This window comes from Actinorectispora metalli (genome assembly GCF_056323685.1).
Window position 1 is genome coordinate 1315361 of record NZ_JBREYE010000001.1, and the last position, 226912, is coordinate 1542272.

General features: G+C 69.1%; 207 protein-coding genes, 3 tRNA genes, 1 pseudogene and 1 riboswitch (1 of these 212 only partly in view). Of the genes and pseudogenes, 76 read left to right on the top strand and 135 right to left on the bottom strand.

Annotated features, from left to right (window positions below):
• On the bottom strand, positions 1–539 hold the 5' portion of the coding sequence (locus ACU6XJ_RS05985; RefSeq protein ID WP_476307456.1) for a glycosyltransferase. Its footprint begins 355 nt before the window's first position; the window shows 539 of its 894 coding nt (coding positions 1–539); the start codon lies at positions 537–539; its stop codon lies beyond the left edge, outside the window.
• A 155-nt stretch (positions 540–694) separates the two neighbouring features.
• Between ACU6XJ_RS05985 and ACU6XJ_RS05990 the strand changes: the two genes are divergently transcribed.
• From ACU6XJ_RS05990 to ACU6XJ_RS06020, 7 genes are all read left to right on the top strand, one after another.
• The gene (locus ACU6XJ_RS05990; RefSeq protein ID WP_476307459.1) at positions 695–1717 is read left to right on the top strand and encodes a Gfo/Idh/MocA family protein; all 1023 of its coding nucleotides are present in this window, start codon (positions 695–697) and stop codon (positions 1715–1717) included.
• Positions 1717–2679, top strand: coding sequence for an SDR family NAD(P)-dependent oxidoreductase (locus ACU6XJ_RS05995; RefSeq protein ID WP_476307461.1), 963 nt, complete (start codon positions 1717–1719; stop codon positions 2677–2679). Before ACU6XJ_RS05990 ends, ACU6XJ_RS05995 begins: the two co-directional genes overlap by 1 nt.
• Entirely contained in the window at positions 2661–3800 is a 1140-nt protein-coding gene (locus ACU6XJ_RS06000; RefSeq protein WP_476307463.1) for a DegT/DnrJ/EryC1/StrS family aminotransferase, read from the top strand. The genes ACU6XJ_RS05995 and ACU6XJ_RS06000 overlap by 19 nt, the downstream gene beginning before the upstream one ends.
• On the top strand, positions 3797–4480 hold the full coding sequence (locus tag ACU6XJ_RS06005) for an acetyltransferase (RefSeq protein WP_476307465.1): 684 nt from the start codon (positions 3797–3799) through the stop codon (positions 4478–4480). Before ACU6XJ_RS06000 ends, ACU6XJ_RS06005 begins: the two co-directional genes overlap by 4 nt.
• Before the next feature lies 1 nt (position 4481).
• Positions 4482–5597 (top strand): DegT/DnrJ/EryC1/StrS family aminotransferase, encoded by a 1116-nt coding sequence (locus ACU6XJ_RS06010; RefSeq protein WP_476307468.1) that lies wholly within the window; start codon positions 4482–4484, stop codon positions 5595–5597.
• Positions 5594–6163, top strand: coding sequence for an acyltransferase (locus ACU6XJ_RS06015; RefSeq protein WP_476307470.1), 570 nt, complete (start codon positions 5594–5596; stop codon positions 6161–6163). Before ACU6XJ_RS06010 ends, ACU6XJ_RS06015 begins: the two co-directional genes overlap by 4 nt.
• 550 nt (positions 6164–6713) lie before the next feature.
• The gene (locus ACU6XJ_RS06020) at positions 6714–7391 is read left to right on the top strand and encodes a S1 family peptidase (protein ID WP_476307472.1); all 678 of its coding nucleotides are present in this window, start codon (positions 6714–6716) and stop codon (positions 7389–7391) included.
• Between the two features lie 76 nt (positions 7392–7467).
• Here the strand turns inward: ACU6XJ_RS06020 and ACU6XJ_RS06025 are convergent, their stop codons facing one another.
• From ACU6XJ_RS06025 to ACU6XJ_RS06035, 3 genes are all read right to left on the bottom strand, one after another.
• Positions 7468–8244, bottom strand: a complete 777-nt coding sequence (locus ACU6XJ_RS06025) for an XRE family transcriptional regulator (protein WP_476307474.1) — start codon at positions 8242–8244, stop codon at positions 7468–7470.
• Between the two features lie 533 nt (positions 8245–8777).
• Positions 8778–8854, bottom strand: a tRNA-Met gene (locus ACU6XJ_RS06030).
• Between the two features lie 128 nt (positions 8855–8982).
• On the bottom strand, positions 8983–11919 hold the full coding sequence (locus tag ACU6XJ_RS06035) for a UPF0182 family protein (RefSeq protein ID WP_476307476.1): 2937 nt from the start codon (positions 11917–11919) through the stop codon (positions 8983–8985).
• 160 nt (positions 11920–12079) lie between these two features.
• Here ACU6XJ_RS06035 and ACU6XJ_RS06040 point away from each other — a divergent pair, with 160 nt between their 5' ends.
• Positions 12080–12619, top strand: coding sequence for a PPA1309 family protein (locus ACU6XJ_RS06040; protein ID WP_476307477.1), 540 nt, complete (start codon positions 12080–12082; stop codon positions 12617–12619).
• A gap of 58 nt (positions 12620–12677) precedes the next feature.
• Here the strand turns inward: ACU6XJ_RS06040 and ACU6XJ_RS06045 are convergent, their stop codons facing one another.
• The gene (locus ACU6XJ_RS06045) at positions 12678–13697 is read right to left on the bottom strand and encodes a YlbL family protein (RefSeq protein ID WP_476307479.1); all 1020 of its coding nucleotides are present in this window, start codon (positions 13695–13697) and stop codon (positions 12678–12680) included.
• A 60-nt stretch (positions 13698–13757) separates the two neighbouring features.
• Between ACU6XJ_RS06045 and ACU6XJ_RS06050 the strand changes: the two genes are divergently transcribed.
• Positions 13758–15098 (top strand): zinc-dependent metalloprotease, encoded by a 1341-nt coding sequence (locus ACU6XJ_RS06050; protein ID WP_476307481.1) that lies wholly within the window; start codon positions 13758–13760, stop codon positions 15096–15098.
• A gap of 71 nt (positions 15099–15169) precedes the next feature.
• Here the strand turns inward: ACU6XJ_RS06050 and ACU6XJ_RS06055 are convergent, their stop codons facing one another.
• Positions 15170–15691 carry a M48 metallopeptidase family protein gene (locus ACU6XJ_RS06055; RefSeq protein ID WP_476307483.1) on the bottom strand — a complete coding sequence of 174 codons (522 nt, stop codon included), beginning with the start codon at positions 15689–15691 and terminating at the stop codon, positions 15170–15172.
• Positions 15692–16025: 334 nt separating this feature from the next.
• Between ACU6XJ_RS06055 and ACU6XJ_RS06060 the strand changes: the two genes are divergently transcribed.
• The 3 genes from ACU6XJ_RS06060 to ACU6XJ_RS06070 all read left to right on the top strand — a co-directional run bounded on the left by ACU6XJ_RS06060 (position 16026) and on the right by ACU6XJ_RS06070 (position 18787).
• Positions 16026–16187 (top strand): DUF5679 domain-containing protein, encoded by a 162-nt coding sequence (locus ACU6XJ_RS06060; protein ID WP_476307485.1) that lies wholly within the window; start codon positions 16026–16028, stop codon positions 16185–16187.
• A 112-nt stretch (positions 16188–16299) separates the two neighbouring features.
• Positions 16300–17409, top strand: a complete 1110-nt coding sequence (locus ACU6XJ_RS06065; protein WP_476307487.1) for a TOMM precursor leader peptide-binding protein — start codon at positions 16300–16302, stop codon at positions 17407–17409.
• A 67-nt stretch (positions 17410–17476) separates the two neighbouring features.
• On the top strand, positions 17477–18787 hold the full coding sequence (locus tag ACU6XJ_RS06070) for an ABC1 kinase family protein (protein ID WP_476307488.1): 1311 nt from the start codon (positions 17477–17479) through the stop codon (positions 18785–18787).
• Positions 18788–20133: 1346 nt separating this feature from the next.
• Here the strand turns inward: ACU6XJ_RS06070 and ACU6XJ_RS06075 are convergent.
• From ACU6XJ_RS06075 to ACU6XJ_RS06090, 4 genes are all read right to left on the bottom strand, one after another.
• Positions 20134–20310, bottom strand: a complete 177-nt coding sequence (locus ACU6XJ_RS06075) for a zinc ribbon domain-containing protein (RefSeq protein WP_476307490.1) — start codon at positions 20308–20310, stop codon at positions 20134–20136.
• Positions 20311–20660: 350 nt separating this feature from the next.
• Entirely contained in the window at positions 20661–20894 is a 234-nt protein-coding gene (locus ACU6XJ_RS06080; protein ID WP_476307491.1) for a hypothetical protein, read from the bottom strand.
• The gene (locus ACU6XJ_RS06085; RefSeq protein WP_476307493.1) at positions 20891–21286 is read right to left on the bottom strand and encodes a WhiB family transcriptional regulator; all 396 of its coding nucleotides are present in this window, start codon (positions 21284–21286) and stop codon (positions 20891–20893) included. The genes ACU6XJ_RS06080 and ACU6XJ_RS06085 overlap by 4 nt, the downstream gene beginning before the upstream one ends.
• A gap of 681 nt (positions 21287–21967) precedes the next feature.
• Positions 21968–24040 (bottom strand): ATP-dependent DNA helicase UvrD2, encoded by a 2073-nt coding sequence (locus ACU6XJ_RS06090; protein ID WP_476307496.1) that lies wholly within the window; start codon positions 24038–24040, stop codon positions 21968–21970.
• A 317-nt stretch (positions 24041–24357) separates the two neighbouring features.
• On the opposite strand from ACU6XJ_RS06090, the gene ACU6XJ_RS06095 reads away from it, so the two are divergent.
• On the top strand, positions 24358–25155 hold the full coding sequence (locus ACU6XJ_RS06095) for an ABC transporter substrate-binding protein (RefSeq protein WP_476307499.1): 798 nt from the start codon (positions 24358–24360) through the stop codon (positions 25153–25155).
• On the opposite strand, the gene nudC is transcribed toward ACU6XJ_RS06095, so the two are convergent.
• The 5 genes from nudC to ACU6XJ_RS06120 form a co-directional block, all read right to left on the bottom strand.
• Positions 25156–26103, bottom strand: a complete 948-nt coding sequence (nudC, locus tag ACU6XJ_RS06100) for an NAD(+) diphosphatase (protein WP_476307502.1) — start codon at positions 26101–26103, stop codon at positions 25156–25158.
• Positions 26100–27473 carry a M16 family metallopeptidase gene (locus ACU6XJ_RS06105; RefSeq protein ID WP_476307504.1) on the bottom strand — a complete coding sequence of 458 codons (1374 nt, stop codon included), beginning with the start codon at positions 27471–27473 and terminating at the stop codon, positions 26100–26102. The genes nudC and ACU6XJ_RS06105 overlap by 4 nt, the downstream gene beginning before the upstream one ends.
• Complete coding sequence (locus ACU6XJ_RS06110) at positions 27470–28756, bottom strand: M16 family metallopeptidase (RefSeq protein ID WP_476307506.1); 1287 nt, start codon at positions 28754–28756, stop codon at positions 27470–27472. Before ACU6XJ_RS06110 ends, ACU6XJ_RS06105 begins: the two co-directional genes overlap by 4 nt.
• Before the next feature lie 111 nt (positions 28757–28867).
• Entirely contained in the window at positions 28868–30544 is a 1677-nt protein-coding gene (locus ACU6XJ_RS06115; protein ID WP_476307508.1) for a DUF2207 domain-containing protein, read from the bottom strand.
• Between the two features lie 57 nt (positions 30545–30601).
• Positions 30602–30808: a hypothetical protein gene (locus ACU6XJ_RS06120; RefSeq protein WP_476307511.1), complete on the bottom strand. Its 207-nt coding sequence runs from the start codon at positions 30806–30808 to the stop codon at positions 30602–30604.
• 65 nt (positions 30809–30873) lie between these two features.
• Here ACU6XJ_RS06120 and ACU6XJ_RS06125 point away from each other — a divergent pair, with 65 nt between their 5' ends.
• Positions 30874–31932 (top strand): neutral zinc metallopeptidase, encoded by a 1059-nt coding sequence (locus ACU6XJ_RS06125; protein ID WP_476307513.1) that lies wholly within the window; start codon positions 30874–30876, stop codon positions 31930–31932.
• Here ACU6XJ_RS06125 and ACU6XJ_RS06130 read toward each other — a convergent pair.
• Complete coding sequence (locus ACU6XJ_RS06130) at positions 31929–32360, bottom strand: hypothetical protein (RefSeq protein WP_476307515.1); 432 nt, start codon at positions 32358–32360, stop codon at positions 31929–31931. The genes ACU6XJ_RS06125 and ACU6XJ_RS06130 overlap by 4 nt on opposite strands.
• Positions 32361–32413: 53 nt before the next feature.
• Positions 32414–33061: a hypothetical protein gene (locus ACU6XJ_RS06135; RefSeq protein WP_476307516.1), complete on the bottom strand. Its 648-nt coding sequence runs from the start codon at positions 33059–33061 to the stop codon at positions 32414–32416.
• Positions 33062–33180: 119 nt separating this feature from the next.
• On the opposite strand from ACU6XJ_RS06135, the gene ACU6XJ_RS06140 reads away from it, so the two are divergent.
• Positions 33181–33855, top strand: coding sequence for a response regulator transcription factor (locus ACU6XJ_RS06140; RefSeq protein ID WP_476307517.1), 675 nt, complete (start codon positions 33181–33183; stop codon positions 33853–33855).
• Entirely contained in the window at positions 33852–35156 is a 1305-nt protein-coding gene (locus tag ACU6XJ_RS06145; RefSeq protein WP_476307519.1) for a HAMP domain-containing sensor histidine kinase, read from the top strand. Before ACU6XJ_RS06140 ends, ACU6XJ_RS06145 begins: the two co-directional genes overlap by 4 nt.
• Before the next feature lie 25 nt (positions 35157–35181).
• On the opposite strand, the gene ACU6XJ_RS06150 is transcribed toward ACU6XJ_RS06145, so the two are convergent.
• Entirely contained in the window at positions 35182–36186 is a 1005-nt protein-coding gene (locus tag ACU6XJ_RS06150; protein ID WP_476313814.1) for a potassium channel family protein, read from the bottom strand.
• 144 nt (positions 36187–36330) lie between these two features.
• On the opposite strand from ACU6XJ_RS06150, the gene ACU6XJ_RS06155 reads away from it, so the two are divergent.
• A complete protein-coding gene (locus ACU6XJ_RS06155; RefSeq protein ID WP_476307522.1) occupies positions 36331–36714 on the top strand; it encodes a DoxX family protein in 384 nt (127 codons plus the stop codon).
• A 163-nt stretch (positions 36715–36877) separates the two neighbouring features.
• The gene (locus ACU6XJ_RS06160; protein WP_476307523.1) at positions 36878–37327 is read left to right on the top strand and encodes a hypothetical protein; all 450 of its coding nucleotides are present in this window, start codon (positions 36878–36880) and stop codon (positions 37325–37327) included.
• Here the strand turns inward: ACU6XJ_RS06160 and ACU6XJ_RS06165 are convergent.
• The 4 genes from ACU6XJ_RS06165 to ACU6XJ_RS06180 form a co-directional block, all read right to left on the bottom strand.
• Entirely contained in the window at positions 37324–37806 is a 483-nt protein-coding gene (locus tag ACU6XJ_RS06165; RefSeq protein ID WP_476307524.1) for a hypothetical protein, read from the bottom strand. The two genes, ACU6XJ_RS06160 and ACU6XJ_RS06165, sit on opposite strands and share 4 nt — an antisense overlap.
• A 138-nt stretch (positions 37807–37944) precedes the next feature.
• Entirely contained in the window at positions 37945–41253 is a 3309-nt protein-coding gene (locus ACU6XJ_RS06170) for an ATP-dependent helicase (protein ID WP_476307526.1), read from the bottom strand.
• A 161-nt stretch (positions 41254–41414) separates the two neighbouring features.
• The gene (locus ACU6XJ_RS06175; protein ID WP_476307528.1) at positions 41415–41849 is read right to left on the bottom strand and encodes a hypothetical protein; all 435 of its coding nucleotides are present in this window, start codon (positions 41847–41849) and stop codon (positions 41415–41417) included.
• A 278-nt stretch (positions 41850–42127) separates the two neighbouring features.
• Complete coding sequence (locus ACU6XJ_RS06180; RefSeq protein WP_476307530.1) at positions 42128–45352, bottom strand: ATP-dependent helicase; 3225 nt, start codon at positions 45350–45352, stop codon at positions 42128–42130.
• 125 nt (positions 45353–45477) lie between these two features.
• Here ACU6XJ_RS06180 and ACU6XJ_RS06185 point away from each other — a divergent pair, with 125 nt between their 5' ends.
• Positions 45478–46440 carry a chitinase gene (locus ACU6XJ_RS06185; protein WP_476307532.1) on the top strand — a complete coding sequence of 321 codons (963 nt, stop codon included), beginning with the start codon at positions 45478–45480 and terminating at the stop codon, positions 46438–46440.
• A gap of 78 nt (positions 46441–46518) precedes the next feature.
• Here ACU6XJ_RS06185 and ACU6XJ_RS06190 read toward each other — a convergent pair whose 3' ends face one another.
• Both ACU6XJ_RS06190 and ACU6XJ_RS06195 read right to left on the bottom strand, forming a co-directional pair.
• Positions 46519–47154, bottom strand: coding sequence for a hypothetical protein (locus ACU6XJ_RS06190; RefSeq protein WP_476307534.1), 636 nt, complete (start codon positions 47152–47154; stop codon positions 46519–46521).
• A 192-nt stretch (positions 47155–47346) separates the two neighbouring features.
• On the bottom strand, positions 47347–48408 hold the full coding sequence (locus ACU6XJ_RS06195) for a glycoside hydrolase family 18 protein (RefSeq protein WP_476307537.1): 1062 nt from the start codon (positions 48406–48408) through the stop codon (positions 47347–47349).
• Positions 48409–48497: 89 nt separating this feature from the next.
• Between ACU6XJ_RS06195 and ACU6XJ_RS06200 the strand changes: the two genes are divergently transcribed.
• Positions 48498–48785 carry an MGMT family protein gene (locus ACU6XJ_RS06200; RefSeq protein WP_476307538.1) on the top strand — a complete coding sequence of 96 codons (288 nt, stop codon included), beginning with the start codon at positions 48498–48500 and terminating at the stop codon, positions 48783–48785.
• Between the two features lie 65 nt (positions 48786–48850).
• Entirely contained in the window at positions 48851–49573 is a 723-nt protein-coding gene (locus ACU6XJ_RS06205) for a Clp protease N-terminal domain-containing protein (RefSeq protein ID WP_476307539.1), read from the top strand.
• Here ACU6XJ_RS06205 and ACU6XJ_RS06210 read toward each other — a convergent pair whose 3' ends face one another.
• From ACU6XJ_RS06210 to ACU6XJ_RS06260, 11 genes are all read right to left on the bottom strand, one after another.
• Complete coding sequence (locus ACU6XJ_RS06210) at positions 49574–50260, bottom strand: sirohydrochlorin chelatase (protein ID WP_476307541.1); 687 nt, start codon at positions 50258–50260, stop codon at positions 49574–49576.
• Positions 50257–51354 (bottom strand): uroporphyrinogen-III synthase, encoded by a 1098-nt coding sequence (locus tag ACU6XJ_RS06215; protein ID WP_476313815.1) that lies wholly within the window; start codon positions 51352–51354, stop codon positions 50257–50259. Before ACU6XJ_RS06215 ends, ACU6XJ_RS06210 begins: the two co-directional genes overlap by 4 nt.
• Positions 51355–51431: 77 nt before the next feature.
• Positions 51432–51776, bottom strand: coding sequence for a nitrite reductase small subunit NirD (nirD, locus tag ACU6XJ_RS06220; protein ID WP_476307543.1), 345 nt, complete (start codon positions 51774–51776; stop codon positions 51432–51434).
• Positions 51777–51784: 8 nt separating this feature from the next.
• Entirely contained in the window at positions 51785–54298 is a 2514-nt protein-coding gene (nirB, locus tag ACU6XJ_RS06225) for a nitrite reductase large subunit NirB (protein WP_476307544.1), read from the bottom strand.
• Between the two features lie 196 nt (positions 54299–54494).
• Positions 54495–55895, bottom strand: coding sequence for an MFS transporter (locus ACU6XJ_RS06230; RefSeq protein ID WP_476307546.1), 1401 nt, complete (start codon positions 55893–55895; stop codon positions 54495–54497).
• A 212-nt stretch (positions 55896–56107) separates the two neighbouring features.
• Complete coding sequence (locus tag ACU6XJ_RS06235; protein WP_476307548.1) at positions 56108–57571, bottom strand: FAD-dependent oxidoreductase; 1464 nt, start codon at positions 57569–57571, stop codon at positions 56108–56110.
• Entirely contained in the window at positions 57568–59712 is a 2145-nt protein-coding gene (locus ACU6XJ_RS06240; protein WP_476307550.1) for a molybdopterin oxidoreductase family protein, read from the bottom strand. The genes ACU6XJ_RS06235 and ACU6XJ_RS06240 overlap by 4 nt, the downstream gene beginning before the upstream one ends.
• A gap of 205 nt (positions 59713–59917) precedes the next feature.
• Positions 59918–60706 (bottom strand): TIGR02569 family protein, encoded by a 789-nt coding sequence (locus ACU6XJ_RS06245; protein ID WP_476307552.1) that lies wholly within the window; start codon positions 60704–60706, stop codon positions 59918–59920.
• Between the two features lie 145 nt (positions 60707–60851).
• Complete coding sequence (gene moeZ / locus ACU6XJ_RS06250) at positions 60852–62027, bottom strand: adenylyltransferase/sulfurtransferase MoeZ (RefSeq protein WP_476313816.1); 1176 nt, start codon at positions 62025–62027, stop codon at positions 60852–60854.
• A 545-nt stretch (positions 62028–62572) separates the two neighbouring features.
• Positions 62573–63532 (bottom strand): DUF3152 domain-containing protein, encoded by a 960-nt coding sequence (locus ACU6XJ_RS06255; RefSeq protein ID WP_476307555.1) that lies wholly within the window; start codon positions 63530–63532, stop codon positions 62573–62575.
• A 192-nt stretch (positions 63533–63724) separates the two neighbouring features.
• Entirely contained in the window at positions 63725–64666 is a 942-nt protein-coding gene (locus ACU6XJ_RS06260) for an alpha/beta fold hydrolase (protein WP_476307556.1), read from the bottom strand.
• Positions 64667–64928: 262 nt separating this feature from the next.
• Here ACU6XJ_RS06260 and ACU6XJ_RS06265 point away from each other — a divergent pair, with 262 nt between their 5' ends.
• On the top strand, positions 64929–65561 hold the full coding sequence (locus ACU6XJ_RS06265) for a TetR/AcrR family transcriptional regulator (protein ID WP_476307558.1): 633 nt from the start codon (positions 64929–64931) through the stop codon (positions 65559–65561).
• Between the two features lie 48 nt (positions 65562–65609).
• Here ACU6XJ_RS06265 and ACU6XJ_RS06270 read toward each other — a convergent pair whose 3' ends face one another.
• From ACU6XJ_RS06270 to ACU6XJ_RS06280, 3 genes are all read right to left on the bottom strand, one after another.
• A complete protein-coding gene (locus ACU6XJ_RS06270) occupies positions 65610–67130 on the bottom strand; it encodes a M14 family zinc carboxypeptidase (protein WP_476307561.1) in 1521 nt (506 codons plus the stop codon).
• A 420-nt stretch (positions 67131–67550) separates the two neighbouring features.
• Positions 67551–68507: an alpha/beta fold hydrolase gene (locus tag ACU6XJ_RS06275; protein ID WP_476307563.1), complete on the bottom strand. Its 957-nt coding sequence runs from the start codon at positions 68505–68507 to the stop codon at positions 67551–67553.
• Positions 68504–69403, bottom strand: coding sequence for an AurF N-oxygenase family protein (locus tag ACU6XJ_RS06280; RefSeq protein WP_476307564.1), 900 nt, complete (start codon positions 69401–69403; stop codon positions 68504–68506). The genes ACU6XJ_RS06275 and ACU6XJ_RS06280 overlap by 4 nt, the downstream gene beginning before the upstream one ends.
• A gap of 66 nt (positions 69404–69469) precedes the next feature.
• Here ACU6XJ_RS06280 and ACU6XJ_RS06285 point away from each other — a divergent pair, with 66 nt between their 5' ends.
• Together ACU6XJ_RS06285 and ACU6XJ_RS06290 are read left to right on the top strand one after the other, a co-directional pair.
• The gene (locus ACU6XJ_RS06285) at positions 69470–70213 is read left to right on the top strand and encodes a TetR/AcrR family transcriptional regulator (RefSeq protein WP_476307566.1); all 744 of its coding nucleotides are present in this window, start codon (positions 69470–69472) and stop codon (positions 70211–70213) included.
• Positions 70214–70230: 17 nt separating this feature from the next.
• Positions 70231–70566, top strand: a complete 336-nt coding sequence (locus tag ACU6XJ_RS06290; RefSeq protein ID WP_476307568.1) for a DUF4873 domain-containing protein — start codon at positions 70231–70233, stop codon at positions 70564–70566.
• A gap of 70 nt (positions 70567–70636) precedes the next feature.
• Here ACU6XJ_RS06290 and ACU6XJ_RS06295 read toward each other — a convergent pair whose 3' ends face one another.
• Together ACU6XJ_RS06295 and ACU6XJ_RS06300 are read right to left on the bottom strand one after the other, a co-directional pair.
• Positions 70637–70864, bottom strand: coding sequence for a DUF3107 domain-containing protein (locus tag ACU6XJ_RS06295; RefSeq protein ID WP_476307570.1), 228 nt, complete (start codon positions 70862–70864; stop codon positions 70637–70639).
• 203 nt (positions 70865–71067) lie between these two features.
• The gene (locus ACU6XJ_RS06300; protein WP_476307571.1) at positions 71068–71718 is read right to left on the bottom strand and encodes a ferritin-like fold-containing protein; all 651 of its coding nucleotides are present in this window, start codon (positions 71716–71718) and stop codon (positions 71068–71070) included.
• A 311-nt stretch (positions 71719–72029) separates the two neighbouring features.
• Between ACU6XJ_RS06300 and ACU6XJ_RS06305 the strand changes: the two genes are divergently transcribed.
• Genes ACU6XJ_RS06305 through ACU6XJ_RS06315 form a run of 3 tightly spaced genes read left to right on the top strand, consistent with a single transcriptional unit; the run spans position 72030 to position 75878 of the window.
• On the top strand, positions 72030–73727 hold the full coding sequence (locus ACU6XJ_RS06305; protein ID WP_476307573.1) for a DEAD/DEAH box helicase: 1698 nt from the start codon (positions 72030–72032) through the stop codon (positions 73725–73727).
• Between the two features lie 38 nt (positions 73728–73765).
• Positions 73766–74965: an Rv3212 family protein gene (locus tag ACU6XJ_RS06310; protein WP_476307575.1), complete on the top strand. Its 1200-nt coding sequence runs from the start codon at positions 73766–73768 to the stop codon at positions 74963–74965.
• 37 nt (positions 74966–75002) lie between these two features.
• Entirely contained in the window at positions 75003–75878 is an 876-nt protein-coding gene (locus ACU6XJ_RS06315) for an alpha/beta fold hydrolase (RefSeq protein WP_476307577.1), read from the top strand.
• A 4-nt stretch (positions 75879–75882) separates the two neighbouring features.
• Here the strand turns inward: ACU6XJ_RS06315 and ACU6XJ_RS06320 are convergent, their stop codons facing one another.
• The 7 genes from ACU6XJ_RS06320 to ACU6XJ_RS06350 form a co-directional block, all read right to left on the bottom strand.
• The gene (locus tag ACU6XJ_RS06320; RefSeq protein WP_476307579.1) at positions 75883–76251 is read right to left on the bottom strand and encodes a hypothetical protein; all 369 of its coding nucleotides are present in this window, start codon (positions 76249–76251) and stop codon (positions 75883–75885) included.
• Positions 76251–77084 (bottom strand): RecB family exonuclease, encoded by an 834-nt coding sequence (locus tag ACU6XJ_RS06325; RefSeq protein ID WP_476307581.1) that lies wholly within the window; start codon positions 77082–77084, stop codon positions 76251–76253. The genes ACU6XJ_RS06320 and ACU6XJ_RS06325 overlap by 1 nt, the downstream gene beginning before the upstream one ends.
• A gap of 56 nt (positions 77085–77140) precedes the next feature.
• Entirely contained in the window at positions 77141–77956 is an 816-nt protein-coding gene (locus ACU6XJ_RS06330) for a CPBP family intramembrane glutamic endopeptidase (RefSeq protein ID WP_476307583.1), read from the bottom strand.
• Between the two features lie 37 nt (positions 77957–77993).
• A complete protein-coding gene (locus ACU6XJ_RS06335) occupies positions 77994–78608 on the bottom strand; it encodes a MarC family protein (RefSeq protein ID WP_476307585.1) in 615 nt (204 codons plus the stop codon).
• Positions 78609–78673: 65 nt separating this feature from the next.
• Positions 78674–79528, bottom strand: a complete 855-nt coding sequence (locus ACU6XJ_RS06340; RefSeq protein WP_476307587.1) for a PHP domain-containing protein — start codon at positions 79526–79528, stop codon at positions 78674–78676.
• 51 nt (positions 79529–79579) lie between these two features.
• Positions 79580–80143: a PH domain-containing protein gene (locus ACU6XJ_RS06345; RefSeq protein WP_476307589.1), complete on the bottom strand. Its 564-nt coding sequence runs from the start codon at positions 80141–80143 to the stop codon at positions 79580–79582.
• Between the two features lie 20 nt (positions 80144–80163).
• Complete coding sequence (locus ACU6XJ_RS06350; RefSeq protein ID WP_476307591.1) at positions 80164–80325, bottom strand: hypothetical protein; 162 nt, start codon at positions 80323–80325, stop codon at positions 80164–80166.
• A 151-nt stretch (positions 80326–80476) separates the two neighbouring features.
• On the opposite strand from ACU6XJ_RS06350, the gene ACU6XJ_RS06355 reads away from it, so the two are divergent.
• Positions 80477–80902, top strand: coding sequence for an NUDIX hydrolase (locus ACU6XJ_RS06355; protein WP_476307592.1), 426 nt, complete (start codon positions 80477–80479; stop codon positions 80900–80902).
• 111 nt (positions 80903–81013) lie between these two features.
• Here ACU6XJ_RS06355 and ACU6XJ_RS06360 read toward each other — a convergent pair whose 3' ends face one another.
• On the bottom strand, positions 81014–81517 hold the full coding sequence (locus ACU6XJ_RS06360) for a MaoC family dehydratase (protein WP_476307594.1): 504 nt from the start codon (positions 81515–81517) through the stop codon (positions 81014–81016).
• A 354-nt stretch (positions 81518–81871) separates the two neighbouring features.
• Here ACU6XJ_RS06360 and corA point away from each other — a divergent pair, with 354 nt between their 5' ends.
• Positions 81872–82894 (top strand): magnesium/cobalt transporter CorA, encoded by a 1023-nt coding sequence (gene corA, locus ACU6XJ_RS06365; RefSeq protein ID WP_476307597.1) that lies wholly within the window; start codon positions 81872–81874, stop codon positions 82892–82894.
• 173 nt (positions 82895–83067) lie between these two features.
• The gene (locus ACU6XJ_RS06370; RefSeq protein WP_476307599.1) at positions 83068–83475 is read left to right on the top strand and encodes a hypothetical protein; all 408 of its coding nucleotides are present in this window, start codon (positions 83068–83070) and stop codon (positions 83473–83475) included.
• On the opposite strand, the gene ACU6XJ_RS06375 is transcribed toward ACU6XJ_RS06370, so the two are convergent.
• Entirely contained in the window at positions 83453–84931 is a 1479-nt protein-coding gene (locus ACU6XJ_RS06375) for an MFS transporter (protein WP_476307600.1), read from the bottom strand. The two genes, ACU6XJ_RS06370 and ACU6XJ_RS06375, sit on opposite strands and share 23 nt — an antisense overlap.
• Positions 84932–85365: 434 nt before the next feature.
• Positions 85366–86442 carry a DUF2332 domain-containing protein gene (locus ACU6XJ_RS06380; protein ID WP_476307602.1) on the bottom strand — a complete coding sequence of 359 codons (1077 nt, stop codon included), beginning with the start codon at positions 86440–86442 and terminating at the stop codon, positions 85366–85368.
• Between the two features lie 129 nt (positions 86443–86571).
• Between ACU6XJ_RS06380 and ACU6XJ_RS06385 the strand changes: the two genes are divergently transcribed.
• A complete protein-coding gene (locus ACU6XJ_RS06385; protein ID WP_476307603.1) occupies positions 86572–87417 on the top strand; it encodes a chromosome partitioning protein ParB in 846 nt (281 codons plus the stop codon).
• Between the two features lie 238 nt (positions 87418–87655).
• Positions 87656–88765, top strand: coding sequence for an MFS transporter (locus ACU6XJ_RS06390; RefSeq protein ID WP_476313818.1), 1110 nt, complete (start codon positions 87656–87658; stop codon positions 88763–88765).
• Here the strand turns inward: ACU6XJ_RS06390 and ACU6XJ_RS06395 are convergent, their stop codons facing one another.
• The 9 genes from ACU6XJ_RS06395 to ACU6XJ_RS06435 all read right to left on the bottom strand — a co-directional run bounded on the left by ACU6XJ_RS06395 (position 88766) and on the right by ACU6XJ_RS06435 (position 97774).
• A complete protein-coding gene (locus ACU6XJ_RS06395) occupies positions 88766–89764 on the bottom strand; it encodes a hypothetical protein (RefSeq protein ID WP_476307605.1) in 999 nt (332 codons plus the stop codon).
• A gap of 27 nt (positions 89765–89791) precedes the next feature.
• Positions 89792–90382, bottom strand: a complete 591-nt coding sequence (locus ACU6XJ_RS06400; protein ID WP_476307607.1) for a hypothetical protein — start codon at positions 90380–90382, stop codon at positions 89792–89794.
• A 4-nt stretch (positions 90383–90386) separates the two neighbouring features.
• A complete protein-coding gene (locus ACU6XJ_RS06405; RefSeq protein ID WP_476313819.1) occupies positions 90387–91454 on the bottom strand; it encodes an L-histidine N(alpha)-methyltransferase in 1068 nt (355 codons plus the stop codon).
• 171 nt (positions 91455–91625) lie between these two features.
• Positions 91626–92807: an ABC transporter ATP-binding protein gene (locus ACU6XJ_RS06410; protein WP_476307609.1), complete on the bottom strand. Its 1182-nt coding sequence runs from the start codon at positions 92805–92807 to the stop codon at positions 91626–91628.
• Entirely contained in the window at positions 92807–93652 is an 846-nt protein-coding gene (locus ACU6XJ_RS06415; protein ID WP_476307611.1) for a carbohydrate ABC transporter permease, read from the bottom strand. The genes ACU6XJ_RS06410 and ACU6XJ_RS06415 overlap by 1 nt, the downstream gene beginning before the upstream one ends.
• Positions 93652–94587, bottom strand: a complete 936-nt coding sequence (locus ACU6XJ_RS06420; RefSeq protein ID WP_476307612.1) for a carbohydrate ABC transporter permease — start codon at positions 94585–94587, stop codon at positions 93652–93654. The genes ACU6XJ_RS06415 and ACU6XJ_RS06420 overlap by 1 nt, the downstream gene beginning before the upstream one ends.
• Complete coding sequence (locus ACU6XJ_RS06425) at positions 94584–95834, bottom strand: ABC transporter substrate-binding protein (RefSeq protein ID WP_476307614.1); 1251 nt, start codon at positions 95832–95834, stop codon at positions 94584–94586. Before ACU6XJ_RS06425 ends, ACU6XJ_RS06420 begins: the two co-directional genes overlap by 4 nt.
• A gap of 133 nt (positions 95835–95967) precedes the next feature.
• The gene (locus tag ACU6XJ_RS06430) at positions 95968–96498 is read right to left on the bottom strand and encodes a YflT domain-containing protein (RefSeq protein WP_476307616.1); all 531 of its coding nucleotides are present in this window, start codon (positions 96496–96498) and stop codon (positions 95968–95970) included.
• 82 nt (positions 96499–96580) lie between these two features.
• A complete protein-coding gene (locus tag ACU6XJ_RS06435; protein ID WP_476307618.1) occupies positions 96581–97774 on the bottom strand; it encodes an acyl-CoA dehydrogenase family protein in 1194 nt (397 codons plus the stop codon).
• Between the two features lie 189 nt (positions 97775–97963).
• On the opposite strand from ACU6XJ_RS06435, the gene ACU6XJ_RS06440 reads away from it, so the two are divergent.
• Positions 97964–98392, top strand: a complete 429-nt coding sequence (locus ACU6XJ_RS06440; protein WP_476307619.1) for a DUF4190 domain-containing protein — start codon at positions 97964–97966, stop codon at positions 98390–98392.
• Here the strand turns inward: ACU6XJ_RS06440 and ACU6XJ_RS06445 are convergent.
• The 5 genes from ACU6XJ_RS06445 to ACU6XJ_RS06465 all read right to left on the bottom strand — a co-directional run bounded on the left by ACU6XJ_RS06445 (position 98389) and on the right by ACU6XJ_RS06465 (position 106487).
• Positions 98389–101793, bottom strand: coding sequence for a patatin-like protein (locus tag ACU6XJ_RS06445; RefSeq protein WP_476307621.1), 3405 nt, complete (start codon positions 101791–101793; stop codon positions 98389–98391). The two genes, ACU6XJ_RS06440 and ACU6XJ_RS06445, sit on opposite strands and share 4 nt — an antisense overlap.
• 93 nt (positions 101794–101886) lie before the next feature.
• Complete coding sequence (locus ACU6XJ_RS06450; protein WP_476313821.1) at positions 101887–102750, bottom strand: HpcH/HpaI aldolase/citrate lyase family protein; 864 nt, start codon at positions 102748–102750, stop codon at positions 101887–101889.
• A gap of 8 nt (positions 102751–102758) precedes the next feature.
• The gene (locus ACU6XJ_RS06455; RefSeq protein WP_476307623.1) at positions 102759–103817 is read right to left on the bottom strand and encodes an HpcH/HpaI aldolase/citrate lyase family protein; all 1059 of its coding nucleotides are present in this window, start codon (positions 103815–103817) and stop codon (positions 102759–102761) included.
• A gap of 107 nt (positions 103818–103924) precedes the next feature.
• Positions 103925–105457: a penicillin-binding transpeptidase domain-containing protein gene (locus ACU6XJ_RS06460; RefSeq protein WP_476307625.1), complete on the bottom strand. Its 1533-nt coding sequence runs from the start codon at positions 105455–105457 to the stop codon at positions 103925–103927.
• 163 nt (positions 105458–105620) lie between these two features.
• A complete protein-coding gene (locus ACU6XJ_RS06465; RefSeq protein WP_476307627.1) occupies positions 105621–106487 on the bottom strand; it encodes a PhzF family phenazine biosynthesis protein in 867 nt (288 codons plus the stop codon).
• A 23-nt stretch (positions 106488–106510) separates the two neighbouring features.
• Here ACU6XJ_RS06465 and ACU6XJ_RS06470 point away from each other — a divergent pair, with 23 nt between their 5' ends.
• Positions 106511–107779, top strand: coding sequence for a magnesium transporter MgtE N-terminal domain-containing protein (locus tag ACU6XJ_RS06470; RefSeq protein ID WP_476307628.1), 1269 nt, complete (start codon positions 106511–106513; stop codon positions 107777–107779).
• Complete coding sequence (locus tag ACU6XJ_RS06475) at positions 107772–108296, top strand: DUF1003 domain-containing protein (RefSeq protein WP_476307629.1); 525 nt, start codon at positions 107772–107774, stop codon at positions 108294–108296. The genes ACU6XJ_RS06470 and ACU6XJ_RS06475 overlap by 8 nt, the downstream gene beginning before the upstream one ends.
• A gap of 85 nt (positions 108297–108381) precedes the next feature.
• On the opposite strand, the gene ACU6XJ_RS06480 is transcribed toward ACU6XJ_RS06475, so the two are convergent.
• Complete coding sequence (locus ACU6XJ_RS06480; protein ID WP_476307631.1) at positions 108382–108870, bottom strand: MarR family winged helix-turn-helix transcriptional regulator; 489 nt, start codon at positions 108868–108870, stop codon at positions 108382–108384.
• A gap of 100 nt (positions 108871–108970) precedes the next feature.
• Here ACU6XJ_RS06480 and ACU6XJ_RS06485 point away from each other — a divergent pair, with 100 nt between their 5' ends.
• Entirely contained in the window at positions 108971–110125 is a 1155-nt protein-coding gene (locus ACU6XJ_RS06485) for an Mrp/NBP35 family ATP-binding protein (protein WP_476307632.1), read from the top strand.
• 4 nt (positions 110126–110129) lie between these two features.
• Here the strand turns inward: ACU6XJ_RS06485 and tatB are convergent, their stop codons facing one another.
• From tatB to sigE, 4 genes are all read right to left on the bottom strand, one after another.
• Positions 110130–110492, bottom strand: coding sequence for a Sec-independent protein translocase protein TatB (gene tatB, locus ACU6XJ_RS06490; protein WP_476307634.1), 363 nt, complete (start codon positions 110490–110492; stop codon positions 110130–110132).
• Between the two features lie 88 nt (positions 110493–110580).
• Positions 110581–112119: a S1C family serine protease gene (locus tag ACU6XJ_RS06495; protein WP_476307636.1), complete on the bottom strand. Its 1539-nt coding sequence runs from the start codon at positions 112117–112119 to the stop codon at positions 110581–110583.
• A 49-nt stretch (positions 112120–112168) separates the two neighbouring features.
• Positions 112169–112861, bottom strand: a complete 693-nt coding sequence (locus ACU6XJ_RS06500; RefSeq protein WP_476307637.1) for a zf-HC2 domain-containing protein — start codon at positions 112859–112861, stop codon at positions 112169–112171.
• Positions 112858–113439, bottom strand: coding sequence for an RNA polymerase sigma factor SigE (gene sigE, locus ACU6XJ_RS06505; protein ID WP_476313823.1), 582 nt, complete (start codon positions 113437–113439; stop codon positions 112858–112860). Before sigE ends, ACU6XJ_RS06500 begins: the two co-directional genes overlap by 4 nt.
• Positions 113440–113774: 335 nt before the next feature.
• Between sigE and ACU6XJ_RS06510 the strand changes: the two genes are divergently transcribed.
• Positions 113775–114410, top strand: coding sequence for an O-methyltransferase (locus tag ACU6XJ_RS06510; protein WP_476313825.1), 636 nt, complete (start codon positions 113775–113777; stop codon positions 114408–114410).
• On the opposite strand, the gene glgC is transcribed toward ACU6XJ_RS06510, so the two are convergent.
• On the bottom strand, positions 114407–115624 hold the full coding sequence (glgC, locus tag ACU6XJ_RS06515; RefSeq protein WP_476307639.1) for a glucose-1-phosphate adenylyltransferase: 1218 nt from the start codon (positions 115622–115624) through the stop codon (positions 114407–114409). The genes ACU6XJ_RS06510 and glgC overlap by 4 nt on opposite strands.
• 138 nt (positions 115625–115762) lie before the next feature.
• On the opposite strand from glgC, the gene glgA reads away from it, so the two are divergent.
• Positions 115763–116920, top strand: coding sequence for a glycogen synthase (glgA, locus tag ACU6XJ_RS06520; protein ID WP_476307640.1), 1158 nt, complete (start codon positions 115763–115765; stop codon positions 116918–116920).
• 7 nt (positions 116921–116927) lie between these two features.
• Here glgA and ACU6XJ_RS06525 read toward each other — a convergent pair.
• A pseudogene (locus ACU6XJ_RS06525) lies at positions 116928–118037 on the bottom strand (MFS transporter); the annotation flags it as partial.
• Positions 118038–118101: 64 nt separating this feature from the next.
• Here ACU6XJ_RS06525 and ACU6XJ_RS06530 point away from each other — a divergent pair.
• The gene (locus ACU6XJ_RS06530; protein ID WP_476307642.1) at positions 118102–119031 is read left to right on the top strand and encodes a LysR family transcriptional regulator; all 930 of its coding nucleotides are present in this window, start codon (positions 118102–118104) and stop codon (positions 119029–119031) included.
• 1 nt (position 119032) lies between these two features.
• Here ACU6XJ_RS06530 and ACU6XJ_RS06535 read toward each other — a convergent pair whose 3' ends face one another.
• Both ACU6XJ_RS06535 and ACU6XJ_RS06540 read right to left on the bottom strand, forming a co-directional pair.
• Positions 119033–120484 (bottom strand): leucyl aminopeptidase, encoded by a 1452-nt coding sequence (locus ACU6XJ_RS06535; RefSeq protein ID WP_476307644.1) that lies wholly within the window; start codon positions 120482–120484, stop codon positions 119033–119035.
• A 157-nt stretch (positions 120485–120641) separates the two neighbouring features.
• Positions 120642–120809 (bottom strand): DUF3117 domain-containing protein, encoded by a 168-nt coding sequence (locus tag ACU6XJ_RS06540; RefSeq protein WP_476307646.1) that lies wholly within the window; start codon positions 120807–120809, stop codon positions 120642–120644.
• A 252-nt stretch (positions 120810–121061) separates the two neighbouring features.
• Between ACU6XJ_RS06540 and ACU6XJ_RS06545 the strand changes: the two genes are divergently transcribed.
• Together ACU6XJ_RS06545 and ACU6XJ_RS06550 are read left to right on the top strand one after the other, a co-directional pair.
• The gene (locus tag ACU6XJ_RS06545; protein WP_476307647.1) at positions 121062–121853 is read left to right on the top strand and encodes a PaaX family transcriptional regulator; all 792 of its coding nucleotides are present in this window, start codon (positions 121062–121064) and stop codon (positions 121851–121853) included.
• 27 nt (positions 121854–121880) lie between these two features.
• Positions 121881–122666 carry an enoyl-CoA hydratase/isomerase family protein gene (locus ACU6XJ_RS06550; protein WP_476307649.1) on the top strand — a complete coding sequence of 262 codons (786 nt, stop codon included), beginning with the start codon at positions 121881–121883 and terminating at the stop codon, positions 122664–122666.
• Here ACU6XJ_RS06550 and ACU6XJ_RS06555 read toward each other — a convergent pair.
• From ACU6XJ_RS06555 to ACU6XJ_RS06605, 11 genes are all read right to left on the bottom strand, one after another.
• Entirely contained in the window at positions 122663–124288 is a 1626-nt protein-coding gene (locus ACU6XJ_RS06555; protein WP_476307651.1) for an alkaline phosphatase D family protein, read from the bottom strand. The genes ACU6XJ_RS06550 and ACU6XJ_RS06555 overlap by 4 nt on opposite strands.
• A 27-nt stretch (positions 124289–124315) precedes the next feature.
• Positions 124316–124894: a DNA-3-methyladenine glycosylase I gene (locus ACU6XJ_RS06560; RefSeq protein WP_476307653.1), complete on the bottom strand. Its 579-nt coding sequence runs from the start codon at positions 124892–124894 to the stop codon at positions 124316–124318.
• Positions 124891–125343: an SRPBCC family protein gene (locus tag ACU6XJ_RS06565; protein WP_476307655.1), complete on the bottom strand. Its 453-nt coding sequence runs from the start codon at positions 125341–125343 to the stop codon at positions 124891–124893. The genes ACU6XJ_RS06560 and ACU6XJ_RS06565 overlap by 4 nt, the downstream gene beginning before the upstream one ends.
• Positions 125340–125726, bottom strand: a complete 387-nt coding sequence (locus tag ACU6XJ_RS06570) for a DivIVA domain-containing protein (protein ID WP_476307656.1) — start codon at positions 125724–125726, stop codon at positions 125340–125342. Before ACU6XJ_RS06570 ends, ACU6XJ_RS06565 begins: the two co-directional genes overlap by 4 nt.
• Positions 125723–126127, bottom strand: a complete 405-nt coding sequence (locus ACU6XJ_RS06575; RefSeq protein WP_476307658.1) for a PadR family transcriptional regulator — start codon at positions 126125–126127, stop codon at positions 125723–125725. Before ACU6XJ_RS06575 ends, ACU6XJ_RS06570 begins: the two co-directional genes overlap by 4 nt.
• Positions 126128–126398: 271 nt before the next feature.
• Positions 126399–127358 (bottom strand): glucosyl-3-phosphoglycerate synthase, encoded by a 960-nt coding sequence (locus ACU6XJ_RS06580; protein ID WP_476307660.1) that lies wholly within the window; start codon positions 127356–127358, stop codon positions 126399–126401.
• A gap of 23 nt (positions 127359–127381) precedes the next feature.
• The gene (locus ACU6XJ_RS06585; RefSeq protein WP_476307662.1) at positions 127382–127678 is read right to left on the bottom strand and encodes a DUF3040 domain-containing protein; all 297 of its coding nucleotides are present in this window, start codon (positions 127676–127678) and stop codon (positions 127382–127384) included.
• Between the two features lie 113 nt (positions 127679–127791).
• Positions 127792–128496 (bottom strand): TIGR02391 family protein, encoded by a 705-nt coding sequence (locus ACU6XJ_RS06590; RefSeq protein ID WP_476307664.1) that lies wholly within the window; start codon positions 128494–128496, stop codon positions 127792–127794.
• Positions 128497–128747: 251 nt separating this feature from the next.
• Positions 128748–130745, bottom strand: coding sequence for a S8 family serine peptidase (locus tag ACU6XJ_RS06595; protein WP_476307665.1), 1998 nt, complete (start codon positions 130743–130745; stop codon positions 128748–128750).
• Between the two features lie 215 nt (positions 130746–130960).
• On the bottom strand, positions 130961–131722 hold the full coding sequence (locus ACU6XJ_RS06600) for an LOG family protein (protein ID WP_476307666.1): 762 nt from the start codon (positions 131720–131722) through the stop codon (positions 130961–130963).
• A gap of 14 nt (positions 131723–131736) precedes the next feature.
• A complete protein-coding gene (locus ACU6XJ_RS06605; protein WP_476307668.1) occupies positions 131737–132501 on the bottom strand; it encodes an alpha/beta hydrolase in 765 nt (254 codons plus the stop codon).
• A gap of 432 nt (positions 132502–132933) precedes the next feature.
• Here ACU6XJ_RS06605 and sfnG point away from each other — a divergent pair, with 432 nt between their 5' ends.
• The 5 genes from sfnG to ACU6XJ_RS06630 all read left to right on the top strand — a co-directional run bounded on the left by sfnG (position 132934) and on the right by ACU6XJ_RS06630 (position 137315).
• A complete protein-coding gene (sfnG, locus tag ACU6XJ_RS06610) occupies positions 132934–134049 on the top strand; it encodes a dimethylsulfone monooxygenase SfnG (RefSeq protein WP_476307669.1) in 1116 nt (371 codons plus the stop codon).
• Complete coding sequence (locus ACU6XJ_RS06615; RefSeq protein ID WP_476307670.1) at positions 134046–135215, top strand: SfnB family sulfur acquisition oxidoreductase; 1170 nt, start codon at positions 134046–134048, stop codon at positions 135213–135215. Before sfnG ends, ACU6XJ_RS06615 begins: the two co-directional genes overlap by 4 nt.
• Positions 135216–135235: 20 nt before the next feature.
• Positions 135236–135784 (top strand): NADPH-dependent FMN reductase, encoded by a 549-nt coding sequence (gene ssuE / locus ACU6XJ_RS06620; protein WP_476307671.1) that lies wholly within the window; start codon positions 135236–135238, stop codon positions 135782–135784.
• A gap of 129 nt (positions 135785–135913) precedes the next feature.
• The gene (locus ACU6XJ_RS06625; RefSeq protein WP_476307673.1) at positions 135914–136477 is read left to right on the top strand and encodes a papain-like cysteine protease family protein; all 564 of its coding nucleotides are present in this window, start codon (positions 135914–135916) and stop codon (positions 136475–136477) included.
• Positions 136478–136484: 7 nt separating this feature from the next.
• Positions 136485–137315: a hypothetical protein gene (locus ACU6XJ_RS06630; RefSeq protein WP_476307675.1), complete on the top strand. Its 831-nt coding sequence runs from the start codon at positions 136485–136487 to the stop codon at positions 137313–137315.
• Between the two features lie 82 nt (positions 137316–137397).
• On the opposite strand, the gene dapE is transcribed toward ACU6XJ_RS06630, so the two are convergent.
• The gene (gene dapE / locus ACU6XJ_RS06635) at positions 137398–138459 is read right to left on the bottom strand and encodes a succinyl-diaminopimelate desuccinylase (RefSeq protein WP_476307676.1); all 1062 of its coding nucleotides are present in this window, start codon (positions 138457–138459) and stop codon (positions 137398–137400) included.
• 36 nt (positions 138460–138495) lie between these two features.
• Here dapE and dapD point away from each other — a divergent pair, with 36 nt between their 5' ends.
• On the top strand, positions 138496–139485 hold the full coding sequence (dapD, locus tag ACU6XJ_RS06640) for a 2,3,4,5-tetrahydropyridine-2,6-dicarboxylate N-succinyltransferase (RefSeq protein ID WP_476307679.1): 990 nt from the start codon (positions 138496–138498) through the stop codon (positions 139483–139485).
• 41 nt (positions 139486–139526) lie between these two features.
• Here the strand turns inward: dapD and ACU6XJ_RS06645 are convergent, their stop codons facing one another.
• The 11 genes from ACU6XJ_RS06645 to eno form a co-directional block, all read right to left on the bottom strand.
• Entirely contained in the window at positions 139527–140612 is a 1086-nt protein-coding gene (locus ACU6XJ_RS06645; RefSeq protein WP_476307682.1) for an ABC transporter ATP-binding protein, read from the bottom strand.
• Positions 140605–141621: an ABC transporter ATP-binding protein gene (locus tag ACU6XJ_RS06650; protein WP_476307684.1), complete on the bottom strand. Its 1017-nt coding sequence runs from the start codon at positions 141619–141621 to the stop codon at positions 140605–140607. The genes ACU6XJ_RS06645 and ACU6XJ_RS06650 overlap by 8 nt, the downstream gene beginning before the upstream one ends.
• Before the next feature lie 10 nt (positions 141622–141631).
• A complete protein-coding gene (locus ACU6XJ_RS06655; RefSeq protein ID WP_476307685.1) occupies positions 141632–142576 on the bottom strand; it encodes an ABC transporter permease in 945 nt (314 codons plus the stop codon).
• Positions 142569–143495, bottom strand: coding sequence for an ABC transporter permease (locus ACU6XJ_RS06660; RefSeq protein ID WP_476307687.1), 927 nt, complete (start codon positions 143493–143495; stop codon positions 142569–142571). The genes ACU6XJ_RS06655 and ACU6XJ_RS06660 overlap by 8 nt, the downstream gene beginning before the upstream one ends.
• A 104-nt stretch (positions 143496–143599) precedes the next feature.
• The gene (locus tag ACU6XJ_RS06665; protein WP_476307688.1) at positions 143600–145234 is read right to left on the bottom strand and encodes a peptide ABC transporter substrate-binding protein; all 1635 of its coding nucleotides are present in this window, start codon (positions 145232–145234) and stop codon (positions 143600–143602) included.
• Positions 145235–145458: 224 nt separating this feature from the next.
• Positions 145459–146415 carry a Ppx/GppA phosphatase family protein gene (locus ACU6XJ_RS06670; protein WP_476307690.1) on the bottom strand — a complete coding sequence of 319 codons (957 nt, stop codon included), beginning with the start codon at positions 146413–146415 and terminating at the stop codon, positions 145459–145461.
• A gap of 54 nt (positions 146416–146469) precedes the next feature.
• Positions 146470–147615: a lytic transglycosylase domain-containing protein gene (locus ACU6XJ_RS06675; RefSeq protein ID WP_476307691.1), complete on the bottom strand. Its 1146-nt coding sequence runs from the start codon at positions 147613–147615 to the stop codon at positions 146470–146472.
• 265 nt (positions 147616–147880) lie between these two features.
• On the bottom strand, positions 147881–148300 hold the full coding sequence (locus ACU6XJ_RS06680) for a Uma2 family endonuclease (RefSeq protein WP_476307693.1): 420 nt from the start codon (positions 148298–148300) through the stop codon (positions 147881–147883).
• A 228-nt stretch (positions 148301–148528) separates the two neighbouring features.
• Positions 148529–149011, bottom strand: coding sequence for a DUF501 domain-containing protein (locus ACU6XJ_RS06685; protein WP_476313827.1), 483 nt, complete (start codon positions 149009–149011; stop codon positions 148529–148531).
• A 26-nt stretch (positions 149012–149037) separates the two neighbouring features.
• Positions 149038–149610 (bottom strand): FtsB family cell division protein, encoded by a 573-nt coding sequence (locus ACU6XJ_RS06690; protein ID WP_476307694.1) that lies wholly within the window; start codon positions 149608–149610, stop codon positions 149038–149040.
• 20 nt (positions 149611–149630) lie between these two features.
• Entirely contained in the window at positions 149631–150917 is a 1287-nt protein-coding gene (gene eno, locus ACU6XJ_RS06695; protein WP_476307697.1) for a phosphopyruvate hydratase, read from the bottom strand.
• A gap of 199 nt (positions 150918–151116) precedes the next feature.
• Between eno and ACU6XJ_RS06700 the strand changes: the two genes are divergently transcribed.
• Positions 151117–151500, top strand: coding sequence for a tetratricopeptide repeat protein (locus ACU6XJ_RS06700; protein WP_476307699.1), 384 nt, complete (start codon positions 151117–151119; stop codon positions 151498–151500).
• Positions 151501–152386: 886 nt separating this feature from the next.
• On the opposite strand, the gene ACU6XJ_RS06705 is transcribed toward ACU6XJ_RS06700, so the two are convergent.
• From ACU6XJ_RS06705 to ACU6XJ_RS06715, 3 genes are all read right to left on the bottom strand, one after another.
• Positions 152387–153967 carry an HNH endonuclease gene (locus ACU6XJ_RS06705; protein WP_476307702.1) on the bottom strand — a complete coding sequence of 527 codons (1581 nt, stop codon included), beginning with the start codon at positions 153965–153967 and terminating at the stop codon, positions 152387–152389.
• 418 nt (positions 153968–154385) lie between these two features.
• A complete protein-coding gene (locus ACU6XJ_RS06710; RefSeq protein ID WP_476307704.1) occupies positions 154386–155222 on the bottom strand; it encodes a lytic murein transglycosylase in 837 nt (278 codons plus the stop codon).
• 81 nt (positions 155223–155303) lie between these two features.
• Positions 155304–156080, bottom strand: a complete 777-nt coding sequence (locus tag ACU6XJ_RS06715; RefSeq protein WP_476307708.1) for a lytic murein transglycosylase — start codon at positions 156078–156080, stop codon at positions 155304–155306.
• A 454-nt stretch (positions 156081–156534) separates the two neighbouring features.
• On the opposite strand from ACU6XJ_RS06715, the gene ACU6XJ_RS06720 reads away from it, so the two are divergent.
• Positions 156535–156891 (top strand): hypothetical protein, encoded by a 357-nt coding sequence (locus ACU6XJ_RS06720; RefSeq protein ID WP_476307710.1) that lies wholly within the window; start codon positions 156535–156537, stop codon positions 156889–156891.
• Between the two features lies 1 nt (position 156892).
• Here the strand turns inward: ACU6XJ_RS06720 and ACU6XJ_RS06725 are convergent, their stop codons facing one another.
• Entirely contained in the window at positions 156893–157855 is a 963-nt protein-coding gene (locus tag ACU6XJ_RS06725; RefSeq protein ID WP_476307712.1) for a nucleoside triphosphate pyrophosphohydrolase, read from the bottom strand.
• A 4-nt stretch (positions 157856–157859) separates the two neighbouring features.
• Positions 157860–158819 carry a SurA N-terminal domain-containing protein gene (locus ACU6XJ_RS06730; RefSeq protein WP_476307715.1) on the bottom strand — a complete coding sequence of 320 codons (960 nt, stop codon included), beginning with the start codon at positions 158817–158819 and terminating at the stop codon, positions 157860–157862.
• A gap of 232 nt (positions 158820–159051) precedes the next feature.
• On the opposite strand from ACU6XJ_RS06730, the gene ACU6XJ_RS06735 reads away from it, so the two are divergent.
• Entirely contained in the window at positions 159052–160059 is a 1008-nt protein-coding gene (locus tag ACU6XJ_RS06735; RefSeq protein WP_476307717.1) for a hypothetical protein, read from the top strand.
• An 11-nt stretch (positions 160060–160070) separates the two neighbouring features.
• Here the strand turns inward: ACU6XJ_RS06735 and mfd are convergent, their stop codons facing one another.
• A complete protein-coding gene (gene mfd, locus ACU6XJ_RS06740) occupies positions 160071–163685 on the bottom strand; it encodes a transcription-repair coupling factor (protein WP_476307720.1) in 3615 nt (1204 codons plus the stop codon).
• A gap of 156 nt (positions 163686–163841) precedes the next feature.
• On the opposite strand from mfd, the gene ACU6XJ_RS06745 reads away from it, so the two are divergent.
• Together ACU6XJ_RS06745 and ACU6XJ_RS06750 are read left to right on the top strand one after the other, a co-directional pair.
• Positions 163842–164315, top strand: a complete 474-nt coding sequence (locus tag ACU6XJ_RS06745; RefSeq protein WP_476307722.1) for a hypothetical protein — start codon at positions 163842–163844, stop codon at positions 164313–164315.
• A gap of 66 nt (positions 164316–164381) precedes the next feature.
• Positions 164382–165338, top strand: a complete 957-nt coding sequence (locus ACU6XJ_RS06750) for a hypothetical protein (protein ID WP_476307724.1) — start codon at positions 164382–164384, stop codon at positions 165336–165338.
• A 1-nt stretch (position 165339) separates the two neighbouring features.
• Here the strand turns inward: ACU6XJ_RS06750 and ACU6XJ_RS06755 are convergent, their stop codons facing one another.
• Positions 165340–166836, bottom strand: a complete 1497-nt coding sequence (locus ACU6XJ_RS06755; protein WP_476307727.1) for a PstS family phosphate ABC transporter substrate-binding protein — start codon at positions 166834–166836, stop codon at positions 165340–165342.
• Between the two features lie 143 nt (positions 166837–166979).
• On the opposite strand from ACU6XJ_RS06755, the gene ACU6XJ_RS06760 reads away from it, so the two are divergent.
• The gene (locus tag ACU6XJ_RS06760) at positions 166980–168149 is read left to right on the top strand and encodes a PQQ-dependent sugar dehydrogenase (protein ID WP_476307728.1); all 1170 of its coding nucleotides are present in this window, start codon (positions 166980–166982) and stop codon (positions 168147–168149) included.
• A gap of 5 nt (positions 168150–168154) precedes the next feature.
• Here the strand turns inward: ACU6XJ_RS06760 and ACU6XJ_RS06765 are convergent, their stop codons facing one another.
• The 4 genes from ACU6XJ_RS06765 to ACU6XJ_RS06780 are packed head-to-tail and all read right to left on the bottom strand — an operon-like array spanning position 168155 to position 172092.
• Positions 168155–168754: a GTP-binding protein gene (locus ACU6XJ_RS06765; RefSeq protein ID WP_476307731.1), complete on the bottom strand. Its 600-nt coding sequence runs from the start codon at positions 168752–168754 to the stop codon at positions 168155–168157.
• Entirely contained in the window at positions 168732–169163 is a 432-nt protein-coding gene (locus ACU6XJ_RS06770; protein ID WP_476307732.1) for a DUF742 domain-containing protein, read from the bottom strand. The genes ACU6XJ_RS06765 and ACU6XJ_RS06770 overlap by 23 nt, the downstream gene beginning before the upstream one ends.
• Entirely contained in the window at positions 169160–169585 is a 426-nt protein-coding gene (locus ACU6XJ_RS06775; protein WP_476307733.1) for a roadblock/LC7 domain-containing protein, read from the bottom strand. The genes ACU6XJ_RS06770 and ACU6XJ_RS06775 overlap by 4 nt, the downstream gene beginning before the upstream one ends.
• The gene (locus ACU6XJ_RS06780; RefSeq protein ID WP_476307736.1) at positions 169582–172092 is read right to left on the bottom strand and encodes a sensor histidine kinase; all 2511 of its coding nucleotides are present in this window, start codon (positions 172090–172092) and stop codon (positions 169582–169584) included. Before ACU6XJ_RS06780 ends, ACU6XJ_RS06775 begins: the two co-directional genes overlap by 4 nt.
• Before the next feature lie 382 nt (positions 172093–172474).
• Here ACU6XJ_RS06780 and ACU6XJ_RS06785 point away from each other — a divergent pair, with 382 nt between their 5' ends.
• The gene (locus tag ACU6XJ_RS06785) at positions 172475–173860 is read left to right on the top strand and encodes a NarK family nitrate/nitrite MFS transporter (protein WP_476307738.1); all 1386 of its coding nucleotides are present in this window, start codon (positions 172475–172477) and stop codon (positions 173858–173860) included.
• A gap of 57 nt (positions 173861–173917) precedes the next feature.
• Here ACU6XJ_RS06785 and ACU6XJ_RS06790 read toward each other — a convergent pair whose 3' ends face one another.
• From ACU6XJ_RS06790 to ACU6XJ_RS06805, 4 genes are all read right to left on the bottom strand, one after another.
• Positions 173918–175642, bottom strand: a complete 1725-nt coding sequence (locus tag ACU6XJ_RS06790; protein WP_476307741.1) for an alpha/beta fold hydrolase — start codon at positions 175640–175642, stop codon at positions 173918–173920.
• A gap of 93 nt (positions 175643–175735) precedes the next feature.
• Positions 175736–177355, bottom strand: coding sequence for an alpha/beta hydrolase (locus ACU6XJ_RS06795; protein WP_476307744.1), 1620 nt, complete (start codon positions 177353–177355; stop codon positions 175736–175738).
• Positions 177356–177468: 113 nt separating this feature from the next.
• On the bottom strand, positions 177469–178086 hold the full coding sequence (locus ACU6XJ_RS06800) for a TetR family transcriptional regulator (protein WP_476313829.1): 618 nt from the start codon (positions 178084–178086) through the stop codon (positions 177469–177471).
• A gap of 121 nt (positions 178087–178207) precedes the next feature.
• Entirely contained in the window at positions 178208–179170 is a 963-nt protein-coding gene (locus ACU6XJ_RS06805) for an acyl-CoA desaturase (protein WP_476307746.1), read from the bottom strand.
• A 407-nt stretch (positions 179171–179577) separates the two neighbouring features.
• Here ACU6XJ_RS06805 and ACU6XJ_RS06810 point away from each other — a divergent pair.
• The 4 genes from ACU6XJ_RS06810 (at position 179578) to ACU6XJ_RS06825 (ending at position 184098) form a co-directional block, all read left to right on the top strand.
• Positions 179578–179649 (top strand) — tRNA-Gln (locus ACU6XJ_RS06810).
• Between the two features lie 161 nt (positions 179650–179810).
• The gene (locus ACU6XJ_RS06815) at positions 179811–181538 is read left to right on the top strand and encodes a GGDEF domain-containing protein (RefSeq protein ID WP_476307748.1); all 1728 of its coding nucleotides are present in this window, start codon (positions 179811–179813) and stop codon (positions 181536–181538) included.
• Positions 181539–181651: 113 nt separating this feature from the next.
• Entirely contained in the window at positions 181652–183118 is a 1467-nt protein-coding gene (glmU, locus tag ACU6XJ_RS06820; protein WP_476307750.1) for a bifunctional UDP-N-acetylglucosamine diphosphorylase/glucosamine-1-phosphate N-acetyltransferase GlmU, read from the top strand.
• A 5-nt stretch (positions 183119–183123) separates the two neighbouring features.
• Positions 183124–184098: a ribose-phosphate diphosphokinase gene (locus ACU6XJ_RS06825; protein WP_476307752.1), complete on the top strand. Its 975-nt coding sequence runs from the start codon at positions 183124–183126 to the stop codon at positions 184096–184098.
• Positions 184099–184175: 77 nt separating this feature from the next.
• Here the strand turns inward: ACU6XJ_RS06825 and ACU6XJ_RS06830 are convergent, their stop codons facing one another.
• Complete coding sequence (locus ACU6XJ_RS06830) at positions 184176–184466, bottom strand: hypothetical protein (protein ID WP_476307754.1); 291 nt, start codon at positions 184464–184466, stop codon at positions 184176–184178.
• A 120-nt stretch (positions 184467–184586) separates the two neighbouring features.
• Between ACU6XJ_RS06830 and ACU6XJ_RS06835 the strand changes: the two genes are divergently transcribed.
• A complete protein-coding gene (locus ACU6XJ_RS06835; protein ID WP_476307756.1) occupies positions 184587–185447 on the top strand; it encodes a helix-turn-helix domain-containing protein in 861 nt (286 codons plus the stop codon).
• A gap of 207 nt (positions 185448–185654) precedes the next feature.
• Here the strand turns inward: ACU6XJ_RS06835 and ACU6XJ_RS06840 are convergent, their stop codons facing one another.
• Complete coding sequence (locus ACU6XJ_RS06840) at positions 185655–187073, bottom strand: trypsin-like serine protease (RefSeq protein WP_476307757.1); 1419 nt, start codon at positions 187071–187073, stop codon at positions 185655–185657.
• 4 nt (positions 187074–187077) lie between these two features.
• The gene (locus tag ACU6XJ_RS06845) at positions 187078–187572 is read right to left on the bottom strand and encodes a hypothetical protein (protein WP_476307759.1); all 495 of its coding nucleotides are present in this window, start codon (positions 187570–187572) and stop codon (positions 187078–187080) included.
• Positions 187573–187906: 334 nt separating this feature from the next.
• Between ACU6XJ_RS06845 and ACU6XJ_RS06850 the strand changes: the two genes are divergently transcribed.
• Positions 187907–191824: a polymorphic toxin-type HINT domain-containing protein gene (locus ACU6XJ_RS06850; protein ID WP_476307761.1), complete on the top strand. Its 3918-nt coding sequence runs from the start codon at positions 187907–187909 to the stop codon at positions 191822–191824.
• An 11-nt stretch (positions 191825–191835) separates the two neighbouring features.
• The gene (locus ACU6XJ_RS06855) at positions 191836–192600 is read left to right on the top strand and encodes a barstar family protein (RefSeq protein WP_476307762.1); all 765 of its coding nucleotides are present in this window, start codon (positions 191836–191838) and stop codon (positions 192598–192600) included.
• Here ACU6XJ_RS06855 and ACU6XJ_RS06860 read toward each other — a convergent pair.
• Positions 192597–193856, bottom strand: a complete 1260-nt coding sequence (locus ACU6XJ_RS06860) for an Nramp family divalent metal transporter (protein ID WP_476307764.1) — start codon at positions 193854–193856, stop codon at positions 192597–192599. The two genes, ACU6XJ_RS06855 and ACU6XJ_RS06860, sit on opposite strands and share 4 nt — an antisense overlap.
• Before the next feature lie 283 nt (positions 193857–194139).
• Between ACU6XJ_RS06860 and ACU6XJ_RS06865 the strand changes: the two genes are divergently transcribed.
• Both ACU6XJ_RS06865 and pth read left to right on the top strand, forming a co-directional pair.
• A complete protein-coding gene (locus tag ACU6XJ_RS06865) occupies positions 194140–194775 on the top strand; it encodes a 50S ribosomal protein L25/general stress protein Ctc (protein ID WP_476307766.1) in 636 nt (211 codons plus the stop codon).
• Positions 194776–194861: 86 nt separating this feature from the next.
• A complete protein-coding gene (gene pth / locus ACU6XJ_RS06870) occupies positions 194862–195437 on the top strand; it encodes an aminoacyl-tRNA hydrolase (RefSeq protein ID WP_476307769.1) in 576 nt (191 codons plus the stop codon).
• Positions 195438–195713: 276 nt separating this feature from the next.
• Here the strand turns inward: pth and ACU6XJ_RS06875 are convergent, their stop codons facing one another.
• Together ACU6XJ_RS06875 and ACU6XJ_RS06880 are read right to left on the bottom strand one after the other, a co-directional pair.
• A complete protein-coding gene (locus tag ACU6XJ_RS06875) occupies positions 195714–197372 on the bottom strand; it encodes a fatty acyl-AMP ligase (RefSeq protein ID WP_476307772.1) in 1659 nt (552 codons plus the stop codon).
• Positions 197373–197472: 100 nt separating this feature from the next.
• Entirely contained in the window at positions 197473–199236 is a 1764-nt protein-coding gene (locus ACU6XJ_RS06880) for an ABC-F family ATP-binding cassette domain-containing protein (protein WP_476307774.1), read from the bottom strand.
• 192 nt (positions 199237–199428) lie between these two features.
• Between ACU6XJ_RS06880 and ACU6XJ_RS06885 the strand changes: the two genes are divergently transcribed.
• Entirely contained in the window at positions 199429–199992 is a 564-nt protein-coding gene (locus tag ACU6XJ_RS06885; protein WP_476307775.1) for a Uma2 family endonuclease, read from the top strand.
• Here ACU6XJ_RS06885 and ACU6XJ_RS06890 read toward each other — a convergent pair.
• From ACU6XJ_RS06890 to ACU6XJ_RS06910, 5 genes are all read right to left on the bottom strand, one after another.
• Positions 199989–200954, bottom strand: a complete 966-nt coding sequence (locus tag ACU6XJ_RS06890) for a 4-(cytidine 5'-diphospho)-2-C-methyl-D-erythritol kinase (RefSeq protein WP_476307777.1) — start codon at positions 200952–200954, stop codon at positions 199989–199991. The two genes, ACU6XJ_RS06885 and ACU6XJ_RS06890, sit on opposite strands and share 4 nt — an antisense overlap.
• A gap of 66 nt (positions 200955–201020) precedes the next feature.
• Positions 201021–201818: a MetQ/NlpA family ABC transporter substrate-binding protein gene (locus ACU6XJ_RS06895; protein WP_476307779.1), complete on the bottom strand. Its 798-nt coding sequence runs from the start codon at positions 201816–201818 to the stop codon at positions 201021–201023.
• A 20-nt stretch (positions 201819–201838) separates the two neighbouring features.
• A complete protein-coding gene (locus ACU6XJ_RS06900; RefSeq protein WP_476307782.1) occupies positions 201839–202510 on the bottom strand; it encodes a methionine ABC transporter permease in 672 nt (223 codons plus the stop codon).
• Between the two features lie 130 nt (positions 202511–202640).
• Positions 202641–203639, bottom strand: a complete 999-nt coding sequence (locus ACU6XJ_RS06905; RefSeq protein WP_476307784.1) for a methionine ABC transporter ATP-binding protein — start codon at positions 203637–203639, stop codon at positions 202641–202643.
• Positions 203640–203790: 151 nt separating this feature from the next.
• Positions 203791–203878, bottom strand: a riboswitch (SAM riboswitch).
• A gap of 91 nt (positions 203879–203969) precedes the next feature.
• A complete protein-coding gene (locus tag ACU6XJ_RS06910; protein ID WP_476307787.1) occupies positions 203970–204944 on the bottom strand; it encodes a helix-turn-helix transcriptional regulator in 975 nt (324 codons plus the stop codon).
• A 61-nt stretch (positions 204945–205005) separates the two neighbouring features.
• Here ACU6XJ_RS06910 and ACU6XJ_RS06915 point away from each other — a divergent pair, with 61 nt between their 5' ends.
• On the top strand, positions 205006–205401 hold the full coding sequence (locus tag ACU6XJ_RS06915) for a DUF3224 domain-containing protein (protein ID WP_476307789.1): 396 nt from the start codon (positions 205006–205008) through the stop codon (positions 205399–205401).
• A 2-nt stretch (positions 205402–205403) separates the two neighbouring features.
• Positions 205404–206474, top strand: a complete 1071-nt coding sequence (locus ACU6XJ_RS06920; RefSeq protein WP_476307791.1) for a DNA glycosylase AlkZ-like family protein — start codon at positions 205404–205406, stop codon at positions 206472–206474.
• 299 nt (positions 206475–206773) lie between these two features.
• On the opposite strand, the gene rsmA is transcribed toward ACU6XJ_RS06920, so the two are convergent.
• The 4 genes from rsmA to metG form a co-directional block, all read right to left on the bottom strand.
• Positions 206774–207658 carry a 16S rRNA (adenine(1518)-N(6)/adenine(1519)-N(6))-dimethyltransferase RsmA gene (rsmA, locus tag ACU6XJ_RS06925; RefSeq protein ID WP_476307793.1) on the bottom strand — a complete coding sequence of 295 codons (885 nt, stop codon included), beginning with the start codon at positions 207656–207658 and terminating at the stop codon, positions 206774–206776.
• A 7-nt stretch (positions 207659–207665) separates the two neighbouring features.
• Entirely contained in the window at positions 207666–208685 is a 1020-nt protein-coding gene (locus ACU6XJ_RS06930) for a ubiquitin-like domain-containing protein (protein ID WP_476307795.1), read from the bottom strand.
• Between the two features lie 371 nt (positions 208686–209056).
• Positions 209057–209893 (bottom strand): TatD family hydrolase, encoded by an 837-nt coding sequence (locus ACU6XJ_RS06935; protein WP_476307797.1) that lies wholly within the window; start codon positions 209891–209893, stop codon positions 209057–209059.
• Positions 209890–211683 carry a methionine--tRNA ligase gene (gene metG, locus ACU6XJ_RS06940; protein ID WP_476307799.1) on the bottom strand — a complete coding sequence of 598 codons (1794 nt, stop codon included), beginning with the start codon at positions 211681–211683 and terminating at the stop codon, positions 209890–209892. The genes ACU6XJ_RS06935 and metG overlap by 4 nt, the downstream gene beginning before the upstream one ends.
• 51 nt (positions 211684–211734) lie before the next feature.
• On the opposite strand from metG, the gene ACU6XJ_RS06945 reads away from it, so the two are divergent.
• The 3 genes from ACU6XJ_RS06945 to ACU6XJ_RS06955 are packed head-to-tail and all read left to right on the top strand — an operon-like array spanning position 211735 to position 214127.
• Positions 211735–212304, top strand: a complete 570-nt coding sequence (locus ACU6XJ_RS06945; protein ID WP_476307801.1) for a PadR family transcriptional regulator — start codon at positions 211735–211737, stop codon at positions 212302–212304.
• A 51-nt stretch (positions 212305–212355) separates the two neighbouring features.
• Positions 212356–213366: an ATP-binding cassette domain-containing protein gene (locus ACU6XJ_RS06950; protein ID WP_476307803.1), complete on the top strand. Its 1011-nt coding sequence runs from the start codon at positions 212356–212358 to the stop codon at positions 213364–213366.
• A gap of 5 nt (positions 213367–213371) precedes the next feature.
• Positions 213372–214127 carry an ABC transporter permease gene (locus ACU6XJ_RS06955; protein WP_476313831.1) on the top strand — a complete coding sequence of 252 codons (756 nt, stop codon included), beginning with the start codon at positions 213372–213374 and terminating at the stop codon, positions 214125–214127.
• A 55-nt stretch (positions 214128–214182) separates the two neighbouring features.
• On the opposite strand, the gene ACU6XJ_RS06960 is transcribed toward ACU6XJ_RS06955, so the two are convergent.
• Complete coding sequence (locus ACU6XJ_RS06960; protein ID WP_476307805.1) at positions 214183–214575, bottom strand: hypothetical protein; 393 nt, start codon at positions 214573–214575, stop codon at positions 214183–214185.
• A gap of 216 nt (positions 214576–214791) precedes the next feature.
• Here ACU6XJ_RS06960 and ACU6XJ_RS06965 point away from each other — a divergent pair, with 216 nt between their 5' ends.
• Positions 214792–216108 (top strand): aminodeoxychorismate synthase component I, encoded by a 1317-nt coding sequence (locus tag ACU6XJ_RS06965; protein ID WP_476307807.1) that lies wholly within the window; start codon positions 214792–214794, stop codon positions 216106–216108.
• A 90-nt stretch (positions 216109–216198) separates the two neighbouring features.
• On the opposite strand, the gene rsmI is transcribed toward ACU6XJ_RS06965, so the two are convergent.
• Positions 216199–217050, bottom strand: a complete 852-nt coding sequence (rsmI, locus tag ACU6XJ_RS06970) for a 16S rRNA (cytidine(1402)-2'-O)-methyltransferase (RefSeq protein WP_476307808.1) — start codon at positions 217048–217050, stop codon at positions 216199–216201.
• A 153-nt stretch (positions 217051–217203) separates the two neighbouring features.
• Here rsmI and ACU6XJ_RS06975 point away from each other — a divergent pair, with 153 nt between their 5' ends.
• Positions 217204–218664, top strand: a complete 1461-nt coding sequence (locus ACU6XJ_RS06975; RefSeq protein ID WP_476313833.1) for a dolichyl-phosphate-mannose--protein mannosyltransferase — start codon at positions 217204–217206, stop codon at positions 218662–218664.
• A complete protein-coding gene (locus tag ACU6XJ_RS06980; protein ID WP_476307810.1) occupies positions 218628–219566 on the top strand; it encodes an RluA family pseudouridine synthase in 939 nt (312 codons plus the stop codon). Before ACU6XJ_RS06975 ends, ACU6XJ_RS06980 begins: the two co-directional genes overlap by 37 nt.
• A gap of 10 nt (positions 219567–219576) precedes the next feature.
• On the opposite strand, the gene ACU6XJ_RS06985 is transcribed toward ACU6XJ_RS06980, so the two are convergent.
• The 6 genes from ACU6XJ_RS06985 to ACU6XJ_RS07010 form a co-directional block, all read right to left on the bottom strand.
• Entirely contained in the window at positions 219577–220050 is a 474-nt protein-coding gene (locus ACU6XJ_RS06985; protein ID WP_476307812.1) for a hypothetical protein, read from the bottom strand.
• A 297-nt stretch (positions 220051–220347) separates the two neighbouring features.
• A tRNA-Ala gene (locus ACU6XJ_RS06990) sits at positions 220348–220420 on the bottom strand.
• A gap of 64 nt (positions 220421–220484) precedes the next feature.
• Positions 220485–221240 carry a divisome protein SepX/GlpR gene (gene sepX / locus ACU6XJ_RS06995; protein ID WP_476307814.1) on the bottom strand — a complete coding sequence of 252 codons (756 nt, stop codon included), beginning with the start codon at positions 221238–221240 and terminating at the stop codon, positions 220485–220487.
• 129 nt (positions 221241–221369) lie between these two features.
• Positions 221370–222032: a GNAT family N-acetyltransferase gene (locus ACU6XJ_RS07000; protein WP_476307817.1), complete on the bottom strand. Its 663-nt coding sequence runs from the start codon at positions 222030–222032 to the stop codon at positions 221370–221372.
• A gap of 34 nt (positions 222033–222066) precedes the next feature.
• Positions 222067–223290: a molybdotransferase-like divisome protein Glp gene (gene glp / locus ACU6XJ_RS07005; protein ID WP_476307819.1), complete on the bottom strand. Its 1224-nt coding sequence runs from the start codon at positions 223288–223290 to the stop codon at positions 222067–222069.
• Between the two features lie 67 nt (positions 223291–223357).
• The gene (locus tag ACU6XJ_RS07010; RefSeq protein ID WP_476307821.1) at positions 223358–224248 is read right to left on the bottom strand and encodes a UTP--glucose-1-phosphate uridylyltransferase; all 891 of its coding nucleotides are present in this window, start codon (positions 224246–224248) and stop codon (positions 223358–223360) included.
• 36 nt (positions 224249–224284) lie between these two features.
• Here ACU6XJ_RS07010 and ACU6XJ_RS07015 point away from each other — a divergent pair, with 36 nt between their 5' ends.
• The 4 genes from ACU6XJ_RS07015 to mscL all read left to right on the top strand — a co-directional run bounded on the left by ACU6XJ_RS07015 (position 224285) and on the right by mscL (position 226564).
• Complete coding sequence (locus tag ACU6XJ_RS07015; protein ID WP_476307823.1) at positions 224285–224881, top strand: 5-formyltetrahydrofolate cyclo-ligase; 597 nt, start codon at positions 224285–224287, stop codon at positions 224879–224881.
• Between the two features lie 117 nt (positions 224882–224998).
• On the top strand, positions 224999–225331 hold the full coding sequence (locus ACU6XJ_RS07020; protein WP_476307825.1) for an FmdB family zinc ribbon protein: 333 nt from the start codon (positions 224999–225001) through the stop codon (positions 225329–225331).
• 106 nt (positions 225332–225437) lie between these two features.
• Positions 225438–226130, top strand: coding sequence for an SAF domain-containing protein (locus tag ACU6XJ_RS07025; protein ID WP_476307828.1), 693 nt, complete (start codon positions 225438–225440; stop codon positions 226128–226130).
• A gap of 50 nt (positions 226131–226180) precedes the next feature.
• Entirely contained in the window at positions 226181–226564 is a 384-nt protein-coding gene (gene mscL, locus ACU6XJ_RS07030) for a large conductance mechanosensitive channel protein MscL (RefSeq protein WP_476307831.1), read from the top strand.
• 70 nt (positions 226565–226634) lie between these two features.
• Here the strand turns inward: mscL and ACU6XJ_RS07035 are convergent, their stop codons facing one another.
• Positions 226635–226838, bottom strand: coding sequence for a hypothetical protein (locus tag ACU6XJ_RS07035; RefSeq protein ID WP_476307834.1), 204 nt, complete (start codon positions 226836–226838; stop codon positions 226635–226637).
• Between the last annotated feature and the right edge of the window lie 74 nt (positions 226839–226912).

The window sequence follows — 226912 nt, forward strand, 5'->3', positions numbered from 1 at the left end:
AACGACCGGGGCACGACCTCCGTCTTGAACGCCATGGCGGGCACGTACAGCCAGTTGCCCTTCATCAGGCTGCTCAGCGCGGTCGGGCCGTCCACCTCGGGCTGCTGCCACACCGAGCGCCGGGCCAGGCGCTTGACCTTGTCGGCGAGGCTGTCCGTGGGATTCCCGTCGCCGTCGACCACGATGACCCCGGGGTGGACCATGATCGCCTGGGGGTGGCGCTTGAAGGCCTCGGTGACGACCTCCACGTAGTTGGGCTCGACCGCGTCGTCGGCGCCCAGGACGACCAGGTAGTCCAGCTTGCCCAGGCGCATGCACTTGCAGACGTTGCCGGTGGCGCCGAGGTTCTGCTCGTTGCGCTGGTAGTCGATGCGGTCATCGCCCAATTCGCGGATGTAGTCCTCGGCTGCGGTGCCCGGGTACTGGTCGTCGACGATGGTCAGCCGCCACTCGTCCCTCGTCTGCTTGCGCACGCTGTCGATCAACTCGAACAGGTAGCGGGGGTCGAGGTAATAGGGGACGACGAAATGAACGCTCATGACCGCCTCGTGACCGGTGCGGGGACGGGGGGAAGGGTAGTACAGCCATCGCGTCTGCAATGCTGTGGGCGACCTGCGGCTGCCACCTGCGCGGGAAGGCCTGATCAGGCCGGGGCGGCCCCGGGAGACAGACGGATCTCTGGGAGAGGATGTCAATGGTTGGGGTAGCCGTCATCGGTGCGGGTTACTGGGGACCGAATCTGGTGCGCAATGTCCAGGCGACTCCGCAACTGCGGCTGACCTCGCTGTGCGACCTCGACGTCGCGAAGGCCGAGAAGGTGCTCGGCGGCTACAGCACCGTCCGCGCCACCGGCTCGCTGGATGAGGTGCTCGCCGACCCCGAGGTCGAGGCGGTGGCCATCGCCACCCCCGCCGCCACCCACCTCAAGGTCGCGCTCGCCGCGCTCGAAGCCGGCAAGCACGTGCTGGTCGAGAAGCCGCTGGCCTCCTCCTACGAGGACGGCCTCACCCTGGTCAGGGCCGCCGACGAGCGCGGCCTGACGCTGATGCTGGACCACACCTTCTGCTACACGCCGGTCGTGCAGCGGCTGCGTCAGATGGTCCGCGGCGGCGAACTCGGCGACATCCAGTACTTCGACTCGGTCCGCATCAACCTGGGCCTGGTCCAGCCCGACATCGACGTGCTGTGGGACCTCGCCCCGCACGACCTGTCGATCATCGACTCGATCCTGCCCGACGACGTGCACGCCGTCGAGGTGGCCGCGCACGGCTCCGACCCGGCGAACCTGGGCCGCGCCTGCGTCGCCTACCTCACCGTCAAACTCTCCAACGGCGCCATCGCGCACGCGCACGTCAACTGGCTGTCGCCGACCAAGATCCGCACCACCATCATCGGCGGCTCGCAGCGCACCGCGGTGTGGAACGACCTTGACCCGACGCAGAAGCTGGCCGTCTACGACCGCGGGGTCGACTGGCCGGACAGCACCGAGGACCGACGCGTCTCCTACCGCATCGGCGACATGGTCGCCCCCGCCCTGCCCGGCGGCGAGGCGCTGCGCGCGGTGATGGCCGAGTTCGCGGCCTCCATTATCGAGAAGCGGGCCCCGCTCACCGACGGCCGCGCGGGCCTGCGGGTGCTCGGCCAGCTGGAAGCCGCCTCGGCCAGCCTGGCCGCGGGCGGCACGTTCGTGCCCGTGAAGTACGAGGGGATTGCCTGATGGAGCTCAACGACCGGCGGATCGTGGTCACCGGCGGAGCCGGAACCATCGGATCGCACGTTGTCGACCAGCTGTTGGAGGCGGGCGCACGCCAGGTCGTCGTGGTCGACGACCTCAGCCGCGGCAGGCTGGCGAACCTGAGCGGGGCGCTGGAGACAGCGCCCGACCGCGTGGAGATCGTGGAAGGCGACATCCGCGATGTCGCGTTGATGCACAAGGTCAGCGAGGGCACCGATGTGGTGTTCCACCTGGCCGCGCTGCGCATCACCCGCTGCGCCGCCGAGCCGCGCGTCGCGCTGGAGGTGCTGGTCGACGGCACCTTCAACGTCATCGAGGCCGCGGTGGAAAAGGGCGTCGGCAAGATGGTGCTGTCCTCATCGGCGTCGGTGTACGGCCTCGCGGAGGAGTTCCCCACCACCGAGCGCCAGCACCCGTATAACAACGACACGTTCTACGGTGCGGCGAAGGCCTTCAACGAGGGCATGCTGCGCAGCTTCAAGGCCATGCACGACCTGGACTACGTCGCGCTGCGCTACTTCAACGTCTACGGCCCCCGGATGGACGCGCACGGCAAGTACACCGAGGTGCTCATCCGCTGGATGGAGCGCATCGCCGACGGCCAGTCCCCGCTGATCCTCGGCGACGGGCAGCAAACCATGGACTTCGTGCACGTGGTGGACATCGCCCGCGCCAACATCCTGGCGGCGCAGGCCGATGTCACCGACACCGTCTACAACATCGCCTCCGGCACCGAGACCTCGCTGCTGGGGCTGGCCGAGGCGCTGCAACGGGTGATGGGCTCCGAGCTTCCGCTGGAGTTCGGGCCGGCCCGCTCGGTGAACAGCGTGACCCGGCGGCTCGCCGACATCAGCGCCGCCAAGCGCGACCTTGGCTGGGAGCCCAAGATCGGCCTCGAAGACGGCCTCGCGGACCTGGTGCAGTGGTGGAGGTCGGTCAAGTGATCCCGGTGATCCGCCCGTTCCTCGGTGAGGAGGAGGCCAACGCCGCGGCCGAGGTCGTGCGGTCCGGCTGGGTCGCGCAGGGCCCGCGCGTCGCCGAGTTCGAGAAGGCCTTCGCCTCCTACGTGGACGCCGGGCACGGTGTGGCCGTGTCCTCCTGCACCACCGCGCTGCACCTGGCGCTGCACCTGCTGGGCGTTCGCCCCGGCGACGAGGTCGTGGTGCCGTCGTTCTCCTTCATCGCCACCGCCAACGCGGTCCGCTACGTCGGCGCCACCCCGGTGTTCGCCGATGTGGACCCGCTGACCGGCAACCTCACCGCGTCCACCGTGGAGCCGGTGCTGTCCACGCGCACCGTCGCGGTGATCGGCGTGCACCAGGGCGGCATGCCCTTCGAGGTGGAGTCGCTGCGCACGCTGTGCACCGCGAAGGGCCTTGCGCTGGTCGAGGACGCCGCCTGTGCGGCGGGCTCCACCTACCGCGGCAAGCCGGTCGGCTCCGGCGCCACGCTGTCGGCCTGGTCGTTCCACCCGCGCAAGCTGCTCACCACCGGCGAGGGCGGCATGCTGACCACCGACGACCCCGACTGGGCTGCCCGGCTGCGTCGGTTGCGCGAACACGGCATGAGCGTGTCCGCCGCCGAGCGGCACGCGGCGGGCAGCGTGAAGCTGGAGTCCTACGACGAGGTCGGCTTCAACTTCCGGATGACCGACCTGCAGGCCGCCATCGGCCTGATCCAGCTTGGCAAGCTGCCCGAGGTGATCACCAAGCGCCGTGAGCTGGCGCAGCGCTACCACAAGCTGCTCGGCGAGATCGAAGGCCTGCGCGCGGTGGCCGATCCGGAGTACGGCACCAGCAACTTCCAGTCGTTCTGGGTGGTGCTGCCCGATGACTTCGGCGGTTCCAATGTGGATGTGCTGAGCGCGCTGTCCGCCAAGGGCGTCTCCGCCCGCCGCGGCATCATGGCCTCCCACCTCGAGCCCGCCTACGCCGATTCGAAGGTGGACCTGCCGGTCACCGAGCACCTGACCAGCCGTTCGCTGATCCTGCCGCTGTTCCACCAGATGACCGAGGTCGAACAGGACACCGTGGTCTCGGCGCTCGGCGAGGTTCTTCAGCGGTGACTGCCCGCCCACTGCTGCTGATCGGCGCGGCCGGACTGGCTCGCGAGGTGCTGGCCGCCGTCCGCGCCGTCAACGCCGTCGAACCGCGGTGGAACGTGCTGGGCTACTGCGACGACAACCCCGCGCGGCATGGTGAGCTCATCGACGGTCTGCCAGTGCTCGGCCCCATCGACGCGGTGGCCGAGCACCCCGAGGCAGCCGTGGTGATCTGCACCGCCAGCACCCGCAACCAGGCCAGCCGCAAGCTCATCAGCGCGCGGTTGGGCCTCCCCGCCGAGCGCTACGCCACGATCGTGCATCCGCAGGCCGGCATCGCCGCGGGTGCCGAACTCGGTGTGGGATCGGTGTTCCTCGCGTTCGTCGCGGTGACCGCACCGCAGCAAGTCGGTGCGCATGTGGTCGTCATGCCGCACACCACGATCACCCACGACGACCGGATCGCCGACTACGTGACCTTCGCCAGCAGGGTGGCCCTGTCCGGCAACGTCACCATCGGCCAGACCGCCTATCTGGGCAGCGGAGCCCTCGTCCGCGAAGGACTGTCCATCGGAGACGGGGCCCTGATCGGCATGGGCTCGGTGGTACTCGACAATGTGCCGCCGTCACAGGTGTGGGTCGGCAACCCCGCCCGCTATCTGCGTTCGCTTGATTTGACCGGTAACACCACTGCGAGGACGTGACATGAGCACCCCTGCCCCCATTCCGCCGGTAGACCTGAAGATCCAGCACGCCGAGATCGCGGCGGAGGTCGCGGAAGGCTGGGAGGCCGTGCTGGCCAAGACGGCCTTCGTCGGCGGCCCCGCCGTCGGCGAGTTCGAGTCCGCCTACGCCGCCTACAGCGGTGTGCAGCACTGCATCGGGGTCGGCAACGGCACCGACGCGTTGGAGTTCGCGCTGCGTGCGGTGGGTGTCGGACCGGGCGACGAGTGCGTGCTGCCCACCAACTCCTTCATCGCCACCGCCGAGGCCGTGGCCCGCGCGGGCGCGACCCCGGTGTTCGTGGACTGCGACCCGGACAGCTTCCTGATCGACCCCAAGGCCGCGCTGGACGCCTTCACCAAGCGCACCAAGGCTGTCCTGCCGGTGCACCTGTATGGCCAGATCGCCCCGGTCGAGGAGCTCAAGGCGACCTGTGACGAGCAGGGCGTGTTCCTGGTCGAGGACGCCGCCCAGTCGCAGGGCGCCCGCCGCAACGGTGCGCTGTCGGGATCGATCGGGCACATCGCGGGCACCAGCTTCTACCCCGGCAAGAACCTCGGCGCCTACGGTGACGCGGGCGCGGTGACCACGAACGACGCCGACCTGGCGGCGCGGGTGCGGCTGCTGGGCGCGCACGGCTCCGCGCAGCGCTACGTGCACAGCGAGCTGGGCTTCAACAGCCGCTTGGACACCCTCCAGGCCGTCGTGCTGTCGGCGAAGCTGCGCCGCCTGAACACCTGGAACGACCAGCGCCGCGCGGCCGCCGCGTACTACGCCGAGCTGCTGTCCACTGTGGACGGCGTGACGCTGCCGGACACGCTGCCCGGCAACGAGCACGTCTGGCACCTCTACGTGATCCGCGTCGCCGACCGCGACCGCGTGGTCGAGCAGATGCGCGCAAACGGCGTCGGCGCGGCCATCCACTACCCCACCCCGATCCACCTCACCGCCCCGTTCGAGCAGTACGCGGGCGGCACGGGCTCGTTCCCCAACGCCGAGCGCGTGCAGGGCGAGATCCTCAGCCTGCCGATGTTCTCCGGCATCACCCGAGAGCAGCAGGAGCGGGTGGTCGAGGTCCTCACCGGGGCGCTGGCATGAGCCCCTTTGTGCACCCCAAGGGGCTGTGCGAGAGCGAGACCGTCGGCGAGGGCACCCGCGTGTGGGCGTTCGCGCACGTGCTGGCGGGTGCCCGCATCGGCCGCGACTGCAACATCGCCGACGGCGCGTTCGTGGAGTCCGACGTGGTGTTGGGCGACAACGTCACGGTCAAGAACAACGTGCTGGTGTACAACGGCGTGACCTGCGAGAACGATGTGTTCCTCGGGCCCAACGTGGTGTTCACCAACGACATGCGGCCGCGGGCGCACCAGAAGCTGGGCGCCGATGCCCTGCTGCCCACCCTGGTACGCGAGGGCGCCACCCTCGGCGCGGGCGTGGTCGTGGTCTGCGGCACCACCATCGGCCGCAACGCCTTCGCGGGCGCGGGCTCCGTGGTCACCCGCGATGTGCCCGCCCACGCCTTCCTGGTGGGCAACCCGGCCGTGCAGAAGGGCTGGGTCTGCCGCTGCGGCACCCGCCTGGACGCCTCCCTCACCTGCCCGGAGGACGGCACCAAACACCGCCTGGTCTCCGAGACCGAAGGCCTGGAGCCGGTAGACGCCTGAGAACACCATCGAGCCCGTTGAGTCCGATGTGGATTCGGCGGGCTCGATCGCGTCCGGGGCACCCGTTCTCGATCGGCTGTCGCTTTCTCTGGTGACCGTCCAAAGCCAAGATCCGACACTGCACATTCCGCTCAATTCACATATGCCAGGCTCGCCTCGAACGCGCCGAGCACGGGATCAACCGTGCAAGTCTGCGGATGCGCCCCAAGGAGGCTGCGGGCGGCCCCGTTTTCACAGTCTTCAGTGAGGGAATGCCTGCTCAATAGCGAAGAAGATCGCGGCCACCCACACCCGCGGTCGAATTTTACTCTTCACAGGTTGACGGGTGAATCCGCAGGTAGAGGCCTTGGCGCTCATGCCTGCACAAAACCCGCCCTTGATACCGCGAACTAGCGCCTCTTACATTTCCAAGGTCGCCGGCGAGCGACAAAAGCGGAGACAGAGGGCGCAACCTGCCGCCAACCTGGCTTCGCGATCCGTTGAACCCGAAACCATTCGGATTCATCTAGTCACCCCTGCATATTTTTGACTACGGAGCGAATTCGAGCGAATGAATAAATTCCTCATCACCCTGTGCAGTGTCATTACGGCCAGTCTGGCGTGTGCGACCGCGGGCTCTGCTGCCGCGACGCCGACCCAGGATGCGTCCTACATCATCGGCGGCGGTTACGCCCAGCAGGGCCCCTGGGCCGTCGCGATCATGGTCAATGGAGCGCAGAACTGCTCCGGCACGATCATCGCCCCCCGATGGGTGCTCACCGCCAAGCACTGCGCCAACGCGGGCAACAAGTTCCTGATCGGCAACATCGACCGCAACGCCGGGCAGTCACGGACCCCGATCCGGTCGATCTCCCACCCCTCCGCCGACATCATGTTGTACGAGCTCAACGCCTCGGTGTCGACCACCTACGCGTCGCTGACCGGCGCAGCGCCCAGCGTCGGCAGCACGGAGCAGGTGTACGGCTACGGGCGCACCGAGTCCACCAAGGACTCCCGCTACCTGAAGGTCGCGAGTATGCGGATCACGGGCGTGAAAAGCACCTTCATCGACGCCACCAAGGGCGATGGCTACACCGGTCCCGGTGACTCCGGCGGCCCGGTCTTCCAGGGGCAGAAGCTCATCGGTGTCCACTCCTACGGCAACCCCTCCGCAGGAACCTCCGGACACGTCAGCGTCTACACCTACCGCCAGTGGATCTTGTCCAACAGCGGGCTCGGGGCCGCCTGACACCCGCGTCGCACGCGTTGCCAACCAGCTGGGCCGCGGGAAGCACTGCTTCCCGCGGCCCATGTGTCGCGTTCGGTCATTCCCATTCCCAGTGCAGTGCGTAGCGCCCGGGGTTGGCGTCGGAGATGGCCAGCCGAGCGCAACCCGCATCGTCCACGCGTAGCTCGCCGCCGCGCACGACGCCCTGTTGGGCGGTGACGCGCCAGGTGCATCGACCCGGGACAGCCCTGGGGTCGAAGCACACCTCGGCGAAGTACTCGCGAACGGGAAACCGCAGTTTGCGCTCCGAGTAGGTCGATCGGGGAAGATCCGAAGGGTAGCGGAATTCGTACTCGATCATGGTCACCTCCCCGCGTTCCAGCTTGTGGTCGAAACCCAAGGAGGAGACGAGGTAACCGGTTTCCGGAATGTACTCGGAAGAGCGGACCGAGCAATGGCTCAAGGGGCGAATCCGCGGGCCGGTGGGATGGGGCCAATCCAGCACGCTGGCCACCGGCAGCCGGGAAAGACCCGACCGCGTGGCCCGAAGGACCAGACGCACCCGCAGGGAACGCTCCTGGCCGTCGGGCCCGAGCCGTATCACGTCATGCTGGCTGAGCCGGACGAGGAACCCATCCTCATCGTCGACCTCTCGCAGCAGCGACCGTACGTGAGGGTCGTGGGGCCACGCCGCCTCGACCGGCAATCGGCGTTGTCCGAGCCTGTTGGGGCCCCGCCGCCGTCGCGGTCCCAGCGCACCCCGCAACGAGCCGTCCGGCAGGCCGAGCACTTCCTCCAACGATGACAACGCGAGCAGCGAACCGTGTCGCTCCGGCCGCCGCTGTCCGGACTGCCACAGGCTCAGCGTAGCCACACTGACAGGATGGCCCTGTTGAACGAGCCGATGCCGAATCCGTTCCAAACTCAAGCCGCTGCGCTGGATCGCGACGCGCAACACGCTCGAAAAAGATCCGCTGGCGAAAGCCCATCCAAATCGCCAATAGCGTGGGACACAGCGCCTCCCTTCCGCGCCGCGGCCGGACAGGGAGTACCGGCTACGACCGAGCTCTCGCGACCGCGATGAGAACATGAGTACACCAGTTCAACGCGCTTTTGTGATATGGACCTCGCCACGGTGAGATGGCCGCACTGACTCCGGCGATGGACCCCGCGGGTCGTGAACCGGGACCGCCTTCCAGGTGACGGCGTCCCGACCCACCGCCTGACCCGAATGTGACGCAGATCAACGTTGCCAGTCAAACCCGGCTGAACGCAGCGACGGTATTCATGGCGACGCGGAGGAGCGGAGCCGAAGAAGGCAGTCCGAGAAACGCCAATTTGCTACACATTCGATTACGGGGCATAGAAAAATCCCCCTCGGAGTGATTCTCCGAGGGGGATTTTCCCTGGTAGCGGGGGTAGGATTCGAACCTACGACCTCTGGGTTATGAGCCCAGCGAGCTACCGAGCTGCTCCACCCCGCGCTGACAAGACATACTTTACGCGGGGGTGAACCGGTAATGCAAATCGGGGTCCCGAAACGCTGTGAACTGCGGAAATGCGAGACCCCGGCCGGAAGTTCCGGCCGGGGTCTTGTCACGCGTGGGCTACCTCAGCCGCCTGTTGTCGGCGGGGCGCTCTTGGACTTGGCCTCCTGGAACCGCTTGGCGGCCTCCGCCATCTCCTTCTGGGCCTGGCCGATCGCCGCCGGGTCGCCGCTGCGGTAGGCCGCCTGGAGGCGGTCGTAGGCGGCGCCGAAGTCATCGATGGCCTTGGACAGCTCCGGGCTCGCGCCGGTGACGGGCGGCGGCGGGTTACCGGTGGTCGGTGGCGGGTTGCCGTTCGTCGGCGGGGGCGGTGTGCCACCGGGGTTCGGGGTCGTCGATGTGTCGCCCGCACCCTCGCCGAACACCTGCTCCAACGCCTCCGCCAGTGTCGGCGCGTAGCCGACCCGCCCGCCGAAGCTCACCAGCACCTTCGCCAGCTGCGGGAAGGACGAGTTCTGGTTGCTGCGCTCGATATAGACCGGCTCCACATACAGCAGCCCACCGCCGATCGGCAGCGTCAGCAGGTTGCCGTAGCGGATGTTGGTCTGCTGCTGCCGCAACAGGTTCAGCTCCGTACTCACCTGCGATGAGGACAGGAACTGGGTCTGCACCTGTTGTGGACCCTTGGTCTGGGTCTCGTTCGGCAACTGGAGCACCGTCAGCTTGCCGTAGTTGGTCGGATCGGAGTTCGCCGTCACATAGGCCGACATGAACTCGCGTTTGAGGAAGACCAGTGCGCTGGTGAGCTGGAAGGTGGTCTGCTTGGTCTCCGGATCGGACGCCAGCACGTAGTACGGCGGCTGCTTCTTGCCGGGCATGTTCTGGCTCGTGGAGCCCTCGATGGTCGGGTCGGTGGGCACGTCCCAGAACGACACCGTCTCGAAGAACGTCGCGGGCTGGCTCACGTGGTACTGGGTGAGCAGGTCCCGCTGCACCTTGAACAGGTCCTCCGGGTACCGGAAGTGCGCCTTCAGCGCATCGCTGACCTCGCTGTTGGGCTTGACCACGCCGGGGAAGACGTTGCGCCAGGCCTTGAGCACCGGGTCGGACTCGTCGACGGCGTACAACGACACCGTGCCGTCGTAGGCGTCAACGGTGGCCTTCACCGAGTTGCGGATGTAGGCGATCTTCTTGTCCGGCTGGCGCGCCACCCCGGGCAGGGTGTCGGCGGTGACATCGCCGAGCACCTTCTGCTGCGCGTACGGGTACTGCTCCAGGGTGGTGTAGCCGTCCACGATCCACTTGATGCGGCCGTCGACGACCGCCGGGTACGGGTCGCCGTCCGCGGTCAGCCAGGGCGCGACATCGGTGACGCGGTTGCGCGGGTCGCGGTTGTAGATGATCTTCGAATTCTCGCCGATCGCGCTGGAGAACATGATGCTGCGCCAGTCGCCCGCCTGGTGGGCGGCGAAGGCCATCCGGTTCCACCACGACCCGATGGGCACACCGCCTGCGCCGTCGTAGGTGAACTGCTGCGTGTCGCTGTCGTACTCGCGCGGCGCCTCGCCGGGGTCGCCGCCGACGATGGCGTAGCTGCTGGCCAGTTCGCCGTAGTAGATCCGCGGCTGGTCGACCGGGATGGCGCCCTTGGTGGACAGGTCGCTCACCGTGAACGCGGGATAGCCGCCCTCACCGCCGGTGTCGCGCAACGCGGAGTTGACGGTGTTCGCGGGCGCTGCCACGAAGCCGTTTCCATGCGTGTACACCAGATGCTGGTTGATCCAGTTCCGCTGGTTCTCCGCCAGCCCGTTGGTGTCCAGCTCACGGGCGGCGACGATGTAGTCCTGCAGCTTGCCGTTGACGTTGTAGCGGTCGATGTCCAGCTTGTCGGGGAAGCCGTAGAAGTTCCGGCGCTGCTGAAGCTGGGTGAAGGTCTGCTCCAGCAGGCTGGGGTCGAGCAGCCGCACGTTGGGGATGGTGCCGATGTCCTTGGCGACCTCCTGCGCGCTGAGCTCGGTCTTGCCCTCGTAGGGCACGAACTTGACCTTCTCCTCGGTCAGCCCGTACGCCTGCCGTGTCGAGTTGATGCTGCGCTGGATGGACATCGCCTCTTTGTCCCGCGCGTTCGGCTTGACCGAGAACTGCTCCAGGACCGCGGGCCACGCCGCGCCGACCAGCAGGCTGGACAGGATCAGCAGCACCGTGGCGATGGCGGGCAGCTGGAGGTTGCGGAGGAACGCGCCCGCGAAGAACGCGACCGCGCAGAACACCGCGATGAACATCAGGATCAGCTTGGCGGGCAACACCGCGTTGAGGTCGGTGTAGGTGGCACCGGTGAACGAGACGCCGCGGGTGGAGTACAGCAGCGCGTACCGGTCGAAGTAGTACGCCACCGCCTTCAACAGCACGAAAACGCCCGCCAGCACGGCAAGCTGAATGCGGGCCGGGGCCGATAGCGTGCCGGAACGCCCGGCGAGCCGGATGCCGCCGAAGATGTAATGGGTGACCAGCGCGCCGAAGAACGCCAACGCCACCGTGACAAAGCCCCAGGACAGCAGCCAGCGGTAGAACGGCAGCTGGAAGGCGTAGTAGCCGATGTCGTTGTTGAACTCCGGATCGGTGGCGCCGAACGGCACGCTGTTGAGGAACAGCTGCACCAGCTGCCAGTCCCCCTGCGCGGACAGGCCCGCGATCAGGCCGACGGCCACCGGCAGTCCGATGGCGACCAGCCGCAGGCGCTGCTGCAGCACGATCCGGTATTTCGCGACCGGATCGTCGGGTCCCGACACGGGAACGAACACCGGGCGGGTGCGGTAGGCCAGCGCGAGGCTGCCCGCGAACAGTCCGCCGACGATGACGCCGAGGGACACGAACAGCACCAACCTGGTCAGCACCAGGGTGCTGAACACGTCGCGGTAGCCGACTTCGCCGTACCACAGCCAGCCGACATAGGTATCGAGCAGTCGTCTGCCCGCGATCAGGCCGATCAGCAGGACCAGGCCTATGACGAGCAGGAACCGGCTTCTCCGGGACAGCTTCGGCAGTCCGACCGAGGGCCGCATGGCCACTGCGCACGCTCCAGGTGTTGATGGCGGTTTGTCCGTCAGCCGGCTACGGTGCCGGCCCGTGAACCACTCCGTATGTCCAACTGTAGAGAGGTGGCCCGCAGTTCCCGGCACTGGTGCATACGGTGTTTCGCACGGGTTCGGCGAGGATGCGACGATGAGTGACGTGCCGACGACTCCGCAGAGCCCGCCCGCCCTGCCCGCCGCTGCCCGTGAGGTCGAGGAATTCGTCTCCTCGGGCGGCTGGGACCAGCCGACGCAGCTGTTCGCGCTGGTGCCCACCGCCGACCTGCTGAGCAGAGAGCCGGACCTCGCGGGACAGCTCGACCCGTCGGCGCCCTACACCCCGGTGGCTCAGGAGGCACTGCCCGATGGCGACCTCGCCGACGCGTTGGCGGGCATCGGCTGGCCGGAGGCCGTGGTGGGTTGCGCGCTGGCGCAGGAAATCGTGGTGCTGCCGCCGGAGGCCGAGCCCGAGGTGAGCGAGCCGGACATGGACCCGGAGATGGCCCGCCGCATCGCCGCCGAGCACCCGGCCCGCCGCGAGGCCCGCGTGGTGGCCGCGGTGCTGCGCGACGGCAGCGGTGCCTGTGTGCTGCGCGTCCGAGGGGACGCCGAGACGCCGGACGAGATCATCGAGCACCCAGAGTTGGCGCCCAACCTCATCGACGCGTTGCGCGCGACCTTCCGGGACTAGCGGTACCGCGCTCCGGCGCGGAGGGCAGCGCGGCGCCGGTGTTACGGCGCGGGAGGCACTAGCAGCTTGGCGCCGCGGTGCCCGCGCGGAGGGCGTCGAGGGCCTTGACGGCCTCGGTGAGCGAGCCGACCTTCACCAACTGGAGGTCCTGGGGCGCACGGGACTTGGCCTCGGCGCAGTTGTCCGCCGGGACCAGGAACACCTTGGCGCCCGCCTCCTTGGCGGCGACCATCTTGAACGGGATGCCGCCGATGGGGCCGACCTCGCCCTCTTCGTTGATCTCGCCGGTGCCCGCGATGAACTGGCTGCCGTTGATCTCCCCCGGCGTCAGCTTGTCCACGATGGCCAGCGCGAAGATCAGCCCGGCTGATGGGCCGCCGGTGTCCGCGAGGCTGATCTTGATGGTGAACGGCACGTCCGGCCGGTCGATCGCGGCGACACCGAGAAAGCCCTGCTGCCGGTCGTCCTTGGCGGCGAGCGTGAAGGTTCCCGTGCGGTCCTCGGCGTTGCGCTTGAAGCGAACGGTGACCTGCTGGTCGGGCTTCGAGTCGCCCAGCGCCGCCCGCACCTCCTCGGCGTTGGTCACCGGCTTGCCCGCGACCTCCACCAACTGGTCGCCCGGCTCCAGTGTGCCGTCCACGGGACTGCCCTTGACGATCTCGCCGACCAGCGCCTTGGTCGGGTAGCCGAGGTAACGCAACGCGGCGACCTCGGCGGTGGTCTTGGAGTCCTTGAACGCCTTGACGTTCTCCTGCTCGACCTGGTCCTCCGACTTGCCGGGCGGGTAGATCTCATCCCGCGGGGCCAGCGCGTACCGGCCGCTGGCCCACAGGCCGAGCGCACCGAAGAGGGTGAGGTGGTCGGTCACCGATACCGTCGTCATGTTCAGGTGACCGGCGGTGGGAAACGTGGTCTGACCCGCGATCTCCACCACCGTCTGCCCCCGCGCGTCGGCGAGGGTGTTGAACGTCGGTCCCGGCCCGAGGGCAACGTAGGGAACGCGGACGAATCCGCCGAGCAACCCGAAGGTGATCACCAGCAGGATGCTCACCAGCAGCGTCCAGGTTCTCCTTGTCACGGTCGCACACAGTACCTACTCACCCGATGCCGATGGTGTAAGCCCGCGTACCGTGGAGACATGACCGATCTGCCATTCGGGTTCAACCTCGGCGACCCAGACGACCCGGACCGCCGGAAGCGGGGCGGCGAGCCGAACAAGCCGGGCGATGAGCTGCCCGGTTTCGGCGGCATGCCCGGAATGGATCTCGGTGCGCTGGGGCAGATGCTCTCCCAGCTCGGTCACGCGCTCAGCCAGGCCCAGACGTCATCCGATCCGGTCAACTACGACCTCGCCAAGCAGCTTGCCGTGCAGCGCGTGAACGCCGCGGGCGGCGGCGGGCGGCCGACCGGCGAGCAGTCCGGCGCGGTCACCGAGGCCGTCCGGCTGGCCGAGGTGTGGCTGGACTCCACCACCACGCTGCCCGCGGGCGCCCGCACCTCGGTCGCCTGGTCGGCGCAGGAGTGGGTGGAGCACACCATCGCCACCTGGCGCAGGCTGTGCGATCCGGTGGCGAAGCAGGTCGCGGGCGCCTGGGTGGAGTCGATGCCCGCCGAGGCCCGCGAGATGGCCGGTCCGCTGCTGTCCATGGTCGGCCAGATGGGCGGGCTGGCCTTCGGCTCCCAGCTCGGCAACGGCCTCGGCCAACTGGCGGGCGAGGTGCTCAGCTCCACCGACGTCGGTCTGCCGCTTGGCCCGGAGGGCGTGGCGGCGCTGCTGCCGGGCAACGTGGAGAAGTTCATGTCGGGCCTGGACCTGCCGCGCGGTGAGGTGATGGTGTTCCTCGCCGCCAGGGAGGCCGCGCACCACCGGTTGTTCGCGCACGTGCCGTGGCTGCGTCAGCGGCTGCTGGCCACCGTGGAGGAGTTCGCGCACGGGATCAAGGTGGACACCACCGCGCTGGAGGACCTGGCGGGCAAGGTCGACCCGGCGAACCCGGCGGCGCTGGAGGACGCTCTGCGGGACGGGCTGCTCGAGCCGCAGACCACCGAGGAGCAGAAGGCCGCGCTCGGCAGGCTGGAGACGCTGTTGGCACTGGTCGAGGGCTGGGTGGACGTCGTGGTCGGCGCCGCCATCGGGGACCGGCTGCCCGGAGCGGACGCGCTGCGCGAGACGCTGCGCCGCCGCCGCGCCACCGGCGGTCCGGCGGAGCAGACCTTCGCCACCCTGGTCGGCTTGGAACTGCGCCCCCGGCGGCTGCGGCGGGCCGCCGCGCTGTGGCAGCAGCTCACCGACAAGCACGGCATCGAGGCCCGCGACTCGGTGTGGGCGCACCCCGACCTGGTGCCCAGCTCGGCGGACCTGGACGACCCGCTGGACTTCCTGGAGAACTTCGGCAAGACCGGCGCCCTCGGCGACGACCCGATGGCGCAACTCGAGCGCGAAGCCAACAAAGACCGCGACAAGCCCGACGAGAGCTGACCGGCCGCACCGCGCCGCCGCTCTGACGCAGGCCCGGCCCGGAAAATCCGTGCGCCGAAGTTCTGCGTGGCTCAGTCCTCGGTGATCGTCTCGCCCATGCCCGCGGAAAGGCCTTCCAGGTAGCCGACGGCGCGTTCGGTGCGCGGGTAGCTCTTCAGCAGCGCCCAGAACGCCTTGCCGTGGCCGGGTACCAGCAGGTGGGCCAACTCGTGCAGCAGCACGTAGTCCAGTACCCACGTCGGCACCTCGCGGAGCCGCTCGCTGATACGGATCGAGCCGTCCATCGGCGTGCAGGATGCCCAGCGGGTGCGCATCGGCGGCACCCAGCGCACGGTCGTCGGCGTCGCCCGGCCGTCGAGGTAACGGCGGGACAGCTGTTCACAGCGGGCCATCAGCGCATCGTCGGAGATGCTCTTGGGCCGTCGGGCCTCGCTGCGCTGCAGCCGCGCCAGCATCTCCGCCACCCAGTGCTGCTCCTCCGCGCGGGTCATCCTGGCCGGGATCATCACGATGATCTCTTCGCCCTTGCGGTACGCGCTGACGGTCCTGGTACGTCGTTTGCTGCGGCGGACCTGCACGCGCGTTTCTGGCACGTCGAAGAGCCTACGAGAAGTCCCGACGCCATGAGCAGCGCCCGTTCAGGCTCATCGAAACGATGCATACCACTACCCAGCGGTTCGCGAACCTAAACCAACGTGTCTACCTCACCCGTAAGCGCCGCCCAATGGGACCGCAAATCTGCATAGGTCCGCGTTTTGGGCACGAAACGTGATCACACATCCAACCGGACACGTGACACCGCGCATGCACGTATCGACATTTACTCCCCTATAGCGTGGCCGCGAGTACCTGCGTCTGAGCGCTACAAGTTGGGCTTCACCTGCGCTTCGGACTGCGGACTACGGGCGAGAGCGAAGGAGAGCGCGCGTGGCAACCAAGACCGAGACTTACAACGGCTATTGCGTGAAGTGCCGTGAGAAGCGGGACTTCCAGGGACAGGTCGAGGAGAAGAACAGCCGCCGGATGGCGAAAGGCAAGTGCCCGACCTGCGGCACCACCATGACCCGAATCCTGGGCAAGGCAAGCTGAGAATTCCGGCTCGACGCCGCCGCGAGGACACCGCTCCTCGCGGCGGCGTCGTGTCAACGGCCTGTGGATAGCCGTTTTGCGACCTGGGGACGAAGGCTGCGAGGCTTGGACGATGGGCAACGGCATGACGGCGCCGGGCGGCGTGCTGATGGCGGCGGAGGACGGGTTACCCGAGCGGCCCAGGGTGCTGCCGGGGCTGGCGATGCTGTGGCGGGCGGAGGACACCGTCCAGCTCGGCATCGACCCGCGGCACGGGGTGGTGCTGTCCGGTCTCGGCGCTGAACTGGCCGGTCTGCTGCGGCAACTGGACGGCCGCTACCGGCTGGGCGAACTGCTCAAGGTCGCCACGGGCGCGGGCATCGAGCGGGCACAGATCATCCAGCTGCTGCGCAATCTCGACGCGGCCAAGGTGCTCGACGACGCCGCGAGCGTTCCGGTGCAGACCCGGCAGGTGGGCAACCACCACCGGCTCAGCGCCGACGTCACGGCCTGGACGCTGCGCAACGGGACGCCGGGCGGCAAGCCGGTCGCCGACCGCGCGGGCGCCATCGTCCTCGTGCACGGCACGGGACGGCTGGCGGCGGCGATGGCGGGACTGCTGGCGACCGCGGGCATCGGGGATGTCCGGGTGGACAGCGCGGGTGACGTGCAGCGCGAGGACCTCGGCACCGGCCTGCTGGAAGCCGATCTCGGGCGGTCCCGCCGGGAAGCGCTGACCGACCTGGTGCGGCGGACGGCGCCCGAATTCGACTCGGCGGTTCCTTCGCGCGGATCACCCGACCTGGCGGTGCTCACCGACTGTGTGGTGCCCGCCCCTTCGGTGGTCGGCGAGCTCGTCCGGCAACGCGTCCCGCACCTCCCGGTCCGGGTGCGGGAGGGCACCGGCATCGTCGGCCCGCTGGTGATACCGGGTCGCACCAGCTGCCTGACCTGCGCCGATCTCCAGCGGACCGACCGCGACCCGAGTTGGCCGACGCTGGCGGCGCAGTTGGCGGGCCGCAGCCAGCCCGCCGATCTGGCGAGCCTGAACGCGACGGCGAGCGTGGGACTGGCGCAGGCACTGCTGGCGCTTGCTCATACCGGGACGAACTCCCCACCGCCGACTTGGAACGCCACACTGGAATTCGACCCCTTCGAGGGTGAACTGCGGCGACGCAGGTGGGAACCGCATCCGCACTGCTCGTGCGGGGCTGCCGCGGGGCAATCGCATGGCCTAGTGTGATTGCAGGACATGGTTCGGATCACCTGTAAAGCCGCGGGTCGATCCCCTCAGTTGGAGGACTCGCCGGGTGACCGACATTCCGCGTCGCAGCGTGCAGCGCACGGCGAAGCTCGCCAGCCTGCCCATCGGCGTGGCGGGCCGAGTCGCCGCGGGCTGGGGCAAGCGCCTGATCGGACACAGCGCGGACGAGATCAACGCGGAATTCTCCGCCAAGACCGCCGAGCAGCTGTTCGCGGTGCTGGGCCAGCTCAAGGGCGGCGCCATGAAGTTCGGCCAGGCCCTGAGCGTGTTCGAAGCCGCGATTCCCGACGAGTTGGCCGCGCCCTACCGCGAGGCGCTGACGAAGCTTCAGTCGGCGGCCCCGCCGCTGCCCGCGCCCACCGTGCACCGGGTGCTGGCCGAGCAGCTGGGCGCGAAGTGGACGCAGCGGTTCACCGAGTTCGATGATGAGCCTGCGGCGGCGGCCAGCATCGGCCAGGTGCATCGGGCGATCTGGCATGACGGCCGCGAGGTCGCGGTCAAGGTGCAGTACCCGGGCGCCGACGAGGCCCTGCTGGCCGATCTGCGCCAGCTTCAGCGCTTCTCCCGGCTGTTCCAGGTGATCGTGCCTGGTGCGGAGATCAAGCCGCTGCTCAACGAGCTGCACGACCGGATGGCCGAGGAACTGGACTACCGCGGCGAGGCGGAGAGCCAGCGCGCGTTCGCCAAGGCCTTCGCCGACGACGAGCAGTTCCGGGTGCCCCGCGTGGTGGCCAGCGCCCCGAAGGTGATGGTGACCGAGTGGGTGCACGGCACTCCGCTGGCCCACATCATCAAGCACGGTGACCAGGCCACCCGCAACCGCGCGGGCCAACTGCTCGCCGAATTCCATTTCTCCGCGCCCGCACGGAGCGGCCTGCTGCATGCCGACCCGCACCCCGGCAATTACATGCTCACCGCCGACAACCGCCTCTGCGTCATCGACTTCGGCGCCGTCGCCCGCCTCCCCGAGGGAATTCCCCGCCCACTCGGCGTGATCACCCGACTGGCAATGGAGCAGCGCCAGGAAGAACTGATGGAACTCCTCCGCGAAGAGGGTTTCATCAATCCCCATATGGAGATCTTCCCCGAAGACGTCATGACCTACCTGGCGCCTTTCACCCAGCCCTTACTCACCGAGAAGTTCCATTTCACCCGCCGCTGGCTGCAAAAGCAGGCCTACCGGGTCGGCGACCTCCGCAGCCCCGACAGCCGCACCGGCCGCTCCCTGAACCTCCCACCGCACTACCTGATGGTCCACCGCGTCACCGCGGGCACCACCGGCATCCTCTGCCAACTGGAAGCCGAAGTAGAAGTCCGCCGAATCGTCGAAAAGTGGCAACCCGGCTTCGCCGACTGACGTTGCGAAGAACGCCACCCTGCGCCATCCACCGCGCCCCGGAGTCACCCATAATCGTGAGCCGACATCAGAATGCGCACCTTGATCCGGCGACATGCCAAATCGACTGCGTGCCCCACATCAGCACTCCACTCTCAGCCGAATCCTCTTGCGGCGGGCACACTTCCATGCGACCGGCAACCTCCGCCGCACCGGCTGCGAAGCTACGCCCTCTGCACCCCACCCGCAGCCCAATCACCCTTTTGGGCGAGTCCGGGTCCATATGATCGGTGGTGCCCGGCCCAACCCGCTGCGAAAGCTACGCCCATCGCACGCTGCCAGTAGCGAATCCCCTTTTCGCGGCTTAGGGTTCATATGTACGATGACATCCGCCCCGATCCCGATTCGGCGCTCAGGCGCAAGCAACCATGGTGTCCCCAATCGTTATCCGACTGCCCAGGAACGTTCCCTCAGTCGCTCCCGAATCGCATCGCGAAGGTGAGCGAACCGCGGATGGGTCGCCGATCAAAACCTCTGCGAATCCGGCGAATTTCTACCAACGCACACACCTCGCGCGTGTCGTCCGAAACTCCTTCACCATCCCAGTCCGCATAGCCCGAATCGCTCGGATCAAATCTCCCTGAGTCGGCATCATGCGCTCCTGGGGGATCATGATGTCGACCCAGGGGCGCATGATGACGTCCTGCGTATTTTCAGCTCCCCCCGAATCAATCCTAGCGTTCGGCGATTGGGAAGCGTCGTTATCGCGGCTTCCAATCCGGGAGCGGCCGTAAGAAGCCGGCGGATTTTGAGCAACAGCGGTTATAGGTCGGACGGCGATTGCGGCCCGACCGGCAGCTATTTCGTACTGCCGCTGGGCAGGGTTTCGAAAGGCCGCTGGGCACGGTTTCGCATGGCCGCTGGGCAGGGTTTCGAAAGGCCGCCGGCAAGGATGTCTTGTGACAGGGAGGTAGGGGTTTCGTATAGCCGACGAGCGGGTTGCGTGGGGCTGCTAGGCGGGGGGTCTTGTGACCGACGGGTAGGGGTTTGTACGACCGACGGGCAGTTGCGTGGGGCCGCTTGGCGGGGGTCCTGTGACCGGCAGGTGGGTTTGTCCCCGACGACGGGATCGCGGGTCGCTCAGAGAGCGGGGTTTGTTCGCTGACAGGTCAGAGCTGACAGTAAAGACTTTGTGGCGGTGGCGGTTACCGCGGATCAGAGACGACCACTACCGACCGCCGGGCTGCCGCCCCGGCAGGGCGATCAGCGGGCGGGTGCCGGCGAGGCTCGGCGCCGGTACGACGACCAGGTATGCATTGCCTGCCGACCGCGCGGCAGTTGGTGGGAGGGCAGTTGCCGGGTTGTGGTTACCAGTACTCGGTCGGGAGTTTGGCTTCGATGTCGCGGGTGTGGGCTCTGGCGCAGGAGGGGCAGAGCCAGACGCGGCGGTCCGCGATGCGCTCGGAGACCCAGGAGAGCGATTCGAGTGGGGAGCTTGCGGATCTTGAGTGGCCGCAGCGGTGGCAGGTTTCGGTGTCGGGCACGTCTTGTGAAGCTACGGCATAGGCGAGTGCCGCCCGCGGAGCAACTCCGCGGGCGGCACCCATTCGGTAGTGGTCGGTTTGTCGGATCGTCGACGGGGTGTGTCGCCGTTCCTCGCGATTTCCTGGCGGCAGGCCAGTGGGCGCGATGTTCGCCGTCACCGCGTGCGGCGGTACCGATTGCTGGTTCGTCGCATCGGGGACGCGCGCTCGGCAACGGACCGATGTGAGGTGGGCTCGGTGACCGGGTCGTCGTACCGGGACACCTGATCTGCAACGGACCGGTGCGTGGTGGGCGTGGTGGTTGGCCGCGCGGGCGGCGGGGACGGGTGTCTCCGCCGGCCGCGCGGGTGTCAGTAGATGTCGGTCAGGGTGCGCAGCTTGCTCTCGACCCTGTCGGCGCGGCCGTCGGCAGTGCCTGCCAGCCAGCGCCAGCGGCGGGCGGAGGCCAGTTGACGGGCCACTCGCCTTTCGGCGGCGCGTCGGTACTCACCGTCCGATCGTCGAGAACGAGCCAGAGCTTCTTGGATGAACATATGTCCGTTCCCCAGGTGCTGGTGGCCGATGAATGTGCGGTCGCCGGTCATGCCGCCGCCTCCTTGGATGCAGCGGCATCAACGGATACCGCGGTAGTGGTGGTCAGGTTTCGGTCCTGCTTGCGGGGACGGCCCCGCGGACGCTTGCGGGCGATCACGGCGCCGCGTTCGAAGATCTCGCCGCCCCAGACGCCCCATGGCTCACGCCGGGCAAGAGCGCCTGCGAGGCATTCGGCCTTCACGGGGCAGCTGTCGCACAGCTGCTTGGCGCGCTCCAACTCGGCGGGAGCGTCGGCGAACCAGAGGTCGGCCTCCCCTGCCCGGCAGGGCAGTTCGAGACCCGCGGCGGGCGCCGCTTCCAGTAGGTCGAGGACCCCCGAGGTGCTTTCCTCGCGAGGAGCAGGCACAGCCGCCTCGCGTATCGGCACACTGCTGGTCAACATCAGGTTCCTTCTTTCTCGGCTGCGATGTTGGCGAAAACGATGATGCGAACGGGTTTTCCCATGGTTTTTTTGATCTTGCGTTGGGTGGATGAGGTGCCTGAACAAACACGAAGGCCGCGGATCCGATCTCGGGTCCGCGGCCTTCGTGAGCCTTTAGTCCTGACTGGGCGTCAGAGACGTCGCTCCAAAGCAACGGATGGTGGAGACGGGAAATCAGTGGTCACGGCGATCGGCAGCACTCGCTGACGTCGGGTCGCGGCAGGCTCATACCCCTGGAGGAGGGCAGACTTCTCCTGCGCATTGCGCCAGCCGCCCTTGGTCGTGGGGCGAGCCATACCGGCGAACACACTGGTTCCGTCAAACATGCAGTCGACCCTGGTCAGGAGGTGGCCAGGGGTGCTCATGATCAGAGTTTTCTTCACTGGTTCCACCACCTTCCGCGAGTCGAGTTGTCCAACCGGAGGACCTTCTCCATCCGGTCCTTGGCAGGCTATTAGACCGCAGCACACCCGCACAACTCATTTATCCGTTTGGGCATAACCGGCCTGCAATACACCTATTAGAGCAGCTCAGGGGCCCCACACGTCGCAGCGAAGCTCCTCCGACATCATGCCAGGGAAGCCACTTCCGGGGGAGGCCCAGACGGGCCAACCGACGCCCAAAGGCGACCGGCTGCCGGTGTCAGGAGCGGTTGATGATGCGGAGGACGTCTCCGCCGAAGGTGGCCAGTTTGTTGGCGCCGATGCCGGGGATCGCGACCAGGGCGGCGTCATCGGCGGGTTGGCGTTCGGCGATGGCGGTCAGGGTGGCGTCGGTGAAGACCACGTACGGGGGCACCTTGAGTTGCTTGGCGCGTTCGCCGCGCCAGGACCTCAGGCGGGCCAGCAGTCCCTCGTCGATATTGGACGGGCAGCCGGTGCAGCGGCCGAGCTTGATGGCCATCGGGCTGATCAGCGCCTGGGCGCAGATGTGGCAGGTGGGGGCGGCGCGGCGGACCGCGGGCTGGAAGCCGGGGGTGCGGGACCTGCCGGGCAGCGCGGCCGGGTGGTTGTCGGGGATCAGGCTGTAGAGGAAGCGGCTGCGGCGGCGGTTGCGGCGGTTGCCCGCGTTCCTGGCCAGTGCCCAGGACAGGTGCAGGTGCTCGCGGGCCCTGGTCACGCCGACGTAGAGCAGCCTGCGCTCCTCCTCGATCGCGGCCTCGTCGCCGTCGGCGTGCTGGATGGGCAGGGTGCCTTCGACCAGACCCACCAAGAACACGGCGTCCCACTCGAGGCCCTTCGCCGCGTGCAGCGAGGCCAGCGTGATGCCCTCCACCGTGGGCGGGTGCTGCGCCTCGGCCCGCAGCTGGAGTTCGGTGCAGAACCTGGCCAGGTCCGCGGTGGGTTCGGCGGCGGCGAACTCCTCGGCCAGTTCGGCGAGTGCGCGCAGTGACTCCCATTTCTCCCGCGCCTGACCGCCCGCGGGGGCGCGGCCGGTCAGGCCGAGGCCGTTCAATACCTGACGCACGATGTCGGGCATTTCCTCGCCCGACGGGGAGTTGGCGGCCTGCCGCAGGGTCACCATGGCCTGGCGGACCTCAGGGCGGTTGAAGAAGCGCTCGCCGCCGCGGACCTGGTACGGGATCTCCAATTCGGTCAGCGCCTGCTCGTAGACCTCGGACTGGGCGTTGACCCGGAACAGCACCGCGATCTCGCTCGCGGTCACGCCAGCGGCCAGCAGCTTCTTGATCTTGGCAGCGACGGCGGCGGCCTCGGCGGGCTCGTCGTCGTATTCGGCGAAGGCCGGTTCCGGGCCCGCGGGGCGCTGGCCGATCAGCCGCAGCCGTGAGCCCGCCGGGCGGCCGCGGGCGGCGTCGATCACCCGGTTGGCCAGGGAGACCACCTGCGGGGTGGAGCGGTAGTCGCGTTCCAGCCGGACCACGGTGACCTCGGGGAACCGGCGGGGGAAGTCCAGCAGCCAGCGCGGGGAGGCACCGGCGAAGGTGTAGATGGTCTGGTTGGCGTCGCCGACCACGGTCAGGTCGTCGCGGTTGCCCAACCACGCGGACAGCACGCGTTGCTGCAGCGGGGTGACGTCCTGGTACTCGTCCACCACGAAGCAGCGGTAGCGGTCCCGGAACTCGGTCGCGACCTCGCCGTGCTCCTCCAGAACCGCGGCGGTGTGCAGCAGCAGGTCGTCGAAGTCGTGCAGGCGCGCGGCGAGCTTCGCCTGCTCGTAGGCGGCATAGACCTTGGCCACCTGTTCGGCGGGGCCCGGGGTCTCGCGGTGCGCCTTGGCCACCGCGGTCGGGTAGTCGTCGGGGGTGACCAGGGAGGCCTTGGCCCACTCGATCTCGGAGGCGAAGTCGCGCAGGGACTCGATCTCGGTCGGCGCGCCCGCGCGGTGCGCGGCCTGCTTGACCAGCCGCAGCTTGCCTTCGACAAGGTGCCAGGGCTCGTCGCCCACCACTCGCGGCCAGAAGTAGCGAAGCTGGCGGAGTGCGGCGGCGTGGAACGTCCTGGCCTGCACGCCTCCGACGCCGAGTTCGCGCAGCCGGGTGCGCATCTCCCCCGCGGCCCGCGCCGTGAACGTGACGGCCAGGACCTGGCCGGGTGCGACGTGGCCGAGGTGCACGAGATAGGCGATGCGGCGAGTGATCGTGCGGGTCTTGCCGGTGCCCGCCCCCGCCAGCACACAGACCGGGCCGCGGGGCGCGAGTACGGCCGCCTGCTGCTCCGGATCGAGCCCGTCCAGCAGTTCCTGTTCCCGCGCCATCGGCCCATCCTCGCACCTGTGTTCGCAGGCGTCGGGCAGGCCCCGCCCGGCGCGTCGCCCTCCCCTGTCCACCGCTGATTTACCGCCTGGCAAAACGCCTGTCATGAATTGTCACTTGTCCGCATGAGAGAAAACCTGCGAGCGATACATCCGGGGCACGGAAATCCGTACCTTATTTGTCACCGGGCGATAATCCGCCATTTGCATTGAAAGTACTGACATTGTGCCTGCGTGTTCGAGCCGGCAGGATGCCGGCAACTTCACGGCGAAGTCCCGTTTTCCGGCCATCCCTGATTCGAGACCAGAGGGCATCACCTGTGTCGAGAAGTTCCCACACCAGGAAAGTCGTCGCCGCACTGTCGGTCACCACCCTGATCGCAGCCTGCGGTTCCACCCCACCGAGCCCGCAGACCCCGCAGGTGCAACTCGTGCACGATGAGCAGCTCACCAGCTGCGTGTTCTACGGCACCGAACCGTTCATGTTCCGCCGCGGCAACGAGGTCGCGGGCTTCAACGCCGATCTGACCAGGCTCATCGCCGTCCAGCTTGGCGTCAAGGAAAAGCTGGTCGAGATGCCGTTCGAGGTGCTCGACTCCGGCGAGGCGCTCAATGCCGAGGTCTGCGACATCGTTTCCGCGCCCTTCACCATCACCGATGTGCGGGAGAAGCTCGTGGACTTCTCCCAGCCCTACCTGCCCGCCAACTTCGGGCTGCTGGTGCGGCGGGATTCGGGTATCACCGGATGGGCCGGACTCAAGGGCCGGACGATCGCGGTCCAGGCCGACACCACGAATGACGACTACGCGGCGCAGCGCGGCACCGGAATTCGCATCCTCCGCTTCGACACCGCGGAAGCCCAGCTAGCGGCGGTGGCGGCGGAGAAGGCGGACGCCGCGATCAGCAACCACGGCGCGCTGAAGGCCTATGCCAACCGGGACGGGCGGCTCGCCGTCGTCGAGGAGATCACCACCGGACAGCATTACGGCATCGCGGTGCGCAAGGGCAATGAGCAGCTGCGGGAACGCATCGACGGACTGCTCGACAAGATCAAGAAGGACGGGACCCTGACCAGGATGCGGGTGAAGTGGTTCGGCGACCAGCCCGATCCAGAATAGCTACTCGTCGACAGCGGCCCAGGAGCGGAGCATGCGGTAGGCGATGGAGACGCCGAACGGCAACACCAGGTCCTCGGCGTCGGCGGGTCTGCCCAGCGCCTCGCGGATCTCGGCCCGCGACACCCAGCGGGCCTGTGCGATCTCGCCCTCCTGGAGCCGCAGCGGCTGGTCGCGGTCGGCTGTCGCGGTGAAGGCGATCATGAGTGAGCGGGGCAGCGGCCACGGCTGGCTGCCCAGGTAACGCAGGTCGCGGACCTGGAGGCCGACCTCCTCGGCGATCTCCCGCATCACGCAGGCCTCCAGCGACTCGCCCGCCTCGACAAAACCGGCCAGCACCGACATCCGGTTCGCAGGCCACTGGGGGCCGCGGGCCAGCAGCACATGGCTGCCGTTGGTGCCGACACCGTCGTGCACCAGGCAGATCACCGCGGGGTCGGTGCGCGGGTACTCCTCGGCGCCGCAACCGGAACAGTGCCGCACCCAGCCCGCCCGCGCGGGGGTGGTGGGCTCGCCGCAGCGGCCGCAGAAGCGGTTCTGGGCATGCCACACCAGCACGCCGACCGAGGCCGTCAACAGACCGGCGTCGGTGTCGTCGAGCAGGGCGCCGCACTCGCGCAGGTTCTGCCACACCGCGTCGGAGGGCACGCTGGCCTTCGCCCCCGACGCGCAGTGCTGCTCGGCACGCAGCGCCCAGTAGGTCTGCCCGTCAAGCTCACCGAGCAGCACCGCCTCCTCCGGCGGCGCCTCGCCGAGTTCGACCCCCTTGCACAGCACCAGCTTCGGCCGGTGGCCGCCGGTGACGCAGGCCTTGCCCTTGGCGTCCACCAGCAGGACACGGGCACAGTTCCAGGAGGCGACCTGACCTTCGCGGTCGTCGCGCAGTGGATCATTCCGGTCCACAGTGGACCGGGAGAGAGCAGGCAGTCCGTCGAGCTCGAAGTGCTTCACGACACCTGGATACCACCGAGTGCGCGCAAAGACGCCGACAATTCGGCCGCGTCGCCCACGATCACTCCCGTGAACGCGGTAGGCGAGTAGAACTCGCGTGCGACGGCCGCGACCTGCTCGACCGTGACGGCCCGCAGCCGCTCCGGGTGCACCCGGAGCCAGTCCGGCGAGATGCCAACGCTGGCCAGCGCGAGCAGTGTGCTGGCCAGGCCCGACTGCGAGGAGGTCGCGGTGACCAGCGAGCCGATCGCGTAGTTGCGGGCCGAGTCCACCTCGGACTCGCTCGGCGGGACGGTGACCAGCCTGCCGAGTTCGTAGCGCATCTCGTGCACGGCGGCGGCGGTGACCGCGCTCGCGGTGTCGGCGTCGATGTTCACCGTGGCGTTGTCCAGGGTGAACTCGAAGCTGGAGTGGGCGCTGTAGGTGTAGCCCTTCTCCTCGCGGATGTTCTCCACCAGCCGGGAGGAGAAGTAGCCGCCGAAGACCATGTTGGCCAGTTGCAGCGCCGGGTAGCGCTCGTCGGTCCTGGGCACCGTCTGCGCCGACAGCCGGATCTGGGACTGCACGGCACCGGGCCGGTTGACCAGCAGCAGGTCCGAGCCGCCCACCGTCGGCAGCGGCGGCAACTCGGCGGCCGTGGAGTCCGAACTCCAGCCGGACAGGCCGCGGGAGATCCGCTCGACCGCGGCGTCCGGGTCGATGTCGCCGACCACGACCAGCAGCGAACCGCGCGGCAGCACGCCGTCGCGGTGCAGCCCGCGGACCTGCTCGGCGGACACCTCCGCCACGTCCGAGGCCTGCGGCACCTCCTTGGTGTACGGGTGGTCGCCGTAGCGGTGCTTCTGCAGCGCCTCGCGGGCGATCACCCTCGGCTGCGAGCGGGCCACGGTGAGCCGCTCGATCAGGCGGTCCCGCTCGCGCTCCACTTCGCCGTCGGGGTAGCTCGCGGCGGTGAGCACATCGGAAACGACGTCGATGAAGGTGTCCAGCCCGCTCGCCAGCGAACTGCCGGAGATCGACAGCCGCTCCGGGTCGACGGAGGCGTCGAGGACCGCACCGGCCTTGGCCAGATCGGTGTCGATCCTGATGCGGTCGCGGTTGGCGGTGCCGCTCAGCAGCGAGCTGACCAGCACCTCCGCCGTCGCGGCGTGCAGCGGGTCGCTGCCTGCGAACGGGATCCGCATGCGCAGTTCCACCATCGGCACCGCGGAGCGCCGGACCGCGATCATGCGCAGGCCGTTGGGCAGCACGGTGTCGACCAGGGAGGGGAAATCCTCCGGCCGCTGGGTGCCCAGCGGCGGCAGCGGACGCGGCCCCTGCGGGGTGCGACCGATCTCCTCGGGGGTGCGGTGGGTGATCACCTGGGTCACTGGGCACCTCCGGCAGGCGTGACGGTCAGGACGGCACGGGAGTCGGGACGCAGCAGCTTGGCCGCGTTCGCGACCTGCTCCCTGCTCACATCGCCGAGCCTGCGCGGCAGTTCGGAGACCAGCTCGGCGCGGCCGTGCAGCAGCTCGAAGGCGCCGAAGGCCAGCGTGCGGGAGGTGATCCGGTCGTGCTCGCGGTACAGCGACGCGGCCGACCGGGCCTCGACCCTGGCCAGTTCGTCAGAGTCGGGGCCGTCGGCGGCGAGGCGCTCCAACTCCTCGTCCAGCGCGTTGATCACGCGGGCCGCCTCCACCTCGGGCGAGTAGATCATCGTGACCGTGAAGGTGTCCGGGTCGCGTGCGTCCAGCGGGGCGCCGAACAGCCCGCAGCCCGCCTGCACATCGGTGACCAGCGCGTCGCGGTGCACCATCCGCTGCTGGAGCCGGGAGGCGTCGCCGTCGGTGAGGATGTCGGCCAGTACCACGTAGGCGAGGTAGGCGTCGAGGTCGACCACCGGGTCGGGCATGCGGTAGCCCAGCGCGAGCGCGGGCAGCGGGGCGTGCGGGTCGGCGTGCTCGCCGCGCAGTTCGCCCGACGGCGGCGGTTCGGCGAAGGAGGGCCGCCGCGGCACCGGGCGGGCGGGCACGTCGCCGAAGTGCTTCGCGATCAGGTCACTGGCGTGCGCGATCTCGAAATCGCCCGCTACGGTGAGCACCGCGTTGGCGGGGGCGTAGTAGGCGTCGAAGAAGGCCGCGCAGTCGTCGGTGGTGGCGGTCTCCAACTCGGTGAAGTCGCCGTAGCCGTTGTGCGCGTTGGGGAACGTGGAGTACAGCACCGGCGGCAGCAGAATCCAGGGGAAGCCGCCGTAGGGCCGGTTCAGCACGTTGAGCCGGATCTCCTCCTTGACCACGTCGACCTGGTTGCGCAGGTTCTCCTCGGTGATCTTGGGGGCGCGCATGCGGTCGGCCTCGAGGAACAACGCGCGTTCCAGCGCCGCCGAGGGCAGCACCTCGTAATAGTCGGTGTAGTCGGGGTGGGTCGAACCGTTGAAAGTGCCGCCGGAGGACTGGACGTGCCGGAAGTGCGCCAGTTTCTCCAAACTCTCGCTGCCCTGGAACATCAGATGCTCGAACAGGTGCGCGAAGCCGGTTCGCCCTTCTGGTTCGGAGCGGAAACCGACGTCGTAATGCACGCTCACGCCCACCACCGGCGAGGAGGTGTCCGGCGCAAGCAGCACACGCAGCCCATTGGGCAATGTGAAGCGGTGCAGCTGTGGTTCGGCCATGGTCGCCAGCCTACGGGTATCGGACGAACCGCCGACCGGTCACCCGGCATATCAAGATCAAGTATCCAGGGCGATCCGCCCAGTCGGGTTCGGCAACCGGTTGCCGGGCGTTCACTTGAGCGCGCGGAGGTGTCCCGCCTGGGCGAGCACGCCGTCGATGGCTCCGACGAAGGATGGGAAACGCGCGGCGAACCGGCCGAGGTCGGTGCTCTCGGCGTCAACCCCGCCGTCCAATCCGGCGTCGCTGTACCAGTACAGGCCGGGCGTGCCGTCGGCCTCCGGGTCGAGCCGGGCATGGGTTCGCAGCCAGTGGTCGGTCTCGCCGAGCACCACCGCGTAGGGCAGCGAGCGGGAGAACACCATTTCGCGGTCGGTCTCCGGAAGCTGCTCGGGGTCGGCGGAGTGCAGGTAGTTGCGCAGTCCGCGCACCTGCTCCAACAGCAGGCTGCCGCGCTGGGTCCTGGCGGGCATCCAGCGCGAGCCGTAGGCCAGCGCGATGCCGCCGATGATCACCGCGGTGCCCAGCAGGGCCAGCGAGCCGAGCAGGGTCAGCAACACCGTGAGCACGACGCCCGCGATGGTCAGGGCGATGCCCAGCCACCACCAGCGGCTGCGCTCGGTGTCGGGTCGGCGGGCGAACCACTCCTTGTGCACGACCTCGGTGTAGAGCGCCTCGCGCACGGCGGTGAGGTCCGGCTTGCGGCCGCGCAGGTCGGACACCAGTACCTCGTCGGTGCCCGTGGGCAGCAGCACGTCGTAGGCGGCGCGCTCATACGGGCGCAGCGAGTCGTCGGGTGCGTTGCGGCGCACGATGCGCCAGTCGGTGACGCCGTCGCCGGGCAGTTCCTCGATCCACAGGTAGTTGCGCACCGCGAGGTCGATCAGGGTGGCGGTCACGTCGACCACGTCCACGTGCTCGTCCACCACGGTGCCGACCTGCCCTGGCAGCAGCCCGTCCGGCGAGGCGAAGCTGACCTTGCCGCCCGGCTCGGTGACCAGCACCTGCATCGGACCGACGTCGGTGGCCAGGGCCTTGGCGTCGCGGCCGCGGGCGTACCAGAGCAGCGCGAGCCCGGCCAGCAGCAGCACCGTGAGGCCGACCAGTCCGGCGCCGCTGACCGCGTTGAGCGCGAAGGCACGGCCCAGGTCGGAGGACTCGGTGAAGCTCGCGTTGGCGGGCACGGTGCCAGCGGGGACGCCGACCGAAAGCTCCACCCGGTCGCCCTCGGCCAGGCCGTCCTGCTCGGCCCTCGGCAGGCCGCCCTCGCCGATCATGGAGGAGTTGCAGCCCGCGTTGGAGCCCTCCGGACCGGCCAGGCAGGTGATCCTGGTGGGCGGCTTGGGGGTCAGGATGCTGACCCTGACCACGTCCAGGCGGGAGTTCCAACCCGCCGCGACGGACCAGCGCACCTCCTGCTCGCCGCCGACGTCGGCGACCGCGCCGCCGACGGTGTAGCGGACGACGGAGGTGCCCGGCCGCAGGGTGATCGTGAGCTCGTCGGCGGTGGCGCGCACCGAACCGGTGCCCTCCACGGTGGCGTCGCCGACCTGGTACGTGCGGTCGTAGTCGCCCGCGGACTGGCGCAGCGGGACCGAACCGGTGACGGTGCGGCCCGCGGGAACCGCGAAGTACTGGGTGACGCTGAGCTTTCCGTCACGCTCCAGCTTGAGCCTGGAGTCCACGGAGAACTGGCCGGGGTCGCCCGGAACGGGTGGTTGAGCGAGCGCCGATGGCGCGAGGACGGACAAGATCAACGCGAAGGCCGCCGCCGCTGTTTTGCTCAACACGGCCCGCACAATAGCGAAGTCTCACTATGCTTCCGCCGATCCGGGGACACACGGGAGTCAGCGCACGCATGCAGCCTTATCCGCCACCGCCACACCATCGGATGCCGCCGCCGTCGGCGCCGCTCCCGCCGCCCGCGGTGGCACCGCGCGGCTACCCGCCCGGTCCTCCCCCGCAAGCTCCGCGACCAGGTTCGCGGCCCGGTCCGCCGCCCGGCAGGGCCGGTGGTCCGCCAGGCCACCATCCGCCGCCGGGTCACCGCCCACCCGGTCACCAGCCGCCGGCGTCCGCCGCGCCACCCCGCTACGGCGCTCCGTGGCAGCAGCGGGCGATGCCGCCGCCGATGCCGGTGATGCCACCGCCGATGGCCGCGCCGCCGTCACCTCGGATGATGCCGCCGTCGTGGGTGCCGCCGCAGTACGGCCCCCCGCCGCGGCGCAAGTCCGTGGCGGGCCCGATCGTGTTGGGACTGCTGGCCTTCCTGGTCATCGGAGGCCTGGGCACCATCGGCGTGATCGGCATGCTCAGCGGCAACAGCCGGCCTTCAGCGGAGGGCTACAACCCCACTCCGACGGTGACCTACCCCAGCTACACCTCGACCACCACCACGTCGACGCCCACCGGCACGACGGCCGGGCAGACACCGACCCGTGAACCGGGCAGACCGTCCCCGGCGCCGGTGCTGCGACTGGCGGACAACCCGCTGCACAACCAGGGTCTCGGCATGACGCAGGTGACCTGCACCCCCAGCCGCTGGGCCAACAGCCCCGAGGCCGCCGAGCAGTTCTTCCGCTCGGCGCTGCCCTGCCTGGACGAGTCCTGGCGTGCCGCGCTGATCGGCGCGAACCTGCCCGCCGACCCGCCGAAGCTGGCGTTCCCCAGCGGCAGCCAGTGGTCCAGTCCCTGTGGCGGCGTGTCCAACGGCGAGGCCGCGGCCTTCTACTGCTCCCGCAACAACACGCTCTACATGCCCTACACCGGCCTCCAGGTGGAGGACTTCGGCGCTCGGCCGGGCGTGTACCTGGCGGTGTACGCCCACGAATACGGCCACCACGTCCAGGAGCTGAGCGGGATCATGGAGGCCTCCTGGAACCTCCAGTACGACCTCGGCCAGGAAAGCCAGCAGGGCCTGGAGGTCTCCCGCAGGCTGGAACTCCAGGCGCAGTGCCTGTCCGGCATGTTCTTCGCCGCCACCACCGGCCGCGGCGGCATCGACCGCAACACCTACAACGAGGCCGCCAACACCCAGCGCCGAGGCGACCACGATCCGAGCCGTCCCCGGGACCACGGCACCGACGCGCACAGCGAGTCCTGGTGGATGCACGGCTACCGCAACAACACCACCGCCGCCTGCAACACCTGGTCGGCCCCCGCCGACGAGGTCTCCTAGTACCCCGCCTTGGGGCGCTTGATGAGGAAAGCGAACACCGCGCCCGCGAGACCCGCCAGCACCAACAGCACGACGGTGAGGCGGCGCTGCACGGTCCAGGTCGTCGTCTTGGGCGGGGTGGCGCCGGGGAGGCGGGCGGTGACCTGGGCCCCGGGGGTGGCCGCGGCGGGGATCTCCACGTCGAGGGTGGTGCCCTCGCGGTGGCCGCAGCCATCGAGTTCGGCCGTGGTCGGCCTGCCGTCCAGTTGGAACTCCACGGTGTCGCGGGCCTGGCCGTCGGCGCAGGCCCGCGAGTCACGAACGGTCGCGGTCACCGTCTTCACCGGGGTCTGAGCGGTCGGTGCGGTGCCCACGGTTCCGGGTGCGAGCAGCCGCACTGATCCTGCCGTGCCGACTCCGAAGAGTCCGACGACGATCAAGATCAGCACCCATCCCACCGGTCTGTGCCGCACCGTCACAGAGCGATGGTGGCAGAACTCACCTACTTGCCGGCACGGGGCAGTACTCGCACCTTCTCTGCACGCAGTGTGCTACCACCGTCGGAGGGGCTTCCGGACACCGCGACGTGGTCGCCCTTGGCCGGTTTGTCCGTCACTCCGCCGAGGTCCACCGTTCTGGTGAGGCCGCCCGCGCCGGTCACCGTGGCGCGGTCGCCGTCCAACGCGGTGATCGTGCCCACAACATGCGCCTTGGGCACCAGCACGGCGAAGGCCTTGCCGTCCCTGACCCGCGCCACCACGCGGTCGTCCTTGGCCAGGTCGTCCAGCGAGTCCTTGCCCGAGCCGCGGACCTTGGTGTCCTTGTCGGTGGCGACCGTGACCTCGCTGCCGCTGTCGGCGGCCACGACCAGCTTGTCCTGCTCGACGCGCAGCACCGTGCCGAACACCGCCTCACCGTCCTTCACCGGCCTGCCGGGACGGTGTCCCCGGCGGGGGTGTTCCGCGGCGACCTCGTCGACCGCGCCGACCGCCTCGTCGCCGAGCAGGCCCTGTTCGGCGACCATCCCGAAACGGTCCGCCGAATCGGCCGATGCCGCGACCCCGCTGCCCGCGACGAGCAGCCCGCCGAGCACCGCGCCCGCGGCGGCGATGCCGACCGCGGCGAGCCTGCGTCGAATCCGTCCGTCCACCTGATGTCCTTTCGTCGCATTCCCTGACGGACTTCACGGTGGCCCGCGAGCCTGACCGCGGGCTGAAGGAAGTGCAGACCTTCAGCGCATCTTCAGGTCGCAGGCACCACAATTGCGCCATGAGCGCGCCTGCCCGAGTGCTGGTCGTCGAGGACGCCAAGGCCATCCGCACCGCTGTGGTCACCGCACTCGGCGAGGCCGGGCACCGGGCCGTCGGCCGCGAGGACGGCAGCACCCTGGAGGCCGATCTCGCGGGTTTCCGGCCGGACCTGGTGCTGCTGGATGTGATGCTGCCCGGCCGGGACGGCTTCGCGTTGCTGGAGGTGATCCGCCGTACCAGCGACGCGGGCGTGTTGATGCTGACCGCCAGGGACGGAGTGCCGGACCGGTTGCGCGGCTTGCGGCACGGCGCCGACGACTACGTGACCAAACCGTTCGTGCTGGCCGAACTGCTGGCCAGGGTCGGCGCGATTCTGCGTCGGCTGGGTCGGGTGCCCGCGACCACGCAGATCGGCGACCTGGTGGTGGACGCCGACAGCGGTGTGGCGCTGCGGGACGGCAGACGGCTGGAGCTGACCGCCACCGAGTTGCGGCTACTCAGCTACCTGGCCGCGCAGCGCGGGCGGGTGGTCGGCAAAACGCAGATCCTGACCGGGGTGTGGGGCTACGGCGACTACGACCCGAACCTGGTGGAGGTCCACGTCAGCGCGCTGCGCCGCAAGCTGGAAGCGCTGGGGCCCCGACTGCTGCACACGGTGCGCGGGCTGGGCTACGTGTTGCGGGACGAGCCGTGACGCGGCTGCGCACAAGATCGCTGCGACTGCGGGTCACCTGGTGGACGCTGGCGATCATGGCGGCGGTGCTGGTGCTGCTGGTGCTCACCGTGGACGCGTTGTTCACCAAACAGAGCACCCGTGACCTGCAACTTCTCGTCCAGCAGCGGATCGTGCTGGCGCGGGAGCTTGCCGCGAACGGCGCCGGGCCGCGCGAATTGGTGCGTCGGGTGGAGCGCGGCGGGGTGTTCGTCCGACTGGAACGACCGGACGGCTCCGTGTTCGGCTCGCTGGAGACCGAGGGGCCGTCGGCGAAAACGGCGACGCTGCCGGACGGGTCCACGCTGACCGTCTCCGGCGACCCCGATGCGCTCGGCGCCACCCAGAAGCTGCTGCGCAGACTGCTGCTGCTGGTCGGGCTGGGCGCGCTGGGCGTGACCGCGCTGATGCTGACCCTGACCGTTCGCCGGGCGCTGCGCCCGCTGGACTCGATGACCGCGCTGGCCAACGCCATCGCGGGCGGGCGGCGCGGCGGCAGGCTCAACCCCGACCGGGCCGACACCGAACTCGGCCGCGCCGCGGCGGCCTTCGACGGGATGCTCAACTCGCTGGAGGGCGCCGAGTGGCGGGCGGTGGATTCCGAGGCCCGCACCCGACGGTTCGTCGCCGACGCCGCCCACGAGCTGCGTACCCCGCTGGCGGGCGTTGCGGCGGCGGTGGAGACCGCGTTGCAGTTGCCCGCCTCGGACCGCGAGGACCTGCTGGTGCTCGCCGTCCAGGAGACCCGGCGCGCGGGCAGACTGGTGGAGGACCTGCTCGCGCTGGCGCGCATCGACGCGGGCCTCGACCTCCAGCCGGAAGACGTGGACCTGCTCGATCTCGCGGTGTCCGAGGCCGAGCGCTCCCGGCTGCTGGCGCCCGAACTGCGCTTCACGGTGGACGGCGCGGAAACCGTGGTCCGCGGCGACCGGCAGCGCTTGGGCCAGGTGCTGGGCAACCTGCTCGACAACGCCCGCCGCCACAGCCCACCCGGCGGCGAGGTCGCGATCTCGGTCGGCGCTTACGCGGGCTGGGCCGACCTGACCGTCACCGACCAGGGGCCTGGCGTGCTTCCGGAGGACCGCGAGCGCATCTTCGACCGCCTGGTGCGCCTCCAAGACGCCCGCGACCGCGACTCCGGCGGAGCGGGCCTCGGCCTGGCCATCGCCCGCGGCATCGCCCACGCACACGGCGGAACCCTCACCTGCGCCGCTGCACCCGCGAACACCGGCGCCCGCTTCGTACTCCGTCTCCCCGGTCTCGGTGTCCAAAGTTCGACTTAGTGCCCTAAGTCCGGGACTGGAGGGGTCATGAGCGCTGAGGTTCGGCGGCGGGGGTGACCTTGCGGATGTAGAGGAGGCGGTCGCCTTCCTCGATGGCGTCGGCCTCGGGGGCGTCCACGCGGTAGAGCTTTCCGTTGCGGACCACGCCGAGGACGATGTCGGAGAGGTGGCGGGGTGAGCCGCCGACCTCGGAGCGCTCGATCTCCCGTTCGGCGATGGCCAGGCCCGACTCCGGGGTGAGCAGGTCCTCCATCATCTCCACGATCGAGGGCTTGGACGTGGCCATACCGAGCAGGCGGCCCGCGGTCTCGCTGGACACGACCACCGAGTTGGCGCCGGACTGGCGCAGCAGGTGCAGGTTCTCCGCCTCGCGGACCGCCGCCACGATCTGGGCGTCGGGGGCAAGCTCGCGGGCGGTCAGGGTGACCAGCACCGCGGTGTCGTCGCGGGCGGGCGCCACCACGATCGAGCGGGCCAGCGGCACCCCCGCAACCCGCAGCACATCCGCCCTGGTGCCGGAGCCGGTCACGGTGACAAGGCCCAGCGAGGACGCCGAGTGCAGCGCGGCCTGGTCGGTGTCGACCACCACGATGTCGCTGGCCTGCACACCCTCCCCCAGCAGCGAACTGACCGCGGACCGGCCTTTGGTGCCGTAGCCGACGACCACCACGTGATTGCGCACTCTCCGCCTCCACCGTTGAATTCGCAGTGCCTGCCGAGAGCGCTCGGTCAGAACCTCAAGCGTCGTGCCGACCAGCACGATCAGAAACAGCACCCGCAGCGGCGTGATCACCAGCACGTTCACCAGCCGGGCGGTCGGCGAAACCGGGGTGATGTCGCCGTAGCCGGTGGTGGATAGCGACACGGTCGAGTAGTAAACGGCGTCCAGCAGGGACAGCCCGTCCTCGTTGACGTCGCGGTAGCCGTCGCGGTCGAGGTAGACGATCAACACCGTCACCACGAGCGCGGTGAACGCGCCGATCACCCGGCGCGCGATGGACTGCACCGGACCGACGCCGATCTCCGGCATTCGAATCACGCCGACCAGCGTGTGGTCCGGCCGGTCGGTCAACCGATCACTCACGGGCGGTGAGACTAGCCGCACAGGCCCGCTGGTGCCGGTGCGGCGCCCTTCGATCTCGACCGAAGGGCGGAACTCTGCGAGAGTTCCGCTATGGAACGCAAGAGTTCTGCATTGGCGCTGGCGGGGCTGCTCGCGGGCGCGGCCGCCCTGCACTTCACCACGCCCAAGCCATACGACGCGATCGTTCCGAAATCGCTGCCCGGCAGTCCAAGATCATGGACCTATATTTCGGGCGTCGCCGAACTCGGATGTGCGGCCGCGGTGGCCGTGCCCAAGACCCGCAGAATCGGCGCGCTGGCCGCAGCGCTGCTTTTCATCGGGGTATTCCCGGCGAATATCAAAATGGCCTGGGACTGGCGTCGCAAGCCCCTTGGCCTGCGGTTGATCGCTTTCGGCAGGCTTCCGCTGCAGGTCCCGCTGATCGTCTGGGCGCTGCGGGTGGCACGCGTCGTGCGTCGCCCTGCGAACAAGTGAGACATACATCTCGCTGTGATTGAAATGCCTCATCCGTTTGAGGGCTAGACCAACCATCACATAAGGAATCTAGGATCTTCGGGTGCTTTCCCTCCAGCGCGCGACAAATGCGCTCGGCTGGCGAGGTCTGGTAATCCCGGACGTTGCGGTACTAGGACAGCAGGTGTCCGTCGTGGTGCGCCTGCTGCATGGCGTGCATGCCTGGCGCAAGACCAACGGCTGGCCACCGGAGTCGGACCCGTGCTTTTTCCGCTCGTGGTTCGAGCCCGACCTCCACGACAGCCTGCCGGTGGCCGCGGTGGAACTGGTCGGCACGATCGTCGCCGAGGCCCGGCTGGAACAGGCCCTGACCTCCTGCGGGACGCTGATGACGCTGGCGCCCTGCGCGGTGCTGCTGCCCGCGAGCCAGGCCACCAACCCGTGGCCGCTGATCGAACTGGACTACTACGGCGTCGGCGTGGTCGGCGACGACGGCGGCGAGTCGACCGTGGTGATCGCGCCGGAGGACCGCTCGGTGGAGTTCGGCACCTCGCTGTTCGGACGCTGGCTCAAGGAACTGCTCTACGAGCGGGCGCTGGAACGGCTGGCCGCCCCCGCGCCCGCCGCGGGCTAGTCCTGTTTCCGGCGTTGCAGCCGCCTGATCTCGCGGGCGAACCGGGGATGCACCGGTGAGACCACGATCTCCGAACCGTCTTCCGACGCCGTGGTGCCGGTGATGTTCTCCACGCTGCCCAGGCACAGCGGGAGTGTGGAGAAGTACATCGAGATCAGGCCGAGAGCCATCACGGCGAGCAGCACCGAGGCGAGCTTGCCGTGCACGAAGAACTCCAGCGGTGCCGAGATGGCGAACTCCGCCAGCCCGATCGAGAACAACACCAGGGCCGTTCTCCGCCACGATCGACGGACCCGGATGCACTCGGGGCACAGCGGCCAGGAGACCGACTGCCCTTCGACGGCTCCGCGGGGGCCTGTGGTGCGCAGCGGCAAGCTGACCATCTTGACCGCGGGCTCGCCGTGCCAGGAACAACGTTGAGGCATCACATCGGTGTCACGCAGCCACGAGGTGGGCAGCGTCAGCTTGATCCACTCCATGTCCATCGACTGTCCGCCGACCCGGTCTCATTGCCGTCGTGCTTCGGTCACGTCGATGTCACACAGCGTTAAGATTCCTTTACTGTCCGATAATCGCCCGTTTCATTGATGCATTCGACTGGAAATCTGTTTAATTGTTCAGGCGTCGATGCGTGGGACGGAGCGGATCAAGCGTCGAAGTCCTTGTGCGTCAAGCAGATCGGCAGGCCGCAGGGTCACATTCGGCAGCACGTAGTGGAAAGCCGCGTGAACGTCCTCCAGCGGAATGCGCTGCAACGCGGCCCAGGCCAGCCGGTAGGCGGCCAGCTGGACGGCGACGGCGGGCAGCCGGTCCTCATCGGGCACCGAGCCGGTCTTCCAGTCCACCACGGTCCAGCCGCCGTCGGGGTCGGCGAACACCGCGTCCATCCGGCCGCGCACCGCGATCCCGTCCACCTCGGTCTCGAACGGCACCTCGACCTCGGCGGGCTGGCGGGCGGCCCAGTCACTGTCCAAAAAGGCCTTCTGCAGCCGGTCCAACTGCGCGTCGGGCGCGGCGCCATGATCCGCCGCGCCGGGCAGCTCGTCGATGTCCAGCAGCCGCGTCGCGCCGAAACGCTGCTCCAACCAGGCGTGGAACGCCGTGCCGCGGCGGGCCATCGGGTTGGGCGGGAACGGCAGCGGTCGCCGCAGCCGCCGGGCCAGGGCTTCCGGGTCGGAAGCCAACTCGACAAGCTGGCTCACCGAGAGCTGGGCGGGCAATTCGACCGATTCGCGCCTGCCCGCCGCGGCTGCCCGCTCGGCGAGCAGCACGTCCACATCCCGCGCCCAGCCCTCCGGGTCGTCGGCTTCGGAGTGTTCTTCGGTGGCCACGTCGAACAGCGGCAGTTCGTCCGAAGAGGACTCCCGCAGCTCCGCCAGCTTGGCCACCACCAGGTCGGCGCCCTCGCGCACCGCGTCCCGGCGGTTCCCGAGCGGATCGGTCGGCCAGTCGGCCTGCCTGGTGTGTTCGGCCATCGGATTGGTGTCGTCCTCGCCGGGGCGGGGCGCCCACTCCGGCACGATGCCGATGGAGCCGTCCGCCGCCAGCGCCTGGTGGACCTCGGTGAGGAACTCCGACGGCCCCTTGGGTTTGGCGCCGTTCTCGCCCCACCAGTGTCCGGACAGCAGCAGGCTGTGCTCGGCCCTGGTCACGGCGACGTAGAACAGCCTGCGCTCCTCGATGAGCCTGCGTTCCTCGAACTCCTCGCCGTGCAGCGCCAGCGCTTCCTCGACCTCCTTGCGGTCGGCGCAGCCCTCCAGGTTCAGCACCGGCAGGTCGGCGGAGTCGCCGCGCAGCGAGGCGGGCAGTTCGGTGACGTTGCGCAGCCAGGACGAGGATTTGCGGCGGGCCGGGAAGACGTCGTGCACCAGGTGCGGCACCGCGACGACCTCCCACTCCAGGCCCTTGGCGGAGTGCACGGTGAGGATCTGCACCCGGTCGTCGGCGACCTCCACCTCGCCGGGTTCCAGCCCGTCCTCGGCGACCTCGGCGGCGGTCAGGTAGTCCAGCAGCGAGGCGAGCGAGGCGGACGGGCTGGCCGCGGCGAAGTCGGCGACCACGCCCGCGAAGGCGTCCAGGTGCACCCGGCCGACCGAGGCGGGCCTGGCCAGTGACTCGATGTCCAGCAGTAGCGTCCGCTCGACGTCGGCGACCAGTTCCGGCAGCGGCTGGTCCAAGCGCCTGCGCAGCGCGGCCAGTTCCCCGCCCAGCCTGCGCAGCCGCCGGTAGCCCTCCGCCGAGTACTGCTCGGGATCGCCGGGGTCGTCCACCGCGTCCACCAGCCCGGCCTGTTCGGCGTGTTCGCCGGGCAGCGCGTCGGTGAGCACAGCGAGCGGGTCCTCGGACTGTCCATTGCGGACTTCCCCGGCGACGAGTTCGCGGGCCCGCCGCCACAGCGCGACCAGGTCCGCCGCGCCCAGCCGCCACCGCGACCCGGTGAGCAGCCGCGCGGCGGCGGTGCCCGCCATCGGGTCCACCAGCACCCGCAGCGCGCTGGCCAAATCGCGCACCTCCGGCTCGTCCAGCAGTCCGCCGAGGCCGACGACCTCCACCGGCAGCCCGCGGGCGCGCAGTTCGGCGGCCAGCGCGGCCATATCCGCCCGGCGCCGCACCAGCACCGCGGCGGTGGGCGGCGTGCCGGTCTGGTCGACCGCGTGCTCCCAGCGCGCGGCCACCTGGTCGGCGACCCAGGCGACCTCGGCTCGGACGTCGGGCAGCAGCGCCGCCACCACATCGCCCTTCGGCGCGTCGTCGCGGGCCCGCAGTTCGTCCACGTCGATGCCCTTGGCACGCAGCGGGGCGGACACGGTGTTGGCCAGCGACAGCACCTCGGCGGGGTTGCGGAAGCTGGTCAGCAGCGCGTACCGCCGCGCGGGCCGCCTGCCGTAGTCCTCCAGCCGAGGGAAGTCGGTGGTGAAGCGGGGCAGGTTCGCCGCGCTGGCCCCGCGCCAGCCGTAGATGGCCTGAGCGGGATCGCCGACGGAGGTCACCGGCAGCGGCGCGGTCGTGTCGGTGACCTGGCCGAACAGCGAACGCAGCAACACCCGCTGCGCGTGCCCGGTGTCCTGGTATTCGTCCAGCAGCACCGCCCCGTAGCGGCCGCGCTCCAGATCGGCGACCTCGGGATGGTCACTGGCCAGCCTGGCGGCCAACGCCATCTGGTCGGCGAAGTCCATCGCGCCCTCGGCGCGTTTGCGTTGCTCATAGGCCGCCAGCAGCGGCAGCAGCGCCACCCGAAGCTGTTGCGCGGCGATCATCTCCCGCAGCTTCACGGGAAGGTTGGCCCGCTGCCCCTTGGCGCGCGGCGCGCTCTCGATCAACGTCTCGAAACGCGCGGCATGCTGGGTGAGTTGCTCGGGACGCACCAGGTGCTCGGCGAGTTCGCCCGCCAGCGACAGCAGGTAGGCGGTGACGGTGGTGGGCACCCGGTCGGTGTCCAGATCCTCGGTCCAGCTGCTGACCACCCGGTGGGCAAGCTGCCAGGCGGCGGTCTGGGTGAGCAGCCGGGCGCCGGGCTCCACCGGCAGCCGCAGGCCGTGCTCGCTGACCAGCCGCCCGGCGTAGGCGTGGTAGGTCAGCACCGTGGGTTCGCCGGTGAGCAGCGCCGCCTTGCGCTCGCCGGAGGGGTCCAGCCGGTCCAGGATCGGCGACCCGGCCAGCCTGCGCAGCCGCGCCCGCACCCGGTCGGCAAGCTGCCCGGCGGCCTTACGGGTGAAGGTCAGGCCGAGCACCCGTTCCGGCGTGACCAGCCCGTTGGCCACCAGCCACACCACGCGGGCCGCCATGGTCTCCGTCTTGCCCGCGCCCGCGCCCGCGACCACCAGGGCCGGTTCCGCGGGTGCGGCGATGACGGCGGCCTGCTCCTCGGTGGGTGGATGCAGACCGAGGGCCGCCGCCAGCGTGATCGGCGTGACCAGTTCCGGCACACCCCAACCGTAGAACCGCTACCACCGAACGCAGCAGCCGCCCCGCCGGAAGCCCTCCACGCGATTTTGGCGAGAACCGCTCCCCAACCGCCCCGCAGCGGCGCTCGGGACAGCGGTCCTCGCCAAAATCCCACCCCTCGATTCGAATATGGCTCGCGTGATCAGCTCTCGCAGCCGATCCCGTCCTTGTCGGCGTCGAATCGGTGCCGATCCGGCGCCCGCACCGGGAATCTGCGCGCGGAGATATCCGGGCAGTCCAGGTCCGGCGAATTCGGGGAAATGCACATCGTCGGATACGACGGATCGCATTTACTCGGGGCGGGCGCGACGGGCTTGGGTGCGGTCGTCCGCGGTGGCGGTGGTGGCGCGGCGGGCTTCGGCACGTACGGCTGGACCTTCGTCGCGGGCGCCGCGGGCACCGCCGGTTCCACCGGCGGGACGGTCGTTGTCGTCGTGGTGGTTGTCGTGCTCGACCACGGAGTGGTGGTCGAGCTGCTGGTCAGATAGGTGCTGGTGGCGGGTGTGGCCTGTTTCGCGGTGCCGCAGCCCGCGATCATGCCCACCGCGAGCAGACCCGTGACCGCTCCGATGATCAATGCGGAACCGGCGCCCCCACCGGTCTTCGCGGAATTGATCGAATTCCTATTGTTCTGACGTGTAGTCACGCTACTCCCAATCCCCTCATTCACTCGCAGAACAAGAAGACTGACAGCTCTTTCAAAGTTTGAACCCCGGGAAACCGCTTTCGTTGCCGCACCGGAGCGCCCCCGTAATCAAGGAACTACTCTTCGTTATGCAGTCGCCCTAACTCCATCATTCCAACATCCCACCGTAACATTAATGCCATTTCCTAGTACTCAAATTGCGCAATCATTTATTCGCAGACCTGGCGGCCGGAGCCGTGGATGGGGCAGGTGGTGCGGGCGGGGCAGCGGTCGCAGTCGCCGTTCTCGGTGGCTCGGTAGGTGGGGCCCGCGCTGGCGGCGGCGGCCTCGGCGACGGTTTCCAGCCAGCGGGTGACCTGTTCGGGGTCCAAGGCGGGTTGGCCCAGCTCGGCGGCGCCGGTTTTGGCGTTTTCCTTGGCTACGTAGAGCAGGCGTGCGCCGCCCGGTTCGGAGCTCAGGCCGAGGCTGGTGAACGCGCCCAGGGCGGCGGCCAGCTGGTACACGGCCAGCTGGGGGTGTTCGGCGGCGGCCTCCTTGGTTGGGGCGTTCTTTCCGGTCTTGACGTCGATCACCACCGGCCTGCCCTGGGCGTCGGACTCCAGGCGGTCGACCCGGCCGCGCAGGCGCAGCCATGGGCGCTGGTCGGGGGCTTCGGTGGGGACCGTGACGGTGAGGTCCTGTTCGACCGCGACCTGGGTCAGCTCGGCGCGGCTGTGCGTCAGCCAGGTGCGGAAGGTGGCCAGCATGCGCTCGAGGCGTTGGCGTTCGCGGCGGGAGAACCAGGGGGCGCCCGCGTCGATGGTGGCCCAGGCCTCGTCGAGCTTCTGACGCAGTGCGGCGTCGTCAGCGCCCATGGCGTGGGCCTGCACCAACGCGTGCACCAGGATGCCCGCGACGGAGGGCAGGCTGGCGGCCTCGTCGCCGCCGTGGCGTTGGATCAGCCAGCGCAGTGGGCAGGTGGCCAGAGTTTCCACTGTGGACGGTGAGACGGTGACCTGGCGACCCTCTGTCCATAGTGGATCGTTGGTGGAGCAGTCGCGGAGGCCGTACCAGGCGTCCGGGTGCGCGCCGGGTATGCCCGCCTCGGCCAGCCTGGCGAGTTGGTTGGCGGCGCGGGTGCGGCTGTCGGGGGTGGCGCGGGGGTCGCAGACCGCCCTGCGCAGTTCGCCGACCAGTTCGGACAGGACCAAGCCGCGGGGTGGTTTGGTGATCTGCCGCGGCACGTCGGGGTCGGCGGCCACCTCGTCCAGTTCATCCAGGAAGCGGGAGGGCTGTTCCTCCTCGCCACGCACCGCGCTGACCAGCAGTGTGTGCCGGGCCCGGCCCGCGGCCACCATGAGCAGGCGGCGTTCCTCGGCCAGCAGCGGCGCGGTGGCCGACACCGTGTCGGGTTCCACCCCGGACACCAGGTCGATCAGGCGCTCGACGCCGAGCAGTGTGCCGCGAAGGCGCAGGTCCGGCCAGGAGCCTTCCTGCACGCCGGGCACCGCGACGACCGTCCACTCGCGACCGGCGGCGGCGTGTGCGGAGAGCACCGCCACCGATTCGGTCTGCGGCGCGGTGGGGGCCAACGAGTCGCCCGCGATCTGCTGGGAGCTCAGGTAGTCGGAGAAGCCGTCGACGCCAGCGCCGGGCAGGCGGTCGGCGTAGCGGGCTGCCGCGTCGAACAACGCCACCACGGCATCCAGGTCGCGGTCGGCCTGCACGCCAGGGGTGCCGCCGCGGCTCGCCTGGGTGCTCCAGCGCTGCTCGAGGCCGCTGGCCTGCCACACCTCCCACAGCACCTGCTCGACACCGGCGCCCGATTCGATGGCCTGCCTCGCGGTGGTGATCAGGCCGCCGACGCGGCGCACCGGGGCTGCCGCGTCGTCCAGGGCGGCCAGCCGGTCGGCGTCGAGCAGCACCTCGACCAGCAGCTCACCGCTGGGGCGGTCCTCCCCCGCGGCCAGCACCAGCCGCCGCAGGTCGCGGCGGAGTCTGCGCAGGGAGAGCGCGTCGCCGCCGCCCAGCGGGCTGGACAGCAGGGCGATGGCGGTCTCCTCGTCGAGGGTGTCCGGCGTCGCCGCGACGCGCAGCAGCACCAGGAACGGCCAGACGGCGCTGAGCTGTGCCAACGGCAGTTCGGTCACGGGCATCGCGACGGGGACGCCGGCGGCGAGCAGGGCACGGCGCAGCACGCTGAGCATGCGGGCGGGCGAGCGCACGATCACCGCCATCTCCGACCACGGCACCTCGTCCATCAGGTGCGCGCGGCGAAGCTGGTCGGCGACCCAGGACGCCTCCTGCGCCTCGGAGGCGAACAGCCGGACCGCCAGCCTGCCCTGCTCGGTCTCCTTCTCCACCGGTGCGCGCAGCACACGCTGCGGTCCGCTGCCTGGGAGGCGGGCCGCGAGCCGCTGAACAGCGGCGCGCACGGCGGGACGCATGCGGTGATCGGTGTGCAGCACAACGGTGTGGTCGCCGTCGGGGTCGACGTCGGCGAGGGCGCGCGGGTCGGCGCCGCGGAAGGAGAACACCGTCTGGTCGGGGTCGCCCGCCACCACGAACTCGGTCGCGCCGTCGCCGATCAGCGTGATCAGCTCGAACTGCTGCGGGTCGAGGTGCTGGGCGTCGTCGACGAGCAGGTAGCGGACCCGGTCCTGTTCGGCGCGCAGCAGCGCCTCGTCGTCGTCGAAGGAACCCAGCGCCTCGGCGACAAGCTCGGCGGCGTCCAAGGCGGGGGCGGAGGCCTGCGGGGCCTCGCCGCCCACCGAGCCGCGGAGCTGGTTGACCTCCTCGTACTCGGCGAAGAACCGGCCCGCGGCGACCCATTCGTCGCGACCGTATTTGTGGCCCAACGCGATCAGGTGCTCCGGACCGAGACCGCGTTCGGCCGCGCGCATGAGCAGGTTGCGGAGCTCCTCGGCGAAGGCGGGCAGCGACAACGCGGGCCGCAGGCGTTCCGGCCAGTAGTCGACGCCCTCCTGGAGGTGGTCGAGCAGCATCTCGCGGACGACCGCGTCCTGTTCGGCACCGGCCAGCAGCCGGGGCGGCGGTTCGCCTGCCAGCGAGGAACGCAGGCGCAGCACCGCGAACGCGTAGGAGTGCACGGTGCGCACCAGCGGTTCGCGCACCGTCGCCAGCTCGCTGGTTGTGCTGTCCGGCCTGGTCAGCAGGGCAGTGATGCGGTGGCGCAGTGAGATCGCGGCGCGCCGGTTGGCGGTCAGGATCAACACGCTCTCCGGGTCGGCGCCGCGGTGCAGGATGCGGTCGGCGGCGAGTTCGGCGAGCAGCGTCGTCTTGCCGGTGCCGGGGCCGCCGAGCACGCGGAGCAGGCCTTCCTCATGCGCCAGGGCCGCGCGTCCCGCTTCGCACCAGCGGGGCCGCGGCTGCTCGGTGACCTTCCGCCGGACCAGCAGCGGCGCCGGGGCGGGGGCTGAGCGCAGAGGTGGCACCCTCCGATGGAACCACGAGGCGCCGACATTTCCGGACAGCACCCACCGAACTCTTGACACCCAGATTGGTCTAGTCCACCGTGGGGCCTTGCTCCTGGGAAACCCCTGCTCCCCGTGGAGGAAAAGTGAAACTTCTTAAACCACTGCTTGCTTTGCTCAGCGCGGCCGCCCTGCTGGCGCCCGCCGCGGCGGCCTCGGCTCCGGCGGCGGCGCCCGCGACCGCGTCGCCCTACCTGTACTTCGGCTGGGGCAGCCCGCCCGATCCGGTGCAGGTCATGCGGGACACCGGCATCAAGGCCTTCACGCTGGCGTTCATCCTGTCCGACGGCGGCTGCAACCCCGCATGGGACGGTCAGCGGCCGCTCAACGGCAACGACGCCACGAAGATCAACCAGATCCGGGCCGCGGGCGGCGATGTGATCATCTCCGTGGGCGGCTGGGCGGGCAAGAAGCTTGGCGAGTTCTGCCCGGACGCGCAATCGCTGGCGGGCGCCTACCAGAAGGTGATCGACGCCTACCGGCTCACCGCGCTGGACATCGACATCGAGGCCAAGGAGTTCGAGACCGAGGCCGTGCAGGACCGGGTGCTGAGCGCGCTGAAGATCGTCAAGGAGCGCAACCCCGGCGTGACCACGGTGATCACCATGCCGATTCTGGCCAACGGCCCGAACTTCTGGGGTCAGCGGCTGATCAAGCGGGGCGCCGAGTTGGACGCCAAGGTCGACATCTGGACCAGCATGCCGTTCAACTTCAACGGCGGCGCGGACATGGGCCAGGAGACGATCAACGCGACCGAAGGCCTGAAGAACCAGGTCAAGACCGCGTTCAAGCTCTCCGACGCCGATGCCTACCGCAAGGTCGGCATCTCCTCGATGAACGGCAAGACCGACGTCGGCGAGACGATCACGCAGGCCCACTTCAACACGATGCTGGCCTACGCCCAGCGCAACCACCTTGGCCGCTTCACCTACTGGGCCCTCAACCGCGACCGTCCCTGCGGTGGCGGCGGCAACCCCGGCGAATCGTGCAGCGGCGTTCCCCAGCAGCCCTGGGAGTTCACCAAGATCATCGCCAAGTACACCGGCTGAGACACACAGCGTCCCCGGCCCGAACGGCCGGGGACGCTGGCCAGCACCGATCGCGAGGGCAGACCGGCCTGTCGGAGTTCAGACGCGGGCCACGAGTTCCCGGCCGCCGTCCGGCTTCACCGCGATGACGACGACGTCGTCCACGGTCTTGCGGCAGCGCAGATAGGCGGCGGCACCGCCCCGAACGATCCAGATGACGGGAGAAGTGATCGCCCGGTCATTGCCGTCGCAGTAGGCGGCCGCCAGGAAAAGAGCCGCCTGGTTGGTCGCACACTCACCGACCGCCCACGGGTGCAGCTTTTCTCCACCGCACAACAAAGCACCCGCACCCTCGAACACCGGGAAATCAGCGGGCTTGTCGATCGGGCCCGCGGATTCGCTCTTTAGCTCCCGCTTACCGTCGAGATCGACGGCATAGACATAAGCCGCGGAGGCACCCTTGGAACACCGGTATCCGGTGCCCGCGGTGCCGTTGAATCTGATCGGAGGCGAGACGTGCGTACGGCCCCCCTCGCACTCCACCAGCACCAGGAACATGCCATTGCCCTTGCAGTAGGCCCAGCCGCCGTCGCGGCCCGCGACCGCACTACAGATCATGTCGCCGCCGGGTTCCGGGCTGCTCGCCTGCGCCGCGGTGGCAGCCGAGAGGCCGAGCGTGAGCGCAATGACGGAAATGCCCAGCCGAACAATTCCGCGCTTCATTCGTGAATACATGCACACTCCAGGGTCTTGGAGCTTTCGGGACAGCGCAAGCTAAACACGAATTCAAGACCTCAACTACACCGTCGACCCCGTGTTTTTCGCTTCTATGTTTCACGGATGTTGGCCCGAGAAACCCATTATCCGGCCGGATAATTCCCGCGTCTCAACCCGACACAATTAGCCAATTAAACTCTTTAACCCGAACTAGCCCTGGTAGACCGCAAATATTTCGGCGAAATCATAGGGCTGCTGCGAGATATTGGTGCACTGGGCGGCGTCGCCGGTGCAGGCGTTGCGGTCCTTGACTAGCTCCCAGAACGTCAGCGGACCGATCTTAGTGGCCTTTGCGAAGTCCACCAGCGCGCGGGCCTGCTCCTGGTCGAATACCGCGCCGTCGGAGGACTTGCCGATGGTGGGCGCCAGGCCGACCATGCGCCAGCGCTGGGCGACGTCCAGTCCGGGGTAGAGGGCCGCGAGTTGGGCGTGCAGGGCCTTGGCCTGGTCGATCAGCGAATCGGCTGCTCGGGCCCGCGAGGTGGACAGGCGCTGCTCGCCCGCCAGGATCACCGCGTGCAGGACGACGCCCGCGTCGCGGGTGGCCTGCACAGCGTGCAAGGCCTGCTGGGTCAGGCCGCCGTCGGCGCCGGGGACGGTCAGGGAGATGTTCAGGCCCGGGTTGTTGCGCTGCACCATCGACAGGGCCGCGGCCCGCCTGGACAGGGTGTCGGGGTCGGCGACCGCGGCGGCGTCGAGGTTGATGTCGATGAACCGCAGCCGGTAGCTGTTCACGACCGCGTTGTACTCGTGGGCCAGCGTGTCGGCATCGGCGCAGGCCTTGGCGAGGTCCGCGCCGTCGGGACCGCCGAAGGACACCCTGATGTCGGCGCCCGCCTTGCGGATCGCGCCGATCTCGGCACTGCGCCAGCCCTGACCGGGTGCGCCGCCCGCCTCGTGGGCGCCGAACCAGCGCGCCTTGCACTCCGCGCCCGAGATGAAACCCAGAGTGAAGTGCTTGAGACCGCTGCCCTTCACCAACTCGCCGAGGTCGACCTTGGCGGAGAGGTTGACGTACGGGGCGGTGTGAATGGCCTTGGCGTTGGGCTCGCCGGGGTCGCCAGGCGGGGGCGGCGGCGGCGTCGCCTCGGTGCGGGCGGCGAGGTCGAAGCTCCCGGTGGTCCCGGTCAGGGCGCCCAGGCCGTAGGCCGTCGCCGCGACGGCGAGCATGCAGAGACCGATGCGCAGCAGCGGCAGCCGACGGGTGCTCATCATCGCATCGTGCGCCGATGCGGACGGCAATTCCAGCACGTCAGGGCCGTGCCGCCGGTTTGCACCCCGTCGTGTGGTGCACTGATCGGGTGGATGAACAGACCCTGGAGCGGGTGCGCGAGATCGTCGAGTCCATCCCGGCGGGCAAAGTCGCCAGCTACGGCGACATCGCCGCGCTGGCCGGGCTGTCCACCCCGCGGCTGGTCGGTCGCATCCTCTCCGAGGACGGCCACGACATCCCCTGGCACCGCGTGCTGCGCAGCAACGGCACGCCCGCTCCGCACATCGCCCGCGAACAGCTTGCGCTGCTGCGCGCCGAGGGCGTGCTCGCCAAGGACGGCCGGATCAGCATGCGCACCTACCGCTGGCAGTCCTAAGCCCACAGCGAACAACCGTCAACCGAGAGTTGACGATGCTCAAGCGTCAACCTAGAGTTGACGACATGACGGAACCTGTGAAGATGAGCACTCCGGTGCGGCTGGACGACCTGATCGAGTCGATCAAGAAGGCCAACTCGGACGCACTCGAACAACTCAGCAGCGCGGTGATCGTGGCCGATCACCTCGGCGATATCGCCGATCACCTGATCGGCCACTTCGTCGACCAGGCCCGGCGCTCCGGAGCGTCGTGGACCGAGATCGGCAAGAGCATGGGCGTGACGAAACAGGCCGCCCAGAAGCGGTTCGTCGCCAAGGGGGACAACGACCTCGACCCCGCCCAGGGCTTCAGCCGCTTCACCCCGCGCGCCCGCAACGTCGTGATGGCGGCGCAGGAGGCGGCCAAGGCGGCGGGCAACACCGAGATCCAACCGGAGCACCTCATATTGGGGCTGCTCACGGAGACGGAAGGCCTGGCGGCCAAGGCGATCGTCGCGCAGGACGTGCCGCTGGACCGCGTCGTCGAGACGGCGCTGAAGACGCTGCCCGCGAGGACCGACGCCGCGCTGCCCGAACTGATCCCATTCAACGGGCAGGCCAAGAAGACACTGGAGCTCACGTTCCGGGAGGCGCTGCGCCTGGGGCACAACTACATCGGCACCGAGCACATCCTGCTCGCGCTGTTGGAATTGGAGGACGGCACCGGCGTGCTGGCGGGCCTCGGCGTGGACAAGGCAGGCGTCGAGAACACCGTCGCGGAGATGCTGGCCGAGATCACGAAGAAGTGATCAGGCGGCCTGGTGGTAGCAGCGCGCCGCCAGGTAACGCCGCACGATGAGCTCCACCAGCCGGGGATGCGCGCCGATGGGCTGGGCCACCACATCGGCGCCGGATACACCGAAGGACTGCTGGAACAGGCCGGGGGCCAGCAGCCAGGAGGCGATCGCCACACGCTCGGCACCCCGTTGCCGCAAGGCCTCGACGGCGTCCGGCACCCGCGGCGAGGCCGTGGTGACGAACCCGGGCTGCACCCGGGTGCCGAGGCGGGCCGTCAGCAGCGCCGCCGCGCGGCGGACATCGGCCTGGGCGCGCAGGTCGGAGGAACCCGCGGCGCCGAGCACGACACCGTCACCCGCACGCAGGCCCGCGTCCGCCAGCCGGTCGGCCACCGCCGCGATGAGCGTGGGCGCGGGGCCCAGCGGGTCGGTGAGCACCACGTTGGGGTGGCCGCTCGCGGCGATCTGCTCGGGGACGTCCACCCGCACGTGGTAGCCCGCGGCCAGGAAGGCGGGCACCACCACCGCGGGTCCGCGCAGCTCGCGCAGCACCTCGGTGACGCCGGGGGCGCGGACGTCGGCATACGCCAGGCGCACCGGGATGCGGCCAAGCCGGGCCCGCAGCCGGTCGGCGATCGACTCGGCCTCGGCGGCACCCGCCGGGTCCTTGGTGCCGTGCGCGACCAGGACGAGGGTCATCGGTCGGTCGGCAATCGGTAGCCGCGCTTGACCACGGTCTGCACAAGCTGGGACTGCCCGAGGGCGGCCCGCAGCCGCCCGACGGCGGTCTCCACCGCGTGCTCCTCTCCCCCGCCGGGCAACGCGTCCAGCAGTTCCTGCCTCGACACCACCACACCCGGCTTGGCGGCCAGCGCGCGGAGCAGCGCCATGGGAGCGGGCGGGATCGGGCGCAGCACGCCGTCGACCAGCGCGGCGTGGCCGCGGACCTCCAGGTCGTGACCGGCCACCCGCAGCCGAAGCGCCTTGGCGGGCAGCGTGTCGGCCAGTTGACGCACCATCGAGCCCAGCCGGGAACGCTCGGGCTGCACGGTGGTCACGCCGATCTCCACCAGCGGACCGGCGGTGATCGAGCCGACGCAGCAGACCATCACGTCCTCGCGCAGCGCGCGGGCCAGCGGGTCCAGCTTGCCGAGCTTGCGGGCCAGCCGCAGCACGCTCAGCGCGGCGGGGGCGCTGGTGAAGGTGACGGCGTCAACGCCGCCCGCCACCAGCAGGTCGATGAGGCGCTCCATGGGACCGGTGTCCGGCGGCGCCGACCAGCGGTAGACCGGCACCTCGACGACCTCGGCGCCCGCCTCGCGCAGCGGATCGCTGAAGGACGGCATCGGCTCGCCGTGCTGCTGGATGACGATGCGCTTGCCGACCACGCCCTCCGCCATCAGGTGACTGAGCAGCTCACCGGAGGATTCCGACGGCGGCGACCAGGTGTCGCTGAGACCGGCGGCGCGGACCGCGCCCTTGGCCTTGGGGCCGCGGGCGAGGATCTGGGCCGGGCCAAGCCGGTGCCGCAGCGCGTCGCCGAGGCCCCAGCCTTCGGCTGCCTCCACCCAGCCGCGGAAGCCGATGCCGGTCATGGCGATGGCCACGTCCACCGGCGCGGACACCACATCGCGGGTCGCCGCGAGCGCGTCGACGTCCTCGGGCAGCGGGAGGATGCGAATGGAGGGGGCATGCACCACGTTGGCGCCCCGTCGTTCCAGCAGGGTGCCGAGTTCGTCGGCACGCCGGGCCGCGGTCACCGCCACCGTGAAGCCGGCGAGCGGGAGAACCATGTTCTGCTCAGCCGGCACAGCCAACTCCTCGGTGGCCGGGAAACACGCGGCCGCTCGGGTCGAGACCACGCCGGCGGTCACGGTATGCCCACCTCGACAAGGCCTTCACGGACGCGGACCGGGTAGGTCGCAACTGCCACACTCTGGTCATCCAAACAGACGCCGGTACGCAGGTCGAACACCTGCTTGTAGACGGGTGAGGCCACCGTCGGCGTGCCACGGCGGTCCCCGACGATGCCCCTGGCCAGCACCATCGCCCCGCTGAACGGGTCGTGGTTGGACAGGGTGAAGACCTGGTCGTCATGGGTGCGGAAGATCGCGACCTGGGTACCGTCGGGAAGCAGCGCCGCGACCCCGGTCTCCGGCTGAACTCTACTCAGCGGGCACACCGCCAGCCACACATCCGTCTGCTCTGTGCTCATCGTCGTCATCACTTGACCTCCGGGATGCCGAGCAGCACTGGCACCTTCTGGCCGCGCTCCTCGCGGAACGAGATCGTCGGGTCCGGCGTGCCCGGGGCGTTGACGAACGAGGTGAACCTGGCGAGCTTCTCCGGGTCGGCCAGCACGCCCGCCCACTCGTCGGTGTAGTCGGTGACGTGCCTGGCCATCTGCGCCTCAAGCTCGTCGCAGATGCCGAGGCTGTCGTGCACGATCACGTCCCGCAGGTGATCGAGGCCGCCCTCCAGGCTCTCCAGCCACACCGAGGTGCGTTGCAGCCGGTCTGCGGTGCGGATGTAGAACATCAGGAACCGGTCGATGGTCCGGATCAGCGTGTCTTTGTCCACATCGGACAGCAGCAGGTCGGCGTGCCGCGGCCGCATGCCGCCGTTGCCGCAGACGTAGAGGTTCCAGCCGTTCTCGGTGGCGATCACGCCGAAGTCCTTGCTCTGCGCCTCGGCGCATTCGCGGGCGCAGCCGGACACCGCGGACTTCAGCTTGTGCGGCGAGCGCAGACCCCGGTACCGGAGTTCCAGCTCAACCGCCAGGCCGACGGAGTCCTGCACGCCGTAGCGGCACCAGGTGGTGCCGACGCAGGACTTCACGGTGCGCAGCGCCTTGCCGTAGGCGTGCCCGGATTCGAAGCCCGCCTCCACCAGCCGCCGCCAGATCTCCGGAAGCTGGTCGATGGTGGCGCCGAACATGTCGATGCGCTGCCCGCCGGTGATCTTGGTGTAGAGCCCGAAGTCGCGGGCGACCTCGCCGATCACGATCAGCTTCTCGGGCGTGATCTCCCCGCCGGGAATTCGCGGCACCACCGAGTAGGTGCCGTTGCGCTGGAGGTTGGCCAGGAAGCGGTCGTTGGTGTCCTGCAGGCCGACCTGCTCGCTTTCCAGGATGTGCCCGCTGCCCAGCGAAGCCAGGATGGAGGCGACCGCGGGCTTGCAGATGTCGCAGCCCAGCCCGGTGCCGTGCTTGGCGACGAGGTCGGAGAACGTCCTGATCCCGGTGACGCTGACGATCTCGAACAGCTCCGCGCGGGACTGGGAGAAGTGCTCGCAGAGCGCCTTGGACTGCTCCACCCCGCAGGCGGTCAGCAGCTGCTTGAGCATCGGGATGCACGATCCGCAGGACGTGCCCGCCTTGGTGCAGGCCTTCAGCGACGGCACATCGGCGCAGGCCTGCTCGCCGATGGCGTGCTTGATCGCGCCCTTGGTGACCGCGTTGCAGGAGCAGATCTGCGCCTCGTCGGGCAGCGCGCCGACCCCGATGCCCTCGGCTCCCGCCGAAGCGGGGGCGACCAGCGAGCCGGGCTCGGCGGGCAGCGGGCGGCCCACCATCGGGCGCAGGCTCGCGTATGCGCTCGCATCGCCGACCAGGACACCGCCGAGCAGCGTCTTGGCGTCGTCGGAGACCACCAGCTTCTTGTAGGAGCCGGTGACGGCGTCCTTGTAGACGACCTCCAGCGCGCCCTCGGTGACGCCGTGCGCGTCGCCGAAGCTGGCCACGTCCACGCCGAGCAGCTTGAGCTTGGTGGAGGTGTCGGCGCCCTCGAAGGTGGCATCGCCGCCCAGCAGCCGGTCCGCGGTCACCTCGGCCATCGCGTAGCCGGGCGCCACCAGGCCGTAGATCTGGCCGCCGACCAGCGCGCATTCGCCGATGGCGTAGACGTGCTCGTCGGAGGTGCGGCAGCCCGCGTCCACCACGACACCGCCGCGCGGCCCGACCTCCAGGCCGGACTCGCGGGCAAGCTGGTCGCGCGGGCGGATGCCCGCGGAGAACACCACCAGGTCAAGGTCAAGCTCGACGCCGTTGGCCAGCCGGGAGAACAGGCGCGTCCCGTCCTGCTCGATGACCTCGGCGTGGGTGCCGGTGTGGACGGTGACGTCCAGCGCCTCGATCAGGTGCTTGAGCAGCGCGCCGCCGCCGTCGTCGATCTGGATCGGCATCAGCCGCGGCGCCATCTCCACCACATGCGGGGACATGCCCATATCGCGCAGAGCCTTGGCCGCCTCCAGCCCGAGCAGGCCGCCACCGACGACCATCGCGGCGCTGCGGCCACGGCCGTTCTTGGCGCGCTCCGCGGTCACCCTGATGGCGTCCAGGTCGTCGATGGTGCGGTAGACGAAGCAGCCCGGCAGGTCGTGGCCGGGAACCGGCGGCACGAACGGGTAGGAGCCAGTGGCCAGCGCGAGGGCGTCGTAGCCCTGCACGTGCCCGGAGGCCGAGGTGACCGTGCGGGCCACGCGGTCCACGGCGACCACCGGGTCGCCCAGCCGCAGGGTGACCAGTTCGTCGCCCTCGTACCGGCAGCCCTCCAGCGCCAGATCCTGCGGGTTCCACGAGCCGACGTAGGTGGACAGCCCGACTCGGTCGTAGGCGGGCCTGTTTTCCTCGGCGAAGACGACCACCTGCCAGGTGCCGTCGGAGTCGCGGTCCCGCAGCGCCTGCACCAAACGGTGACCGACCATGCCGTGGCCGGCGACAACCAGCGTGCGCCGCATGAACACCTCCAAAGTCGCGTGTTCCCAGGGTGTGCGCAGGCCGTGTCTTGGGCTTCTCAGCGGTGTGACGGGGCTGTTAAACCAACCTCACGCCGCAGGTAGAAGCTTTTGTCGCTTGCGAAACGCCTGCATATAGGCCTGGGCGGCAGGTGCGACGTAACCACCGTCACCTGCCGCCCACGGTCACGATTTGAGGTCAGACGCCTGCCCAGGCCAAGGAAGGCCGCGTCTGCGCCAGCACGCGCTGACGGAGGTAGAACCACCAGGTGGTCGCCACGCACACGCCGTAGAAGACCAGGATCACGCTGAGCGCGGGCGTGAGGGACTTGGTGCTCTCCAGCGAGATCTTGAAGACGTAGTTGACCAGCACACCGCCGAAGGCGCCGATGGCGCCCGCGACGCCGACGACCGCGGCGGCCTGCCGCTTGACGGCCTTGAGCGCGGCGTCGACGTTCTCGCCGGTCTCCTGGGCGCGCTTGCGGATCTCGGCGGAGAAGATGATCGGGATCATCCGGTAGGTGGAGCCGTTGCCGATGCCGCTGAGCACGAACAGCAGGATGAACGAGCCGAAGAACAGCCCGAAGCTGTTCAGCCCCACGCTGGTCATCACACCGATGGTGCCGACCATCAGGCCGAAGAACACCGCCATGGTGATCTTGCCGCCGCCGATCTTGTCGGACAGCCAGCCGCCGAAGGGCCGCGAGATCGAGCCGATCAGCGCGCCGAGGAAGGCCAGCGCGACCCAGCCCTTGTAGTCCACGAAGGAGATCTTGATCAGGGACGGGAAAGCGAAGGAGAAGCCGATGAACGAGCCGAACGTGCCGATGTAGAGGAACGACATGATCCAGGTGTGCTTGTTGCTCATCGCCAGCTTGTAGGACTTACCGTCCGGCTTGGCCGAGGTCAGGCTGTCCATGAACAGCCAGGAGCAGGCCACCGCGATGACGATCACCGGCATCCACACCAGTGCGGCGTAGGCCAGCTTGACGCCGGTGCCGAAGCTGATCACGATCGGCACCAGAAGCTGGGCTTGGGCCACGCCCAGGTTGCCACCCGCCGCGTTGAGGCCCAGCGCCAGGCCCTTCTTGCTCTCCGGGTAGAAGAACGAGATGTTGGCCATCGACGAGGAGAAGTTGCCGCCGCCGAAGCCCATCGCGGCCGAGGTGAGCAGGAAGAACCAGTACGGCGTTCCCGGCGTGGTGACCGCGAAGGCCAGCATCGCGCAGGGGATCAGCAGCAGGGTGGCGCTGATGGTGGTCCACACCCTGCCGCCGAACTTCGGCACCGCGAACGTGTAGGGGATGCGCAGCGTCGCGCCGACCAGGTTGGGCACGATCAGCAGCCAGAAGGTCTGGCCGACGCTGAAGGTGAAGCCGACCGCGGGCAGGCTCACCACGACGATGCTCATCAGCACCCACACGGTGAAGCCCAGGTTCTCGGCCAGGATCGAGAAGAACAGGTTCTTGTTCGCGATCTTCTTACCGGTCTTCTCCCAGAAGTCCGGGTCCTCCGGCCGCCAGTCGTTGATCCAGCGGCCCTTGGCCTTCTCCGCCGGAGGCGCCTGCGCCTCGACGTCGGTGGGCACCGCAATACTCATCGACTTCTCTCCTCGCATATGTCGGATCGCCGCTCCGACCCCGTCTGCCCCCGCGACGAAATGACCGTACGAAAAGCCCATTACCTGAACGTGAGTTGATGTGACGCCCGTGGAAACTCGACTTCACGGCGCCGATTCATGCTGGTGAGGTCACATTCGGCGCAGCAATCCGCTCGAATTGAGACCTATCGCCTGTGGAATTGTTGGCCAGGTCACGCGCTGCGGACCGCGGGCTCCTGTTCGGAAAGCCAGTCCACGATTCCGCACACGGCTTCGCGGCAGCCGCCGCAGCCGGTGGTGGCCCTGGTGGCGTCGGCCAAAGCGCCGACGCTGCGGGCGCCCGCCCGCCAGGCGGTGACCAGCTGGCCCTTGGACACGGTGTTGCAGCGGCAGACCACCGCGGCGGCGGGCAGGTCGACGGGGCTGGCCGAGCCGCCGCCCGCGGCGGGCAGCGCCCGGCCCAGCAGCAGCGCGAGCCGGTCGGTCGGCGCGGGCGCGCCGCGGTCGAAAAGCTGGGTGATGGTGGCCGCGGCGTCCGGCGAGCCGAGCAGAATCGCCCCGCACACCCGGTCGTCGCGCAGCACGAGCTTGGCGTAGCGGCCGCGGGCCGGGTCCTCCAGCCGCAGCACCTCGGCGCCCTCGGCGTCGGTCTCGGTGTGCACCTCGCCCAGCGCGGCGAGATCGATGTCACGGGCCTTGAGCCTGGTCACGACGGGTGTGCCCGCGTAACGGGCGGCCGGGTCGGTGCCGGTCAGCAGGTCGGCGAGCACGCCTGCCTGCTCCCAGGCGGGCTGCACGAGGCCGGATATGGTGCCGGGGTGCTGGGCGCAGTCGCCGATGGCGTACACCCTGGGATCGCTGGTGCGCAGTGAGTCGTCGATGAGGATGCCGCGGTCCACGGTGAGCCCGGCGCGGCAGGCCAGTCCCGTCTCGGCGCGCACGCCCGCGGAGACCACGACCAGTTCGGCGGGCAGGTGGCTGCCGTCGTCCAGCTTCACACCATCGCCCGCGACATAGCTGGTGGCCAGGGTGTTCATCCGGAACTCGATGCCCAGCGAGCGCAGCGAGTCGGCCAGCACTCGACCGGCGTAGGGGTCGAGTTGGCGTTCCATCAGGTGCCCGACCGGGTGCACCACGGTGACCAGCGCACCCCTGCCGACCAGCCCGCGGGCGGCCTCCAGGCCGAGCAGGCCGCCACCGAGCACCACCACGGGGGCGCCGGGGCGGGCCGCGGCGAGGATGCGTTCGCAGTCGTCCAGGGTACGGAAGGCGGCGACGCCCTCGGCGGGCTCGCCGTCCTCGTCGCAGAGCCCGTCGGTCGGCGGGATCCACGCCCTGCTGCCGGTGGCGATCACCAGCGCGTCGTAGTGGATCACCTGTCCGTCGGCGAGTTCCACCCGGCGGGCCTGGCGGTCGACCTCGGCCACGGCCTGACCGAGCCGCAGGTCGACGTTGTTGCGCTCGGCCCACTCCGGGTCGTTGAGGCGCACCGCGCCCGGGTCCATGGAGCCCGCCACCACGGCCGAGAGCAGCACCCGGTTGTAGGCGGCGTGACGCTCCTCGCCGATGACCGTCAGCGCGACCCGCTCGGCGGCGGGATCGCGTCGGCGGATCTCCTCGGCGAAACGCGCCCCGGCCATTCCATAACCCACGACCACAACACGTCGGGGACTCATCGGACCGTCCTCTCCGGTAACTCCGAATTCGGCTCCCCGACCCCACGGACCTCTCTGTCATCGGCAGGTTCGGTGATCGACTCCAGCCTTACGGCGGAAATCTTGAATTCCGGCATCCTGCTGATGGGGTCAAGCGCTGGATTGGTGATCAGATTCGCGCGCTGTTCCGCGGCGAAATGGAATGGCAGGAACACGGTGTCCATCCGCATGCTCGCGACACAGCGGACCCTGGCGCGCACGGTGCCCCGCCGCGAGCACACATCGGCCCACACCCCGTTGGCCAGACCGGCGCGGGCGGCGGTGTCCGGGTGCACCTCGACGAACGCTTCGGGCTGTGCCGCGGCGAGTTCGGCGACCCGGCGGGTCTGGGCGCCGGACTGGTAGTGCTGGAGCACCCGGCCGGTGGTCGCGTACAGCGGGTAGTCCTCGTCGGGCTTCTCGGCGGCGCCGCGGAAGGCGACCGGCACCATGCGGGCCCGGCCGTCCGGGTGGGCGAAGCGGTCCAGGAACAGCCGCGGCGTGCCGGGGTGGTCCTCGGTGGGGCAGGGCCAGTGCAGCGCCTCCCCGTCCAGCAGCCGCGAGTAGCTGATGCCCGCGTAGTCGGCGACGCCGCCCGCCGACGCCCTGCGCAGTTCCTCGAAGACGTCCTTGGGCTCCACCGGGAACCGCTCGGGGGGCTGGCCGAGGCGTACCGCGAGGTCGTGCAGCACCTCGAGGTCTGAGCGCACACCGTCCGGCGGGCTCAACGCCCGCTGCCGCAGCAGCAGGCGGCCCTCCAGGTTCGTCATGGTGCCGCTCTCCTCGGCCCACTGCGTGACCGGCAGCACCACATCGGCCATCTCGGCGGTCTCCGACAGCACGAAGTCGGCCACCACCAGCAGGTCCAACGCGGCCATCCGGTCGGTGATGTGCCCGGCGCGGGGTGCGGAGACGGCGATGTTGCTGCCGAACACCAGCAGCGCCTTCGGCCCGTCCGGGCCGCCGAGGGAGTCCAGCAGCTCGTAGGCGGAGCGCCCGACGCCGGGCAGCGTGTCAGCCTCGACGCCCCAGATCCCGGCGATGTGCGCGCGGGCGGCCGGATCGTCGATCTTGCGGTAGCCGGGTAGCTGGTCGGCCTTCTGGCCGTGCTCGCGGCCGCCCTGGCCGTTGCCCTGGCCGGTCAGGCAGCCCCAGCCGGAGCCGGGGCGGCCCACCAGGCCGAGGGTGAGCGCCAGGTTGATCCAGCCGGTGACGTTGTCAACGCCGGTGGCCTGCTGCTCGGTGCCACGCGCGGTGAGGATGTAGGCCCGGTTGGCCTCGGCCAGGATGCGCACCGCGGCCCGCATGTCGGCGGCGGCCACCCCGGTGACCCGCTCCGCCTGCTCGGGCCACCAGTTCAGCGCACTGCGCCACACCTCATCGAAGCCGTTGGTGCGTTCCCGCAGGTAGTCGCGGTCGGCGAGGCCTTCGGTGACGGCGATGTGCAGCATCCCCAGTGCCAGCGCGAGGTCGGTGCCGGGCGCGGGAGCCAGGTGCAGGGCGGCCTGCTCGGCGGTGGCCGTGCGGCGCGGGTCGATCACGATCAGCCCGCCGCGGCCGGTGGCTCGGCGCAGGTGCTGCACGAAGGGCGGCATGGTCTCGGCGACGTTGGCGCCGACCAGCAGCACAGCATCGGCCTCGCCGAGGTCGGTGACCGGGAACGGCAAGCCGCGGTCGACGCCGAAGGACCGGTTGCTCGCGGCGGCGGCCGAGGACATGCAGAACCGGCCGTTGTAGTCGATCTGGGAGGTGCGCAGCGCGACCCTGGCGAACTTGCCGAGCAGGTAGGCCTTCTCGTTGGTGAGGCCGCCGCTGCCGAACAGCCCCACCGCGTCCGGCCCGTGCTCGGCCCGGATGTCGGTGAGCCGCGCGGCCACGAAGTCCAGTGCCTCGTCCCAGGACGCGGGGGTGAGCTCCCCGTCGCGCCGCAGCAGCGGCGTGGTCAGGCGGCCCGGCGTGGTCAGCACAGCGGCCGAGGTCCAGCCCTTCTGGCAGAGACCTCCGCGGTTGACCGGGAAGTCACGCGGCGTCACTGCCGCCTGTCCCGACTCGACCCGCACGCTCATTCCGCACTGCAAGGCACAGTAGGGACAGTGGGTCGACGTTCCACCGTCGGCAGGCATGCGCCCTCCCCATTTGTCCGATCTCAGGCCGAAGGTAGGTCGGCCCCGTTACCTCGGGATGGCGCCATGTTTCAGGCATGCGAACTGGCGCCCACAACAGACAAGCTCACAGGGTGAGCCTGCTGGATGCCAGCGTTGACCGCTGAGAAAGCGGTAAGAACATTCGTCTTTTATGCATATTTAACGGTAGTTCACGTGCCACCGGTCACAGCAGCGGGCGGAGGTGCTGCGCCACCTGTCGCAAACCGGCAAGCGATTCCACAGTGGATCTCGGGTGCAGGGCGTTGACAGCGAGCCGGAACAGCAGTGCGCGCAGCAGCACCTGCGGCCACTGCGCCAACTCCCACCGCTCCACCAGTCCGGGATCGGCACTGCCCCAGGCCAGCGCGTCGACCACCACGACGGCGGCAGCCCACTCGGCGGGCCGCCAGTACGGCGAGAAGTCGATCACCGCAGGCGGCGCCGCCCCGGCGAACAACACGTTGCCGTAGAGGTCGCCGTGCACGATCTGCGGACGCAGGGTGACCGGGCGGCGGTAGTGGATCAGCTCCTTGAACAACTCGCCGCCGCGCTCGTAGTCCAGCGGGAGGTCCTGCTCGGCCCAGGCGAGCCGATCGGCGGTGGCGAACACATCGCTGCGCAGCGCGAGGAACCGCGGCCGCTCCAGTCGGGAGGTCGCCTCGTGCAGCCGCAGCGAGGCGGCGATCACCGCGTCGTAACGCGGCTCGGGGCGTCCCATCACATGCCGGGTGGCGGTCCAGCCGGACACCACCCAGCGGCCGTCGCTGGACAGCAGCGGTCGCGCAAGCCGGAGATTGGGCACGGAAAGCCCGTCCAGGGTGGCACCCACCCAGGCCGCCTCGGCGGGGTTGGAGGTCGGCTTGAACATGATGCCGCCGCTGCGCCAGACCCCGTCGATCTCCTCGACCTCGGCGTCCCGCGCACCGAAAGCCGCCCGCACATGCGGCGGCGGAGGTTGCGACGTCGGACCCACGATCGCGCACGGTACCCCTTGTGGGCGACAAAACGGCAGTGCCCATTAGCGGGGTGGATCAACAGGATTACCCCCATTCGGGGGTGATTTCCCGCCCATTCGCGGGCTGAACGGCGCAAACGTCGTTCAGCCCGCGGGCGCCTGCCTAGTAGGTAGGCAGGCTGGGGTCGATCTGGCGGGCCCAGGCGAGCACGCCGCCGCCGACATGGACGGCGTCGGAGAAGCCCGCGCGGTGCAGGGCGGCCAGTGCCTCGGCGGAGCGTTGGCCGGACTTGCAGTGCAGCACCAGCGGCTTGTCCTGCGGCAGTTCGGACAGCGCCTCGCCGGAGAGGATGCGGTCCTTGGGGATCAGCACCGAGCCTGGGATCTTCACGATCTCGTACTCGTGCGGCTCGCGGACGTCCACCAGCAAGAAGTCGTCACCGCTGTCGATGCGGTCCTTGAGCTCCTGCGGGGTGATGGTGTTGCCCGCCGCCGCGGTCTGGGCCTCGTCGGAGACGACGCCGCAGAACGCCTCGTAGTCGATCAGCTCGGTGATCTTCTCGCCCGCCGGGTCCTTGCGGATCTTGATGGTGCGGTAGCTCATCTCCAGTGCGTCGTAGACCATCAGGCGGCCCAGCAGGGTCTCGCCGATGCCGGTGATCAGCTTGATGGCCTCGTTCACCATGATCGAGCCGATCGAGGCGCAGAGCACGCCGAGCACGCCGCCCTCGGCGCAGGAGGGCACCATGCCGGGCGGCGGGGGTTCGGGGTAGAGGTCGCGGTAGTTCAGGCCTTGGCCGTCCGGCGCGTCCTCCCAGAACACGCTGGCCTGGCCCTCGAACCGGAAGATCGAGCCCCACACGTAGGGCTTGCCGGACAGCACGGCCGCGTCGTTGACCAGGTAGCGGGTGGCGAAGTTGTCGGTGCCGTCCAGGATCAGGTCGTACTGGCTGAAGATGTCCAGCACGTTGGTGGAGTCCAGCCGCACCTGGTGCAGGTTCACGGTGACCAGCGGGTTGATCTCCAGTACGGAGTCCCGCGCCGACTCCGCCTTCGGGCGGTTCAGGTCGGACACGCCGTGGATGATCTGACGCTGGAGGTTGGACTCGTCGACCACGTCGAACTCGACGATGCCCAGCGTGCCGACGCCCGCGGCGGCCAGGTACATCAGCGCCGGGCTGCCGAGACCGCCCGCACCGACGACCAGCACCTTGGCGTTCTTCAGCCGCTTCTGTCCGTCCATCCCGACATCCGGGATGATCAGGTGGCGGCTGTAGCGAGCGACCTCTTCCTTGGTCAGCTCCGAGGCCGGCTCAACGAGCGGCGGCAAAGTCGGCATCTGGGGTTTCCTCCCAATCGGCGGCCAACCATCTTCCTGCCCCGATTCAACACCGACCCCCCGCCGGGTGTTCCCTTCACCTGCCTGAAATGTGACGCGCTGCTCTGCTTCCGACAGGCCGAGGTACTCACCTGCGACCCAGACGACCACGCCCACGAGCAGAGCCAGCACGCCCGCCCCGAAGGTGACCCGGGATTCGACGTCGGCAAGGCCCGCATGGGCTTCGCTTGCGATGAGCAGCGCACCGACAACCACGGTGCACGCACACTTCAGGCGATACAAGAGAAGGCTCTGGCCACCATGCCAGAGGTAGATGCTCAGGCTGCCGATCACCATGACCAAGGCGCCGACGACGGCATCCGAGTTGCTTGGAAAGAGTTTCAGCCCGACGCCGAGCAGGTAGATGATCGCGGCGGCGACGAGGTTGGCCAGCAGGTTGACCCACACGTCCCGGAGGAATTTCGGCACGGTCGGTCATGACACAGGCCGCCGGTGCGGGGCGTCGAGTGGTAGGGGCCGCTCGTTAGCCGGTCGAGCCCGGTCGGTTATCCGGCCTGCGTGCCGTGCGGATACGGCCAGGGGTTGTACTTGCAGACCTTGCCGTCCTTGGGGATGCGCGCGCCCTGGGTGTCGCCCGCGATCTCCGACAGGTCGTTGTTCGAGGTGCTCAGGGTCTGCTGCATCATCACCGACGCCAGGCCGCCCGCCTCGCCGCAGGGCACGTGCTTCTTGTTGAAGAAGTGGCCGACCTCGTGGTTGATGGCGTACCGCCGGTAGGCGCCGTTGTCGCCGCCGAAGGCGATCGCACCGCGCACCCAGCGGGCGGCGTTGATGTAGACCCGGTCATCGCCCCGGTAACAGGACGTGTCGTAGGGGATCGGGTCGCCGTAGTCGCAGACCTGACGGGCCGACTCCTGCGACAGCAGCGTCACCCGGAAGCTGGGCTTGCCGGAATCCACCCGCTTGAGGGCGATTTTCGGGTCCGGCGACCCGGCCCAGCTCTGTGGGCTGAGCAGGGTGTCCTGCACCAGCCGCCCGAACGAGTCGTTGCCCTCGGCGAGCGTGACGCCGTCCTCGACCTCCACCGTGAAGGTGTAGAGCTTGCCGGTGCCGAACTGCTCCGAGTTGCCCGGCAGCACCCGATAGGTGCCGCTGCCCTTCAGCGGGATCTCCGCGCCGCCGGGCAGTTCCGCGGACGGGATGTTGCCCGCGAACCGCGCGCCGGGGGGCGCCTCGGACAGCGCGGGCTTCTCGTCGGCGGGCTCCAGCGGGGCCGCGGCCTGGTTGTCCCTCGGCTTCGCTGCGTCCAGCGCCGCGAGCACGGTCAGCACGAGCAGGATGGGCAGCGCGTAGACCTTCCAGCTGTAGACCGCCATCAGCGGGCGCTTGCGCTGCTGCTTCGGCTTGCGCACCGCGGTCGAGCCGGGATTCCAGGACGCCGCCAGCGGCTCACCACCGGTCCGTCGGCCGCTTCTGGCGTACCGACTGTCCGAAGTGGAGCGCATACCGCGGCCACCATCGGCGCGCTCGTCCGCGAGGTCGTCCTCTGCTGGATCGTCTGAGTCCGCTGCGGGGAGCGCTCGTCTGGTGGCCGCCGCGCGAGGTTCCTGCGTCGTCCGGCCCACGTAACAAGAGTGCCACATCACTCGAATGGAGTCATTCAGCGACCCACGATCACTAGCGGAACCTTGACGGTCCTACCAGGAGCCTGCCTCGACGGACTCCAGCATGCCCAAAACCGCCCGCGCCACCGTGGTGGGGCGCTCCATCTGGGCCACGTGACCGGTGCGCGGCAGCACCAGCAGCCGCCCGCGCGGGATGGCCGCCGCGGTGCGTGGCGCCTTGCGCACGGTGACCAGGCGATCCTCGGTGCCCCACACCACCAGGGTGGGCGCCTCGATCTGCGGCAGCAGCGCCCACATGGACAGCGGCTTGGGCATGCACCAGCTCTTGATCAGGCCCACCGCGGTGCGGCCGAGCGCGGCCCCCGCCCACGGCTGGCGCCCCAGTTCGTCGTACTCCGTGGCGGCCTCCAGCAGGCGCTGTTCGGACACCGAGGACGGATCGGCGTAACAGAGGCGCAGCATGCGCTCGGCCCGCTCCCGCGCGGTGACCGTGCGCAGTTGGGCGCGGGCACGCTCGGACAGGAACGGCAGGAAGGAAAGGTTGGCCAGCAGCAGCCGGGGGTCGGACATCCGCCGGGGGTCCGGGCGCAGATCGGGCATGGCGGGCGAGATCACGGTGAGCGTGCGCACCAGGTCCGGGCGGCGGGCGGCGATCTGCAACGCGATGGCGCCGCCGAAGGAGTTGCCGAACAGGTGCACGGGTGTGGCCTTGAGGCCGTCCAGGAACCGGCACACCGTCTCGGTGTGCGAGCGCATCGTGTAGTCGTGGTCGTCGCGGGGCTTGGTCCGGCCGAATCCGGGCAGGTCCAGCGCCATCCCGCGCATCGTCCCGGACAGCTGGCCCGCCAGGTCGGTCCAGTTCGTGGCGGAGCCGCCGAGGCCGTGCACGAACACCGCCAGCGGGGCGCGGCGGGTGGGACCGGGGGTGGCGCGCACGTGCAGCCGCAGACCATTGGCCTTCACGAAGCGGCCGGGCCATGCCGGCTGGTCATAGTCCAGGGGCGGGAGCCGCACCTCGGAAAACGCGATTCGCGTGACTGAACCCCGCTCCGGCACGGATACTGGGGCGGCTGGTGAACCGCTGGGCAGCGAGGCGGTGCGCTGCGCACTCTCAATCAGCGTCATATCTCTTACAGGATGCGCGCTCGTCGGTTGAAACGTTAACAGGTAACAAACAAGCCTTTACCGGGAAGTCCTAGGCAGCGTATTACTAACCAGTAAGGTCGTACGTCCTGGCCGTTAGGCTAGGGCGAACGCGAGGAGGGCTGGAGGCAGCATGACGGAGACGGCGCAGGATCTGACCCCGCCCGTGGGGCGCGGGGTTCGGCTGCCCCGCAACGCACGGCGTGCCCAGCTGCTCGCGGCCGCTCAGGACGTGTTCGTCGCCAACGGCTACCACTCCGCCGCCATGGACGACATCGCCGAGCGCGCCGGCGTCAGCAAGCCGGTCCTCTACCAGCACTTTCCGGGCAAGCTGGAGCTCTACCTCGCCCTGCTGGACACCCACGTTGACGAGCTTGTCGCGCGGGTGCGGGAGGCGGTCTCCTCGACCACCGACAACAAGCAGCGCGTGCACGCCGCCATCGCGGCCTACTACGACTTCGTGGACGGCGAGGGCCAGGCGTTCCGGCTGATCTTCGAATCCGACCTCCGCGGGCAGCCCGCCGTGCAGGACCGCGTGGAGCGGGCCACGGTGCTGTGCGCCCAGGAGATCGCGAAGCTGGTCAGCGAGGACACCGGCCTGGACGCCCAGCGCGCCCAGCTCATCGCGGTCGGTCTGGTCGGCGTCAGCCAGGTCTCGGCCCGCCACTGGCTGGACAACAACCGCGCCATCCCCAAGGAAGAGGCGGTGGCCCTGATGTCCACCCTCGCCTGGAAGGGCATCGGCGGCTTCCCGCTCACCCACTGACCTGTACGAGTGCGGCACCTGGCTCAGGTGCCGCACTCGCGTCCTGGGTCAGCGGCAGCCCGCCAAGTCGGGTGTCGCCGTGGCACCGCGGCGGAGGAGCACCTTGGTGCTCACGGCGGGTTTGCCGGGGGCGGTGCAGGTCAGCGTCCACTGCTCGTCCACAACGCTGTTGCCGACCGCCCTGGTGGAGGGGTTGACATCCCAGCTGAAGGTGCCGTCGGCTTTCGCGGTGAGGGTTGAGGTCAGCTTGGTCGGCACCTGGCGGCCGTCGCTGGTGGTGAGGTTGAACTCCTTGCTGATCTGCAACGCCGCGCCCGCCGCGACGGTGCCGGTCAGGACCGCGTGCTTGGTGCGGTCCGCGGCGGCCTCGGCGGCGCGCAGGTAGAGCTCACGCAGCCCGCCGGTCCCGGAGGCACCCAGGTACTCGCGGACCACACCGGTCTCGAACGGCGGGTGGAAGTTGCCCGCGCCGATCTCCACGGTGAAGCCGAAGCCGCTCGTGGCGTCGTAGGACCAGCGCTCGGTCATGCCGCCGACCTGCAACGACGACGAGTCGTAGCCCGGCGCGGAGCTCAGCCGGGAGCCCAGCGCCGAGTAGGCGGCGTCCTCGGGACCGGCGGGGCGCAGCACCACCTTGCCGTAGGTGTGGTTGCTGAGCAGCACGGTCACCTGGTGGGCGGACACCAGGTCGCGCACGTTCTGGCCCTCGGGCTCGGAGAACGGCCCGCCGCCCCGGTAGGTCTCCGAGGTGGTGCTGCCGCTGGAGCCGCTGTCGCCCCACCGCGAGCCGTAGTTGCGGTTGAGGTCGACGCCAAGCGACCGATTCTCCGAGCGGGCGCATTCACCCTGGGCGGGCACCTGACCGTCGCGAACCCGGCAGTTCTTGCGCTTCATCTCCTGCGTCATCGACCGCGAGATGTGGAAGCCGTCGGGATTCACCACCGGCACGATGATCACGCGCGCGGTGTCCAGGATCTTGGCGATGCGCGGGTCGGCGGCGTTGACCAGCAGGTCGTACCCGAACTCCATGGTGGCCTCCACCGAGGGCCACTCCCTGGCGTGGTGCGCGCCGGTCACCGTCAACACCGGCTTGTGCGCGCTCGCGGCGACGTCACGCGAGATCTCCAGCCCGCGGACAGTCCGGCCCTCCAGCGTCTTGTGCGGCAGCGTGATCACCCGCGTCTGTGTGGGGTACTTGCCGTTCAGCTGGGTGAGCTCGGCCTCCACCTCGGCGAGGGTGCGGTAGGCGTCCCGGCCGCTGGGCAGCGCCGAACGCGCGGTGACACGGGCGTACTCCGCATCGGCAGCGCGCCGCTGCTCGGCGAGGGTCTCCAGGTCGGCCAGGACCTGCCAGCGGACGCCGGCGGCGCGCAGCCGGGCGGCGTCGGCGGCATCGTGCAGAACAAGGTCGGCGCCCCCCACGACATCGAAGCCGAGCGCGGCGAGTCGCGCGGAATCGGCCGCGTCCACGCGGACCAGCAGCGGCCGGTCGGATCGCGCGTCGGCAGCGGGCGGAGCGAACAGGGCGGCGATGGCGAACAGGCACAGCAGTCGCCGTAGTCCGGTCATGAGCGTCTCCAAGGAGTGCAGGGATCCTCAGTGGACAGACGGGTATCGCCTGGTGGGAACAGGGTTCACCCACCAGAACAGCCCGATGCTAGCCCCCGCCGCCGACACCGGAGGGCCGCGTTTTCCACTTCCCGGCGTTGATTTCGTTGAACGGCAGCGTCATCGCCCGCAACCGGAACTTACGAAGGGCGGAAACCCGCCTCACCGATGCGCGGAAATCGACGTCACAGGAATCCCGGCCGAGGCCCGCAGCAACCGCGCCGCGATGGTGTCCATCGCAGCAGCCTGGGCCGTTCGCGGGCCGGGACAGCGAAAACCCACCCCAACGGGTGACCGCGACCGGCTCCACAGGGGAGGAGCCGGTCGCGGTCATCCTTTTCGGGTGAACGGCGGCCGTCCCGGTGAACGCCGCTCGCCCGGTTACTTCGCGGCGGCGCGGCGCGTGCGCTTCACCGCGGTGGCCTGCCGTACCAGCCAGGCCAGGTGGTCGACCGTCTCCTCCGGACGTTCCAGCGGGAGCATGTGGCCGACCCCGGGGAAGATGACCAGCCGGGCCGAGGGCAGTTCGGCGGCGATCACCCTGGAGAGCTTCTTGGGCGTGAGCCGGTCGGCCCCGCCGACCAGCACGACAACGGGCAGGTCCGCCATCGCGGCCAGGAACTCCTTGCGCTGGTGGCGGCCGATCGAGACGCGGAAGGAGGCCATGCTGACCGGGTTGTTCCCGGCCACCGCCTTCGCTACGTCGGCGACGTCGCGGCGGTCGGCGCCCTTGCCGAACAACAGCCAGCGCACCCCGGGCCGCAGCAGCGTGCTGCTCTTGAACAGCACCGCGCGCCGCGAACCGGCGAAGGCGTTGTTCAGCGCCACTTCGGCACGCGCCACCCCACGCACGGCGAACTTGGGCACGCCGAGCGAGGCCTCGGCGAGATCGCCGCAGGCGGTGCTGAGCAGTCCGACACCCGCCACCCGCTCGGCGAACAGGTCGGGGTGCCGCTCGGCCAGCGCCATGATCGTCATGCCGCCCATGGAGTGGCCGACCAGCACGACCCGGCCCTTGGGCACGCGCTCGGCGATGAGCTGGGCGAGGTCGTCGGCGACCTGCTCGATGCAGGCCGCCTCCCCCACCGCGGGCGCGGAGCCGCCGTGGCCGCGGTGGTCGTACCGCAGCACCCGCACCGGCTGTCCGGCCGCCTCGGCGAGGCCGTCGACGACCTTGCCCCAGGTGTGCATGTCCAGCGTCCAGCCGTGCACCAGCACCGCGGTGACCTCGGCGTCGCGGGGACCGGAGTCCATCACCTGCAACGCCGTGCCGTCCGCGGTGACGAACCGGTTGACCTCGGCAGGGCTCCACGGCGTCCTGCGGGCTGCCTCGCTCATGCGATCAGGTTGACGTTGCGCAGGAGCTGCTTGCCGGGACCGCCGATCAGGCCCGCGCCGTCCAGGAAGCCCATGATCCGCTCGCCCGCCCATTGCATGGACTCCCGGTGGTGCGGGTTGGCCTTGGCGACGCGGCGCGCTTGCTTGGGGTCCAACCCGACCGCCACGTAGACGTCCGGGTGGATCAGCGAGTCCATCACGAAGTGCGAGATGGTGGCCAGCATGAACCGGTGGTAGGCCCGCTCCGGCTTGCTGATCGTGGCCATGTACCGGGTGACCTCCTCACGCGCGAAGCGCACGTGGCGGGCCTCCTCCAGCACGTGGATGCGGTTGACCATGCGCACCAGCGGCTGCACGGTCTCATCCGCCATCGCCTCGCGCTGGAGCCGGTCCAGCACCTCCTCGGCGACGAGGATCGCGCCGTACATCGACGGGCCCCAGGAGATGATGTTGAGCAGCTTCGCCAGCCGGTGCACCTGGCCGCGCGGGCCGTAGGCGGGCACGCCGAACTTCTCGATCCCCCTGGCGAACATGATCGAGTGGCGGCACTCGTCGGCGATCTCGGTCAGCGCGTATTGCGCGTGGCGGTTGGTCGGGTTCTGGTCGTAGACCTGCTTGAGCAGCATCTTCATCAGGATGACCTCGAACCAGATGCCGGTCGATGCCACGCTCGCGGCCTCGTGCTTGGACAGCTCGATGCGCTGCTCCAGGCTGAGCGTTTCGTAGAGTGTGGTGCCGTAGAGGGAGATCCGGTGCTCCGGCGTGTAGAACTTGCCGGGTATGAGTTCGGCCTCCCAGTCGATGTCGACCTCGGGGTCGTAGGAGTTCTTGGCCGAGGAGTTCAGCAGCCGCTCGGCGGTCTTCTCTCGATCTGCGACCTGCAGAGTCCTGGTCATCTTCGCCTCACCACGTGAAGTGTTACCGGAAGTAACAGTTACTTCTGGTACTCTAACCTCGTGCGCGTGCCTGTCAAGAGGAAGCAGTCAAGCCAAGGTGACGCACGTCGCGAGCGGTGGAGTGAGCACCGCACCGCGCGACGTGCGGAACTCGTCGAGGCCACGATACGAGCCATTCAGCAGCATGGCGCGAACGTCGGCATGGACGAGATCGCCGCTGAGGCCGGGGTGACAAAACCCGTGCTCTACCGGCACTTCGCTGACAAATCCGACCTGTATCTCGCGGTGGGCGAGCGGGCGACCCAGATCCTGCTGGAGCGGATGGTCCCGGCCATCGACCTCAGCCACGATCTGAGCGTCCGCGAGCGCATCCGCCGTGTCATCGACGCCTACCTGGGCACCATCGAAGACTTCCCGGACCTGTACCGCTTCATGGTCCGACGCAGCTTCGCCCAGGTGGACACCGACCCGGTCTTCGCCAACGAGTCGATCATCGCCTGCATGCTGGCGCGCCTGCTCGGCGACTACATGCGGGCGCTGGACATGGACTCCGGCGCCGCCGAGCCCTACGCCTACGGCGTGGTCGGCGCGGTGCAGACCGCGGGCGCGTGGTGGCTGGACCGGCAGAGCATGAGCCGCGAGGCACTGTGCGGGTACCTGGTCGACATCGTGTGGTTCGCCATCGACGGCGTGACCAGGGCACACGGAGTGGAGATCGACCCCGATATGCCGCTGCCCCTCCCCGGCCTCGCGGAGTTCGACCTGGACGGGCTGCCCGAGAACGTCAGCTACATCAGGGACGCCAAATGACAGCACATGGAGGAACGGTGGCCGAGCACGCTGGTCATGACCACGACCACGACGACGAGGAGTTCCAGGGCGCCGCGGTGCTCGTCGCGGGCGAGCAGGAGGTGCCCGCCGGGGTGCGGCTGCGCGGCCGGTTCGAGCCCATCGACGGCCGCTTCCGCTGGTACGGCCGCGTCGAGCAGAACGACGCGCTGGACGAGTTGACCGCGGGCAAGGCCACCCAGGTGCTGATCCGCACCGAGGAGGGCGAGGCCGAGGGCACGCTGTCCGACCGCGACCCGTGGGGCAGGCTGCGCATCACCGGCGTCGGCCGCCCGCCGTTCCGCGTCGACCTTGACCTGCCGCCCACCGACTAAAACCTCTGGACATACGGAACCGGCGGCGCCGTTCGGGCGCCGCCGGTTCCGTTTTGGCTTGAAAAGCTGACTAGTTGCCGACCGCGAAACCGACACGACGCGCGTCGGCGGGGCCGATCTCCACGTAGGCGATCCGCTCGGCGGGCACCACGTACCGCTTGCCCTTGTCATCGACAAGGGTGAGCAGGGTGTTGCCGCTCAACGCCTTGGATACCTGCGACTCGACCTCATCCTGCGACAACGGACTCGCAACGACGAGCTCTCGCGGGGAATCCGCGACGCCGATCTTGACCTCCACGCCGACCTCCGACCGGGCCTTCTGTGACGATTTGTCAATCGCCAGGTTAATGGAATCCTCCGCCCGGCGCGGCGCAGACCGCTGTCCCGGACGTTGCGAGGAGGGAAGATGCCGATGCCGTCCCGCTAGCTCGTACATACCCGCCTACTCAAAATCCCGCCTTGAGTTTCCCCCGCAGTGTGTCTCATCGACCCTCGGCCGTTCTAACCGAGGCCCAATGCGTTCATCCGGCGGGTATGACTGGCCTGCAGGCGCTTGAAGAGAGCGGCGATCCCGGCCAGGTCACCAGAGCCGCCGATGATGAGCTCGGCCAATCCGTCGCGCTCCGCGACGATGTGCTGAGCCTGGGTGATCGCCTCGCCCAGCAGCCTGCGCCCCCACAGCGTCAGCCGGTCGCGAACCTTGCGATCATTCTCACAGGCCGCGCTGACCTCGCGTTCGGCGAAGGCGGAGTGCCCGGTGTCGGCCAGCACCTCCAGCACCAGCGCCTTGGTCGCGGGGTCCAGCCACTCGGCGACCTCGCGGTAGAAGTCCGCCGCCAGTCCGTCGCCGACATAGGCCTTGACCAGCGACTCCAGCCAGGTCTTCGGCGCGGTGGACGCGTGGAAGCGGTCGAAACCCACGGTGAACGGGCTCATCGCCGACTCGACGGCCACCCCCAGCCCCTCCAGGTGCTGCTCCAGCAGCCGGTAGTGACCGATCTCCGCGGCGGCCATCTTCGACAGCGCCGCCCGACCCGCCAGACTCGGCGCCGTCCTGGCGTCCTCGGCCATCCGGTCGAAGGCCGACAGCTCGCCGTAGGCCAGCGCGCCAAGCAGATCGATCACGCCGGTGTCCGCGGAAGAGTCGCTCATGGCACGCAGCCTAGCCCGGCCACGAGGCGGCAACGATCAAGCCTAAGTGACCGATGACACCCGAATTCGAGACAGAATGGCATTCCAACGGCTACACTACGGATCGATGCACGGCATTCTGCACCGCGAGGGTCGCCATACGGATTGGCGCAGCCGCGGTCAACGCAGGGGATACTTCATCCGCGGTCGTGCGTCTGAGCAGGCGGCATTGGAGCAGCCTGCTGGTACATGGCGCGCGCAACGCCTCGTGGCTCTCCCCCGGACTAGCGTCGGTTCAGCCGGCATTCGGAGCGGTCGAGACGCCAGGAGTCGTGCGTGCTGGCACGAGAGAGGCGATTCTCCTGAGCGTCACCAATTCCGATGTTTCACGCGATCTGAATACTGAAAGCGCGTCCATCGACGCCCCCTCGCTGGACAACAGCGAGACCGGTCTGCAAGAGACCGGCACCTCCCACCCGCTGACCGCAGGCTCCACCGCGAAGCCGGACTCCCCGTCCTTCGCCGAGCTTGGCGTCCGCGACGAAATCGTCAAGGCACTCGCCGACGTGGGCATCACCCACACCTTCGCCATCCAGGAGCTCACGCTTCCGCTGGCGCTGGACGGCGAGGACCTGATCGGCCAGGCCCGCACGGGCATGGGCAAGACCCTGGGCTTCGGTGTCCCGCTGCTGCAGCGGGTGGACAACCCCGGCGACGGCGTGCCGCAGGCACTGGTCGTCGTCCCGACCCGCGAGCTGTGCCTCCAGGTCACCTCGGACCTGATCAACGCGAGCAAGCACCTTGATGTGCGGGTGCTGCCGGTCTACGGCGGACGGCCGTACGAACCGCAGATCGCCGCGTTGCGGGCCGGTGTCGACGTGGTCGTCGGCACCCCCGGCCGCCTGCTGGACCTCGCCGAACAGCGCCACCTGGTGCTGGGCAAGATCCGCATGCTGGTGCTGGACGAGGCCGACGAGATGCTCGACCTCGGCTTCCTGCCGGACGTGGAGCGGATCCTCACCATGACGCCGGACACCCGGCAGACCATGCTGTTCTCCGCGACCATGCCCGGCCCGGTGATCACGCTGGCCAGGACGTTCCTGAACCGGCCGACGCACATCAGGGCCGAGGAGCCCGCGCAGAGCCAGGTGCACGAGCGCACCGAGCAGTTCGTCTACCGCGCCCACGCGATGGACAAGGTGGAACTGGTCGCCAAGGTGCTGCAGGCCGAAAGCCGCGGGCTGGCGATGGTCTTCACCAGGACCAAGCGGACCGCGCAGAAGCTCTCCGACGAGCTCACCGACCGCGGCTTCGCCGCCGCGGCCGTGCACGGCGACCTCGGTCAGGGCGCCCGCGAGCAGGCGCTGCGGGCCTTCCGCTGCGGCAAGGTCGACGTGCTGGTCTGCACCGACGTGGCCGCCCGCGGCATCGACGTCGACGACGTCACCCACGTGGTCAACTACCAGTGCCCCGAGGACGAGAAGACCTACGTGCACCGGATCGGCCGCACCGGCCGGGCGGGCCGCACGGGCGTCGCGGTCACGCTGGTGGACTGGGACGAGGAAGCGCGCTGGAAGATGGTCAGCGACGCACTCGACCTGGGCATGCCGGAGCCGGTGGAAACCTACTCCACCTCCGACCACCTCTACAGCGACCTCGGCATCGACCCGACCGTGACGGGCAGGCTGCCGCTGGGCCGCCGCACCCGCGCCGGGCTGTCCGCCGAGCCGATCGAGGAGGACGAGGGCGGCAGGCGCAAGCGCGGCAAGTCCCGCAGGCGCACCCGCGCGGGCGGCAAGTCGCAGGCCGAGCCCTCCAACTCCGAGCAGCCCGCCGAGGGTGCCGACGAGGCAAGGCCCGCGCGCCGCAGGCCCCGTCGCCGCACCAGGGGCGGAGCCAACGCGGAGTCGGTCGACGCCGGTCAGCCCACGGCATCCGGCGAGAACACCGATGAGACCCGCAGCCCCAGCAGGCCGCGCCGACGCCGCCGTAGGGGCGGGGTCGAGGTCTCGGAGGCAGCCGGCGAATAGCATCAGGGCCAGCGTCTGGTGTGCCGGGAGGTCATGGGGTGAAGAAGTCGTTCCGCACCAAGGGAGACCTGGTCGGGCTCGCGCTGCTGATGATCGCGATCATCGGCGGCGCGAGCCTCATTTGGTACTACAGCGATGCCAGGGCGACCACCCTGGAGACCTCGCAGGCACCGCAGGTCAACATCGGTGAACCCGCGCAGCTACCCGCCACCCTGAGCCAGGTCTGGTCGGCGCCAAGCGCCGCCACCGTCCGGCCCGCGGTGGAGGGCGGCACCGTGGTCACCGGGGACGCGGGCCAGGTGATCGGGCGCGACGCGATCACCGGCGCCCAGCGCTGGCGCTACGCCAGGGATCTCGAGCTGTGCACCGTCGCCCCCGCCTGGCAGGGCGTGCTGGCGGTGTACCGCAAGGACCGCAACTGCAGCGAGGTCACCCACCTCGACGCGGCCTCGGGCAAGCGGGGGCCGCAGCGCAACGGCGATGCCGAAGCGGGCACCCAGCTGCTCTACGACGGACGGCATGTGGCCACCACCGGCCGGACGCTGATCGAGGGTTGGCGCAGCGATCTGGTGCGGACTCTGCAGTACGGCACGCTGCCCACCCCGGTTCAGCCGGGCAAGCAGCCGAGGACCGGCTGCGTCTTCGACTCCTTCGCGATGGGCCGCGACCGGCTGGCCACCACCGAGCACTGCCCCGACGTGCCCGAGGCCCGGCTGACCGTGCAGAAGCCGGACCCGAAGAACCCGGAGCCGCCGGAGGAGTACTTCAGCGTCGTCCTGCCCGACATCAACTCCGCGAAGGTCGTCGCGGCCAATCAGAGCTGGGTGGCCGTGGTCGCGTCCGACCCGGCGCGGCTGGTCGTCCTGGAGGGCGCGGGCGGCGCCAAGGCGGCCGAGTACCCGCTGCCCGATGCGGACTTCGCCAAGGTCTCCGCGATCGCCGACACGTCCTTCGGTCCCGCCGTGTACTGGTTCACCGGATCGTCCACCACCGCACTGTCCACCGAGGACTTCCGTCCGCTCTGGACGGTGCCGGGCACCCTCGGCACCGCGATCCCCTACGCGGGCAGGCTGCTGGTGCCGGTGCCCGCCGGGCTCGCCGTGCTTGACCCGGCGACCGGCGCGCAGGAGCGGGTGATCCCGGTGGACCGGCAGGGCTACCAGGGCCCGGTCCGGTTGGCCTCGGGCGGTCAGGTCGTGCTGGAGCAACGCGGCGGCACGCTGTACGCGCTCAAGTGACGGCAATGAGCGCCGCGGTGCGGCAGACTCATTTCTCGTGACGACGCAACCATCGCAGCTCAGCCCGCATCGGGGTGCGCCCACCCTGTTGGACGGCCGGTACGGGCCCATCGCCGCGCTGCGCGCCTCGTCAGCATCCGCCTCGGCGATCGCGCTGCTCGTACCGGGCTACACGGGTTCCAAAGAGGACTTCTGCCCGCTGATCGACCCGCTGGCCGAGGCCGGTTTCGAGGTGCTCGCCATCGATCTGCCCGGCCAGTACGAGTCGCCGGGCCCTGACGACGAGTCGCTCTACCGGCCGCAGGCCCTGGGCGGGGTGCTGGCCGAACTGGTCGGCAAGCTCACCGCCGACGGCCGCCGCGTGCTGTTGCTCGGGCATTCCTACGGCGGCCTGGTGGTTCGCGGCGCGGTGCTCTCCGGGGCGCCGGTCGCCGGGGTGACGCTGCTGTGCACCGGTCCGGGTGAACTACCGCCCGGCCCCCGCCGCGCGGCGCTGGACGTCGGCGAGTCGGCCCTGCGCGGTGAGGGTGTCGCGGCCGCGTACCGCATCCGGCAGGAGCTGGACGCGGCCAAACCCGGTGCCGGGCTGTTCTCCCAGCAGCTGCGGGACCTGCTCGAGGCCCGCTTCATCGGCTCGGCGCCCGCGGGCCTGCTCGGCATGGCCGACGGTCTGCGCTACGAGTCGGACCTGGTGCCCCAGCTGGCCATCGCGCTGCGTCGCTCCAGCGCCCCGTGCCTGGTGGTCTGCGGTGAACATGACGATGCCTGGCCACCACCCACCCAACGCGATATGGCCGAACGCCTGGACGCCGACTTCGCGGTGATCCCCGGCGCCGCGCACAGCCCCAACACCGAGAATCCCGCCGCCCTGCTGGCCACCCTCATCCCGACCTGGCACACCTGGCTGTCGTGACGGGTCAGCCCCACCACCAGAACCAGAACACGGCGAAGGTGATGACGCAGATGCCCACGACGGCGAGCCAGGCGAGGGGGCCGAGGCGGCGGTCGGCGTAGTACTGGAGGGCGCCCGCGGCGGTCGCCGCGGTGAAGTGGACGGCCAGCACGACGAGGCCGGGGCCGGAGTAGGCACGTTGCAGTGCGAACAACTGGGCGCCGAGGACGACCACGGCCAGCAGGAACAGGCCGGCGGCCAGCGAACCGCCGAGTCCTCGGACGCAGGCGCCGAGGAACGTGCGCCGGTTCGGGGCGTCGGCCTGCTCGCGATGGGGACTGTGCGCCATCTCCAGCGTGTCCAGTCGTCCTTGACGGTGAAAGCGGGTTTGCATCAGGTCGCCAACATCGACCAGGGTTCCAGGTCGGGGGCCGCCTGCCGGCCCGGTTCGCAGTGGCGGCGGAAGTCGCACCACGAGCAGTGGGTACCCGCCCTCGGCGGGAACACCTCATCCGGGTCGGCGCCCGCTGCCACCGTGTCGGTGGCCAGCCGAAGCTCGTCCGCGGCCTCCTCTGCCCTGGTCAGGTGCCGCCGCAGCGATTCGTCGGTGTGGTCCCAGGCCGCCACCTCGCCGGTCGGCAGGTGGTGCAGTTCGACCCGGCGGCACGGGCGGCGCAGGGTGCGCCGCGTGGCCAGCGCATACAGCGCCAGCGCCTGCGAACCGCGGGCGTCGTCGGTGGTCAGCGCGTGGCGACCGGTCTTGTAGTCGACCACCACCAGTTCGCCGTCCCGCTCGTCGATGCGGTCGACCCTGCCCTCGGCGATGATGCTGTTGGCGGGTGTGGACACCCAGCGCTCCAGCCCGACAGGGTCGGCGGTCACATCGGTGCCGGAGACGTAGTCGCGGACCCAGCCCTGGGCGCGTTCGCGGTGCTCCGCGGCCTGGTCGGCATCCCGGAACCCGTCGCTTTTCCAGCCGGTGCGCACCAGGTGCGCCGCCTGGTCGGGGGTTCTGCGTTCGACGGGGAGGTCGAAGAAGGCCCGCAGCGCGTTGTGCACCACCGCACCCAGCGAGTTATGCGCCCACGCCCCGCCCCTCGGCGGCGTCGGCCGGTCCACATAGGACATCCGATAGCGGCGAGGACAACTCGTCCACGTGGCAAGCCGGGCCGGTGTCACCCGCACCAGCTTGCGCGGCAAGTCTCCCAGTTCCAGCGCTCCCTGCACTCCCCTCAGGTTACGCACGCGCCATCGCCTGGCACAGTCGCCATGCCGATGGGCCGCTACGCGCGTTCAGGCGCCCCGTGCCGCTCGGTCAGCCACCAGACCGTGATGATCGCGCCCGCGGTCAACAGCAGCGTTCCCACGATCTTGATCACGTCACCGACCACCGGCAGCGCGCCGAGTTCCCCCGCCAGCAGATCGAAGAAACTGTGCGCGATGGCGGCGGGCCACAGCGAGCGGACCTTGGTGTAGACCCACCAGAAGCCGACTATCCACACGATCGCGAGCCCGACGGCGGCCGGGCCGTAGTAGAGGTGGAAGGCCAGCCGCAGCGCGACCAGCACCGCGATCTGCGCCCACGCGGGCCACCGCAGTCGCAGCATCACCGCCATCGGCAGCGCCAGCACGACGATTTCCTCCAGCAGCCCCGCCGTCAGCCCCACCAGCCAGGCGATAGCGCTTCCGCTGTCCGAACCCGAGGACGGGTAGCTCATCGGAAAGGCGGCGTCGAGCAGGTACTTGGTCTGGAAGCCCAGCCACATCGTGAAGTAGAAGACGGCAGTCGCGGCGAGAAATCCGCCCGGCACCCGCCTGCCCCGCCCGAGCCCCAACTCGTGCACGTTCAGCCGAAGTTTCCGCCGCGCGATCACCATCGCCCCGGCAGCCGCCGCCAATCCGGCCCCGATCCAGGCGGCCACCTCCCACAGCGAGCCGCCCTCGGGTCGGTCGACGGGGCTGCGCAGAATCGAGACCGCCATCCACACCGCCGGTCCGAAGGCGACCGCGTAGGTGCCGAGTACCAGCGCCCATGCCGCGAGCTGCCACCGCCCGGACGGCCTGGCCAGCGCCTCAGGGCTCACGATCGATTCAGGCACGCCCGGCAGATTACGCCGACGTACCCGGCCCCGCCTCTCAGGCGCCGGTGACGAAGCCGCGCACGGCGTCGGCGACCAGTTGGACGGCGATGGCGGCCAGCAGCAGGCCCGCGATGCGCGCCACGAGCGTGATGCCGCTCTGGCGCAGCACCCGGATCACCAGGCCGGAGTAGCGGAGGGTGAGGAACAGGATCAGGTGGATCACGAGGATGGCGGCGCCCAGCGCGAGGTAGTCGCCCATGCTGTCGTCGGCCTTGCGCACGAACACGATCACCGCGGCGATGGCGCCGGGGCCCGCCAGCAGTGGGGTGCCCAGGGGTACCAGCGCCAGGTTGACGTCCTCCACCGATTCGGGGCTCGTCGTCTCACGGCCGGTGAGCAGGTCCAGGGCGATCAGCAGGAGCAGCAGCCCACCCGCGCCTTGCAGGGCCGGGATGCCGATGTGGAGATAGCCCAGGATGGCGTGCCCGCCGATGGCGAAGACGCTGATGACCAGCAGCGACACCAGCACCGCCTGCCGCGCCGACCTGCGCCGGAACTCGGTGCTCTTGCGCCCGACCAGGCTCAGGTAGACCGGGATCATGCCGGGCGGGTCCATGATCACGAACAACGTGATGGCCACCTCGGCGAAAAGCGTGAGATTGAAGCTCACCGCCGCACCGCCTCTTCCTCACTCGCTCGGGTGATCCACTGCATCGTTGACGGAACCGGCGCCGTTCAGCGCCGTACCACCGCACCACCGCCGAGCGCGATGATCCGCTCCAGCGCCGCGGGGTCGGTTGTCTCAGCACCGATCGGCACCGACTTGTTGGTGCCGTGGTAGTCGCTGGAACCGGTGGTCAACAGATCCAGGTCCGCAGCGAGGCCCGCGAGCGTCGCTCGCCTGGTCTCGTCGTGTTCGGGATGCGCGATCTCCAGGCCGTGCAGCCCGTCGGCGGCCAGCATGGCGACCGTGTCCAGGCTGATCACCGGGCCCCTGCTGTCGGCGAGCGCGTGCGCGAGCACCGTCACCCCACCCGCCGCGGTGATCATACTGATCGCCTCCCGCACGGGGGTATGGCGTCGTTTGAGGTAGTACGGGCCGCCTTCGTGCAGATAGCGCCGGAACGCCTCGGCGACCGAACCGACCAGCCCGGCCTCGACCAGCGCGCGACCCAGATGCGGACGGCCCGCGGCGGAGCCTTCGGGGATCAGGGCCAGCAGCCGGTCGGCTTCGATCGGCAGGCCGTCGGCCTCCATCCGGCGGGCCATCTCCAGCAGCCGTTCGCGGCGTTCCCGCCGCAACCGCGTCTGCTCCGCGATGACCGCGGGCGCCTGCGGGTCGAACAGGTAGGCCAGCAGGTGAACGGTGATGGCGCGGTCGCCCTCGTCCACGGTGCAGGACAGTTCGGCACCCGGCACCAGGGTCAGCCCAGGTGGCAGCGCCTCGATGGCCTCGGCCCAGCCGGCCGTGGTGTCGTGGTCGGTCAACGCCACCACGTCCAGGCCCGCCGCAGCCGCGGTCGCCACCAGCCCGGCCGGGGTGTCCGTGCCGTCCGACGCCGTCGAGTGGGTATGGAGATCGATGCGCACGTCAGCCAGTCTGACTGACGTGCGCGGTTAGCCCTTTCAGGCCCCTACTGCCTATGCCTTCGCGCGCTTCTTCATCGCGGCCATCTTCTTGGCCTTGAGCATGGAGAAGCGCTCGGCCTGCGCCTTCTTGTCTCCGAAGACAAGCTCCGAGATGGCGTCGTAGACCTCTTCCGGGTTGGGCAGATACTCGATCCTGTTGAGCGCCTGGATCTGACCGGCCGACTCCACGATGAGAGTGCCGTATCCGAGCAGACGCCCGACCACCGACCGCTGATACGTGAGGTCCGTGACCTTGCCGATGGGCATCATGGCCACCCGCGTGGTGAACACCCCGCTGGTGATCATGAACCGCTTGTCCGTGACCACGATGCGCTCCACCCACCACTCGATGACGAAGTAGGCGAACCGCAGGAGCACGAACAGTGCCGCGTACCAGAGGACGTTCTGGAGCATCCAGTAGCCCTCGGGTAGCAGGTAGGAGATCAACACGGCACCGGCCAGCAGGCCGATCGCCTCGAAGATGTCCCACAGCAAGCACGCCCAGTGCCTGCGCACCCTGATGACGCGACGCTCGGTGTTGAGCAGGTACTCGTCAGGATCCCTGGGCGCGAACACGGATGCCGACTCCTAGTGGGTTAGATGAACAGCGTCCTGACGAAGGTCATGACCGCCTCGGCAGCACCCTGCAGAGAGTCCAGGATTCCGTTCACCACACCCGCCGACTGGGTCGGCTGGGTGATCAGGGCGAAGGCGAGCAATGCGACTCCGGCCCAGGTGAGAACCTTCTTGACGTTCACTATGACCAGCCCCGTCCGTAACCCGCTTTGCGCTCAAAAACGACTGATGCTGAGAACCGTTGTACCGTACAACTCAGCCCAACGGCAGACCTTTCCCGCACTTGGGTCAGTCCAGCGAATTAATAGCCTACTTCCTTTACGCTCCGTGGTCATGATCGGCTCAGACGAGCGCCCAGTCCGGTGCGTTGGCGCAATCGTGTATGACCCCATCGGCCGATTGCTCCTCGTGCAGCGTGCCAATGCCCCAGGTAAGGGCCTTTGGTCCATACCTGGTGGAAGGGTCAAAGCAGGCGAAACAGACATCGAAGCGGTGGTCCGGGAGACCCTGGAGGAGACTGGACTCACGGTGACGGTGGGTACTCTGGCCGGGTCGGTGCTTAGGCCAGGCGACGGATGTACGTACGAGATTCACGACTATCTCTGCACTGTGAGAAGTGGCACACCGATCGCGGGCGACGACGCATCCGCCGTCTCGTGGGTGGATCTGGCGGCCTTCGACTCCCTCGAACGGCGGCGTCTACTGGTACCCCGACTGGCCGCAACACTTAGCGAATGGGAATGCCTCCCGAGGGCCTGACCCCGGGCAAACTATTTCCGAAACGGGCGGTGGCCTTTGCCGTCCACTATTGTCAAAGGCCACCGCGAAACGTCTTGTCTGAGCGCTAGTTTTGGTTATTCAGCCGCATTATCAGGCTTTGGGCTCCGGCCTGCCGGGCTGCTCGCCGCCGCGGGCGTCGCCATAGGAGCGCTTGGGCACCATGACCTTGCGACGGAAGATGCACACCACCGTGCCGTCCTGCTTGTAGCCGCGTGTCTCCACGTAGACCACGCCGCGGTCGTCCTTGGACTTGGACGGGGTCTTGTCCAGGACCTCGGTCTCGCCATAGATCGTGTCACCGTGGAAGGTCGGCTTCACATGCCGCAGCGATTCGATCTCCAGATTGGCGATCGCCTTGCCCGACACGTCCGGCACCGACATTCCGAGCAGCAGCGAGTAGATGTAGTTGCCGACCACGACGTTCTTGCCGAAGTCGGTCGTCTCCTCCGCGTAGTGGCTGTCCAGATGCAGCGGGTGGTGATTCATGGTGAGCAGACAGAACAAATGATCATCGTACTCGGTGACCGTTTTGCCAGGCCAATGCTTGTACACCGCACCGACCTCGAACTCCTCGTAGTACCGCCCGAACTGCACGTCGCGCCTCCCGCGTAAATCTTGTTGGTGGTCACAAGCGCGCCACCAGGGACGACAGTGTGGCCCCGGCAGGAGTAACCTCGGCAACCGATCTGTGAGCGAATCCACCGACCGGGGTGGCGGACGCGAGGAGGTGAGACCGCAGGCATGAGGAGCCTTGACCCCCTTCCTGCGAGTACCAGCCGCGTCCCCCTCGGAGTCCGGTCGATCTCGTAGATCCCACCTCCGCCGGGTACGCGACGAGTGCATCGGGCCGGTTCAGCACCGGCATCGCGTAACACCCGAGGAGGCCAGCCAGTGGCAAGCTTGCCCACGATCAACCTGCGCACAAAGACGAGCCGTAACGGACGTGTGATGCCCCCAGTGCCGGTTCCGCTGTCCGCCTATGTCGTCGACTGCGCCGTCTACGTCGACGGCTGCAGGCTGCCCGGCCGGTGGACGCACACCGATGCCATCGAGGAGGTCCGCCGCCGCGGCGCGGGCTTCGTCTGGATCGGGCTGCACGAGCCGGACGAGGAGCAGATCAACGGCATCGCGGAGACCTTCGGCCTGCACGAGCTTGCCGTCGAGGACGCGGTGACCGCGCACCAGCGGCCGAAGCTGGAGCGCTACCAGAACACCCTGTTCATGGTGCTCAAGACCGTGCGCTACGTGGCCCACGAATCACCGACCACCGCCAACGAGATCGTCGAGACCGGCGAGATCATGGTGTTCCTCGGCCCCGAGTTCGTCGTCACCGTCCGCCACGGCCGCCACGCGGGCCTCGCCGACCTCCGCCGCCAGCTCGAGGACGACCCCGAGCAACTGGCACTCGGCCCCGCCGCGGTCCTGCACGCGATCTCCGACCACGTGGTCGACGCCTACCTCGATGTCGTAGACCACGTCGAAGAGGACATCGACGTCCTGGAGGCCGACGTCTTCGCGCCGCACACACCCGTGGACGCCGAGCCCATCTACCTGATGAAGCGCGAGATCATGGAGCTGCGCCGCGCGGTGATGCCGCTGGCCGCGCCGCTGCGCAGGCTGGCCGAGGGCTACACGCCGATAGTGCCGGAGCAGGTCCGGTCCTACTTCCGCGATGTCGACGACCACCTGACCAGCGTCACCGAACGTGTCACCGCCTACGACGAGCTGCTCACCACCCTGGTCGACGCCGCCCTGGCCAAGATCACCCTCCAGCAGAACACCGATATGCGCAAGATCACGTCCTGGGTCGCGATCATCTCGGTGCCCACGATGATCGCCGGTATCTACGGCATGAACTTCGAGTTCATGCCCGAGCTCAAGATGCGCTTCGGCTACCCCATGGTGATGGGCGTGATCGTCATCGCCTGTCTCACGGTCTATCGCATCCTGCGACGAAACCGCTGGCTCTAGCGCTCCAGCGCGAAAGCCGCCTGCCACCGGCACTCCGTAACGATCACGGTGTCTCGTGGCGAATCGCCAGTAGGGGGCTGTCCGGTGCCGCTCCGGCACCGCGGTTCCCCACGTGTAGTTCCCGGCGTGGCCGCACCCGGCCCGCCCCGCTGTGCTGAGGGAGGTCGACAGGTATGAACCTGGTGCGTCGCGCGGTGCGCAACCTTCATTTCTGGGTGCTCGTCGCCGTACTGGCGTGGCTGGTCACGGTGACGGCAACACTGGCCATGGAACCCGAACCCGGCGAACCCTCCCCCGAGCTCCTCGCCGCCTCCGTAGGCCAAGCCCTCCTGGCCGAGGACAGCACCAACCTCGAGCGCCTCATCGACGGCCCCTCCGACGCGGGCGAGGCCGCCAAGACCACCACCGAGAACTTCGACGCCGCCGACGTCACCGACGTCACCGCCCACCCCGAAACCCGAGACGGCCGCACCTTCGTCATCGTCGACTACACCACCCGCCAAGGCACCCAAGGCACCCTCCGCCTCCCCGCCGAAGCCAACCAGGGCCGCTGGACGATCAACCCCCTTCCCACTCCCTGACGCCCCTTCCGGGTGTGTTCGGGCGGGGCAGGAAGAACATCAGGGCCCACATGGCCAGCAGGCCGCCGATCACGTACGGAAGCGTTGCGGTGAAGGCGTCGATGACGTCGGTGCCGCGGGCGGTCGCGGTGTGGTCATGGGAGAAGAAGACCACCCCGGTGAGCACGACACCCAGGCTGAGGCCGAGGTAGGTGGCGGTGTTGAACAGTCCTGAGGCCGATCCGGCGTGCGCCTCCTCGACGCGGCCCAGGGTGAGGTCGGTCAGCGGAGCGCCGATCATGCCCAGCCCAACGCCCAGCACCAGGGCAGGCAGGGCCATGGCCGCCATCGACAGGTTGATGCCGTATGTGGTGGACAGCAGGTGGAACACGACCAGGGCCACCACAGCGAGCAGTGCGCCTGCCTGAGGTGCGCGCCGTTGGTGCCGGGCGACGGCCGACATGGCCAGCCAGGCCCCGCCGATCTCGGCGAGTGTGAAGAGCAGGAAGCCGATCGCCGCCCGCGACGGGCTCAGGCCCAGGCCCTGCTGCATGTAGAGCGTCCAGCACATGAAGAACAGGCCGGACAGCAGACAGAGGACCAGTTGGGCGGCCATCCCTCCGGAGAACGGCCGCCAGGAGAACAGGGACAGCGCTACCAGCGGGGAACCGCCCCTGCGGGTCCTGCTCCGCTGCTGGAAGACCAGGCTTACCAGCACGGCAAGACCTGCGGTCATGGCCGTGAACGTCCACCCCGGCCAGTGGTGGGCGCCGCCCGCGCTGAGGGGGTAGGTGATCAGCAGCAGTCCGAGCGCGGCAAGGACCATGCCCGGTGGGTCCAGACGCATCGCGTGGCTGTTACGGGACTCGGTCAGGTACCTGTGGCCGAGCAGGACCGTAACGACGCCGAGGGGGACGTTGATCAGGAAGATGGAACGCCAGCCGAGGCCGAACAGGTCGGCCTGGGTAAGGACGCCGCCCAGGACTGGCCCGGCGACGCTGCCGACTGACATGACGGTCCCGTACAGGCTGAACGCCTTGACGCGGGCGCTGCCGGTGAAGGTGACATGCAGGGTGGCCAGGATCTGCGGGATCATCGCCGCCGCCCCGGCGCCCTGCACCGCGCGGGCGGCGATCAGGGCGGTGGGGCCTGCGGCGAGGCTGCACAGCAGCGAGGCGGCGGTGAAGATGCCGTTGCCCAGCAGGAAGATCCGTTTGCGGCCGTAGAGGTCGCCGAGGCGCCCGCCGGTGATCAGCCCGAGGGCGAGCGCGAGCCCGTAGGCGGCGTGGATCCACTGCAGGCCTGCGGCTGAAGCACCGGTGTTCGCCTGGATCGAGGGCAGAGCGGTGTCGACCACCGATGCGTCCACGACGGCCATCAGTTCACCGAGCAGCACCACGGCCAACATGATCCGGTTGCCAGGGCGCGAAGACGGTCCGGCAGAGCGGGACGGGGCGGTGCGGGTGTCACGAGACACGGAGAGGGTTCCTGTTCTGAACAGCAGGGACACGGGCAGGCCAAGACCCGTGTACGCCTACTGCGCACAGGAGAAAGTCACGGAGCCCAGGCCATCGGGAACACCGTCTTCACAGCGGACAGCACCCATCGCCTGTCAGCACAGGCGGGGTCCGCGGGCAGAGCCCTGGAAGAGCGGCTACCGAGCCTGGGAAATAAGTCATCACCTCGAAGTCACGCATACGCCCATTGCGGGCGGTGCAGGAACCCCACCAGCGTAAGCAGCAGCTGCGCGGAGGGAAAGTGGTTTCCGCAACGCCGACTCCGAAAGCGGCAGCGCAGCGGCCTCCCGAGCGAAGTCGCCGGAGAACCGGCAGGGCCGACTCGCGCCGCCGAGCGGCCGGAGGCTTGGGCGGTCCGGAGCCGTGGGGCTCCGGACCGACGGCGTGTTTTGGGTCAGGGCTCCCAGGTGAAGGGGATGCCGTGGCCGTGGCCGTGGCCTAGGCGGATGGCGATGCCCGCGGGCCAGAGGCGGAGGAGTAGGTCGTAGCGGTGGGGTTCGCGTTCCCGCGGGGTGCGGCGGGGTTCGAAGACCAGGAGGGCCAGTGGGGCGTCTGCGGTGGCGCTTCTGGCGGCTTCGGCGATGACGGACATGCCCTTGGCGCGGTCGGCGTGGCGGACGTGCTGCCACACCACCGAGTGCCAGACGACGGTGAGGATGCCTTTGCGGGGCTTGCCGAGTTTGGCGGCGAGCCAGTCGGCGCCCGCTGAGGCGTCGATGGGTACCGGGTCGGTGGTGGCAACCTCGATCGCGGCGTCCAGGCGTCGGCCTCGGTCCACCTGGTCGGGCCAGATGAACGAGCGCAGGTGCAGTCTGCCTTCCTCACAGGTGGGGTCGACAGGTTCGAGATCGCAGCCCGCCCGCTGCACGATGCGCAGCGGCTGATCGAGGTCGGCGGGCGGCAGGCCGGTCCACTGCGGGTCCAGGTGCAGCGGGCTGGCCGGGTCGCCGAGCAGGCTGCCATCCGGCAGGCGGTATGCGATGCGGTCGGGGTGCAGGTTGAGCCCGGCGCCTGCGCCAAGCTCGAGTAGTCGGATACGGAAGGGGCGACGGCGGCGTCCGGCCGCGCGTTGGCTTGCCACCAGCAGGCCGCCGAACAGTGGGGCGCACCTGCCGGGTTCGTTGATGTGCACATGCCCGGAGCGCACCCGCTGGCGCAGTTCGGGCAGGTACTTGCGGAGGGTGGGCTCGACGTCGGCCCAGATTCCGCCAAGCCGCGGGTCGCCGCCCGCGGTGGGATAGTGCTTGGCAAGGGTCGGAGCCTTGCCTTCGAGCACGAGCCGGTGCACGGCCTGTACGAAACGAAGGCCGGGCACCGTGCTGCTGCGATCAGCCTCGCAGCCGGCCATAACCTGCGCGGTCACGCCACCGGCAGCCAAATCATCGGCGGCAGCCGAGAGCAACACGTAATTGATCGGGCTATCGCCTTGGCAGTCACGGGCGGCGTCCCGGAATGATTCGGGAAGCAGCACATGTTGAGCCTAGGGACTATTCCGGTGAGCGCGATCACCCAGCAGGATGGCTCACGCAGCGCTACCGTCACGCACAGAAATGGGTGTTTCGCCAGCTCACGCTCGTCTGAACGCAGCAGGAGACGACACATGCGGGGTGACACGGGTTTCCCTCATGCGGACGCCGAGCACGACTTTCTGCTCGCTCGGCGTCGTCAGGTGCTGTCCCGTTTGGCCGCATGGCTGCGTCGTGAACCCGACGACATCACCGTCATGCTGCCGTTCGACGAGGTCATCTCCGCTCTTGGCAGGCAGGGCGAGCGGAAGATCGGTCTCCAGGTGATCAAGCTGAACTCCATCGTGGGCAGCGTCGATCGCACCCGCGAGTTCGACCGCTACTTCCGGCCGACGTCCGGCCGGGTGCGGGAGCGCTGGCAGCGGCTCGCGCTGGCCCAGCGCCGCGGCGAGGCGCTGCCGCCCATCGACGTGTACCGCATCGGCGATCTGCACTTCGTCCGCGACGGCCACCACCGGGTGTCGGTGGCGCACGCCATGCGGCTGAAGATCATCGAGGCGCACGTGACCGAGGTGCGCACCCGGATCAGCCCGGACGGCATCCGCGCCAGGTGCGACCTGATCGTCAAGGACTACAACCGGATCTTCGCCGACCGCGTCCCGCTGGGCGACGCCGCGATGTCGCGGATCGTCTTCCGCGATCCGGAGGAGTACGCCGAACTCGGCGAAACGGTGGAAGCCTGGGGTTTCCGGCTCATGCAGGACGAGGGCAGGCTGCTGAACCGCCAGACGGTGGCCCGGCGGTGGTTCAACGAGGAGTACCTGCCGGTGCTGGAGATGCTGGCCGAGGCCGGTCTGCTGGAAGGCCGCACCGACGCCGAGGCGTATCTGTGGGTCGCGGCCGAGCGGTACCGGCTGATGCGCACCCATCGATGGGACGCCGCCGTAATCGAAACAGTGCGAAACCGCAAACGCCGTTGAATTCGGACAGCCTGGTATAGCCTCGTCATTACGACGTAATGCAGATGCTTCCGTTATTTACCTGTTATAGGCGATGAGCGGGCTCACAGGGCCTTGATTACCTGCACGAACAGCTCCTAGCCTGCTGGATGTCCGTGACCGAGGCAACGCCGCTCGGAATTCCTGCATAACTCGAAGGTGCCGCCTAATGCACCCTCTGATTCACGCTGCCCCGAATTCGGTCGACCTGCGCTCCAGAATGTCGCTTTATTGCGTCTTCTTCCTCAACGGTCTCATTTTGTCCAGCTGGGTACCGCATATCCCCGAGATGCGCGACCGGCTGGATCTGTCCCAGGGCGGGCTCGGCCTTGTGCTGCTCGGCGGCGCGGTGGGTGCTCTCGGCGCCATGCCCGTCGCGGGCACGCTGGTGGCACTGCTGGGCAGCCGCAGGCTGACCACGCTGTCCGGCGCGGCCTACGCCACCGCGATCGCACTGCCCGCGCTGGCAGGCCACCCGGTGGTGCTGGCCCTGGTGCTGCTGTTGATCGGCGCCAGTAACACCCCGTTCGACATCGCGATCAACGCCCAGGGCGTGGAGTTGGAGCGGCGGACCGGCAGGCCGCTGCTGTCCCGCCTGCACGCCGCCTTCAGCCTGGGCACCTTCGGCGGCGCGGGCGTGGCCACCGCCGCGATCATGCTGGACGTGCCCCCGCAGGTGCACCTGTTCGCGGTGGCCGCTATCGGTGTCACCGGTGTCCTGCTCGCCGACCGAGGCCTGCTGGCCGACTCGGTCGCGCTGACACCCGCCCCCGCGCAGCCCGAGCCGCGGCGCCGCGGACTGCTTCCGCTGGGCATCGCCGCGTTCTGCTTCCTGCTGGCCGAGGGGTCGGTGGCGGACTGGAGCGGGATCTTCCTGCGCGAGGAACGCGGCGCCAGCCCTGACCTCGCCACCACCGGCTACATCGCGTTCACCGCGGCAATGACCATCGGGCGGTTCATGGGGCCCGCGCTGACCCAGCGGGCGGGCGCGATGCCGCTGGTCCGCCTCGGCGGCGCCGGTCTGGTCATCGGCGCGGGCCTGGTGACGCTGCCCGGCGCCGTACCCGCCGCCGTGATCGGCTTCCTGCTGCTGGGCATCGCGGTGTCCTGCTCGTTCCCGCTGCTGCTCAGCACAGCGGCGGCCAGGGCGGGCATCTCCCCCGGCAACGCCATCGCCGCCGTGTCCGGCATGGGCTACCTGGGATTCCTGGCGGGCCCGCCGTTGATCGGCATGGTCGCCCACGCCCACTCGCTGGCCTTCGCACTCGGCCTGCTCGCGGTGCTGGGCGTGGTCGTGCTCGCGCTGGTGCAGACCGTGCCCGCCGAGTGATCAGCCGGGTTTGCCGCCGAGCGGGTTGGCCGCGCCCATGACGCGGTCGGCGTAGTTGTCCAGCAGCCTGCTCACGGCCTCCTGGGAGTAGCCGAAGACCAGTGCCCAGAACAACACGGCGGAGCGGCTTTCAACCCGGATGACGGCGTCGAAGAATCCCGCACCGAGCACGAGTACGCCGACCATGGCCAGGGCGGCGCCCATCCAGAGCTTGATCAGGGCCTGGTAGCCGATGGTGGTGTACGGGGCAAGGGTGGGCCTTCGGCGGAGCAGCAGGACCACGACGGAGACGATCGCGCCGAGGATGCCGAACAGCTGCACGATCCAGACGTCGGCGGCGCTGGGCCGCAAGCCCGCGGGGCAGACCTGCTTGTCCTGGGCGCCGACGCACAGCGGCAGCAGCCCCGGCCAGCGGGTACTGAGCACCCCGACCAGCACGTTCAGCAGCAGGAGCAGCACGGAGCCGAACACGAACAGCTTGTTGCGCAGCACCCGCAACGCCGAGTGGCGCTGGTCGACGACCCCGAAGGCGGCGATGAGGGTGTCGGCGACGATCAACCGGTCGGCGGCGCTGAAGTCCCCGTCGCAGGGGATCTCGGCCATCTGCCGGGCGCGTGGGTCGTCGTCGGCCAGTTCCTTCGCGGCCCAGCCGACCAGCGTGGGCAGCCGCGCGCCGAGTTCGGGGCCGTAGGCGATCAGGTAGGCCTGCGCGAAGTGCACCGCGCGCCAGCCACGCTCGATCTCCCACCCCGACCACCAGGCCGCGGGCTTGCGCCAGAACGAGTGCCGCGCGATGACCGCCGCCTCGACATCCCGGATGGCCTGCCACACGGGCTCGGGCACGCGCTCAAGCAACTCGGCCTGCGTGTGCAGCCACCGCAGCCGGTCCTCCAGCGCGAACCGCCAGTCGGTGCTGCGCGGCGTGCGCATCACCTCGGCCAACTCGCTGCCCACACCCAAGCCGTCACCTGCCGCCTGCCCTGCGGAGTTCGTAGCCACGATTGGAGACTAACGGGCCGCCGGACGCTACTTCCCGCGCGAAGCGATCGGTGTCGGCGAATCGCCGCGCATGGCCTCCAAGTGGATCTCGACCTCGTTCAGGTTGTCCCGCACGGTCGGCATGAACGTGCGCAGTGCGTTGTCGAACTCCGCGATCTCGTCCTGCGAGGCGCTGGTGAAGGTGAGCAACTCGGTCAGTTCGAGGCGCCGGTTGACCGAGGTGACCTCGTCCCGCCAGGCATGCAAACGCGAGATCAACGCGCCGTCCTTGCGCGGGCTGAGCGCACCCGATGAGAAGGCTGCGTCGACCGCGGAGTGCAGCAGCCTCGGGTAAAGCTTGCGGCCTGGCATGCCCCTATCGGCGAACGCCCGGCCCGCCAACAGCTCCCGGTTGTGCGCCAGTTCCGTTTCGATCGCCTCGAGCGCTTGAACTCGCCGTTCCCGTTGTGCCGCCCACCGTTCGGCGAAGATTCCGGTGATACCCGCCAGCAGCGCCAACGTGTTCACGGCGGGCTCCCAGCGCTGATCGGGGGTGGAGAAGCCGAACCAGGTCAGGCCGAGTCCCAGCGCCGCGGCGAGTGCGCCGAAGGTCACGACCGTGATCGCGATGCGGGTCACCGCACTAGACCTTCCAGATGTCGGTGGCCCTGGTGGTGTTCGAGGCCGGCATCGGCTCGTCGGTCCGGGCCAGCAACAGCAGCTCCATCCCGAACTTCGAGGCACGGAAGTCGGAGCGGGCCGATGCGACCGGCCGCAGGCCACAGCTGCCGACGATGTCGTCGAGCGCCCCGCGATCGTATTTCCTCGTGACCTGCAACAGGATGGTGTCGTTGTCCGGGAACTGGATGCAGTTGCGGTCGGGCAGGGTCATCTGGATGTCACGGCCGGTGCGGTTCCGATAGACGACCTTGACCTTGAGTGCCCGACCCGGCTCGACCGAGCCACGGAACTGCACGGAGTCCATATCTATGGTCAGGTCAGAGTTGTGCATCAGAGCGCAGGTCACGAACTCCTTGTAAGCACGACTACGGGCGTACTCATCCGCCGCGGCGCGGGCCAGGTCATCGGAAAGGTCCTTGGTGGTAGCCACCTCCAGCAGGAACAGGTCCTGCGGGCGCAGCATCGCCGCGAATCCGGCCAAGAGCTGCGTGTCGTGCTCGAAGTTGGCCATCGTGTTGCCTGCCAGCGAATAGACAATCGGCTCGTCGCCGACCATCCTGCCGAGCAGTTTCCGCAGTTCGTGCAGGTTCTCGCTCAGCGAGAAGTCGAGTTGGACCGGGAGAACCTGATGACTGGGCATGCCAAGCCCAGCGGTCGCCGTGACGGTACCCAGCCGAAGCATCTCGGAACTGATATCGACCGGGAAGTAGAACAGATCCGGGTTGTCCGTCAGCAGGGTCTCCAGGATCTGACGGTCCTTGCTGCCGGTCCCGGTACCAAGGCAGACATAGTGAAACGGTGAACCGCTGACCTTGGCACTGACCTCCCGCCAACGGCCGGTGAACGAGTCCAGACTCTTCTTCATGACCTGGTAGTACTGGTCGGAGCAGGCATGCGCCCACGCGATGGTGGGTCCGGTGCCCCAGTACTGGTAGCCCGAGGTGATCTGTTTGCCCTCCCCGGTCGCGGACACCGCGCCTCCCAGGCCCATGGTGAGCGACGCGAGTTTCGCGGACTGATCCTCCCCCACCAGCAGCAACGACCACGCGAAGTCGGACTCGTCAAGCGCTCTGATCAAGTCCTCGATCTTTTGTCGCGCAACGTCCGACATTCACCCTCCAGTTGCCGGTCCCTCTCCCTCCGTAGTCTAGGGACTACAAATTCGGCCTTGTGGGCTAAATCGCGGAACGCCGACCCTGAATTAGCCACTGTGGGTGAGGTTTTTGCCGTCCTCGGGGTTGAAGAGTTGGGCCTTGTCGGTGTCGAACCAGACCTCGGCGCGTTGGCCTTCGGTGGCTTGGGAGGCGGCGGAGAGGCGGGTGACGAGGTGGCCCGTGGCGGCGGGGACGTCGGCGGTGCCCGCGTCGGCGGCTAGCTCGTCGAGTTCGGCTGAGGTGGCGCGTTCGCCTTCGAGGGTGAAGTAGGCGTACTTGTCCGAGCCCATGGACTCGACCACGTCGACCTGGGCGGTGAATACGGCGCCCGATTCGCGGGCTGTCTCCTCGACCAGGGCGGCGTCTTCGAAGTGCTCGGGGCGGATGCCCATGATCACTTCGCGGGGGGCGTTGGCGCGTTCCAGGGACTGGCGGATGCGGTCGGACAGCGGGAGGTCACCCAGGGAGGTGCGCAGGACGCCGTCGGCCAGGGCGGCGGGGATGAAGTTCATTGACGGGGAGCCGATGAAGCCCGCCACGAAGAGGTTGACGGGGTGGTCGTAGAGGGTTTGCGGGGCGCCGATCTGCTGGACGATGCCGCCGCGCATCACCACCACGCGGTCGCCGAGGGTCATGGCCTCGGTTTGGTCGTGGGTGACGTAGACGGTGGTGGTGCCCAGTTGCTTTTGCAGGCGGGAGACCGAGGTGCGCATCTGCACCCGCAGTTTCGCGTCCAGGTTGGACAGTGGTTCGTCCATCAGGAACGCCTTGGGGTTGCGGACGATGGCGCGGCCCATCGCGACCCGCTGGCGCTGGCCGCCGGAGAGGTTGGAGGGCTTGCGGTCCAGGTGTTCTGTGAGGTCCAGGATCCTGGCGGCCTCCTCTACTTTGGACCTCACCGTGGCCTTGTCCACCTTGGCCAGCTTGAGCGGGAAGGCCATGTTCTCGCGGACGGTCATATGCGGGTAGAGCGCGTAGGACTGGAAGACCATCGCGATGTCGCGGTCCTTGGGGGCGCGCTCGTTCATCCGGTTGCCGCCGATGCGCAGTTCACCCGTGGTGATGTCCTCCAGGCCCGCGATCATGTTGAGGGTGGTGGACTTCCCGCAGCCGGAGGGGCCGACCAGGATGATGAACTCGCCGTCGGCGATCTGGATGTCGACCTCGCGGACGGCGAGCGCGCCGTCGGGGTACTGCTTGGTCACCTTGTCGAGCACGATCTCGGCCATCAGCCCTTCACCGCCCCGGAGGTCAGGCCGGCAACGATCCGGCGCTGGAAGAACAACACGAACAAAATGATCGGAACGGTGATCACCACGGCCGCCGCGGAGATCGTTCCGGTGGGGTCTTCGAACTGCGAGTCGCCGGTGAAGAAGTTCAGTGCCACCGGCACCGTCCGCGAGGCCTCGGTCGAGGTGAGGCTGATCGCGAACAGGAAGTCGTTCCAGGCGAAGATGAACACCAGGATCGCCGAGGTGAACACGCCGGGCGCGGCGAGCGGCGCGATGACCTTCGCGAAAGCCTGCGCCGGGGTGGCGCCGTCCATCTTCGCGGCCTTCTCCAGCTCCCACGGGATCTCGCGGAAGAACGCCGACAGGGTGTAGATCGCCAGCGGCAGGGCGAAGGTCACGTACGGCAGGATCAGGCCCGGCCAGGTGTCGAACAGCCCAAGCGAACGCTCGATGTCGAACAGCGGCGAGACCAGCGAGACCTGCGGGAACATCGCGATGAGCAGCGAGACGCCGACCAGCGCCTGTTTGCCGGGGAAGTCGAGCCTGGCGATGGCGTAGGCCGCCATCATGCCCAGCACCACCGCGATCAGGGTGGCGATCAGGGCGATGCCGACGGAGTTGAGCAGGGCGCGGACGAACTCGTCGGTGCTGAAGATGTCCTCGTAGTTCTTTAGCGTCCACTCGGCCGGGATGAACCGGCCGTCGGCGATGGTCTCCTTGGTCTTGAACGACAGCGAGGCGATCCACAGCACCGGGATCAGCGCGTAGATGATCACCAGCGCGTTCAGCACGGCCCAGCGGGCCTTGCGGGCCGGGGTCTCCACTCCGCCAAGTGCGGCCATCAGCGCTTCCCTCCCTCACCAGGGGTCGCGGTGCCCAGCACCTTGATGAAGATGAGCGCGATGATCGCCACCGTGATGAAGATCAGCACCGACATGGTGGAACCGATGCCCAGGTTCAGGCCCTTGAACAGGTTGCTGTAGGTCAGCATCGACACCGATGAGGTCCGATTGGCGCCGCTGGTGAGGACGAAGATGTTGTCGAAGACGCGGAAGGCGTCCAGGGTGCGGAACAGGAGCGCGACCAGGATCGCGGGCTTCATCACGGGCAGGATCACGCTGGTGAACCGCTGCCAGGCGCTGGCGCCGTCCATCGCCGCGGCCTTGAGCAGGTCCTCCGGCACCAGGGCGAGGCCCGCCATCAGCAGCAGCGCCATGAACGGCGTGGTCTTCCACACCTCGACCAGCACCACGATGGACAGCGCGGAGAACCGCTCGGTGAGCGGGGCGCCGTCGCTGAGCAGCGTCGCCAGGTACCCGGTTTTCGGCGTCCAGGCGAACTTCCAGCTGTAGGCGGCGACCACGGTGACGATGCCGTATGGGATCAGGGTGGCGGTGCGGACCAGGCCGCGGCCGACGATCGTGCGGTGCATGATCATGGCCAGGCCCATGCCGAGCACAAGCTCGATGGCCACCGAGATCAGGGTGATCACCACGGTCACCCAGAACGCGTCCCACCAGTAGGGGCTGGACAGCACCGCGACGTAGTTGTCCAGGCCGATGAACTCGCGCTGCGCGGGGAACTTCAGGTCGAAGCGCTGGAGCGACAGCCACACCGAGTACACGATCGGCCAGCCGGTCACCGCGAGCATCACCAGCGCGGCGGGGGCGCACAGCAGCCAGCCCAGTTTGCGCTCGGCCCGTTTGCCCTCCGACAGCTTCGCCTTGGCGGCGCGGGGGGTGGCCGCGGCCGCGGGAGCGCTTGCCGAGACGCTCATGGCAGCACCCCCTTGGACGCCAGCGCGTCGGCCAGCTCGGCGCGCAGCCGCTCCGCGGTCTTGCGCGGGTCGATGGCGCCGGGCGGGGACAGCGCGGTGGACAGCACCGTGGACACGTTCTGGTAGGCGGGGGTCACCGGACGCACCGCCGCATCGCGCAGTTCCTCCCGGATCGTCTCCTTCATCGGGTACGCCTGCGCCATCTCGGGGCCTTCGTAGGCCGCGTCCAGGGTGGGCGGGACGCCGTCGTTGATCGCCGAGAACTGCTGGTGCTCGGCGTTGCGCAGGCAGAGCGCCGCGTCGTAGGCGAGGTCGCCGCGTTGGGAGTAGGAGCTGATCGCCAGGTTGTGGCCGCCGATCGTGACCCGGCTGGGCTTGCCGGGCTCGATGCCCGGGTAGCGGGCCCAGCGGAACTTGGCGAACAGCTCGGTGTTGCCCTTCTGCATCGCCGGGTAGACGAACGGCCAGTTCAGCTCGAAGGCACCGCCGCCGATCTCGAACTCCAGCCGCGCGTCGTCCTCTTTGGAGTTCGTCAGCGACGGGCTGGTCACGCCCGCGTTGGCGAAGTCGCGCAGCACCTCCAGCGCCTTGACCGCGCCCGCGTCCATCTCGACCCGGCTGCCGTCCTCGGAGATGATGTTGCCGCCCGCGGACTCGACCAGCGTGTTGTAGTGCACCACCAGGCCCTCGTACTGGGCGCCGGTGAGGATCACGCGGTAGGGCTTGTTCTGCGCCTTGAGCCGCTGGGCCTGCTCGATCATCTGCTGCCAGGTCTCCGGCGGCGTGTCGACGACGTCGTTGCGGTACCAGAGCAGTTGGACGTTGGTGTTCTTGGTGGCGGCGTAGAGCTTGTCGCGCCACTTGGCCGAGGACAGCGGCCCCGCCAGCACCCCGGTGGTGGCGGCCTCGGCGTACCGGCCCGTCCACTCCTTGATCCAGCCCGCCTCGGCGAACTCGGCGGTCCACGTGGTGTCCAGGCCGAGGATGTCCATCGAGGTGTCCTCGGCGGCGAGCCTGCGCACCATCTGCTCGCGCTGGCCGTCGGCGCCGCGCGGCAGCTTGTTGTAGACGATGCGGTAGCGGCCGCCCGATTCGGCGTTGCAGTCCGCGACGACCTTCTCGAGGTTCTGCTCGGGCGCGTAGTAGAGGTTGATCACGGGCGGGCCGCCTGCCTCACCGCCGCAGGCCGCGAGCGGCAACGCCAGCGCGGCCGTGAGCAGCAGGGCGCGGGATCGTTTCAGTCGCAACGTCGTTCCCCCTGACGCCGTAGTCCGAGTGGCTGTGATGACGAGCACAGCACTGATCGAACCTATGCGCCCGGTAGGCGGTGCGCAACCGCTCCCCTACCGGGCGTATAGCGGATCACCAGCGGAAAACGCTTCACTCCCCGGCCGGTTTGGCCTTCAGTCCGAGCTTGGCGAGCATGTCCCGGCCGATCTCGGCGTTGCGTGGCTGGCACAGCACGTCGTAGCGGCCCGCGACCAGCTGGCTGGCGGAGACGAAGTCCCGCCTGCCGCGGGCGGAGGCGTAGCCCGCCGCGGCGAACACCAGGCCGAAGAGCAGACCGGTGACCAGGCCGACCAGGATGGGGCCGAAGACGTTCTGCGATGAGGAGAACAGGCTCAGCAGGAGTCCGACGAACAGACCGAACCAGGCGCCGGAGGCGGCACCGCCCGCGAGCACCCGGCCCCAGGTCAGGCGCCCGGTGACGCGCTCGACGAGCATCAGGTCCACCCCGACGATCGTCACTTCCTGCACGGGGAAGTCGTTGTCCGCCAGATAGTCGACGGCGCGCTGGGCTTCCTCATAGGCGTTGTAGGAACCGATGGGCCAACCGGTGGGCGGGGTCGGCAGGCTGGGCAGTCGGCCCGCGTTCCCTCCACGGCCGGCTCCAGTGAACGGGCTGGTCAACTCGTACCACCTCCAGGAGCGGATTTCCCCATCCTGGCAGTGATCCAACCCCTGGGCAGTACGCACCCCCGTGGTTCCGGAATCAGCGGAGGCCGTACTCGCGGAGGAGGCCTCGGCTGATGATGGTCTTTTGGATTTCGCTGGTGCCCTCGCCGATGAGCATGAACTGGGCCTCGCGCATGAGGCGTTCGATCTCGTACTCCTTGGAGTAGCCGTAGCCGCCGTGGATGCGGAAGGCGTCGGCGGTGACCTCGACGCAGTACTCGCTGGCCAGGTACTTGGCCATGCCCGCCTCGACGTCGTTGCGCTTGCCCGCGTCCTTCAGGCGGGCGGCGTTGGTCATCATCAGGTGCGCGGCTTCGACCTTGGTGGCCATCTCGGCCAGCTTGAAGGCGATGGCCTGGTGCTGGGCGATGGGCTTGCCGAAGGTGCTGCGCTGCTGGGCGTAGTCGATGCCCAGTTCGAAGGCGCGGATCGCGATGCCGCAGGCGCGGGCGGCGACGTTGACGCGGCCGACCTCGACGCCGTCCATCATGTGGCGGAAGCCGCGGCCGGACTCGCCGCCGAGGATCGCGTCGGCGCCGATCTCGAAGCCGTCGAAGACCATCTCGGTGGTGTCGACGCCCTTGTAGCCCATTTTGTCGATCTTGCCGGGGATGGTCAGGCCGGGCAGCACCTCGCCGAAGCCCTCGGGCTTCTCCACCAGGAACGTGGTGAGGTTCTCGTGCGCGCGGTCCTTGCCCTCGTCGGTGCGCACCAGCACCGCGGTGAGGTTGGAGGAGCCGCCGTTGGTCAGCCACATCTTCTGGCCGTCGATGACGTAACCGTCGTCCTTGCGGGTGGCCTTGGTGCGGATCGCGGCCACATCGGAGCCCAGTTCGGGCTCGGACATGGAGAACGACCCGCGGACCTCGCCGGTCGCCATGCGCGGCAGCAGGTTCTGCTTCTGCTCGGGTGTGCCGTGTTGCTTGATCATGTACGCCACGATGAAGTGGGTGTTGATCACACCGGAGACGCTCATCCAGCCGCGGGCGATCTCCTCGACGACCAGGGCGTAGGTGAGCAGGGACTCGCCGAGCCCGCCGTACTCCTCCGGGATGGTCAGGCCGAACAGGCCCATCTCCTTGAGGCCCTCGACGATGTCCGCGGGGTAGGTGTCACCGTGCTCCAGCGCCTGGGCGTTCGGGATGATCTCCTTCTCCACGAAGTTGTGCACGGTGGAGAGGATTTCCTTCTGGAGGTCGGTGAGACCGGCAGTCTGGGCGAGCCGGGCCATGCGGGCGCCCCTTTCTGTCTGGCGTGAACGCGCGGCGTCGAGTTCGGGGTTACCGGCGAGTATGGCCCTTTTCCGCCGTTAAGGCCGTGTGAACGTTCTCACCCGGACAGGGTCACCAAGGCCGTTCGCCATCCGACCGTGATCCAGAGTCGATAAGCTGCCGCGCAACCACTCAGGGGGAAGCGAACCATGACTTATCCGGGACAGCCGCCGCACGGCCAGGACCCTCAGCACAATCCCTACGGCCAGCAGCCGGGGCAGAACCCGCAGGGCCTGCCGAGCTATCCGGGGCAGCCCTACGGCCAGCCCACCTACTCGGCGCCCGGCCAGCCCGGCTATCCCGCGGGCCAGCCCGGCTACCCGCCGAAGCAGGGCACCAACGGCCTGGCCATCGCCTCGCTGGTCTGCGCCATCCTCGGCGTGCTGTGCTGCGGCCTCATCACCGGCATTCCGGGCATCATCATGGGCCACGTGGCGCTCGGCCAGATCAAGCGCGACCACACCGGCGGTCGCGGCCTGGCCATCGCGGGCCTGGCCATCGGCTACGCGAGCATCGTGCTCTCGGTGGTCCTGTTCGCCACCGGCGCCCTCGACAGCCTGATCGACAACCTGGACTAGCCCGCCGAGGCGGGTGCGTACGGAGCGGTGGCGGCGGGCCGCGGGCGCGGTGGGAACACCGGCAGCACGCTGGCCAGCCCCGTCACGGTGAACAACGCGAGCACCGGGGCGATCACGATCCACCAGCCCAGCGGCCAGCCGAACGCCACGAAGATCAGGGCGCTGAGCAGGTAGACCAGCGGTCCGCCTGCCAGCACCACCGGGATCCGCATGGCGGTGCGCATCCAGAAGGTGCCCAGCCACAGCGACAGGCCCGCCACCGCGCCGAGCAGCCAGGGGCCGAAGCGCAGGTCGTAGCTCACCGCGAGCACCCCGAGTGCCAGCGCGACCAGCGCGATCGCGGGGTCGGTGTTGTTCTTGCCGCGTCTCACGAACCCGATGACCACCTGGATCACCGCGATCAGGCCCAGCACGCCGACCGCGATCACGGCCAGGGTCCTCGGCACGTCCCAGAGGGTGCCGCCGCGGTCGACGATCCACGGCACCTCGTTCCAGCCGCGGTTGCCGGACTCCACCGCCCAGCCCGCGCCGACGGTGGCGGCGAAGCCGACGCTGACCGCGAGCAGGCTGCGCCGGGGTGCGGCCACCACCAGCACCGCGAACAGGATGAACGGCTTGAGCAGGGCCATCGCCCACAGCAGCCCGAGGCGCCAGGGCCGGGTGCTGCCTGGCCGGATGGCACGGTAGGCGACCAGCGCCAGCCGCAGCGCGATCCGGCCGATGCGCTGCTCACCGAGATCACGCAGGTTCTCGGTGCCGACGTCGTAGGTGCGCACCGCCTCTTGGACGGCCTGCGGCGCGGGCACGGCGGGTTTCGGCGTGTCACCGGGGTGCGCGCCCGCGTTGACGGCCTGCACGAACGGCAACTCGGCGCCGACCACGCCCCACTGGAGGCGTTCGGTGACCGCTTCGCGGGTGCTGGTCAGCAGGTGCTCGTCCTGCGGTCGGGCGAAGACCGCGGTGATCTCCTCGGTGACCTCGCGGGCCCGCTCCGCCCAGCGCAGCGCGAAGAACTTCTCCCACTCCCCCGCCAGCGACGGCGAGAGGTCGCCGAACTCGGCCTGCGGGGAGGCGGTGGCGATGGCCTTGATCCGCTCGATCACCTCACCCGGCTCGCGGTGGAAGCGTTGCAGCCGCGGGGCGTCGAGAAGCAGCGTGACCAGCTTGGCCACCGAATCCAGCCTGCCCCACATCCAGTCGTTGGCCCGCCAGCGGGCGGAGAAAAACGCCGAGAACGCGGCCAGTTCGATGCCGCACAGCTTGGCGGCGACCCTGATCCGGCCGCCGGTGATCAGCCGCTCGAACGCCAGTGGGCTCTGCGCGTCGCTGCCCACCCGGAGGAAGCGGATGTGGTTGCCGGGCGGCGAGCCGATCAGCAGCGGCGCGGTCAGCACGACCAGGTCGGTGAGCACCTGGTGGCGCTGCTCGTCGCGGCAGGCGTCCAGCAGCGCGAAACCCAGCAGTTCGGGGTGCAGCGCAGGGTCGAGTTCATCGACATCCGGCCGCGGCGGCGCGGCGGCGGCCAGTCGGTTCGCGACGCCGACCAGCGCTTCCCAGCTCTGCGCGACGGCGTCGACCGGGCCGTCGGCGTCCAGTGCCCCCTCGACGGCCAGCAACGCGTCCGACAGCGCGGCGAGCTTGGCCTGGAACACGTGCCGCACCCCGTCGGCGAGGTGCACGGCCTCCAGCACCTCGTTCAGCGGCTGCTGCATGTCGGCGGAGAGCAGGTGGCCCGCGCGGCCGCGGCGGATGACCGCCGTCTCGATCCACTCCGACAGCACGGCCGTGTCCTCGACCGGTTCCTCGATCGCCGCGCGCACCACCTGGCGGTCGCCGAAGCCCGCCAGCAACTCGCGCACCAGCCGCAGCCGGTACAGCGCGGACTTCGCCGCGCCGATCCGCTGCAACGCGGCCGGGTCGGTGGTCCAACGCTCCAACTCGCGCGCCCAGGAGATGCACAGGTCGATGGCGGCGCCCAGCGACACGGCGTCGGAGAACACCGCGAGCGGGGCGGCCAACGCCCGCTTCTCCAACGCGGTCGCCAACCGGGCGGGCTGAGCGTGCCGGGCCTCCTCCGACCAACCCGCCAGCGGCTCGCCGAGGACGCGCGGCAGCAGGGTGCCGTTGACACGCCTGCCCTTGTGGTCCAACTGTTGGTTGAGGCCGTCGGCGTCGCAGCGACCGCGGACCGCGGCGTGCGTGTTGCGCAGCGTCAGCGCGAGTTCGGCCAGTCGTTCGACGTCGGTCTGGCCCCTGGACTCCAGCAGCGGCGCGTACGCCGAGCGCAGCCGAAGGCGCTGCTTGCGGATATCGGAGTTGTGCCGGTCCAACTCGTCGATGTCCTCCAGGATGGATTCCTGGCTGAACCGGGTGAGCAGGGCGCTGACCGCCTCGCCCAGCGCGCGTTGGCCGCCCTCCTCCTCGTCCGCGTCGACGCCGGTGCCGGAGCCGTCCATCGGGTCGGGGTGCAGGTAGAGCAGCCAGCGTTCGGTGGGGTTCTCGGCGGGGCTGGCCGCGATGGCCTTGATCGCGGCGGCCACCGGGATGTTGTCCAGCACGCCGCCGTCGACGACCTTGTACGGCCCGGTCGCCGGGGGCTGGGCGACCTCGGAGAACGAGGCGCTCATATCCAGTTCGCCGGGGTGCGGCGGCTGCACCGACCACACGGTGGCCGGTTCGAAGGCGAATGGGAACGACGAGGTCACCCTGGCCGCGAGCGCGAGCCGCTCCGCGGTGGTGGCGGCCTCGGCGCCGTCGCCGAAGTCGGACAGCGGGTCGCCGGGCCTGCCGAGGTGGCGGAAGCGGAAGGAGGCGTCTCGGCGCTGTTCCCGCATCAGGCCGATCCGGTCGTCGCGCCGGATGACCGGCACCGCCTTTTGCAGCGTCGCGGTGAGCAGCAGGTCCACCCGATCGCCCTGCGGCGTCACGGGATCGCGGTTGACGGCCTCGGCCAGCACGTTCCGCAGGTGCGCGAGGAAGTACTCGTCGCCTTCCAGCACCGAGGGCGGCGGCGTGCCGCGCCAGGTGAGCGGGGTGTCGCGGCTCAGCGCCTCGATATCGCCAAGCTGCACCCACAGCTCGCGCATGCTCTCGAAGGGGAAGCCGTACACCAGGCTGGCGGCCATCAGTGCGCCGTTCAGGCCGCCCGCGGATGCTCCGGTCAGCACGTCCACACTGACCGATCGGTAGCCGACCAGTGTGGACAGCGCCCGCCACGGGTGGACGGTCGGCCCGCCGGTGGTCGCGACGCGCAGCCGGTTGATCTCCGACACCGCGCCGCCGATCCACACGGCCAGGCTGCACCCGCCCTTCATGGCCAGTGCCAGCCGCAGTTCCTGCTCGATCGGGGCGAGTTGTTGCTCGTCGCTTTCCCTGGTGCTTGCGCGGTCATCGTCCGGCACCGGATCACTCCCCCTGACGTGTGCGGCGACCACCCCCAGCCACGGCGATCGCACTCATTGTGGCGGGTGTGTCCAGCGCTGCGTACGGGGGTGCTAGTCGGCGAGTTGGGCGATGGCGTCCGCGACAGCGAGAATTCGCCTGGCGTTTTCCACGTGCAGGTTCTCGATCATCCGACCGTCCACAGTGGCCACTCCCTGGCCGGAGCGCTGGGCTTCGTCGAAGGCCTCGATGATCCGGCGGGAGCGGTCGACCTCCTCTTCGGACGGTGCGAAGATCCGGTTGCAGGCCTCGAGCTGCCCGGGGTGGATCAGGGTTTTGCCGTCGAAGCCGAACTGGGCGCCCTGGCGGCATTCGGCTTCGAAGCCCTCCAGGTTCTTCACGTCGTTGTAGACGCCGTCCAGGATGACCTTGCCGGTGGCGCGGGCGGCCAGCAGGCACAGCGACAGCCCGCCCAGCAGCGGCGCCCTGCCGGGCACGTGCTCGGCGTGCAGTTCCTTGGCGAGGTCGTTGGTGCCCATCACCAGCACGGTGAGCCGCTCGCTCGCGGCGGCGATCTCCTCGGCGTGCAGCATCGCGACCGGTGTCTCCACCATCGCCCAGATCATGGTGTGGTCGGGGGCGCCCGCGGATTCCAGCGCGCGCTCAATGGCGTGCACCTCGGCGGCGGAGTTGACCTTGGGCACCACCACGCCGTAGGGGCCTGCCTTGGCGGCGGCCCGCAGGTCGTCGGCGTGCCACTGGGTGCCGATGCCGTTGACCCGGATGGTGATCTCGCGGCGGCCGTACTCACCTGAGGCGGCGGCCTGGCAGACCCGCTCGCGGGCGTCGGTCTTGGCGTCGGGGGCGACCGCGTCCTCCAAGTCCAGGATCAACGCGTCGGCGGCCAGCCCCTTGGCCTTCTCCAGCGCGCGCTCGTTGGCGCCGGGCATGTAGAGGACCGAGCGGCGGGGTCGAATCGACGTGCTCATGCGCCTGCCTCCGCGTACAGCTTGGCCAGGTCCTCGTCCCGCTCGGCCAGCGCGTCGGCCAGCTCGGAGACCACGAGGCACTGCTTGTAGGTCGCGTCGTCCTGCATCTTGCCGTCGATCATCACCGCGCCGGTGCCGTCGCCCATCGCGGCGATCACCTTGCGGGCCCAGGCGACCTCGTCGGGCGAGGGGGAGAACACCTTCTTTGCGATGTCGATCTGCACCGGGTGCAGGCTCCACGCACCGACGCAGCCCAGCAGGAACGCGTTGCGGAACTGGTCCTCGCAGGCGACCGTGTCGCGGATATCGCCGAAGGGGCCGTAGTAGGGCAGGATGCCGTGCGCCGCACACGCATCCACCATGCGCGCGACCGTGTAGTGCCACAGGTCCTGCTGCGCGGTGACCCGACCCTGTTCGAGATCCTCGCCGACGGGGTCGGTGCGGACCAGGTATCCGGGGTGGCCGCCGCCGACGCGGGTGGTCTTCATCCGCCTGCTCGCCGCGAGGTCCGCCGGGCCCAGCGAGATGCCCTGCATCCGCGGGCTGGCCCCGGCGATCTCCTCCACGTTGGCGACGCCGGTGGCGGTCTCCAGGATGGCGTGCACCAACAGCGGGCGCTCCAGTCCGGCCTTGGCCTCAAGCTGGGCGAGCAGCCGGTCGACGTAGTGGATGTCCTGGGCGCCTTCCACCTTGGGCACCATGATCACGTCGAGCTTGTCGCCGATCTCGGTGACCAGCGTGATCAGGTCGTCCAGCACCCAGGGCGAGTCCAGGCTGTTGATCCGCGTCCACAGCTGGGTCTGCCCGAAGTCGTTGGCCTTGGCGATGTCGACGAGGCCCTGCCGGGCGGCCTCCTTGCGGTCGGCCGAGACGGCGTCTTCCAGGTTCCCCAGCAGCACATCGACCTTGGCGGCGATGGCGGGCGCCTTGGCGGCCATCTTCTCATTGCTCGGGTCGAAGAAGTGGATCATGCGCGACGGGCGGAACGGTATCTCGCGCAGCGGCGTCGGGGCGCCGACGGCGAGGGGGCGGAAGAAGTCCTTCGGCGAACGCACCTGGCCTCCAATTCGAGCAGCTTGCTACCAGCCAGTAACCATAGGCCGGTGCAGAACCCTGTCACCGCCATGGTGGCGAGGCCAACACCGGAGCACTCGTCGAAACACTAAAGGGACGACAGGAACGTGCGCGTCACCGCCAACGCGGGCTTGGAACTGCCGCCGCCCTCCACCAGTACCGCGAACGCGAGATCGCCCTGGAAGCCGACGAACCAGCCGTGTGAGGTACTGCCGTCGCCGTACTGCGCGGTGCCGGTCTTGCCGTGCAGCCCGCGGATGCCCGCCAATTCGCTCGCGGTGCCGCCGGTGACCACCTCGCGCATCATGGCCTTGAGCGCGGCCAGCACGGCGGGCGGCGGTGCCTGCCCGCCGCGGTTGACGATGGTCTTCGAGCCCGCGACCAGTCGGGGCAGCGGCGCCTTCCCCGCGGCGACGGTGGCGGCCACCATGGCCATGCCGAACGGGCTGACCTCCACCTCGCCCTGGCCGAAGCTCGCCTCGATGCGGGCGGTCGGGTTGTCCAGCGTGCCGATGGAGCCCGCGCGGGTGGTGATGCCCTCGATGTCGTAGTCGGCGTTGGCACCCAGTTGCGTCGCGGCCCCGGCCAGCGCGTCCGCCGGAAGCTCGTAGCCGAGGTTGGCGAAGGTGGTGTTGCAGGAGCGGGCGAACGCGGTGTGTAGCGGGGCGTCCTCGGTGCCGAAGCCGTCATTGCGCACCCGCCGCGCGTGCACCACCTCCTCGGCCGGACAGGGCAGCATGGTGTTCCGATCGGCCAGCCCCGCCTGGAGCACCGCGGCGGCGGTGACGATCTTGAAGGTGGAGCCGGGCGGGTATTTGCCGGTCAGCGCGCCGTTGCCGGTGACCTGCCCGTTGGCGGCGATGGCCTGGATGTCGCCGCCTGCGCGGATGGCGACCAGCATGGCGGGCTTGCCCGCGCCGTCCACGGCCTTCTGCGCGGCGCGCTGCACGTTGCCGGCGATGGTGGACCGCACCGGCTCGGCGGGCGGCGCGCCTTCCTGGTGCAGGGTCGCGACCTCGGCGCCTGCGTCGTCCACGGTGATGATCCGCCAGCCGGTGGCCGCGGTGCCGTCACCGCGGCTCAGTCCCGCGGCCAGCGCGGGCGCGTAGTCCAGCGGCATGCCCTTGGCGTCAACGACCGCCGGGCCGCCCGCGACCTTGGAGAGGCGAAGCTGGTGGCCCGGCTTGAGTTCGGGGTGGACGGCGTCGGGGCTCCAAACCACCTTCCAGCTGTCGGCGTGGGCGGTGAACTTGAGGGCGCCCTGGTAGCTCCAGCGGCCCGCGGGGAAGTCCCAGTTCGCGGTGAAGGTCGCCGTGCCCGCCTCGCGGTTGACGTTGAGCAGCTGGGTGGTGACCGCCTTGGGCTCCAGGCCTGCCCTGAGCTTGGTCAGCGCGGCCTGCGCCGCGGGCGGATCGGTGGTCAAGGCGGCAGCGGCCCTGGCGTCCCCGCGAGCGAAGGCGCGGAGGTAGTCCACCGTCACGTCGGCGGGGCGGACCTGATCGGCGCGTGGTTCAGGTGTGGAGGAGGAGCCCTGCCACATCACCACGCCCGCCGCGATCACGGCCACCGTGACCAGGCCACCGCCCAGCAGAATTCTTCGCCGCCCGCTCTTGCCGATCATCGAACCCCCCGGTCCCCTCGATTTGAGCACTCGCTCAAATCGAGCGTCAGCATGCCACCGGGAAAGCGGATTGCCAATGCGTAGACCTACCTGCGCCGAACGGCCGCTCTGCCGTTGCGGCGCAGGGCTTTCGCGGACGACTCCGTCCGGACGTATCCGCTGCTCAGGCCCCGGGAACGCGGACGTTGCCGGTGGCGACGGGCTCCACTCGGCCGCGGAGGGTGGCGTGGACCGCGCGGCCCGCCTCCGCGGTGACCGTGCACTCCAGCGTGGACGGCCGGGCGATCTCCAGGCCTTGGGTGACGGTGTAGTCGCTCTCGCCGTCGGCGGGCAGCAGGCCGCGGTCGACCAGCCAGGCGCCCAGCGCCAGCGCGGCGGAGCCGGTGGCGGGGTCCTCCCGGCCGCCGTCGCCGAACTTGCGCACCCTGGCCTGGCGGGAGGTGGGGTCGAAGGCAATGACGATCAGGCCGTGCGGCATGCCATCGCCGAACCGGCCGCCCACGGCGCGGGGCACCGCGTCGGCATGCACGGGCAGGAACCCGAAGTCCACGCCCGCGTCGGCGACGCCCGGCGTGACGGAGGTGTCCACATCGGACGCATCGAGTCCGGCGACCGCGGCGAGCCGGTCCGCGGGGAGTTCGGCGCCGATCTTGAGGTCGGTGACGGTGAGCCTGGCGCCCTCCTCGTCGACCTCGACCGGGATCAGTCCCCCTGCGCATTCCTGGATGACCGAGCCGCCCTCGATCAGGCCGCAGCGGGCGAGCAGCCAGGCGGAGCCGACGCTGGGGTGCCCGGCGAAGGGCAGTTCCTTGGCGGGCGTGAAGATCCGCAGCCGGTAGTCGGCGCCGGGGTGGGTGGGCGGCAGCGGGAACGCCGTCTCGGAGAGGTTGAACTCCCTGGCCAGGGTCTGGAGTGCCGCGTCGGGCAGGTCCAGGGCGCCGTGCACGATCGCGAGCGGGTTGCCCGCGAACGCGCTGTCCGTGAAAACGTCGACTACGTCATACCGAAGCGTTTCGCCAGGCAAATCCATGTTTCCGACGCTAGCCTGACCGCGTGTCAGTGGCGAACAGGGTATTCGCCGCCCAGCTGGCGGGCCTGTGGGTGTTCGGACCGGACGGCGAGTCCATCGGCAAGGTGCGTGACCTGGTCGCGGGCCTACGCACCAGCCAGGCCCCGCCGCGGGTGCTCGGCCTGATTGTGGAACTCGCCACGTGGCGCCGGATCTTCGTGCCGATGCTGCGGGTCACCTCGCTGGACGACAACGCCGTCACCCTCGGCACCGGCTCGGTGAACCTGCGGCGCTTCGTGCAGCGCCCCAACGAGCTCCTCGTGCTCGGCGAACTGCTGGGCAGCAGGGTCACGGTCACGGCGACCGACGCGGAGGCCGTGCTGGTCGACGCCGCGATGGAGCAGCAGCGCAGCAGAGACTGGCTGCTCAACCGGCTCGCCGTGCGGGAGCGCACCGGTCTGCTGAACCGGCGCGGACCCGTCGAGGTGCTGGAGTGGGACCAGGTGACCGGGCTGCTCACGGTGGAGATGCACGGCGGGGTGCAGCGGCTGCTGGCGGTGTTCGACAGCATGCGCGCCACCGATGTGGCCGGGGCGCTGCGGGACCTGCCGATCCAGCGCCAGTACGAGCTGATCGACGCGCTGGACGACGAGCGGCTGGCCGACATCCTGGAGGAGCTTCCCGAGGACGACCAGAAGCAGTTGCTGGCGCACCTTGAGGAGGAGCGCGCGGCGGACGTGTTGGAGGCGATGAACCCCGACGACGCCGCCGACCTGCTCGCCGAGTTGTCCGAGGTGGACAAGGACCGCCTGCTGGAGCTGATGGAGCCCGAGGAGTCGGCGCCGGTGAAGCGGCTGCTCGCCTACTCCTCCGACACCGCGGGCGGGCTGATGACACCGGAGCCGGTGATCCTGCTGCCGGACGCCACCATCGCGGAGGCGCTGGCGCGGGTGCGCAACCCCGACCTGACCCCGGCGCTGGCCAGCATGGTGTTCGTGTGCCGCCCGCCCTCGGCCACCCCGACCGGGCGCTACCTGGGCTGCATCCACATCCAGCGGCTGCTGCGAGAACCGCCCTCGGACCTGGTGGCGGGCGCGGTGGACACCGACCTGGACACCCTGCCGCCGCAGGCGCCGCTGGCGGAGATCACCCGGTACTTCGCGGCGTACAACCTGGTGTGCGCACCGGTGGTCGACGATGAGCAGCACCTGCTGGGGGCGGTGAGCGTGGACGACATCCTGGACCACCTGCTGCCGCAGGACTGGCGGCACGTCGGGCTGCTCGAGGTCTCGGGAGGGGACCGGGATGCCTGAGCTGCTGCCGCGCAGGCGGCTCGACCAGCCCAAGCCGGCAGGCAGGCTGTCCTTCGAGGTCGACCCGGAGGCCTTCGCCCGGTTCTCCGAGCGCATCGCGCGGTTCCTGGGCACCGGCAAGTTCCTGTTCTGGCAGACGCTCCTGGTGATCGCCTGGATCTCGCTGAACCTGTTCGCGGTGACGCTGCGCTGGGACCCCTACCCGTTCATCCTGCTCAACCTGGCGTTTTCCACCCAGGCGGCCTATGCGGCGCCGCTGATCCTGCTCGCGCAGAACCGGCAGGACGACCGGGACCGGGTCTCGCTGGAGGAGGACCGGGCGCGGGCGGAGCGCACCAAGGCCGACACCGAGTATCTGGCGCGGGAACTGGCCGCGCTACGGCTGGCGGTCGGCGAGGTCGCCACCCGCGACTACCTGCGCGGCGAGATCGACCGACTCCGCGCCGACCTGGACGGCAAGAAGCGCAAGTCGAAGTCCAAGCAGGCAGACTCACCCGCTGAGGAAGCGGCGCCGTAGTACGACGCCGCATTCCGGACTTTCCGGTCGCCGGTCCCTGCACCGGCAACCTCGCCGAACATCCGGCAACGTCACCCAGCCTGAGTCAGACCTGGGGCCGCTCGGCTGTGCTCGGCAACTCGCCGTCGGCGAGCCGTGAGCACATCCTGCCGAGAAGATCCAGTTCACCCGGGCTGATAGCGGCGACGAAATGACGGAGGACTCCCGACATATGCGTGCCTGCCGCGGTCTGCAGCCGCTGGTGGCCACGGTCGGTGATGACCGCCACCACCCCACGCCCGTCCTCGTCCGAGCGCAGCCTGGAGACCAGGCCTGCCCGTTCGAGGCGATCGACCAGCCTCGTCACTCCTGAACGCGACAACAACACCGCGTCGGCCAGATCGGTCATCCGCATTCGTTGCCGAGGTGATTCCGCCAACTGCAAAAGTACGTCGTAAGCAGCCAACGACAGCCGTTGTTCGGCGACCAGCTCGGTCTCCAGGCAGCGCGTAATGCGGGCATGAGCACGCAAAAACGAACGCCAGGCACCGAGCTCAGTGCGAGTGGGTAATCGTGCCGTGCTTGTATCGGACACGATCCGCCATGTTACGGAATGCGTCCAGTCGTGTGCACAGCGCCCTCAAAGGAGAACCTAAGCCGGAAGCTGCGGACTATCGGGACGTAGCATGGGCAGCGTGAGTGCCAACCAGCCCAGCTCAGCAGCAGTGACCACGGACGCCGTGCGGCAAGCGCTTGCCGGTGTGCAGGACCCGGAGATCCGGCGTCCCATCACCGAATTGGGCATGGTGAAAGATGTTGTGGTTCAACCGGATGGATCAATCCAGGTGGGGATTTTCCTCACCGTGGCGGGCTGTCCGATGCGCGACCGCATCACCAAGGACGTCACCGACGCGGTCACCGCGGTGCCCGGGGTGACCGGTGTCCAGGTCGAGTTGGACGTGATGAGCGACGCGCAGCGCACCGAGTTGCGGCGCAGCCTGCGCGGGGACTCCGAGGAGCCGCGCATCCCGTTCGCCGAGCCCGGCTCGATGACCAGGGTCTACTGCGTGGCCTCCGGCAAGGGCGGCGTCGGCAAGTCCAGCGTGACGGTCAACCTGGCCGCCGCAATGGCCACCCGCGGCCTGTCGGTCGGGGTCTTGGACGCCGACATCTACGGCCACTCCATCCCGCGCATGCTGGGCGCCGAGGGCAAGCCCACCCGCGTCGAGAAGATGATCATGCCGCCGCAGTCGCACGGTGTGAAGGTCATCTCGATCGGGATGTTCACCCCCGGCAACACCCCGGTGGTCTGGCGTGGCCCGATGCTGCACCGGGCCCTTCAGCAGTTCCTGGCCGAGGTGTTCTGGGGCGATCTGGACGTGCTGCTGCTGGACCTGCCGCCCGGCACCGGCGACGTGGCGATCTCAGTGGCGCAGCTCATCCCCAACGCCGAGATCCTGGTGGTGACCACCCCGCAGCAGGCCGCCGCCGAGGTGGCCGAGCGCGCGGGCGCCATCGCCATGCAGACCCGGCAGCGGGTGGCGGGCGTGATCGAGAACATGTCCTGGCTGCAACTGCCCGACGGCCAGCGGATGGACATCTTCGGCACCGGCGGCGGACAACTGGTCTCCGACTCGCTGACCCGCTCGATGGGCGCCGATGTGCCGCTGCTGGGCCAGATCCCACTGGAGCCCCGCCTCCGCGAATGCGGCGACGCGGGCAAGCCGTTGGTCCTCACCGACCCCGGCGCCCCCGCCGCGGTGGTCCTACGCGAGATCGCGGAGAAGCTCTCGGTCCGCTCTCGCGGCCTGGCAGGCCGCCTGCTCTCGGTGAGCCCCGCGGGCCGCTGACGGCTCAGGTGGCGTCGGGGTCAACCGGGGGACGCTCGCCGGGTTCCAGGGGGCGGGACTTCGGTGTGTCCAGCGGGAAGCCGCTGGGCTTGTAGTCGTCGTAGTCGTCCTCGAAGACGCGGGTGAGCTGGCGGCGCGGGTTGAAGTCGCGGATGCTGCGCAGGTCGTCCAGGGGCTTGCGGAGTTCGTCGAACTCGGGCCCCAGCTCGTTGCGCAGCTGGTCGCGGGCGCCGGTGGCGTACTCGCGGACCTGGCGGACGGTGCGGCCGAGCCACGCGGCGGCGCCGGGCAGGCGTTCCGGGCCGAGGATGAAAAGCCCCGCCACGATCAGCACGAGGACCTCGCCCCAGCCGATGCTGTCGAACACCCGTACCTCCACGCCCTCGTGACTACCTCACCAGCCTAGCCGTCCCCGCGAGGGCGTCAGCGGCCAAGCGGATCACAGTTGTGCCGAGTTAGTCCGACTGGAGCGTGGCCTGGAGGGTCAGCTCGCGGCCTTGGCGCACAACGACGATCGGCACACTCTCGCCGATCTTGTGGTTGGACACCGCGACGTGCAGTTCGTTGGCGCTGCCGATGGGGCGGTCGGCGACCTTGATGATCACGTCGCCGTCCTGGACGCCCGCTTTCTCCGCCGCGCCGCCCTGGCGGACGTTCTGGACCTGCGCGCCGTCGGAGGTGCCGTCTGTCACCGACTTCACGTTCACGCCCAGCTCCGCGTGCTTGACCTGACCGTCCCGGATCAGGCCCTCGGCGATGCGCTTGGCGTGGTCGATGGGGATGGCGAAGCCGAGGCCGATCGAGCCGCCCTGCTCGCCCGAGCTGGCGATGGCGGTGTTGATGCCGACAACGGCGCCGCTGGAGGCGACCAGCGCGCCGCCGGAGTTGCCGTGGTTGATCGCGGCGTCGGTCTGCACCGCGTCGATCACGGTGGCCTGCCCCGATCCGTCGCCGCCGAGCGCGACCGGGCGGCGCAGGGCGCTGACGATACCGGTGGTGACGGTCTTGGCCAGTCCCAGCGGGGAGCCGATGGCGATCACGGTGTCGCCCACCGCGAGGTCGGCGGACTTGCCGAGTTGGGCGACGGTGAGGTTGTCCACATCGACCTTGAGCACCGCGAGGTCGGACTTGGGGTCGCGGCCCACGATGCGTGCCGCCACCCGCTTGCCGTCGTGGAAGATCGCGTCGAGTTTGGCGTCCTTGGCCTCCGCGGCCATCTCCACCACGTGGTTGTTGGTCAGCACGTAACCGGCCTTGTCGATCACCACGCCGGAGCCGCCCGCGCCCTGGTCGCCGATGCGGATCTCGATGGACACCACGGCGGGGACCACGCGGTTGGCGACGTCGGCGATGGAGCCGGGCGCGCGGTCGCGCACCGGTTCCACCTGGGCCAGCGTGGCATCGGGGTCGGTGAGCGGGTTGTCGCCCTCCGCGGTGAGCCTGCCGAGCAGGCCGCCGACCGCGGCGACGGCGAGGACGGCGACGAAGAAGGCCGCCACCGCCTTGGGTTGCAGCCTGCGGCCGAAGATCAGCTCGCGGATGCCCAGCCGGGCGCCGGTGCCGGTGGCCTTGGCGGGGCCCGCGTCGTCCTCCCGCAGCGCGGGGGGACCGATCACGGCGCTGGCCGCCGGGTCGCGCCACGGGTCGAGGTCGGCGTCGCGCCCCCACAGCGCGGGCTCGGCGTCGGAACCGGCGGGCCCTCCTGGTGGGCGCTGCAAAGTCTCGGGGGCCCTGGCGGGACGGCCGAAGGCGGAGGCCAGCGCTTCCGGCGGCGGCGCGGCGCGGTGGACGCCGTTGCCCTCGACGACGCGGTCACCCGCGGCGAAGGCGCCCTCGACGCCGTCGGGGCGACCGAAGACGGCCTCCTGCGCGGGATCGACCTGCGGACGGTCGAGGCTCCGAGGGGACAGGCGGTAGCCGTTGCCGCCCGTCTCGGGGGGCTCCGGCCGCCACTCGGCACCCTGCCCGGCCGCGTTGGTGGTCTGCTGGCTCATCGAGTCAAGGGTGCCTGGCCGTCGGTGAAGTCTGCGTAGCGGGGCGCGCTCAGCGGCCGGTCGGGGACGGCGGTGCCGGGCTCGTGGTGGTGGTCGAGGACGTGACCGGGGTCGACACCACCGGCTCCGCCCCGCCGAAGCGCGCGTTGAGCTGGCCGGGGGCGACCACGCCGAGGCGGGCGCCGTCGCCGCTGGGCGCCGCGGGCGGGGTGCCGGGCTCGCCGCCGTCGGTGAGCTCGGTGGGGACGACGAAGGCCAGTGCGCCGAGCACCAGTCCCGTCATCGCGATGCCGACCGCGTGCCGGGACCGGTTGCCGCGGGGCTTGCCGCCCAGCACGTTCGGGCCGGTGCCCAGCGGGTCGGTCGAGCCGAAGGGCTGCGCGGCGCCGAATCGGCGCTCGGGCGAGCCGAAGTCGCCCGCCTTGCCGGGGCGCTGCACGGCGAAGACCTGGCCGTGGGCGTCCACCGCCAGCGGCGGGCCGGAAAGGTCGAGGTCGGTGTGCTGCGGGATGTTCCGCAGCGATTCCAGCAGCCCCAGCGGCATCATCGGCGCACCCGCGGAGGCGACGGCCGAACGGGCCTGGCGCTGGGCCGCGGCCTCGGCCGCACAGGACGGGCACCGCGCGAGGTGCGAGGCGGCACGGTCGTGTGCCGTCGCCGACAATTCGCCGTCGACGAACGCCACGATCGCGTCCGTCGCCAGGTGCTGCTCAGGAAGTGCCCACCCGCGCAGCTTCGTCATGCGTACTCCTCCATGGAGGTCTCGGCCTGGCGGCGCTCCAGCGCCAGCTTCAGCGCTTGGCGACCGCGGTGAATCCTGCTTCGGACGGTGCCCAGCTTCACGCCGAGGGTCGCGCCGATCTCCTCGTAGGACAGGCCTTCCACGTCACACAGTACGACGGCGGCGCGGAACTCCGGGCTGAGCTCGTCGAGCGCGGCCTGCAGGTCCGGGTTCAGCCGGGCGTCCACGTAGACCTGCTCCGGGCTCGGGTCGTTGCCCGACAGCCGGTCGGTGTCCTCCGGCAGGGCCTCCATGCGCAGCCGCGCCTTGCGGCGGGCGGAGTCCAGGAACAGGTTGGTGGTGATGCGGTGCAGCCAGCCCTCGAAGGTGCCCGGCTGGTACGAGGCCAGCGAGCGGAAGACGCGGATGAACGTCTCCTGGGTGAGGTCTTCGGCGTCGTGCTGGTTACCGGTGAGCCGGTAGGCCAGTCGGTACACCCGGTCGGCATGCTCACGCACGATCGCGTCCCAGGACGGTGGCGTCCAGGCGACGGTCTCCGTGCCCTCTGCTGGGGCCAGTGCGGCTGTCGACTGCGGCATCGGACTGGTGTGCACCTCTGTCTCCATATCGGGGTGCCCCGCCTCTCTCGGCGGAGCACTCACTGGCTTCAACGACCGGGTCCGGTCCAGTTGTTCCCGTGCTCCCACGTTTCACTCCCGTCACCGCGGGTGGGCACTCCCCTGCCCACCCATGACTCACGCGATCGGCTGCGCCGAGGTTGCACGAGATTCCCGCGTGTGATCCAGACTCTGCCCGACCCGGGTGTGGTGGGGGTGAGAACGGGCTGAGAGCAGCCTGAGAATCACGGTTGCCACCCGTTGGGGCGCGCCGCTGCTGCCGGTCCGGCCGCGCACCGCTAACCTCACGTCTCGTGATGCCGGGAGCCGCCGCCGGGGTACGTGACTACGTGGAGAACTACCTCGCCGAAGACGAGGTTCTCCAGGCTGCGCGGGCACGGGGTGAGGAACTCGGCTGCATCCCGATCCAGCCCGCGGGCGGCGCGACGCTGCGCTTCCTCGCCGCCACCCTGCAAGCCAAGGCCGTGGTCGAGGTCGGGACGGGGGCGGGCACCAGCGGGCTGTGGCTGTTCAAGGGCATGGCCGCCGACGGGGTGCTGACCTCCATCGACGTTGAGCCCGAGCACCAGCGCTACGCCCGGCAGGCGTTCAACGAGGCCGGGGTCGCCACCGGGCGGGCCAGGCTGATCCTGGGCCGCGCGCTGGACGTGCTGCCCCGGCTGACCGACGCCGCCTACGACCTGGTGTTCGTGGACGCGGTGAAGACCGAGTACCCGCGCTACCTGGAGGAGTGCGTCCGGCTGCTGCGCCCCGGCGGGGTGGTGGCGCTGGACAACGTGCTGTGGCGCGGCACCGTCGCCGACCCTGAGCAGCGCGGCGCCGATGTGATCGCGCTGCGCGAGGTGGCCCGGATGGCCCGCGATGACGAACGGCTCGCCCCGGTGCTGCTGCCGGTGGGCGACGGGCTGCTGGTCGCGGCGCGGATCGCCTAGTCCACTCGGGCGTTCTTGCCGAGCACGACCACGCCGTTGGGGCTGATGGTCCACCGTTCGCGGTCGCGGTCGGGATCGACGCCGATCTCGGCGTTGTCGGCGACCACCACGTTCTTGTCCAGGATCGCGCGGCGCACCACCGCGCCCTTGCCGATGCGCACACCCGGGAGCAGGACGCTGCCCTCCACCTGGGAACCGGCCTCCACCACCACATCGGAGCTGATCACCGAGTGGTCCACCGAGGCACCGGAGATGATCGAGCCGGGGCCGACGATGGACTCCTTGGCGTGGCCGCCCTGGACGAACTTGGCGGGCGGCAGCGGCGGCATCGCGGTCCTGATCGGCCAGGCCTTGTTGTAGAGGTTGAACACCGGATGCACCGACACCAGGTCCAGGTGCGCGTCGTAGTAGGCGTCGATGGTACCGACGTCGCGCCAGTAGCCGCGGTCGCGTTCGGTGGCGCCGGGCACGTCGTTGCTGCTGAAGTCGTACACCGCGGCCTCACCGCGGCCCACCAGCTGCGGGATGATGTCGCCGCCCATGTCGTGGTCGGAATCGCGGTGCGCGGCGTCCTGCTTCAACGCGTCCAGCAGCATCTCGGTGGAGAACACGTAGTTGCCCATCGAGGCGAAGCTGGCCTCGGGGTCGTCGGTCACCGCGGGCGGATCGGCGGGCTTCTCCAGGAAACTGGTGATCCGGCCGCTCGCGTCGGCGTCGATGATCCCGAACGCGGAGGCCTCCCCGCGCGGCACCCTGATGCCCGCCACCGTGACCCCGGCGCCGGAGGCGATATGCGCGTCCACCATTTGCGAGGGGTCCATCCGGTACACGTGGTCGGCGCCGAAGACCACGATGTGGTCGGGGTTCTCGTCGTGCACCAGGTTCAGCGACTGGTAGATCGCGTCCGCGCTGCCGGTGTACCACCGCGGCCCGAGCCGCTGCTGGGCGGGCACCGGGGTGATGTACTGCCCCATCACGCTGGACAGCCGCCAGGTGGTGGAGATGTGCCTGTCCAGCGAATGCGATTTGTACTGCGTAAGCACGCAGATCTTCGCGAGCCCCGCGTTGACCAAATTGGACAGCACGAAGTCGATCAGTCGGTAGTTGCCGCCGAATGGCACCGCGGGCTTGGCACGATCAGCCGTCAGGGGCCACAGCCGCTTACCTTCTCCGCCCGCGAGGACGATCCCAAGGACGTGAGGCTGGCCCTTCACAGTTGGTGACACTAGTCGCGCGAGAGGCGGGCGGCCACCTCAGCGTGGCTCTGCTTACCGCTCTGTCGTACAACGTTCACCCCCGGGCAGCACCACCTGCTGTGCCGTTGCCCGCCGCGGGGACTAGCGTTCCTGTCCGTGCACATCGGCCTGTTGACCCGTGAGTACCCACCGGAGATCTACGGCGGCGCCGGGGTGCACGTCGGCTATCTCGTGCCGCGGCTGCGAGAATTGGTCGAGGTCGCGGTGCACTGTTTCGGCGACGACCGCGCCGACGCCACCTGCCATGCCGAGCAGCCCGACCTGGCGGGGGCCAACGCCGCGCTGCGCACGCTGTCGGTGGATCTGTCCATGGTCAACGCGGTGGCGGGTGCCGATCTCGTGCACTCGCACACCTGGTACGCCAACCTCGCCGGGCACCTGGCGAAGCTGCTGTACGGGATTCCGCACGTGATCACCGCGCATTCCCTTGAGCCGCGGCGCCCGTGGAAGGCCGAGCAGCTGGGTGGCGGGTACCGGATCTCCTCCTGGGTGGAGCGCACCGCCTACGAGCACGCCGACGCGATCATCGCGGTGAGCGAAGGCATGCGGGCCGATGTGCTGGACTGCTACCCGTCGCTGAACGCCTCGTGTGTGCACGTGGTGCGCAACGGGATCGACACCGAACTGTTCCGGCCGGTGCAGGAGACCGACGCGTTGACCGCGCTCGGCATCGACCCGGAGCGGCCGAGTGTGGTGTTCGTCGGACGGATCACCCGCCAGAAAGGGCTGCGACACCTGATCGCCGCCGCGCACGAGATCGACCCGTCGGCGCAGCTGGTGCTGTGCGCGGGCGCGCCGGACACACCGGAGATCGCGGCGGAGACCGCCGACGCGGTGGAGCGGCTGCGGGCCGCACGGGGCGACGTGCACTGGGTGCGCAAGATCCTGCCGCTGCCGGAACTGCGCCAGGTGCTCTCGCACGCCACCGTGTTCGTCTGCCCCTCGGTGTACGAGCCGCTGGGCATCGTGAACCTGGAGGCGATGGCCTGCGGCACCGCGGTGGTCGCTTCCGACGTCGGAGGCATCCCGGAGGTCGTGGAGCATGAGCGCAACGGGCTGCTGGTGCACTACGACGAGCACGACCTGACCGGCTACGAGCGTGGGCTGGCGGCGGCGGTCAACGCGCTGGTGGCTGATCCGCGGCGGGCCGCGGAACTGGGCGCGGAGGGCAGGCGGCGAGCGGTGGCGGAGTTCTCCTGGGAGACCGTTGCCGAGCAGACGGTCGCGGTGTACCGGCGCGCGCTGCACCGGTGAGGCCCACCAGCAGCGCCGCGGCGAGCAGCCAGCCCAGCAGCAGCACGACCACGCCCGGCCAGCCCCAGCGCTGGTAGCCGAGACTGCCCGCGGTGCCGCCGAGGCTGCTGCCGAGGTAGAAGCACAGCAGGTAGCAGCCGGGGGCGAGCGCGTTGCCCATGGTGCCGATCCAGCCGCTGGCCACCGCATGGGTGGCGAAGAAGCCGCCGGTGAACACCGCGATGCCGGTGAGCAGCAGCGGCAGCGAGCCGGGCAGCGTGACCGGCAGGCCCAGCGCCATCAGCGCCAGCGCGGTGAGCAGCACGCGGCGGCGACCGTGCCGGTCGGCCAGCCTGCCCGCGGTGGCCGCCGCGTAGCCGCCGATGGCGTAGCCGAGGAACACCAGCGCGGCCAGTCCCGGCCGCAGCCCGAACTCCGGGCCCGCCAGCCGGAAGCCGATCACGTTGTACACCGCCACCATGCAGCCGCTGGCCAGCGTGATGCACCCGTAGAGCACCAGCAGCGAGCGGTCGGTGAGCGCGGTGCGCCAGCCTGCCGCCGCCGGTCGCGGGGTGCCCGCGCCGCGGGGCAGCAGGACGACCGCGACCGCCATCAGCGCCAGGCACAGCAGGTCCACGGTGAGCAGACCGAGCCGCCAGCCGAGCAGGTCGCCCGCGGCGCCGGTGGCGATCCGGCCGGTCATGCCGCCGAGCGAGTTGCCCGCGACGTAGGCGCCCAGCGCCTTGCCGAGGTGCTCGCGCGGGATCTGCGCGGCAAGATGGGCCATGGCGACCACGTGCAGCCCGGCGAGCGCGAGGCCCTGCAGCACGCGGACGGCGGTGAGGGCGGGCAGCGTGTCGGCGAAGGGCAGCAGCACGCCGAGCAGCGCGGCGGCCACCATGGCGGCGAGCAGCACCCTGCGGTTGCCGACCCGGCGGGCCAGCAGCGCCATCGGCAGCACGGCCAGCCCGATCGCGCCGGTCGCGGCGGTGACCAACAGGCTCGCGGCGGCGGGTCCGAGACTCAGTTCGGTCGCGGCTTGAGCGAGTACCGCCTGCGGTGCGTATAGAAGTGCGAACCCGGACAAACCCGCGGTGAACAGAGCCGTGGTGACGCGTCGTTGCTCCGGGAGCAGCATGGGTTCCGACGCTAGGAAAACGCTATTGATACGTCCAATACACGGATACGGTCATACTCATGCGGTGGCGTATGAATCGCCGGAGGTAGACGAGACCGAGCAGGTCATCGCGGAGCTGGCCCCCGCGCTGGCCCTGCTGCGCGCGGTCGGCGATGAGACCCACATCACCCGCGCGGCGCAGCGGCTGGGCATCCCGCAGCCCACGGCGAGCCGCACCCTGGCCAAGATCGGCCACCTGATCGGCGCGCCCGTTGTGGTGCCCGACGGCCGGGGGGTCCGGCTCAGCCGGGCGGGCAAGCTGCTCGCTGAGGCCGCCGACGAGGCCATGCGGACTCTGGAGGCCGGGGCTCGGGCGGCGTTGGAGGAGGTGCACCCCGGCCGGGGTCACGTGGTGCTGGCGTTCCTGCACACGCTGGGCAACTACCGGGTGCCCGCGCTGCTGCGGGCCTTTCGGGCGGAGCACCCGGGAATCCGGTTCAGCCTGATCCAGGCCTCCCACGACGAGATGATCACCCGCACCCGCAGCGGCGAGGTCGACCTGTGCCTGTCCTCGCCGCGACCGCAGGACGACACCGGCTTGGCCGCCGCGCCGTGGCACCGCCAGCCGCTGACGCTGGCCGTGCCGCCGACCCACCGCCTGGCGAACAGGCACCGGGTGCGGCTGGCGGAACTGAAGGACGAGGAGTTCGTCGCCACCCGGACCGGCTTCGGGCTGCGGCAGATCTTCGACGAACTGTGCGCCGAGGCGGGCTTCACCCCGAAGCTGGCCTTCGAGGGCGAGGAGGTCGACACCCTGCACGGCCTGGTCGCCGCGGGCCTCGGCCTCGCGCTGCTGCCGCCGATCGAGCACCTGCGCACCGGCGATGTGGCGATGGTGGACCTTGACCCGCCCGCGAACCGCACGGTGTGGATGATCTGGCCCGCCAACCGCGCCCTGCCGCCCGCCGCCCGCCTGTTCAAGGAGTTCACCCTGTCCGCGGGCAAAACCCCGTGAGTCAGCAGTACGAAGCCGCCAGTTCGATGAGGGTGCGGGCGGCGAAGCCGGTGGCGCCGGGGGTGACCTCGGCGTAGGGCTTGTCGGCGCGGGCCGGTCCCGCGATGTCCAGGTGCGCCCACGGCACGTCGGCGGCGAAGTGGCGGAGGAACAGGGCCGCCGTGATCGCGCCGGGGGTGCCGGGGGTCTGCTTGAGGTCGGCGATCTCGCTGTCGACCAGGTCGAGGTGGTCCTCCAGCAGCGGCATCCGCCACCAGCTTTCGCCCACCCTGGCGCCCGCGGCGGTGACCCGCTCCGCCAGTTCGGTGTCGGTGGCGAAGAACCCGCCGGTCCGCACGCCGAGGGAGACTTTCATCGCGCCGGTCAGCGTCGCCACGTCCACCAGCACGTCGGGTTCGAGGTCGGCCACGGCGTAGGCCAGCGCGTCGGCCAGCACCATGCGGCCCTCGGCGTCGGTGTTGTTCACCTCGGTGGTGGTGCCGCCGTAGTGGGTGACCACATCGCCGGGGCGGTAGGCGGTGCCCGAGACGTGGTTCTCCGCGCTCGGCACCAGACCGGTCACCCTGACCGGCAGGTTCAGCGCGGCGATGGCGCGCAGGGCGGCGATCACCGCGGCGCCGCCGGACATATCGGTGCGCATCAGGTGCATGCCTTCGGCGGGCTTGATGGAGATGCCGCCGGTGTCGAAGGTGATGCCCTTGCCGACCAGCACCAGGTGCGTATCGGCTTTGCTCGGCCGCCAGGCCAGTTCGATCAGCCGCGGCGGGCGGGTGGAACCGCTCCCGACGGCGAGCACCCCGCCGAAGCCGTGCTTGGCCAGCCACTTCTCGTCCCGCACCGTCACGGTCAGGCCGCCGTCGGCGACCGCGGCGGCCTGCGCGGCCAGCCAGGCCGGGTCCTTGATGTTGGACGGCGCGTTGGCCAGGTCCCTGGCAAGGGCGGTGGCCGCGGCCAGCCGCATGCCGCGCTCCACGGCCTCGGCGAGGCTGTCGCCCTGGGCCAGCAGCTCGACGGCCTCCAGCCGGGCGGGCGGCTCCGCGGCGGTCACCTTGAACGTGTAGCCGCCCAGCGCCAGGCCCAGAGTGAGCGCGCCCACACTGTCGGCGCCGGTGTCCGCGGGCAGCTGCGCCTGGATCGTGGTCGGCGCGTCGTCCAACGCGCGCACCTGCTCGTTGACGGCGCGGACCAGGCCCGCACCCGCCGACCGCCAGTCACGTTCGGCGCCGTCCCCCAGACCGACCAGCCATACCGGACCATCCTGAGTGGACACACAGGTGGTCTGTCCCGCCTTGGCGGAGAAGTCGGCCGCGGCCGAGAGGTCGATGCCTTCGACCTCGACCACACCGTCCTCTGTGGATGGCACCAGAATCGCCCTCGGTGTGCCGTCCTCGCGGCCTGCGGCGAGTCGCACCTCGGTCAGCGGGGTAGGCACGGTCAGAACAGCGGTCGGCACGCGGGCACCTCCTTGATCGTGGGATGTCCCACAGTGAAGCCCCGGCTCCGAGGACACTCTCGCTGCGAGCCGGGGCAAGACTGGAATCTCATTATTGCGCCGAAACTCGGCGGGAAAGTGGTGCGCGGCTCGTCAACGACGTGAGGAGCCAGGCCGATCAAGCGGTAGCGGCCTGCAGGGCGTCGCCCAGCTGGCTTGCCTCCTCCTGCGACATCTCGACGACAAGACGCCCGCCACCCTCAAGCGGGACGCGCATCACGATGCCGCGGCCCTCCTTCGTCACCTCGAGGGGACCGTCGCCGGTCCGGGGCTTCATGGCCGCCATTGCGTGCTCCCTCCGTCAACTGTGCCGACCCGCGGTGCCTGCCCGGCACCCCGAGTACCGGTCTATTCTCCCCCATCCGGACGCAGCACGAAAACCGAACCGATCACTTCGTGCTGAGTGGACACTCCACGCGGGTGAGGAGAGCCGCCGCGTGGCGGGTCGATCACGCTGTGCGGCGGTAATGCGATAGACCATTCCGCGTAGGGGAGCGCAATTGTCTCTTTGCCTCCGGGGCTGACAGACTTGCCGAGTATGCGAGCTCGGTCGGCGCTATTCGACATTTACGGCGGGCACCTGCGTTCCCGCGGGGGCGCCGCGACCATCGCCGCTCTCGTCCGGTTGTTCGAGCCGCTCGGCTTCACCGCCCCCGCGGTGCGGACCGCGGTGTCCAGGACGGTCCGGCAGGGCTGGCTGGAACCGGTCAAGCTGGCCGACGGCCCCGGCTACGCGCTGACGGCGCGAGCCGAGCGGCGCATCGACGAGGCCTCGGCACGCATCTTCCGCACCCGACCCGCCACCTGGGACGGCCGCTGGCACGTCGTTGTGCTGGAGGACGCCCCCGCCCGGCAGGCCCGCGACCGGCTGACAGGTTCGCTCCAACTGCTCGGCTACGGCTGCCTCGGACCGGTGACCTGGGTCGCCCCGCGCCCCGCCCCTGAACTGGCCGATGTGCTGGCCGCGGAGGGGGTGGCGGCGCGGATCTTCCACGGCGAGCACGACGGCGACGACATCGAGCTGTCCAGCACGGCCTGGGACCTGACCGCGCTCGGCCAGGACTACGCCGACTTCGTCGACGAGTGGGAACCCCGCATCACCGAGGTGGACCCGACCGCGGAGGCGGCGGCGTTCGGTGCGTCACAGCGGCTGCTGCACGCCTGGCGGAAGTTCCTGTTCCGCGACCCGGGACTGCCCGCACAGTTGCTTCCGGCGGAATGGCCGGGTAAGCAGGCGGCAGAGTTCTTCGATCACCACACCGCACGTCTTTCGGAGGCGACGAACCGATTCGTCGACTCCTGCCTTGAGGGGCCCGCTCGGGAGGGCTGAGCCCCGCGAAGGGGAGGTCACACCGCCGTGTCCGAGCTGCTCGTCTCCGATTCCGCCGGGGTTCGCACGCTGACCCTGAACCGCCCCGAGGCCTACAACTCGCTGACCACCGCGCTGAAGGAGCAACTCATCGCCGAGGTGAGCAGGGCGGCCACGGCGGACACGGTGCGGGCCGTGGTGATCACCGGGGCGGGCAAGGCGTTCTGCGCGGGCCAGGACCTCAAGCAGCACGTCGAAATGTTGCAGGCCGACGACCCCGCCCCGCTGCGGACCGTGGAGGAGCACTACAACCCGCTCATCCAGGCCGTGGTGACGGCACCCAAGCCGGTCATCGCCGCGGTCAACGGCATGGCGGCGGGCGCGGGCGCATCCCTGGCCTACGCCTGCGACCTGAGGGTCTGCTCGGCCTCGGCGAAGTTCCTGATGGCCTTCGCGGGCGTCGGGCTGTCCGCGGACTCCGGGGCGTCGTGGACGCTGCAGCGGCTGGTCGGCTATGGCCGGGCCATGGAGTTGCTGATGCTGGCCGAGCCGGTGACCGCGGAGCGGGCGCTGGAGGTGGGCATGGTGAACCGGGTGGTGCCCGACGGCGAGGCGCTGACCGCCGCCACCGAACTGGCCACCCGCCTCGCGGCGGGCCCGACCACGGCCTACGCCAAGATCAAGGAAGCGATGCTGGCCGCGGGCGGCGCGGACCTCACCGCCGCGCTGGCCGTGGAGGCCCGCACCCAGAACGAGGCGGGCGAGACAGCGGACCACCGCGAGGCCGTCGACGCCTTCGTCGCCAAACGCAAGCCCACCTTCACCGGCCACTAGCCGGGGTTCGTGCCCACCAGGGTCTCGTCGACGACCTCGTCGAGACGGACCGCGTCGCCGTCGGCGATGGCTCGCTCGAAGCGCACCGCGGCGGAGCGGCCGTCCAGGGTGAGGGTGGCGATCTCGTTGCCGCCATAGGGGCCGGAAAGCTTTTCCCAGGTCACCGGCCACCTCGGCACGCCGATGCGACGACCCCAGGCGGCGAAGGCCGCGCCGAGGATCTTGGACCAGCCCAGGTGGAAGGCGGGCCGCAGCACCTTGGGTGGCTCGTTGTGCACGGGCGAGCAGGTCAGCTGGACGACGCGGGTGGAATCGGGCTGGGCACCGTCGAAACGCGCCTCCGCGAGATAGCTGTGGTGCACATCACCGGACAGCACGCACACCGTGGCCGGTGCCCTGCGTTGCGCGACGTCGCGGATCACGGCGGTGAGCCGGTCGAAGGAGTCGCGGAACGCCGCCCAATGTTCGAGGTCGGCGGCCTGGCGCTGCCATTCGCCCCACCTGCCGCGGCGGCCCGGCCGCGCGCAGGCGACCTCGTTGGCGGCCTGTAGGTGCGCGATGACGTGCGGCAGCAGCCAAGGCAGCGAGGAGCCGATCAGCAGGTGGTCGTAGTCCCCGCGGACGCTGTCCTCCAGCCAGGCGAAGTCGGACTCACCCAGCATGGCGCGACCGCTGTCCAGGACGCGGCCGCACCGGGTGTCCAGCATGATCACCCGGGTGCGGCCGAAATCGCGCCGATAACTCCACCGCACCGGCTTGTGGCGATCGCGCTCGGAATCGGCCAGTTCGGCGAGTTCATGCAGCAGCGGCAGCACATCGCCGCCCGCGGCAATGATCTTCTGGTAGACGGAATCGTTGTCCAATTCGGACGGTGAGAGGTTGCCCAGGTGTTGGTAGACCCAATAGGACGCCAGCCCGCCGCGAATTCGGTCTTTCCACCAGGGGTGTTCGGCCATTTGCCGCCGCCATGCCGCCGAGGTGTTCCAGTCATCGCGAATATCGTGATCGTCGAAGATCATGAGACTGGGCACGGTGGAAAGAAACCATCGAATGTCCGATTCGGACCAGGTTTCGGCGTAGAGCCGCCCATATTCGGCAAAGTCGATGACTTCATTGCCCGGCCGGTCGGTATCGGCGTGCCGAGCGGCCAGCCAGGCCCCGACCGCGGGGGTGAGTTCGTCGGCGTAGACCTGGTCGCCCAGCAGCGCGATGGCGTCCGGCCACCGCTCCTCCGGCAGACCCGCCATCCGGGTGGCGTAGGCGTCCAGCGCGTCCGGCCCCAGCCGGTCCACCTCGCCGACCGTCACATGCTTCGCGGCCCGGCAGGAGCCGAACAGCAGCCGCAGCGGACCGCCGTCGGGGGTGCGGATGCTGCTCGGCGGATACGGCGACTCCGCGGGTGGCCAGACCTGCTCGCCGTCCAGACGCACCTGGTACTCGGTGCGGCTGCCGGGCGCCAGTCCGGTGATCACCACGAGCGCGAAGTGCTGCTCCCCCACTTGGAACGTCCGCGCGGACGCCCCGGCGGCCTCCACCTCACAGGCCCGGTCGGTCTCCACCCACACCGTCGCCGACGTCTCGTCGACGAACCTGAGCAGTGGCCCCAGTACAAGCTCCGTCACGCGGCCCGATGGTAGCCGGCATACGTCTCATCGACGCCAACATTGCGCGAGATGGTCGTTCACCATGCCGGTTGCCTGCATCAACGCATAGCACGTTGTCGGGCCGACGAAAGCGAAGCCGCGCTTCTTCAGATCACGCGCCATCGCGATGGACTCCGGTGTCTTCGCGGGCACGTCGGTCAGCAGCCTCGGGACGGCGCGGTCGCCGTCGGGGGCGTAGGACCACAGCAACTCATCCAGCGGCACGTCCAACTCGGCGACGGCGCGGGCGTTGCGGATGGTGGCCTCGATCTTGGCGCGATTGCGGATGATGCCCGCGTCGGCCAGCAGCCGGTCGGTGTCCCGCTCGCCGAAGGCCGCCACCTTCTCGGGGTCGAACCCGGCGAAGGCGCGGCGGAAGTTCTCCCGCTTGCGCAGGATCGTCAGCCAGGACAGCCCCGACTGGAACGCCTCCAGCGACAGCCGTTCGTAGAGCGCGGCGACGCCGCGCAGCGGCACTCCCCACTCGGTGTCGTGGTAGGCGGTGTAGTCGGGGGCGGACAGCCCGCCCCAGGGACAGCGCTTGCGGCCGTCCTCGCCGACGGCGACGTCGCCAACGTCAGTCACGTGCGATAACCCTCGCAGAATCGGGCGAACCTGGACAGCGACCACTGCACGCCGGCGCGGAAGAGCGGTCCTGCCACCACCCAGCCGAGGCGGCCCGCGGCCCCCAGCGGCAGATCCAAGCACTCACCCCAGACAAAAACCGAGGACGCCTCGCCGGTGGGCAGCACCTCGAACAGCCCGGTGCCGCGGACGACCCGCCCGGTGTGCAGCACCTCGCAGCACCGCGGCGCGTCCCAGGTGGTGATCCGCATGGTGTCGGTGAACCCCAGCGGCCCGATCCCGGTGACGGCGGCCAGTTCCGAGCCGACGCTCGCCCCATCGCCCGCGGTGACCCGCACGGTCGTGCCGGGCATCCACTCGCCCTGCCGGGTCCAGTCGGTGGCCGCGGCCCAGGTCACCTCGGCCGGGGCGGCCACCTCGACGGTCAGTCGCAGCTCGACATCGCTCACTGGGCCGATTCTGGCCGAGCCTCGGGGGGGCTGCCCGACGGAGCGCTCTCCTGGAAGGCCCATGGCGTGCTGTTGTTGCCGGACTCGTGCGCGGCGAGTCGGCGCTCCAGTTCGGACACCCTGGTGCGCAGCCCGTCCACTTCGTCGGCGACCCGGCCCAGGGCCCAGTCCACCTCGGACATGCGGTAGCCGCGGACCGCCTGCTGGAAGCGGAGCTTGCGGATATCGGTGCCGCTCACCTCGCGTGCGGGCAGCTGGGTGGGGGTGGCGCCGGGCGGCAGCGGGCCGAGTTCCTCACCACGGCCGAACACCGTCGCGGCCAGCACGTAGACAACCGCCGCCACGAACACCATGACGACGAGGTAGATCAGCGCAGTGGTCACGGTGCAGATCGTGGCATGAAGCGGGCGACAGCACCTACCGCCCTGGCCTTGGCCTCGGGTGAGCGGGGCTGCGGCGGCACCACTTTCGCACCGAGCACCCCCTCGATGACGGCGATGAACTCCCGCCAGGCCAGCCGTTCCGCGGCCAGCGCACGCTCGCCCGACACGGTCAGCCGGTAGGTGCGCCGCTGTCTGCCCGCGACCGTTGTCCAGTCGCTGCGCACATGTCCTGCCCGCTCGAGCCTGCGCAGTGCCGGGTAGACAGTCCCGGTTGGCAGGTCGAGTACACCACTGCTGCGCGACTGCAGCGCCTCGATGATCGCGTAGCCGTGCAGTGGACCACGATCCAGGGTGGCCAACAGCAGAGCGTCGAGATGCCCACGTAACGCGTCCGACCTCACGGAGGGAGAGTGTAGGAGCCCGCTTCCGGCTGCGTAGCGTGGCTACGCATCAGTCGTTCGGCCGCACCGTGATACCGGCATCGGGATGATTGTCTGCGTCGTTGTGCCGCCCCAAGATCATCCAACTCACCGCGTCAGTGAATATTCACTACCGACGGTGAGCCAACTCGGCGGGAGTTCACTCTGCGGAACGCTCCGGTGGCCCTATAGCGGACACCAGCGTCCCCTGGTATTTGCGGAACGCCACCAAGAAAGCGCTGTTTCCCGAGCGCTAGATCCCGTTGCCGATCGCCGGATGAGGTCGTGAAGCCGCGAGTATTTCCCGCATGGGAGGCCGATCGGCCAGCAAGACCTCCGTGGTCAGCGGCAGCCATTCACCCGCTACCTGGGTGAACTGGGTGAAGCCCGCCGATCGGGTGTCGGTGATCCCGCAGCGGGCCAGCAGCGTGCCCAGCACCTGCCGGGACATCACGCCCAACTCGGCCAGTGTGCGGTTGCGGTGCTTGCGCACCCCCAGGTTGACCTGCGCGATCGCGTCCAGTCCCCGGTGGCGCGCCGCGTCGAGGAGCAGCCCGATCTCCACTCCGTAGCCCGCGGCGAACGGCACCGAGAGCAGGAATTCGCGGGTGGCGGCGTACTCGCCGCCCAGCGGCTGGATCACCCCGGACAGCTCCGGCGCCAACGCGCCCAGCAGTGGTCGCGCCATCAACTCGGTCACCCGGCCGCCGTCTTCTGCGGCGTTCTCCAGTCGCAGCGGCCGCCGGTAGAAGCCCTTGACCAGCGCGATGTCGTTCTCGGTGAGCAGCGGGCCGAGCAGCGACGGCACGAACGCGGGGTCGAAGTCGACCAGGTCGGCGTCCACGAAGACCACCAAGTCGCCACTGGTGACGGCCAGCGAACGCCACAGCACCTCGCCCTTGCCGGGCAACGGCGCGAGGTCCGGCAGCGCCTGCTCACGGCTCACCACTGTCGCTCCGGCCGCCGCGGCCCGCTCGGCGGTGGCGTCGGTGGACCCCGAGTCAAGCACCACCAACTCGTCGACCAGCGGGTCCGGACCGGCGGTAAGGGGCTTGATGGCGGCCACGATGGGCCCGACGGTGTCCTGCTCGTTCAGCGCGGGCAGCACGACGCTGACGCTGCGACCGGCCTTGGCCGCACGCAGGGCACCCACCGTCCAGCCCGGCTCCTGCCAGGTCCGGCGGCTGAACCAGTCCGCTGCCTCCGCACGCATGCAGCGGATCGTGTCATGTCGGGTCAATACGGGGAACGGGGCAGCCTGCCGCCGTGCGCGGCGTGGACCCGCCCGCGGTAGACGAACCCGGCGACACCGGCGACGCACAGCGCGACCAGCGACATGATCAGCCAGCCCGCCGCCCAGGAGAGTAGGAAGATCAGACCGGCCACGATCCCGATCACCATCGGCGGCAGACGGCCGTCCCCCGCGGGGCTGGCGGGTTCGCCCCTGCCGAGTGCCCTCGCGAAGGCGGGATCTTCCTCCGCGAAGCGCTGCTCGATCTCGGTCAGCCGGCGCCGATCGTCCTGGTTGAGCATCGGGCCTCCTAGGCGCAAGCAACGTGCGCTTGCACTTGGTGTGACCCGCGATCCGCGTCCTCAAACCTGGGTTGTGGCGTTCAACCCGTTGTGCCGCTTGCCGTTATCGAGCGTCAGTCCTCGGCGAACCGGGCCTCGCACTCGTCGATCCAGCCCGCCAGCACGCTGAACAGGACGAGGTAGTCGAAGGATGCCTGCCTGCACCACTCCTCGTCGTCATAGGCGGCGACGGTGCGCAGGCCCGAATAGCAGACGCGTGCGAGATTGACCGCGGCCGCCGTTCTGCTTCGCCAACTCGGAGCACGGGGATCACCGGGAAAGCGCAGCTTGACCTCATTCCCGGTGGGTCGCTCCTGGCCGAATGCGAACTCCACCAACCGCATTTCATTGAAGCGCGCGGTGTGAACTTTTCGCTGGATCAGGTCATTGACCGTCCGCGCCGCGGCGGCTACCGCGTCGGCGTAGTGGCCGCTTTGCCATCGAACCGCGCCCGCGTTGGCCACGGCGGGATGCAGCCAGGAAAGCTGGTACAGGTGCTCCAGCATCGGCGGCATCGCGGGCGGCTGGTGATACTGGCTTGTCGAGCGGACGAGCCACCGCACCAGCACGGCGACGCCGTAGGCCAGCGGGCCGACCAGCGCCGCTGCGGCCAGCGAGAGGAAGACCTTCTCACCGGTGGACGCGGGTTCGGCGACCGATGAGGTGAACAACGCGCCATAGGTGATGAACGCCGCCGCACCTCCGGTGATCCACGGTCCCAGATTGGCCCGGAAATGAGGTGCGTTCGGTTGAACGTTCCACCCAACCTGGCCTGCCACGGTTTGCCCCGGGTGGTTGAACATGCGACGAACTCCAAAAGCCTCAAGCGGTTGCGGCCATTTCGGACATCTGGCGCAGAAGGTTAACCGAGGCTTGATCGAGTGCTACCGGAATTCACCCTGGTAATTCTGAAATCACTCGACCGGATTTATATTGCGTGCTTCCTCAAGCAAATTCTATTGCGCGAATACGGCCGGTGCACGACGGCGACCCCGCCGGATGAGCGGGCTCGCCGTCGAGCGGATCAGCTTCAGGTGATGGTCAGAGAGAATGTGCTGCTGCCGGTCTTGTCACCGGACTTGGCGTTCACCGTGATCGTGTAGGTGCCCGGCGCGGCCGAGGACCAGGAGAACACGGTGATCCGCGACGTGCCGCCCGCGTTGACCTGCTGCGGGTTGAACCAGACCGACACCCCGCTTGGCGCGCCCGCGGTGCTCAGGGTGATCGCGTCCGCCCCGTTCGCGGTGACCGACAGGTCGCCGAACTGGCCGCGGGACAGCGTCAGCGCGCTCTTGGTCAGGCTCAGGCCGAGCGGGCCTGCGGTTGGCTCGCCCACCACCAGTTCCACGGTGGCGGTGCGGGTACCGCTGGCGCCCTTGGCCTCGACGGTGACCTTGTGGGTGCCCTTCGGGGTCGACGAGGTGGTGGCCACCGTGATCTTGGTGGACTCACCCGAGGAGATCGCCTCCGGGGCGAACGACGCGGTCGCACCGGCGGGCAGGCCCGCGGCGGACAGCGTGAGCTGCTGGGCCTCACCGCGGACGGTGGTGGTGTTCACCGTTGCCGATGCGGAGTCACCGGGCTTGGCGACCTTGAGCTGTGCGGGGTCGGCGGCGATGGAGAACTCCGGACCCTGCTCGGCACCCTTGACGGCCTTCAAGGCGTCGGTCAGGCCGTCACCGAAGAAGGAGTTGTTGGTGGCGGGCCCGGTGCAGTTGGGGCTGCCGTCCTTGGAGCACGGCCAGTCGGTCGCCTGCTCCACCAGCAGCTTGCGCAGTTCGGCCGGGGTGGCGGTCTTGTGCGTGCTGGCCAGCAGCGCGACCACACCCGCGACGTGCGGGGAGGCCATCGAGGTGCCGCTCTTGGTGCCGTAGCCGTTGCCGGGGGTGGTTGACTTGATGCCGTCGCCCGGCGCCGCCACGTGGATCTTGTTCAGGCCGTAGTTGGAGAAACCCGCCTTGCGGCCGGAGGAGGTGGTGGCGGACACGGCGACCACGCCGGGCACCTCACCAGGAACCTCGATGCACCGGTTGGTCAGGTTCGGCCGGTTGATCTTGGTGCCGTCGTTCGGGCTGGAGGAGTCCGAGCGCTTCTCCGCGGCCAGGTTGACGTTCTCGTTGCCCGCCGCCGCGACGTTGAGCACGCCGCCCTTCTCGGCGTACTGGGCGGCCCGCTTGACACCCTCGGCGATGGCGGCCTGGCCGGGGTCGTCGGGGCAGTTGTACAGCCACGGGTCGACGTAGTAGCTGTTGTTGGTGACCTTGAACTTGCGCTCGGCGGCCCACATGAAGCCGCAGATCACGTTCTCGCCGTAGAACCAGCTGTTGGCGCCCTCGCTGACCTTCACCGCGGCGATCTTCACGCCGGGCGCGACACCGATGATGCCCTTGCCGTTCTTGCCCGCGGCGATGGTGCCCGCGACGTGGGTGCCGTGGTCGTTGCCCGCCTCGCCGGACTTCGGCCGCCAGGAGCCCGCCGTCGTGTTGGCCTTGCCGCCGACACAGGAGACCGAGTTGGCCGCGTCGAAGTTGTCCTTGAGGTCCTCGTGCGTGTCGTCGACGCCGGTGTCCAGGACGCCCGCGATGACATCGCGGCTGCCGGTGGTGACCTCCCAGGCCTTGTCGGCGCCGATGGCCTTCATGTCCCACTCGACCGGCTCGGCGGCCTGCGACCGTGCGCCGAAGGTCTCGGTGGTTGGCTCCAGCATGCTCTTGCCGACCGGGCCTTCGAAGGTGCCCGCGAGCTTGGCGGTGCGGCTCTTGCCGACCTGCTGGACGCCGGTCACGCCCTTGATCTTGGACTCGAAGGCGGTGTCGGCCGAGTGCGCGACGATCACGCCGATCTTGTCGTAGGAGGCGTGCACCTTGCCGCTCTTGGCGATGGCGTCCTTGGCCGCGGTCGTGTCGTCCGGGGCGGTGATCACCAGGTAGGCCATGGTGTCGGCGAGTTGCGCCTTCGGTGCCGCGGCGACGGCGGGGGCCAGGGCGCCCACCAACCCGGCCGCGGCGAGCGCGGCGACGGCTGCCACCGTCCGAACCCGCCGACGATCTGATGCAGGGGTTTTCACGGCAATACTCCCGATTCGTCCGTGCACGCGGCGTGGGCCACGTGTCCACGGATTGGAAGCTAATTACCGAAACTCATTTCCGGTAGCCGTTTTCGGAGCAACTCTGTACCCAAAAATTGACAGTCGGTATTCGACTTTTTGACAGATTCTTCTGCCCCACGGGCCCATAACCTGGGCTAATGGGTCTCCTCCCAGGCCTGATAGGCCTTCTCCACGACGCCAACCGCATCATCGATGTCGTCGGTCAGATGGAGCAGGCCCATATCCTTCTCGGACAGTTTGCCGCCCGCGTGGACCGAATCGCGCAACCAGTCGTATAGCCCCTGCCAATAGGATTTGCCGAACAGGACGACCGGGAACTTGGTCACCTTCTTGGTCTGCACTAGGGTCAGCGCCTCGAACAGCTCGTCCAGGGTGCCGAAGCCACCGGGCAGGCAGATGAACGCCTGCGCGTACTTCACGAACATGGTCTTGCGGGTGAAGAAGTACCGGAAGTTCACCCCGAGGTCGACCCAGGGGTTGAGGCCCTGCTCGAACGGAAGCTCGATGCCGAGGCCGACCGACATCCCGCCCGCCTCCGAGCAGCCGCGGTTCACCGCCTCCATGGAGCCGGGTCCGCCGCCGGTGATCACCGAGAAGCCCGCCTCGGCCAACGCCGCGCCGAGCGAGCGGCCCAGCTCGTACTCGGGGTGGTCCCGCTGGGTGCGGGCCGAACCGAACACGGTCACCGCCCGAGGAAGCTCGGCCAGCGCGCCGAAGCCCTCCACGAACTCGGCCTGGATGCGCAGCACCCGCCACGGGTCGGTGTGCACCCAGTCCGACGGCCCCCGCGAGTCCAGCAGTCGCTGGTCGGTGGTGGTCGTCTCCTGGCTGCGCCCGCGGCGCAGGGTCACCGGCCCGCGCTGCTTCTCCCGCGGACGTTCGTCCTCGATGTCCATGGCTCCAACCCTAGCTAGAGGGTGGAACGCAGCGACGGCCGCAGGATCGGGACGCCGGTGCCCGCGGTCCGCAGCCGCTCCAGGAACTGCACGATCTCCGCCGCGACGCTGCGGGCGTGGGTGTCGTGCAGCACGTCGTGCCGCGACTCGTGCACCGTGACGAACTTCGACCAGCGCCAGCGGGCGGCGAGCATGCGGACCGTGAGCTGCTGGGACACGCCGTCGGAATCCCCGTGCAGCACCAGCGTCGGCGTGTCCAGGGTGCTGATCAGCGCCTGCCGGGACAGCTCCGGGGTGATCGGCTGGAGCAACTCGCCCTGCCGCAGGTGCCTGCCGGTCTCCTCGCGGGCGACCGGATCGGCCAGCCGCAGCGTCAACTCGTCCGGCCAGGGCAGCTCGTTGGGCAACCCGGCACCGTCCGGCCCCGGCAGCCCGGCGAGCACCAGACCCGCGAAGGCAAGCCCGCCCCTGGCCAGCTCGAGCGCGATCAACGCGCCGATGTCGGTGCCGAGCAGGAAGTGCGGCCCGGGCTGCTGCTGAAGTTCCTCCCGCAGCCGCGCCTCGATCGCGGCAGGCTCCGGGATGCCCGGCGAGCCGAAGGCGCGGACGCGGTAGCCGTCCAGGGTCAGCCTGGCGGCCAGCCGCTGGTAGCGGTCGGGATGTTCACCGCGGCCCGCCAACACGATGACCGTGCCACGGGCGGTGTTTGCCTCGGTGTCCCAGGTGGACAGTTGCGGACCGGCGAACCTGGTCCGTGCCGGAATCTCGGCGATGGACATGACACGCTCCTCGTTTCAGGTGGATTTGTCCGGGATTAGCGATCCGGACATCCGTCGGAATTCACCCTGAGCAAATCGAGGTGAATCCGTGCGACGAGCCGCGGGGAGCGGTACATACGACCAGGCTAGGAATCCGACGCGGGACGGTCAACCTATACCGACGGAATTGCATTACCCGGTCCGACATGGTGCAAGCAGGCTCACAGGCCGTTGACAGCGGCCCTCGTGGCTGCTCCCATGGGACACATGCGCAGCTCAGCGGTGCTGACCCGGCGGCGACACGTGGACTTCGTCCGTGTCGCGGCCCAGCGCTGTCGCCCCTGACGCCAGCATCGTCACCCTTTTTCCCGGCACCGCCCGCGGCGAGTCCGCATTCGGTTAACCGGCGATTCGCCATGCCTTTACACGCCTTTTTCTTTCTCTGGAGCTTTCATGTCCCTGACAGATCAGGATTCGTTGAAGTTCGCCTATTGGGTGCCCAACGTCAGCGGCGGACTCGTGGTCAGCAAGATCGAGCAGCGGACGGGCTGGGACTACGAGTACAACCGGAAGCTCGCGATTCTGGCCGAGAACAACGGATTCGACTACGCCTTGAGTCAAGTCCGCTACATGGCCAGCTACGGTGCGGACAAGCAGCACGAGTCGACCAGCTTCAGCCTGGCCCTGCTGCTGGCGACCCAGCGCCTCAAGGTGATCGCCGCGGTCCACCCCGGCCTGTGGCAGCCGGGGGTGCTGGCCAAGTTCGGCGCCACCGCCGACATCCTCTCCGGGGGCCGCTTCGCGCTGAACGTGGTGAGCGGCTGGTTCAAGGGCGAGTTCACCGCGCTCGGCGAGCCGTGGCTGGAGCACGACGAGCGCTACCGGCGCGCCGAGGAGTTCATCACCGTCCTGCGCAGGATCTGGACCGAGGACGCGGTGGACTTCGCAGGCGACTTCTACCGGATCCGCGACTTCACACTCAAGCCCAAGCCGCTACAGACCCCGCATCCGGAGATCTTCCAGGGCGGCAACTCCACCGCGGCCCGCGCGATGGCCGGTCGCGTCTCCGACTGGTACTTCTCCAACGGCAAGGACTTCGACGGCTTCACCGAGCAGGTCGCCGAGGTGTCCGCCGTCGCGCGGGCAGCAGCGCGCAAGGTCCGGTTCGGGCTCAACGGGTTCGTGGTCGCCCGCGACACCGAGGCCGAGGCCCGCGAGGTGCTGCGCGAGATCATCGACAAGGCCGACCGGGAGGCCGTCGAGGGCTTCGGCTCGGCCGTGAAGCAAGCCGGGAAGTCCACATCGGATGGCAAGGGCATGTGGCAGGACTCCGAGTTCGCCGACCTGGTGCAGTACAACGACGGTTTCCGCACCGGCCTGATCGGCACTCCGGAGCAGGTCGCGCACCGCATCGTGGAGTACCGCAAGCGCGGCGCCGACCTGCTGCTGCTCGGCTTCCTGCACTACCTGGAGGACGTGGAGTACTTCGGCAGCCGGGTGCTGCCCATCGTCCGCGAGCTTGAAGCCGACGCGGCGCGGCGCGAGCTGATCGTGACCGGCCAGCGGTGATCCGCGACGACGCCGAGGCGGTCGCCGTGGCCGCCGTCCTGTCGAAGGGCTTCGCCGAGCACGCCGCGGAGCGCGACGCCGCGCGGCGGCTGCCGAGAAACGAGGTGGAGGTGCTCTCCGCCAGCGGCCTGCTCGGCATCACGGTGCCGCGCGAGCACGGCGGCGCCGAGGTGTCGGCCCGCACCCTGGGCGAGGTGTTCCGGCTGCTCGCGGTGGGCGATCCGAACCTCGCGCAGATCCCGCAGACCCACTACCTGTACCTGCATGCATTGCGCGAGCAGGGCACCGCCGAGCAGCAGGCGTTCTTCTACGAACAGGCGCTGGCGGGCAAGCGGTTCGCCAACGCCCAGTCCGAGGCGGGCGGCAAGAACAGCCAGGACATCCGCACCCGGCTCACCGCCGAGGACGGCGGGCTGGTGCTGACCGGCACGAAGTTCTACAGCACCGGCGCGTTGTTCGCGCACTGGGTCTGCGTGCTGGCCCGCGACGACGACGGCGAACTGGTGATCGTCTACGTGCCTGCGGGCACTCCCGGCCTGACCGTGATCGACGACTGGAACGGCATGGGCCAGCGCACCACCGCCAGCGGCACCGTGCGGCTGGAGCGGGTGCGGGTCGAGCCGTGGCAAGTCATCCCACACCACCTGACGTTCACCCGCCCCCAGGTCTATGGCGCGCTCGCACAGCTCATGCACACCGCGATCGACGTCGGGATCGCCGGGGCGGCGCTGGCCGACGCCGCCGAGTTCGTGCGTACCCGCAGCCGCCCGTGGTTCGAGTCGGGGGTGGACTCGGCGGCCGAGGACCCGCTGCTGATCCAGCGCTTCGGCGAGTTGGGCATCCGCCTGCGGGCCGCGGAGGCGCTACTGGACCGCGCGGGCGCGGCCATCGACGCGGCACGCGCCGAGGAGACCGAGGACAGCACCGCGCTGGCCTCGATCACGGTGGCCAGCGCGAAGGCCTTCGCCGACTGGACCGCCAACGAACTGAGCGGTGCCCTGTTCGAACTCGCGGGCACCCGGTCCGCGCTGGACCTGCTGAACCTGCACCGGCACTGGCGCAACGCCCGCACGCACACCCTGCACGACCCGGTGCGCTGGAAGGTCCAGCACATCGGCCGATATGTCCTCAACGGCACCCCGCCGCCCCGACACGGGCTGCTCTGACCACGGAGGAAGGCACACTCATGGCAGGCATTCTGGTGATCTCCGGCAGCCCCTCGGCGACCTCGCGGACCTCCGCGCTGCTGCGAGGCATCTCGGCGCGCCTGGTCGGCGACGGTCACGTCACCCGCCACCTCGAGGTGCGTTCGCTGCCGCCTGCACCGCTGCTGGCCGCGGACTCCGGCCACCCCGAGATCGCCGCCGCGGTGGCGGCGATCGAGGCCGCGGACGCGCTGGTGGTCGGCAGCCCCGTCTACAAGGCCGCCTACACCGGTCTGCTGAAGACCCTGCTTGACCTGCTGCCGCAGTTCGCGTTGGCGGGCAAGACCGTGCTGCCGGTGTTGACCGGCGGCAGCCCCGCGCACGTGCTGGCCATCGACTACGCGCTGCGCCCGGTCCTGCAGTCCCTCGGCGCCTCCCACGTGGTGCCGGGGTGGTTCGTGCTGGACAAGGCGATCACCGTGTCCGACCACGGAGTCACGCTGGCTCCCGAGGCCGAGACGCCACTGCACAAGATCGTGGACGACTTCTCCCGAGTCGCACACCGGGCGCCTGCATATTCAGGCACTTAAAACCTGTACTACGAAAGTCGGTAACGACTCGCCAATTCCGAGATTAGTTTCAGCTCCAACCCGAATCCCTGTTCGGGCGCGCCAAGACAAATTTCCCCTGCACTGCCTTGCGCGAATGAGGAGCACTATATGAAACAGCCATATCGGTGGCGCCTGCGCCGCCTGCTGGCCGCGACCCTGATCGCGGGCAGCTTCCTGGCCGTCGTTCCCGGCGGCGCCCTCGCCGCCGAGGTGCGGATCAGCATGCTGGCCCAGGAGCAGAACCAGTGGTGTTGGGCGGCCAGCGGGCTGACCATCGCCCGAGCGCTGGGCAAGGGTACGAGCACAACGCAGAACCAGTTCTGCAACCTCTCCCGCGGCCAGTCGCCAAACGCCCAGTGCCAGAACCAGCCCGACTACCTGCAGACCGTGCAACGCGGCTTCCAGGCGCTGGGCATGAACCCCGGCACCGTCAGCGGCCCGCTCAGCGCATCGGCCGTGACCCAGCAGATCAACGCGGGCAAGCCCATCGAGACCGGCATCTACTGGACTCAGGGCGGCGGACACGCGCAGGTCATCTACGGCATCAACGGAACAACGATGTCCTACGGCGACCCGTGGCCGTCGAGCCCGCGCTACAGCCAGATGGCACACAGCAGCTACGTCCGCAACGGCCAGTTCCGTTGGGGCGACGCTCTGTACGGGATGGGGTGAGGCGGCCATGACCAGCACTTTCCGCAGGACCCTCGCCGCGACCGGCGTCGGCATGCTGCTCATCCTCGGTGCCACCACCGCCGGGGCGGGCGAAGCCCAGGTCAGCGGCACTCCACTGGGCAGTGACCTGTCCGCGGCGAGCCGCGCGGCACAGGCACCGGCCGCCACCGACTGGCTGGGCCGCTTCTTCGTCAGCGTGGACAAGCACGCGGGTCAGCGCGTGGTGAAGGACAGTGAGATCACCGCGGAGGCCGCACAGGCCAAGGCACCCAAGGTGGCTCCGACCGGCCACCCGGTGTACGCGCTGAACGTGGACTTCGTGAAGTCCGCGACGCCCATCGACACCGTCGCGACGTTCTCCTACTTCGCGGTCCGCGCCTCCTCGGCGCACGGCCAGCAGGCCTCGATGTGGGTGGCTAAGGACGCCGAGGGCCGCTGGGCCGTGCAGAACGTGACCACCGGCTTGGAGGAGACGACCTTCCCCGCGCAGGCGGGTGACGGCGTCGTGTTCACCGAACCGCAGATCAACGCCTGGTACGTGCTGCGCGGCGACCGTGTGCTGCCGCTCAACGACACGGCGACGTCCTCGGTCACCCCCGAGGGAACCACCGTTGCCGAGTACCACAAGCTGATCCGCTCCCGGTACGCCGACAAGCTGCCCGGATCGGACTACCAGAACAAGCACCTGCTGGGCGGCTACTCCGCCGCTCCCCTGGCCGCCGAGGACGATGGCGGCAGCCTTGCGGCCGTGGTGTTCGGGCTCTCCGCGCTGAGCCTGACCGCCGCCGCCGGAGTCGCGTACCGCCTCCGCAGGCGGAACGCGGGCGTCGAATCCTGACGCGAAAGTTCACCGTCGCCGGGTCGGAATTCATTTCCGGCTCGGCGACACCTATTTTATATCCTGCACCACCTAGAGAATTCTATTTCTCCAGGAATCGGCGTAGCACCTCGGTGCAATGCGTGATCTTGTCGACCGCCACGTTTTCCTCGCGGGTATGCGCGAGATTCGGATCGCCGGGCCCGAAGTTGATCGCGGGAATGCCCAGCGCGGCGAAGCGCGAGACGTCGGTCCAGCCGTACTTGGCCAGCGGGGTGCTGCCCGCGGCGGCGATGAACGCCTGCGCCGCGGGAGCCGACAGGCCGGGCAGTGCTCCCGGCGCGCCGTCGGTGAACCGCGGTTCCACGTCCGCGAAGACCTCCCGCACGTGCTGCTGGGCCTGCTCAAGGCTGCGGTCCGGGGCGAACCGGAAGTTCACCGTCACGGTGCACTCGTCCGGCACCACGTTGCCCGCCACCCCGCCGCGGATGCCGACCGCGTTGAGGCCCTCCCGGTACACGCACCCGTCGATGTCCACGGTGCGCGGCCGGTACTCCTCCAGCGTCCGCAGCAGCGCGCCCGCGCGGTGGATGGCGTTGGCGCCCAGCCAGGACCGCGCCGAATGCGACCGCCGCCCGCTCGTGCTGATCTCGGCGCGCAGCGTGCCCTGGCAGCCGGCCTCCACCGCGCCGTCGGTCGGCTCGGCCAGGATCGCCAGGTCGGCGTCCAGCCAGTCCCGGTGCTCGCGCTCGATCCGGTTGAGGCCGTTGCGGTCGGCGGCGATTTCCTCGCAGTCGTAGAGGACCAGCGTGATGTCGTGCGCCGGTTCGGCGATGGTGGCCGCGACATGCAGGATCATCGCGTCGCCGGACTTCATGTCCGAGGTGCCGCAGCCGTAGATGAGGCCGTCCCGCCGCGTGGACGGCACGTTGTCCGCGATCGGCACCGTGTCCAGGTGGCCCGCCAGCAGCACCCGCGAAGGCCTGCCCAGGTTCGTCCTGGCCAGCACCACGTTCCCGGTGCGCAGCAACTCGAACCGCGGCGCCTGCTCGGCCAGCGCCGCGGCCACCAGCGTCGTCAGCGCCTCCTCCTGCTCGGAAACACTGGGCACGTCCACCAGCGCGGCGGTCAGGTCGACGGGGTCCGCGGTCAGATCGAGGCTCACACCACGAAGCTACCGGGCAGCGGTTACCGTTTGTCCGTGAGTACCGCTGAACCCGCAGAAACGATCGACGCAGGTGCCCACGGCGTCGGGCTGGCCACCATCGCCACCGACGGCACCGTGCTGGACACCTGGTTCCCCGCCCCGAAGCTGGGCGAGCCCGGACACACCGGAACCTCCCGGCTGACCGCGGAGCAGGCCGCCGAACTGCTCGGCGAGGCCGCCGTGGAACTGCTGGGCACCGACACCGCCCGCGGCGTCGAGGTGGTCGCCGTGCGCGTGGGCATCGCCAAGCTGTCCGAGCCGCCCGCGGACGCCTCCGATGTGTACCTGCGGCTGCACCTGATCTCCAGCCGCGCGATCACGCCGCACGGCGCCAACCTGGACGGCGTCTTCGGCCTGCTGTCCAACGTGGTGTGGACCAACCACGGCCCGTGCCCGGTGGAGGGCTTCGAGGCCACCAGGCTCCGGCTGCGCGGCCGCGGCCCGGTCACCGTCTACGGCGTTGACAAGTTCCCGCGGATGGTCGACTACGTACTGCCCACCGGCGTGCGGATCGCCGACGCCGACCGGGTGCGGCTGGGCGCGCACCTGGCGACCGGCACCACCGTCATGCACGAGGGCTTCGTCAACTTCAACGCGGGCACCCTCGGCGCGTCCATGGTGGAGGGCCGCATCTCGGCGGGCGTCGTCATCGGCGACGGCTCCGACCTCGGCGGCGGTGCCTCGGTGATGGGCACGCTGTCCGGCGGCGGCAAGGAGGTGCTGACCGTCGGCGAACGCTGCCTGATCGGCGCGAACGCCGGTATCGGCATCTCGCTCGGCGACGACTGCGTGGTGGAGGCGGGTCTGTACGTCACCGCGGGCACCAAGGTCACGACCTCGGACGGCTACGTGGTGAAGGCCCGCGAGCTGTCCGGCCGCGCCAACCTGCTGTTCCGCCGCAACTCCACCACCGGCACCGTCGAGGTCGTGGACCGCGAGGGCACCGGCATCGAGCTCAACGCCGTCCTACACGCGAACGACTGAGGTGTTCGGGGCGCCCGCCTGGCGGGCGCCCCGAACCTTGCTCAGGCCACTACTCGTGGACGTTCGGCCGCGAAGTGGCAGGCGCTGGGGTGCGCCGCGGCGTTGGCCGCCCCGTTGACCGACGGAGGGTTGAAGCGGACGGCGTCCACGTCGGTGCCGTTGCCGCCGATCTCCTTGGGAGCCGACCGAACCGCCAGCTCAGGGGTCTGCTCCGCGCAGATGTCCTGGGCCTTCCAGCAGCGCGTCCGGAAGCGGCAGCCCGACGGCGGATCCAGCGGGCTGGGCACGTCGCCGGTGAGGCGGATGACGTCGCGCTTGCCGCGCAGCGTCGGGTCCGGCACCGGCACCGCGGACAGCAGCGCCTGGGTGTACGGGTGCGTCGGGTGCTCGTAGATCTGGTCCTCGGTGCCGATCTCCACCATCTTGCCCAGGTACATCACGGCCACCCGATCCGACAGGTGCCGCACCACGGACAGGTCGTGCGCGATGAAGATGTAGGACAGCCCGAACTCGCCCTGCAGATCTCCGAGCAGGTTCATCACCTGCGCCTGGATGGAGACGTCCAAAGCGGACACCGGCTCGTCGCAGATGATCAGCTCGGGACGCAGCGCCAGCGCGCGGGCAATGCCAATACGCTGCCGCTGGCCGCCGGAGAACTGGTGCGGATACCGGTTGATGTGCTCCGGGTTCAACCCCACGACATCAAGCAGCTCCTCGACTTTACGACGCCGAGAGCCTTTAGGCGCCACCTCGGGATGGATCTCAAAAGGCTCCCCGATGATGTCGCCCACCGTCATCCGAGGGTTCAGCGAGGTGTACGGGTCCTGCATCACCATCTGAATGCTGCGGCGCAGCTTGCGCAGGTCGGAACCCTTCAGCTTGAAGATGTCCCGGCCCTTGTACACCGCGGAGCCCGAGGTCGGCGGCTCCAGCCGCATCAGCACCTGGGCCAGCGTGGACTTCCCGCAGCCGGACTCGCCGACCACGCCCAGCGTCTCGCCCTGCTTGAGCTCGAAGGACACCCCGTCCACGGCCTTGACGTGGCCCGCGATCCGCTTGAACAGGATGCCGACGTCCACCGGGAAGTGTTTGACCAGGTCGGTGACCTGCAACAGCGTCTCAGACATTCTCGATCAACTCCTCGGCGCGGTGGCACTTGCTGGTGTGGCCGAGTCCGAGCCGGTGCTCACCGGGTACCTCGTCAACGCACCGCTGGATCTTCATGGGGCAACGCGGGTGGAACGGGCAGCCGCTGGGAATCCTGGTCAGGTTCGGCGGCAGACCCTTGATCGTCCGCAGCTCCTGCCCGCGCTGGTCCAGCCGCGGGATGGACTCCAGCAGACCGGCCGTATACGGGTGGCCGGGCTGCTTGTACAGGGTGTAGACGTCGGCGTGCTCCACGATCCGGCCCGCGTACATGACCGCGATCCGGTCCGCGACGTCGGCGACGACGCCGAGGTCGTGGGTGATCAGGATCATGCCCATCTTGCGTTCCCGCTGGATCTCGGCGAGCAGGTCCATGATCTGCGCCTGCACGGTCACGTCCAGCGCCGTGGTGGGCTCATCCGCGATGAGCACCTCGGGGTCCAGCGCCAGCGACATGGCGATCATGGCGCGTTGACGCATGCCACCGGAGAACTCGTGCGGGTACTGCTTGACCCTGCCCTTGGCGTTGGGGATGTTGACCAAATCCAGCAGCTCGATCGCGCGCTGGTTGGCTTCCTTCTTACTCATGCCGCGACGCAGCTTGAGCTGCTCGGCGATCTGGAAGCCGACCGTGTACACCGGGTTCAGCGCGGACAGCGAGTCCTGGAAGATCATCGCTATGCCGTCGCCGCGGACCTCGCGGCGGCGTTCCTCGCTCGCCGTCAGCAGTTCCTCCCCGCGGAAGCGGATCGTGCCCTGCGTGACGAACCCGGGCGGGGTGTCCAGAATGCCCATGATGCTCTGGGCCGTGACGCTCTTGCCGGAGCCGGACTCGCCGAGCACCGCCAGCGTCTCCCCCGCGTCGACGTGATAGCTCACGCCGTTGATCACCTTGGCAACGCCGTCGCGGGTGCGGAACTCGACGTGCAGGTTGTCCACCTCGAGCAGCCTCGGCTCGCTGGAGGCGATGGGTGTATCCATTGCGGACATCGTCTGCCTCCTATCGCAGCTTCGGGTCGAGCGCGTCGCGCACCGCGTCGCCGAGCATGACGAACGCGAGCACGGTGGTGGTCAGGAACAGGGACGGGAACATCAGCAGGTGCGGTGACTGGCGAATGTAGTCGCGCGAGTCGCTGATCATCACGCCCCAGGACACCACCGGCGTCTGGAGCCCGATGCCCAGGAAGGACAGGGTGGCCTCGGCCCCGACGAACGCGCCGAAGGCGATGGTCGCGTACACCATCACCGGGGCGATCGTGTTGGGCAGCAGGTGCCGGGTGATGATCCGCCCGGTGCTCGCGCCGAGCCCGCGGGCGGCCTTGACGTAGTCCTGCTGCTTGGCGGTGATCGTCGCCGAGCGCATGATCCGCATCGACACCGGCCAGGACAGCGCGATCAGCGTGCCCACCACGATCGCCACGATCCGGAAGGCGTTCGGCTCGTTCGAGCGGAACGTGGTGAGGATGACGATGGCGCCCAGCACGAACGGCAGGCCGAAGAAGATGTCGGCGATCCGGGACAGCAGCACGTCGACCTTGCCGCCGTAATACCCGGAGACGATGCCGACGACGCTGCCCAGCAGCACCGTGCCGAGCACCGCGAACAGGCCGACGACCAGCGAGACCCGTGCCCCGTAGATGCAGCGCGCGAAGATGTCGCGGCCCTGGGTGTCATAGCCGAACCAGGCCTGCGCCGACGGTTCGGCGCGGGAGCGCGACAGGTCGCCGACGGTCGGGTCCACCGAGGTGAACAGGGACGGGGCCACCGACATGACGACCAGGACGGCGATGATCACCATCGAGACGATGAACAGCGGCCTCCGGCGAAGCTCGTGCCAGGCGTCGGACCAGAGGCTGCGCGGCTTGCCGACCGCGGCATGCTCCGCGGCGGTGACGTAGGCGCCCGGTGAGTCTGTGGTGGTGGCAGCAGCAGTCGGTTCACTCATAGCGGATCCTCGGGTCGAGCACGGCGTAGAGCAGGTCGACCAGCAGGTTCATCAGCAGGTAGACCACAACCAGCAGGACGACGATGCCGGTCACGGTCGCCGCTTCCTTGGTCAGGATGGACCGGTAGACCAGCAGGCCGATCCCCTTGATGTTGAAGATGCCCTCGGTGACGATCGCGCCGCCCATCAGCGCGCCGAGGTCGGTGCCCAGGAACGTGATCACCGGGATCACCGAGTTGCGCAGCAGGTGCACGCCCACCACGCGCGTGGGGGCCAGGCCCTTGGCGACCGCGGTGCGCACGTAGTCGGCGCGCTTGTTCTCCATGATGCTGGTGCGCGTCAGCCTGGCGACGTAGGCCATGGACAGGCTGCCCAGCACGAACCCGGGCACCAGCAGTTCGCCGATCCCCGGGTTGGATGACACGGTCGGGTTGATGATGCCGAGGTTGGTGCCCAGCACGATCTGCAGCACGAAGCCGGTGACGAACACCGGGAACGAGATCAGCACCAGGGTGGAGACCAGCACCAGGCTGTCCAGGAAGCCGCGGCCGCTCAGGCCGGTGACGATGCCCGCGAGGATGCCGATGATCGCCTCGATGGCCAGCGCGACCAGCGCCAGTTTGATGGTCGTCGGGTAGGCCTGGGCGATCAGGTCAACGATGGGGACGCCCGCGTAGTTCTCGCCGAAGTCGCCCTGCAGGATGTTGAGCAGGTATTTGCCGTACTGGATGAGGATCGGGTCATCCATGTTGTACTCGGCCTTCATCTGCGCGATGAAGCCCGGGGAGCAGGGACGCTCGCCGCATTTACCGGCGAACGGGTCTCCCGGGACGCTCCAGACCAGGAAGTAGATCAGGAACGTCGTCCCGAGGAAGACCGGGATCAGTTGGAGGAGTCGTTTGGCCACGTATCGGCCCATGGGTCACTTCCTTGTGCGCCACTGAGGTCTCTACCTGAATCAAGGGTTCGGCCTACCAAGTGCACGGGGCGCCTGGTAGGCCGAGTCCTCGATTCGCCGAACCGTTAACCCTTGACCGACACTGTCAGCAGGTCGAGGGTGTTGAACGGGGTCACCAGGACGCCCTGCAGACGGTCGGACCAGACGGACTGGTTGACCCGCTCGTGCATCGGAATGACCGGCATGTCCTGCAGGATGAGCTGCTCGGCCTCGTTGTAGAGCTTGAGCGCCTCGTCCTTGGAGGTGGCTGCGTCGGCCGCGGCCAGCTTCGCGTCAACGGCCGGGTTGCTGTAGTCGTTGTCGTTCGACCCGCCGCCGGTGCGGAAGATCGGGTTCAGGAAGTTCTCCAGCGCCGGGTAGTCGGCCTGCCAACCCGTGCGGTACAGGTTGGTGTGCTCGCGGGCGTTGGACTTCTGACGCTGGATCGCGAAGCTCGCCACCGGGTCCGGCTGGCAGCCGATGCCCAGGTTGTTGGTGATGCTCTGGCAGGTCGCCTCGATCCAGTCCTTGTGCCCGCCGTCGGCGTTGTAGGTGATGCCGATGCTGGTGTTCGCGGGCACGCCGGACTTGGCCAGGTACTCCTTGGCCTTGGCCGGGTCGAACTCGCAGAACTCGCACTTGCTCTGGTAGCCCTCCAGCGCGGAGACGCCGTAGCCGGTCATCGGCTTGCGCCCGCCGTGGAAGATCTTGTCCGCGATCTCCTTGCGGTTGATCGCCAGCGAGATGGCCTTGCGGAAGTCGGCGTTCTTGTACTTCTCCTGGTAGATCGGGATCGCCAGGGTGTTGTGGATCAGCGCCGGGCTCTCGACGAAGCGGCCGGGCATGTCCGTCTTGAACTGGCCACCGGCGAGCGCGTTGGCGGGCACGACGTCCAGGAAGTCCAGGTTGTTGGACTGCACGTCCTGGTAGGCGCCCTCGAGGCCGGAGTAGAACTTGACCGTGACACCGGCGACCTTGGGCTGCTCGGTGCCCTTGTAGCCGTCGTACTTGGTCAGCTTCGCCTCGACGTTGTGGTTCCAGGAGTCGAGCTTGAACGGGCCGTTGCCGATCGGCTTCTCACCGAAGGCCTTCGGGTCCTTGTAGAACGCCTCGGGCAGCGGGGAGAAGGCGGTGTAGCCGACCATCTGCGGGAAAATCGAGAACGGTGCCGACAGCGTCACCTTGAAGGTGTGGTCATCGACGACCTGAAGGCCGGACATTTCCTGCTTGGCGGGCGGCGGCGCCTGCTGCGGCCCACTCGCGCCATCCGGGTCCTCGGTGTGGACGTCCTTGAAGCCTTCGATTTTTTCGAAGAAGCTGGCGTTCTGCTGCGCATTCGGTCCATAGGCGCCGTAGTTCCAGGCCTTCACAAAACTTTCGGCCTTAACCGGCGTCCCATCGTGGAACGTCCAGTCCTTCTTCAGGGTAATGGTGTAGACCTTTGAGTCCGAGGTCTCGATCTTCTCGGCGACCTCGTTGATCGCGTGCGCGTCCTTGGGGTCATACCGAACCAGCTTCGAGAACACGGCGTCCATAATCCTGCCGCCGCCGACCTCGTTCGTATTGGCAGGCAGCAGCGGGTTCTCCGGTTCGGTCCCGTTGATGGTGATCACCGCGTCGGTTGCGGTGCCGCCACCCCCGCCGGAGCCACCACAGCCCGCAGCCACCAGGGTGGCTGCCGCCAACACCGCGGTGCACGACAGCGTGCGCCTCATTCTCATGAACGTCCTCCCACATTCGGCGGCGGAGTCCACCCTCAGGCGCCGCCGCACTACAGGAGCCGGGGATATAACCCGACCCGTCCGGCGACCGTAAACATTGGGTGCATGCAGGCACACCCCTACGGAATTACAAACCGGCAACGATCACCGTAGTTGCGTCTCCCGTAGGCGTGTCATCGCATTTCACCGGACGCCCATAGCTTGGCACACATGGCCCATAGCTTCTATTCGACAAGCGAGAGGGCGATGCCATCCAGAATGTCGTGTTCGCTCACGATGAGCTCGGAAATTCCGGACCGCTGGGCCAATTCCTCGGCCAACACCAAGGCGATCACCGAACCCGCCCCGATGACATCCACCCGACCGGGGTGAATCGAACCGATCTTGGCGACCTCCGCATGGGGGATGGACAGCAGCCGATCGGTCGCCGCCGCCAGTTGCGGCAGCGAGATGCGCGAGAGGTGTGTGCTCGCCGAGTCGTACTCGGGTAGATCCTGGACGACCGCGGACAGGGTGGTGATGGTGCCCGCCACGCCAACCCAGGCCCGCGCGTGTTCCACGGGCACCGTCTCGAAAGCCTCGGCGAGGATCTTGTGCGTGAGCTCCTTGGCCTCGGCCAGCTGGTCGGAGTCCGGCGGGTCGGAGTGCAGGCAGCGCTCGGCGAGCCGGACGCAGCCGATGTCCACCGACCGGGCCGCCTCCAGGGTCGCGGTGACGCCGTCGGTGCCGCCCAGCACGATCTCGGTGGAGCCGCCGCCGATATCGGCCACCACGAACGGCCCGTCCGCGGGGTCGAGGTCGCCCACCGCCCCGGTGAACGACAGCCTGGCCTCCTCGTCACCGCTGATCACCTCGGCGTCCACGCCCAGCGTGGCGCGGACCATGCCGAAGAACTCCTCCCGGTTGGAGGCGTCGCGGGTGGCTGAAGTGGCGACCATGCGGACCCGCTCGGCGCCCTTGCGGCGGATGATCGCGGTGTAGTCGGCCAACGCGACCCTGGTGCGCTCCAGCGCCTCGGCGGCGAGCATCCCGGTGGCGTCGACGCCTTGGCCTAGGCGCACGATCCGCATCTCCCGGTGCACGTCACGGAGCCAATGCGTGCCGTCCTCGCGTGTGGTCACGTCCGCGACCAGCAGGCGGATCGAGTTGGTACCACAGTCGATAGCGGCGACCCGCGTCATCGGCTCCTCCGGAAGTCGTGCTTGGCCAGCACGACTCACCGTAGAGGGTGCGGGCTATGTCGGCGTGCTCGACGGGGCCGATGTCGTGGTCGGCTTCGGAGTCGTCGTCGTGCTCAGCGGCGGCTGCGTCGTAGACGGAGGTGGCGTCGTGGTGTTAGGCGGCACCGTCGTGGTCGGCGGGGGCGTGGTCGTCGGCGGCGTCGTGGTCGACGGCGGTGGCGTCGTGGACGGTGGCGTCGTCGGCGGGGTGGTGCTGCTCGGCGGCGTGGACGGCACCGTGGTCACCGGCGGGGTGGACGGCGAGGTCGTCGGCGGCGGCGTGGTGGTGGGCGGCGGGGTCGTGCCGGGGCCCGTCTCGGGCGGCGGGATCACGCCGGGCGGCGGCGGGAACGGGCCAACCGGAGGCGGGGTGATGTCGCCGGGCGGCAGGATCGCGCCCGCGTAGATACCCGCCCAGAGCAGCACCTCGCGGACGTAGGTCTGCGAGTGGTTGTAGCGGAAGATGGCCGCCGCGAGCTGGGCGGGATCGCGGAGGTTCAGGCCGCCGGAACACAGGTAACGGCCACTGGCCAGCGCGGCGTCGAAGGCGTTGTGCGGCGAAAAGGTGCCATCGCCGTTGCCGTCGGAGGCGTAGCCCGCCCAAGTGGACGGGATGAACTGCATGGGGCCGACCGCGCGGTCCCAGTTGCTGTCACCGTCGAGCCTGCCGCGGTCGGTGTCGCGGATCGAGGCGGTGCCCGCGAGCGTGCCGTCCAGGCGGGGGCCGAGGATCGCCGATGTGGTGTTGCCCGCGGCGTCCACCTGCCCGTTGCGGGCGTGGTTGGACTCGATGCGGCCGATGCCCGCCAGCACCGACCAGTGCAGGCCGCAGCCGGGGCGCTCGTTGAGCAGGATCTGCTCGGCGCGGCGGTAGGCCGCCAACATGACTGGCGGGATGTCCATACCGGTGATACCGAGGTCGAGGCCGCCCGCGAGGGCGTTCGGGTCGTTCAGGGCGGCAAGCAGTTCGGGGCTGATGGTGTCCGCCTCGGGAAGCCTGCCGTTGACGCCGAGGGAATCCGGCGAGGTCAGCAGGGCCAGCACGTCACCGGCGCCGAGGGCGGCGATAGTGCCTGCGCCTTCGTCGGCCACGTTCTTGAGTGGGTGCTGCTGCACGACGGCGAACAGGCTGGGCACCAGGAAGGCGCCCAATGCGGCCACCCCGGCCGCCCTGCGCCGTTTCGATTCCCGTCTCAGCGCACGCGCGCTCTTCTTCCGGTGGGCGCCTCCCCGAGCGGCTGCCACGAATGAAACACCCCTTTGCTGATCACTCCATGTGTTCCCGGCTTCAGCCTGTTGACGGACATTCTGTCATCGGGGGTTGCATGGAAGGGAGCAAGTGCCGCGATTTACCAATATCAACGGCTTTACTCGGCCAGTGTTACGCGCCGACTACGCCAAAATGTCGTGCCGTTCTGTCAGGTCGTTACAACTCCTGGCCCACAGCATGACTCCGCACCAGGTCGGCCGGACACAGGGTGAGCGGGTACGGCTCGGCCACCACGGCCCGCTCCTCCCCCACCAGGTACGCGATCTCCACAAAGCCGGTCTCGCGCAGCGCGAGGCAGCGAATGGCCGGTTTGTCCGGGTCGATGAGCCAGTAGTTGAGGCAGCCCGCCTCCTCCAGCAGGGTGCGCTTGAGTTCCAGGTCGACCTTGCGGGTGCGCGGGGAGTGCACCTCGACGGACAGCACGGGCGGTCCGATCAGGGCGCGGGTGGTGAAGTCCTCGCGGCGTCCGACCACCACGTCGGGAATGATCACGGTCCGCTCGGAGAGCACGACGTCGACGGGGGCGGGCAGGACCTCGAACTCTGGCGGGCAGTGCTGTTCCAGCGCGATGCTCAAACGCAGAACCGCGCGTTGGTGGAGAGGACGTGGCGACGGGCTCACGATCGCCTCCCAGGGGAGCGCGCGGGGACAATACCCATAGTGCGGGCAGTCACGCGGGAGTTCCAACCTGGTAAAAGGCGCGCAGCAGCGTCGGCGGCTTACCTGCCGCTCAGGAGAGTAGGAGTGTAGCGACCCGACCAGCCCAGCGCAGCACTTCCGTCAAGGAAACAAAAAGCGCTGCGATTACACGCAGCTACCTTCTGCATGCCAGTTACCCGCCCATTCGAGTGCCTCATCACCAAACGGGTTGATTCCTGGGCCGCAGGCAAGCGCATGCGCGACATGCACGTGAAGGCATTTGACTCGACCAGGCATCCCACCTGCGGAAACGTCCGTACCCAGCGGTTCTATCGAGTCGCGGTGGGCCAGATAAGATTGGTGTGCGCGCAGGTAGGCGTTTGCCAATTGCTCATCGTCCTGCAAACGCTCCGTCATCTCCGACATTGCCCCGGATGACTCCAACGTACTCACCAGAGATGTCAATCGCGGACATGTCAGGTAGTACAGCGTCGGAAACGGGGTGCCGTCGTCCAACCGCGGCGAGGTCTGCACGACGGTCGGCTTGCCGCAGGGGCACCGGTGCGCCACGGCGCGCAGCGCGCGGGGCGGGCGGCCCAGCTGGGCTTCGATGACGGCGCGATCCGCCTCGGTGACCGGCTCCAGCATCCGCGGGGCTCCGAAGAGCGGCTTGGTCAATTCCCGTCCTCTGCGATCGATGTCCACAGCCGCTCGTACCAGGGTTTGCGCGGCTGCGGCTTGCTCTGTTCCTGCCCTGCCCCCGGCTGCTGCGGAGTTTCGGGCAGCTGCACGATATAGGGCACCTCACCAGGCCGGACGTACTGGAGCCGCTCCCGGGCGCCCGCCTCGACCTGGGCGGGGTCCGACAGGCGCTGCTTTCGCTTCTCCAGCTCCTCGCGGTCCCGTTGCAGCGCGGCCTTCTGCTGCTCGGCCTGCACGATCGCGGCCTGCTGGCTGAGGTAGGTGCGTAGCGGGACGGCCACGCTCAGAGCGAGCGCGCAGACCACCATGGCCAGGGCGGCGGCGCGACGGGTGGAGGACAGCCCGAAGGCTCCCCCGGTGCCCTGCGGCCGACGCCGCAGGTTCTGCCGCACCCGCTCGCTGAGCGCTGGGGTTCCGGTACCGGCCGGGTGCACGCGGGAGTGGCTGGTGCTGCGCTGGACGGGTGATCGCCGGGCGCGTTCGGATCGTCGGGTCGCACCGGGTTCCCCCCGGCGGCGGCGTCTCTCCTGTTCTCGCCCGGCCATCACCCCTCCTTACGTGCTGATCAGCTTTCCGGCGTGTACCGCGGGAACGCGAGCTCACCCGCGTACCGCGCGGCGTCACCGAGGGCCTCCTCGATGCGCAGCAGCTGGTTGTACTTGGCGACCCGCTCGCTGCGGGCCGGCGCACCGGTCTTGATCTGGCCGCAGCCGGTGGCCACCGCGAGGTCGGCGATCGTGGTGTCCTCGGTCTCCCCGGAACGGTGGCTCATCATGCAGCGGTACCCGGTGGAATGCGCCAGCGTGACCGCGTCCAGCGTCTCCGACAGCGTGCCGATCTGATTGACCTTCACCAGCAGCGCGTTCGCGGCGTGCCGGGCGATCCCGTCCTCCAGCCGCTCCTGGTTGGTGACGAAGAGGTCGTCGCCGACCAGCTGAACGCGCTCCCCGATCTGAGCGGTCAGCGAGACCCAGCCGTCCCAGTCGTCCTCGGACAGCGGGTCCTCGATGGACACCAGCGGGTAGGCGTCGACAAGCTCGGCGTAGTAGGCCGCCATCTGCTCGACGCTGCGCTTGCTGCCCTCGAAGTTGTAGACGCCGTCGGAGAAGAACTCGGTGGCGGCCACGTCCAGCGCCAGCACGACGTCCCGACCAAGCTTGAACCCGGCCTTGTCCACCGCGATCCCGATGAGGTCCAGCGCCTCCCGGTTGTTGGACAACGCGGGCGCGAACCCACCCTCATCGCCAAGACCGGTGGCCAGGCCTTTGCCCTTCAGGACGGACTTGAGCGCGTGGTAGACCTCGGTACCCCAGCGCAGCGCCTCACGGAAGTTCTCGGCGCCGATGGGCGCCACCATGAACTCCTGGATGTCGACATCGGTGTCGGCGTGAGCGCCGCCGTTGAGGATGTTCATCATGGGCACCGGCAGCACGTGCGCGTTGGGCCCACCCACGTAGCGGAACAGCTCCAGCCCACTGGACTCCGCCGCCGCTTTGGCCACGGCCAGCGAGACGCCGAGAATCGCGTTCGCGCCGAGCCGCGACTTGTCCGGGGTGCCGTCCAGGTCGACCAGCTTCTGGTCCACCACACGCTGCTCGACGGCCTCGAGCCCGCTGAGCTCGGGTCCGATCTCGTCGAGAACGGCGGTGACGGCTTTCTCGACGCCCTTGCCGAGGTAGCGACGGGCATCGCCGTCGCGGAGTTCCACGGCTTCGTGTTCGCCGGTGGACGCCCCGGAGGGGACGGCGGCGCGGGCCAGCGTCCCGTCGTCGAGCGCGACCTCGACCTCGACCGTCGGGTTCCCGCGCGAGTCCAGGATCTCCCTGGCCCCCACCTGCTCGATGACCGCCACCTGCAAGCTCCTGTCGTAGATCGGTAGTGATGCGCCCGGCATACTTCGCGATCGAGCCTAGTCGTGCTCGGGGCGTACCCGAATGAGATACACGCGGCAGCGGTGGAAGGATCACGCAACGTTTGCCGAACAATCGCCGAAGACAGCCGCTGCCAGTGGTTTTCGAATCAGCCGTGCTACGCGTAAATTAGACGGGACCATGAGCGCCGCAGACGAGACCTTCGACGCGTTCCGTCGAGCCGAAGCCCTTGTTGACCAACGTCGCCCACTGGAAGCGTTGCGTGCGCTCCGTGAAGTCCTGGCGGCTGCCCCTGACGCGCCCAGCGTCCATCTCCTTGTCGGCCGCGCCTACTTCCTGTCGGCGCAGTTGCGGCGGGCGGAGCAGGCGTTCCGGAAGGTGTTGGATCTCGATCCTGCTGATCATTACGCTCGGTTTGCGCTTGGTCGCACGTTGCAACGGCAGGGGCGGTTGCGGGAGGCGCAGGCTCAGTTGCGTTTGGCTGCCACTATGAATCCGACGCCTGAGTATCAGGAGGCGTTGAATGAGGTTCGGGCTGCTATGGCTTTGCGTGGGGATGATTGAGGGTTTTGCTGGTGGCTTTTGGGGTTCGCTTGGTTGGTGTTCGCCGGCGGGATTTTTTGATGATTTTATGTGGGGCCCCTAGCGGTGGTGCGGAGGGGCTTTTCCGGGGCAGGCTTCGCATGCCCCTCTCGCGGACGAGCTTAGCACCACCGCTCCCCCCACAGAAAATCATCAAAAAATCCCGCCTTGGTCAGCGGTTACCAGTGGGCGATTTCGGGTGGGGATCGCACAGGGTTTCGCGATGGCGGAAACCGGCAATTCCGGATGCCGTGCCGACGCCGTCAATTCTGGAGGCGTGCCGATGCCGCGAGTTCGGCAGGAAGACGCCCATCAGTTCTGGATAGCGTGCTGAGGTCGCCACTTCAGCAGGGGCGTTCTGATGTCCTCAGTTCAGCAGACCCGCTGCCGACCGTCACTTCAGGAAGGCGTGCTCACGCCGTCAGTCCAGAAGGGGCACACTTCCGCCAGTTCAGAAGGCCTGCCGAGCGCATCGCTTTAGGGGGCGTGGTGAGGGCGGCAGTTCAGAAGGGTGCTCTGATGTCGTCAATTCAGGAGATCTGTCGATAGCTCAGGAGACCCTCGGCGAACGCCAGCTCACGAGGCGTGCTGACATAGCCAGCCCAGAAGGGCACGCCAATGTCATTGGATCAGAAGGGTGAACTGAACCCGTCAGTTCGGAAGGCCCGCCGAGCGCATCACTTCAAGAGGGCGTGCTGAGGACACCAGTTCAGAAGGGTGCTCTGATGCCGTCAGCTCAGGAGGCCTGCTGACGCCGCCACGACAGGGAGGGCGTGCTGAGAGCACCAGTCCAGAAAGACGTGCCGGCGCCGGCACTCCAGGATGACGCCTGACACCGTCAATCCAGGAAAACACTGAGGGCGACGATTCAGAAGGGTGGAGGTCCTTCGCTTTCACCGCCATCGCCGGATCCGGATGTGGATGTGGTTGTGGATATGGGTGTGGATATGGGTGTGGGTGTGGGTGTGCCTCGGTTTCGGTGGGTGGGGTGGGTGTTTTTCGGCGTGCGTTGTTCGAGTGGTGGGGTGGCGCGGTTTGGTGGTGCGGTCGGTGGGGATTTGGGGTGGTGTGCCACTCGGGTCGGCCGCTTGCCGAGGTGCGAGTTGTTGTTCGGGTTGTCGTTGGTCGGGTTGTTGTGTGGTGGGTGCGGGTTGTTGTTCGGGTTGGTGTTGTGGGGTGGGTGCGGGTTGTTGTGGGGTGTGGGGTCGAGTAGGGGTTGTGGGGGGATTTGGTAGGTGCGTCCGGTGGGGCTGGTCCAGTGCAGGGTGCCGGGGGTGGGTTGGGTTGCGGTCCATCCGCCTCGGTGTTTGGTGTGGTGGTGGCGGGCGCATAGGGGTGCGAGGTTGGTGTGGCTGGTGGGGCCGCCTTGGCTGTATTGGTGGGTGTGGTCGAGTTCGATTCCTGTGCTGCGGGATTTGCGGGTGCAGCCGGGGAAGCAGCATCTGGGGTTGCGGGTTTTGATGTAGCGGGTGAGTTCGCGGCCGGGTCGGTAGACCTTCTGCTTGAGGGGGAGCGCGATGCCGGCGTCGTCGACCAGGACGCGTTTGTAGACGACGGTGTCGCGGTGGGTGTCGATGATGGTCCGCATCACCGAGGCGGGCAGCATGCTGCCGTCGGCCAGCTCGACGGGGACGTCATCGGCGCCGATGAGGGTGGTCAATGGTGTGATGATGTGCAGGACCGCCGTGGTGGAGGCGGCCAGCTCTCGGGTGCGTTCGTCGAGGGTGCCGGCGAGTAGGCCGAGGGCGATGTCGGAGCGGAGTTGGTCGAGGGTGCGCTCGTCCCCGTCGCGTTTGAGTGCGCGGGCGATCTTGTCGACCCGGTCGTCGACGACGGAGATCTTTTCGGTGGCGCCGCCGATGATGTAGTGGGCGAACCCGTCCTCACCGGGTTTTTTCGACGCGTAGGTGTCCCTGCGACGCTGCTCGGAGCGTTTCTCACAACCCTGCGGGTCCACCCGCGACACCGTGCGGCGCAGGATGCTCGCCAACTGTTGCGCGGTCCGACCCGGCGCCTTCACCAAAGCTTCCTGCTCGACTCGGGTTCGGATCTCGGGCTCGAGAACGGAGGTGGCGTTGGCGATGGCGTAGGCATGCCCGGTGTCGATCCGCCCGTCCTTCAACGCCGCATGAGTGGCGGGCAGATCCCCGCACAGGGTCAGGGCGTCGCTGAGGACCCGGTCGGCCGCACGCGGGGACAGCTTGGCCGCCGAGGCGATCTCGGTGTCGCAGAACGAGCCCCACGACACCTCCGGTTCGGCCTTGCGGATCTCCCACAACCGGTAGGCCGCCTCCCATTCCACCGCTTTGGCGAAGCTCTGCAACCGGCGGGCCAACACCACCACCGACAACGCCTCATCATCGGAGACCGCCGACATGTCGGTGGCCAGCACGGCCTCCAACACCTCACCCACCGGCGAGGTGTGACAGAGCTCCCCCAAAGAAGTCATACCCCCATGATATCGAATACTCGTTCGATATCGCATCACCCGAAAGGGCTGGACAATCAATCACGCAAGGTCACCGAAAAGGCGACACTCGACCGGACGCCAACAAATTGTATCGTGGGATTTGTTGTTTTACATGGGGTGGCGGTGCCGCTAAGCTCGCCGCGAGGAAGGGCATGCGAAGCCTGCCCGGTAAAGCCCTTCCGCGGCACCGCAGGGGCCCCATGTCAAACAACAAATCCCACCAAACCCAACAGAAACCCCCCACACCAGCGGAATCCAAAACTCATCAACCCCACCACCCCCATCTTTAGAACACCCAACAAATCCCACTACCAGAACTTCTTGAAAGAGCGCACCTCGCCCGAAAGAACCCCGACCCCTGCTCGCCCGCCAACAAAAACACTACTAGAGCAAAATCTCACAAACTACGAGACGCGCGGGCGAACTTATCAGCCAAGCCGTAAACCTTCTGCCCATACTCTACCGAGTGGTTGTAGGACATGATCCCAGCCCACCACCCATGCCCACTCGCCATGTCGCGGCCGTTCGCGCACAAATAGCGAGCAGCAGCCGCCGCCGCGTCATCGATGTCCTGGGGGTCACCCCGACCGTCCCCATCGCCGTCAGTGGCCCAACCGGCCCAAGTAGACGGAATGAACTGCATGGGGCCAACGGCCCGGTCGTGCTCGGTGTCGCCATCCAACCGGCCGCGGTCCGTGTCGCCGATCAGCTTTACGCCGGTCGACCCATTCAACGCCACCCCGATGATCGGCTTCGACGGACGACCATCCTCACCAAGCGTGGCGCCGCCCCAGCGGCCGTGGTTGGACTCGATTTTCCCAATAGCCGCCAGCGAAGCCCACGTAATGCGGCAACCAGGAGTAGTACGCCGAGTCGCCAGGTCCGCATTCATATAAGCACGCATGGCCCGTTCAGGGATGTCGGTGCGCGCCGACACCACGCTCGCCCAGGTCGCCAGTGGGTCACGAGCGGCCTGGCCCGCAGGATTCGCGGGCTGACGGGCCGAACCGGAAGCGTCCGGCGGCGCAACGCCCGGCTGCACCGCCGCCGCTTGGACCAGGTCCGCGGGGATCGGCTCCGGTGGCGGACCCGCAGCGGGGCGGGTCGCGATGACCATGGCCCAGGCCGAGCCCGCAAGCACCGTGAGTAGCGCTACCACCAGGCCGAGGCGCCCTGCGGTCGTGCGCCAGCCGCGCCGCGAGGGTCTCGGCGCCGGGCTGGGCTGTTCGGGCATAGCTTCGGCCACCTCAACAGATTACCGACCGTACGTCTTAACTTCGTTAAGCATCTGCCGCTGGGTGGGAGACCGAATGGGTTAGGGCTGATGACTCATCCGGCCGTATCGGTCCGCCGAATTCAGTACATTCTGCCCATACTCCCGGCTGGCGTTGTAGGTCAGCACCGCGGTCCAGTAGCCCTGCGCCGAGGACAGGTCTCCGCCGCCGGAGCATAAGTACCTGGCGGCGGCCAGCGCGGCGTCGTCCAGGTCGTCCGGGTCCGCCACGCCATCGCGGTCCGCGTCGACCGCCCACCGCTTCCACGTCTCGGGAATGAATTGCAGCGGACCGATCGCCAGGTCGTAGTCAGGATCGCCGTCCAGTTTGCCGCGGTCGCTGTCGGGGACCACCCGCGTGCCGGGCCTGCCGTCGAGTGGGATGCCGCGGATCGGCGGCGACGGCTTGCCGGTGTCGGCAAGCACTCCGCCGTTGAGGGTGCCGTGGCGGGATTCGATCGCCCCGACTCCCGCCAGCATCGACCAACCCAGGCCGCACGACGGGCGCTCCACGCTGAGCACCGAGGCCGCGTAGCCATACGCCGCGACCGCCGTGGCGGAGACGCCGATGCGCTCGGAGACAGTCCGCGACCACGCGGCCAGCGCCTGCTGCGGCGGCTGGGGCAGGGTGCCCTTGGGCTTGCGCGGCGGGCGAGGCACCTCGGGCGCGCCGATGCCGGGGTTCGGCGGCGCCACCGCGGGCGGGCCGCCGCCGAGCTCCACCTCGGGCAGTCGGTTCACGACGTAGACGATCGCGGCGAACAGACCGACCACCACCAGCAGGGACACCCCGGCCACGACTGCGGACGTTCTCGACAAGGCACCTCCCAGTTCCGACGAACGCGCCTAGAACAGGACGCGGGCGCGGCGAGCCGGGTTGCCTCGATGAGACCTGGCTGACCGAAGCGCCCATCCATATAGTCGTTTGTACGCGGCTCCACCGGGTTCTCGTCACCTCGCAGGCCGGTTTTCTGCTCAATGCGCCGCATGGCGGTGAGGTCCGGCACAGAAGGACGTCCAACGGGAAAATGGCGAACAATCAACGGCAATGGCTCGCCAGTGATTGTTTCCCACCACAATCCGATTCCGTTTTCGTCCACTGTGGACGGTCAATTGTTCATCAGCGGGCCGCAGCGAGTTAACACTCACTAATAGTGATAAGAATTCGTCATAGCTCCCCACCGGATGTTCAGGAGTGCATCTCAGCGGGTACTCCCAAGCACCGTCAGCCCTGCAGCACCTTCGGGTGTCCAGCTGCACGCGAGGAGTCGCGATGAGCCCGACGACGAATTCACACGACTTGCGACGGGCATTGGAGGAGGTGGCCCAGCTGTGCACCAGCCTGCACAACGCCGGCACCTCTCTCACCGATGAACACATTGATGAGCGAAGCCGGTTCTTCAACAACGTTCAGCGAGTGCTGTGGGAGTGGAACAGGTGCGGCCGAAATCTCGTTCAGCTACTGCACTGTGACGGCACGCTGTTGATCGACGAGTTCTACCCGGATTACTGCGACGACACATTCCGCTTCGCCGAGATGGCGCTGCACCCGGTGCGGGAGCTGCTGGAGGCGACCCACGAGCGGAACCGGCTGAGCCTGCCGTGTTCCTGCTGCTTGGACGACGACTGACCTAGCGCCAGAAGCGGCGCCAGCCGTCGGCGTCCATGGTGGCGGGGTCGACGCCCTCGGTGCGGGCGGCGGTCTCGGCGGCGCGGACGCGGTCGGCGAAGTCCTTGGCGGCGGCGCGGAGTTCGGCTTCCGGGTCCTCCCGCGCGAACTGGGCCAGGGCCGCGACGGCGAACAGGGTAAGGCCGGTGGTGTCGCCGTCGGGGAGCAGGTCGACGGGGAAACCGGCGCGGCGGGCGCGCTGCACGAGCTTGGCGGCCAAGGCGACGGCGGGCTGGCCGAGAGCGACGCCGTCGAGGCAGGACTGGCGGCGCTTCTCGGCCTGCTTGAGCTCCTCCCAGCGGATCTCCTGGGAGGCGGCATCGCGGACCTCGGGGTCGCCCGCGCCGAAGACATGCGGGTGGCGGCCGACGAGCTTGGCCACCAGCGCACCGGCCACGTCGTCGATGGAGAACGGGTCGTCGGCGTCCTCGGTGGCGACCCTGGCGTGGAAGAGCACCTGGAGCAGGACGTCGCCCAGTTCCTCGCGCAGCGCGTGGCGGTCGCCGTCCTCGATGGCCTCAAGGAGCTCGTAGGTCTCCTCGATCAGGTACCGCCGAAGCGAGTCGTGGGTCTGCTCGGCATCCCACGGGCAGCCGCCGGGCGAGCGGAGGCGGTCCATGACATGCGCGGCCTCCAGCAACTCGCGGCCCGCGGGCGGGGGCGGGGCGAAGACCTGAGCGCCGCCCGCCTGCATGGCCGCGGCGATCGGCTCGGCGAGGTCGCCGCACACCACGGCGACCTGCTTGACCTCCGCGAGCTCCAACACATCGTCGGGCGCGACCGGCAGGCCGAGGGCCGTCCTGGTCTCCTGGTCCAGATCCGGACCGGCGAACACCTCGTCCGCGGTGCGCAGCACCGGCAGGGCGGCAACCGGGATGACCGCGCCGAGCAGCCGATCGGTCAGCACGACCGCGCTGGTGTGCATCGCGTCAGGCGGGGTTGCGGACCGGCAGCACCACGCCGCTGGCGACGTCGGTGCGTCCCACCGAGGCCAGGCTCACCGGGTCCCAGGTGCCGTAACGCGGGTTGACCCGCACGCCGATCTCCTCGGCCAGCGGGGCCAGCATCCGGATGCCGACGCCCTCCAGCAGGCGCGGGTCGGCGTCCTCTGGCTTGTCGGTCTGCCCGGCGTCGGGCTTGGCGTCGGTGCGGCGCTCCTTGACGTGGGCGACCAGCCACGACCGCTGGTTCTCGTCCACCGGGAAGGCGGTCACCGTGCCGGGCTTGACGCCGAAGAAGGCAAGCCGGGCCAGCTGAAGGTCCGAACTCGCGGAGAGCTTCTCGTCGATGCCGGCGCGGCCCGCGTCCTCGCCGCGCTTGAACCGCTCCTGGGCCTGCTTGACGTAGTCCTCGGCGGCCTTCGGGCCCTTGGCCATCTCCTCGGCGGCCTTGAGCGCCTTGTCGCGGGTCTCGAACTGCACGTAGTCGAAGGTGATGGCGAGCCTGCCGACGTACTTGCGGCCCAGCTCGGTCAGCAGGAGCTGGTCGCGGGCGCGTTCCCGGTAGGTGTGCTCGGTGTAGAGCGTGCCCTTGGACGCCGCGGCGGCCCCGCCCTGCTTGTTGACCAGGTCGGTGACCTGTTCCTCGTTGTAGCTGATGCCCTCGCGCTCCACGGCCTTCTGGATCAGCTCGTGCCGCACCAGCAGCGTCACCAGGCTGCGGGTCACCTCGTCAAGCTGCTGCTGTTGCTCCAGCTGCTTGCGGGCTTCCGGCTCTTTGTCCAGGACGTCCCGAATGCGCTGCTGCACCTCGGGCACGGTCACGGCGGTGTCGCCGACGATGAAGGCGGATCCGACCTGCTTGGGGCCGGAACCGCAGCCCGCGAGCAGCACTGCGGCGGCGGCGAGCAAGGTCACCACAATGGAGGGACGGCTAAGGGCCTTGGTCACGGTATGTACCTTCTCACATCAGGCACCTGAACGAGGAGTCCACCCAAACGCCGCAGTGCCACTCAGCGCAGGGCCAGCTACCTTCGGTGATCTCAGGCTAGCCGCCAACACGAGACTCCGTTTGAACGTGCAAGGACGCCGCCGGCGAATATTCATCCGTCGGCGCTTTTTTGGCGCTCGCACCGGGGCCCTGCCCGTCAGAGCAGGAGCGACGGGGTCGGGAAGGCATGACGTGACGCGACGCAGGGTGCACAGCGCCGCAACCGGTACCGAGCCTATTCCCTACCACTTATTGGCCAGAGAAGACCTGATCATCGACCGAGGAACACCGTCACGAGTGGGACTGTCCGATGTGGACCGTCTGATCGCGACAACCAAGGCACTGCGCACATTGGACTTCCGTCAAGGCGGCGGGGCCGTGCTGCGCGCGGCCGTGACCCACGTGCAGCGCGCGAACGAACTTCTGTCGGGGGCCTGCTCGGACAAGGTGCGCAGGAAGCTGGTGCGGGCGGTCATCGGCGCCCACCAGCTCGCGGGCTGGGCGTCGTTCGACATGGGCCACAACGAGGAGGCCCGGCAGCAGTACTGGCGGGCGCTGCAACTGTCCGAGGAGGTCGTCGAGCCCGCGCTGACCGCCTACCTGCTCTACTCCTCGGGCCGCATCGACCTGGACAACGGCTCCCCCGACCAGGGCCTTCGCCTGTTGCAACTGGCGTCGCTGATGGCGGAGCAGACCGAGGACGCCCAGCTCAAAGCGCTGTTGGGTGCCCATCAGGTACGGGCCTACGCCCAACTCGACCAGCCGGAGCCCGCGGCCGTCGCGCTGAACTTCACCCGCGACCAGTTCCCCTTCGACCCCAACCCGGAGAGCATGGCCTCCTTCTTCGACGAGGCCGAGTTGCACACCACCGAAGGCGCGCTGCACGCCTACCTGTCGCAAGGCGACCCCTACACCGCGATCGGCCACTACCAGGAGGCCATGGCGGTCGCCCCGCCCAGCCAACTGCGCACCAGGACGCTGATGCGGATCACGCTGGCCGCCCTGCTGCTGCGCGGCGGCGAATTGGAACTCGGCATGTCGATGGCGCATTCCGCCGTGGACGGCTGCGAGCTGCTCCGCTCCCACCGCACCCTGCAACGCCTGGACCGCCTACACGAGGCCGCCCGCCACCGCCCGAGCTCCGACACCCTGGGCCTGACGGAACGCATCGAAACCCTCTGGTCGACCGCCCGCGGCTAGTCGACCGAACATCACCGCACCGTGGCGGGGCTGGGTTGGCCGCAGAGGGTGTCCAGGAACTGGGTGCACCAGTCCAGCAAGGCCACATCGCGCAGGAGGGGTGCGCCCATCCGGCCGCCGGCGGCGCCTTCGGTGGGGCGGGGCAGGGCGACCGTGCGCATGGCGGGCTTGTAGTTGGCCTTGGGGTACAGGCGCTTGAGGCGGACGGTCTGGGAGTCGCGGAGTTCCAGCGGGGTGAAGCGGATCATGCTGCCCTGCAAGGCCACCTCGGTCACGCCGTAGTTCCGGCAAGCCTGCCGGAACGCCGCCACCGCCAGCAGGTGCTCCACCGCCTTGGGTAGCGGGCCGTAGCGGTCCACGAGCTCCTCGCGCACCGCGGCCAGCGCCTCCGCGCTGCCCGCCGCCGCGATCTTGCGGTAGGCCTCCAGCCGCAGCCGCTCGCCCTCGATGTAGTCGTGCGGGACGTGGGCGTCCACCGGGAGCTCGACCCGGACGTCGACCAGCTCCTCCTCGGTCTCCCCCGGCTCCGCCCCGGCGTGGGTGCGGAAAGCCTCCACGGCCTCACCGACCAGCCGCACGTACAGGTCGAAGCCGACGCCCGCGATGTGGCCGGACTGTTCGGCGCCGAGGATGTTGCCCGCGCCGCGGATCTCCAGGTCCTTCATGGCCACCGCCATGCCCGCGCCGAGCTCGGAGTTCTGCGCGATCGTCGCCAGCCGGTCGTGCGCGTGCTCGGTGAGTGGGGCCTCCGGCGGGTACAGGAAGTAGGCGTACCCACGCTCGCGGCTGCGGCCGACGCGGCCGCGAAGCTGGTGCAGCTGGGACAGGCCGAGCAGGTCGGAGCGCTCCACGATGAGGGTGTTGGCGTTGGAGATGTCCAGGCCGGTCTCCACGATCGTGGTGCAGACGAGGACGTCGTACTCCTTCTCCCAGAAGCCCTCGATGACCTTTTCCAGCTTGTCCTCGTGCATCTGGCCGTGCGCGGTGACGATCCTGGCCTCCGGCACGAGTTCGCGGAGGCGGCGGGCGGCCTTCTCGATGGTGCTGACCCGGTTGTGCACGAAGAAGACCTGGCCGTCGCGCAGCAGTTCGCGGCGGATGGCGGCGCCGACCTGCTTGTCGTCGTAGCCGCCGACATAGGTCAGCACCGGGTGCCGCTCCTCGGGCGGGGTGAGGATGGTGGACATCTCGCGGATGCCCGCCAGGCTCATCTCCAGGGTGCGCGGGATCGGCGTCGCGGACATGGTCAGCACGTCGACGTGGGTGCGCAGCGCCTTGATGTGCTCCTTGTGGTCGACGCCGAAGCGCTGTTCCTCGTCGACGATCACCAGCCCGAGGTCCTTGTAGCGCAGGCCGGTCTGAAGCAGCCGGTGGGTGCCGATGACGATGTCGACCTCGCCCTCGGCCAGGCCCGTGATGGTCGCTTGCGCCTCCATCGAGTCGGTGAACCGGGACAGGCCCTTGATGTTCACCGGGAAGGACCGCATCCGGTCGACGAAGGTGTTGAGGTGCTGCTGGGCCAGCAGCGTGGTGGGCACCAGCACCACGACCTGCTTGCCGTCCTGCACGGCCTTGAACGCGGCGCGCACGGCGATCTCGGTCTTGCCGTAGCCGACGTCGCCGCAGATGACGCGGTCCATCGGGACCGCCTTCTCCATATCGGCCTTGACCTCTTCGATGGCGCCCATCTGGTCGACGGTCTCCACGTAGGGGAAGGCGTCCTCCAGCTCCCGCTGCCACGGGGTGTCGCCACCGAAGGCGTGGCCTGGGGCGCTTTGGCGGGCGGCGTAGAGCTGCACCAGGTGCGCGGCGATCTCGCGGACCGCCTTGCGCGCCTTGCTCTTGGTGTTCTTCCAGTCCGAGCCGCCCAGCTTGTTCAGGCTGGGCAGTTCGCCGCCGACGTAGCGGGAGATCTGGTCGAGCTGGTCGGTGGGCACGAACAGCCGGTCGCCCGGCTGGTTGCGCTTGCTGGGCGCGTACTCGATGACCAGGTATTCGCGGGTGGCGCCGCCGACGGTGCGCTGCACCATCTCCACGTACTTGCCGATGCCGTGCTGCTCGTGCACGACGAAGTCGCCCTGCCGCAGCGCCAGCGGGTCGACGGCGTTGCGCCGCCGGGACGGCATCCGCCGCATGTCCTTGGTGGAGGTGCCGCCGCGGCCACCGGTGAGGTCGGTTTCGGTGAGCACCACCAGCGCGATGTCGGGGACGGCGAAACCGTCCTCGATGGCGCCGCGGACCACGGTGACGGTGCCGCCCTTGAGCGCCTCGGTCAGGCCCTCCTCGGCGTACAGCGCGGGCACCTCGGCGTCCCGAAGCTGCTCGCAGGCGCGCTGCGCGGTACCGGCGCCGGGCACGATCAACACGCCGGCGCCGCCGGTCGCGGTGTGCGCCCGCAGGTCGGCGAAGGCCTTGTCCACATCGCCCTGGTAGGCCTGCACGGGCGCGATGTCCAGCCGGATCGGCTCGCGCACCGCGTCGTCTTCGGACTCGGCGGTGGTGAACTGGCTGATCGACCACCACGCCAGCCCCGACTCCTTGGCGTGGGAGGCGATCTCCGCAAGGCCCCGGTAGGCGGAGGCGCCGAGGTCGATGGGGGCCTTGCCGCCGCCCGCGGCCACCGACCAGGAGGCGTCCAGGAACTCCTGGCCGGTGCGGACCAGGTCGTGCGCGCGGGTGCGGATCTTCTCCGGGTCGGCCAGCAGCACGTGCGTGCCCTCGGGCATGACGTCGGTGAGCAGCTCCAACTGCCCGTGGCACAGCGCCGGGATCAGCGCCTCCATGCCCTCCACGGGCATGCCCTCGGCGAGCTTGCCGAGCATCTCGGCCAGGTGCGCGTCGCCCGCGTGCTGCTCGGCGAGGTCGGCGGCGCGCGCCTTGACGTCGGAGGTGAGCAGCAGCTCACGGCAGGGCGGTGCGAACAGCTCGGGAAGCTGCACTGGCAGCGAGCGCTGGTCGGCAACGGAGAACTCGCGGATCTCGCTGACCTCGTCGCCCCAGAACTCCACCCGGATGGCGTGCTCGGCGGTGGGCGGGAAAAGGTCCAGGATGCCGCCGCGGACGGCGAACTCGCCGCGCTTTTCCACCATGTCGACGCGGGCGTAGGCGATGCCGACGAGCTGCTCGATGATCTCGTTGAAGTCGTGTTCCTCGCCGGTCCGCAGCCGCACCGGGCGAAGTTCGCCCAGACCGGGGGCCATCGGCTGGATGAGGCTCCGCACGGTCGCCACCACGACCCGCAGGGCGCCCGCAGGATGCTCCTCGGGGTGGGCCAGCCTGCCCAGAACGGCGAGCCTGCGGCCCACCGTGTCGGCACGCGGGGACAGCCGCTCGTGCGGCAGCGTCTCCCAGGACGGCAGCACGGCCACGGCGTCGGCGCCCAGCAGGTCGCCGACCTCGGCGGTGAGCTCCTCGGCCTCCCGGTCGGTCGCGGTGATGGCCAGCACCGGCCGCGCTCCCCCGCCGAGCCCTTCTTCGGCGGCGAGCCCGGCCACGACCAGCGGCCGCGCCGAGGCGGGCCCCTCGATCTCCAGCGACGGCGAGTTGACCGCGCCGACGACCTGGCGCAGGGCGGAGCCGCCCAGCACGGCACCGAGCAGCGAGTGGAGACAAGCCTGCACCGTCACGAACTACCCCTCGTCAAAGCAGACATACCTCTGCCTGGGACGAGCCGGACAGAGGTCTCACCTCCAAGCCTACGGACCGCGTCAGACGATTTTCGGCTAGGGCTTGGTTGCGCTGATCGGGCTAGCATCGAGCCAGCCACCCGGATCGGAGACCTTGTGAGCACCGAGTCCTCGCGCACCGCGGTTCCCGTCATCGCCCGCACGCTGCTCGGCCTGCCGCTGGTGGCCGCCGTGATGGGTGTCAACACGGCGACCAGGGTCGGCAGCGCCGCGCTTCGGGAGTACCAGGTGGTGCGGGAGGCGCTGCGCGCCCTGCCCCGCCTGGCCGCGGCGATGGAGCAGCTTGTCCCGGCCGGTCAGGCCCTTGAGCAGCTGGACCGGGTGCTGACCAGGCTGGAGCCCGACCTGCCGACGGCGCTGCGCGAAGTGCCGGAGCTGCGTGACCGGCTGGCCGCGGTGGAACCGAGGCTCCAGCAACTGGCCAAGAACACCACCCAGCTGGACAGCTCCATCCGGGTGCTGGCCGACGCGCTCGGCCCGCTCCAGGGCACCACCGAGCGGCTGGGCAGGCTGGTGGACCGCTTCGGCGGGGATCGCCGCCGCAGGCCCAACAACGTGATCGACGGCTGAGAGCGGGCTATGCCGCTTGGCCTGCGGCGGTATTGAGCGTGCCCGCCCGGCGTTAATTTCCGCTGCATGTCATCACGATTGATCACGTCCGCCGCGGCGGTCGTGGCCGGGCTGCTCGCGCTGTCCCTGGACGCGGGCGCGGCTCCGGCCGAGCGCACCGGAGTCACCTCCTACAGCTTCACCAGCGAACAGGGCGACTACATCGGCGGCGGCCAGTCCCGCTCCTACCTGGCTCCGACCGACCGGATCAGGCTGAGCGGCACGCCCGAGTACCTGCGGGTCTCGGTGGACTCGGCCGACGGCGGCGAGTACTGGACCGTCGAGTTGGCCGCCCCGAAGGGCGAGACCCTGCGACCGGGTGTCTACCGCGACGCCGAGCGCGCCGCGTTCCGCAAGGGCCGGGCGCCGGGCATGGACGTCAGCGGCTCGGGCCGCGGCTGCAACCAGGTGTGGGGGCAGTTCACCATCGACCAGATCGAGGTCCGCGACGGCGCCGTCACCGCGCTGGAGGCGGACTTCACGCAGAACTGCGAGCGGGAGAACGCGCCCGCGCTGCGCGGCAAGGTCCGCGTCGGCGTCTTCCCGCTGTCCTACTCCTTCACCAGCGACCCCTGGGACTTCATCGGCGGCGGCGTGAGCAAGTCCTACACCGGCTCCACCACGCTGTTCAGCATGGGCGAGAACTTCTCCCGCGGGGTGACGATCGGCGTGGAGGGCCGTCGCGACAACTGGAGCATCAGCTTCGCCCCGCCCAAGGGCGAGCCGCTCAAGGTCGGCACCTACCCCGATGCCAAGCGCTGGCCGTTCCACGACGACGGCCCCGGCCTGGAGGTCTCGGGCAACGGCCGCGGCTGCAACAAGCTGAATGGCAGCTTCACCATCACCGAGTTGGTCACCGACCCGAACGGCGAGATCATCGCGCTGGCCGCGACCCTGGAGCAGCACTGCGAGGGCGCCCAGCCCGCGCTGCGGGCCTCGGTGAACTACCTCGCGGGTGACTTCGCGGCGCGCCGCGCGGCCTGAGCTACTTGCAGAGGGTGTCCATCACCTCGACACAGGGGATGAGGTCGTCCCGCAGGAAGATCTTGCGGGCCTCCTTGTCCCCTGTGTAGTCCAGGAACGCGGTGAGCAGCGTGTCCGGCTGCGGGTCGCCGAAGGTGTAGGCGTACTCCACCGCCCAGAAGCGGTACCGGCCCTCCTTGACCTTGGCGAGGTCCGCCCGGTGGTCGTCGATGGCCGCGGGCTCCACCCGCTCGTACTTGCGGGCCGCACTGAGCTCGGCGTACCCGATGGCGCCGTCCACCTTGTTCACCGTCTCCAGAAGCTCGCGGGTGGAGCCGACCTCGCAGCGGTAGTAGCCGAAACCGGGGTTGTCGATGCTCTCGCAGTCGTCGGAGGAGATGCCCAGCTCACGCGTGCCGCCCAGCGCCTTGTCCTCGAAGGCACGCCGCGAACCCGAGTCCGGTCCGATACGGCTGACCATCTTGATCGGCTTGTCGCTGCCGCCGAGCTCACGCCAGTTCTTGATGGTGCCCGCGTAGATCCCCTTGAGCTGATCGGAGGTCAATGCGGTGATGCCCGCCGCCTCGTTGATCACCACCGAGAACACCACCACCGCGATCGGCCTCGGCCGCAGGTCCTTGAGACCGCCGTCGGCGGCGCCGTCGGACATCGCGATCACGTTCGGATTGGCGTTGTCCTGGAGGTAGCGGGTGCCGCTGCGGCTTCCGGTGCCGTCGACCTCGATGTCGGGGCTGACGTCGAACTTGCCGCACTCGGCGACGTAGGAGCCGCGGATCTCCTTCATGATCGGCTCGAACGCGGTGGAGCCGACCACCCGCAACTGGCCGGGCACGCAGTGCGCGGGCCGGGCTTCCGGCGCGCTGAGCAGCAGGCCCGTCAGCGCGCCGACCAGCAGGAACGACAGGGCGCCGTAGACCAGGCTGCGCTTGAGCGGACCGCGGCTGCGGGTGTCGCGGACCACCCCGCCGCCCGGTCCGCCGCCGGTGAGGTAGCCGGCGTGTTTGACCTGATCGCCTTTGCCGGTGAGCAGCAACAGCAGCTTGAAGCTGTCGTTGCGGTTGATCGCGATCTTGGGCAGCACCAGCCGCTCGGTGCCGAGCACCAGGTCCGGGTCGAGCCGCTCGGACAGCATGGTCTCCAGCGTGTCGGGCTTGGCCTCGGTGATCTCCAGCCCCACGATCATGCGGTCGGGGAAGGTGAAGGACAGCCGTTCCTGCACGTCCCGCGGCTCGATGTCCTGCCCGCCGACGTTCTCGATGCGCAGCAGCACCAGGCTCGGGTCGGCCACCACGGCGTCGTTGCGGCGGAACTCCACGTCGACCATCTCGGTGACGTGGTCCGGGCTCAGGCTCATCGGCGCGTTGAGCTGCACCCGGTAGCTGAGACGCTTGCGGCGCAGCACGAACCGGTCGAGCAGCCAGGCCGTCCCGGTGAGCAGCAAGGCCACACCCGCGAGGACCGCCTCCAGGGTGACCTCGCCGATGCCGTCGAAGGACATGTCCACCTTCCCCCCATGCCAGACACGCCAGCGTATTCGGCGCGATACGCGAAACCGGCTCAGTTCAACTGCCGTTGGTGCAGGCGGTGTGCAGTTGTGTCCCAGGTGCGCCGTTCGGACGGCGAGTTCACACCCTGCCGGGCATGCTGGCAGTTATGCGGATCACGGGTTTGCTCCTCGCGCTGGCGCTCACCGCGTGCAGCAGCGGAACTGGTCAGGGCAGCGCGCCCAGCACGGCCGCCGCCCCCGCCTTCAAGGTCGAGGTCGTGGCGACCGGGTTCGACCACGGCTGGGATGTCGGCTTCCTGCCCGACGGCGCCGCGCTGGTCACCCAGCGCCCGGCGCGCATCGCCCTGGTCTCGGCGGACCGCAAGGTCAGCCCCGTCCAGGCCGATCTGTCCACTGTGTACGTCCGCGGCGAGGGCGGCCTGATGGGCATGGTGATACACCCCGACTTCGCCACCTCACGGCAGTTCACCACCTGCCAGACGCACCAGGAGAACGGCAGGCCGGTCGACGTCCGGCTGGTCACCTGGACGCTGTCGGCGGACGGCCGCAGCGCCGAGAAGCAGCGTGATCTGCTGACCGGGCTGCCGATCAACCCCAGCGGCCGCCACTCCGGTTGCCGCCCCGAAATGGCCGCCGACGGCAGCCTGCTCGTCGGCACCGGCGACAGCGCGCGCCCGGCGTTCCCCCAGGACCGCACCAACCTGGGCGGCAAGGTGCTGCGCCTCGACCTCAAGACCGGCGAGCCCGCGCCGGGCAATCCGTTCGCCTCCGCACGCGATGAGAACGAGCGGCGGGTGTGGACCTACGGTCACCGCAACATCCAGGGCGTCGCGTCGCGGCCGGGTACCGACCAGGTGTTCACCGCCGAGCACGGCCCGGACCGCGACGACGAGCTCAACCTGCTGCGCAAGGGCGCCAACTACGGCTGGGACCCGGCCCAGGGCGGCACCGTGCAGAGCTATGACGAGAGCGTGCCGATGACCGACAAGCAGCGCTTCCCCGACGCGGTGGAGGCGGTGTGGAGTTCCGGCGATCCCCCGGAGGCGATCTGCGCGTCGACGTTCCTGACCGGGAAGACGTGGGGTGACCTGGAGGGCGCGTTGGCGGTGGTCGCGCTGCGCGGCAGCAAGCTGATGCTGTTCCGGCTGACCCCGGAAGGCACGGTGCGCGAGGCGGTGATCCCGAAGGAGTTGGACGACACCCACGGCAGGCTCCGCGGCGCCCGGATGGGCCCCGACGGCGCGCTGTACGTCACGACGTCCAACGGGGACGACGACAAGCTGCTGCGCATCACCCGAAGCTGACCTGTTCAGCCGGTGGCGGCGGTCTGCATCCGGCGGAGCAGGACCTCTTCGATCAGGGCGACCAGCACGCCCTTGACCGAGGCTCGCTGGCGGGCATCGCAGCCGACCATGGGAATGTCGCTGCCGATGCCCAGAGCCTCGCGCACCTCGTCGAGGTCGAAGCGGTTGGCGTTGTCGAACTCGTTGACCGCCATCAGGAACGGCACGCCCTTCTCCTCGAAGTAGTCCAGGGCGGGGAAACAGTCCTCGATGCGAGAAGTGTCGACCAGGATCACCCCGCCCAGGGCGCCCTCGATCAGGTCGTCCCACAGGAACGAGAACCGCTCCTGGCCCGGCGTGCCGAACAGGTACAGCACCAGCGCGGAGTCCAGCGAGATGCGGCCGAAGTCGAAGGCGACGGTGGTCGTCGTCTTGTCCGGCAGCGAGGCGGCGTCGTCGATGCCGACGGACACCTCGGTCATCGCGGCTTCGGTGACGAGCGGCTCGATCTCGGAGATCGCGCCGATGAAGGTGGTCTTCCCGACGCCGAACCCGCCGCTGACGATGATCTTCACCGCGGACGGGATACCGGCCGAGACCTGGTCAGAGTGCGCGGACAAGGTCACGGATCCTTTCGATGACGCCGATCGGCAGCGCTGCGCGTTCGGCGAAGGACAGCATGTTGCCTGCGACCAGGTCGGCGACGAGCACCTGGGCCACACCGACCGGGACGCCCAGCAGCGCGGCGATCTCGGCCACCGTGCGGGGCCGCTGGCACAACTCGACGATCCGCCTGCGCTCGAAGGCCAGCGGGGCGGACAGCGCCGCAGGCGCCGCGCCGACCATGGTGTCCAGGCGGAGCCCGTCGTGCAGCGGCCGGGTCCGGCCGCCGGTCACGATGAACGGCCGCACGAAGGAGTCGTCGGCGGGCTCCGGTGCGGGCTGGACGGTGCCCGGCACCGGTTCGAACCAGGACCGCGGCTGCGCCTTCGGGATCATCCGGGGATCGGGGATTCGGGGTCCGTCGTCGTTCATCGCGGCAGGTTCTTCCGCAACTCGCCGATCAGCAGCGGGTTGAGCATGCCGCCCGCCCGTTCGGCGAGGACGGCCATCTCGTAGCCGATCAGGCCGACATCGCAGTTGCTGTCGGCGATGACGCCGATGCAGCTTCCGTCGGCGATGGCCGAAACCAGCAGGAAGCCCCGCTCCATCTCGATCATGATCAGCTTGAGGCCCGCGAACGAGTAGTGCCGGGAGGCGCTGCGCGCCAGGCTGGTCAGGCCCGACACCAGGGCAGCCAGCCGGTCCGCCTCGGTGCGGTCCAGTCCCTCGGACATCGCGATGAGCAGCCCGTCGGAGGACACGCAGACCGCGTCGCGGACGCCGTCGGTCTGCTTGACGAAGTTGACGATCAGCCAGTTGAAGGTGTGGCCGTTCTGGTGCACCTGGGCGGTCATTGAGGGTTCTCCTCGGTGGGTCGGGCGGTGCGGGCCAACTCGGGCAGGTCGCTGCTGTCGGCACCTCGTCGGTAGCCGCCCGCGAACGCGGACAGCGTGGCGCGGATGTCTTCGGGTTTGGGCGGCGCGGCGGCGGGGGTCGGTGGCGCCGCGGCCGCGGGCCGCTCGACGGGCTTGCGTTTCGGCGTGCGCTTGACCAGACCGTTGCGGGTGCGCTCGGGCTCGTCGGTCTGCTGAGCCTGCGCCTGCTCCGGTGCTGAAGCGGTCCGCGAGCCCGGCGCGGATTGCGCTGGCCGTGACGCCTGCGCGGCCTGTTTCGGCTGGGCGGACTGGGGCTGCGAAGTCCGGTCAGGCTGCGAGGTCAGCCCAGGTTGCGAGGTGAGGGCGGGTTGCGAGGTCGGATCGGGCCGCGTCGGCGCGGGCCGCACCGTGGAGAACCGACCATCCCCCACCCCATTGCCCTCGAAGCTCGGCCGTGCCGACCCGGCGGCTTGGGGTTCCTGGCGCGCCTTCGGGTCCTCCGTAGCCGCCCAGTCGATCGCCATGGGCGGCAGGGTGATGCGTGCGGTCACACCCGTCGCGGGTGAGACGGACAGCTCCACCGTCGCGCCGAGCCGCTGGGCGAGCTTGCCGACGACGTAGTGCCCGAGGAACCGGGTCGGCGCGACCAGGAAGTTCTCCTCGCCGCTCAGCCGCGCGTTGGCCTTGGCCAGTGCCTCGGGAGGCATGCCGACGCCGTGGTCGATCACCGCGAGCACGTACCCGGAGCCGACCTTGCGGCCGTAGATCTCCACCTCCAGGTCCGGCGGGGAGAACGCCAGGCCGTTCTCGATCAGCTCCGCCAGCATGTGCGCGCACTCGGCGGCCATCGAGCCGTTGATCCGGATGTCGTCCATCTTGCGCAGCACGACCCGGCGGTAGTCCTCCACCTCCGACAGCGCCGCCCGCACCACGTCGGTGACCGACAACGCGGCCGACCAGCGCCGCGGGTTGTTCTCCCCGACCAGCACCAGCAGGCTCTCGGCGTTGCGGCGCATGCGGGTGGCCAGGTGGTCCAACTCGAACAGGTTGGCCAGCGTGCCCGCGTTGAGCTCTTCCTTCTCGAACTCGCTGATCAGGCCAAGCTGGCGGCGGACCAGGTTCTGGTTGCGGCGCCCCAGGTTGGCCAGCGACTCGCTGGTGTTGCGGCGCAGCACGGCCTGCTCGGTGGCCAGTTCGTAGGCCGTGTTCTGCACGCCGTTGAGCGCCTGCGCCACCGAGTGGATCTCCGTCGCGGCGACCTCGGGCACCCGCGCGGGCTCCGGCGGCGGGGGTGTGTCGTCCTCGGCGGTCTGCACCCGGTCGACGGCGATCGGCAGCCGGTGCCGGGCCATATCGCCTGCCTCGTGCACCAGCGCGGCCAGCGGACCCAGGATGGATCGGGTGGCCCCGATGACCAGCAGCACCTCGGCCGCGATCACGATGGCGGCCAGCACCAGGATGCCGCCCAGTTCCAGCGCCGCGTTGTTCTGCAGGTCCGCGGCCCGCCCGCGGATGTCGGTGCCGACGCGCTGCTGCACCACGCGCATCTCGTCGACCACGTTGGTCATCGCGTCCCACCAGTTGGCGGGCTCGATCCTGGTGGGCAGCGGTCCCGCGGGCGCGTTGACGGCGACGGTCTCGAAGGTGGCGGACTCGGTGGCCGATGCCGACCGCAGCGCCTCGTCCAGCCGGGTGCGCTGATCGGGGGTGGCGAACTTGGTGAACGCGCTCAACGCGCTCTGCTTGGCGGCCCGGATCTCGGTGAACTGCACGTACTCGTCCTGGGCGCGGAAGCGGCCCGCCGCGAAGACGCCGTTGAGGAACCCGCGTTCCCTCGCGGTGGCCTCCTTGGCCTCCGACAGCGAGGTCAGCGCCTGCACACCGGAGCGGATCTCGCGGTCCGGCGAGCGGTCCAACCCGAGGTCGACGCGGCTGAGCTCGATGATCGCGTCGGTGTAGTACCGGAACGTCGCAGCCCGGTCTGCCTGGCCCGCGTCGACCTGACCGCGGATCAGCGCCACATCGGACAGCCGCTGCGAGGCCGAGTTGATCGCCGCCCAGCCGATCACGCTCGGATCGGAGTTCAGCCTGCGCAACGCGGTCAGCGCGGCGTCCAGCCTGCCGCGTTGCTGGTCGATCTGGCCGCGGTACTCGCTCTGCCCGCCGAGCAGGCCGTTGGTGAGCCCGCGCTCCCGCTGCACCTCGTGGATCAGCTCCTGCGCGCCGAGCGCCAGCGAGACCGCGTTGGAGGTCCTGATCGCCTCCCGGTGGCCGCCCGCGACCTGGACGATCATCACCGTCAGCAGGCCGAGCACGATGGCCAGCGAGACGATCAGGATGCGGGAGAGCTTCGCCCGGATCGTGCGCGGACGCAGCAGGGAGGAAGCGATGTGGGACACGCGGCCGGGTGTGGCGGCGTGACTGTGCTGTGCAAGACGGACGAACTGGCTCTCGTGCGCCGTCGTCGAGCGATGCCTCGCGCTCATCAGAAACCGGCTCCTCATTTTCTCCGCGCGGCAGTTCCGGAATTGGCAAGCGCCGAGAGATCCATCCCCGTCAAAGACTTCTCGACACATTTTCAGATCGCACCACTTACGACAATGTGATCCGGGTCACAGTCGTCCGATTTCCGGCTTTGTGCGGTCCCGGGCGGTCTCGCTGTACGAATTATCATGTGACGCCCGGTTAAACAGAATTAATAACGCGTAAAGCGCTGAACCGCTCGGCAGGTCGTTGAAACCCGTACCACACCACCTTTTCTCGGGCGTCGCGGTTTTCACTCGTTCGCCGGATAACATTCCCGCCGACACCCGGGTTATTCATCAGGGGACCGCACCGCACCACGAGAGAACGCGGATGAACACTGACATGACCACGCAGGTGAATACCCGTCGTCGCGGCTGGATCGACCACTGGGAACCGGAAGATCCCACCTTCTGGAAGAATACCGGACGAAAAACGGCGAATCGCAACCTGGTGTTCTCGATTCTGGCCGAACACGTCGGTTTCACGGTATGGCTGCTGTGGAGCGTCGTGACGGTTTTCCTCCCCAAAGCCGGATTCCACTTCTCCGTGGACCAATTGTTCTGGCTGGTCGCCCTGCCAAACCTCGTCGGTTCCGTGCTGAGATTGCCGTATACGTTCGCGGTGCCCGTTTTCGGCGGCAGGCTGTGGACGGTGATCAGCGCCCTATTGCTGCTGATTCCGACCGGACTTCTGGCCTGGTGCGTGTCCGATCCCACCACGCCGTATTGGATGTTCGTGATCGCGGCCTGCACCGCGGGCCTCGGCGGCGGGAACTTCGCCTCCTCGATGGCCAACATCTCGTTCTTCTACCCGGAATCCCGCAAGGGCCTCGCGCTGGGCCTCAACGCGGCGGGCGGCAACATCGGCGTCGCCGTCGTCCAGCTCACGGTGCCGCTGGTGGTCGCCGCGGCGACCGGCATCCACCTGATCTGGGCCGCCCTGATCTGGATGCCACTGGCCATCATCGCCGCGGCCTGCGCCTGGGCGTTCATGGACAGCCTCACCGTGGCCAAATCCGACTTCAAGGCCTACGCGGGCTCGATCCGCCGCCGCCACACCTGGGTGATGTCGTTGCTGTACATCGGAACCTTCGGCTCCTTCATCGGCTTCTCCGCCGCCCTGCCGCTGCTGATCAACAAGACCTTCCCCGAGTCGAAGGCGGGCTACTTCGCCTTCCTCGGCGCACTGGTCGGCTCGCTGTCCCGCCCCGTCGGCGGCTGGCTCTCCGACCACCTCGGCGGCGGCAAGGTCACCCTCTGGACCTTCCTGGCCATGGGCTTCGGCGTGCTGGGCGTGGTGGAGAGCCTCGAATTCCACAGCTTCCCGCTGTTCCTGGGCTCGTTCCTGATCCTGTTCGTGCTGGCGGGCATCGGCAACGGCTCCACCTACCGCATGATCCCCGCGATCTTCGCCGCGAAGGCCCGCGCCGCCACCGACGACGCCCAAGCCCGCGAACCGGGCGACGCCGCGAGCAGGGCCGCCGCGTTGCTGGCCGCCAAACGCGAGTCAGCCGCCGTCATCGGCCTCACCGGAGCGATCGGCGCCATCGGCGGCTTCCTCATCACCCGCGCCTTCGCCATGTCCATGACGTCGTACGGCTCGATCGAACCCGCCCTCTTCGCCTTCCTGGCCTTCTACCTGATCTGCCTCGCCGTCACCTGGTGGTGCTACCTCCGCCGCCGCGTCCTGGTCGAACAGGTGCCGAGCCTGGCATGGGCAGGCGTCTGAACACGCGAGTGGGCGCTGTGCCGGGGTGACCCGACACAGCGCCCACAGGCGGTGTGATCAGCGGTTGTGCGAGCCATAGAGCTTGCTGAGCAGCTCTTCCAGCGTCATACGCTTGTTGCCGATCTTGAGCTCGACCTCGCCGGACTGACCGCGGGCGTCCTTGCGGGGGCCTGCGTTGTCGCGGTCCGGGGTGACGGGGTAGAGCTTGTCCTCGCCGGGCAGCGGCAAGCCGTCGCAGGTGACGTCCTTGGCCGCCAGTTCGCCCGCGGTGAGCCACTTGTCGCCGATGGCGTCGACGCAGGTGTTGCCGCCGAGGCCCCAGATGCCGTGGTCGCCCTCGTCGTCAACACCCAGGAACACCGTGTTCGGGGTGCGGCGGTGCGCCGCGACACCGAGCTCCCACGGGGTGGCGGGGTCGAGTTCGGACTGCACGAGCAGCATCTTCTTCAGGTCACCGCGCGGCTGGCGCAGCGGCGGGGACGCCTGGTACGGCCAGTACACGCAGGCCTGCGCGACGTAGCCCGCACCGGAGAGCGGGTACTTGCGGGTGATCTCGGCGCCCGCGTGCTCCCAGTACCGCTCACTGCGGATCCAACGGGTGTCGTTGCAGGTGATCGCGGTGAAGACCCCGGCGAGCGCGGGCTCGGGGAACATGTCGCCCGCGGCGTCGAGTTCCTCAAGCTGCGCGACGACGTCCTTGGCGGTCGGCGCGCCGGGAGCGTTGTCGACGACCTTCAACGCATCCGACAGCGGCTTGGCGATGCCGGGGAAGGAGTCCTTGGAGTACAGGCTGCCGATGATCTGGTAGTCCAGCTTGGACGGCGAGACCGGGGCGAACGCGCCCTTGGCGAACGCGGCGCGCACCTTCTCGTAGTTGGCCTTGGCCTCGTCCTCGTTTGTACCGAAGCCCCACTGCGCCGGGTCGCGGCCGAGCCAAGCCAGGAACTGGTCCTCGAAGCGGCGCTGGAAGCCCAGCGGCTGCACGGTGAACGTCTGCTGCCAGCTACGGGTGAAGTCGACGTTGCTGTCCAGGATGAACCGGCCGGTGCGGCCGGGGAAGTACGTCGAGTAGTGCGAGCCGACCCAGGTGCCGCCGGAGTAGCCGATGTAGTCGATCGTTTCGTACTTCAGCAGGCCGCGGACCAGGTCGAAGTCCCGCACGGTTTGCTCGGTGGTGAGGTAGCGCAGCCAGTCGCCGTGCTTGGCGACGCAGTCGCCGACGAAGGTCTTCTGTAGCTTCTGCTGGGTGCTGATCGACTCGCGGGAGAGGTCGCGGGCGTCCTCGGGGATCACGAAGTCGCCGCAGTCGATCGGGGTGGACTGGCCCGCGCCCCGCGGGTCGACACCCACGATGGTGTGGGTATTCAGCATCGCGTTCTTGTTCAGGCCGAGGCTCAGCGAGATCAGGTCCGCCGCGGCGCCGGGACCGCCGGGGTTGGTGAACAGCGCCCGCGCGTCGGCCTTCTTGCCCGGCACCCGCGTCACGTTCAGCGTGATCGAGCCGCGCCGCGGGTTGTGGTAGTCCTTCGGCGCCTTGACCTTGGCGCATTCGAACGCGGGCAGCGGACGGCCGATCTGGTTGAGCAGATCGTCGAACTTCTTCGCGTTCGGCGAGCAGTTGTCCTTGCTCCAGGACAGCTGCTGAGAGGTGTACTCGCTGCCGGGGGCGGGTGGCCTGGTGTCGCCTGGCGCGGCGACGGCCGTCGCGCTGAGCAGCGACGTGCCCAGCACCAGGCCTGTGACCAGCGCTAACGCTGATCGCAATGGCGTGGAAACGGTCATGCTGAGGTCCCCTTTACCTGTGGATAGGCGCACCCTAGACAGATAAAGGAAGAACCTCAGCAGCCCGTTATGACGTTGTTAGACCGAATCCGTTCAGAAACGGAAACGAGGCGTATTGATCCGCCGCAGCAGTGTGTCCACCTCGGACAGCGGGCGCTCTACCTGGGCTCCGACCCCGCGGCCGCCGCCGATGGGATAAAGCTGGGTCTCGTCCGGCAGCGGCAGCCCGGCGCAGCCCGAGCCCGGTGCGGGCAGCTTTCCGGTCAGGATGAACTTTTCCGCCACGTCATCGACGCACTGGTTGCCGGAGTTGTAGATGCCGTGGTCGCCCTCGTCGCTCACGCCGAAGAGCACCGTGGACGGCACCCTGCGGTGCGCGCTCGCGGCGAGCTCCCATGGCGTGGCCGGGTCCAGTTCGGACTGGATCATCAGCATCGCAGGCAGCGGCCCACGTCCTGGGCGGTCAAGCCGCGCCTGGTAAGGCCAGTACGCACAGGGCTGCGCGACGTAGCCCGCGCCGGCCAGCGGATACCGGTTGGTGAGTTCGGAGCCCCGCCGCACCCAGTACGCCGGGTCACGGCTCCACATGGTGTCATTGCAGGTGATCGCGGTGAACACGGCGGACGCACCCGGCGTCGGGAACAACTCCGTGATCCGGTCCAGCGCCTTGAACTGGGCCACCACTTCCTCCGGCTTCGGCGCACCCGGAACCTTGTCCACGATCTTCAACGCCCCCGCCAGCGGCGTGGCCAGTTCGGGGAACTTGCTCTTGGAGTACAGCTGCTCAAGGACATAGCGGTCCAGCCTGGTGGGCGTCAGCGCGGGCAATAGCCCGCCCTTGACCGCCAGGCGCACCTTCTCGTAGTTCTGCTTCGCCAGATCGCGTGAGTGGCCGAAGCCCCACTTGTCGTGGTGGCGGCCCAGCCAGGCGAGGAACTGCTCCTCGAAACGCCGCTGGAAGCCCATCGGCTGGAGCATGAAGTTGTCCTGCCACCGGGAGGCGAACGCGGTATTGCTGTCCAACACCAGGTGACGGGCGCGCAGCGGGAAGTACCGGGCGTAATGCGCGCCGATCCAGGTACCGCCGGAGTAGCCAAGGTAGTCGATCTTGTCCTGGTCGAGCAGGCGCCGAACCAGGTCGAAGTCGCGCACGGTCTGCTCGGTGGTGATGTAGGGCAGCAGGCCGCTGTATTTGGCCACGCAGTTGTCCACGAAGGTGCGGACCAGCTTCTGCTGGTGGCTGATCGACGCGGGCGAGAGGTCCCGCGCGTCGTAGGGGTACTCCGGCTCGCCGCAGTCCATCGAGGTGGAGCCGCCGGTGCCGCGCGGATCGATGCCGATGAAGTCGTGTTCGGGCAGCGCGGCCCGCTTGGCCTGGGCCATCGAGATCGTGAGCAGGTCGGCGGCCGCACCGGGCCCACCGGGGTTGGTGAACAGCACCTTGCGGTTCTTCGTTGTCCCACTGGAGACGCGCGTGACCAGCAAGGTGATCGGGCCGGACCCGAGGTTCTCGTGATCCTTGGGTGCCAGCACCTTGGCGCATTCGAAGGCGGGCACGGCCTGCCCCGCCGTGGTGAGCAGCTTCTTGAGATTCTTGGCGTTCTCCGAGCAGTTCGCCTCGCTCCAACCCAGCCTCTGCCCGTCGAACGACGCCTCTTCGGCTACCGCGACCGGCGAGAGCAGCGCCGCCGACACCGCCACCCCGAGCAGCAACGACCCACACCTGAACACCTGGAAGATCCCCTCGTCGCAGTGATCACCGCTTGATCACATTACGACAAACGGCCTAAACCTGCTGGGCCGCAAGACCACGACTTCGGGTGAACTCAGCTCTGGTGCCGCAGGCGTGGCTTGTGCTCAAGGTGCGACAGGCCGTTCCAGGCGAGGTTCACCAGGTGGGCGGCGACCTCTTCCTTGCGGGGTTTGCGCACCTCCAGCCACCACTGGCCGGTCAACGCGACCATGCCGACCAGGGCCTGGCTGTACAGCGCGGCCAGTTTCGGCTCGTAGCCGCGGGCGCTGAATTGCACGCCCAGGATGTGCTCGACCTGGCTGGCGATGTCGTTGAGCAGGCTGGAGAAGGTGCCGGTCGCGCTGGCCACCGGCGAGTCGCGGACCAGGATGCGGAAGCCGTCCGTCGAGCCCTCGATGTAGTCCAGCAACGCGACGGCCGCCATTTCCAGCAGCTCACGAGGATGCCCCACCGAACGCTCCCGAGTGCCGTCGGCCAGTGCGGTCACGATTTTGTCGAGCAGCATCTGCATCTCGCGGTCGACGACGACTGCGTAGATGCCTTCTTTTCCGCCGAAGTGCTCGTAGACGATGGGCTTGCTCACCGCGGCCCGGTGCGCGATCTCCTCGATGGAGGTCGCCTCGAAGCCCTTCTCCGCGAACAGTGCCCGCGCCACGTCCAGCAACTGCTGGCGTCGTTCCTTGCCGGTCATGCGCACGCGCGTCACAGGAGCGCCCCCGTCCTCCCCCGCGCGACGGCTGCGGCGTCTCCCCACCATTCACGCACCTTAGAGCGCCGGGCCGACAGAATCGGCCCGGCGCCGTCACAAGCAGTTACTTCGCGGTGATCTTCGCGAGCCGCTGGGGCGTGGGCCAGCGGACATTCCACACCCAGCCCATCTTCTCGAAGAACCAGATCACCCTGGCCGAGGAGTCAAGCTGCCAGCGCAGCACGCCGTGCCGCGCGCAGGTCGGGTCGGCGTGGTGCAGGTTGTGCCAGGACTCGCCGAAGGACAGGATCGCCAGCGGCCAGAAGTTGGCCGCCTTGTCGCGGCTGGCGAAGGGCCGGTCGCCGATCATGTGGCAGACCGAGTTCACCGACCAGGTGACGTGGTGCAGGAACGAGATGCGCACCAGGCCCGCCCAGAAGAACGCGGTCAGCGCGCCCCACCAGGACCAGGTGATCAGACCGCCGAGCACCGCGGGCGCCAGCAGGGTCACTGCGGTCCAGAGACCGAACTGCGAGTTGACCTTGACGATGTCCTTGTCGGCGAGCAGGTCGGGGACGAACCGCTCCTCGTTGGTGCGGTCGCGGTTGAACATCCAGCCCATGTGGGCGTGCCAGAAGCCCTTGGCCACCGCGCCGGGGCTGGTGCCGAACAGCCACGGCGAGTGCGGGTCGCCCTCCTTGTCGGAGAACGCGTGGTGACGGCGGTGGTCGGACACCCAGTGCAGCACCGGACCCTGCACGGACATGCTGCCCGCGATGGCCAGCGCCACCCGCAGCCAGCGCTTGGCCTTGAAGGAGCCGTGGGTGAAGTAACGGTGGTAGCCCACCGTGACGCCCATGCCGCTGACGTAGTAGAAGACGGTGGCGATGATGATGTCGGTCCAGGTCAGACCCCAGCCCCACGCGAACGGCACCGCGGCCAGCAGTGCGACGAACGGGACGAGGATGAAGACGTACACCAGGATGTGCTGGCTGTTGGGGCGCGGCGGCGCGAGCAGTGGCTTGGGCCCCGAGTTCTCTGTTTCGGCCTGCCGCGCTGACGCGGCTACCTCGGTCGTGACTGTCATAGATTGGCACCTCGACGGGGGAGTTGCGGCAGGCAAGGCCACATGTACCTAGGCTACGGAACCGTAACTTACGCCAACGTAGGTTAGGTTCCACGCCTTGGCCAGTCCTAGTAAGCGAATTCACGGCGTGTTGACGCCCACCGGGCGTGTTGGCGGCCTTGCCACTGACTATCCACATAAGAAGTTCGGCGTCCGGTCACTTCTTGGCTTACCCAGCCGCCACGTCCGTCACGCGGGCGGAACCGCCGAGTACTGTCAAAAAGATCAAAATGCTGGCCGCTGATGGCGCGTCCCGCTACCGTTGTCACGGGGCTGGGGCCGGTGGTTGTTTCCACAACTGACTGGTTACGCTCACCTGCGGAGCGACCTGGTACGAGCGAGGACTGGGAGCGTTTCGTAACAGTTAATCCGCCGTGGTGTAACAGGCAGCACCTTGGATTTTGGTTCCAATGGACCAGGTTCGAATCCTGGCGGCGGAGCGACCGGTAGCACGGTGGCCCGGTGGTCTCGATCATCCGGGCAGGGAGCCCATCTGTGCTTTATCGTCGGATTCACGAGCATGCGGGCATGACGAGGTGCTCGGCTTGGGCGACCAAGGGGGTGCGAGCCACTGCTGGGACGGGAGGAACGCTCCGACCCGATGGGCGACCTGCAGCCTGCGCTCGGCGAGTTGCCCGACTCCAAGCTGGCCGAACTCGGCCGGGCGGCGGTCGCGGCCTCGCAGCACCCGGAGCCGGACACCCAGCAGGCGGCCAGCCGACGCGCCGATGAGCTGCTGGACGAGGCCCGGCGCCGGGGTGAACCGCAACTGGTCGCGTGGATGCTGCGCTCCAGCGCGATGACCAAGATCTTCGTGCCCAGCTTCGAGCACCGCGCCGGTCCCCTGCTGGACGAGTTGCTCGCCCACGCCCGCCGCCACGGCCTGGTCATGTTCGAGGCCGCCGCCTACTCCTCGCGCGCCAGGCAGTCCATCGCGCTGGGCCACGAGGACGCCGCACTCACCAACGCGGCCATCGGCCTGGCCACCCTCGAGCCCGAGCTTGTGCACATCCAGACTGTGTTGCGCGACCTGCCGGACCCGGTGGGCTCGCATGCCGCCGTCGAGGACTGGTTCGACCCGCGACGCCTGCTGACCGGCGTGATGATGGACATCTCGATGGCGCTGGTGCAGATGGGCATCCACGAGCACGCCGACGAGCTGATCGCCGCGGCCGACGAGATCATCAAGTCCTGCGGCACCCAGCACGAGATCACCATCCACCTGCTCAACCGCTCCTGGCTGTGCCTTGGCTGGGGGCTGCGACTGGAACGTGTCGGCCGGTACGAGGAGGCCACCGAGAAGTACGAGACAGCCGCCGCGCTGGCGGGCGAGGTGGAGGGGCCGTGGCGGCAGTCGCTGTTCCCCCGCAACGCCGCGTTGCCCGCGTATGAGCAGATGCCGATCCTGGCCGCCGCGCTGGGCATGGCCGACCCCGGCGAGCATCACGTGCATCGGCTGACCAGGCTGTTGGGCAGCGTGGTGTTCCCCGGCGAGGAGATCCTGACCGGCATCGCGCTGGCGCGCAGCCTGGAGTCCGGGGAGCGGTTCGCCGAGGCCGTCGACATCCTCACCGCGACCCGCAAGAAGCAGCACGACGACAACTCCGAACCCGCGCTGCGGCTGTCGCTGGTCCGCGAACTGGCCAGGCTCAGCGCCAGCGACCCCCGTTTCCAGCCCGAGGGCGCGTGGGTGGGCTACGCCGCCGAGTTGGAGGCGGAGCTGTGGTCGCTGCGCGAGGCGCGCAAGGCCACCCTGCACACCAGGCTGGACCACGAGCGCCTCACCAAGGAACACGGCGCCGTGGCCAGGCAGGCCTTGCAGGACCCGCTGACCGGCCTACCCAACCGCCGCGACCTCGACGACCGCCTCCGAGCGCTCTTGACGGCACCCCTGAACGCCCCGCACGCGGTGGCGATGGTGGACATGGACGGCTTCAAGGCCGTCAACGACCGCTACTCCCACGCCGAGGGCGACGCCGTCCTGCGCGTGGTGGCCACCACCCTGCGGGACGCGCTGCGCACCGAGGACCTGGTGGCCCGCTACGGCGGCGACGAGTTCGTGGTGCTGCTGCCCAAAGCCACCCTGCACGCCGCCAAGAACGCGTTGCAGCGCGCCATCGAAGCGGTGGCCGCGTTGCCGCCGGAACGCGCCCGCAACGTGACCCTCTCGGTCGGCGTGGTCGCCGTGATCGACTACCAGGCCCCCGAAGCCCTGCTGGCCCAAGCCGACGCCGCCATGTACCTGGCCAAACGCCAGGGCGGCAACCGCGTCGTCGCCGCCGACCCGGCGCTCGCGCCACCCGAAGCCCGCTCTGACGGCGTTAGATAGAGCTTCTGGCGGCTATGACCCCAATGGGGCTTGCCCCGGGCGGCAGTGGGCCTGCCCACAGCGGCTACGTTTGCGGTCGCACCGGCGGGTCCGAGATGAATCAAGGGAGAATCGTGACCGGAGTTTCCTGTGTCGTGCTGGCGGCGGGCGAAGGCACCCGGATGCGGTCGGCGACCCCCAAGGTGCTGCACCGGCTGGCGGGCCGTTCGCTGGTGGAGCACGCGGTGCGCGCCGCCGCGGGCATCAAGCCGGACCAGCTTGTCGTGGTGATCGGCCACGCCCGCGAGACCGTGCGCGAGCACCTGGCGGGCAGCGATGTGCTGATCGCCGTGCAGGAGGAGCAGAAGGGCACCGGTCACGCGGTGGCCTGCGGCCTCGCGGAGCTTCCCGCCGAACTCACCGGGACCGTGGTGGTGACCTACGGCGACGTGCCGCTGCTGGACTCCGCGACCTTGGAGAACCTGCTGGGCCGCCACTCCGCCGACGGCAACGCCGTGACGGTGCTGACCGCCGAGGTGGACAACCCCACCGGCTACGGCCGCATCCTGCGCGATGCCGACGGCAGCGTGCTGGCGATCGTGGAGCAGCGGGATGCCACCGAGGAGCAGCGCCGGATAACGGAGATCAACTCCGGTGTGTACGCCTTCGACGCCGCGGTGCTGCGGGACGCGCTGAGCAGGTTGGGCACCGACAACTCCCAAGGCGAGCTGTACCTGACCGACGTGCTGTCCATCGCCCGCGGCGACGGCCGCCGCGTCGGCGCGCTGACCTGCGAGGACCGCTGGCTGGTCGAGGGCGTGAACGACCGTGTGCAGCTTTCCAGGCTGGGCGCCGAGCTCAACCGCCGCCTGCTGGAGCACTGGATGCGCGCGGGCGTGACGGTCGTCGACCCGGCGTCGGTGTGGCTCGACGCCGATGTGACGCTGGCCCAGGACGTGACCATCGAGCCCGGCGTGCAGCTTCGCGGCCGCACCAGCATCGGGGCGGGCGCGGTGGTCGGCCCCGACACCACGCTGACCGACTGCGAGGTCGGCGCGGGCGCCAAGGTCGTCAGGACCCAGGCCTCGGAGTCGGAGATCGGCGAGAACGCCTCCGTCGGCCCGTTCGCCTACCTGCGCCCCGGCTCGCGGCTGGCCGCGAAGGGCAAGATCGGCACCTTCGTGGAGACCAAGAACGCCACGATCGGCGAGGGCAGCAAGGTCCCACACCTGACCTATGTCGGCGACGCCACGATCGGCGAGCAGTCCAACATCGGGGCGTCGAGCGTGTTCGTGAACTACGACGGCGTCAAGAAACACCACACCGTTATCGGATCGTTCTGCAAGACCGGATCGGACAACATGTTCGTCGCTCCGGTAGAGGTCGGTGACGGAGCGTATACCGCGGCGGGGACCGTAGTACGCCGAAACGTCCCCCCGGGTGCACTCGCGGTGTCGGGTGGCCCACAACGAAACCTCGAAGGATGGGTTCTGACCAGGCGTTCTGGTACTCCTTCTGCGGAGGCCGCTGCGCGGGCACTGGAGGCCTCGGGTGATGATGAGGCGAACAGCAGGCCAACGCAGGAGGAACGACCACGGTGAGCGCGGTGTCATCGACGACCCCCAAGAAGAGCCTGATGCTCTTCGCGGGGCGCAGCCATCCCGAACTAGCCGAAGAGGTCGCCAAGCACCTCGACGTATCGATCGCCCCGCAGCAGGCCTACAGCTACGCGAACAGCGAGATCTTCGTCCGCTTCGAGGAGTCGGTGCGCGGCACCGACGCGTTCGTCATCCAGAGCCACTGCGCGCCCATCAACGACTGGGTGATGGAGCAGTTGATCATGGTGGACGCCCTGAAGCGGGCGTCCGCGAAGCGCATCACCGTGATCATGCCGTTCTATCCCTATGCCCGCCAGGACAAGAAGCACCGCGGCCGCGAGCCGATCTCGGCGCGCCTGATCGCCGACATGTTCAAGGTGGCGGGCGCGGACCGGATCATGACGGTGGACCTGCACACCTCCCAGATCCAGGGCTTCTTCGACGGCCCGGTGGACCACCTGTGGGCCATGCCGCTGCTGGCTGACTACGTGCGCAACAACTACTCGGGCTCCGACATCACCGTGGTCTCCCCCGACGCGGGCCGCGTGAAGCTGGCCGAGAAGTGGGCCGACCTGCTGGGCGGCACCCCGGTGGCGTTCATCCACAAGACCCGCGACCCCCTCAAGCCCAATGAGGCGGTCGCCAACCGCGTGGTCGGCGAGGTCCGCGGCCGGGTGTGCATCGTCATCGACGACATGATCGACACCGGCGGCACCATCGCCAAAGCCGTCGAGCAGCTATTGGGCGAAGGCGCGGCCGACGTGATCGTCGCCGCCACCCACGGCGTGCTCTCCAACCCCGCCGCCGAGCGCCTGGCGAACTGCGGCGCCCGCGAGGTCATCCTCACCAACACCCTGCCGATCCCGAACGACAAGCGCTTCCCCCAGATGACGGTGCTGTCGATCGCTCCCTTGCTGGCCCGCGCGGTCCGCGAGGTCTTCGAGGACGGCTCGGTCACCAGCCTGTTCGACGGCAACGCCTGAACAGAGACCGTGAGCGGTAAGACGAGTGTGAATTCGTCTCACCACTCACGGTCTTTGTTTTGGGGGCGCGGTGCTGCCTAATACCTCGGGTGCATTCCCCCGGCGTCGACGCGGGCGGAGCGGACGGGAAGCAGCGCGGCGCTGATCTCGGACCGAAGCCGACAGGTGATGGCGTTGCACACCCCGCAACCCCCACTCGGGTCGATCGGGTGGATGCGCAGCAGCGCACGGACAGCGGCGACGGCGCGATGGAACTCTGAGCGAGCCAGCCGGGCAACCTCGTGGTCGGTCCCTTCCTGGATCGCCACCAGCAACATGGTCTGGTGGGTGCGTATCTCCATGTCCTGCACCGCCGCCGCGACATCCATCGCACACCTCCACTGACTTGGCTGTTGCCCATCAAGCTATGGCTCTTTCATTCCGATGAAAATTGCGGAAGTTGCATTGATTGCAAGGTGCATTTCTTGCACAGGTTGCAAGGAGAACTCATGGCAAAGACACGGTCCAACGTGAGCGAACGTCGGATAGGCCTGGAACTGGAGCATGAGCGCAAAGCCGCCGGACTCACCCTCGACGACGTCGCAGAGCGCCTGGACGTGCATCCATCAACCATCAGCCGGTTGGAGAACGGCATTCGGCCACCGACAACCGAGGAAGTTGCAGCCATTGCAACTGCGATCGGAGTCTCCAGCAGCACTCGCCAACGCTTGATCGCGATGGTGCGGGTGGATCCGGAGACGGTCTTCCTTGACGATGGACCCATCTCATCCCAGACACGCAGCTATGCGAACTTCGAAGCCAAAGCTGCAAGAACGGTTCACGTGCAGCCGCTGCTGATACCGGGAATCGCGCAGACCGAAAGCTATGCTCGGGCTATCCTCACTGCACTATCTTCCACTCGAACGGTTGAAGATATCGAGATGCATCTTGCTGTTCGGAGAACACGGTGGGCGCTCCTCCGCCGACGGACTCCGCCGGAGGTGCACATCATCCTCAGGGAATGCGTACTCCGAACCGCCATCTGCGGACATCAAGCGATGGCCGACCAAGTGCAACACCTGATCAAGCTCGCCTCGAGTCCAACGATGCGGATCCAGGTGATACCCACGGAGATTGAAGCGCCACAATCACTCCTGTCGGCATTCACCCTCTTGGAGTTCGCGCGCCAACGCTCGATCGTATACATCGAAGATCGCGCTGTCGGCATCTTCTTGAGCGCGCCCCGAAACATCAACCACTACCGTCGAGCTATCGATGAACTCGCGGAGCAAGCACTCAGCCCGAAGCAGTCCACCGCACTCATGACTGCCATCGCGCGAAATCTGCGCTCCGACCACCACCACCCCTAGACATACCCCCGCCCTCCCAGGGGGGCGACCCCGGGTCCATCCTATCGGCCTCACCCGTTTGGACAAGATCAAAAAATCAGATTGGGGATAACCGGGGCTCTTGTGGATAACACGCCGAGCGGCTTGGGGTTTCGTCGTCGGTTGTCGGGAGTTTGTGCTAGCGAGGCGGGGCCGGTGCAGAAAGTGCACCAGCCCCGCTCAGGACTTCTACTGATCCAGTTCCGTCCAGGGTTGGGTCAGCGCCCCGTCTTTCACAGAGAGACGACCGTCTCGCAGGGCGCCCACGCGAGAGGCGGTGAGCCGAAATTCCGTCACACCCGAGCCCTGTTCGAACCAGCCGTTGTTCGCCGCACCATCGTCCTTCACGTACAGCACCCCGCCGGACGTCAGGGCGCCGACTCGGCCTCCGCTGATGTCCAGAGCCACCGCTCCGCTGTCCCACTGGTTCGTCCAGTGAGTTCCGGCGAGATCGCCTTCCTTCATCAGGACCCGACCGGACTGCAACACAGCCAAACGACTGCCGGCCAAACGGAAGTCCGACACTCCGTTCGCCTGGTGGAGCCAGGCCTTATTCGCCGCACCATCGTCCTTCACGTACAGCACACCATCGGCACCCAACGCGCCGATGCGAGCACCGTTGATCTCCAAGCGTGCGGCGGGGCCGTTCCACTGGGTGGTCCAGTGGGTTCCGCCCAGGGCACCTTCCTTCAACAGGATTCGGCCCGACTGGAGCACCGCCACACGGGTTCCGGACAGGCGGAAGTCCGCAACACCGGTGGCCTGCTGCTTCCAGCCGTTGTCCGACGCGCCGTCGTCCTTGACCCACAGCACCCCGCCTGAGGTCAGGGCGCCGATTCGGGTGCCGTCGACCTCGAACTTCACCGCGTCGCCCGCCCACTGGGTCGTCCAGGCACCGTCGTGCAGCAGCACGTGGCCGTTCTGCAAGGCGCCGATCCGGCCGCCGGACAGGCGAACGCCGACCACATGCGTGATCTGCCTGATCCACGGGCCCAAATCGTCGACCCTGGTTTCGACGCTGCCCCGCCGGGTTTCCGTCACGCCGACGCAACCGTGCTGCCACGAGTTACTGTGGATCGCGACCAGCTCGACACGGCCTGCGACCTCGCGGAAGGCGGGGCCGCCCGCGTCGCCCTTGCACGTGTCGCCCTCGCCGGTGGCGGTCAGGGTCGTCGCGTCGACCGTAGCGACCTTGAACGCGGCGGTGCGCGGCTTCGACGGCACCCACTCGGTGGCGGTGCGGCCGTAGCCGCCGAACCTCAGCACATCGCCGACCGCCGGGGCTGCGCCCAGCGACAGCAGGGCGGTGTCCCGCACCGACTTGGGCAGCTTCAGCAGCACCACATCCCGCTGCGGGTTGCGGTGCACGGCTTGGGCAACCTGGCCGGCTGCGGTGACGGGCTTGCCGTCCACGACGCAGGCGCCCGCGGTGAGCACCCACTGGGGAGCGATGAGGGCGCCGCTGCAACCGCGGCCCTCGGTCTCCACCTTCACGATGAACCTGTCGGCGCTCTCGGTGCCGCCGCTGATGGCGCCTGCGGGGATTGCCGTGAGCGCTCCGATGAGAACGGCCGCGCCCAGCGCGGCCGTTCGACGCGCGTGTCCCATGTCGTTACAGGGAGCGCAGTTCGACCAGGGCGGCGGGGCCCTCGTTGGGGTGCACCGTCTCGCCGACGGGGGTGATCTGGCTGGACTTGATCTGGTAGTCGCGCTTGACTTCCTGGCCGTCCACCTTGTGGGTCAGGGTGGCCTGGACCTTGTGGCTGTCGCCCTTGATGAAGTACGTGCTGGGGATCTCCAGCTGGAGGTAGCCACCCGCGCCGTAGACCTTGAAGCAGGCGATGTTGTTGGGCGTCTTGATGCTGTCGCTCTCCACCGTCAGCAGATCCGCGCCCTGCTGGCAGTCCACCCACTGAATCTTGCCGTTGCCCTTCTTCAGGGTCATGCCGATGGCGGCGGCGCCCGCCTGGTTGGGGTGCTCGTAGTCCTCCACGATCGGCGGCGGGGTGTCGGCGGCCGAATCGCTCACGCCCGAAGCGGTCAAGGTGGTCGCCAAAACAGCCGTACCGCTCAGTGCGGCCACGGCCAGATAGGTGGCAAATCGCATTGTGAAGATACTCCCTCAAGTAAATAAAAAAGCACAGAACCACAAATGATCTCTGCGCTTTCTTCCCCAGTCCCCCACTTGCGGGCCGAGGATACGTCGCGCTGCATCGCAGGTCAAAGGGCTCATCGGCATAGTGTGTTATGCCACTTCGCGTAACGGCCGGGACGACGGCGTTCGGTTCAGCCATGCACATCCAACCGGCCTAGGGAAATGCGGTTTCGCTGTGTTTAGAATCCGCTTACCACGCTTGTGGTTCCAGACTGGGGGAAAAGGTATGGACGTCGGCGTCCGCACGCGATTTTCGCGTGCGTTGGCTGGGCGAATCGCTCTTGTTGTGATCACCGTTGTCGCGTTGGTTGCCTCCGTCGTCTCCCCGACGACCGATGCTGTCGCACTCACCAACGCCGAGACTCCACTCAGCGACCGCGCCAAGGCGGTCGAACTTCTGAAGACCGGCGGTCCGGCGACGGCCCGTGCCGCCGAGATCGCGTTGCTGGGCAACGATGAACAGGTCCGCGAGTTCGTCACCAAGGGCTCGCAGGCGACGCTGGTCCACGACGACCGGATCAAGACCGGGCAGATCCTCGCCTTCGCAGGCCGCCACGTCCGCACCGCGGCGCAGACCGCACTCGGCGGCACGCCGGACGACGTGAAGAAGTTCCTCGCCGACGGCTGGAAAGAGCCGCAGCGCCTGGACATGCGGCTCAAGGTCGGCGAGATCATGGCCACCGGCGGCTCCGCCACCAACACGGCGGCGCAGCAGGCGTTGGCAGGCACCGCCGACGACGTGCTGAAGTTCCTCGCTTCCGGGCAGTACGAACCGCAGGTCCGCGACCGGCGCAAGCTGGTCGGCGAGATCATGGCCGCGGGCGGACCCGAGGTGAACAAGGCCGCCCAGCTCGCGCTCGACGGCGGCGACGAGGACGTCCAGGAATTCCTCAAGACCGGCCAACACGTGGCCCGCGCTCGGGACAACGAGCAGGCGAGCATCACCGAACTGGTCAACCTCGCCAGGACCGCGGGTGAGGAAGCCGCCCGCGAGACCGAGGCCGCCAAGGAAGCCTCCGCCCGCGCCGTCGCCGCGGCCGAGTTGGCCAAGCAGGCCGCGTTGAAGGCGGCCGAGGAGGCAGCGGCGGCCAAGGGTGATGCCGCGAAGGCGGCCAACGCCGCCGGTCGCGCCGCCGACTTCGCCAACCGGGCGGCCCGCGCCGCACAGGAGGCCATCGGCGCCGCGAACGCCGCCAACAACGCCGCCAAGGTCGCCTCGAACGCGGCGATGCGCGCGGCCTCCGCCGCATCCGCCGCCTCGCAGGCCGCGTCCAACGCCCGCAGTGCGGCGGCCGCCGCCGCCACCGACGCCAACCAGGCGCGGGCCGCGCGGGAAGCCGCGCAGCGGGCGCGTGATGTGGCCGCGGGTGCGCGCAAGGCCGCCGAGGCCGCGAACGCCGCGGGCAACGCGGCCACCGAAGCGGGCAACGCCGCACGCGCGGCTGCGAACGCCGGCGCCAACGCCGACCGGGCCGCCAGCGCCGCCGAGGACGCCGCCAACCAGGCGGGTGTCGCCGGTGCCGAGGCTGCCCGCGCCCGCAAGGCCGCCGCCGACGCCCATCGGTTCGCGGGGCAGGCCAACCGGGCGGCGGGCGCCGCCGAGTCGCTGGCCCGGCTCTCCGCGCAGGCCGCGGGCGACGCCTACCGGGCTGCCATGAGCGCCGCCCAGCACGCCGAGAACGCCGCCAGGGCGGCCGACGAGGCGGCCGAGCACGCGGGCAACGCCGAGACCGCGGCCAGGGAGTCCGAGGCCCACGCCAAGGCCGCCCAAGAGGCCGCGACCGCGTCTACCGACGCCGCCAACCTCGCCGACAAGATCGAGCGGACCGCTCGCGAGGCGGACGTCAACCGCCTCAAGCAGTACGAGGAAGAGGGCATCGCCGCGGCCGAGAAGGCCAAGGCGGACCAGGACAACAGGGCCGCCTACGAGTCCGCCGAGGCGAGCCGGGTCGACGCGGAGACCAAGAAGTTCCTGGAGCAGGCCACCGCGCCGGGCGCCGACCAGGCCACCGTGCTCGCCGCCGGTCGCCAGGCCGCGATGCGGCTGCGCGGCGTCGGCGGCACCTGGACCCGGTCGGCCGCCGAACTCGCGCTGGCGGGCGGCATCGAGGAAATGCGCTCCTGGCTGTCCTTCCGCCGTGAGTTCGCCGCGGAGGAGGACGACCGGGCGCGCGTGCACTACCTGGGCGAGAACACCACCGTCGAAAAGCAGAAACTCGCCGCGCAGAACGCCTACCTCGGCGACGGCGACGAGGTGCGCGACTTCCTGCGCACCCAGTACTACGACGGCAAGGTCGCCGACGACCGCAAGCTGGTCGGCCAGATCATGGCCAATGGCGGGCCCGCCACCCAGCGCGCGGGCCAGAAGGCGCTGGAGGGCACACCCGAGGACGTCGCGGAGTTCCTGCGGACCGGCCAGTACGTGGCGGCCCAGCAGGACGATCGGATGAAGATCGGCGAGATCATCAACACCGGCGGCGCCGAGGTGCAGGCCGCCGGTCGAATCGCACTAGCCGGGCCTGCGTCCTACGCCAGGGAGTTCGTGCGGGTCGGCCAGTACAAGGCCGCCCAGCGCGACGCCCTGGACGCCTCACACGTCGCGCAGGTCCGCAGGCTGGTCGCCGAGGGCGCCAGGATCGCGGCCACCGCCAGGGAGAACGCCGCCGAGGCCGCACGCGTCGCGGCCATCGCCCGCAAGGCGGCCGACGAGGCCGCGGTGTGGGCGAAGAAGGCGCAGGACTCCGCGGCCGAGGCCAAGGAGTACGCGCGTCAGGCCAAGGCCTCCGCCGACGCGGCGCAGGCCTCCGCCAACCGCGCGGCCGAATCGGCCAAAACGGCACGGGCCGCGGCCAACGCGGCGGCGAAGGACGCCGAGCGCGCTTCGGCGTCGGCCTCCCGCGCCGAGGCCTCCGCGGCACAGGCCAGGGCGTCGGCGGCAGATGCCGCCGCGTCCGCGAAGGCCGCCCGTGACTCCGCGACCCAGGCAGGCCAGGACGCCGCCCTGGCCCAGCGGGCCGCGGACGAGGCGCACGACATCGCGATGGCCAAGCAGCGCGCCGAGGACCAGGAGCGCTACGGCGGTGCGCTCAGCCCCCAGGAACTCGACGAACTGCGGGCCGCCTGCGGTGGCGACCAGGCGTGCATCGACAAGTACGTCGCCGCGCAGCGCGATGCGAGCAAGTCGCTGCTGGACTTCCTCAAGGAAAACGGCGCGACGATCATCCTCGACCTCATCGGCTACACCGATGCGGAGAAGTGCTTCACCCAGGGCGACATCGAGGGCTGCATCTGGACGGCGATCAACGCGCTGCTGCTGGTCAACCCGTTCGCGCTGATCGGCAAGGCGGCTCAGCTGGTGCCCGCGATCGCCCGCATCATCGGCAAGGTCGGCAAGTTCCTCGACCGCCTCGCGCAGGCCAAGAACGAGCTGTCCAGCATGCGCAAGATGATCGACGAGGCCAAGGACTCCTGCAAGGTCATCCCGGGCAACAGCTTCGCGCCAGGGGTGAAGGTGTTCATGGCCGACGGGTCGCGCAAACCCATCAAGGACGTGGTCGTCGGCGACCAAGTGCTGGCCACCGATCCGGAGACCGGGGAGTCCGGCGCCCGCCGCGTCACCGCGGTGATCATGGGTGAGGGTGCCAAGCACATGGTGTCGGTCTCGGTCGGCGGTGACGGTTTCACCGGCGAGCGCGGCGACGTCATCGAGGCCACCGGCAACCACCCGTTCTGGGTGGCCGACCGCAAGCAGTGGGTCGACGCGCAGGACATCCGGCCCGGCGAGCACCTCCAGACCGTGAGCGGCACCCGCGTCGCGGTCACCGGCACCCGGGCACACGCCGAGGTCATGCAGGTCTACAACCTCACGGTCGCGGACCTGCACACCTACTACGTCGTAATCGACCAGGACCCGGTGTTGGTGCACAACTGCCCGCGCAAGGCGCCGCGGGACGTGCCCAGGGTCATCAAGCAGGAGATGAAGAAGGCTCTGGAGGGCAACGCCACTCGCAGAACGCACCCGGACGGCACGCCCAAGGTCTACGGTGCCGCGGAGCATCCGCCCGCCGTGCAGCGGAAATGGGCGGGTTCAGAGGAGTATGAGGTGCCGGGCATGCCCGACAACTTCAGACTGCTCAAGAACAAGTACGGCGAATGGGGCTGGACCGACAACCACTACAAGTCGATCTTCCTGTTCGAGCAGTAGAAAGGACCACCGTGAGCGCCACGCCACGATTCGCGATCCGCGACGCCGTCGAAAACCTGCCGATCGCGACCGTCGAGGACGTGGAGGGCTTCTTCATCGGCGGGACGAGCAGCGATCCCGACGAGTGGACGTTCACGGTGTCCGGCTTCACGCCCGTGCCGCCGTTGCCGCCGCTGAGCGGCGACGGCGGCACGGCCGCGCTCGGCTACATCACCATGGAGATCCTGGCCCCCGACGGCCGGGGGCTGGGCGGTTACACCGCCTGGGACGCCGAGCTGACCAGGCTGGATGACCGCAAGCACACGATCACCTGCGCCACCGCGGTGCTGCCCGATCGGGACGCCGAGCCGGTGTGGGAGCTGTGGCGGCGCGGCGGGCCACAGCGCGAGCACCTCTGGGCCGAACTCCCGCCGGGGCGGCGGGACGGGTGGCTGCAGGTGGTGGCGCTGAGCTCCTTCGTGAACCGCTCCGTGCACCGGACGAAGGCCGAGATCGTGCTGGACGGCGGCGACATCGTCGATCTGACCAGCTTCTACCTGGCGATCGGCGAGGCCGTCAACGGGCCGGGGGGTTATTTCGGCTGGAACCTGGACGCGCTCTACGACTGCCTGTGCGGCGGCTACGGCGCCGCACCCAAGCCGGTGATCCGGTGGGAGCACTCCGCCGTCGCCAGGCGACACCTGAGCGCCCCCCGCACTCCGAACCACCAGGAGTCCACGATGGACACCCTGTTGACGCTGCTCCGCGAGGCAGGCGCCGAGGTGGAGCTGCGCTAGTCCCAGAGCAGGCGGATCAACTCGTTGACCCCCAGCGCCACGAACAGGGCCAGGCAGGCCCCGAGGACGGTGTTGGACAGCCAGCGGGACCGGTACTGCTTGGGCAGGGACTTCGAGTTCAGCAGCGCCAGCAGCGTGCCCGCCAGGAACGGCATGAACAGCGAGCCCAGCACGCCGTAGGCCACCGTGAGCTGGAACGGCCGGTCGGCGAACAGCAGGGCCATCGGCGGGAACGTCAGCCACAGCACGTAGCCCCGGTAGGCGTTGCTTTGCTCCACCTGCTCGTACTCGACGCCGCCGGTCGACCGCCAGGTGCGCAGCCAGTCGGCGAACAGCAGGCTCACGCCGTTCCAGACGCCGAGCAGCGAGGTGAACGACACCGCGAAGAAGCCGACCAGGAACGGGATGCGAGCCCACTCGCCGTAGTCGAGGGCGAGCCGGTCGCCCAACGTGAGCAGGCCCTTGTCGCCGCTGAGCACGGGCTGGCCGAGCATCATCTCGGCGCCGACGATCAGCATCGCCACCACGAAGATGCCGGTCATGAGGTAGCCGACCGCGTTGTCGGTGCGCATCATCGGCAGCCAGGCGGGTGTCTTCCAGCCCTTGGCCATCGTCCAGTAGCCGTAGGAGGCCATCGTGATCGTGCCGCCGACGCCGCCGACGAGCCCCAGCACGTAGATCAGCGAACCGTCCGGCAGCCGGGGCACCAGGCCGCTCGCGAGCGCGGTCAGATCGGGCCCGACGAGCACCGCGGTGCCGACGACGGTCACGAACATCACGCCGGTCAGCACGGTCATGATCTTCTCGATGAAGCCGTACCGGCCGAACCACACCAGCGCCAGACCGATCAGACCGCAGGCGATGCCCCAGTACTTGACGTCCATCCACGGGAACAGCGCGTTGAGCGGCAGCCCGGTGGCCGACATCGCGGTGGCACCGAAGACGAAGCCCCAGATCACCGCGTAGACGCCGAAGTAGCCGCTCGCCCAGCGGCCCAGCTTCGCCCAGCCGGACAGCAGCGTTTCACCCGAAGTGAGGTGCCAGCGGCCGACGGCCTCGGCCAGCGCGAGCTTCAGCACGGTGCCAATGACCACCGCCCAGAGCAGCACGTAGCCGAGCTTGGCCCCCGCCACCAGGGTCGCGACCAGGTCGCCTGCGCCGACGCCGGTGGCGGCGGCCATGATCCCGGGGCCGATCTGACGTAACCGGGCGGCTAACCCGGTTGGGTGTGAATCCACCGTTTCGGACACCTGCATCACTTAACCAGGTGAAGACCGTGTGATCCAGACCGCAGATCGCCTTGGGCATGACCGGACATGATCTCGCGGTGTCAAGCTCTCCGATAGACCCCGATTCGGTGTATCGCCGCCGGTTGCCTACACTGTTGGGGTTGCCTCGGCGAGGTTGGGCCCCGCGCCCAGCGTGATTCGACGCGGCGGTTCTAGTGGCCGCGCTGTGTCGTATACCGCTCGCGCGCCCTGCCGCCGGAGGCCGCTGACCCCGCAAGTTTTGCCCGACGTCTTATAGGAGAACACCACCGTGTCCGAGGTACGTTTGATTGCCGAGGCCCGCACCGAGTTCGGCAAGGGCGCTGCCCGCCGTACTCGCCGCGCCGGAAAGATTCCCGCCGTGCTGTACGGCCACGGCAGCGAGCCCAAGCACTTGGCGCTGCCCGCGCTCGAGTTCGCCCGCGTCGTCCGCGAGCACGGCAGCAACGCCGTCCTCTCGCTCGACCTCGGCGACAGCAGCAAAGAGCTGGCGCTGACCAAGACCGTCACCACCCACCCGATCAAGAACTACATCGAGCACGTTGACCTGCTGGTCGTCAAGCGCGGCGAGAAGGTCACCGTCGAGGTTCCGATCGTGGTGTCCGGTGAGCCCGCCTCCGCCACCCTGGTCACCCAGGAACTGACCACGATCTCCCTGGAGGCCGAGGCGCTGCACATCCCCGACCAGGTCGAGCTGTCGATCGAGGGCGCCCAGGCGGGCACCCAGTTCCACGCGAGCGACCTCACCCTGCCGCGTGGCTCCGCGTTGCAGACCGACCCCGAGGCCCTGGTGCTGGCCGTCAACGCCGCGCCGACCGCCGAGGACATGGAGCGCGCCGTCGACACCGAGGGTGCCGGTGTGGTCGAGGACGCCCCGCAGACCGAGGAAGAGCCCAAGGAAGACTGAGCCTCTAGGCTGCGCCCAGACGTCGGGCTTGCGCCGTCTCGCCTCTTTCCGGGGCGGGGCGGCGCGCTGGCATGTGAGGTCGAGTGATGGACGAGTTGACGCTGGTCGTCGGGCTGGGCAACCCCGGCCCAGGGTATGCGGGCAACCGGCACAACGTCGGTTTCATGGTGCTGGACGAACTCGCGGGGCGCGTCGGCGGCCGGTTCAAGTCGCACAAGGCCGGGGCCGATGTGCTGGAGGGCAGGCTGGCGGGCCTGCGGGTGGTGCTGGCGAAGCCGCGCTGCTTCATGAACCTCTCGGGCGGCCCCGTCGCGGGCATCGCCAAGTTCTTCAAGCTTCCCGCCGAGTCGATCATCGTGGTGCACGACGAATTGGACCTGCCGTTCGGGACGCTCCGCTTCAAGCTGGGCGGCGGCGAGAACGGCCACAACGGCCTGCGTTCGATGACCAAATCGCTGGGCACCAAGGACTACCTGCGCGCCCGCTTCGGCGTCGGACGCCCGCCGGGCCGGATGGACCCCGCCGACTACGTCCTCCGCGATTTCGCCCCCGCCGAACGCAAGGAACTCCCCTTCCTCCTGGACCGCTGCGCCGACGCTGTCGAATCCCTTGTCTCGGACGGCCTCGAGCCCACCCAGAACAAGTTCCACGCCGCCGTCTGACACCGCTGCCGAACTTCCCAGGCTGCCACGGCTTCCTTCCCCGTGTCCTCGCCAATCCGCGTTTTCGGGCGTGTTATCCACAGGCGGGGCGGTTGTCCACAGATCCGTTTTTCCCGTTCGCGCCGGCGGGTTTTGCGGCGATAGGCTCGCCAAGGGCGAAGCCCCCAGGGCGGGCGGGGGGTGTCCGATGACAGGCAGAATCGCCGACTTTCGGAGTCCACGCCGGTGGCTGGCGAGACCGCGCCTTGACGGTTCGCCTTCGTGGATGGTGTTGGGCTACTTCTTCAGCAGCTCCGAGATTTGGGCGCCCGCGGCGGCGCGCTTGAGCTTGCCGGACGGGGTTTTTGGCAGGCTGCCGGGCGGGAGCACGACCACCGCCGATGGGCGGGCGCCGACGGCGTCCATGACACGGGCGGCGACCTCCTTGCGCACCTTCGGTTCCCGCTCCTCATCACCCGCCGCCACCGATTCGACGGCCACCGCGAACCGTTCGCGGCGGCCCTCCTCGGACAGGCGCACGGCCACCGCGTTGCCCGCGCGGACGTCGGGGACCTCGCAGGCCGCGCGTTCGATGTCCGTCGGGTACAGATTCCGGCCGCCCATGATGATCACGTCCTTGCGGCGGCCGCACACCACGACCTGACCCTCGGCGAGGTAGCCCTCGTCGCCGGTGCGCAGCCAGCCCTCCTCGTCCTGGGTCGGCACCGGGCCGTCGGCGGTGAGGTAGCCGGGCGTCACCGAGGTGCCGCGTACCCGCAACTCGCCGACCTGCCGGTTGCCCAGCACGCGGCCGTCGTCGTCGACGACGTCGATCTCCAGGCCGGGCAGCGGCGGGCCGAGCAGCGGGAACTCGCGGGTCTTCCCGCCATCCGAGGGCACCGCCTTGCGGTTGAGCTCCAGCTCCTCGGCGTCCACCGCGTCCACCCGCATGCCGGTGTTCAGCGACGCGAAGGACGTGCCGAGCGTCGTCTCAGCCATGCCGTAGGCGCACACCATGACCTCGCGGCGCAGGCCGAAGCGGGCGCCCGCGTCCAGGAACGTGTTCACCGCGGACGGGTCGATCGGTTCGGCGCCGTTGAGCGCGAACCGCAGGCTGGACAGGTCGAACTCGCCGTCATCGGCCTTGGCAAGGCGCTTGCCGACCACGGCGTAGGCGAAGTTGGGCGCCGAGGTCACGGTGCCGCCATGCCTGCTGATCAGCTCCGGCCACAGCAGCGGGCGGCGCAGGAAGTCCACCGGGGTGACCTTCACCAGCTCGTACCCGCCCCACATCGGGATGGTCAGGAAACCGACCATGCCCATGTCGTGGAACAGCGGCAGCCACGACACCAGCACATCCGCCTCGGTGTCCAATTGGGCGACGGTGACCATGGCGCTGGCGTTGGCGAACAGGTTGCCGTGGGTGATCCGCACCGCCTTGGGCTCGGCGGTGGAGCCGCTGGTCAACTGCTGCAACGCGGTGGCGTCCTCGCCGACCTCGACGATCTCGGTGAGCGGCTCGCCGTCGTCCAGCGCGGTGAGCAGCCGGTAGCCGACGCCGTGCTGGTCGAGCAGCCCGGCCAACGGCTCGAACGGGTCGCCCAGCAGGACAAGGTCCGCCTCGATGATCTTCAACTCGCGCAGCGTGTCCGCGGCCCAGTGCTCCAGGTTGGTGCGCGGTGTCGGCTGGTGCAGCATCGTGACGCTGCCGCCGATCAGCAGCACCGCCTGCACCGCGGGCGCGATCGGCTCGGGGTCGCCCGCGAGCACCGCGACGCTCGCTCCCGGCTCAAGACCGCCCGCGACGAGCGCACCCGCCATCGTCAGGGCCTGCCGGTGCACCTCGCCCCAGGTCCTGCGCCGCGGCGCGTCGGGCTCACCGGTGGTGATGCCCCGGGCGTTCGGTCCGCTGTTGGCGGCGGCCGAAGACAGCATTGTCTCGACGAACTGGCTCACACCGACAACCTAAGCCGCAAAGGATCATTCTTGCGACCGAAACCACGCACAAAGATGACCCGCCTGCCTTGTTCGACAGGGCTTCGCCCTAGGCCGGGGCCTAGGCTTCGAGTTTTTCAGCGGCCAGCAGCCACTGCTCCTCCAACTCGTCCTTCTCGTTGAGCAGCGCCTTGAGCTCGCCGTTCAAGGACATGAGCCGGTCCGGATCAGTCGCTGCGTCGGCCAACGCCGCGTGCAGCTTGCCCTCTTTCTCGCCGAGGCTGCTGATCTTGCGTTCGAGCCTGGCCAGTTCTTTGCGGGCGGTGCGCTCCTCCGCGGCGTTCGACGGTCCACTGCGGACGGTCGCGGGCCGTGGCTGCTCCTGGACCGCCGCACGGCGGCGCAGGTACTCCTCGATTCCGCCCGGCACCTGCGTGATGCTGCCGTCGCCGAACAACGCGATCACGTTGTCGCAGATCCGCTCCACCAGGTACCGGTCGTGGGAGACCACGACCAGGCTGCCGCCCCAGGAGTCGAGCAGGTCCTCCAACTGCTGGAGGGTGTCGATGTCCAGGTCGTTGGTCGGCTCGTCCAGCAGCAGCACGTTGGGCTCGTCCATCAGCAGCCGGGTGAGCTGAACCCTGCGGCGCTCGCCGCCGGAGAGGTCCGCGACCGGCGTCCATTGCCGGGCGGTCGGGAACCCGAGGCGCTCCAGCAGCATCGACGCCGACAGTTCCTGCTTGCCGAGCGTCACCCGGCGGGCCACGTCCTCGACCGCCTCCAACACCCGCATATGGGTCGGCAGGTCCTTGAGCTCCTGGCTCAGGTGCCCCAGCCGAACCGTCTGACCTTGGACGCGTTTGCCCTGATCAGGCTGGTAGTCGCCGGCGAGCATGCGCAGCAGGGTGGTCTTGCCGGAGCCGTTGACGCCGACGATGCCGGTGCGCTCGCCGGGCGCCAGGCGCCAGGTGATGCCGTCCAGCAGCTTGCGGTCGCCGAGGGAGAGGCTCACATCCTCCAACTCGACCACGGTGCGGCCCAGCCTGCGTTTGGCGAAGCTGACCAGCTCGACCTTGTCCCGCGGCGGCGGTACGTCGGCGATCAGCGCCTCGGCGGCCTCCACCCGGAACTTGGGCTTGGAGGTGCGGGCGGGCGCGCCGCGGCGCAGCCAGGCCAGTTCCTTGCGGGCCAGGTTGCGGCGCTTTTCCTCGGCGGTGTCGGCCAGCCTGCCCCGCTCGGCGCGGGCGAAGATCCAGTCCGCGTAGCCGCCCTCGTACTGCTCGACGCCGCCGCCGACGACCTCCCAGGTGCGGGTGCAGACGGTGTCCAGGAACCACCGGTCGTGGGTGACGACCACCAACGCGATGCGGCGGTTGATCAGGTGGTCGGCCAGCCACTGCACGCCCTCCACGTCGAGGTGGTTGGTGGGCTCGTCCAGCACCACCACGTCCAGGTCGCGCACCAGGGCGGCGGCCAGCGCGACGCGGCGCCGCTCGCCACCGGACAGCGGCCCCACCACGGTGTCGAGGCCCTGCGCGGTGAGGCCGAGGCCGTCCAGCACCGACCGCACGCGGGCGTCGGCCGCCCACTCGTGGTCGGCGGCGTGGCCGAGCGGGTCGATCACCGCGTTGCGGATCGTGCTGGCGGGGTCCAGCTCGGTGCGCTGGGTGACCACGGCCATCCGCAGGTCGCGGTTGTGGCTGACGCGGCCGTCGTCCGGCGGCTCGATGCCCGCCAGCACCTCCAGCAGGGTGGTCTTGCCGCCCCCGTTGAGTCCCACGACCCCGATGCGGTCGCCCTCGTTCACCCCTAGCGAGACCTGATCCAACAGCGCTCGCACGCCGTAGCTCTTACTCACCAGCTCCAGATTGACCAAGTTCGCCATGATGCCCCGATCGTAGTTCTGCCCCACGACACGCCTGCGGTGCAGGGCGTTTACTACCTGAAGTCGCATTTTATTACGACTCGCGGTAGTATGGCGTCGTCCCGATCAGACCTGACGGCTCACCTGGAGTTGGCTATGTCGATATTGGCTACGCCGCCCGTAGACTTGACCGCACCGGTCAAGGAGGGCTGCATGAGCGAGCCACTATTGGTCGTTCCCAAAGGTGGATGGACCGTCGACGACCTCGACGAGCTACCGGAATCACACATCCGGTACGAGTTGACCGACGGAGCGCTCACCGTGTCCCCCTCACCATCCAGCACCCACCAGGTCCTCGCTGGGCTCCTCATGGGCGAGCTTGGGAGACTCGCGCCTGAACCCTTGGCGGTCACGCAGGCCGTGGAGGTCCGACTGGCCCGGCAGACCACGCGCATTCCCGACGTGCTGGTCGTCAACAGCCCCGAACCTCATCGGCACTGGTTCGCGGCTCCGGAAGTGATCTTGGCAGTAGAGATCGAATCACCGGGCAGCCGCACGGATGACCGCGTCACAAAACCCGCGCTGTATGCGAACTACGGCATTCCGCATTTCTGGCGCATCGAACTCGAACCTCTCCGCGTGCACATCCATCACTTGGGAGCGGGCGAGACGTACCACGAAGCGGGCACGGGCGGCACCATCACCGTGCAAGAGCCGTTCCCGGTGGAACTATCGCTGTACGACCTACTGCCGAAGTGGGCGCGGTCCAAGAGTTAGGCGTGGACCTCCGGCGGGATCGGCCGGGGGGCTTCCTCGTTGGCGATGATCCGGGCGCCGGGGACCGGGCCGTGTGCGACTCGCACGGTGCGGCAGACTCCGGCGCCGGACAACTCGGCGGCGACCTTCACGGCGGAGTCGCCGTCGGTGCAGAGGAACGCGCAGGTCGGGCCTGAGCCCGAGATGATGCCCGCGAGTGCGCCCGCGTCCACCCCGGCGCGGAGGGTGCGGCGCAGTGAAGGACGCAAAGATACGGCGGCGGCCTGCATGTCGTTGCCGAGCAGCAGGGCGAGTTGGCGGGGGTTGCCGGAGGCCAGTGCCTCCAGCACCGGTTCGATGGCGCCGACGCGGGGCGGGCGGCCCTCGGCGCGGAGCCGGTCCAGTTCGGTGAAGACATCCGGTGTGGACAGTCCACGCCGGTCCAGCGCGATGACCCAGTGGAAGGTGTGCCTGGTCAGGACCGGCACCAACTGCTCGCCGCGGCCCGAGCCGAGGGCGGTGCCGCCGTGCAGGGAGAACGGCACGTCGCTGCCGAGTTTGGCGGCGATAGTGGACAGCTCGTCCCGCCCGATGTCCAAACGCCAGAGTGCGGCCAGGCCGACCAGGGTGGCGGCGGCGTCGGCGCTGCCACCGGCCATGCCGCCCGCGACCGGGATGTTCTTGCGGATGACCACGCGGACCTTGGGCTCCTGCGGGTCGCGTCCGGTGTGGACGGCGAGAGCCTGCACCGCCCGCCAGGCCAGGTTGGACGCGCCGGTCGGCACCGAGCCGACGCTGTCGCCGTAGACCTCAACCCCCGGTTCGTCGGCGACCGCCACCGTGACCTCGTCGGTCAGGGACAGCGCCTGGAAGACCGTACGCAGCTCGTGATACCCGTCCTTGCGCAAGTCCCCGATGGCAAGGTGCAGGTTCACCTTGGCCGGGACGCGAACGGTGACCGGAGGAGGCACGACAGCGAGCACCCTTGAAGCGTACGGGTGCCCGCCGTCGACAACACAACGATGTCCGCAGGCAATCGTCCGGATCACTCACGCGGGCAGCACGGCGCCCTGGAAATTGTTCCTGATGAAGTCCTTGACCTGCGGAGATGCCAGCAGCTCGGCCAGCAGCCTGATCCGCTTGTCGTCTTTGAGCTCGGGCCGGGTGACCAGGTAGTTCGCGAACGGGTTGCCCGCGGCGTCCTCCGCGGCCAGCGCGTCCTTGGCCGGGTTCAGGTCCAGTTCCAGTGCGTAGTTGCCGTTGATCACCGACGCGTCGGTGTCGGCGAGGCTGCGCGGAAGCTGGGCGGCGGTCAACTCGATGAACTGGAAGTTCTTGGGGTTGGCCGTGATGTTCTTCAGCGACCCGTCGCGCTCGATGCCCGGCTGCACGGTGATCAGGCCCTGCTTGGCCAGCAGGGTCAGCGCCCGCCCCTCGTTGGCGGGGTCGTTGGGCACCGCGATCTTGGCGCCGGGCTGCAACTCGGCAAGCGACTTGACCTTCTGCGAGTACACCCCGAGCGGCTCGATGTGCACCGGGGCCACCGCCGTCAGCTGGACGCCCTGCTTGGCCTGGAACTCCTCCAGGTACGGCAGGTGCTGGAAGAAGTTGGCATCCAGGTCCTTCTGCACCAGCGCGGTGTTGGGCACCACGTAGTCGTCGATCTTGCGGACCTCCAGCTTGAGGCCCTTGGCCGGGGCGAGTTCCTTGGCGACGTAGTCCAGGATCTCGGCGTGCGGTGTCGGGTTCGCCCCGACCCGCAGCGGCGCGTCCGGATCGGACGCGGCGCCGCCCCCGCAGCCCGCCACCGCCAGCAGCGCGGCGAGCAGTGTGATGGTGAGTTTCATCGGTTTCATCCCCTCGTGGATCAGGCCGACACGTGTCTGCGACGGTCGACCAGGCGTGCGGCCAGGTCGAAGACCAGCTGCACGATGAGCGTGAATACGGCCAGCACCGCGACGGAGGCATACAGCGCGGGCTCGTTGTAGCGGTTGTAGCCCTCGAACACGGCGTACTGGCCCAGCCCGCCGCCGCCGATGGCCCCGGCGATGGCGGTGTAGCCGACCAGCGCGACCGAGGTGACACCCGCGGCGGCGATCAGCGCCGGGGCGGCCTCGGCGAGCAGCACGCTGCGCACGATCCGCAGCCAACCCGCGCCCGTGGTGATCGCCGCTTCCACGACCGGCGCGTCGACCTCGCGCAACGCGTTCTGCACCAGGCGTGCGAAGAACGGGATGGCGCTCACGGTCAGCGGCACCACCGAGGCCGTGGTGCCGATGCTGGTGCCCGCGATCAGCCGGGTGACCTCGGTCAGCGCGAGCATCAGCACCAGGAACGGCAGCGACCGTCCGATGTCGACAACCGTGCCGAGCACTCGGTGCGCGATGCGCCGCGGCCACAGGCCCGCCGGGCTGGTGCTGTGCAGCAGCACGCCGAGCGGCAGTCCGAACAGGACGGCCATGGCCGTCGCGAGGAACACCATGTAGACGGTCTCGCCGGTGGGCGCCAGCAGTTCGGTCCAGTCGAAATGGCTTCTCATGCGATCACCGCAGGCCAACAGTTCCGATGGGCACCGCCGTGAGGGTGGAGGTCTCGGAGGCCGCTGCCGCCTTCGCGGCGTGTGTCGGCGCTTTGGACACCCTCGCCGGCCTCGGCACGATGGTCGGCCGTCATGCCACCCTCCCCGCGGGAATCTCGGAAACGGTCGCGCCCTGCGCGGCCAGCCAGGTCAACACCTCGTCGGCGCGTTCACCGTCCACCCCGATGCGGAACCGGGCGACCGGGGTGTCCGCGATCCGGGTCAGCCCGCCGCCCAACAGCGACAATTGCGCGTCGTGCCTGCTCGCCGCGGTGGGGAGCACACTGCCCACCGCCGCGAAGCCGACCAGCACCACCTCGGCCAGCCGCTGGTGTCGCGGCGTCTGCCCACCCGCGGTGGTCTCGGGCAGCAGGGCGTCGCCGACGCGGCTGCCGGGTGTGGACACCACGTCCAGCAGTGGCCCCTGTTCGACGATGCGACCGTCGTCCAGCACCGCGATGTCGTCGGCGATGCGGCGGACCACGTCCATGTCGTGGGTGACGATCAGGACCGTCACGCCCAGTTCGGTGCGCACCTGGTCGAACAGCTCCAGCACGGAGGCCGTGGTGTCCGGGTCCAGCGCCGAGGTCGGCTCATCTGCCAGCAGCACGGAGGGGTTGGCGGCCAGCGCCCTGGCGACCGCGACGCGCTGACGTTGCCCGCCGGACAGCCGGTCGGGGTGACTGCCCGCCTTGTCGCCGATGCCGACGAGGTCCAGCAGTTCGGCGACGCGGTCGCGACGTTGTCCGCGCGGCAGGCCGGAGGCCTCCAACGGCAGCGCGACATTGCCCGCCGCGGTCCGCTGACGCAGCAGCGAGTCGCCCTGTGGAACGACGCCGATGCGCCTGCGCGCGGCGCGCAGGGCCTTGCCCTGCAGGGCGGCGAGGTCGAGGCCGTCCACGGTGATCGAGCCGGAATCGGCCCGCTCCAGCAGCGCGATGCAGCGGGCGAGGGTGGATTTGCCCGCGCCGCTGGGTCCGACGACGGCGCACACCCGACCGGCGGGGACGCTCAACGTGACATCGTCGAGTGCCGTCACCCGCCCGGCCGGGCCGGGATAGGACTTTCGCAGTTTTTCTACGGTGATCACGAATGCTCCACATGGGCAAGCCGGTTCCCCAGGGAAGCGGCGGGTGTCAAGAGCGCGTTCGGGCGGGGATCGTCAGCGTCGACAGGCACCGGTCGACGCGGTGTGCCTGGCCGCCATCGCGACCTGCGACATCCGCGGGGAGAACACGACTCCTCCATCGTTCCTGGCGTTAGCACCTGCCCGGTGGGTGGTTGCTGCGGCGTCACAGAGCCAGGTCTCTCGGCCGCTCGGGATGGACTGAAGACCAGTACACGTCAGTGAGCCGAACAAAGGCAACTTGATATGCCCTTTACGCCGCCGATCGTTCGGCAAATCACAGCAAATTGACTCTCAAATCGCCCGAAAGTTCTGCCGGTAAAGATCACCGAGCCCGGTTACCGCGGCGATCATCCGTTCCCGCAGCCGCGCGGGCGCCAACACTTCGGCGTCCGGTCCGAGCCGCAGCAGCTCCTTCTCGGCGTGCTCCACCGACTCGATCGGGATCGTCACCCGCGTCCAGCCGTCCCGGTCCGGCACCGCCGTCTCCGCCGCGGCCCGGACCACGGCGGGGCCGAGCAGGAACAGAAAGCCCATGCCGCGTTCGGTCAGCAACACGACGGCCTGGTCTGTGAACAGTGCGGCTTCAAACCGCCGCGACCACTCCGACCAGAACCCCGCGAGGTCGAACCCGGTGGGCCGATCGAACCGCTCGCCGTGGTGGAGGTCGAAGATCCGCGCGACGCGGTAGGTGCGGATGTGCTCCCCGCCCCGCGCGACCAGGTACCAGCGGCCTGCCTTGAGCACCACGCCCAGCGGCTCCAACTCCCGCTCGACCGGCGGTGACCGGTCCCACCGCTGATAGCGCACGATGATCCGCCGCTGGTGCCAGACCGCGTCGGCGACCTGTTCCAGGCACGGCGTCCGCTCCGCGTCCCGACCCCAGGCCTGCGCGTCCAGGTGGAACCGCTGGCTGACGGTGGCATCGCGCAGTTCGGCGGGCAGCGCCGCGAGCAGCTTGAGCTGCGCGACCGCCAGCACCGAACCGAGCCCCAGCTGGGCGGCGGCCCCGGGCATCCCAGCGAACTGCAAGCTGCGGGCCTCGTCCGCGCTCAGCCCGGTGAGCCTGGTGCGGTACCCGTCCAGCAACTGGTAGCCGCCCGCGGGTCCACGGTCGGCGTACACCGGAACACCGGCGGCGCCGAGCGCCTCCAAGTCGCGGTAGACGGTGCGCACCGACACCTCGAGCTCATCGGCGAGCTGTCGCGCCGTGAGCCGCCCGCGGGTCTGCAACAACAGCAACACCGACAACAACCTGCTCGCCCGCATGCCTCAAGTCTGCACCCATACCTGACAGGAGTTGTCAGCTTCTCGGTGCAGGATCGGCGACATGAGAGCAGACGCGAGCTTCGACATCACCGCCTGGGACGAATCGCCCTACCACGAGTCCGAGGGCCGAAAGCTGGTCAACGCCGAGGTCACAGTGGCCTACGCGGGCGATATCCAGGGCGAATCCAGCTGGCGGTCGCTGATGGTCTACCGGCTGGACGAGGACGCCACCTACGTCGGCCTGGAGCACTTCACCGGCTCGATCGGCGGTCGCCGCGGCACCGTCGTGTTCCAGCAGACCGGCGTGTTCTCCGGCGGGAAGGCCGACACCCGGCTGACCGTCGTCCCGCACACCGGCACAGGCGAGTTGCGCGGTCTGACCGGCAGCGGCGGCTATGTTGCCGGTGAGGGCAGGCACGTCGCAGGCGTGCACCTGGACTACGACTTCGAGGACTAGCGATGGACGTCAGCCGCGGGCAGGTGCTGGCCTACCGGATCTTCGCGGGCGGGCTGCACCGCGACACCGCGGACCCGTTCGCGCTGGCCGCGCTGGACCTCGGTGTGCAGGAGACGCGGGAGACCGCGGTGCAGGCGCTCGCCGCGCGCCTGCCCGCGGTCACCCCCGACCTGCTGAGCGGCTTCGCCATGGCCTGGTCACTGCGCGGCGCCCCGCACCTGCACCGGCCCGCCGACCTGCCCCGGCTGGCGAAGGCCCTGTGGCCGCTCAGCGACTCCGACGCGGCGACCCGGATGCTCTTCGACCCCTCGCATGGCTTGGCCGCGTTGACCGAGGCGGCGGCCGCCATCGCGGAGGTCGTGGACGGCCCGATGACCAAGGGCGCGGTGAGCGAGGCGGTCACCCCAAGAATCTCCCCCGCCCTGACCAAGTTCTGCCGCGGTTGCGGCACCACGCACATCCACGAACAGCTGATGCGGCTGGCCGCGCTGCCCGCGGGCACCCGGCTGGAGGTCGACACCAGCCCCGCGACGCTGGCCCCGATCCCCCGCTGGCGCGGCATCCCCACCAAGGCGACGGGCACCACCGACCTGCTGGACGTCTTCTTCCGCCTGCTGGGCCCGGCTCGCAAACCGGACGCGGCGGCGTTCTTCGGCACGCAGCAACGAGAGCTCGACGGCGTGTGGCCGGAGCTCACCGAGATCAGCGTGGCGGGCCGCAATACCCTGCTCCCGCCGCGATACGTCCAAGCCCTCCTCGACGCCCCGCCCCCGGACTTCGTGCGCCTGCTGCCGCCCTACGACCAGTACCTCTCCGCCCGCGACCGCGACCTGCTCGTCCCCGACAAGGCCCAGCAGAAGGAGCTGTGGCGCATCCTCGGCAACCCCGGCGCGCTGCTCGTGGACGGCGAGATCACCGGAAGCTGGCGCGCCAAGAAAGCGGGCCGAAAGCTGGACATCACAGTCACCGCCTTCGTCCCGCTACCCAAAACCACCCAACGCCTGCTCACCGACGAGGCCGAACGCCTGACCACGGCCCGAAACCTCGAACTCCGCAGGGTGTCGCTCACCTGACCTGGACATACCCCCGCCCTCCCAGGGGGGCGACCCCGGGTCCAGCCTATCGGCCTCACCCGTCAGGGCAAGATCGAAAAGCCGCGTTGTGGATAACCGGGGCGCCTGTGGATAACACGCCGCGCGAGAGGGGTCGTGGAAAGCAGCGCGAGGGAAATGTGCTACGGCGCAGTGGTCAGCGTGCGGCGATTCAAGTGAAGTCGTGCACGGTGAGCGCGCCGCGGAGACCTGATCACATGGAGCGGACAGCTGCCCCGATGCGGGTGAAGTCGTGTACGCCTGGCGCCGCGCCGACCTGATCACGGCGACTGGGAGGCCGCCGCGATGCGGGTGAACTCCCCGACAGTCAACTGCTCACCGCGGGCGCCGGGGTCGACGTCGGCGGCGCGGAGGATGCGCTCGGCTTCGGGGGCGGAGCCCGCCCAGCCCGCGAGGGCGGCGCGCAACGTCTTGCGACGCTGGGAGAAAGCGGCGTCCACGACGCGGAACACCGCCACACGGTCCACATCGGACGGAGAGTCGCGGCGGGTGAACGACACCAGGCCCGAGTCCACGTTGGGCACCGGCCAGAACACCGCACGCGGCACCGCGCCTGCCCGTGACACCGAGGCGTACCAGGCCATTTTTACGCTCGGCACGCCGTAGACCTTGCTGCCGGGTGCGGCCGCGAGCCGGTCGGCGACCTCCGCCTGCACCATCACCAGACCGGTGCGCAGCGTCGGCAGCGTGGCCAGCAGGTGCAGCACGACCGGCACCGCCACGTTGTAGGGCAGGTTCGCGACCAGCGCGGTGGGCGCAGGGTCGAGGTCGCCGCCGAGCTTCAGGGCGTCCTGAGTCAACACCGTCAAGCGGTCGGCGAGGCCGGGCGCCCGCTCGGCCACCGTCAACGGCAGCTGCGTGGCCAGCACCGGGTCGATCTCCACCGCGATCACCCGCTCGCAGGCGGACAGCAGGCCCAGCGTCAGCGAACCGAGACCGGGCCCCACCTCCAGCGCCACATCGGAGGGTCGCAACCCGGCCGCGGACACGATGCGGCGCACCGTGTTGGGGTCGTGCACGAAGTTCTGGCCAAGCTTCTTCGTCGGCTTCACGCCCAGCCGCTCGGCCAGCCGACGAACGTCGGCCGGTCCCAGAAGCCCGCTCGGGGAGCTTCCAGGACCGGCCGAGGTCACAGTTTCCTTCACCGCGGGATTATCGCGGCAGGCCCAGCTTCTTGGCGCAGGCGGGCCAGGCACCGTAGCCGCCACGCGAGTCGCGGACCTTGGTCGCCGTCGCGATCTGCTCTTCGCGGGACGCCTGGTGCGGGTACGCCGCGTACTGATCGCCGTTGTAGGCGTCCCAGGTGCTCTTGTTGAACTGCAGGCCGCCGTAGTAGCCGTTGCCGGTGTTGATGGCCCAGTTGCCGCCCGCCTCACACTTGGCGAGCCGGTCCCAGACCTCACCGTCGGCGATCTCGATCGCCTTGGTGCCGACGCGGACCACGGTCTCGGTCGCTTCCTTCACGACCTTGACCTCGAGCTCCTCGCGCTTGGTCTCCTTGCCGTTGAGCTTGGTGATCCGAAGCTTGACGATGCGCTCGCCGTCCGTGCCTTCCTCCTCGACCACTTCCTTGCCCTTGGGCAGTTCGGGGTCCTTGATCTCCTTGCGCGGGGACTCGACGGGCTGCTTCTCCGTCAGCTCGTCGACCCGGAGCCTGGTGACCTCGATGCGCACGCCGCTCTCCAGCGGGGTGCCACCGGCGGGTTTGACGGTGTCCTGACCCTCCAGCGCGACGCCAAGCTCCTTGAGGAGTTCCTCGACGGTCGCGGCGTTGGTGCCGACCTCGCGGGCCTTCTGACCGCCGTCGAGCACGGTCACGACCTTGGCGGTCTTCAGGTCGAGGGAGATGCCCTCCAGCGGGATGCGGTGCGAACGGTCGGCGGAGAGGACCGCGCCGTCCACGTGCATGCCCAGCTGACGCAGGGCGTCGCCGACGGTCAGCGCGGTGGTCCACAACTTGCGCTCGCGGCCGTCGACTCGCAGCGTGACAGGCCTGCCGCGCTTGAGCACGATCCGGCCGCCGTCGCTGATCCTGGCGCTCACCGCAGGGGCCAGCGTGTCGTTCTCGCGGGCCTCCAGGTCGGCACTGCCAAGTGCACCGGCCACCGTCGAGGCCATGGTGTGCACCGTGCGGTTTTCGTCATCGACGCTGATGGTGATCGTCTTGTCCATCGCGATTGCGGTAGCCCCACCGCCGGTCGAAACCAGCAGAGCAGTGATGACCGCCGCTCTGACGAACGTGCGTTTGTCCACCTGTCGTCCAGTCCTAGAACTTCCGGGCAGGGGTGAGTGGACGTCAGCTTGGCTGCTGTCCCCCCGACTGGACGAGCTACCTGTGCTTCCGCGAAATTCAAGATCGACGCTGGCGTCGTGCTGTGCTCCGACGCGCTCCCGCCGTGTCGCGGCGCCACCCGGAATGTCCCCATCCCGGCTTCCGGGTACGGGACCGTAACGGGCAATCAGGTCCGTTGCCAACACGACGGTGTCTTCTGTCGGATGAGTCACACGACCGGAGTCATAGGGCGTACGTGAGTGACGAGCAGTCACGGCGCCGCAACCTCCCTTAGTCCAAACACCCGTTCAGCGTTAGAAGTACTGGTGGTCACTAGTTCGTGGACCGAAATCTCACGCAATGTAGCCAAGTTTTGGATCGTGTAGGGCAGACAGTACGACTGGTTCACCCGTCCGCGGTAGGGGTGCGGCGTGAGAAAAGGAGCGTCAGTTTCAACCAGTAACTGGTCAAGAGGTACCAACCGGGCCGCCTCGCGCAAGGAAACGGCGTTTTTAAACGTCACGGTGCCCGAGAAGGACAGGACATATCCGGCATCCACGCACCGTCGAGCCATGTCCGCGTCACCGGAGAAGCAGTGGAAGACGACCTGCTCCGTAGCGCCCTCCTCGGCGAGGATCCGCAGCACGTCCTCGTGGGCGTCCCGGTCGTGGATCATCAGCGGCTTGCCCAGCCGCTTGGCCAGGTCGATGTGCCAGCGGAACGCCTCCTGCTGCGCGGCGGGCGGCGAGTAGTCCCAGTAGTAGTCCAGCCCGGTCTCACCCACCGCCACGATCCGCGGCTCGGCGGCCAGCCGCTCCAGCTCCTCCTGCTCCTTGGAGCCGAAGTCGCTGGTCCGCGTGGGGTGCAGTGCGATGGCACCGAACACGCGGGCGTCCCAGCCCGCCGCCTGCGCGACCCAGCGGGCCGATGGCAGGTCGTCGGCAACGGTGATCACGCGGCCGACACCGACGGATTCGGCTCGGTCGAGCATCGCGGCGACGTCGGCGGCCGTGACGCAGCCGCAGGCGTCCAGATGTGTGTGGGCGTCGACGGCCGATGCCGGAAGCGCTGCCTCCGGCACCGGGGCCGACTCGCGTCTGCCGCTCATGGCTTGATGGGCGCCCACTCCGGGCCGGTCTCACCCAGCGCCGGATCAAGCTTGGCGAACAGCGGGCTCGGCTTGCCCAGCGGCTTGCCGACCTCGATCGGCCTGCTCTCCCACTTCGCCTGTTCGTTCGCGTAGTCGCCGGTCAGCACCGGGTAGCCGCGGCCCTCGATGTCCAGGTCCTCGACGTCGGTGATCTCCGGCTGCGCCGCCCACACGCCCGTGCCGCCCAGCAGTTCGTGCACCTTCTGCGCCGAATGCGGCAGGTATGGCGTGAGCAGCGTGTTCGCGTCCGACACGACCTGCAGCGCGGTGTGCAGCACCGTGTCCCGGCGCTCCGGATCGTCCTTGAGCTTCCACGGCTCCTGATCGGACAGGTACTTGTTCGCCGCGCCGACCACGCGCATCGCCTCGTTGAGGCCCTGCTTGAACCGGTTGTGGCGCAGGTGCTCGCCGACGGTGCCGAAGGCCTTCGCGGACAGCTGCTTGAGCTCGGCGTCAGCGTCGGTCGGCGCGACCGGGTCGGGGATGGCGCCGACGTTCTTGGCCGCCATCGCCACCGAGCGGTTGACCAGGTTGCCCCACTCGTTGGCCAGCTCGAAGTTCACCCGGCGCACGAACTCCTCCCAGGTGAAGTCCACGTCCTGGGTCTCGGGTCCGGCGATCGAGATGAAGTAGCGCAGCGTGTCCGGGCCGAACTCGCGCAAAAAGTCGTTGACGTAGATGACGGTGCCGCGCGAGGTGGAGAACTTCGAGCCGCTCATGGTGAGGAACTCGCTGGAGACCACCTCGGTGGGCAGGTTCAGCTCGCCGAACGGTCCCCGCGTGCCGCCCTTGTCACCCTGGCCGTTGTGGCCCATCAGGATCGACGGCCAGATCAGCGAGTGGAAGACGATGTTGTCCTTGCCCATGAAGTTGTAGATCTGGGCGGACGGGTCGTTCCACCAGGCCTGCCAGGCGTCGGGGTCGCCGGAGCGGCGGGCCCATTCGACGGTCGCCGAGAAGTAGCCCATCACCGCGTCGAACCACACGTAGAACTTCTTCAGCGGCTGGTCCCGCCAGCCGTCCAGCGGTACCGGCACGCCCCAGTCCAGGTCGCGGGTGATCGCCCTCGGCCGCAGGTCCTTGATCATGTTGGTGGTGAACTTGACGACGTTGGGCCGCCAGTCCACCCGGCTCGCCAGGTACTTGCCGATCGACTCGGTGAACGCGGGCAGGTCGAGGAACAGGTGCTCGGTCTCGGTGAACTTCGGCGTCTCACCGTTGATCTTCGAGCGGGGGTTCTTGAGGTCCTGCGGGTCAAGCTGGTTGCCGCAGTTGTCGCACTGGTCACCACGCGCGCCGTCGTAGCCGCAGATCGGGCAGGTGCCCTCGATGTAGCGGTCCGGCAGCGTGCGGCCGGTGGACGGGCTGATGGCGCCCAGCGTGGTCTTGGTGGTGACGTAGCCGTTGTTGTACAGCGCCAGGAACAGGTCCTGCACCACTTGGTAGTGGTTGCCGGTGGTGGTCCGGGTGTAGAGGTCGTAGCTGACACCGAGGCCGTGCAGGTCCTCCGCGATGAGGCGGTGGTACTTGTCGACGGTCTGCTGGGCGGTCAGCCCCTCCTTGTCGGCCTGCACCGTGATCGGCGTGCCGTGCTCGTCGGAGCCGGAGACCATGAGCACCCGGTGACCGGCCATTCGCATGTACCGCGAGAAGACGTCGGAGGGCACACCGATACCGGAGACGTGGCCGATGTGCCGCGGACCATTGGCATAGGGCCACGCGACGGCGGTCAATACGGGGATGCTCACGGCGGCTTAGCCTACGGCTGTCAAGGTCGGAGAATCGAATGGGTATCGCCAATGTCTGCAACACGCCTGCTTGTCCTCGGAGTCGTCCGGCAGATCGGGCCTGCCCACGGCTACCGGGTGCGGCAGGAATTGCAGGGCTGGCACGCCGATGAATGGGCCAACACCAAACCGGGCTCGATCTACCACGCGTTGAAGAAGCTGTCCGCCGACGGAATGCTGCGGGCCTCCGAGGACGAGGACGCCGAGGGAAAAGTCGAGCGCACCGTCTACGAGATCACCGAAGCGGGTGACGCCGAGTTCCTGCTCCTGCTGCGCAGGCTGCTCACCAACCACGAATGCACGATCAGCGAACTGTGCACGGGCGTGGTGTTCATGACCTCGCTCACCCGCAAGGAACTGACCTTCGTCTTCGGCGATCGGGCCCGTGACCTGGCGGCGAAGTCGGCCGCGCTGCCCGGGTCGTGGGAAAGCCTTTCCGAGTTCGGCGCTCCGTCGCAGGTCGGCCTGATGTTCCGGCTCTGGCAGTACCTGCTGGCCGCCCAGGCCGACTGGTGCAAGTCGGTGCTCACCGACCTTGACGAGGGAAAATACGAGCTTCAGGGCGACACGTCGACGCCGTAAATCCGTGGACACCTCAGGTATGGTCAAACTTGATTAGAACTGAGGGGGATCATGATTTCTGCACGCGGGCTCGCCCGCAGCTTCCACTCCCGCACCGGCACCGTCGAGGCGGTTCGCGGCGTCGATCTCGACGTCGCCGCCGGTGAGCTCGTCGGCTTCTTGGGGCCCAACGGCGCGGGCAAGACCACCACTCTGCGCATGCTCACCACGCTGCTCAGCCCCACCGCGGGTACCGCGACCGTGGCGGGCTGCGACCTGCTCACCGACCCGGTGGGCGTGCGTCGCCGGATCGGCTACGTCGCCCAGGGCGGCGGCGTCGGCCATGAGGACGTCATCGGCGACGAGTTGCAACTGCACGGCCGGATGTATGGCATGACCAAGCAGGCGGCCCGCGCCAAGGCCGCCGAGCTGATGGAGAAGCTGGAACTCACCGGCATGGAGAAGCGGCGGGCCAAGACGCTCTCCGGCGGTCAGCGCCGCAGGCTGGACATCGCGATGGGCCTGATCCACTCGCCGACGCTGGTGTTCCTTGACGAGCCGACCGCGGCGCTGGACCCGCAGAGCCGCAGCAACCTCTGGGAGCACATCCGCACCATGCGTGGCTCCGAGGAGGTGACGGTCTTCCTCACCACGCACTACCTGGAGGAGGCCGACGCGCTGTGTGACCGGGTGCTGGTCATCGACCACGGCAAGATCGTCGCCGAGGGCAGCCCGGACGAGCTCAAGCGCCGGGTGTCCGGTGACGCGGTGGTGCTGACGGTGCAGGGCGCGGATGGCGCCGCGGCGCACGCCGCCCGGATCGCCGAGGGCCTGCCCGGTGCGCACGAATTCACCGTGGACGGCGCCGAGGTGCGGTTCCGGGTGCCGCATGGCGACCAGTCGCTGCCCGTGCTGCTGCGCGAATTGGACGGCGCGGGCGTGGGCCTGGCGTCGGTGAGCGTGCACCGGCCGACGCTGGACGACGTATTCCTGACGCTGACCGGGCGCACGCTGCGCGATGCCGAGGAGTCCTGGAACCAGCCCGCGGCCACGCCGGACGAGCCCGTGAAGGTGGGTGCCTGATGCGCGTGCTGCACGACACGATGCTGGTGTTCAGCCGGTCGCTGCGCCAGCAGCTGCGCAACCCGGTGTGGGTGCTGATCGGGCTGGCCCAGCCGATCATGTACCTGGCGTTGTTCGCGCCGCTGCTGGAGAAGTTCGTCCAGGTGCCGGGCATGCCGCCCGGCGACGCCTGGCTGATCTTCACCCCCGCCCTGCTGATCCAGCTCGCGCTGTTCAGCTTCATCGGCGTCGGCTTCGGCCTGCTGTATGAGTACCGGATGGGCGTGATCGAGCGGATGCGGGTCACTCCGGTCAGCCGGGTCGCGCTGCTGGTCGGGCGGCTGGGCAAGGAGGTCGTCTCGATCCTGGTGCAGGGCATCCTGCTGGTGCTGATCGCCATTCCGTTCGGGCTGCGGGCCTCCATACCCGGCGTGCTGGTGGGCCTGCTGGTGCTCGCGTTGCTGACCGGCGGGCTGGCAGCCATCGGATACGGCATGGCGCTGCGCCTGAAGAGCGAGGAGACCATGGCCCCGATGGCGAACATGATCATGGTTCCGCTGCTGTTGCTGTCCGGTCTGCTGCTGCCCATGCAGATGGCGCCGGGCTGGCTACAGGCGGTGGCCGCGATCAACCCGCTCAGCCACGTGGTCAACGCGGAACGCGCTTTGTTCCGCGCCGATTTCGGTGACCCGTCGGTGTGGATCGGACTTGTCGTCGCGGCCGCGGTCGCAGTGCTGGGCGTGATCTTCGGAACGCGCACCTTCCAACGCGAAAACGCCTGAAATCGGCAATTGGCGGCCGAGTCGCCCACTCGGCCGCCAATTGCTTTTCTTCGCCCTAGCGCTTGATCGTGAAGCAGGGCAGACCCTTGGGGATCCACCGGTTGCCGTCGTAGCGGTAGCCCTCGGCGCAGATGCGGTCACCCTCGCGGAACGCCCGGTCCAGCTTGACCCAGTCGCGGTAGGTGCGGAAGGCGTCAACGTACTCGTTCTTGGTGGTCACGTCGAAGCCGGGCCCCCAGACCCTGGCCTTGGTCGATGCGTTCATGTTCTGCGTCCAGACCGCCACCTCCAGGGTGCCGATCCACAGGCCGTGGTCACGCGAGATCAGCGTGGTGGCGCCGTTGTTGAATTCGCCCGCCGCATGCGCCGTACCGGTCAGCGAAACCAGCATCGCGAGGCTCGCGGCCGCACTGGCCACAACCGTGACAATTCGCTTCAGAGCCGACATGAATTCGTCTCCCCCATTTCATCCGAACATTGCGATGGGAAATTAACATGTGCATTTGAAGATCACCGGGCGATTGCCCCCATTGTGTGATTGCTCATTCCCCATCGATTCGGCCACGCGGGCACGGCCGACGTGATAGGGGACGCAGGTGTCATATAGGCCACCATCGGGCCCGCGGGCTCACCTCTTCGATGCAGGAGAGGCGATGATGCAGCGATGCGAGTCGTGGTCAGGCCGCTGGCAGGCGCCGCCCCGCCCGAGTTGGTGCTCCGGCGGCTGGCGGCCCGCGCCCGGGCCCGCGGCCTGCCGCCGCCCGCGGCCCTGATCGGGGACTGGTTCGACGGCTCGGCCGTGCTCGCCCCGAGCGTGGACATCCGCCCGGTGACGGGAGCGTCGGAGGCCTTCGCGATCCCGGCCCGCCAACCCGTGCTCAGCGTGGACACCGAGGTACCGCCCACCGCCATCGGCGGCGGCTGGATCGGCTACCTCGGCTACGGCCTGACCGATCCGGTGTACGCCGAGCGGGCGCTGCCCAGGGCCGCCTGGGGGTGGGCCGACCACCTGCTGCGCCGGGACCGGCACGGCCGCTGGTGGTTCGAGGCGCTGGTCGCCGCCGACGAGCCCACCGCTCTGGCCGCCGAACTGGCGGCGCTGGTGGTCGACGGCCCCGAGCCGCCGTCACCAGGCTGGCGGGTCGGCCACGCGGAGATGCCCACCGAGGCGTCCCACCAGGCGGCGGTGCGGGGCTGCGTCGAAGCGATCGGCGCGGGTGAGATCTTCCAGGCCAACATCTGCGGCCGTTTCGGGTGGGAGTTCGCGGGCGACCCCGTGGAAGTGTTCGCGGCGGGCTCGGCCCGGCTGCGTTCCACCAGGGCCGCCTACGTCGCGGGCGACTGGGGCGCGGTGGCGTCGCTGTCGCCCGAGTTGTTCCTGCGCAGGCACGGGCGCCGGGTGTCCTCCAGCCCGATCAAGGGCACGCTGCCCCGCCGCGGCAGGCAGGACGAGCGCAACGCGGTGCTGCTGCGACAGTCGGTGAAGGACGTCGCCGAGAACGTGATGATCGTGGACCTGGTCCGCAACGACCTCGGCCGGGTGTGCCGCACCGGCACCGTCACGGTGCCGGAACTGCTGGCGGTACAGCCCGCTCCCGGCGTCTGGCACCTGGTGTCCACCGTGGAGGGCCAGTTGCCCGCGACGGTGGACGACGCGGCGCTGCTCGCCGCGACGTTCCCGCCCGGCTCGGTGACCGGCGCCCCGAAGATCCGCGCCTGCGAGCTCATCGCGGAGTTGGAGTCGGCGCCCCGCGAGGTCTACACCGGCGCGATCGGCCTGGCCTCCCCCGTCGCGGGCCTGGAGCTCAACGTCGCGATCCGCACCCTGGAGTTCGCAGGGGACCGTCTCTGGCTCGGTGTCGGCGGCGGCATCACCGCTGATTCCGACCCGGCAGCCGAATGGCAGGAGTGCCTGCACAAGGCGGCGCCGCTGGTGGAGTTGCTGAACCTGCACTCCGAGGTGCCGCGGGCGGCGTTGTAGCCCCGCCCTCCCCGGATTTGGTGTCCAAGTTCGGTCTTATCACATCGTCCGGCCGGATTCTGGACACTAATTCGGAAGCAGAGGGCCGTTTCAGGGCTTGCGGCGGGCGGTGAGAACCGCGTCGTACAGTGCTTTCTTGCTGACGTTGGCGCCCGCGACCTCGGCAGCGGCCTCCTTGAGGCGTGCGCCGTCGGCGACCCGCTGCTCGACCTCGGCGATCAACGCGGCCAGGTCCGGCTCCTCGCTGCCGGTGGCGCCCTCCAGGACCACGGTGATCTCCCCCCGCACGCCGTCAGCCGCCCATTCGGCCAGTTCGGCGAGGGTGCCGCGACGGACCTCCTCGTAGGTCTTGGTGAGCTCCCGGCACACGGCGGCGCGCCGGTCCGCGCCGATCACCTCGGCGGCGGCGGCCAGCGTCTCGGCCAATCGGTGCGGCGATTCGAAGAACACGACGGTACGGCGCTCGGCGGCCAACTCGCCGAACCAGCGCCGCCGCTCACCGCCCTTGCGGGGCGCGAAGCCCTCGAAGCAGAACCGATCACAGGGCAGCCCCGACACCGCCAGCGCCGTGGTGACCGCCGAGGGCCCAGGCAGGCAGGTGACAGGCAGGTCCTCCGCCGCGCAGGCCGCGGCCAGCCGGTAGCCGGGATCGGACACGCTGGGCATGCCCGCGTCGGTCACCAACAGCACCGTCTGCCCGGTCCGCACGGCCTCCACCAGGGCGGGCAGCCGGTTGGTCTCGACGGCGTCGTAGAAGCTGACCACCCTGCCCGTGATCGACACGCCGAGGGCGGCGGCCAGCGACCGCAGCCGCCGAGTGTCCTCGGCGGCGATCACATCAGCGCTGCCCAACGCCTCGATCAGGCGCGCACTGGCATCGCGCACCTCACCGAGCGGGGTCGCGGCCAGCACCAAATGTCCGGACTCGGATACAGACTTCACTCCAGCGAGCCTACGATCCCTCCCGTGAGTGTCCTTGCACCCCACGCACCCGACTCGGACGAGCCGATCGGGGCATCGGCAGCACCGCACCCGGACGCGAGCGGCGAAGAGGACCGACGTTCGCTCGATCCGGTGGAGCGACTCGTCACGCCGATGCCCACCGACCGGCTGCGCGGCTGGCTCGTCACGCTCAGCCTGGCGCTGATCGGCGGCATCGTCCGGTTCTGGAACCTCGGTCATCCGACCGACAAGGGCACCCCGATCTTCGACGAGAAGCACTACGTTCCGCAGGCCTGGCAGGCGTGGCGCAACGGTGGGTACGAGGACAACCCCGGCTTCGAACTCGTGGTGCACCCTCCACTGGGCAAACAGCTCATCTCGGTGGGCGAGATGCTGTTCGGCTACACCGGTTGGGGCTGGCGGTTCACCGCGGCCGTCGCGGGCACCCTGTCCATCCTGCTGATCATCCGCGCCGCGCGCAGGATGGCCCGCTCCACGATGCTCGGCGCGATCGCGGGCATCCTGCTGATCTGCGACGGCGTCAGCCATGTGATGTCCCGCATGGGCATGCTGGACATCTTCATGGCGTTCTTCGTCATCGCCGCGTTCGCCGCGCTGCTGGTCGACCGCGACCAGGTCCGCTCCCGACTGGCCAGAGCCGTCCGCGAAGGCTGGGTCAACGACACCATCTACGGCCCCGCCCTGGGCTTCCGCTGGTGGCGCTTCGCCGGAGCCCTGTGCCTGGGCCTGGCGATCGGCGTGAAGTGGTCCGGCGTGTTCTTCGCCGCCGCGTTGGCCATCCTCACCCTGCTCTGGGACTACACCGCCCGCCGCGCCGCCGGTGTCCGCGACCCGATCCTCGGCGTCATCCGCCGCGATCTGCTCCCCGCCCTGTGGGCGTTCCTGATCATCCCCAACCTGGTCTACGTGGCCACCTGGTGGTCCTGGTTCGCCAGCGAAACCGGCACCGACCGCCACAAAGCCACCGCCGACGGCTTCATGGCGATGGCCCCCGAGGCCCTCCAGGGCCTGTGGGTGTACACGAACAAGGTGCTGGAGTTCCACAGCTCCCTGGTCACCGGCCTCAACGGCGCCGCCCCGCACCCGTACGAGTCCAAGCCGTGGAGCTGGCCGATGGGCCTGCGCCCGATGCTGTTCTACTTCGAGGGCCAGCTGCCCGGCGGCTGCGGCGAGTCGACCTGCGTCGGCGCCACGATGCTGATCGGCACCCCGGCGATGTGGTGGCTGGCGTTCCCGATGCTCGGCTGGTCGCTGTGGCGCGTGTTCACCCGCTACGACTGGCGCTACGCCGCCGTCCTCGTCGGCTACTGCGCCTCCTGGCTGCCGTGGTTCCACAACATCGACCGCCAGATGTACTTCTTCTACACAACGCCCATGGCCCCATTCCTGGTCCTGGGCCTGACCCTGATCCTCGGCGAGATCCTCGGCAAAGCCCGCTTCGGCAACGAACGCCGCGGCACCGGCCTGCTCATCGTGTCCCTCTACATCGGACTGGTGGTAGCCAACTTCGCCTGGCTCTGGCCCATCCTGGTCGGCGATCCGATCACCAACGAGCGGTGGCAGGCCGAACTCTGGCTGCCAAGCTGGCGTTGAAAAGCCCCCTGCCGCAACGCCACGGCCTCGACGCGGCCCGCCTGCGGCTCCCGCTCGACGGCCCGTGGACCACCCTGCGCGACCACCTGGCCGACCGCCTGCCCGTCCCTGCGGAGCGCATCGAGGAGATGCTGCGCGAGCAGCGCATCGTCGGTGTGGACGGTCCCCTTGGGCTGGACGCCCCGTTCACACCGGGTGCGTTCATCTGGTTCCACCGCGACCTTCCCGACGAGGTCCCGGTGCCGTTCGAGATCACCGTCGTGCACCGCGACGACCGCATCGTGGTGGCCGACAAACCGCACTTCCTGGCCACCATGCCCCGCGGCCGCCACATCCTGGAAACAGCCCTGATCCGCCTCCGCCGCTCGCTCGACCTCCCCGAGCTAAGCCCCGCCCACCGCCTCGACCGCCCCACCGCGGGCCTGCTGGTCTTCGTCATCAACCGCCCCGACCGCGGCGCCTACCAAACGCTGTTCCGCGACCGAAAGGTCGCCAAGACCTACGAAGCCATCGCCCCCCACGACCCGGCCATCACACTCCCCCGGACCATCCGCAGCCGCATCATCAAGGAACGCGGCATCCTCCCGGCCTTCGAGGTCCCTGGCGAACCCAACAGCGAAACACTGGTCGAGTTGCTGGAACACCGCAACGGCCTAGGCCGCTACCGCCTGACTCCGATAACCGGCCGAACCCACCAACTCCGCCTCCACATGAGCAGCCTCGGCCTCCCCATCCTCGGTGACCCCTTCTACCCGACGTTCACCGACAAGCCCCTGGACGACTTCACCGAACCTCTCCAGCTACTCGCCAAAACGCTGGAGTTCACCGATCCACTCTCTGGCGAGCACCACCGGTTCACCAGCACCTTGACCCTGCATGCATGGCCCTGGCCCACTGAGTGATCGCCGGCCGTCAGCCGTGCATCCCCCATTGATCCTGGGGCGTACGCCGGTTGGTTTCACAACGTCGGAATAGGTAGTAGCCGACAGTACACCCCTTAATCGCAACATTCTGGCCAGACGACATGAATTTGTCTCGACTCTGCTGACCCTGTTCAACGAAGACAAAGGAACCATTGACCAGTTCCCACCCTTCATTGCAGATCAAGTTGAGAATTGTGCTCGGATCGCTCGTTCTCTGCGAGGTGGCACTCCCCACCATCACAACGATGATCGCCTGTTGGCTCATCACGTCCATCGAGTACTGAAACACCTGGTCACCTCGACCGAACGCCATCCGCGCCAACCCAGCAGGCGAACTGAAGAACGCGCGCTGCTCTCTTTCCCTCTCAGCCGCGAGCTTCCGTTGCTCGGACTCCCGGCGCTGTTGCTCCTTGAGCGCCGACTCTTCCGCGATTTGCTCCGCTGTTTTCTTCATCCAGCCCAAAGCGCCTCCCCGGTAGATGCGAAGCGCTCATTTCACCAATTCGCGAAGCCGAATGGGTCGCAGTCGAGCGACAAAGCGCCAACGGTCTGAGCGATACCAACCGTGGCGGACCTCGACATGCACCCACGCGCCAGATCACGATGGTGATCTACGCGCAAGCTTCATCCATCACGACACAGCAGGCCCTCAATTGGCTTGGGAACAGCCGCCGCAGTAGGTAGCCGTTGCTGTACTTCGCTGCTGTGCGGGCATGAAAAAAGGCCGTCCATTGCCCCATGGACGGCCTTTGACCTGCTGTGGAGCTGAGGGGAATCGAACCCCTGACCTTCTCGATGCGAACGAGACGCGCTACCAACTGCGCTACAGCCCCGAAGTGCTGGTGAAGCTTAGCAAGGGGTGGCGGTGGGGTGTAGCGGGGGGTTGGCGATCAAGGGTCAGAGGCCGGAGGCGCGGCGGTAGTAGTAGTCGTCGCCGAAGTATTCGAGCTCGTCGAAGGCCGGATCTTCGTCGTCGAGCTCCACCACGGAGGTGCCGGGGTGGGGGGCTCGGGGGGCCTTGGGGCGCGGCTCGGGTTCTTGGGGGCGGGTGGGGTGGGCTTGGCCCTGCATGCGTTCCCTGGCGGCCTCGTACATGCGGTCGTGGGCCTCCGCGGCGGGCCTGCGGCGGGCGGCCATCCGCGCTGTGCGGCGGCGGCGGATCTCCTCCTCGATGCGGACCTGGCGGCGCAGGTAGGTGAGGTAGGCGGCCAGGGCCAGGTCCACGGCGGCGTGCACCCACCACAAGCTGGGTAGGAAGAAGCCTCCTACCAGCGTTCCTACGGCCAGCAGGAGCATGAGCAGGACGATGCGCTGGCGGCGGGAGTAGCGGGCCTGCGCCAGCATGGCCGCGGTCTGCGGGTCGAAGCCGCCTCGGCCGGGGCGGTAGGCCCTGGAGTGGGATTCCTCGTCGGCGTCGTCGGGCTCCTCGTCGTAGTACTCGTCTTCCGGCATGTCCTGCGTTGGCTCGTCTCTGGCGTCCGGCATGGCATAGACCTCCTCCACCCGGGCGCGCAGACTTCCACGCCGCACGACCCTGGCGGCCAGCGCCGAGTCCGCGGTCCGGGCGACTTCCTGCCGCCGCCGCGCGACCATGGGCACGAGGACGACCAGCCATGCCACCGCAAGTGCCGCGAAAATCAACGAGCTTGGCATGCCCCGTCACCTCCCCCTAGCCACGAGCAGCAGACCTGCGCTGGCCACGCTAGTCACAGGAGTCACGCCGGCGTCGGAGACTCGCCGCGCTTGATCGGTTTCGGTACTAATCGTGATCGTCCGAATGGATCACCCGTGACGGGCGAAACCGCCGTCGACCAGGCGTTGCACCAGGCTACGCCGGACTTCCTCCGCCGTCAGCGCGAAGCACAGGTGGTCGCGCCAGTCGCCCGCCACGCTGAGGTAGCGGCGGAACAGGCCCTCCTGGCGGAAGCCCGACTTGGTCAGGACGCGGACGCTCGCGGTGTTTTCCGGGCGCACGGTGGCCTCCAAACGGTGCAGGCCCACCGCCGAGAAGCAGTGGTCGACGGCCAGGGCGACGGCCGCGGTGGCCACCCCGCCGCAGGTGCGGCCGCTGGTGACCCAGTAGCCCACCCAGCCGGAACGCAGGGCGCCGCGCACGACGTTTCCGATGGTCAGCTGGCCCGCGAACACGCCGTCCACGGTGATCACGAACGGCAGGGCCTGGCCGCGGCGGGCCAGCCTGCGCAGCGCGGAGCACTGGGCGGGCCAGGCCAGCATGGCGTTGCGCTCCTCCCAGCCGCCCGCGGCGTCGGGCTCCCATGGCTCCAGGTGGGCGCGGTCGGCGAGCCTGGTCCTGCTCCACGCCCCGGCGTCGCGCCACCGCGGCGCCCGCAGTTCCACCCGCCCGGCGGCGACCAGCAGCGGGCCGAGCGTGGTCGGCCAGCCGGGGTGCCGATCGCTGTCGGCACCGACCCTCACCTGCTCCACCAGGTGTACTTTCCCGTCCGTATTCGTCACTGCCTCAACTACGCTGCGCCAGGAACGTCACCTGGACCTCGTCTCCCGCGGCCAGTTCGGTCACATCATTGTCGATCATCGCCAGGCAGTTCGCCTCGGCAAGAGAGGCAAGCAGATGGGCCCCGGCCGTGCCAAGGGGCTGCACGAGATAGTCCCCGTTCGAGCTGTCCCGCAGCAGCTGCCCCCGCACGAAGCCCTTCCGGCCCTTGGTGGAGCTGACGGCTGACAGGAGACGGGCGGTCACGGTTCTGCGGTGCGGGTTGTTCTTGCCCAGCGCGGCCCTGATCAGCGGGCGGACCAGCACCTCGAAGATCACCAGGGCGCTGATGGGGTTGCTGGGCAGCAGGAACGTGGGCACCGCGTCGGGGCCCAGCCTGCCGAAGCCCTGGACCGAGCCGGGGTGCATGGCGACCCTGGTGACGTCCATGTCGCCGAGTTCGCTCAGCGTGGCCTGCACCTCGTCGCCGTCGGCGCCGCCGACACCGCCTGCCACCACCACGATCTCGCTGAGCAGCAGCCTGCCCTCGACGATCTCCCGCAGCCGCCGCGGGTCGCTGCTGGCGATGCCGACCCTGGACACCTCGGCGCCCGCATCGCGGGAGGCGGCGGCCAGCGCGTAGGAGTTGACGTCGTAGATCTCGCCGGGGCCGGGCGTGCGGTCGATGTCGACCAACTCCTCGCCCACCGAGATCACCGACACCCGCGGCCTGGGGTGCACGAGCACCTTGTCCCTGCCGACCGCGGCGAGCAGGCCGACCTGGGCGGCACCGATCACCGAGCCGCGACGGACCGCGACGTCGCCGGTCTGCACGTCCTCTCCGGTGCGGCGGACGAAGGCCGCGGAGGGCACCGGCTGGTTGACGGTCACCCTGGCCGGGTGGGCGTCGGTGTAGTCCGTTGGCACCACGGCGTCCGCCAGCGTGGGCAGGGGTGCTCCGGTGGCCACCCGCACCGCCTGCCCGGGCTGGAGCCTGCGGGGCTGGCGGGAGCCCGCGCCGATCTCCCCGACGACGGGCAGCACCACGGGTTCCGAGCCCGCCTGCTGCACGTCGACACTGCGCACCGCGTACCCGTCCACCGCGGCTTGGTCGAAGCCGGGCAACGCGCGCTCGGCGACCACTTCCTCGGCGCAGAGCAGGCCCTGCGCCTCGGAAATGGCAACCCGCACCGGCGAAGGGCGTACCGCCGCGGCGAGTACGCGGGCGAGCTGTTCGTCTACCGACCTCATGTTTTCCAGACCTCACGACGCATGCGAAAAGTTCCCGCGGCGCCCGAGCGGCCTCCTCCCGAGATGCTCAGTCGGCCGCGAGCCGGTCCCGCAACCATTGCCGCAGTTCAGGACCGTACTCTGGATGTTGGAGCGCGAAGTCGACCGCCGCGCGGAGAAAGCCACCCGGGTTGCCCAGATCGTGGCGGCCACCGCGGTGCACGACCACGTGCACGGGGTGTCCCTCGGAGATGAGCAGGGCGATGGCGTCGGTGAGCTGCAACTCGCCGCCGGCACCGGGGGTGATCCGCTTGAGTGCGTCGAAGATCACGCGGTCGAGCAGGTAGCGGCCCGCGGCGGCGTAGGTCGATGGGGCGTCCTCGGGCTTGGGCTTCTCCACCATGCCGTTGACCTTGAGCACGTCCGGGGTGTCGGTCTCCTCGACGTCGAACACGCCGTAGGCGGAGATCTGCTCGCGGGGGATGTCGAAGGCGCACAGCACGCTGCCGCCGAACCGGCCGCGAACCTCTGCCATCGTGGTCAGCACGCCGGTGGGCAGCACGAGGTCGTCGGGCAGCAGCACCGCCACTGCCTCGTCGTCGCCGTCCAGGTTGCCCTCGGCGCAGCCGACGGCGTGGCCGAGGCCGAGTGCCTGCTCCTGGATGGCCACCTCGGCCTTGATCAGCTCCGGACCGCGTCGGATCTTCTGTACCAGTTCGGTCTTGCCCCGCTCGGCGAGCGTGGCTTCCAGGTCATGATTACGTTCGAAGTGCTTGGTGACGGAGCTCTTGTCCGGAGAGGTGACGATGACAAGCCTGGAGGCACCCGCTTCGGCGGCCTCGGCGGCAACCAGTTCAATAGCGGGTGTGTCGACAACAGGCAGTAGCTCTTTGGGCACGGACTTGGTCGTCGGCAGGAACCGTGTACCCAGTCCGGCGGCAGGAACGATCGCGGTCTTGAAGACACTCGACGAGCTCATACCGGCTGAGCCTAATGGGCACCTACTGTGAGCAGAGTGACACCGTCGACCACGCCTCCCACGGACAAGCAGAGCTGGCGCTCGCTGGTGCTTTCGCGCCGCAAGGCCGTCTCGGTCCACCACCGCGCCGCGGAGGCCTCCAGCCTGTCTCGGCGGATCACCGGTTGGGCTTCCGCGCTGGAGCCGGTGACCATTTGCGCCTACGTTCCGGTGGGCTCGGAGCCGGGCACCGCCCAGGTTCTCGACGACCTCACCGCGCTGGGTCATCGGGTGCTGCTGCCGATCGTGGTCGGCCGGGAACCGCTGGACTGGGCCTTCTACCTGGGGCCGGACTCGCTGCGGCGGGGTCCGATGGGGATGTTGGAGCCGCTCGGGCAGAGCCTGGGGCCGACGGCCATCACGATCGCGGCGTTCGTGTTCGTGCCCGCGCTGGCGGTGGACCGCAGCGGCCTGCGGCTGGGCCGCGGCGCGGGGCACTACGACCGGTCGCTGGAGCTCGCGGGGTCGGACACCAAGTTCATCGCGGTGGTGCGGGACGAGGAGGTCGTCGAGAAACTCCCCGGTGAGCCGCACGATGTGCCGATGCACGCGGTGGTCACACCCGGCCACGGGCCTCTGGCGCTGCCCATGTGAGCTATGACACTGCACAGGCTCACGTGCCTGGGGCGTTTCCCAGGTGGGAAGCTGCGGGCTATCATTTTGGTTAGCACTCCATGGGGTTGAGTGCCAGATATCCCGCCCGGAGGAGCCGTGCCCACCTACCAGTACGCCTGCACCGAGTGCGACCACCGCTTCGAGGCGGTCCAGTCGTTCAGTGACTCCGCACTCTCCGACTGCCCGGAGTGCTCCGGTCGGCTGCGCAAGCTGTTCGGCGCCGTGGGCATCGTGTTCAAGGGCAGCGGGTTCTACCGCACGGACAGCCGCTCGGGCGGCAAGAGCGACTCGGGCGCAGGCGCAGGCGAGTCCAAGCCCGCTGCCTCGTCGGACTCGAAGAGCGGCGACTCCAAGTCCTCTGATGCCAAGCCCGCGTCGAGCAGCACCTCGACCTCGACGAGCTCCTCTACCACAGCCAAGGCCTCTTAGGTTTTCGCCGACCCCGTTTTTCGGCGAGTTATCCACAGGACAGCCGGTTGTCCACAGCCACGCAAATTGATCCCCATCGGCCTCGCCTTGCGGCCTAGCGTCGACCTTGATCGCTCCGCATCCCGCGGAGCCGGGCGAGGTGGAGGCGGCAGTGGCGGAGGGCATCTCTCCCCTGGTTCGGGACAGGCTGAGCCGGGTCATCCGCGGTCCTGGCTGGAAACGCGTGATCTTGTTGCGGCGGTTGGTCGCGGTCGCGTTGGCGCTGCTGGCCGCGGCCCTGACGCTGTGGCCTTCCGCCGAGGCGGCTCGGGAGCCGGTGGTCGTGGCGGCCAGGGACATCCCGGCGGGAACCGGGCTGCGCGGCGAGGACGTCCTGGTGCGGTCACTCCCGGCGGAGGCAGTGCCCCGCGGAGCACTGCGCTCGGTGACCGATGTGGACAATCGGGTGTTGGCGGGCGCCGCCCGAGAGGGTGAGCCTTTGACCGACGTCCGGCTTGCGGACGCGGCGCTGTCCACAGTGTCCGATCGTGGTGTCGGCTTGGTGAACGTTCCGTTGCGACTGTCCGATCCGGACATCGGGGAGTTGCTGTACCCGGGGCGCCGGGTGCAGGTGATCACCGCTCAGGTCAACGGGGACAACGGTTCTCCGCTGGTCGCCGATGCCACGGTCGTGACGGTGCGGCCGGTCGGCGCGGGCGCCGAGCGCGGCAGGCTGGTTGTGGTGGCGTTATCCAGGGAGAAAGCCGCACGGGTGGCGGCGGTTGCATTGACGCAACCGTTCACCGTTACCCTCCGCTGAGAATTCGATCCACCATGCGGCCGTAGCCGCTAGCCCAATGAGGGGTAAGCATGCTCAAGGGATTCCGCGACTTCCTCTTCCGCGGCAACATCGTCGACCTCGCGGTCGCGGTGGTCATCGGCACCGCGTTCACCGCCGTGGTGACCGCGTTCGGCAACGCGTTCATCCAGCCGCTGGTCAAGACGCTCACCGGCGGCGAGGTCGGCGGCGAGTTCAAGGTCCTCGGCGTCGCCTTCCCGTATGGGCAGTTCATCACCGCCGTGATCAACTTCCTGATCATCGCCGCGATCGTGTACTTCCTGGTGATCGTCCCGATGAGCAAGCTGCTGGAGCGCTTCGTCAAGAAGGAGGAGGCCGCGCCGTCCGGTCCCAGCGAGGTCGAGTTGCTGACCGAGATCCGCGACCTGCTGCGCGAGCAGAACACCAAGGTCTGACAGGCACCCGGGGCTCACCGAGCCGGTCTGGATGCGCGGGCCTCGCGGACCGGCTTCGGGCAGGGTGGGCTCAGGGGCCGCCGTGATGCGGCGGCCGGTTCTCCCGGTACCACCGTTCCTGATCGACAGCCTTTCCAGGGCGCTGGCGGTCATCGGAGGTGGTGTCCGGGAGAACCTCGCCGAAGGTTTCGGCCAGCAGGCGGCGCCTGCGCGCCTCGGCGCGCCGCTTCTCCTCGATGCCCGCCTCGCTGTCGCCCGGCTCTTCGTCGCTCATGCCCACCATCGTCCTCTCCAAGATTGCGCAAGCCTCCGATCGGGTATCCATCGGGCGGATACGCCCGGTTTCAC

Excerpts from the sequence above, each read along its gene's own strand:
- ACU6XJ_RS06065 (WP_476307487.1), top strand. The coding sequence starts at position 16,300 with ATGGGCAACGGCATGACGGCGCCGGGCGGCGTGCTGATGGCGGCGGAG.
- ACU6XJ_RS06655 (WP_476307685.1), bottom strand. The coding sequence starts at position 142,576 with ATGAGTGAACCGACTGCTGCTGCCACCACCACAGACTCACCGGGCGCC.
- ACU6XJ_RS06775 (WP_476307733.1), bottom strand. The coding sequence starts at position 169,585 with ATGACCGCCCAGGTGCACCAGAACGGCCACACCTTCAACTGGCTGATC.
- ACU6XJ_RS06600 (WP_476307666.1), bottom strand. The coding sequence starts at position 131,722 with ATGGACATCGAGGACGAACGTCCGCGGGAGAAGCAGCGCGGGCCGGTG.
- ACU6XJ_RS06710 (WP_476307704.1), bottom strand. The coding sequence starts at position 155,222 with ATGCCCGAACAGCCCAGCCCGGCGCCGAGACCCTCGCGGCGCGGCTGG.
- ACU6XJ_RS06010 (WP_476307468.1), top strand. The coding sequence starts at position 4,482 with ATGAGCACCCCTGCCCCCATTCCGCCGGTAGACCTGAAGATCCAGCAC.
- ACU6XJ_RS06685 (WP_476313827.1), bottom strand. The coding sequence starts at position 149,011 with ATGCTGGAGCCGGTCACCGAGGCGGATCGCGCCGTCATCGAAGCCCAG.
- ACU6XJ_RS06440 (WP_476307619.1), top strand. The coding sequence starts at position 97,964 with ATGACTTATCCGGGACAGCCGCCGCACGGCCAGGACCCTCAGCACAAT.
- ACU6XJ_RS06495 (WP_476307636.1), bottom strand. The coding sequence starts at position 112,119 with ATGAGCCAGCAGACCACCAACGCGGCCGGGCAGGGTGCCGAGTGGCGG.
- ACU6XJ_RS06915 (WP_476307789.1), top strand. The coding sequence starts at position 205,006 with ATGAGAGCAGACGCGAGCTTCGACATCACCGCCTGGGACGAATCGCCC.
- ACU6XJ_RS06355 (WP_476307592.1), top strand. The coding sequence starts at position 80,477 with ATGATCGGCTCAGACGAGCGCCCAGTCCGGTGCGTTGGCGCAATCGTG.
- ACU6XJ_RS06465 (WP_476307627.1), bottom strand. The coding sequence starts at position 106,487 with ATGGATTTGCCTGGCGAAACGCTTCGGTATGACGTAGTCGACGTTTTC.
- ACU6XJ_RS06930 (WP_476307795.1), bottom strand. The coding sequence starts at position 208,685 with ATGGACAAGACGATCACCATCAGCGTCGATGACGAAAACCGCACGGTG.
- ACU6XJ_RS06805 (WP_476307746.1), bottom strand. The coding sequence starts at position 179,170 with ATGACAGTCACGACCGAGGTAGCCGCGTCAGCGCGGCAGGCCGAAACA.
- ACU6XJ_RS06860 (WP_476307764.1), bottom strand. The coding sequence starts at position 193,856 with ATGCAGGTGTCCGAAACGGTGGATTCACACCCAACCGGGTTAGCCGCC.
- ACU6XJ_RS06240 (WP_476307550.1), bottom strand. The coding sequence starts at position 59,712 with ATGCCTGCCGACGGTGGAACGTCGACCCACTGTCCCTACTGTGCCTTG.
- ACU6XJ_RS06840 (WP_476307757.1), bottom strand. The coding sequence starts at position 187,073 with ATGGGACACGCGCGTCGAACGGCCGCGCTGGGCGCGGCCGTTCTCATC.
- ACU6XJ_RS05990 (WP_476307459.1), top strand. The coding sequence starts at position 695 with ATGGTTGGGGTAGCCGTCATCGGTGCGGGTTACTGGGGACCGAATCTG.
- ACU6XJ_RS06235 (WP_476307548.1), bottom strand. The coding sequence starts at position 57,571 with ATGAGTCCCCGACGTGTTGTGGTCGTGGGTTATGGAATGGCCGGGGCG.
- ACU6XJ_RS06660 (WP_476307687.1), bottom strand. The coding sequence starts at position 143,495 with ATGGGCCGATACGTGGCCAAACGACTCCTCCAACTGATCCCGGTCTTC.
- ACU6XJ_RS06320 (WP_476307579.1), bottom strand. The coding sequence starts at position 76,251 with ATGCAAACCCGCTTTCACCGTCAAGGACGACTGGACACGCTGGAGATG.
- ACU6XJ_RS06150 (WP_476313814.1), bottom strand. The coding sequence starts at position 36,186 with ATGCCGGAGATCGGCGTCGGTCCGGTGCAGTCCATCGCGCGCCGGGTG.
- ACU6XJ_RS06920 (WP_476307791.1), top strand. The coding sequence starts at position 205,404 with ATGGACGTCAGCCGCGGGCAGGTGCTGGCCTACCGGATCTTCGCGGGC.
- ACU6XJ_RS06630 (WP_476307675.1), top strand. The coding sequence starts at position 136,485 with ATGACCAGCACTTTCCGCAGGACCCTCGCCGCGACCGGCGTCGGCATG.
- ACU6XJ_RS06885 (WP_476307775.1), top strand. The coding sequence starts at position 199,429 with ATGAGCGAGCCACTATTGGTCGTTCCCAAAGGTGGATGGACCGTCGAC.
- ACU6XJ_RS06790 (WP_476307741.1), bottom strand. The coding sequence starts at position 175,642 with ATGACCGTTTCCACGCCATTGCGATCAGCGTTAGCGCTGGTCACAGGC.
- ACU6XJ_RS06770 (WP_476307732.1), bottom strand. The coding sequence starts at position 169,163 with ATGAACGACGACGGACCCCGAATCCCCGATCCCCGGATGATCCCGAAG.
- ACU6XJ_RS06585 (WP_476307662.1), bottom strand. The coding sequence starts at position 127,678 with ATGCTCAACCAGGACGATCGGCGCCGGCTGACCGAGATCGAGCAGCGC.
- ACU6XJ_RS06750 (WP_476307724.1), top strand. The coding sequence starts at position 164,382 with ATGTCATCACGATTGATCACGTCCGCCGCGGCGGTCGTGGCCGGGCTG.
- ACU6XJ_RS06755 (WP_476307727.1), bottom strand. The coding sequence starts at position 166,836 with ATGTCCTTCGACGGCATCGGCGAGGTCACCCTGGAGGCGGTCCTCGCG.
- ACU6XJ_RS06910 (WP_476307787.1), bottom strand. The coding sequence starts at position 204,944 with ATGCGGGCGAGCAGGTTGTTGTCGGTGTTGCTGTTGTTGCAGACCCGC.
- ACU6XJ_RS06210 (WP_476307541.1), bottom strand. The coding sequence starts at position 50,260 with ATGACCCTCGTCCTGGTCGCGCACGGCACCAAGGACCCGGCGGGTGCC.
- ACU6XJ_RS06780 (WP_476307736.1), bottom strand. The coding sequence starts at position 172,092 with ATGAGCGCGAGGCATCGCTCGACGACGGCGCACGAGAGCCAGTTCGTC.
- ACU6XJ_RS06785 (WP_476307738.1), top strand. The coding sequence starts at position 172,475 with ATGACCACGCAGGTGAATACCCGTCGTCGCGGCTGGATCGACCACTGG.
- ACU6XJ_RS06435 (WP_476307618.1), bottom strand. The coding sequence starts at position 97,774 with ATGGCCCGGCTCGCCCAGACTGCCGGTCTCACCGACCTCCAGAAGGAA.
- ACU6XJ_RS06015 (WP_476307470.1), top strand. The coding sequence starts at position 5,594 with ATGAGCCCCTTTGTGCACCCCAAGGGGCTGTGCGAGAGCGAGACCGTC.
- ACU6XJ_RS06140 (WP_476307517.1), top strand. The coding sequence starts at position 33,181 with ATGAGCGCGCCTGCCCGAGTGCTGGTCGTCGAGGACGCCAAGGCCATC.
- ACU6XJ_RS06050 (WP_476307481.1), top strand. The coding sequence starts at position 13,758 with ATGACCGATCTGCCATTCGGGTTCAACCTCGGCGACCCAGACGACCCG.
- ACU6XJ_RS06195 (WP_476307537.1), bottom strand. The coding sequence starts at position 48,408 with ATGAGCACCCGTCGGCTGCCGCTGCTGCGCATCGGTCTCTGCATGCTC.
- ACU6XJ_RS06415 (WP_476307611.1), bottom strand. The coding sequence starts at position 93,652 with ATGGCCGCACTTGGCGGAGTGGAGACCCCGGCCCGCAAGGCCCGCTGG.
- ACU6XJ_RS06255 (WP_476307555.1), bottom strand. The coding sequence starts at position 63,532 with ATGCGCTCCACTTCGGACAGTCGGTACGCCAGAAGCGGCCGACGGACC.
- ACU6XJ_RS06945 (WP_476307801.1), top strand. The coding sequence starts at position 211,735 with ATGTCTGCAACACGCCTGCTTGTCCTCGGAGTCGTCCGGCAGATCGGG.
- ACU6XJ_RS06385 (WP_476307603.1), top strand. The coding sequence starts at position 86,572 with ATGCGGGGTGACACGGGTTTCCCTCATGCGGACGCCGAGCACGACTTT.
- ACU6XJ_RS06815 (WP_476307748.1), top strand. The coding sequence starts at position 179,811 with ATGGGCGACCTGCAGCCTGCGCTCGGCGAGTTGCCCGACTCCAAGCTG.
- ACU6XJ_RS06845 (WP_476307759.1), bottom strand. The coding sequence starts at position 187,572 with ATGCGATTTGCCACCTATCTGGCCGTGGCCGCACTGAGCGGTACGGCT.
- ACU6XJ_RS06835 (WP_476307756.1), top strand. The coding sequence starts at position 184,587 with ATGGCAAAGACACGGTCCAACGTGAGCGAACGTCGGATAGGCCTGGAA.
- ACU6XJ_RS06270 (WP_476307561.1), bottom strand. The coding sequence starts at position 67,130 with ATGACCGGACTACGGCGACTGCTGTGCCTGTTCGCCATCGCCGCCCTG.
- ACU6XJ_RS06155 (WP_476307522.1), top strand. The coding sequence starts at position 36,331 with ATGGAACGCAAGAGTTCTGCATTGGCGCTGGCGGGGCTGCTCGCGGGC.
- ACU6XJ_RS06460 (WP_476307625.1), bottom strand. The coding sequence starts at position 105,457 with ATGATCGGCAAGAGCGGGCGGCGAAGAATTCTGCTGGGCGGTGGCCTG.
- ACU6XJ_RS06110 (WP_476307506.1), bottom strand. The coding sequence starts at position 28,756 with ATGGCCGAACCACAGCTGCACCGCTTCACATTGCCCAATGGGCTGCGT.
- ACU6XJ_RS06800 (WP_476313829.1), bottom strand. The coding sequence starts at position 178,086 with ATGACCGGCAAGGAACGACGCCAGCAGTTGCTGGACGTGGCGCGGGCA.
- ACU6XJ_RS06760 (WP_476307728.1), top strand. The coding sequence starts at position 166,980 with ATGCTGGCAGTTATGCGGATCACGGGTTTGCTCCTCGCGCTGGCGCTC.
- ACU6XJ_RS06700 (WP_476307699.1), top strand. The coding sequence starts at position 151,117 with ATGAGCGCCGCAGACGAGACCTTCGACGCGTTCCGTCGAGCCGAAGCC.
- ACU6XJ_RS06510 (WP_476313825.1), top strand. The coding sequence starts at position 113,775 with ATGCCGGGAGCCGCCGCCGGGGTACGTGACTACGTGGAGAACTACCTC.
- ACU6XJ_RS07010 (WP_476307821.1), bottom strand. The coding sequence starts at position 224,248 with ATGAGCTCGTCGAGTGTCTTCAAGACCGCGATCGTTCCTGCCGCCGGA.
- ACU6XJ_RS06665 (WP_476307688.1), bottom strand. The coding sequence starts at position 145,234 with ATGAGAATGAGGCGCACGCTGTCGTGCACCGCGGTGTTGGCGGCAGCC.
- ACU6XJ_RS06125 (WP_476307513.1), top strand. The coding sequence starts at position 30,874 with ATGCCGCCGCCGATGCCGGTGATGCCACCGCCGATGGCCGCGCCGCCG.
- glp (WP_476307819.1), bottom strand. The coding sequence starts at position 223,290 with ATGAGGTCGGTAGACGAACAGCTCGCCCGCGTACTCGCCGCGGCGGTA.
- ACU6XJ_RS06605 (WP_476307668.1), bottom strand. The coding sequence starts at position 132,501 with ATGTCCATCGCCGAGATTCCGGCACGGACCAGGTTCGCCGGTCCGCAA.
- ACU6XJ_RS06040 (WP_476307477.1), top strand. The coding sequence starts at position 12,080 with ATGAGTGACGTGCCGACGACTCCGCAGAGCCCGCCCGCCCTGCCCGCC.
- ACU6XJ_RS06190 (WP_476307534.1), bottom strand. The coding sequence starts at position 47,154 with ATGTATTCACGAATGAAGCGCGGAATTGTTCGGCTGGGCATTTCCGTC.
- ACU6XJ_RS06720 (WP_476307710.1), top strand. The coding sequence starts at position 156,535 with ATGAGCCCGACGACGAATTCACACGACTTGCGACGGGCATTGGAGGAG.
- ACU6XJ_RS06410 (WP_476307609.1), bottom strand. The coding sequence starts at position 92,807 with ATGGCCGAGATCGTGCTCGACAAGGTGACCAAGCAGTACCCCGACGGC.
- nirB (WP_476307544.1), bottom strand. The coding sequence starts at position 54,298 with ATGCGGCGCACGCTGGTTGTCGCCGGCCACGGCATGGTCGGTCACCGT.
- ACU6XJ_RS06085 (WP_476307493.1), bottom strand. The coding sequence starts at position 21,286 with ATGTTGACCAGCAGTGTGCCGATACGCGAGGCGGCTGTGCCTGCTCCT.
- ACU6XJ_RS06300 (WP_476307571.1), bottom strand. The coding sequence starts at position 71,718 with ATGAGCGACTCTTCCGCGGACACCGGCGTGATCGATCTGCTTGGCGCG.
- ACU6XJ_RS06500 (WP_476307637.1), bottom strand. The coding sequence starts at position 112,861 with ATGACGAAGCTGCGCGGGTGGGCACTTCCTGAGCAGCACCTGGCGACG.
- ACU6XJ_RS06265 (WP_476307558.1), top strand. The coding sequence starts at position 64,929 with ATGACGGAGACGGCGCAGGATCTGACCCCGCCCGTGGGGCGCGGGGTT.
- ssuE (WP_476307671.1), top strand. The coding sequence starts at position 135,236 with ATGGCAGGCATTCTGGTGATCTCCGGCAGCCCCTCGGCGACCTCGCGG.
- ACU6XJ_RS06205 (WP_476307539.1), top strand. The coding sequence starts at position 48,851 with ATGACGGAACCTGTGAAGATGAGCACTCCGGTGCGGCTGGACGACCTG.
- ACU6XJ_RS06280 (WP_476307564.1), bottom strand. The coding sequence starts at position 69,403 with ATGACCAGGACTCTGCAGGTCGCAGATCGAGAGAAGACCGCCGAGCGG.
- ACU6XJ_RS06080 (WP_476307491.1), bottom strand. The coding sequence starts at position 20,894 with ATGACCGGCGACCGCACATTCATCGGCCACCAGCACCTGGGGAACGGA.
- ACU6XJ_RS06935 (WP_476307797.1), bottom strand. The coding sequence starts at position 209,893 with ATGAGCGGCAGACGCGAGTCGGCCCCGGTGCCGGAGGCAGCGCTTCCG.
- ACU6XJ_RS06960 (WP_476307805.1), bottom strand. The coding sequence starts at position 214,575 with ATGTCGGCTCTGAAGCGAATTGTCACGGTTGTGGCCAGTGCGGCCGCG.
- ACU6XJ_RS06475 (WP_476307629.1), top strand. The coding sequence starts at position 107,772 with ATGCCTGAGCTGCTGCCGCGCAGGCGGCTCGACCAGCCCAAGCCGGCA.
- ACU6XJ_RS06540 (WP_476307646.1), bottom strand. The coding sequence starts at position 120,809 with ATGGCGGCCATGAAGCCCCGGACCGGCGACGGTCCCCTCGAGGTGACG.
- ACU6XJ_RS07035 (WP_476307834.1), bottom strand. The coding sequence starts at position 226,838 with ATGAGCGACGAAGAGCCGGGCGACAGCGAGGCGGGCATCGAGGAGAAG.
- ACU6XJ_RS06390 (WP_476313818.1), top strand. The coding sequence starts at position 87,656 with ATGTCGCTTTATTGCGTCTTCTTCCTCAACGGTCTCATTTTGTCCAGC.
- ACU6XJ_RS06900 (WP_476307782.1), bottom strand. The coding sequence starts at position 202,510 with ATGAGAAGCCATTTCGACTGGACCGAACTGCTGGCGCCCACCGGCGAG.
- ACU6XJ_RS06165 (WP_476307524.1), bottom strand. The coding sequence starts at position 37,806 with ATGGAGTGGATCAAGCTGACGCTGCCCACCTCGTGGCTGCGTGACACC.
- ACU6XJ_RS06690 (WP_476307694.1), bottom strand. The coding sequence starts at position 149,610 with ATGGCCGGGCGAGAACAGGAGAGACGCCGCCGCCGGGGGGAACCCGGT.
- ACU6XJ_RS06370 (WP_476307599.1), top strand. The coding sequence starts at position 83,068 with ATGAACCTGGTGCGTCGCGCGGTGCGCAACCTTCATTTCTGGGTGCTC.
- ACU6XJ_RS06965 (WP_476307807.1), top strand. The coding sequence starts at position 214,792 with ATGCGAGTCGTGGTCAGGCCGCTGGCAGGCGCCGCCCCGCCCGAGTTG.
- ACU6XJ_RS06035 (WP_476307476.1), bottom strand. The coding sequence starts at position 11,919 with ATGCGGCCCTCGGTCGGACTGCCGAAGCTGTCCCGGAGAAGCCGGTTC.
- ACU6XJ_RS06830 (WP_476307754.1), bottom strand. The coding sequence starts at position 184,466 with ATGGATGTCGCGGCGGCGGTGCAGGACATGGAGATACGCACCCACCAG.
- sepX (WP_476307814.1), bottom strand. The coding sequence starts at position 221,240 with ATGCCAAGCTCGTTGATTTTCGCGGCACTTGCGGTGGCATGGCTGGTC.
- sigE (WP_476313823.1), bottom strand. The coding sequence starts at position 113,439 with ATGCCGCAGTCGACAGCCGCACTGGCCCCAGCAGAGGGCACGGAGACC.
- ACU6XJ_RS06275 (WP_476307563.1), bottom strand. The coding sequence starts at position 68,507 with ATGAGCGAGGCAGCCCGCAGGACGCCGTGGAGCCCTGCCGAGGTCAAC.
- ACU6XJ_RS06705 (WP_476307702.1), bottom strand. The coding sequence starts at position 153,967 with ATGACTTCTTTGGGGGAGCTCTGTCACACCTCGCCGGTGGGTGAGGTG.
- nirD (WP_476307543.1), bottom strand. The coding sequence starts at position 51,776 with ATGAGCACAGAGCAGACGGATGTGTGGCTGGCGGTGTGCCCGCTGAGT.
- ACU6XJ_RS06880 (WP_476307774.1), bottom strand. The coding sequence starts at position 199,236 with ATGGCGAACTTGGTCAATCTGGAGCTGGTGAGTAAGAGCTACGGCGTG.
- sfnG (WP_476307669.1), top strand. The coding sequence starts at position 132,934 with ATGTCCCTGACAGATCAGGATTCGTTGAAGTTCGCCTATTGGGTGCCC.
- ACU6XJ_RS06645 (WP_476307682.1), bottom strand. The coding sequence starts at position 140,612 with ATGTCTGAGACGCTGTTGCAGGTCACCGACCTGGTCAAACACTTCCCG.
- corA (WP_476307597.1), top strand. The coding sequence starts at position 81,872 with ATGCCCCCAGTGCCGGTTCCGCTGTCCGCCTATGTCGTCGACTGCGCC.
- ACU6XJ_RS06420 (WP_476307612.1), bottom strand. The coding sequence starts at position 94,587 with ATGAGCGTCTCGGCAAGCGCTCCCGCGGCCGCGGCCACCCCCCGCGCC.
- ACU6XJ_RS06670 (WP_476307690.1), bottom strand. The coding sequence starts at position 146,415 with ATGACGCGGGTCGCCGCTATCGACTGTGGTACCAACTCGATCCGCCTG.
- moeZ (WP_476313816.1), bottom strand. The coding sequence starts at position 62,027 with ATGCCGACTTTGCCGCCGCTCGTTGAGCCGGCCTCGGAGCTGACCAAG.
- ACU6XJ_RS06545 (WP_476307647.1), top strand. The coding sequence starts at position 121,062 with ATGCGAGCTCGGTCGGCGCTATTCGACATTTACGGCGGGCACCTGCGT.
- ACU6XJ_RS06975 (WP_476313833.1), top strand. The coding sequence starts at position 217,204 with ATGCCCACCGACCGGCTGCGCGGCTGGCTCGTCACGCTCAGCCTGGCG.
- pth (WP_476307769.1), top strand. The coding sequence starts at position 194,862 with ATGGACGAGTTGACGCTGGTCGTCGGGCTGGGCAACCCCGGCCCAGGG.
- ACU6XJ_RS06895 (WP_476307779.1), bottom strand. The coding sequence starts at position 201,818 with ATGAAACTCACCATCACACTGCTCGCCGCGCTGCTGGCGGTGGCGGGC.
- ACU6XJ_RS06650 (WP_476307684.1), bottom strand. The coding sequence starts at position 141,621 with ATGTCCGCAATGGATACACCCATCGCCTCCAGCGAGCCGAGGCTGCTC.
- ACU6XJ_RS06020 (WP_476307472.1), top strand. The coding sequence starts at position 6,714 with ATGAATAAATTCCTCATCACCCTGTGCAGTGTCATTACGGCCAGTCTG.
- ACU6XJ_RS06580 (WP_476307660.1), bottom strand. The coding sequence starts at position 127,358 with ATGCGTGCGGAGGCAGCGGACTGGTTCAGCCGCCGGACCTGGCAGGAG.
- ACU6XJ_RS06230 (WP_476307546.1), bottom strand. The coding sequence starts at position 55,895 with ATGAGTATTGCGGTGCCCACCGACGTCGAGGCGCAGGCGCCTCCGGCG.
- ACU6XJ_RS06215 (WP_476313815.1), bottom strand. The coding sequence starts at position 51,354 with ATGGTTCTCCCGCTCGCCGGCTTCACGGTGGCGGTGACCGCGGCCCGG.
- ACU6XJ_RS06725 (WP_476307712.1), bottom strand. The coding sequence starts at position 157,855 with ATGCACACCAGCGCGGTCGTGCTGACCGATCGGCTGCTCGGCGCGGTC.
- ACU6XJ_RS06950 (WP_476307803.1), top strand. The coding sequence starts at position 212,356 with ATGATTTCTGCACGCGGGCTCGCCCGCAGCTTCCACTCCCGCACCGGC.
- mscL (WP_476307831.1), top strand. The coding sequence starts at position 226,181 with ATGCTCAAGGGATTCCGCGACTTCCTCTTCCGCGGCAACATCGTCGAC.
- ACU6XJ_RS06090 (WP_476307496.1), bottom strand. The coding sequence starts at position 24,040 with ATGGCGCGGGAACAGGAACTGCTGGACGGGCTCGATCCGGAGCAGCAG.
- ACU6XJ_RS06625 (WP_476307673.1), top strand. The coding sequence starts at position 135,914 with ATGAAACAGCCATATCGGTGGCGCCTGCGCCGCCTGCTGGCCGCGACC.
- ACU6XJ_RS05995 (WP_476307461.1), top strand. The coding sequence starts at position 1,717 with ATGGAGCTCAACGACCGGCGGATCGTGGTCACCGGCGGAGCCGGAACC.